The sequence below is a fragment of the Dyella sedimenti genome, from assembly GCF_022760995.1.
Taxonomy (GTDB): Bacteria; Pseudomonadota; Gammaproteobacteria; order Xanthomonadales; family Rhodanobacteraceae; genus Dyella; species Dyella sedimenti.
On the sequence record NZ_JAKWJO010000002.1, the window covers coordinates 287333 to 516758 of the forward strand.

Annotated in this window: 195 protein-coding genes and 4 pseudogenes (2 of these 199 cut by a window edge); 106 read left to right on the forward strand and 93 right to left on the reverse strand. The window is 67.6% G+C overall.

Annotated features, from left to right (window positions below; all coding sequences use genetic code 11):
- From MJ605_RS06545 to MJ605_RS06555, 3 genes are all read right to left on the reverse strand, one after another.
- Positions 1–1725, reverse strand: the 5' portion of a protein-coding gene (locus MJ605_RS06545) for a DNA topoisomerase I (RefSeq protein ID WP_243040447.1). It extends 780 nt beyond the left edge of the window; 1725 of the gene's 2505 nt are visible here — the first part of the coding sequence; its start codon is at positions 1723–1725; the stop codon falls past the left edge of the window.
- Between the two features lie 135 nt (positions 1726–1860).
- Positions 1861–2979, reverse strand: a complete 1119-nt coding sequence (dprA, locus tag MJ605_RS06550) for a DNA-processing protein DprA (protein WP_243040448.1) — start codon at positions 2977–2979, stop codon at positions 1861–1863.
- An 85-nt stretch (positions 2980–3064) separates the two neighbouring features.
- Entirely contained in the window at positions 3065–4192 is a 1128-nt protein-coding gene (locus MJ605_RS06555) for a LysM peptidoglycan-binding domain-containing protein (RefSeq protein ID WP_243040449.1), read from the reverse strand.
- 190 nt (positions 4193–4382) lie between these two features.
- Between MJ605_RS06555 and def the strand changes: the two genes are divergently transcribed.
- From def to MJ605_RS06575, 4 genes are all read left to right on the forward strand, one after another.
- Positions 4383–4892, forward strand: coding sequence for a peptide deformylase (gene def, locus MJ605_RS06560; protein WP_243040450.1), 510 nt, complete (start codon positions 4383–4385; stop codon positions 4890–4892).
- Positions 4889–5809, forward strand: a complete 921-nt coding sequence (gene fmt / locus MJ605_RS06565; protein ID WP_243040451.1) for a methionyl-tRNA formyltransferase — start codon at positions 4889–4891, stop codon at positions 5807–5809. The genes def and fmt overlap by 4 nt, the downstream gene beginning before the upstream one ends.
- Positions 5810–5900: 91 nt before the next feature.
- Positions 5901–7196: a 16S rRNA (cytosine(967)-C(5))-methyltransferase RsmB gene (rsmB, locus tag MJ605_RS06570; RefSeq protein ID WP_243040452.1), complete on the forward strand. Its 1296-nt coding sequence runs from the start codon at positions 5901–5903 to the stop codon at positions 7194–7196.
- A 108-nt stretch (positions 7197–7304) separates the two neighbouring features.
- Positions 7305–9035, forward strand: a complete 1731-nt coding sequence (locus MJ605_RS06575) for an ArnT family glycosyltransferase (protein ID WP_243040453.1) — start codon at positions 7305–7307, stop codon at positions 9033–9035.
- 78 nt (positions 9036–9113) lie between these two features.
- Here the strand turns inward: MJ605_RS06575 and MJ605_RS06580 are convergent, their stop codons facing one another.
- The 5 genes from MJ605_RS06580 to MJ605_RS06600 are packed head-to-tail and all read right to left on the reverse strand — an operon-like array spanning position 9114 to position 14214.
- Entirely contained in the window at positions 9114–10229 is a 1116-nt protein-coding gene (locus MJ605_RS06580) for a glycosyltransferase family 4 protein (RefSeq protein ID WP_243040454.1), read from the reverse strand.
- Positions 10226–11074, reverse strand: coding sequence for a glycosyltransferase family 2 protein (locus MJ605_RS06585; RefSeq protein WP_243040455.1), 849 nt, complete (start codon positions 11072–11074; stop codon positions 10226–10228). The genes MJ605_RS06580 and MJ605_RS06585 overlap by 4 nt, the downstream gene beginning before the upstream one ends.
- Positions 11075–11084: 10 nt before the next feature.
- A complete protein-coding gene (locus MJ605_RS06590) occupies positions 11085–12011 on the reverse strand; it encodes a glycosyltransferase family 2 protein (protein WP_243040456.1) in 927 nt (308 codons plus the stop codon).
- Positions 12008–12958 carry a UDP-glucuronic acid decarboxylase family protein gene (locus tag MJ605_RS06595; protein WP_243040457.1) on the reverse strand — a complete coding sequence of 317 codons (951 nt, stop codon included), beginning with the start codon at positions 12956–12958 and terminating at the stop codon, positions 12008–12010. Before MJ605_RS06595 ends, MJ605_RS06590 begins: the two co-directional genes overlap by 4 nt.
- Positions 12959–13002: 44 nt before the next feature.
- A complete protein-coding gene (locus tag MJ605_RS06600; RefSeq protein ID WP_243040458.1) occupies positions 13003–14214 on the reverse strand; it encodes an O-antigen ligase family protein in 1212 nt (403 codons plus the stop codon).
- A gap of 220 nt (positions 14215–14434) precedes the next feature.
- Here MJ605_RS06600 and MJ605_RS06605 point away from each other — a divergent pair, with 220 nt between their 5' ends.
- The 4 genes from MJ605_RS06605 (at position 14435) to MJ605_RS06620 (ending at position 18392) form a co-directional block, all read left to right on the forward strand.
- Positions 14435–15250, forward strand: a complete 816-nt coding sequence (locus MJ605_RS06605) for a glycosyltransferase family 2 protein (RefSeq protein WP_243040459.1) — start codon at positions 14435–14437, stop codon at positions 15248–15250.
- Complete coding sequence (locus MJ605_RS06610) at positions 15247–16296, forward strand: CDP-glycerol glycerophosphotransferase family protein (protein WP_243040460.1); 1050 nt, start codon at positions 15247–15249, stop codon at positions 16294–16296. Before MJ605_RS06605 ends, MJ605_RS06610 begins: the two co-directional genes overlap by 4 nt.
- 66 nt (positions 16297–16362) lie before the next feature.
- Positions 16363–18069, forward strand: a complete 1707-nt coding sequence (locus MJ605_RS06615; RefSeq protein WP_243040461.1) for an ArnT family glycosyltransferase — start codon at positions 16363–16365, stop codon at positions 18067–18069.
- Complete coding sequence (locus MJ605_RS06620; RefSeq protein ID WP_243040462.1) at positions 18069–18392, forward strand: tetratricopeptide repeat protein; 324 nt, start codon at positions 18069–18071, stop codon at positions 18390–18392. The genes MJ605_RS06615 and MJ605_RS06620 overlap by 1 nt, the downstream gene beginning before the upstream one ends.
- 10 nt (positions 18393–18402) lie before the next feature.
- Here the strand turns inward: MJ605_RS06620 and MJ605_RS06625 are convergent, their stop codons facing one another.
- On the reverse strand, positions 18403–19287 hold the full coding sequence (locus tag MJ605_RS06625; protein WP_243040463.1) for an LpxL/LpxP family acyltransferase: 885 nt from the start codon (positions 19285–19287) through the stop codon (positions 18403–18405).
- A gap of 115 nt (positions 19288–19402) precedes the next feature.
- Here MJ605_RS06625 and dtd point away from each other — a divergent pair, with 115 nt between their 5' ends.
- Both dtd and rpoD read left to right on the forward strand, forming a co-directional pair.
- Positions 19403–19843, forward strand: coding sequence for a D-aminoacyl-tRNA deacylase (dtd, locus tag MJ605_RS06630; RefSeq protein ID WP_243040464.1), 441 nt, complete (start codon positions 19403–19405; stop codon positions 19841–19843).
- A 165-nt stretch (positions 19844–20008) separates the two neighbouring features.
- Positions 20009–21862, forward strand: a complete 1854-nt coding sequence (gene rpoD / locus MJ605_RS06635; RefSeq protein WP_243040465.1) for an RNA polymerase sigma factor RpoD — start codon at positions 20009–20011, stop codon at positions 21860–21862.
- 205 nt (positions 21863–22067) lie between these two features.
- Here the strand turns inward: rpoD and MJ605_RS06640 are convergent, their stop codons facing one another.
- The 3 genes from MJ605_RS06640 to MJ605_RS06650 form a co-directional block, all read right to left on the reverse strand.
- Entirely contained in the window at positions 22068–22439 is a 372-nt protein-coding gene (locus MJ605_RS06640; protein ID WP_243040466.1) for a nuclear transport factor 2 family protein, read from the reverse strand.
- A gap of 94 nt (positions 22440–22533) precedes the next feature.
- Positions 22534–24138 (reverse strand): S10 family peptidase, encoded by a 1605-nt coding sequence (locus MJ605_RS06645; RefSeq protein WP_243040467.1) that lies wholly within the window; start codon positions 24136–24138, stop codon positions 22534–22536.
- Positions 24139–24294: 156 nt separating this feature from the next.
- On the reverse strand, positions 24295–25152 hold the full coding sequence (locus MJ605_RS06650; protein ID WP_243040468.1) for an EamA/RhaT family transporter: 858 nt from the start codon (positions 25150–25152) through the stop codon (positions 24295–24297).
- 129 nt (positions 25153–25281) lie between these two features.
- Between MJ605_RS06650 and MJ605_RS06655 the strand changes: the two genes are divergently transcribed.
- Together MJ605_RS06655 and MJ605_RS06660 are read left to right on the forward strand one after the other, a co-directional pair.
- A complete protein-coding gene (locus MJ605_RS06655) occupies positions 25282–25587 on the forward strand; it encodes a DUF1272 domain-containing protein (RefSeq protein ID WP_243040469.1) in 306 nt (101 codons plus the stop codon).
- Between the two features lie 95 nt (positions 25588–25682).
- On the forward strand, positions 25683–27857 hold the full coding sequence (locus tag MJ605_RS06660; protein WP_243040470.1) for a sensor domain-containing diguanylate cyclase: 2175 nt from the start codon (positions 25683–25685) through the stop codon (positions 27855–27857).
- Between the two features lie 31 nt (positions 27858–27888).
- On the opposite strand, the gene MJ605_RS06665 is transcribed toward MJ605_RS06660, so the two are convergent.
- On the reverse strand, positions 27889–29163 hold the full coding sequence (locus MJ605_RS06665; RefSeq protein ID WP_243040471.1) for a DUF763 domain-containing protein: 1275 nt from the start codon (positions 29161–29163) through the stop codon (positions 27889–27891).
- Between the two features lie 195 nt (positions 29164–29358).
- Between MJ605_RS06665 and MJ605_RS06670 the strand changes: the two genes are divergently transcribed.
- Positions 29359–30495: a glutathione-independent formaldehyde dehydrogenase gene (locus MJ605_RS06670; protein WP_243040472.1), complete on the forward strand. Its 1137-nt coding sequence runs from the start codon at positions 29359–29361 to the stop codon at positions 30493–30495.
- Positions 30496–30497: 2 nt separating this feature from the next.
- Here the strand turns inward: MJ605_RS06670 and MJ605_RS06675 are convergent, their stop codons facing one another.
- Positions 30498–31826 carry an MFS transporter gene (locus MJ605_RS06675; RefSeq protein ID WP_243040473.1) on the reverse strand — a complete coding sequence of 443 codons (1329 nt, stop codon included), beginning with the start codon at positions 31824–31826 and terminating at the stop codon, positions 30498–30500.
- A 186-nt stretch (positions 31827–32012) separates the two neighbouring features.
- Here MJ605_RS06675 and cyoA point away from each other — a divergent pair, with 186 nt between their 5' ends.
- Genes cyoA through MJ605_RS06700 form a run of 5 tightly spaced genes read left to right on the forward strand, consistent with a single transcriptional unit; the run spans position 32013 to position 36807 of the window.
- On the forward strand, positions 32013–32951 hold the full coding sequence (gene cyoA / locus MJ605_RS06680) for a ubiquinol oxidase subunit II (RefSeq protein WP_243040474.1): 939 nt from the start codon (positions 32013–32015) through the stop codon (positions 32949–32951).
- A 24-nt stretch (positions 32952–32975) separates the two neighbouring features.
- Positions 32976–34979: a cytochrome o ubiquinol oxidase subunit I gene (gene cyoB, locus MJ605_RS06685; RefSeq protein ID WP_279237452.1), complete on the forward strand. Its 2004-nt coding sequence runs from the start codon at positions 32976–32978 to the stop codon at positions 34977–34979.
- On the forward strand, positions 34972–35610 hold the full coding sequence (cyoC, locus tag MJ605_RS06690) for a cytochrome o ubiquinol oxidase subunit III (RefSeq protein WP_243040475.1): 639 nt from the start codon (positions 34972–34974) through the stop codon (positions 35608–35610). Before cyoB ends, cyoC begins: the two co-directional genes overlap by 8 nt.
- The gene (cyoD, locus tag MJ605_RS06695; RefSeq protein ID WP_279237453.1) at positions 35607–35993 is read left to right on the forward strand and encodes a cytochrome o ubiquinol oxidase subunit IV; all 387 of its coding nucleotides are present in this window, start codon (positions 35607–35609) and stop codon (positions 35991–35993) included. The genes cyoC and cyoD overlap by 4 nt, the downstream gene beginning before the upstream one ends.
- Before the next feature lie 46 nt (positions 35994–36039).
- Positions 36040–36807 (forward strand): SURF1 family protein, encoded by a 768-nt coding sequence (locus MJ605_RS06700; protein WP_243040476.1) that lies wholly within the window; start codon positions 36040–36042, stop codon positions 36805–36807.
- A gap of 19 nt (positions 36808–36826) precedes the next feature.
- Here MJ605_RS06700 and MJ605_RS06705 read toward each other — a convergent pair whose 3' ends face one another.
- Entirely contained in the window at positions 36827–37342 is a 516-nt protein-coding gene (locus MJ605_RS06705) for a DUF2501 domain-containing protein (protein WP_243040477.1), read from the reverse strand.
- Positions 37343–37494: 152 nt separating this feature from the next.
- Here MJ605_RS06705 and MJ605_RS06710 point away from each other — a divergent pair, with 152 nt between their 5' ends.
- Both MJ605_RS06710 and MJ605_RS06715 read left to right on the forward strand, forming a co-directional pair.
- Positions 37495–37863 (forward strand): hypothetical protein, encoded by a 369-nt coding sequence (locus MJ605_RS06710; protein ID WP_243040478.1) that lies wholly within the window; start codon positions 37495–37497, stop codon positions 37861–37863.
- A gap of 440 nt (positions 37864–38303) precedes the next feature.
- Positions 38304–38708, forward strand: coding sequence for a hypothetical protein (locus MJ605_RS06715; protein ID WP_243040479.1), 405 nt, complete (start codon positions 38304–38306; stop codon positions 38706–38708).
- Here the strand turns inward: MJ605_RS06715 and eda are convergent.
- The 4 genes from eda to zwf all read right to left on the reverse strand — a co-directional run bounded on the left by eda (position 38705) and on the right by zwf (position 43589).
- Entirely contained in the window at positions 38705–39346 is a 642-nt protein-coding gene (gene eda, locus MJ605_RS06720) for a bifunctional 4-hydroxy-2-oxoglutarate aldolase/2-dehydro-3-deoxy-phosphogluconate aldolase (RefSeq protein WP_243040480.1), read from the reverse strand. The two genes, MJ605_RS06715 and eda, sit on opposite strands and share 4 nt — an antisense overlap.
- A gap of 37 nt (positions 39347–39383) precedes the next feature.
- Entirely contained in the window at positions 39384–41204 is a 1821-nt protein-coding gene (gene edd / locus MJ605_RS06725; RefSeq protein ID WP_243040481.1) for a phosphogluconate dehydratase, read from the reverse strand.
- A 72-nt stretch (positions 41205–41276) separates the two neighbouring features.
- Entirely contained in the window at positions 41277–41990 is a 714-nt protein-coding gene (gene pgl, locus MJ605_RS06730; RefSeq protein WP_243040482.1) for a 6-phosphogluconolactonase, read from the reverse strand.
- Between the two features lie 135 nt (positions 41991–42125).
- Positions 42126–43589: a glucose-6-phosphate dehydrogenase gene (gene zwf / locus MJ605_RS06735; protein WP_243040483.1), complete on the reverse strand. Its 1464-nt coding sequence runs from the start codon at positions 43587–43589 to the stop codon at positions 42126–42128.
- A 219-nt stretch (positions 43590–43808) separates the two neighbouring features.
- On the opposite strand from zwf, the gene MJ605_RS06740 reads away from it, so the two are divergent.
- On the forward strand, positions 43809–44561 hold the full coding sequence (locus MJ605_RS06740) for a GntR family transcriptional regulator (RefSeq protein WP_243040484.1): 753 nt from the start codon (positions 43809–43811) through the stop codon (positions 44559–44561).
- A gap of 6 nt (positions 44562–44567) precedes the next feature.
- Here MJ605_RS06740 and MJ605_RS06745 read toward each other — a convergent pair whose 3' ends face one another.
- Complete coding sequence (locus MJ605_RS06745) at positions 44568–45719, reverse strand: alpha/beta fold hydrolase (protein ID WP_243040485.1); 1152 nt, start codon at positions 45717–45719, stop codon at positions 44568–44570.
- 347 nt (positions 45720–46066) lie between these two features.
- Here MJ605_RS06745 and MJ605_RS06750 point away from each other — a divergent pair, with 347 nt between their 5' ends.
- Together MJ605_RS06750 and MJ605_RS06755 are read left to right on the forward strand one after the other, a co-directional pair.
- Positions 46067–49222, forward strand: coding sequence for an efflux RND transporter permease subunit (locus tag MJ605_RS06750; RefSeq protein WP_243040486.1), 3156 nt, complete (start codon positions 46067–46069; stop codon positions 49220–49222).
- A gap of 249 nt (positions 49223–49471) precedes the next feature.
- The gene (locus tag MJ605_RS06755) at positions 49472–52627 is read left to right on the forward strand and encodes an efflux RND transporter permease subunit (RefSeq protein WP_243040487.1); all 3156 of its coding nucleotides are present in this window, start codon (positions 49472–49474) and stop codon (positions 52625–52627) included.
- A gap of 107 nt (positions 52628–52734) precedes the next feature.
- Here MJ605_RS06755 and MJ605_RS06760 read toward each other — a convergent pair whose 3' ends face one another.
- From MJ605_RS06760 to MJ605_RS06780, 5 genes are all read right to left on the reverse strand, one after another.
- Positions 52735–53208: a DUF3617 domain-containing protein gene (locus tag MJ605_RS06760; RefSeq protein WP_243040488.1), complete on the reverse strand. Its 474-nt coding sequence runs from the start codon at positions 53206–53208 to the stop codon at positions 52735–52737.
- A 71-nt stretch (positions 53209–53279) separates the two neighbouring features.
- Positions 53280–55322 (reverse strand): alkaline phosphatase family protein, encoded by a 2043-nt coding sequence (locus MJ605_RS06765; protein WP_243040489.1) that lies wholly within the window; start codon positions 55320–55322, stop codon positions 53280–53282.
- 319 nt (positions 55323–55641) lie between these two features.
- The gene (locus MJ605_RS06770) at positions 55642–57282 is read right to left on the reverse strand and encodes a multicopper oxidase family protein (protein ID WP_243040490.1); all 1641 of its coding nucleotides are present in this window, start codon (positions 57280–57282) and stop codon (positions 55642–55644) included.
- 50 nt (positions 57283–57332) lie between these two features.
- Positions 57333–58784, reverse strand: a complete 1452-nt coding sequence (locus tag MJ605_RS06775) for an MATE family efflux transporter (RefSeq protein ID WP_243040491.1) — start codon at positions 58782–58784, stop codon at positions 57333–57335.
- A gap of 29 nt (positions 58785–58813) precedes the next feature.
- Positions 58814–59401, reverse strand: a complete 588-nt coding sequence (locus MJ605_RS06780) for a DUF2239 family protein (protein ID WP_243040492.1) — start codon at positions 59399–59401, stop codon at positions 58814–58816.
- A gap of 124 nt (positions 59402–59525) precedes the next feature.
- Here MJ605_RS06780 and MJ605_RS06785 point away from each other — a divergent pair, with 124 nt between their 5' ends.
- The gene (locus MJ605_RS06785) at positions 59526–60446 is read left to right on the forward strand and encodes a bestrophin family protein (protein ID WP_243040493.1); all 921 of its coding nucleotides are present in this window, start codon (positions 59526–59528) and stop codon (positions 60444–60446) included.
- A gap of 198 nt (positions 60447–60644) precedes the next feature.
- On the forward strand, positions 60645–61160 hold the full coding sequence (locus MJ605_RS06790; RefSeq protein WP_243040494.1) for a lipid A 3-O-deacylase: 516 nt from the start codon (positions 60645–60647) through the stop codon (positions 61158–61160).
- A 70-nt stretch (positions 61161–61230) separates the two neighbouring features.
- Here MJ605_RS06790 and MJ605_RS06795 read toward each other — a convergent pair whose 3' ends face one another.
- The 5 genes from MJ605_RS06795 to MJ605_RS06815 form a co-directional block, all read right to left on the reverse strand.
- Positions 61231–62751, reverse strand: a complete 1521-nt coding sequence (locus tag MJ605_RS06795) for a DHA2 family efflux MFS transporter permease subunit (protein WP_243040495.1) — start codon at positions 62749–62751, stop codon at positions 61231–61233.
- Positions 62752–62988: 237 nt separating this feature from the next.
- A complete protein-coding gene (locus MJ605_RS06800) occupies positions 62989–64188 on the reverse strand; it encodes an HlyD/EmrA/EmrK family protein (RefSeq protein ID WP_243040496.1) in 1200 nt (399 codons plus the stop codon).
- 12 nt (positions 64189–64200) lie between these two features.
- Positions 64201–65670, reverse strand: a complete 1470-nt coding sequence (locus MJ605_RS06805; RefSeq protein ID WP_243040497.1) for an efflux transporter outer membrane subunit — start codon at positions 65668–65670, stop codon at positions 64201–64203.
- A gap of 26 nt (positions 65671–65696) precedes the next feature.
- A complete protein-coding gene (locus tag MJ605_RS06810; RefSeq protein ID WP_425600985.1) occupies positions 65697–66146 on the reverse strand; it encodes a MarR family winged helix-turn-helix transcriptional regulator in 450 nt (149 codons plus the stop codon).
- Positions 66147–66236: 90 nt separating this feature from the next.
- Entirely contained in the window at positions 66237–66482 is a 246-nt protein-coding gene (locus MJ605_RS06815) for a hypothetical protein (protein ID WP_243040498.1), read from the reverse strand.
- 228 nt (positions 66483–66710) lie between these two features.
- Here MJ605_RS06815 and MJ605_RS06820 point away from each other — a divergent pair, with 228 nt between their 5' ends.
- Positions 66711–67535 carry an AraC family transcriptional regulator gene (locus MJ605_RS06820; RefSeq protein ID WP_243040499.1) on the forward strand — a complete coding sequence of 275 codons (825 nt, stop codon included), beginning with the start codon at positions 66711–66713 and terminating at the stop codon, positions 67533–67535.
- Between the two features lie 109 nt (positions 67536–67644).
- Here MJ605_RS06820 and MJ605_RS06825 read toward each other — a convergent pair whose 3' ends face one another.
- Complete coding sequence (locus MJ605_RS06825) at positions 67645–70083, reverse strand: S9 family peptidase (protein ID WP_243040500.1); 2439 nt, start codon at positions 70081–70083, stop codon at positions 67645–67647.
- Between the two features lie 215 nt (positions 70084–70298).
- Between MJ605_RS06825 and MJ605_RS06830 the strand changes: the two genes are divergently transcribed.
- From MJ605_RS06830 to hemC, 4 genes are all read left to right on the forward strand, one after another.
- A complete protein-coding gene (locus MJ605_RS06830; protein ID WP_243040501.1) occupies positions 70299–70964 on the forward strand; it encodes an alpha/beta hydrolase in 666 nt (221 codons plus the stop codon).
- 53 nt (positions 70965–71017) lie between these two features.
- Positions 71018–72067, forward strand: coding sequence for a sensor histidine kinase (locus tag MJ605_RS06835; protein WP_243040502.1), 1050 nt, complete (start codon positions 71018–71020; stop codon positions 72065–72067).
- 1 nt (position 72068) lies between these two features.
- The gene (locus MJ605_RS06840) at positions 72069–72773 is read left to right on the forward strand and encodes a LytR/AlgR family response regulator transcription factor (protein WP_243040503.1); all 705 of its coding nucleotides are present in this window, start codon (positions 72069–72071) and stop codon (positions 72771–72773) included.
- Between the two features lie 106 nt (positions 72774–72879).
- Complete coding sequence (hemC, locus tag MJ605_RS06845; protein WP_243040504.1) at positions 72880–73812, forward strand: hydroxymethylbilane synthase; 933 nt, start codon at positions 72880–72882, stop codon at positions 73810–73812.
- Between the two features lie 96 nt (positions 73813–73908).
- Here hemC and MJ605_RS06850 read toward each other — a convergent pair whose 3' ends face one another.
- A complete protein-coding gene (locus tag MJ605_RS06850; protein WP_243040505.1) occupies positions 73909–74715 on the reverse strand; it encodes a DUF481 domain-containing protein in 807 nt (268 codons plus the stop codon).
- Between the two features lie 122 nt (positions 74716–74837).
- Positions 74838–75740, reverse strand: coding sequence for a hypothetical protein (locus tag MJ605_RS06855; protein WP_243040506.1), 903 nt, complete (start codon positions 75738–75740; stop codon positions 74838–74840).
- A gap of 142 nt (positions 75741–75882) precedes the next feature.
- Here MJ605_RS06855 and MJ605_RS06860 point away from each other — a divergent pair, with 142 nt between their 5' ends.
- Both MJ605_RS06860 and MJ605_RS06865 read left to right on the forward strand, forming a co-directional pair.
- A complete protein-coding gene (locus MJ605_RS06860; RefSeq protein ID WP_243040507.1) occupies positions 75883–76866 on the forward strand; it encodes a helix-turn-helix transcriptional regulator in 984 nt (327 codons plus the stop codon).
- 147 nt (positions 76867–77013) lie between these two features.
- Positions 77014–77976 (forward strand): patatin-like phospholipase family protein, encoded by a 963-nt coding sequence (locus MJ605_RS06865; RefSeq protein ID WP_243040508.1) that lies wholly within the window; start codon positions 77014–77016, stop codon positions 77974–77976.
- Here MJ605_RS06865 and MJ605_RS06870 read toward each other — a convergent pair.
- From MJ605_RS06870 to MJ605_RS06920, 11 genes are all read right to left on the reverse strand, one after another.
- Positions 77954–78322, reverse strand: coding sequence for a DUF488 domain-containing protein (locus tag MJ605_RS06870; protein ID WP_243040509.1), 369 nt, complete (start codon positions 78320–78322; stop codon positions 77954–77956). The two genes, MJ605_RS06865 and MJ605_RS06870, sit on opposite strands and share 23 nt — an antisense overlap.
- A gap of 159 nt (positions 78323–78481) precedes the next feature.
- Positions 78482–79198, reverse strand: a complete 717-nt coding sequence (locus tag MJ605_RS06875; protein WP_243040510.1) for a glycosyltransferase family 2 protein — start codon at positions 79196–79198, stop codon at positions 78482–78484.
- A gap of 311 nt (positions 79199–79509) precedes the next feature.
- Positions 79510–80382, reverse strand: coding sequence for a ParB/RepB/Spo0J family partition protein (locus MJ605_RS06880; protein WP_243040511.1), 873 nt, complete (start codon positions 80380–80382; stop codon positions 79510–79512).
- A 2-nt stretch (positions 80383–80384) separates the two neighbouring features.
- The gene (locus tag MJ605_RS06885) at positions 80385–81227 is read right to left on the reverse strand and encodes a ParA family protein (protein ID WP_243040512.1); all 843 of its coding nucleotides are present in this window, start codon (positions 81225–81227) and stop codon (positions 80385–80387) included.
- A 40-nt stretch (positions 81228–81267) separates the two neighbouring features.
- Complete coding sequence (gene rsmG, locus MJ605_RS06890) at positions 81268–81915, reverse strand: 16S rRNA (guanine(527)-N(7))-methyltransferase RsmG (RefSeq protein ID WP_243040513.1); 648 nt, start codon at positions 81913–81915, stop codon at positions 81268–81270.
- A 150-nt stretch (positions 81916–82065) separates the two neighbouring features.
- Positions 82066–82524: an SPFH domain-containing protein gene (locus MJ605_RS06895; RefSeq protein WP_243040514.1), complete on the reverse strand. Its 459-nt coding sequence runs from the start codon at positions 82522–82524 to the stop codon at positions 82066–82068.
- A gap of 473 nt (positions 82525–82997) precedes the next feature.
- The gene (locus tag MJ605_RS06900) at positions 82998–83831 is read right to left on the reverse strand and encodes a pirin family protein (RefSeq protein WP_243040515.1); all 834 of its coding nucleotides are present in this window, start codon (positions 83829–83831) and stop codon (positions 82998–83000) included.
- Between the two features lie 109 nt (positions 83832–83940).
- Complete coding sequence (locus MJ605_RS06905; RefSeq protein ID WP_243040516.1) at positions 83941–84453, reverse strand: DinB family protein; 513 nt, start codon at positions 84451–84453, stop codon at positions 83941–83943.
- Between the two features lie 43 nt (positions 84454–84496).
- Complete coding sequence (locus MJ605_RS06910) at positions 84497–85171, reverse strand: YecA/YgfB family protein (RefSeq protein ID WP_243040517.1); 675 nt, start codon at positions 85169–85171, stop codon at positions 84497–84499.
- A gap of 19 nt (positions 85172–85190) precedes the next feature.
- Positions 85191–85970 (reverse strand): exodeoxyribonuclease III, encoded by a 780-nt coding sequence (gene xth / locus MJ605_RS06915; RefSeq protein WP_243040518.1) that lies wholly within the window; start codon positions 85968–85970, stop codon positions 85191–85193.
- A 64-nt stretch (positions 85971–86034) separates the two neighbouring features.
- Positions 86035–88077, reverse strand: a complete 2043-nt coding sequence (locus MJ605_RS06920) for a M3 family metallopeptidase (protein WP_243040519.1) — start codon at positions 88075–88077, stop codon at positions 86035–86037.
- Positions 88078–88303: 226 nt separating this feature from the next.
- Here MJ605_RS06920 and MJ605_RS06925 point away from each other — a divergent pair, with 226 nt between their 5' ends.
- Together MJ605_RS06925 and MJ605_RS06930 are read left to right on the forward strand one after the other, a co-directional pair.
- Positions 88304–90031: a patatin-like phospholipase family protein gene (locus tag MJ605_RS06925; RefSeq protein WP_243040520.1), complete on the forward strand. Its 1728-nt coding sequence runs from the start codon at positions 88304–88306 to the stop codon at positions 90029–90031.
- Between the two features lie 56 nt (positions 90032–90087).
- Positions 90088–90624: a gamma carbonic anhydrase family protein gene (locus MJ605_RS06930; RefSeq protein WP_243040521.1), complete on the forward strand. Its 537-nt coding sequence runs from the start codon at positions 90088–90090 to the stop codon at positions 90622–90624.
- Between the two features lie 17 nt (positions 90625–90641).
- Here the strand turns inward: MJ605_RS06930 and MJ605_RS06935 are convergent, their stop codons facing one another.
- The 3 genes from MJ605_RS06935 to aroE form a co-directional block, all read right to left on the reverse strand.
- Entirely contained in the window at positions 90642–91196 is a 555-nt protein-coding gene (locus MJ605_RS06935; RefSeq protein WP_243040522.1) for a hypothetical protein, read from the reverse strand.
- Between the two features lie 149 nt (positions 91197–91345).
- The gene (locus tag MJ605_RS06940) at positions 91346–92293 is read right to left on the reverse strand and encodes an energy transducer TonB (RefSeq protein ID WP_243040523.1); all 948 of its coding nucleotides are present in this window, start codon (positions 92291–92293) and stop codon (positions 91346–91348) included.
- Positions 92294–92505: 212 nt separating this feature from the next.
- A complete protein-coding gene (gene aroE / locus MJ605_RS06945; RefSeq protein ID WP_243040524.1) occupies positions 92506–93336 on the reverse strand; it encodes a shikimate dehydrogenase in 831 nt (276 codons plus the stop codon).
- Positions 93337–93481: 145 nt separating this feature from the next.
- On the opposite strand from aroE, the gene MJ605_RS06950 reads away from it, so the two are divergent.
- On the forward strand, positions 93482–93736 hold the full coding sequence (locus MJ605_RS06950; protein ID WP_243040525.1) for a hypothetical protein: 255 nt from the start codon (positions 93482–93484) through the stop codon (positions 93734–93736).
- 158 nt (positions 93737–93894) lie between these two features.
- Here the strand turns inward: MJ605_RS06950 and MJ605_RS06955 are convergent, their stop codons facing one another.
- On the reverse strand, positions 93895–95379 hold the full coding sequence (locus tag MJ605_RS06955) for a RimK family protein (protein WP_243040526.1): 1485 nt from the start codon (positions 95377–95379) through the stop codon (positions 93895–93897).
- Between the two features lie 191 nt (positions 95380–95570).
- On the opposite strand from MJ605_RS06955, the gene MJ605_RS06960 reads away from it, so the two are divergent.
- On the forward strand, positions 95571–96044 hold the full coding sequence (locus MJ605_RS06960; protein ID WP_243040527.1) for a GNAT family N-acetyltransferase: 474 nt from the start codon (positions 95571–95573) through the stop codon (positions 96042–96044).
- Here the strand turns inward: MJ605_RS06960 and MJ605_RS06965 are convergent.
- Positions 96041–96724: a hypothetical protein gene (locus tag MJ605_RS06965; RefSeq protein ID WP_243040528.1), complete on the reverse strand. Its 684-nt coding sequence runs from the start codon at positions 96722–96724 to the stop codon at positions 96041–96043. The genes MJ605_RS06960 and MJ605_RS06965 overlap by 4 nt on opposite strands.
- 139 nt (positions 96725–96863) lie before the next feature.
- On the opposite strand from MJ605_RS06965, the gene lptM reads away from it, so the two are divergent.
- The 7 genes from lptM (at position 96864) to MJ605_RS07000 (ending at position 102515) form a co-directional block, all read left to right on the forward strand.
- The gene (gene lptM, locus MJ605_RS06970) at positions 96864–97202 is read left to right on the forward strand and encodes an LPS translocon maturation chaperone LptM (protein ID WP_243040529.1); all 339 of its coding nucleotides are present in this window, start codon (positions 96864–96866) and stop codon (positions 97200–97202) included.
- The gene (dapF, locus tag MJ605_RS06975) at positions 97202–98050 is read left to right on the forward strand and encodes a diaminopimelate epimerase (protein ID WP_243040530.1); all 849 of its coding nucleotides are present in this window, start codon (positions 97202–97204) and stop codon (positions 98048–98050) included. The genes lptM and dapF overlap by 1 nt, the downstream gene beginning before the upstream one ends.
- 62 nt (positions 98051–98112) lie before the next feature.
- Positions 98113–98796: a DUF484 family protein gene (locus tag MJ605_RS06980; RefSeq protein WP_243040531.1), complete on the forward strand. Its 684-nt coding sequence runs from the start codon at positions 98113–98115 to the stop codon at positions 98794–98796.
- A gap of 7 nt (positions 98797–98803) precedes the next feature.
- Entirely contained in the window at positions 98804–99691 is an 888-nt protein-coding gene (gene xerC / locus MJ605_RS06985) for a tyrosine recombinase XerC (protein WP_243040532.1), read from the forward strand.
- A gap of 218 nt (positions 99692–99909) precedes the next feature.
- Positions 99910–100443: an ATP-dependent protease subunit HslV gene (gene hslV / locus MJ605_RS06990; protein WP_243040533.1), complete on the forward strand. Its 534-nt coding sequence runs from the start codon at positions 99910–99912 to the stop codon at positions 100441–100443.
- An 80-nt stretch (positions 100444–100523) separates the two neighbouring features.
- Positions 100524–101864, forward strand: a complete 1341-nt coding sequence (hslU, locus tag MJ605_RS06995) for an ATP-dependent protease ATPase subunit HslU (RefSeq protein WP_243040534.1) — start codon at positions 100524–100526, stop codon at positions 101862–101864.
- A gap of 36 nt (positions 101865–101900) precedes the next feature.
- The gene (locus MJ605_RS07000; protein ID WP_243040535.1) at positions 101901–102515 is read left to right on the forward strand and encodes a hypothetical protein; all 615 of its coding nucleotides are present in this window, start codon (positions 101901–101903) and stop codon (positions 102513–102515) included.
- Positions 102516–102644: 129 nt separating this feature from the next.
- On the opposite strand, the gene MJ605_RS07005 is transcribed toward MJ605_RS07000, so the two are convergent.
- The gene (locus MJ605_RS07005) at positions 102645–104915 is read right to left on the reverse strand and encodes a S9 family peptidase (protein WP_243040536.1); all 2271 of its coding nucleotides are present in this window, start codon (positions 104913–104915) and stop codon (positions 102645–102647) included.
- A 202-nt stretch (positions 104916–105117) separates the two neighbouring features.
- Positions 105118–105816: a glutathione S-transferase N-terminal domain-containing protein gene (locus MJ605_RS07010; RefSeq protein ID WP_243040537.1), complete on the reverse strand. Its 699-nt coding sequence runs from the start codon at positions 105814–105816 to the stop codon at positions 105118–105120.
- A gap of 135 nt (positions 105817–105951) precedes the next feature.
- On the opposite strand from MJ605_RS07010, the gene MJ605_RS07015 reads away from it, so the two are divergent.
- Positions 105952–106377: a hypothetical protein gene (locus MJ605_RS07015; protein WP_243040538.1), complete on the forward strand. Its 426-nt coding sequence runs from the start codon at positions 105952–105954 to the stop codon at positions 106375–106377.
- Between the two features lie 84 nt (positions 106378–106461).
- A complete protein-coding gene (rbsK, locus tag MJ605_RS07020; protein ID WP_243040539.1) occupies positions 106462–107355 on the forward strand; it encodes a ribokinase in 894 nt (297 codons plus the stop codon).
- Positions 107356–107492: 137 nt separating this feature from the next.
- On the opposite strand, the pseudogene MJ605_RS19405 reads toward rbsK, so the two are convergent.
- The 3 genes and pseudogenes from MJ605_RS19405 to MJ605_RS07035 form a co-directional block, all read right to left on the reverse strand.
- Positions 107493–108962 (reverse strand): annotated as a pseudogene (locus tag MJ605_RS19405) (DNA translocase FtsK); the annotation flags it as partial.
- A 708-nt stretch (positions 108963–109670) separates the two neighbouring features.
- Positions 109671–110015 (reverse strand): annotated as a pseudogene (locus MJ605_RS19410) (DNA translocase FtsK 4TM domain-containing protein); the annotation flags it as partial.
- A 137-nt stretch (positions 110016–110152) separates the two neighbouring features.
- Positions 110153–111931 carry a zinc ribbon domain-containing protein gene (locus MJ605_RS07035; protein WP_243040540.1) on the reverse strand — a complete coding sequence of 593 codons (1779 nt, stop codon included), beginning with the start codon at positions 111929–111931 and terminating at the stop codon, positions 110153–110155.
- Between the two features lie 343 nt (positions 111932–112274).
- Here MJ605_RS07035 and MJ605_RS19415 point away from each other — a divergent pair.
- The 5 genes and pseudogenes from MJ605_RS19415 to MJ605_RS07060 all read left to right on the forward strand — a co-directional run.
- Positions 112275–112505: pseudogene (locus tag MJ605_RS19415) on the forward strand (zinc ribbon domain-containing protein); the annotation flags it as partial.
- Between the two features lie 261 nt (positions 112506–112766).
- Complete coding sequence (locus tag MJ605_RS07045) at positions 112767–113303, forward strand: hypothetical protein (RefSeq protein WP_243040542.1); 537 nt, start codon at positions 112767–112769, stop codon at positions 113301–113303.
- A gap of 14 nt (positions 113304–113317) precedes the next feature.
- Positions 113318–114016 (forward strand): glycine zipper domain-containing protein, encoded by a 699-nt coding sequence (locus tag MJ605_RS07050; protein ID WP_243040543.1) that lies wholly within the window; start codon positions 113318–113320, stop codon positions 114014–114016.
- Between the two features lie 28 nt (positions 114017–114044).
- Complete coding sequence (locus tag MJ605_RS07055) at positions 114045–115124, forward strand: zinc ribbon domain-containing protein (RefSeq protein WP_243040544.1); 1080 nt, start codon at positions 114045–114047, stop codon at positions 115122–115124.
- Positions 115125–115546: 422 nt separating this feature from the next.
- Positions 115547–115747, forward strand: coding sequence for a helix-turn-helix transcriptional regulator (locus tag MJ605_RS07060; protein WP_279237455.1), 201 nt, complete (start codon positions 115547–115549; stop codon positions 115745–115747).
- Here the strand turns inward: MJ605_RS07060 and MJ605_RS07065 are convergent, their stop codons facing one another.
- On the reverse strand, positions 115748–116041 hold the full coding sequence (locus tag MJ605_RS07065; protein WP_243040545.1) for a hypothetical protein: 294 nt from the start codon (positions 116039–116041) through the stop codon (positions 115748–115750).
- 74 nt (positions 116042–116115) lie between these two features.
- Here MJ605_RS07065 and MJ605_RS07070 point away from each other — a divergent pair, with 74 nt between their 5' ends.
- Complete coding sequence (locus MJ605_RS07070) at positions 116116–116631, forward strand: hypothetical protein (protein ID WP_243040546.1); 516 nt, start codon at positions 116116–116118, stop codon at positions 116629–116631.
- A gap of 346 nt (positions 116632–116977) precedes the next feature.
- On the opposite strand, the gene MJ605_RS07075 is transcribed toward MJ605_RS07070, so the two are convergent.
- Positions 116978–117256 carry a helix-turn-helix domain-containing protein gene (locus MJ605_RS07075; protein WP_243040756.1) on the reverse strand — a complete coding sequence of 93 codons (279 nt, stop codon included), beginning with the start codon at positions 117254–117256 and terminating at the stop codon, positions 116978–116980.
- 320 nt (positions 117257–117576) lie between these two features.
- Between MJ605_RS07075 and MJ605_RS07080 the strand changes: the two genes are divergently transcribed.
- The 4 genes from MJ605_RS07080 to MJ605_RS07090 all read left to right on the forward strand — a co-directional run bounded on the left by MJ605_RS07080 (position 117577) and on the right by MJ605_RS07090 (position 119946).
- Positions 117577–118110 (forward strand): hypothetical protein, encoded by a 534-nt coding sequence (locus MJ605_RS07080; RefSeq protein WP_243040547.1) that lies wholly within the window; start codon positions 117577–117579, stop codon positions 118108–118110.
- A complete protein-coding gene (locus tag MJ605_RS19420) occupies positions 118110–118508 on the forward strand; it encodes an energy transducer TonB (protein WP_425600986.1) in 399 nt (132 codons plus the stop codon). The genes MJ605_RS07080 and MJ605_RS19420 overlap by 1 nt, the downstream gene beginning before the upstream one ends.
- Before the next feature lie 45 nt (positions 118509–118553).
- Complete coding sequence (locus tag MJ605_RS07085) at positions 118554–118847, forward strand: hypothetical protein (protein ID WP_243040548.1); 294 nt, start codon at positions 118554–118556, stop codon at positions 118845–118847.
- Between the two features lie 199 nt (positions 118848–119046).
- Positions 119047–119946, forward strand: coding sequence for a S1 family peptidase (locus MJ605_RS07090; RefSeq protein ID WP_243040549.1), 900 nt, complete (start codon positions 119047–119049; stop codon positions 119944–119946).
- Here the strand turns inward: MJ605_RS07090 and MJ605_RS07095 are convergent.
- On the reverse strand, positions 119939–120778 hold the full coding sequence (locus MJ605_RS07095; protein ID WP_243040550.1) for a hypothetical protein: 840 nt from the start codon (positions 120776–120778) through the stop codon (positions 119939–119941). The two genes, MJ605_RS07090 and MJ605_RS07095, sit on opposite strands and share 8 nt — an antisense overlap.
- A gap of 269 nt (positions 120779–121047) precedes the next feature.
- Positions 121048–121611 (reverse strand): recombinase family protein, encoded by a 564-nt coding sequence (locus tag MJ605_RS07100; protein ID WP_243040552.1) that lies wholly within the window; start codon positions 121609–121611, stop codon positions 121048–121050.
- Between the two features lie 233 nt (positions 121612–121844).
- Between MJ605_RS07100 and MJ605_RS07105 the strand changes: the two genes are divergently transcribed.
- Positions 121845–122207, forward strand: coding sequence for a helix-turn-helix domain-containing protein (locus MJ605_RS07105; RefSeq protein ID WP_243040554.1), 363 nt, complete (start codon positions 121845–121847; stop codon positions 122205–122207).
- A 3-nt stretch (positions 122208–122210) separates the two neighbouring features.
- Positions 122211–122756, forward strand: a complete 546-nt coding sequence (locus MJ605_RS07110) for an ImmA/IrrE family metallo-endopeptidase (protein ID WP_243040558.1) — start codon at positions 122211–122213, stop codon at positions 122754–122756.
- Positions 122757–123460: 704 nt separating this feature from the next.
- On the opposite strand, the gene MJ605_RS07115 is transcribed toward MJ605_RS07110, so the two are convergent.
- From MJ605_RS07115 to rpmH, 5 genes are all read right to left on the reverse strand, one after another.
- Positions 123461–124762, reverse strand: coding sequence for a tyrosine-type recombinase/integrase (locus MJ605_RS07115; protein ID WP_243040559.1), 1302 nt, complete (start codon positions 124760–124762; stop codon positions 123461–123463).
- A 175-nt stretch (positions 124763–124937) separates the two neighbouring features.
- Positions 124938–126278 carry a tRNA uridine-5-carboxymethylaminomethyl(34) synthesis GTPase MnmE gene (mnmE, locus tag MJ605_RS07120; protein WP_243040561.1) on the reverse strand — a complete coding sequence of 447 codons (1341 nt, stop codon included), beginning with the start codon at positions 126276–126278 and terminating at the stop codon, positions 124938–124940.
- A gap of 151 nt (positions 126279–126429) precedes the next feature.
- On the reverse strand, positions 126430–128118 hold the full coding sequence (gene yidC / locus MJ605_RS07125; RefSeq protein WP_243040562.1) for a membrane protein insertase YidC: 1689 nt from the start codon (positions 128116–128118) through the stop codon (positions 126430–126432).
- A 58-nt stretch (positions 128119–128176) separates the two neighbouring features.
- Positions 128177–128575, reverse strand: coding sequence for a ribonuclease P protein component (gene rnpA, locus MJ605_RS07130; protein ID WP_243040564.1), 399 nt, complete (start codon positions 128573–128575; stop codon positions 128177–128179).
- A 13-nt stretch (positions 128576–128588) separates the two neighbouring features.
- Positions 128589–128726 carry a 50S ribosomal protein L34 gene (gene rpmH / locus MJ605_RS07135; RefSeq protein ID WP_038622724.1) on the reverse strand — a complete coding sequence of 46 codons (138 nt, stop codon included), beginning with the start codon at positions 128724–128726 and terminating at the stop codon, positions 128589–128591.
- A gap of 215 nt (positions 128727–128941) precedes the next feature.
- On the opposite strand from rpmH, the gene dnaA reads away from it, so the two are divergent.
- The 9 genes from dnaA to MJ605_RS07180 all read left to right on the forward strand — a co-directional run bounded on the left by dnaA (position 128942) and on the right by MJ605_RS07180 (position 139435).
- Positions 128942–130297 carry a chromosomal replication initiator protein DnaA gene (gene dnaA / locus MJ605_RS07140; RefSeq protein ID WP_243040566.1) on the forward strand — a complete coding sequence of 452 codons (1356 nt, stop codon included), beginning with the start codon at positions 128942–128944 and terminating at the stop codon, positions 130295–130297.
- Positions 130298–130548: 251 nt separating this feature from the next.
- Positions 130549–131649: a DNA polymerase III subunit beta gene (gene dnaN / locus MJ605_RS07145; RefSeq protein WP_243040579.1), complete on the forward strand. Its 1101-nt coding sequence runs from the start codon at positions 130549–130551 to the stop codon at positions 131647–131649.
- Between the two features lie 96 nt (positions 131650–131745).
- Positions 131746–132825, forward strand: coding sequence for a DNA replication/repair protein RecF (gene recF / locus MJ605_RS07150; protein WP_243040583.1), 1080 nt, complete (start codon positions 131746–131748; stop codon positions 132823–132825).
- A 77-nt stretch (positions 132826–132902) separates the two neighbouring features.
- Positions 132903–135320 (forward strand): DNA topoisomerase (ATP-hydrolyzing) subunit B, encoded by a 2418-nt coding sequence (gene gyrB, locus MJ605_RS07155; protein WP_243040586.1) that lies wholly within the window; start codon positions 132903–132905, stop codon positions 135318–135320.
- A 316-nt stretch (positions 135321–135636) separates the two neighbouring features.
- The gene (locus MJ605_RS07160; RefSeq protein WP_243040588.1) at positions 135637–136926 is read left to right on the forward strand and encodes a tetratricopeptide repeat protein; all 1290 of its coding nucleotides are present in this window, start codon (positions 135637–135639) and stop codon (positions 136924–136926) included.
- A 202-nt stretch (positions 136927–137128) separates the two neighbouring features.
- Complete coding sequence (locus MJ605_RS07165; protein ID WP_243040589.1) at positions 137129–137788, forward strand: energy transducer TonB; 660 nt, start codon at positions 137129–137131, stop codon at positions 137786–137788.
- A gap of 53 nt (positions 137789–137841) precedes the next feature.
- Entirely contained in the window at positions 137842–138588 is a 747-nt protein-coding gene (locus tag MJ605_RS07170) for a MotA/TolQ/ExbB proton channel family protein (protein ID WP_243040591.1), read from the forward strand.
- Positions 138589–138599: 11 nt separating this feature from the next.
- Complete coding sequence (locus tag MJ605_RS07175; protein ID WP_243040593.1) at positions 138600–139013, forward strand: ExbD/TolR family protein; 414 nt, start codon at positions 138600–138602, stop codon at positions 139011–139013.
- Between the two features lie 5 nt (positions 139014–139018).
- On the forward strand, positions 139019–139435 hold the full coding sequence (locus tag MJ605_RS07180) for an ExbD/TolR family protein (RefSeq protein WP_243040594.1): 417 nt from the start codon (positions 139019–139021) through the stop codon (positions 139433–139435).
- Between the two features lie 192 nt (positions 139436–139627).
- On the opposite strand, the gene MJ605_RS07185 is transcribed toward MJ605_RS07180, so the two are convergent.
- Positions 139628–140371: a pyridoxine 5'-phosphate synthase gene (locus tag MJ605_RS07185; RefSeq protein WP_243040596.1), complete on the reverse strand. Its 744-nt coding sequence runs from the start codon at positions 140369–140371 to the stop codon at positions 139628–139630.
- 72 nt (positions 140372–140443) lie between these two features.
- Positions 140444–141088: a 4'-phosphopantetheinyl transferase family protein gene (locus MJ605_RS07190; RefSeq protein WP_243040607.1), complete on the reverse strand. Its 645-nt coding sequence runs from the start codon at positions 141086–141088 to the stop codon at positions 140444–140446.
- 94 nt (positions 141089–141182) lie between these two features.
- Between MJ605_RS07190 and MJ605_RS07195 the strand changes: the two genes are divergently transcribed.
- Positions 141183–144650, forward strand: coding sequence for a hybrid sensor histidine kinase/response regulator (locus MJ605_RS07195; protein ID WP_243040609.1), 3468 nt, complete (start codon positions 141183–141185; stop codon positions 144648–144650).
- Positions 144651–144686: 36 nt separating this feature from the next.
- On the opposite strand, the gene MJ605_RS07200 is transcribed toward MJ605_RS07195, so the two are convergent.
- Positions 144687–145358: a response regulator transcription factor gene (locus MJ605_RS07200; RefSeq protein ID WP_243040613.1), complete on the reverse strand. Its 672-nt coding sequence runs from the start codon at positions 145356–145358 to the stop codon at positions 144687–144689.
- Positions 145359–145508: 150 nt separating this feature from the next.
- The gene (gene acs, locus MJ605_RS07205) at positions 145509–147449 is read right to left on the reverse strand and encodes an acetate--CoA ligase (protein ID WP_243040614.1); all 1941 of its coding nucleotides are present in this window, start codon (positions 147447–147449) and stop codon (positions 145509–145511) included.
- 220 nt (positions 147450–147669) lie between these two features.
- On the opposite strand from acs, the gene MJ605_RS07210 reads away from it, so the two are divergent.
- The 4 genes from MJ605_RS07210 (at position 147670) to MJ605_RS07225 (ending at position 154606) form a co-directional block, all read left to right on the forward strand.
- Positions 147670–149178 (forward strand): OprO/OprP family phosphate-selective porin, encoded by a 1509-nt coding sequence (locus MJ605_RS07210; RefSeq protein ID WP_243040616.1) that lies wholly within the window; start codon positions 147670–147672, stop codon positions 149176–149178.
- A 182-nt stretch (positions 149179–149360) separates the two neighbouring features.
- Complete coding sequence (locus tag MJ605_RS07215; RefSeq protein WP_243040621.1) at positions 149361–151019, forward strand: MFS transporter; 1659 nt, start codon at positions 149361–149363, stop codon at positions 151017–151019.
- A 243-nt stretch (positions 151020–151262) separates the two neighbouring features.
- Positions 151263–153470, forward strand: coding sequence for a hypothetical protein (locus MJ605_RS07220; RefSeq protein ID WP_243040623.1), 2208 nt, complete (start codon positions 151263–151265; stop codon positions 153468–153470).
- Between the two features lie 44 nt (positions 153471–153514).
- Positions 153515–154606, forward strand: a complete 1092-nt coding sequence (locus tag MJ605_RS07225) for a PA0069 family radical SAM protein (protein ID WP_243040628.1) — start codon at positions 153515–153517, stop codon at positions 154604–154606.
- Between the two features lie 8 nt (positions 154607–154614).
- Here the strand turns inward: MJ605_RS07225 and MJ605_RS07230 are convergent, their stop codons facing one another.
- The 4 genes from MJ605_RS07230 to MJ605_RS07245 all read right to left on the reverse strand — a co-directional run bounded on the left by MJ605_RS07230 (position 154615) and on the right by MJ605_RS07245 (position 159552).
- The gene (locus tag MJ605_RS07230) at positions 154615–156078 is read right to left on the reverse strand and encodes a hypothetical protein (RefSeq protein ID WP_243040630.1); all 1464 of its coding nucleotides are present in this window, start codon (positions 156076–156078) and stop codon (positions 154615–154617) included.
- Positions 156075–156971: an ABC transporter ATP-binding protein gene (locus tag MJ605_RS07235; RefSeq protein WP_243040631.1), complete on the reverse strand. Its 897-nt coding sequence runs from the start codon at positions 156969–156971 to the stop codon at positions 156075–156077. Before MJ605_RS07235 ends, MJ605_RS07230 begins: the two co-directional genes overlap by 4 nt.
- Positions 156972–157020: 49 nt before the next feature.
- On the reverse strand, positions 157021–157407 hold the full coding sequence (locus MJ605_RS07240; RefSeq protein ID WP_243040633.1) for a GntR family transcriptional regulator: 387 nt from the start codon (positions 157405–157407) through the stop codon (positions 157021–157023).
- A 117-nt stretch (positions 157408–157524) separates the two neighbouring features.
- The gene (locus tag MJ605_RS07245; protein ID WP_243040634.1) at positions 157525–159552 is read right to left on the reverse strand and encodes a S9 family peptidase; all 2028 of its coding nucleotides are present in this window, start codon (positions 159550–159552) and stop codon (positions 157525–157527) included.
- Between the two features lie 340 nt (positions 159553–159892).
- Here MJ605_RS07245 and MJ605_RS07250 point away from each other — a divergent pair, with 340 nt between their 5' ends.
- Both MJ605_RS07250 and MJ605_RS07255 read left to right on the forward strand, forming a co-directional pair.
- Positions 159893–162220: a TonB-dependent receptor gene (locus MJ605_RS07250; protein ID WP_243040758.1), complete on the forward strand. Its 2328-nt coding sequence runs from the start codon at positions 159893–159895 to the stop codon at positions 162218–162220.
- A gap of 55 nt (positions 162221–162275) precedes the next feature.
- Entirely contained in the window at positions 162276–163796 is a 1521-nt protein-coding gene (locus MJ605_RS07255) for an esterase-like activity of phytase family protein (protein ID WP_243040635.1), read from the forward strand.
- Positions 163797–163803: 7 nt separating this feature from the next.
- Here MJ605_RS07255 and MJ605_RS07260 read toward each other — a convergent pair whose 3' ends face one another.
- Positions 163804–164742 (reverse strand): patatin-like phospholipase family protein, encoded by a 939-nt coding sequence (locus tag MJ605_RS07260; RefSeq protein ID WP_243040636.1) that lies wholly within the window; start codon positions 164740–164742, stop codon positions 163804–163806.
- 188 nt (positions 164743–164930) lie between these two features.
- Positions 164931–165944 carry a class 1 fructose-bisphosphatase gene (locus MJ605_RS07265; RefSeq protein ID WP_243040637.1) on the reverse strand — a complete coding sequence of 338 codons (1014 nt, stop codon included), beginning with the start codon at positions 165942–165944 and terminating at the stop codon, positions 164931–164933.
- Positions 165945–166120: 176 nt separating this feature from the next.
- Here MJ605_RS07265 and MJ605_RS07270 point away from each other — a divergent pair, with 176 nt between their 5' ends.
- From MJ605_RS07270 to MJ605_RS07305, 8 genes are all read left to right on the forward strand, one after another.
- The gene (locus MJ605_RS07270) at positions 166121–166741 is read left to right on the forward strand and encodes a DJ-1/PfpI family protein (protein ID WP_243040638.1); all 621 of its coding nucleotides are present in this window, start codon (positions 166121–166123) and stop codon (positions 166739–166741) included.
- A 17-nt stretch (positions 166742–166758) separates the two neighbouring features.
- On the forward strand, positions 166759–166950 hold the full coding sequence (locus tag MJ605_RS07275; RefSeq protein WP_243040639.1) for a hypothetical protein: 192 nt from the start codon (positions 166759–166761) through the stop codon (positions 166948–166950).
- Positions 166947–167351 carry a GFA family protein gene (locus MJ605_RS07280; RefSeq protein ID WP_243040640.1) on the forward strand — a complete coding sequence of 135 codons (405 nt, stop codon included), beginning with the start codon at positions 166947–166949 and terminating at the stop codon, positions 167349–167351. The genes MJ605_RS07275 and MJ605_RS07280 overlap by 4 nt, the downstream gene beginning before the upstream one ends.
- A gap of 269 nt (positions 167352–167620) precedes the next feature.
- Complete coding sequence (locus tag MJ605_RS07285; RefSeq protein ID WP_243040641.1) at positions 167621–168328, forward strand: helix-turn-helix transcriptional regulator; 708 nt, start codon at positions 167621–167623, stop codon at positions 168326–168328.
- 172 nt (positions 168329–168500) lie between these two features.
- Positions 168501–170273, forward strand: a complete 1773-nt coding sequence (locus MJ605_RS07290; RefSeq protein WP_243040759.1) for a DUF885 domain-containing protein — start codon at positions 168501–168503, stop codon at positions 170271–170273.
- 41 nt (positions 170274–170314) lie between these two features.
- Positions 170315–171541, forward strand: coding sequence for a hypothetical protein (locus MJ605_RS07295; RefSeq protein ID WP_243040642.1), 1227 nt, complete (start codon positions 170315–170317; stop codon positions 171539–171541).
- A gap of 72 nt (positions 171542–171613) precedes the next feature.
- A complete protein-coding gene (locus tag MJ605_RS07300) occupies positions 171614–172012 on the forward strand; it encodes an MbcA/ParS/Xre antitoxin family protein (protein WP_243040643.1) in 399 nt (132 codons plus the stop codon).
- A gap of 186 nt (positions 172013–172198) precedes the next feature.
- The gene (locus MJ605_RS07305) at positions 172199–172882 is read left to right on the forward strand and encodes an RES family NAD+ phosphorylase (protein WP_243040761.1); all 684 of its coding nucleotides are present in this window, start codon (positions 172199–172201) and stop codon (positions 172880–172882) included.
- Positions 172883–172981: 99 nt separating this feature from the next.
- Here MJ605_RS07305 and MJ605_RS07310 read toward each other — a convergent pair whose 3' ends face one another.
- On the reverse strand, positions 172982–173599 hold the full coding sequence (locus MJ605_RS07310) for an OmpW/AlkL family protein (protein ID WP_243040644.1): 618 nt from the start codon (positions 173597–173599) through the stop codon (positions 172982–172984).
- A 174-nt stretch (positions 173600–173773) separates the two neighbouring features.
- The gene (gene phhA / locus MJ605_RS07315; protein WP_243040645.1) at positions 173774–174664 is read right to left on the reverse strand and encodes a phenylalanine 4-monooxygenase; all 891 of its coding nucleotides are present in this window, start codon (positions 174662–174664) and stop codon (positions 173774–173776) included.
- A gap of 147 nt (positions 174665–174811) precedes the next feature.
- Here phhA and MJ605_RS07320 point away from each other — a divergent pair, with 147 nt between their 5' ends.
- From MJ605_RS07320 to MJ605_RS07365, 10 genes are all read left to right on the forward strand, one after another.
- Positions 174812–175288 carry an Lrp/AsnC family transcriptional regulator gene (locus MJ605_RS07320; protein ID WP_243040646.1) on the forward strand — a complete coding sequence of 159 codons (477 nt, stop codon included), beginning with the start codon at positions 174812–174814 and terminating at the stop codon, positions 175286–175288.
- Between the two features lie 55 nt (positions 175289–175343).
- Complete coding sequence (locus tag MJ605_RS07325) at positions 175344–176162, forward strand: lysophospholipid acyltransferase family protein (protein ID WP_243040647.1); 819 nt, start codon at positions 175344–175346, stop codon at positions 176160–176162.
- Positions 176159–177163: a YheT family hydrolase gene (locus tag MJ605_RS07330; protein ID WP_243040648.1), complete on the forward strand. Its 1005-nt coding sequence runs from the start codon at positions 176159–176161 to the stop codon at positions 177161–177163. Before MJ605_RS07325 ends, MJ605_RS07330 begins: the two co-directional genes overlap by 4 nt.
- A 102-nt stretch (positions 177164–177265) precedes the next feature.
- Entirely contained in the window at positions 177266–177670 is a 405-nt protein-coding gene (locus tag MJ605_RS07335; RefSeq protein WP_243040649.1) for a DUF3224 domain-containing protein, read from the forward strand.
- A gap of 59 nt (positions 177671–177729) precedes the next feature.
- Positions 177730–178356 (forward strand): YbhB/YbcL family Raf kinase inhibitor-like protein, encoded by a 627-nt coding sequence (locus tag MJ605_RS07340; protein WP_243040650.1) that lies wholly within the window; start codon positions 177730–177732, stop codon positions 178354–178356.
- 109 nt (positions 178357–178465) lie between these two features.
- Positions 178466–178621 (forward strand): DUF1328 domain-containing protein, encoded by a 156-nt coding sequence (locus MJ605_RS07345; protein ID WP_243040651.1) that lies wholly within the window; start codon positions 178466–178468, stop codon positions 178619–178621.
- A 64-nt stretch (positions 178622–178685) separates the two neighbouring features.
- Positions 178686–179051, forward strand: a complete 366-nt coding sequence (locus tag MJ605_RS07350) for an ElaB/YgaM/YqjD family protein (RefSeq protein ID WP_243040652.1) — start codon at positions 178686–178688, stop codon at positions 179049–179051.
- Between the two features lie 23 nt (positions 179052–179074).
- A complete protein-coding gene (locus MJ605_RS07355; RefSeq protein ID WP_243040653.1) occupies positions 179075–179536 on the forward strand; it encodes an ABC transporter ATP-binding protein in 462 nt (153 codons plus the stop codon).
- Entirely contained in the window at positions 179533–179823 is a 291-nt protein-coding gene (locus MJ605_RS07360) for a hypothetical protein (protein WP_243040654.1), read from the forward strand. The genes MJ605_RS07355 and MJ605_RS07360 overlap by 4 nt, the downstream gene beginning before the upstream one ends.
- Complete coding sequence (locus tag MJ605_RS07365; RefSeq protein WP_243040655.1) at positions 179820–180980, forward strand: AI-2E family transporter; 1161 nt, start codon at positions 179820–179822, stop codon at positions 180978–180980. The genes MJ605_RS07360 and MJ605_RS07365 overlap by 4 nt, the downstream gene beginning before the upstream one ends.
- Before the next feature lie 18 nt (positions 180981–180998).
- On the opposite strand, the gene MJ605_RS07370 is transcribed toward MJ605_RS07365, so the two are convergent.
- From MJ605_RS07370 to MJ605_RS07385, 4 genes are all read right to left on the reverse strand, one after another.
- Complete coding sequence (locus MJ605_RS07370) at positions 180999–181760, reverse strand: SDR family oxidoreductase (RefSeq protein ID WP_243040656.1); 762 nt, start codon at positions 181758–181760, stop codon at positions 180999–181001.
- Positions 181757–183187 carry an efflux transporter outer membrane subunit gene (locus MJ605_RS07375; protein WP_243040657.1) on the reverse strand — a complete coding sequence of 477 codons (1431 nt, stop codon included), beginning with the start codon at positions 183185–183187 and terminating at the stop codon, positions 181757–181759. The genes MJ605_RS07370 and MJ605_RS07375 overlap by 4 nt, the downstream gene beginning before the upstream one ends.
- Before the next feature lies 1 nt (position 183188).
- Positions 183189–186389: an efflux RND transporter permease subunit gene (locus MJ605_RS07380; RefSeq protein WP_243040658.1), complete on the reverse strand. Its 3201-nt coding sequence runs from the start codon at positions 186387–186389 to the stop codon at positions 183189–183191.
- 273 nt (positions 186390–186662) lie between these two features.
- Positions 186663–187859, reverse strand: coding sequence for an efflux RND transporter periplasmic adaptor subunit (locus tag MJ605_RS07385; RefSeq protein ID WP_243040659.1), 1197 nt, complete (start codon positions 187857–187859; stop codon positions 186663–186665).
- Between the two features lie 143 nt (positions 187860–188002).
- Between MJ605_RS07385 and MJ605_RS07390 the strand changes: the two genes are divergently transcribed.
- Positions 188003–188956, forward strand: a complete 954-nt coding sequence (locus tag MJ605_RS07390) for a LysR family transcriptional regulator (protein WP_243040660.1) — start codon at positions 188003–188005, stop codon at positions 188954–188956.
- Between the two features lie 107 nt (positions 188957–189063).
- On the opposite strand, the gene MJ605_RS07395 is transcribed toward MJ605_RS07390, so the two are convergent.
- Positions 189064–189858 carry an undecaprenyl-diphosphate phosphatase gene (locus MJ605_RS07395; RefSeq protein WP_243040661.1) on the reverse strand — a complete coding sequence of 265 codons (795 nt, stop codon included), beginning with the start codon at positions 189856–189858 and terminating at the stop codon, positions 189064–189066.
- Positions 189859–190210: 352 nt separating this feature from the next.
- On the opposite strand from MJ605_RS07395, the gene glnA reads away from it, so the two are divergent.
- The 4 genes from glnA to MJ605_RS07415 all read left to right on the forward strand — a co-directional run bounded on the left by glnA (position 190211) and on the right by MJ605_RS07415 (position 198324).
- Positions 190211–191626: a type I glutamate--ammonia ligase gene (gene glnA, locus MJ605_RS07400; protein WP_243040662.1), complete on the forward strand. Its 1416-nt coding sequence runs from the start codon at positions 190211–190213 to the stop codon at positions 191624–191626.
- A 943-nt stretch (positions 191627–192569) separates the two neighbouring features.
- The gene (locus MJ605_RS07405; RefSeq protein ID WP_243040663.1) at positions 192570–193862 is read left to right on the forward strand and encodes a TolC family protein; all 1293 of its coding nucleotides are present in this window, start codon (positions 192570–192572) and stop codon (positions 193860–193862) included.
- The gene (locus MJ605_RS07410) at positions 193859–195157 is read left to right on the forward strand and encodes an efflux RND transporter periplasmic adaptor subunit (protein WP_243040664.1); all 1299 of its coding nucleotides are present in this window, start codon (positions 193859–193861) and stop codon (positions 195155–195157) included. The genes MJ605_RS07405 and MJ605_RS07410 overlap by 4 nt, the downstream gene beginning before the upstream one ends.
- Complete coding sequence (locus MJ605_RS07415; protein ID WP_243040665.1) at positions 195154–198324, forward strand: efflux RND transporter permease subunit; 3171 nt, start codon at positions 195154–195156, stop codon at positions 198322–198324. Before MJ605_RS07410 ends, MJ605_RS07415 begins: the two co-directional genes overlap by 4 nt.
- A gap of 87 nt (positions 198325–198411) precedes the next feature.
- Here the strand turns inward: MJ605_RS07415 and MJ605_RS07420 are convergent, their stop codons facing one another.
- The gene (locus tag MJ605_RS07420) at positions 198412–199131 is read right to left on the reverse strand and encodes a cation efflux transmembrane domain-containing protein (protein ID WP_345779519.1); all 720 of its coding nucleotides are present in this window, start codon (positions 199129–199131) and stop codon (positions 198412–198414) included.
- A gap of 55 nt (positions 199132–199186) precedes the next feature.
- On the opposite strand from MJ605_RS07420, the gene MJ605_RS07425 reads away from it, so the two are divergent.
- Positions 199187–200446 carry a ferredoxin reductase family protein gene (locus MJ605_RS07425; RefSeq protein WP_243040666.1) on the forward strand — a complete coding sequence of 420 codons (1260 nt, stop codon included), beginning with the start codon at positions 199187–199189 and terminating at the stop codon, positions 200444–200446.
- An 89-nt stretch (positions 200447–200535) separates the two neighbouring features.
- On the opposite strand, the gene MJ605_RS07430 is transcribed toward MJ605_RS07425, so the two are convergent.
- The 3 genes from MJ605_RS07430 to MJ605_RS07440 all read right to left on the reverse strand — a co-directional run bounded on the left by MJ605_RS07430 (position 200536) and on the right by MJ605_RS07440 (position 206168).
- Complete coding sequence (locus MJ605_RS07430) at positions 200536–202086, reverse strand: GH39 family glycosyl hydrolase (RefSeq protein ID WP_243040667.1); 1551 nt, start codon at positions 202084–202086, stop codon at positions 200536–200538.
- A 128-nt stretch (positions 202087–202214) separates the two neighbouring features.
- Positions 202215–203624: an FUSC family protein gene (locus MJ605_RS07435; RefSeq protein WP_243040668.1), complete on the reverse strand. Its 1410-nt coding sequence runs from the start codon at positions 203622–203624 to the stop codon at positions 202215–202217.
- Between the two features lie 819 nt (positions 203625–204443).
- Entirely contained in the window at positions 204444–206168 is a 1725-nt protein-coding gene (locus MJ605_RS07440) for a SulP family inorganic anion transporter (RefSeq protein ID WP_243040669.1), read from the reverse strand.
- Positions 206169–206311: 143 nt separating this feature from the next.
- Between MJ605_RS07440 and MJ605_RS07445 the strand changes: the two genes are divergently transcribed.
- Complete coding sequence (locus tag MJ605_RS07445) at positions 206312–207601, forward strand: MFS transporter (protein ID WP_243040670.1); 1290 nt, start codon at positions 206312–206314, stop codon at positions 207599–207601.
- A gap of 153 nt (positions 207602–207754) precedes the next feature.
- On the opposite strand, the gene MJ605_RS07450 is transcribed toward MJ605_RS07445, so the two are convergent.
- A complete protein-coding gene (locus MJ605_RS07450) occupies positions 207755–209926 on the reverse strand; it encodes an alpha-N-acetylglucosaminidase (RefSeq protein ID WP_243040671.1) in 2172 nt (723 codons plus the stop codon).
- Between the two features lie 197 nt (positions 209927–210123).
- Complete coding sequence (locus MJ605_RS07455) at positions 210124–210918, reverse strand: dihydrofolate reductase family protein (RefSeq protein ID WP_243040672.1); 795 nt, start codon at positions 210916–210918, stop codon at positions 210124–210126.
- 436 nt (positions 210919–211354) lie between these two features.
- On the opposite strand from MJ605_RS07455, the gene MJ605_RS07460 reads away from it, so the two are divergent.
- The 3 genes from MJ605_RS07460 to MJ605_RS07470 all read left to right on the forward strand — a co-directional run bounded on the left by MJ605_RS07460 (position 211355) and on the right by MJ605_RS07470 (position 216771).
- Positions 211355–212293, forward strand: a complete 939-nt coding sequence (locus MJ605_RS07460) for a hypothetical protein (RefSeq protein WP_243040673.1) — start codon at positions 211355–211357, stop codon at positions 212291–212293.
- A gap of 102 nt (positions 212294–212395) precedes the next feature.
- Positions 212396–212776: a VOC family protein gene (locus MJ605_RS07465; protein WP_243040674.1), complete on the forward strand. Its 381-nt coding sequence runs from the start codon at positions 212396–212398 to the stop codon at positions 212774–212776.
- A gap of 797 nt (positions 212777–213573) precedes the next feature.
- The gene (locus MJ605_RS07470) at positions 213574–216771 is read left to right on the forward strand and encodes an autotransporter family protein (RefSeq protein WP_243040675.1); all 3198 of its coding nucleotides are present in this window, start codon (positions 213574–213576) and stop codon (positions 216769–216771) included.
- A 71-nt stretch (positions 216772–216842) separates the two neighbouring features.
- On the opposite strand, the pseudogene MJ605_RS07475 reads toward MJ605_RS07470, so the two are convergent.
- A pseudogene (locus tag MJ605_RS07475) lies at positions 216843–217019 on the reverse strand (transposase); the annotation flags it as partial.
- Positions 217020–217394: 375 nt separating this feature from the next.
- Between MJ605_RS07475 and MJ605_RS07480 the strand changes: the two are divergent.
- The 3 genes from MJ605_RS07480 to MJ605_RS07490 are packed head-to-tail and all read left to right on the forward strand — an operon-like array spanning position 217395 to position 220273.
- Positions 217395–218408 (forward strand): two-component system sensor histidine kinase NtrB, encoded by a 1014-nt coding sequence (locus MJ605_RS07480; RefSeq protein WP_243040676.1) that lies wholly within the window; start codon positions 217395–217397, stop codon positions 218406–218408.
- Entirely contained in the window at positions 218401–219798 is a 1398-nt protein-coding gene (gene ntrC, locus MJ605_RS07485; protein WP_243040677.1) for a nitrogen regulation protein NR(I), read from the forward strand. The genes MJ605_RS07480 and ntrC overlap by 8 nt, the downstream gene beginning before the upstream one ends.
- 10 nt (positions 219799–219808) lie before the next feature.
- Positions 219809–220273, forward strand: coding sequence for a GNAT family N-acetyltransferase (locus MJ605_RS07490; protein WP_243040678.1), 465 nt, complete (start codon positions 219809–219811; stop codon positions 220271–220273).
- A 187-nt stretch (positions 220274–220460) separates the two neighbouring features.
- On the opposite strand, the gene MJ605_RS07495 is transcribed toward MJ605_RS07490, so the two are convergent.
- Together MJ605_RS07495 and MJ605_RS07500 are read right to left on the reverse strand one after the other, a co-directional pair.
- Positions 220461–222926 (reverse strand): sensor domain-containing protein, encoded by a 2466-nt coding sequence (locus MJ605_RS07495; protein ID WP_243040679.1) that lies wholly within the window; start codon positions 222924–222926, stop codon positions 220461–220463.
- Positions 222927–223073: 147 nt separating this feature from the next.
- Positions 223074–224207: a hypothetical protein gene (locus MJ605_RS07500; RefSeq protein ID WP_243040680.1), complete on the reverse strand. Its 1134-nt coding sequence runs from the start codon at positions 224205–224207 to the stop codon at positions 223074–223076.
- Positions 224208–224325: 118 nt separating this feature from the next.
- Here MJ605_RS07500 and MJ605_RS07505 point away from each other — a divergent pair, with 118 nt between their 5' ends.
- Positions 224326–225609: an acetyl-CoA C-acetyltransferase gene (locus tag MJ605_RS07505; protein WP_243040681.1), complete on the forward strand. Its 1284-nt coding sequence runs from the start codon at positions 224326–224328 to the stop codon at positions 225607–225609.
- A 375-nt stretch (positions 225610–225984) separates the two neighbouring features.
- Positions 225985–226137 carry an energy transducer TonB gene (locus MJ605_RS19350; protein ID WP_243040763.1) on the forward strand — a complete coding sequence of 51 codons (153 nt, stop codon included), beginning with the start codon at positions 225985–225987 and terminating at the stop codon, positions 226135–226137.
- Between the two features lie 200 nt (positions 226138–226337).
- Here the strand turns inward: MJ605_RS19350 and MJ605_RS07515 are convergent, their stop codons facing one another.
- The 4 genes in view from MJ605_RS07515 to MJ605_RS07530 are tightly spaced (at most 42 nt apart) and all read right to left on the reverse strand, a layout consistent with a single transcriptional unit that may run on beyond the window.
- Entirely contained in the window at positions 226338–228203 is a 1866-nt protein-coding gene (locus MJ605_RS07515; RefSeq protein WP_243040682.1) for a phospholipase D-like domain-containing protein, read from the reverse strand.
- 22 nt (positions 228204–228225) lie between these two features.
- Complete coding sequence (locus MJ605_RS07520) at positions 228226–228792, reverse strand: YceI family protein (protein WP_243040683.1); 567 nt, start codon at positions 228790–228792, stop codon at positions 228226–228228.
- Positions 228789–229262: a SixA phosphatase family protein gene (locus MJ605_RS07525; RefSeq protein ID WP_243040684.1), complete on the reverse strand. Its 474-nt coding sequence runs from the start codon at positions 229260–229262 to the stop codon at positions 228789–228791. The genes MJ605_RS07520 and MJ605_RS07525 overlap by 4 nt, the downstream gene beginning before the upstream one ends.
- A gap of 42 nt (positions 229263–229304) precedes the next feature.
- Positions 229305–229426, reverse strand: partial view of a ParA family protein gene (locus MJ605_RS07530; protein ID WP_243040685.1) — the final stretch only. The gene runs 511 nt beyond the window's last position; only the last 122 of its 633 coding nucleotides appear in the window; its start codon lies off the right edge, out of view; its stop codon occupies positions 229305–229307.

The following is a 229426-nucleotide window of genomic DNA, read 5'->3' on the forward strand; positions in this document are numbered from 1 at the left end:
CTGCTTGAAGGGCTGCCAGAAGCGCTGCATCAGCGGTACCCAGGCCTCCTCGCCGCGGCTGACTGCATCCAGCTCGTCCTCGAGCTTGGCGGTGAAGTCGTAGTCCACGTAGCGGGTGAAGTGCTGGGTGAGGAACTTGCTCACCGCGCGGCCCACGTCGGTGGGCTTGAAGCGGCGGCTGTCGAGGAACACGTACTCGCGGTTGAGCAGCACCTGGATGATGCTGGCGTAGGTGGACGGGCGGCCGATGCCGTATTCCTCCAGCGCCTTCACCAGGCTCGCTTCGGAATAGCGCGGCGGCGGCTCGGTGAAGTGCTGGTCGGCCACGATGTCGTGCAACGCGACCTGCTCGCCGACCTCCAGCTTCGGCAAGCGGCGGCCTTCGTCGTCGTCCTCCGCGCTCTTCTGGTCGCGGCCTTCCTCGTACACGGCGAGGAAGCCCGGATCGACCACGGTGGTGCCGGTCGAACGGAATGCGGCGTCGCCGCCGGCGACGTGCTTGAGGTCGAAATCCACCGACACGGTGTTGAGCGTGGCGTGGATCATCTGGCAGGCGACGGTGCGCTTCCAGATCAGTTCGTACAGCTTGCGCTGCTCGTCATTGAGGAACGAGGCCACCTCGCGCGGCGTGCGCATGGCCGAGGTCGGGCGGATCGCCTCGTGCGCCTCCTGCGCGTTCTTGGACTTGGCCTTGTAGGCCTGGGGATGGTCCGGCAGCGCCTTGCGGCCGAAATCGCGCGCGATCAGCTCGCGCAGCTCGCCCACGGCGTCCTCCGACAGCGCCACCGAATCGGTACGCATGTAGGTAATCAGGCCGACGTTGCCCTCGCTGCCCAGCGAGACGCCCTCGTACAAGCCCTGCGCGACCTTCATGGTGCGGCTGGTGGAGAAGCCGAGCTTGCGCGCGGCCTCCTGCTGCAGGGTGGAGGTGGTGAACGGCGGCGCCGGGCGGCGCTTGCGCTCCTTGCTGCCCACCTCGCTGACGGTGAGGTGGCCGTGCGCGGCCTCCTTCAACGCCGCGCGCGCGGCCATCGCGTCGGCCTCGTTGGTGAGGTCGAACTGCTCGAACTTCTTGCCGTGCAGCTTGGTGAGCCTGGCGCTGAAGTCGCCCTCCGGGTGGCGCAGCGCGGCCTCGACGGTCCAGTACTCGCGCGCCCTGAACGCCTCGATCTCCTCCTCGCGCTCCACGATCATGCGCAGCGCCGGCGACTGCACGCGGCCGGCGGAGAGGCCGCGCTGCACCTTGCGCCACAGCACCGGCGAGAGATTGAAGCCCACCAGGTAGTCCAGCGCGCGGCGCGCCTGCTGCGCGTCGACCAGGTCGTGCGACAGCTGGCGCGGGCTGGCCACGGCCGCCTTGATCGCCTTGGGGGTGATCTCGGAGAACACCACGCGGTGGAGCTGCTTGCCCTTGGTCAGGCCACGCTCCTTGAGGATCTCGCTGATATGCCAGGAGATCGCCTCGCCCTCGCGGTCCAAGTCGGTCGCGAGGTAGATGTCGTCGGCCAGCTTGGCCGCCTTGGCGATGGCGTCGACGTGTTTCTCGTTGCGGTCGATCACCTCGTAGGCCATGGCGAAGCCGTGGTCGGTATCCACCGCCCCCTCCTTCGGCTTCAGGTCACGCACATGGCCATAGGAGGCCAGGACCTGGAAATCCTTGCCAAGGTATTTGTTGATCGTCTTGGCCTTGGCCGGCGACTCAACGATAAGCAGGTTTTTTGCCATGAAACTCGGTATCCGCCATCGGGGGGGACCGGCACGTCTGGCCGGCTTCTTATATTTAGTTAAAGGCATGCGGGCTCGACCGCGTCAAGCTCGACCATGTGAAAACGCGCCGCGGTGCGGCTTTGGCGGGACCGCTCAATCCGGCAACCGCTGGTAACGGCCACCCGGCAGGACCTCGATCCTGCCGTCCAGTTCCAGCATCAGCAGCGCCGGCGCCAGGTCCGCGACAGCCAGGCCGGTGCAAGCCGCCAGCTCGTCCAGGGCCATCGGTCCATGGCCCAGGGCATCGAGCAAGACCTGGCCGGCGGCATCTGGCGGCGTCCGCGGCGACGGCACCCCGGCAGCCTCCAGCCGACTGGCCAGTTCGCACCCCAATGCCCGTGCGGCGGGCGCAAGCACCTCCACGATCTCGCTGGCCGATTCCACCAGCCGCGCGCCATCGCGCAACAGCTGATGGCAACCGCGGGCGAGCGGATTATGTATGGAACCGGGCAGCGCGAATACCTCGCGGCCCTGTTCGGCGGCCAGCCGGGCGGTGATCAGCGAGCCCGAGCGCAGCCCCGCCTCGACCACCAGGGTGCCCAGCGCCAAGCCGGACAGTATGCGGTTGCGGCGGGGAAAATGGTCGCTGCGGGCCGGCGTGCCAGGGGGGAACTCGCTCACCATCGCGCCGTGCGCCGCGATGCGCCGGGCCAGCTCGCGATGCCGGCGGGGATAGGCCAGGTCCGGCCCGGTGCCGACCACCGCCACGGTGGGCAGGCCCGCCTCCAGCGCGGCCTGGTGGGCGGCGCCGTCGATGCCGTCGGCCATGCCGCTGGTGATGGCGAAGCCCGCCCAGCCCAGCGCCTGGGCGAAGGCGCGGGCATGGGTGCGGCCGCCCAGGCTGGCGGCGCGGGCGCCCACGATGGCGACCTGGGGCAACAGCAGCAGGCCGGTGTCGCCGGCGGTGAACAAGGCAACCGGCGGCTGCGGGATGTCCGCCAGTTGAGGCGGGAAATCCTCGTCCAGGCAGGTCAGCAGGCGATGGCCCGGCTCGGCCAGCCAGGCCAGGTCGGCCGCCAGGCGCGCCGCGTCCGGCTGCCGCAGCCAGTCTCGGGCCGGACCGGGCTGGGCCGCCCCCTTGCGGCGGAAGGCCTCCAGCGTGGCCTCGATGTCCCCTTGCTGCGTATCCAGCTCGCGGCGCAGCCGGCTCGGCCCCAGGCCCGGGGTGCGCAGCAGGACCAGCCAGGGCCGGCAATGTTCCAGATCGTCCATGGCGGGCAAGCCTAGGGCCGTCCCCAACGAAAACGGCGCGGACAGAGCCGCGCCATCGTGTCGTCCCTCGCCTCGCGCTGCGGGCTTATTCGGGCAGTTCGAGCTTGTCGTGCCGGTGGATTGGGCGCAGGCCGTCCATGACCAGGCCGTAGCTGACCCGGTCGAAGGTGCGGAATACCATCACGTGGCCCACGAACTCCTGCGGCAGGGTCACGTCCTTGCCGGTACCTCGGTCCCAGCTGTCGTGCGCCACGTCGTCGGGAATGGATTCGCCCGGCTGGAAGACGGAATAGGTCTGGCCGTTTTCCACGCCGTCCTGCGCGCCGATGTTCAGCGCCACCACCTGGCGCGGGCCGACCGCGTCGTAGGCGTCGGCGAAGGCGATCACGCGGGCGTTGGCCGGTACCGACTTGGGTGCGTGTGGGTAGTAGTAGGGGTCGTACGGCTTGTCGTCGATCGGCAGCAGGCGGTCGCCCTTGCGGATCTCCAGGGTGGAGTCGAGCAGCAGCAGGGTGGTCGGGTCGCCCGTGCGCAGCACCTCGGCGGTGCCGATCACGCTGACCTCGGTGCCGATGTCCTCGCCGCGGCCATAGTGGCCATCGGCACGGAAATCCTCATGCCAGGGCGTGCGCACCATGGACACGTCGCTGTCCAGCGGATGCGCCACCAGGTCCGAGCCGCCGTCGCGCCCGGCCTTGCCGTTGAAGTCGCGGAAGGTCTGGGTGGGACGCACGATGGCGAAGCGCTGGCCCGGCTCGGCCTGCAGCTTGCGCACGTAGACGTTCTTGCCCACGGTGCCGCGCAGATCGGCCTCCTCGAAGCCCACCACGTAGGGCAGCGCCTTCACCTCGTTGCTGTTGAGCACGCGCATTTCCTTGAGGAACATGCGCAGTTGCTCCAGCGGGATGGCCGGCACCGCTTCGCCCTCGGCGTGCACGCGCGGCTGCAGGGTCAGGCGCGGCCCATTGATGAAGGACAGGTTGAGCACGTCGCCCGGGTAGATCAGGTGCGGGTTCTGTACCTGCGGGTTGGCCTGCCAGATCTCCGGCCACAGCCAGGGCTTGGACAGGAAACGCGCGGAAATCGCCCAGAGCGTGTCGCCCTTGCGCACCGTGTAGGTATCGGGGTGGTCGGCACGCAATTGCGCGCCAGCAGCGTAAACGGCCACGGTGACCAGCATGCCGGCCAGCAGCCCCATGGACTTTCTGATCATAAACGGGAATCCCCCATCCCCCGACGCTCGGGCGAGTGTAACCGAACCACTTGTTCACGCAACCGTGCCCAGTTGGCAAAACGGCATGCCAGACGGGGGCTTGGCGACGTACAATAAGGATCATTCTAGATGCGCCGGGGCTTGGTTTTTAGCGACTCGCCCGCAATTCCGACGCTGAGGTAAAGCCATCATGTCCACCCTGACCATTCTCGAATTTCCCGACCCCCGCCTGCGTACCAAGGCCGAGCCCGTGCGCGTGTTCGACGCCGAGCTCAAGCAGTTCGTGGCGGACATGTTCGAGACCATGTATAGCGCCAATGGCGTCGGCCTCGCCGCGACCCAGGTCAATGTGCACAGGCAGGTGTTGGTGGCCGACATGAGCGACGAGCGCGACCAGCCGCTGGTGCTGATCAACGCGCAGATCCTGGAAAAGGACGGCGAGCAGGTCTACCAGGAGGGCTGCCTGTCGTTTCCCGGCATCTACGCCGACGTCACCCGCGCGCTGAAGGTGAAGGTGAAGGCGCAGGACGTGGACGGCAACGCGTTCGAGCGCGAGTTCGAGGGCCCGCTCGCCGTATGCATCCAGCACGAGATGGACCACCTGGCCGGCAAGGTGTTCGTCGACTACCTGTCGCCGCTCAAGCGCTCCATGCTGCTCAAGCGCCTGGAAAAGCAGCGCAAGCAGGCGGCCAGCGCTTGAAGGCTCGCGTCGTCTTCGCGGGCACTCCCGAGTTTTCCGTTCCCTGCCTGGAGGCCTGCCGCGCCAGCGGCGCCGAGGTGGTGGCCGTCTATACCCAGCCCGACCGCCCCGCCGGCCGCGGCCGCAAGCTCACGCCCAGCCCGGTGAAGCAGGCGGCGCTGGCCGCCGGCATTCCGGTGGAACAGCCCGAATCGCTGAAATCCGGGGAGGCGCGCGCCACCCTGGCCGGTTACGCGCCCGACCTGATGGTGGTGGTGGCCTACGGGCTGATCCTGCCGCGCAAGGTGCTGGCCATCCCGCGCCTGGGTTGCTGGAACGTGCATGCAAGCCTGCTGCCGCGCTGGCGCGGCGCCGCGCCGATCCAGCGCGCCATCCTGGCCGGCGACGCCGAGAGCGGCGTGGACCTGATGCGGATGGAAGCCGGCCTCGACACTGGCCCGGTGCTATTGGAGCGCCGCACCCCGATCGGCCGCGAGGACACCGGCGGCAGCCTGCACGACCGCCTGGCCGCGCTGGGCGCCGAAGTGCTGGCCGAGGGCCTTTCGCGGGTCATGGCCGGCGAGACGCTGGTCGCCCACCCGCAGCCGGATGAGGGCGTCACCTACGCACACAAGCTGGAGAAGGCCGAGGCCAGGCTGGACTTCACCTGGCCGGCCATCGAGCTGGAACGCAAGGTCCGCGCCTTCGACCCCTGGCCGGTGGCCGAGGGCGAGATCGATGGCGAGCCCCTGCGCATCTGGGCCGCCCGCGCCATCGAGGGCCACGGCGAACCGGGCACCGTGCTGGCGATGAGCCGCGAGGGCATCGACATCGCCTGCGGCGAGGGCACCTTGCGCGTCATGGCGCTGCAGCGCGCGGGCGGCAAGCGCATTACCGCCGCCGATTACCTCAATGCCTTGAAGACCCGCGGCGCTTAAGCGCCATCATTCCGGCACAGGCCGGGATGACGAGCGAAAAGCACGTTCCGTCGTTACCCTCATCCATGACAACGCCTCTCATTTTCCGCCCATGACCGACACCCGCGCCCTCGCCGCCCAGGCCCTTGCCGATGTCGCCTTGCGCGGCGCCTCGCTGCGCGATGCGATGGAGCGCTATGCGCCGCGCCTGCCGGACGCGCGCGACCGCGCCCTGCTGATGGCGCTGCTGAGCGACGGCGCGCGCTGGTGGCTGCGTTTCGATCCCGCACTGGACCGCCTGCTGGACAAGCCCTTGCGGCAGAAGGAACCGGTGGTGCACGCGCTGCTGGTGCTGGGTCTGGTGCAGTTGGAGATCCTGCAGTTGCCCGACTACGCCGCGGTGGCGGCCACCGTGCAGTCCACCCGCGCCTTGCAGCGGCCGCGGCTGGCGGGGCTGGTCAACGCCGTGCTGCGCCGCTGGCAGCGCGAGCGCGAGCCGCTGCTGGCGGCACTGGATGCGCAGCCGCGAACGCGCCATGCGCATCCCGCCTGGCTGGCCGAGGCGATCGCCCACGACTGGCCGGCGCAGGCCGAGGCGGTGATGGCCGCCGACAACCGCGAGCCACCGCTGATGCTGCGCGTCAACCGCCGCCGCGCCACGCGCGAGGCGCTGGTCGAGCGCTTGCGTAGGGACGGCCAGACGGCCGAACCGCATGCCTGGCTCGCCGACGGCATCGTGCTGCCGCACAGTGTCGACGTGACCCGGCTGCCCGGCTTCGCCGCCGGCGAATTCGCGGTACAGGACGGCGCGGCGCAGGTCGCCGCCGACCTGGCCGATGTGCGCGACGGCCAGCGCGTGCTCGATGCCTGCGCCGCCCCCGGCGGCAAGGCCTGCCACTTGCTCGAGCGTGCCGACGTGGCGCTCACCGCGCTGGAATCCGACGCCGGCCGCGCCCGGCGCATCACCCAGAACCTGGAGCGACTGGGCCTGGCCGCCGAACTGGTTATCGGCGACGCGGGCGAGCCAGGCGCCTGGTGGGACGGGCGGCCGTTCGACCGCATCCTGATCGACGCGCCCTGCTCGGCCACCGGCGTGCTGCGTCGCCGCCCCGACGTGCGGCTGCACCGGCGCGAGAGCGACCTCTCCGCACTGGCGGCGCAGCAGCGACGCATCCTGACCGCGCTGTGGCCGCTGCTCGCTCCCGGCGGGAGGCTGGTCTACGTCACCTGCTCCCTGCTGAGCGCCGAGAACGAGGCAGTGACCGGCGCTTGGCTGGAAGGCCAGGCCGATGCCCGCCCGGTAACGATCGCGTTGCCGGTGGGCCAGCCGGCCGCGGTGGGCTGGCAGGTGCTGCCCGGCGATGGCGACCTGGACGGCATGTACTATGCCGCGTTCGAGAAAGCCTGACGCCCCCGCCGTACCCGGCGCAGAATGCCGGGGCGCGCCTCAGCGGAATCTCAGGCGCCACGCTTAAGCTATCGGTTTTGCCACGCGACGACGCCCCGGAATCCACGCATGTCCCTCCCCGACCACGCCACGCCCCAGGACCGCCGACGCTTCTGGCTGCTGCTGCTGATCGCCCTGGTGGTGATCGGCGCCGGCATCGGCCTGCGCGATCCCTGGCCCTCCGATGAGCCACGCTTCGCGCTGGCGGCCAAGCAGATGGTGGAGAGCGGCGACTGGCTGTTCCCGCATCGCGGCAGCGAGCTGTATTCGGACAAGCCGCCGATGCTGTTCTGGCTGGAGGCGGCCAGCTACACGCTGGTGCGCAGCTGGCGCGTGGCCTTCCTGCTGCCTTCGCTGCTGGCCGCGCTGGGCTGCCTGTGCCTGGTCTACGACCTGGGCCGGCGACTGTGGAGCCGGCAGGTGGGCCTGTACGCGGCCTCGGCGCTGCTGATTACCTTCCAGTTCGTCTACCAGACCAAGCGTGCGCAGATCGATCCGCTGGTGCTGTTCTACCTCACCGCGGCGAACTGGGGCCTGCTGGTGCACATGCTGAAGGGACCGCACTGGCGAGCGTTCTGGCTCGGCTGTTTCTGCGCGGGCCTGGGCGTCATCACCAAGGGCGTGGGCGTGCTTGCGCTGCTGATGTTCCTGCCCTATCTGGTAGCCGCCTTCGGTCAATGGAACGGTGTGTCGCGCATGGGCGAAGGCACATGGTGGCGCTGGGCGCTGGGCCTGCTGGCCTTGCTGGCGGCCATCGCGCTATGGCTGGTGCCGATGCTGCTGGGCGCGAAGGCGCATGCCGGCGACCCCGCGTACGCGGCCTACGTCAACGATATCCTGTTCCACCAGACCGCCGGTCGCTACAGCAAGTCGTGGGATCACCACCACTCGCCGCTGTACTACGTGCCAATCGTGCTGTTCACCTGGCTGCCGCTGTCGCTGACCTACCCGGGCACGCTGCCGCGCTGGTGGCGCAGCCTGAAGGCGAGGGACGCGCGCATCCTGCTGCCGCTGGGCTGGATCGTGCTGCTGCTGGTGTTCTTCTCCATTCCGAAGGGCAAGCGCGACGTCTACATCATGCCGGCGCTGCCGATGCTGGCGCTGGTGACCGCGCCATATCTGGACGAGCTGCTGGCCAAGCGCTGGCTGCGCATCGCGGGACTGGTGTTTATCGGCGTGATGGGCGCGGCCATGCTCGGCGTGGGGACGGCGGCGCTGGCCGCGCATCCCAAGTTCGCCAGCGACTTCGCCACCGCGCGCGGCTTCGAGGACGGCGGCCACGCGCTGTGGTGGATGTTCGTGGTCATCGGCACCATCCAGCTGCTGCTGATCGCCACGCTGCGCCTGCGCCGCGCGGTCGCCGCCGTGGCAGGCGGTCTGGCGGCGATGTGGCTGGTGTGGAGCCTGTGGGCCTATCCCATCCTCAACGACTCCAGCTCGGCCGCGGGGTTGATGGCCGACGTGCGCGGCCATCTCGCGCCCGGCGACGAACTGGGCATGGTGGCGTGGAAGGAGCAGAACCTGCTGATGCTGGACCGCCCCGCCACCGATTTCGGCTTCACCCGGCCCTGGCACGAGCAGTACGCCGCCGCCGTGGCCTGGCAGGCGCAGGATCCCGCCCACCGCTGGCTGTTCGCGCTCGACCCGGTGATGGCCGACTGCGTGGACCGCGCCAAGGCGACCAGCCTGGGCCACGCCAACCGCCGCGAGTGGTGGATGTTCAAGGCCGACGCGGTGAAACCGGGCTGCCTGCCGGGCGAGGACGTGGACCGCGTGCCGGCGGCGGCGTTGGAGGACTGAGGTGGGTTGAGTCGCGCACAGGGTGCGCTCCCACAAAAGCGTAGCCCTTGTGGGAGCGCACCCTGTGCGCGACTCGATCTAGCGATCCGCCAGCAATCGCCGGTATATCGCCTCGGTCCGCTGCACGAACAGCGGCAGCCCGAACTCGCGCTCGGCATGTTGTCGCGCCGCCGCCCCCATGGCCGGCAACCTGTCGCGCTGTTCCAGCAGGCGCAGCACCGCCATCGCGATGGCCGCGCGGTCGCGCACCGGCACCAGCCAGCCGTCCGTGCCTGCCTCGACGTTCTCCGGCAATCCCGCGTAATCGGTCAGCAGCACGGGCTTGCCCATCGACATCATCTCGCGGCAGGCGAAGGAGATCGTCTCCACGCCCCAGGACAATACGAAGCCCACATCCAGCGCCGCCACCAGCGGGCGCGGATCGGCGAGCACGCCAGGAAAGACCACCCGTTCGGCCAGGCCCAGCGCGGCAACGCGCTCACGCTCCGCCGGTCTGGGCGGCACGCCGGCGACCAGTACGCGCAGCTGCCGCTGCGCTTCCCGGGGCAGCGTGGCGATGGCCTCGACCAGGTCCATCCAGCCCTTGTAGCTGGCCGTGCCGGCGTTGCTGCCCAATAGCAGCACGCCCTGCTCGCCATCGCTCCACTGGCGGCGCTGCGCCGCCGTTTCGGCATCCGGCCAGGGCGTCCAGTGATCGACGTCGACGCCGTTGTGGACCGTGTCCAGCCGACAGCGCCGGTAGGCGGTGCGTGACAGCTCGCGGCGCGTGTAGTCGCACACGGCGATTATCTGATCGGTATGGCGCGCCCGCAGCCATGCGCCCAGGCCACGCACGGGCTTGGAATTGTGCTTGGTCCACACCAGCGCCGGCCGCTGCGCGGGCATTGCCGACAGCACCAGCCGGTGGTCGGCCGAGCCGTTCACGTGCACCAGATCGAAAGCCTGCTCGCGCAGGTAGCGCGCCAGCCGGGCGCGGGCACGGCGGCGCGCGCGCCACCGCTTGAGGCCGTTGGGAAACGGCTGGTCGAGCACTCGCACGCCCGGCAACTCGCGCGCCTCGCGGTTGAGGCGGCTGCCGGGCGGCGCCGCCACGTGGACCTCGTGGCGTGCCGCCAGCGCGGCGGCCAGCTCGCGGATATAGGTGGTGTGCCCGCCGCCATCGCCGGTGTGGAAGTTGGTATAGAGCAGCTTCATGGCGCGTCGAGCAGGTCGGCGTGCTGGCTGATGCCGCGTTCGCACCAGGTGATGCCCTGGGTGCGCGTGGCATGGAACAGCCGGTTGTTCGGCAGGTCCAGGTCGTCCACGTCCGGCGGCGAACGGGTGTTGTGCCACAGGTGCACCGCCAGCGCGCACCATTTCAGCGCACGGCGGCGCAGGCCGGCGTTCTCCAGTCGCGCGGCCAACTCGCGGTCCTCCGCGCCGTAGCCTTCCATGCGTTCGTCGAAGCCGTTGACGCGCAGCAGGTCGTCGCGCCAGAAGCTCATGTTGCAGCTCATCACGCGGCCGCCATTGCGCGAGCGCGCCTTCCAGCGCGCCAGCCACGGCGCGCGGAACGCGTATAGCCGGCGGGTGCCGTCGAACTCGTCGAAATCGGCGCGGCACCAGGGAGCGAACACCGGCGCGCCGCCGGCCAGCAGGCGCGCCGATTCCTCCGGCGTGGCCTTCAGCCGCCCGCCCTGCAGGAAATAGCCACGCTCGGCCAGCATCAGGTGATCGGCAACGAAAGCCGGGTGCACCAGCATGTCGCCGTCGAGCAGGATCACGTAGTCGCCGCGGCTGGCGGCGATGCCGCGGTTGCGCGCGCGCGCGGCGCGGAAGCCGCGGTCTTCCTGCCACAGGTGGCGCAGCGGCACCGGGAAAATGCGGGCCACGCGCTCGACCAGGGCGGCGGTGTCCGGGCCCGAGCCGTCGTCGGCGACGATCACCTCGTGCGGCAGCTGGGTCTGCATTGCCAGCCGCTCCAGCATGCGCTCGAGCGCCGCCGGCCAGTTGTAGGTCAGCAGCACCACGCTCACGCGAAGCTCGGGGACGGCGTTCATCCGGCTCGCCTCAACCCTGCCGCCGCTGGCGCATGCCGTGGCGCAGGATGGCGAGGGCGCGGTCGAGCCGCTTGGGCCAGGCGGCGGTGCCGCGACGCCATGCGATGCCGGCGTAACGCCAGGCCTCGTCCATGCCCGGCGCGGGCTTGCTGCGGAACTCGGCCTTGGCCAGGTCCAGCGTATGGACGTCCATATGCATGCGCTCGGCGTAGTGGTTGATCAGCGTGCGCGAGCGGAACAGGTTGGCGAACTGGTTCTCGCGATGCCGCGCGTGCCACCAGCCGTTGGCGCCGTGCACGCGGTAGCCGACCATGCCGGTCGGCAGGTAGTACTTGCGCGCGCCCAGCACGCTGGCGCCGAACACCAGGCAGTTGTCGGCCGAGATGCGCCAGGTGGCGAGGAACGCGGCAGGCAGGTCCAGCACACGCTGCGCCCAGGCGCGGCGCATCGACAGCGCGGAGGTGGCCGCGCCGTACCAGTAGGCGGTGACCCAGGTGCTGATCGCGGTATAGCCAAGGTCCACCGCGTGGTCCGCGTAGCCCTGGATGCCCTGTTCATTGCCGAACAGATTGACGTCGGTGAATACGAAGTCGATGTCGCGGCGGCTGTCGTACAGCTCGCCGATGCGGTCGAGATAATCCTTGTCCCAGCGGTCGTCGGCGTCGAGGAAGCACACCACGTCGCCGGTGACGCCTTCCATGCCGCGCACGAAGGCCGACAGCTGGCCGCCGTTGACCAGGCAGCGCAGCGTCACGCGCGGGTCGTCGCCGTAGCGCGCCGCCAGCCAGTCCGGCGAGCCGTCGGTGGAACCATCATCCATCACGATCACCTGCGCCGCGGCGCGCGTCTGCGCCAGCACGCTGTCGATCGCCTCGCCGACGTAGTCGCGGTAGTTGTAGTTGGTGACGATGACGCTGAATGCCACCCCGGCGGTCATGCAGCCACCTCGCCGTGCAGCAGCTTGCGGAAATAGGCGATGGTCTCGCGCAGGCCGTCGTCCAGGCTCACGCGCGGCTCCCAGCCCAGCTTTTCCCTGGCCAGCGAAATGTCCGGCTGGCGCTGGCGCGGATCGTCCGAGGGCAGCGGCCGGAACACCAGCTTCGAGCGACCGCCCACCAGGGCGATCACGCGCTCGGCCAGCTGCAGCATGGTGTGCTCCACCGGGTTGCCGATGTTCACCGGGCCGGTGAAGCCGGCCTCGCTGTCCATCATGCGCGCGATCACCTCGATCAGGTCGTCCACGTAGCAGAAGCTGCGCGTCTGGCTGCCGTCGCCGTAGATGGTGATGTCCTCGCCGCGCAGCGCCTGCACGATGAAGTTGCTCACCACGCGCCCGTCGTTGGGATGCATGCGCGGGCCGTAGGTGTTGAAGATGCGCACCACCTTGATGTCCAGGCCGTGCTGGCGGTGGTAGTCGAAGAACAGCGTCTCGGCGCAGCGCTTGCCCTCGTCGTAGCAGCTGCGGAAGCCGATCGGGTTGACGCGGCCCCAGTAGTCCTCGCGCTGCGGATGCACTTCCGGGTCGCCGTAGACCTCGCTGGTGGAGGCCTGCAGGATGCGCGCGTGCGTGCGCTTGGCCAGCCCCAGCATGTTGATGGCGCCGTGCACGCTGGTCTTGGTGGTCTGCACCGGGTCGTACTGGTAGTGCACCGGCGAGGCGGGGCAGGCGAAGTTGAAGATGCGGTCCACCTCCACATAGAGCGGGAAGGTCACGTCGTGGCGCATCAGCTCGAAGTAGGGATGGTTGAGCAGGTGCGCGATGTTCTGCTTGCTGCCGGTGAAGAAGTTGTCCACGCACAGTACGTCGTGGCCATCGCGTATCAGCCGGTCGCACAGATGCGAGCCAAGAAAGCCCGCGCCACCGGTTACCAGCACCTTGTTCATCGAGTCGTCCCCGAGTCCCCAATCCACATCGGGGTACTTTAAGTTCATTGGATGGGCGTTGTCCGTTCCGCCGTGCGCTCGCGCCAGGCCAGGCCCAGCGACAACGCGAACGGTAGCCATACCAGCAGCCAGCCCGGGCGCGGGCTGTCGAGCAGTTGCGGCATGTCGAACTGCAGCGCCACCGAGGCATACACCCACAGCGCCAGCACCAGCCGCCCTTGCATGGCCTGGCGGTGCCGCCAGCCCTGCCACCCCACCAGCGCCCACAGCGCCAGCAGCAGGCCCAGGCCGGGCAGGCCCAGCTCGACCGCCATCTGGGTCAGCACATTGTGGGTATGGGTATAGGGCTGCCCGTAGACCACCAGGTTGAACGGCACGCCCTGGCCCTGGCCCAGCAGCGGATGCCGGGCGATCAGCTGCAGCGACTGCATGAAAAGCTCCGGGCGCAGCGAGGTGCCGCGCTCGGTCAGCAGAGCCCACTGCCACAGCATGCCGGCCAGGGCCAGCAGCAGGGCCGCCAGCGCCAGCGCCCGGTAGCGGCGGCCGGGCTGCCACAGCGGCATCAGCAGGATGCTGATGCTCAGCGCCAGCCAGATGTTGCGGGTCTGGGTCAGGCCCACGAACACCAGCAGCACCATGATGGCCGCGTAGCGCAGCACGGACCACTGGCGTTCGTGGATGTCCAGCTGGCTCAGCCACAGGGCCACCACGCCCATCAGCGCGGCGGCATAGTTGGCGGTGGCGATGGTGCCCTCGCCGATGATGCGTCCGTCCTGGATCGGCGTGATGAGGAACTTGACGCAGTAGAACGCCGCGCATACCGCGATGGCCAGGCCCGCGGCCAGCAGCAGCGTGCGGATGCGCGGCGCCTCGTCCGCCGTGCAAGCATGCCAGCCAAGCACGAAGGCCAGCACGCTGAGCAGCCGGCCGACCTCGTCGCCGGGCCGCGACAGCCCGCCCCAGAGCAGCGACAGCAGCGCCCACGCCAGCAGCAGCAGGAACAGCCGGAAGGCCGGCAACGGCCATAGCTGGCGCCACACGCGGGCGCGCTGCGAGAAGCCCAGGTAGAGCGCCGGCAGGTACAGCAGCAAGATCAGGCTGGCCTGGTAGGCCTTGCCCGGGTTGAACGACACGCCGGCCGGCATGACCACCATGCCCAGCATCATCCAGGCGATGCCCGTGCCTACGATGAGCCGCCCCAGCGGTTGGCGGCGCGGCTCGACATCCGCATTCAATGGGCTCGCTCTGCTTTCCATACTGACTGCTTGGCTTCGATCGTGTTGGCGGGCCCGGAACGGCATCCCATCCTGCGGCGGCGAGAACGGGAAAGCCGCATAGTCTCGTGCCTGGCGCCGCCGTTGTCAGCAGGATAGTGCACCGCCACGGCTGAAAATGCGCCGACTGCCTCGGCTCAACGCGCGAGCCGGCGAGCGGTGCACGCGGGCCGCCGCGCCGATTGCGGCTAGAATCCGCGCCATGCCTACCTTGCCCCTCACCCTCGTGGTCATCACCTACAACGAGGCGACATCCATTGCCCGCTGCCTGGACAGCGTGCCGTTCGCCGCCGAGAAGGTGGTGGTCGACAGCGGCAGCACCGACGACACCGTGGCCATCGCGCAGGCGCATGGCGCGCGCGTGGTGCACCAGCCCTGGCTGGGCTTCGGGCCCCAGCGCAATTTCGCGACGACGCAGTGCAGCAATGACTGGATCCTGGCGCTGGACGCCGACGAGTACCTCTCGCCGGCGCTGGCCGCCGAGCTGGAAGCGCGCCTGCCCGCGCTGATGGCCAGCGACGCGTGCGCCGCCTACCTGCGCCGCGCCACCATCTACATGGGCGCGCCGATGCGCTGGTACCTGCCGTCGATGGGCGAGAAGATGGCCCGCCTGTTCCATCGCGACCGCGCGCGCTGGGCAGACGTGCGCGTGCACGAGTCGCTGCGCTTCGACGGCCCGTCGGTGACGCTGAAGGCGCGCTTCAACCACGAGAACAACCCCAGCCTGCCGCAGAAGCAGCTCAAGGTGCTGCGCTACGCGGAACTGAAGTGCCGCGACTGGCTGGAGAAGGACAAGCCGGCGCGCATGTGGCAGACGCCGTTCGTGTTCGCGCTGGCCTTCCTCAAGGACTACGTGTTCCGGCTGGCCTTCCTGGACGGCTGGCGCGGCTTCGCGATCGCGCAGACCGCCGCCTCCTACGCCGCCTACAAGCGCATGCGCTACTACGAGATGCGCCGCAACCCCGCCTCGCTGGAAAGCGCGGCGGACGCCCTGATCCGCCACGGCATCGATCGATGAGCACACAGCCCGCCCCCAAGAAGCATTACCTGCTCTACGGCTCCGAGCGCTATGCGCTGGCCATCCTGCGGCCGGTGCAGGAAGCGATCCGCGCGCGCGGCGACGAGGCCGCCTGGTTCTTCGACGGCCCCGGCGCGGAGGACCTGGTGGAAGGCGAGCGTCTGCTCACCGTGGCGGAAGTACGCGCATGGAAGCCGCTCGCGGTGATCACCTCCAGCAACGCCGTGCCGCACTTCTTCCCCGGCGTGAAGGTGGAGACCTTCCACGGCTTCGACGCCGGCAAGCCGCGGCACATCTACGTGCGCGGCTTCTTCGACCTGTACTGCACCACCGGCCCGCGCGACACCGCCAAGTTCAGGGAAATCGCCGGGCGGGTCGGGCACTTCGCGGTGGTGGAGACGGGCTTTCCCAAGCTTGACCCCTTCATGAAGGAGATCAGCGGCCCGATCCCGCCGGTGCGCCAGCCGCCGGTGATCCTCTACCACTCCACCTTCTCGCCCTCGTGGAGCGCGGCGGAGACCCTGTACGAGGAAGTGAAGCGGCTGTCGCGCGACGGCCGCTGGCGCTGGATCGTCACCTTCCACCCGAAGATGAACCCCGAGACGACCGCCAAGTACAAGGCGCTGCAGAACGACTACCTGACCTTCGCCGAGAACGACAACATCCTGGAGCTGTTCCCCCAGGTGGACATGATGTGCTCGGACACCTCCTCGGCGCTCAACGAGTTCCTGCTCACCGGCAAGCCGGTGGTGACCTTCAGGAACCGCCGCCCGGGACCGCAGCTGATCGACATCCACGACGTGTCCGGGTTCGAGCCGGCGATCGAGCGCGCGCTGGCGCGGCCGCCGGAACTGATGCAGGCCATCCGCGACTATGGCGACGCCATCCACCCGTACCGCGACGGCCGCTCCAGCGAGCGCATCCTCGAAGCCATCGACGGCTTCATCGCCGCCGGGGGCCGCAACCGGCGGCGCAAGCCTTGGAATTTCTGGCGAAAACTGAAGATCCGCCGGCGCATCGGCTACTGGGGGCCGGCCCGCTGGTGAACCGCCGGGCATGGAACGGGGGCGGCTCGGGATAGAATCGTCCCATGACCGCCAAGAATACTGCCCGTGGCATCCAGCAGCTATAGCCGCTCCGAACACCTGCGCTCCCTCTGGCCCTGGCTGCCGCTATGGACGCTGGCCGCCCTGCTGGCGATCTTCTCGCATGGCCCGATGCCGCTCTATTCCACGCGCACGCTGGCCGTGGCCTGGGAAATGTGGAACCAGCACCACTGGCTGGTGCCGCACATCAACGGCGAACCCTACAGCGAGAAGGTGCCGCTGCTGTTCTGGCTGATCCATGCCGGCTGGGCGGTGTTCGGCGTCAGCGACGTCTGGCCACGCGTGCTGGAGGTGATCTTCGGCGGCGCGCAGCTGGTGCTGGTGTCGCTACTGGCGCAGCGGCTGTTCCCCAGCCGCCCGTGGGTGGCCAAGGGCGCGCCGTGGATGCTGCTGGCGCTGGGCTACGCCTTCCTGTTCGGCCTGCAGGTCATGTACGAGGTGCTGCTGGCGGTATGGGTGCTGGCCGCGCTGCTGTGCCTGACGCCGAAGGCCGGCCGCGCCGAGCCGCGCTGGCTGCTGTTCGGGCTGTGCATCGGCCTGGGCCTGTTGACCAAGGGGCCGGTGATGATGCTGCACGTGGCCTTCCCGTGGCTGCTGGGCCCGCTGTGGAACGACTGGGCGCGCGAGCATCGCGCGCGCTGGTACGGCCGCGGCGTGCTGGCGGTGCTGCTGGGCGGCGCCATGCTGCTGGCCTGGGCGCTGCCGGCCGGCTTCAGCGGCGGCGAGGCCTATCGCCAGCGCCTGTTCTTCACCCAGACCGCCGGCCGCGTGGTCAACGCGTTCGACCATGCCCGCCCGTTCTGGTGGTACCTGCCGATGATCCCGGCGCTGCTGTTCCCCTTCAGCGGCTGGCCGCGCGCCTGGGCAGCGCTGATCGCCCTGCGCCGGCCGCTGGACGCGGGCCTGCGCTTTGCCCTGTGCTGGCTGCTGCCGGTGCTGCTGACGTTCTCCTTCATCAGCGGCAAGCAGCTGTACTACCCGTTGCCGGAATTCGCCGGCGCGGCGCTGCTGATCGCCGGCGCGGTGGCCGTGCTGCGCGACCAGCGTCCCGGGCTCGCCGGCAACGCCTGGCTGGGCACCTGGCCGCTGGGCGTGGGCGGCATCCTGTTCGGCGTGTTCCTGTTCGTGCTGCCGGTGCTGGTGGCACACAACGACCTGCACGGCGAGTGGTTCGACAGCACCCAGCGCTACAGCCGCTTCTTCAGCGTGGTGTTCGTGCTGCTCGGCGCGCTGCTGCTGCTGCGCGGCCGCGGCGAGATGCGCCGGCTGGCCTTTGCCGGCCTGGCCGGCACGCTGGCGCTCAATACGCTGTTCACCCTCACCATGTGGCAGAACTTCGACCTGAATCCCTCGGCCGGGCTGTTGCACGCGGCCGACGCGGACAACCACGCCATCGGCATCCTGGGCAACTACGAGGGCCAGTTCCATTTCGCCGGCCGCCTGACCCGCCCGATCGAACGCCTGTACGAAGGCCGCTCACTGCAGGACTTCGCCCAGCGGCATCCCGACGGCCTGGTGGTCGAGCATCCGGAAAAGCTCGGCGGCGACGCCCTGCGCTACGCCCTGCTGGTGCAGCCGTTCCGCTCGGGCTGGGTGGTGATCTGGCCGGCCACCTCGCTGGCCGACCTGCGCGCCGGCCGCGTGCCGCCGGAACCGGCGCACCCGACCCGGGTGTACCAGGTGGACGAGTGGCGCTTCCGCGCCCTGCAGTAATGGCCCCGGACCTGATCGCCAACCTGCGCGCGCAGTGCGGCGGTCCCCGCGACGGGGCGCTGCTGCGCTTCTCGCTGGGCAATGCGCTGCTGGCCGCCGGCGAGGCCGCCGAGGCCGCCGAGGCGCTACGCCAGGCCGTGGCCTTCGACCCGGCCTATTCCGCCGCCTGGAAACTGCTGGGCAAGGCCTGCCTGGCACTGGACGACCAGCCCGGCGCCGCCGAGGCGTGGCGCCAGGGCATCGCCGTGGCGCAGGCGCGCGGCGACAAGCAGGCGGAGAAGGAAATGGCGGTGTTCCTGCGCCGCCTGGGGCCGATGGAGTAAGCGGCCGGCTTCAACGTTTATAAGGACTGGGCCGGTCGTGCGCCGTGTAGCGCTTGTAGTGCCACTGGTACTGCGCGAAGGCGATCTCCACGCAGTTCTCCACGCCCCGGTTGAGCGCGCGGCAAGCCACCGCCAGGTCGGCGTCGGCCAGACCCTCGGGCGCCGGCAGCAAGTGCACGCGATAGCCCGCGCCCCGCGGCAGGCGCTCGGCGAAGGCGAACAGCACGGTGGCGCCGGTACGCGCGGCCAGGCGCGGCAGCAGCACCATGGTCAGCGCGTCGCGGCCGAAGAACGGGGCGAACTCGCCTTCGCCCGCGCGCGGCTTCTGGTCAGGCAGGATGCCCACCGTGCCGCCGGCCGCCAGCCGCTTGTACAGCGTGCGCACGCCGGCCCCCTCGGCGCGCACCTGCTCCGGCGCCAGCGCGCCGCGCACCTTGCGCAGCAACTCCTCCACCGCGGCGATGCGCGGCGGACGGTAGAGGATGGCCATCGGCGTCTTGCGGCACAGCCAGTAGTTGAGCAGTTCCCAGCAGCCCAGGTGGGGCGCGGCGATGATGACGCCCTTGCCCGCGGCCAGCGCCGCATCGAACAGCGCCTCGCCGCGCACCTCGCGCACCAGGCCGAGCGCGCGCTCGGCATCGCGGCCCCAGATCCCGGCGATCTCGATGGCGGACTTGCCACCTTCCATCATCGCCTCGCACAGCAGCGCGGCGTGCGCCGCCTGGTCCAGCCCGGGCCGGGCGATGCGCAGGTTGACCGCAGTGTTGTGCGCGGCGCGGCTGTGCCGCCACAGCGAGAAGCGGCCAATGGCGGCGCCCAGGGCATGCAGGGTGCGCAGCGGCAGCTTGCCGAGTAAGCGCAGCACGAGATACAGCAGGTAGATGTCGAATCGCATGGCCGGCGAAGGGTAAAGGGTAACGGGTGAAAAGGTGAGGGATTCAGCACCGGACGCCTTTGCTTTTCCCTCCGACCCCTTACTATCTGCACCTCACCGCGAGCCTAGCGAGTCCATGATCGCCCTGATTCAGCGCGTCCTGTCCGCCCGCGTGGATGTCGACAACGAAACCGTGGGGGCCATCGGCCCCGGGCTGCTGGCCCTGGTGGCCGTGCAGCCGGGGGACGACGAGCCGCGCACCCGCCGGATGCTGGAACGCCTGCTCGGCTACCGCGTGTTCGCCGACGCGCAGGGCCGCATGAACCGCTCGCTGGCCGACACCGGCGGCGAGCTGCTGCTGGTCAGCCAGTTCACCCTGGCCGCCGACACCCGCTCGGGGATGCGCCCCAGCTTCACCCGCGCCGCCGCGCCCGAGGAAGGGCGCCGCTGGTTCGAGCGGCTGGTGGAACTGGCGCGCGCCGCCCATCCGAGGGTGGAAATCGGCCGCTTCGGCGCCCATATGCAGGTGCATCTGGTCAACGATGGCCCGGTCACCTTCTGGCTGGAGGCGCCATGACAGCCACCGGCTCGGCACATGTCAGCCAGTTTCGACAAAATCACCGGAAGATGCCTATTTGGCGCGATTTTTGCGTGTCGCTCTTTCCTGTTTTCTTACTTGAAAACTGGTCAAAAAAGCATCACATCGGTATACTGATCGGTTCCTGCATACGCGGCGGTAGGTATGAATAGCAAAGCTCCCGAGCAACAGTCTGAAATCAAGGCGCTCATTTCCAAGGGTCTGGAACAGGGCTACCTGACCTACGCCGAGATCAACGACCACCTGCCCGACGACATCGTCGATCCGGAGCAGATCGAAGACATCATGGCGGTGCTCAAGGGCGTCGGCATCGAAGTGCACGATGCCGCCCCGGATGCCGACCCGCTCTCGGACAATGCGCCGGGCACCGCCACCGACGACGAGGCCGCCGCGGAAGAAGCCGTGGCCCTGCTCTCGGCCGTGGACTCCGAGGTGGGCCGCACCACCGACCCGGTGCGCATGTACATGCGCGAGATGGGCACGGTCGAGCTGCTGACCCGCGAGGGCGAGATCGCCATCGCCAAGCGCATCGAGGAAGGCCTGGGCCAGGTGCAGACCGCGCTCGCCACCTTCCCGCTGACCATCGAGCTGCTGCTGGAGGAATACGACCAGCACCTGGACGGCAAGCGCCGCCTCAGCGAGATCCTGGCCGGCTTCGCCGACCTGGAGGAAGCCGCCGACGCCGCCCAGGCCCTGGCCGAGGAAGAACTCAGCGACAGCGAGGTCGACGAGGACGAGGAAGAGGACGATGCCGCCGTCGACGAGGAGGCCGGCCCGACCGGCCCGGACCCGGAGGAGGTCAAGCGCCGCATGGAGCTCTTGCGCGACTACTACGGCAAGTTCCAGAAGGCCGCCGCCAAGGCCACCGACATCAACGACAAGAAGGTCGTCAAGCTGCGCGACCAGATGGCCGAGGAGTTCCTCAAGCTCAAGCTGCCGTCCGCGCTGATCGACGGCTTCGTGCGCAAGCTGCGCGACGTGGTCAACGACATCCGCCACCACGAGCGCGTGCTGATGGACATCTTCGTCAAGCAGGTGAAGATGCCCAAGGCCGAGTTCCTCAAGGCCTTCCCCAGCAACGAGGGCAACCTCGAGTGGGCCAGCGAGCTGAGCCGCAAGCGCCAGAAGTGGTCGCCGAACATCAAGCCGCACAAGGAAGCGATCGACGCCGAGCAGGACAAGCTCGCCGCCATCGAGCGCAAGCTGTTCCTGCCGCTGACCGACATCAAGGAGATCAACCGCACGATGTCGATCGGCGAGGCCAAGGCCCGACGCGCCAAGAAGGAGATGGTGGAGGCGAACCTGCGCCTGGTGATCTCGATCGCCAAGAAGTACACCAACCGCGGCCTGCAGTTCCTGGACCTGATCCAGGAGGGCAACATCGGCCTGATGAAGGCGGTGGACAAGTTCGAGTACCGCCGCGGCTACAAGTTCTCCACCTATGCCACGTGGTGGATCCGCCAGGCCATCACCCGCTCGATCGCCGACCAGGCGCGCACCATCCGCATCCCGGTGCACATGATCGAGACGATCAACAAGCTCAACCGCATTTCCCGCCAGATGCTGCAGCAGTTCGGCCGCGAGCCGACGCCGGAGGAGCTGGCCAAGGAAATGGACATGCCCGAGGACAAGATCCGCAAGGTGCTGAAGATCGCCAAGGAGCCGATCTCGATGGAAACCCCGATCGGCGACGACGAGGATTCGCATCTGGGCGACTTCATCGAGGACACCAACGCGTCCTCGCCGATCGACTCGGCCACCGAGACGGGCCTGATGGAGACGGTGCGCGACGTGCTGGCCGGCCTCACCCCGCGCGAGGCCAAGGTGCTGCGCATGCGCTTCGGCATCGACATGAACACCGACCACACGCTGGAAGAGGTCGGCAAGCAGTTCGACGTCACGCGCGAGCGCATCCGCCAGATCGAGGCCAAGGCGCTGCGCAAGCTGCGTCACCCGAGCCGCTCGGAACAGCTGCGTTCGTTCCTCGACATCGACTGAGTACCACGCTGGTGCAAGTTGCAGGAAGCCCCGCGAAAGCGGGGCTTTTTGCTTGGGGCAATGAAAGCTCTTGTGGGAGCGCACCCTGTGCGCGACGAACCTTTCGGCCTGCGGACGGCCTTTCCGAGGCGAAACCGAATGGTGCGGTGTTCATAGAGTGCGCGGTCGCGCACAGGGTGCGCTCCCACAGCGGCGCTGGCCCGCATCACCCCACATCGTAGAAGAACTGCTCCGAGGCGATCTTGCCGTCCTTGACGTGATAGATGCAGATCTCGGTCATGGTGATGCGCCCGTATTCCTTCATGGTCACATCGAGCGTCATCGAGATGCTGAACCAGTTGCCCGCAACCAACGGGTCGCTCACTTCGATGCCGTGGATCTGCTGCACGCCCGCCTGGAAACGCCTGCCTTTCTCCAGGATCGCATCGAGGCCTTTCACGTTGCCCAACGGGCCATTCGCCGCCGACTCGGGCTCGATGCTGACGGCGTCCTTGGCATACAACTCGTGCTGCGCTTCCTCGAACTGGCCATGGCGACACATGGCGACCAGGCGCTTGGCGACGGCTTCGGTACTCATGGCGACGGCTCCGGCGAAGGGGGCCTGCGAGCGTAGCGCCACGCGAGGAAGGTGGGCGTGAAGGCGCGGCGGTCACCCGCCGCGCCGATGGCCATCAGTGCTTGCCGAGGTTGTCGGTCTCCTCGATGAAGCGGGCCACGTTGTCGTGCAATTGCTTCAGCGAATCCTCGTGGGCGTAGACCATGTGGCCCGAGGGGTACCAGGCGTAGGAGATGTTCTTCTGCAGGCTGTCCGGGATCGGCATGTGGTGCATCTCGTAGTCGGCGGCGAAGTAGGGCGTGGCCAGGTCGTAGTAGCCGCCGTTGAGCGAGATGCGCAGGTTCGGGTTGGTCTTCATCGCGGTGGCGAGGTCGGGCATCACGTTGGTCGAGGCCTGCAGGGCCTCGGTGGCGCCCGGCGCCTTGTGCGAGAAATCCCAGTGGTCGATGTCGGCGAACAGGCGGTAGGTGCGGCCCTCGCCGAACTTCAGCTGGCGCCGCACGTAGTCGTTGAACGCGGCGACGTAGGCGGAGCTGATCGCCGAGGACTGCGGGTCGTATTCGGAGGACTTGCTCAGCGGGTCGAGCGACGGGCCGGAGAAGCGGGTGTCCAGGCGACCGGTGGTGATGTCGCCATCGGCCTGCAACTCGTGCTCGAACATGCCGCCGTCCACGCGCAGGTTGGCCTTGAGCAGGTAGGCCACCGGCAGGCCGGTGTACTGGTGCAGCTTCTGCGCCACGGCCTGCTTGCGCGCCTCGTCCAGGCGCGAGCCGGCCATCAGGGCCGAGGCGTACTCGCCCGTCGCGTACTGCTCCACCTCGCGCAGGAACGGCTCCAGCGCGGCCGGCTGTTGCGGCAGCTTGTGGTGGTAGTAGGCGGTGGCGGCATAGGTGGGCAGGCCCACCACGTAGGGCAGGTCGATGCCCGGATTGTTGGCCGGACCGTCGATGCTGGTGTCGAAGTTGAGGATCTGCGAAAGCAGGATCACGCCGTTGAGGTCGACGCTGTCCTCGTTCTCCAGGATGTTGGCCACCACCGCCGAGCGCGTGGTGCCGTAGCTTTCGCCGAACAGGTACTTGGGCGAGTTCCAGCGGTTGTACCTGGAGAGGAACTGGGTGATGAACTTGGCGAAGGCATGGCCGTCGCCGTCCACGCCGTAGATGTCCTTCTTGCGCTCCTTCATCAGCTCGTCGCGCTTGCCCTTGTCGGCCTCGTCGGCGATCAGGCGGCTGAAGCCGGCACCGGGCGCATCGATGAACACCAGGTCGGAAGCGTCGAGCAGGCTGTAGTCGTTGTTGACCAGGCCGTAGGGGGCGGCGGGCGTGTGCGCATCGTCGCTGGTGACCACGCGGCGCGGGCCGAACGCGCCCATGTGCAGCCATACCGTGGCCGAGCCGGGTCCGCCGTTGTAGATGAAGGTGATCGGGCGCTTGGCCGGATCGGCGCCTTTCTTGAAGTAGGCCGCATAGAACATGCTGACCTGCGGTTCGTTCTCCTTGTCGCCGTCGCCATGCAGCACCAGGGTGCCGGCCACCGCTTGGTAGTCGATGCCCTTGCCCTCGACCTTCACCGTGCCCGAGCTTTCCGAGGACTGTGGCTTGAGCAGGGCGGCATCGGGCTTGTCGTCGGGCTTGGCCTCCTTGTCGTTCTTGTCGGCGGCGTAGGCGCCGGTACCGAGGGTGAGTGCGGCCAGGGCGATGGCGAGAGATAGTTTGCGCATGGAACGATGTTCCTCGGATCGGGCGCGGGGGGCGCGAAGGGGGCAGCTTAGGCAGCTGGCGAGGTGGGTTTCATACGCCAGAAGTCATTGGAGGGGGCAAGTTGGCATGGTGTCGCCTTCCGGCCACACCGCCCCAGGTAGGAGCGCACCCCGGCGCTACCCCCACGCGATCAACCCGATCGCCACCAGCGCCAGGCCCAGACCCAACGTGTTGACCCAGCCCAGCCGCTCGCGGAACGCCACCGTGCCGACCACCGCGCCAAGCGCCACCACGCCCAGGTTCATGCTGGCGAAGACCAGGGAGGGATGGTCGGGCAGGGCCTGGTGGCCGCGCACGTAGAACACGATGTTGCCGAAGTTGGCCAGGCCCAGCAGCAGGCCCGCCACGGCGTCGCGCAGGGTGAAGAAGGTGCGGTCGTGCCAGCGCCGCCATAGCAGCAGGGCCACGGATACCACCAGGGCCAGCGCGAACATCGCCTGCAGCGAGGCGGCGAAGGGCGTGCCGGCCTGGGCCACGCGCTTGAACAGGATGTCGATGGCGCCGAAGCCCGCGAACACCACCAGCGGCCACAGCCAGCCACGCGGGGCCTCGCCCGTGCCGCGCGAGTCCACCTTCCACACCATGCACGACAGGGCGAGCAGGCCCAGCGCGATGCCCACGCCCTTGGCCAGGTCCAGCGTCTCCCCGAACCACGCGAAGGCGGCCAGCAGGGAGATCAGCAGCGACAGCCGCTGCGCCGCGTCGGTGCGCACGATGCCGGCGCTGCGCACCGACGCGGCCAGCGCGAGGAAGATCAGCGGCAGCAGCAGGCCGAGGCCGACGAAGCCCAGCCAGGGCGCCTGCGCGCTGCGCAGCGCCGCCAGCGACGGATGGAACACCAGGGCGGTGAGCACGCTGGTGGCTACGTAATTCCATGCGATGGCCTGGCCGACGTCGACCTCCAGCCGGCGCGCGAGTTTCAGCAGTACCGATACCAGCACGCTGCAGGCGACGCTGATCCACACGTAGATCATGGAGAATCCTTGTCGGAGGGGCCGCCAGTGTGCCGGACCGCGCGAACCATCTGAACCATGGTACGGGCTGCGTTATAACCTGCCGTTCCACGGCCATTGAAGCCTTCCCACGCCAGCCCGGAAACCGCCATGCTGGAACTGCGCCCTTCCTGCGAGCACGGCAACAAGCCGCTGCCGCCCGATTCGACCGAGGCGATGATCTGCTCGTTCGAATGCACTTTCTGCCGCGACTGCGTCGCCCTGCTCCACGATGTCTGTCCCCATTGCGCCGGCGGCTTCGCGCCGCGGCCCATCCGTCCCGCGAGGGACTGGGGCCATGGCAGCCTGCTCGCCCGCAACCCCGCCGGCGAACGCGTCGTCCACCAGCCGGTGGACCTGGCCGGCCACGCGGTCCTCGTGGCCCGGGTAGGCGGGGTGCCGCCGCGGTTGCGCTGAACCGCCGGCCCGGCGACGGTTCCTTGACGCCGCCCGTCCTAGAAAGTGGCATGCCGCGTGCTTGTCGACCTCAGGCATCCTCCTGACCCCGGTCCATGCAAGAACGACAACAGCGACGTCGCGACCGATGGACCCGGCTGGGCGAGCTGGGCAGCCTGTTCGCGGCGGTATTCGCCAGCGTCGCCTGCTCCATGCTGCTGGTGCGGCACACCGGCAGCCCGATCTCCCTGTGGGTGCCCAACGGCCTGGTGGTCGGCGCCCTGCTGGTCGTGGGACGGCGCAAGTGGCCCCCCTACCTGCTGGCCGCGTTCGCCGCCTACCTGCTGGGCCGCATGGCATCGCATGGCGGCATGGTCAACGGCCAGGCCGCGGCCGATCTCGCCCTGGACCTGGCCAACGTCGTGGAGATCCTGATCGTCGCCACGGTGGTCCGGCACGCCTTTCCGCGGATCGCCGACGATACCCGCTTCCTGCTGCTCGGACGCATCGCGCTCGGCGCCACCCTGGTAGCCTGCGCGGCGTCGGCCCTGCTGGCCGCCACGATCGAGTACGCCGACGCCGGCATCCCCTTCTGGGAAGCGGCCGACAGCTGGTTCCGCTCGCACCTGCTGGGCATGGTGATCGTCGCCTCGCTGACCCTGGTGACCCTGCGCCGACGCGGCCGCGTCCTCGGCGAGCGCGGCCACCGCCTGCGCATGCTGCGCGACGTGATGGTGCTCACCGCCATCACCGTGGGAGTGTTCGCGCAATCGCGCTATCCCCTGCTGTTCGCGATCTTCGCGCCGCTGCTCTACCTGGTGTTCCAGCACCGGTTTCCCGGCCTGGTCATCGGCATCACCATCGTGGCGCTGGTGACCTGCGTGGCCACCGCCATGGGCAGGGGCCCGCTGGACCTGATCTTCGACGCCAGCCCGGCCGAGCACACGCTGCTGGCGCAGATCTTCCTGGGCATGCTGTGCCTGGTGGCGGTGCCGGTGACGCTGGCCCTGGCCGACCGGCGGCGGCTCTCCCGCCGGGTCAGCGAGAGCGAAAGCCGCTATCGCCTGCTGGCCGAGTACGCCAGCGACCTGGTCATGCGCATCGCCCGTGACGGCACGCGTCGCTACGTGTCGCCCTCGGTCAGGGACCTGCTCGGCTGGGAGGTCGAGGAGTACATGCGGCCTCACCCGGAACCGATCCATCCGGACGACCGCGCGCGCGTGGCCGAGGCCGTGGCGCGGCTGTGGGATACCGGCAAGCCGGCGCTCATCCAGTACCGGCTGCGACGACGCCAGGGCGAGTACATGTGGATCGAGGCGCTGGCCCGGCTGGCGCCCAGCCCGGACCGGGAAGACGAGATGGAGCTGATCTATACCGGACGCGACATCACCGAGAGCATGCACGCCGAGCAGGCGCTGGCCGAGAGCGAGCAGCGGCTGCGCACGATCACCGACAATGTGCCGGCGATCATCGCGCACATCGACGCCGAAGAGCGCTACACCTTCGTCAACGGCTACGTGCGCGAGGTGACCGGCCTGGACCAGGCGGCCATGCTGGGCCGTACCGTGCGCGAAGTGCGGGGCCCGGAGCTCTACCCGCTGCTCAAGCCCCATCTCGACCGGGCACTCGCCGGCGAGCCGTCCACCTTCGAATACGGGGCCGAGTACGGCGGACGCCAGCTCTATTTCCAGACCACCTACCTGCCCGACACCACCACCCACGGCGAACCCAACGGCATCTACGCGCTGACCACCGACATCACGCGGATCAAGCTGGCCGAACAGCAACTGGCCCGCCTGGCCCACCATGACGAACTCACCGGCATCGCCAACCGGCGGCGCTTCAGCGAGGACATCGAGCGGGCGATGCGGGACGCCGCCCAGAAGACCCTGCTGGTGATGCTGATCGACGTGGACCGCTTCAAGGCCATCAACGACACCTACGGCCATGCCGCGGGCGATGCCGTGCTGTGCGAGATCGCGCAGCGCCTGAAGGCCGCGGTGCGCCGCACCGACGTGCTGGCGCGCCTGGGCGGCGACGAGTTCGTGGCGCTGTGCGAGGACGTGGCCTCGCCCGCGGTGGCCGAGGCGCTGGCGCAGAAGGTCACGGCCGTGATGCACGCGCCGGTCAGCTACGGCGATCTCCAGCTGCGCGTGACCGTGAGCGTGGGCGCCGCGCTGTGCCACGGCGTCGATGCGGTGTCCACGCTGATGTTCCGGGCCGACGAGGCGCTCTACCGCGCCAAGGAGCGCGGCCGTGCCTGCTACGAACTGACCTGCAGCGGCTTGTAGAGCAGGCGATCGAAGGCCGTCTTGAACGCGCCTATGGATTCGTCCGGCGCCATGGCCTTGCCGCGTCCTCGTGCGGCGGCTCCCAGCCGAACACGCTGCGCCCGCCGTAGTCGTGCGAGCGCTGGTGTTCCTCGGCGATCAGCGCGGGCACCGACGGGCCGGCGGCGCTGCGCTCCAGGCGGCGCGACTGCTCGTCCAGCCGCCGCAGCGCGGCCAGGCGCTCGTCGTTGCCTAGGCTGGCCTGGGTCACGGCGGTCTTGAGTACGGCGATGGTGTGGTCGTAGACCCGCGTGGGCACCGGGAAGGGATGCCGGTCCTTGCCGCCGTGCGCCATCGAGAAACGCGCCGGGTCGGTGAACCGGCAGGGCGCGCCATGCAGCACCTCGGCCACCATGGCCAGCGCCCGTACGGTGCGCGCGCCCACGCCGGGCACCTGCAGCAGCTCGGCGAAGTCGCGCGGGCCGTTTTCCGCCGCGGCCGCCAGGTTGCCGCGCAGGCGGCGGCCCACCACGTCGCCGGCGCGCACGTCGTGGTGGCCGGGCAGGACCAGGTGCGGCAGCAGCCCCAGTTGCAGCGGCGCCTCGTCAGGCATGGCGCCGCCCTCCAGCCGGGCCAGCTCGCGCACGATGCGGTCCGGCCCCAGGGTATGCAGCAGTTCCAACTGCGCCACGCGCGAGGGCTGGGCGCGGCGGTCGGCGAGATTGACGATGCGGCCCTGGCCGGGCCCGTCCACCGCCGCGTGCGGGTCGTCCAGGAAACTTTCCAGTCCTTCCGACAGCCAGTGGTAGCGGCGCGCCTGCCGGCGCTCGCCGTGCATGCCCTGCTGGATCACCACCCAGCGTCCGTCGTCGCTGACGATGAAGCCGTGCAGGTAGAGCTCGAAACCGTCCTGCACGGCGGCGCTGTCTACCTTCGCCACCAGCCGGCTGGCCTGCGCCAGCCGGGCCCCGTCCAGGCCCACGCGCTCGCCGATGGCCAGCAGTTCCGCCGGGGTGGCGCGCGAGTGCCTGCCGCGGCCGCCGCACACATGCAGGCCCAGTTCGCCGGCCCTCGGCGCCAACCCGCGCTTGAGCGCGCCGATCACGCTGGTGGTGATGCCGGAGGAATGCCAGTCCATGCCCATCACCGCGCCGAAGCACTGGAACCAGAACGGATGGGCCAGCCGGCGCAGCAGCTCGTCGCGGCCGTACTCGCGCACGATCACCTCGGCCATCAGCGTGCCCAGCCGCGTCATGCGGTCGGCCAGCCAGCGCGGCACGCGGCCGCCGTGCAGGGGCAGGTCGGCGCTTCCGGATCGTCGGCTCATGCGGAGGAAACTCCAGGATTCGGGCCACGGCTCGCGCGGCAGGCAGGGCAGCAGTATCGCAGGACGGCGTCTCGTCCCACGCGACGACAACGGCTGAGTCCGCACCGTTCACCATCCTGCGATGCCGGCTTGCCGTGGGAGGTACGGCAGCGCCACTAGGGTGTGCCTCCCATCCATCCGCCGCGAGGAACAGCCATGAAAGCCGTCGTCTACCAAGGTCCACGCGACGTGCGCGTCATCGACGTACCCGATGCGCGCATCGAGAAGTCCACCGACGTCCTGGTGCGCATCACCACCACCAACATCTGCGGCTCGGACCTGCACATGTACGACGGCCGCACCGAGGTGGAAGCGGGACAGGTGCTCGGCCACGAGAACCTGGGCGAGGTGATCGAGGTGGGCGAGGCGGTGGACCGCGTGAAGGTCGGCGACCTGGTATGCCTGCCGTTCAATGTCTCCTGCGGCTTCTGCGAGAACTGCGAGCGCGGCCTGACCGGCTTCTGCCTCACCGTGAATCCGGGCAAGGCCGGCGGTGCCTACGGCTACGCCGGCATGGGCCCGTACCGCGGCGGCCAGGCCGAGCTGCTGCGCGTGCCCTACGGCGACTTCAACTGCCTGGTGCTGCCCGAGGGCGCCCGCGAACAGCAGAACGACTACGTGATGCTGTCGGACATCTTCCCCACCGGCTACCACGCCACCGAACTGGCCGGCGTGCAGCCGGGCGAGTCGGTGGTGATCTACGGCGCCGGCCCGGTCGGCCTGCTGGCGGCACACTCGGCCTTCCTCCGCGGCGCCAGCCGCGTGTTCGTGGTGGATACGCACAAGGATCGCCTGGCCATCGCGGAGAAGCTCGGCGCCATCGCCATCGACGACACCGGGCAGGACGGCGCCGACCAGGTGGTGGAGCAGACCGGCGGCGGCGCCGACCGCGGCTGCGAGTGCGTGGGCTACCAGTGCTTCCACGGCGAGGGCCACGAGGTGCCCAACCTCACCATGAACAACCTGGTGACGGCAGTGCGGGCCACTGGCAGCATCGGCGTGGTCGGCGTGTTCATGCCCAAGGACCCGGGTGGCGCGGACGCGCTGGCCAGGAAAGGCCAGATCGCCTTCGACATCGGCCAGTTCTTCACCAAGGGCCAGCGCATGGGCACCGGCCAGTGCAACGTGAAGGCCTACAACCGCCACCTGTGCCGGCTGATCGAGGCGGGCAAGGCCAGGCCCTCGGTCATCGTCTCGCACGAACTGCCGCTGGCGCAGGCGGCGGAAGGCTACCGCCACTTCGACGCGCGCGAGGAGGGCTGGACCAAGGTGGTGCTCAAGCCGGGCGGCTGACGCTATTCGCGCAGGGCCAACGCCCGGTTCACCCGCAGCGCCAGCAGCGTGCAGACCACACCGGAGAGCAGGTAGGCGCTGACCGCCACCAGCCCGAACCGCGCCGACAGGCCCAGCGCCACCAGCGGCGCGAAGGCCGCGCCGATCAGCCAGGCGAAGTCGGTGGTCAGCGCGGCACCGGCGTAGCGCAGGCGGATCTCGAAGTTGGAAGTCACGCTGCCGGCGGCCTGGCCGTAGGACAGCCCCAGCCCGCCGAAGCCCAGGATGATGAAGGCGTCCTGCCCCAGCCTGCCGCCACCCAGCAGCCACGGCGTGATCAGCGCGAAGATGGCGATCAGCGCCGCCATGGTGCCCAGCGTGGTGCGCCGGCCGAAGCGGTCGGCCAGCAGGCCCGACACGATCATGCCGAGGATGCAGGCGACCGCGCCGATCAGCTCCGCCACCAGCACGGATTCCACCGGCTGGGTGGCGCCGAGCACGATCCACGACAGCGGGAAGATCGTCACCAGGTGGAACAGCGCGTAGCTGGCCAGGGCCGCGAAGGCGCCGATGAAGATGTTGTAGCCCTGCGTGCGCAGCAGTTCGACGATGCCTATGGGCTCCAGCTCGCGCTCCTCCATGGCCACCGTGTATTCCTCGGTCACCACCAGGCGCAGGCGCGCGAACAGCGCCACCACGTTGATGGCGAAGGCGACGAAGAACGGATAGCGCCAGCCCCAGTCGATGAAGTCGTCCTCGGTCAGGCTGGCATGCAGGAACAGGAACAGCGCGCCGGCCACCATGAAGCCGATCGGGGCGCTCAGCTGGCCCAGCATGGCGTACCAGCCGCGCCGCTGCGGCGGCGTGTTGAGCGCCAGCAGCGAGGGCAGGCCGTCCCACGAGCCGCCCAGCGCGATGCCCTGCAGGATGCGGAACAGCACCAGCAGGGTGATCGCCCAGTCGCCGATCAGCCGGTAGCTCGGCAGGAAGGCCATGCCCGCGGTGGCGCTGCCGAGCAGGAACAGCGCGATGGTGAGCTTGGTGCCGCGGCTCCAGCGCCGCTGGAAATGCATGAACAGGGCGGTGCCCAGCGGCCGCGCGATGAAAGCCAGTGAAAAGATCGTGAAGGCGTACAGCATGCCGTCCAGCCGGTTGGCGAAGGGGAACAGCACGGCGGGAAACACCAGCACGCAGGAAATGCCGAACACGAAGAAGTCGAAATGCTCGGAGGTGCGGCCGATGATGACGCCCACGGCGATCTCGCCCGGCGCCACCTTCGCATGGGCGTGCAGCCGCCCGATGTCCTCTACCGTGTTGCCTGCCGCGCCGTGCTCGGGGAACGTGCTTGACATAGTCGTTACTCGGAAAGAGGGAGGATGGCCTGGCCGTCGTCCGGCGGCACCGCCACGCCTCACGCGTTAGGGGAATGGGTTTGTCGGGATGCGCCAGGGTCACTGGCATCCGGGATTCCTGTTTCGCGCCGAACGGCGTACCGTTTTCCCACATCCAGCATATCGGTTGCGCTATCGGTCATGTCCATGAAGGCTCTCCGTGCACCGCTGCTATCGCTTGCCTTCCTGCTCGCGGGCTGCCAGTCCGTGCTGATGTCGCCCTCCGGCGACCTGGCCGTGCAGCAGCGCAACCTGATCCTGACCTCGACGGTGCTGATGCTGCTCATCATCGTCCCGGTGATCGTGTTGACGCTGTGGTTCGCCTGGCATTTCCGCGCCTCCAACCCGAAGGCCCACTACGATCCCGAATGGGACCACTCCACCATCCTCGAACTGCTGATCTGGTCCGCGCCGCTGCTCATCATCATCGCACTCGGCGCGATCACCTGGGTCAGCACCCACAAGCTCGATCCCTACCGGCCGCTCGACCGGCTCGCCGCCGGCCGCCCGCTGCCCACCGATGCCCGCCCGCTGGTCGTCGACGTGGTGGCGCTCGACTGGAAGTGGCTGTTCATATACCCCGAGCAAGGCATGGCCGCCGTGAACGAGGTGGCCGCGCCGGTCGACCGGCCCATCCAGTTCAAGATTACGGCCAGCACGGTGATGAACTCGTTCTTCGTCCCCGCGCTGGCGGGGCAGATCTATGCCATGCCCAACATGGAGACCACGCTGCAGGCGGTGGTCAACCGGCCCGGCGAATACCAGGGCTTCTCCGCCAACTACAGCGGCAACGGCTTCTCCGGCATGCATTTCACCTTCCACGGCATGAGCGAGGAGGATTTCGCCCGATGGGTGGCGCAGGCCAAGGCCAACGGCGGCGACCTCAGCCGTGACGCCTACGTGAAGCTGGCCCAGCCCAGCGAGAACGTGCCGCCGGCGTTCTACGCCACGGTGGCGCCGGGGCTGTACCAGGCAATCCTCACCCATTGCGTGCAGCCGGACGATCCCTCGTGCCTGAGCCGCATGCAGGCGCCGCTGCCCGGCGGCGAGGCCGGCATGCCGTCCCATCCGAACTCTTCCGACTGACCCTTGCGACAGGCGGTGTCCATCATGCTTGCCCAAACCGATCTCTCCAGGTTGATCTTCGGCCGCCTCACCCTGGACGCGCTGCCACTGCACGTGCCGATCGTGCTGTGGACCTTCGTGGTGGTGGCGATCGGCGCCCTCGCGCTGCTGGGCACGATCACCTACTTCAAGTTGTGGGGCTACCTGTGGCGCGAGTGGTTCACCAGCATCGACCACAAGAGGATCGGCATCATGTACATGATCCTGGGCTTCGTGATGCTGCTGCGCGGCTTCGCCGACGCCATCATGATGCGCGCCCAGCAGGCGGTCTCCTTCGGCGATAACCTGGGCTACCTGCCGCCGGAGCACTACGACCAGATCTTCACCGCGCACGGCGTCATCATGATCTTCTTCGTCGCCATGCCGATGGTGACCGGCATGATGAACTTCGTGATGCCGCTGCAGATCGGCGCGCGCGACGTGGCCTTCCCTTTCCTCAACAACTTCAGCTTCTGGATGACGGTGGCCGGCGCCATGCTGGTGATGTCCTCGCTGTTCGTCGGCGAGTTCGCCCGTACCGGCTGGCTGGCCTATCCGCCGCTGTCGGACATCGTCTCCAGCCCCGACGCGGGCGTGGACTACTACATCTGGGCGCTGCAGATCGCCGGCGTGGGCACCCTGCTGTCGGGCATCAACCTGCTGGTGACCATCGTGAAGATGCGCGCGCCGGGCATGACGATGATGAAGATGCCGGTGTTCACCTGGACCGCGCTGTGCACCAACGTACTGATCGTGGCGGCCTTCCCGGTGCTCACCGCGGTATTGGCGCTGCTGGCGCTGGACCGCTACGCGGGCACCAACTTCTTCACCACCGAGCTCGGCGGCAACGCCATGATGTACGTGAACCTGATCTGGATCTGGGGCCACCCGGAGGTCTACATCCTGGTGCTGCCGGCGTTCGGCATCTTCTCGGAGGTGACCGCCACCTTCAGCCGCAAGCCGCTGTTCGGCTACACCTCGATGGTCTACGCCACGGTGGTGATCACCGTGCTTTCCTACCTGGTGTGGCTGCACCACTTCTTCACCATGGGCTCGGGCGCCAGCGTCAACTCGTTCTTCGGCATCACCACCATGATCATCTCGATCCCCACCGGCGCGAAGATCTTCAACTGGCTGTTCACCATGTATCGCGGCCGCGTGGCCTTCGAGGTGCCGATGATGTGGACGGTGGCCTTCATGGTCACCTTCGTGATCGGCGGCATGACCGGCGTGCTGCTGGCGGTGCCACCGGCGGACTTCTCGCTGCACAACAGCCTGTTCCTGGTGGCGCACTTCCACAACGTCATCATCGGCGGCGTGCTGTTCGGGCTGTTCGCCGGCATCACCTACTGGTTTCCCAAGGCGTTCGGCTTCCGGCTCGATCCGTTCTGGGGCAAGTGCGCGTTCTGGTTCTGGGTGGTGGGCTTCTATTTCGCCTTCATGCCGCTGTACGTGCTGGGCCTGATGGGCGTGACGCGGCGGCTCAGCCATTTCGTCGATCCCTCGCTCAGGATCTGGTTCGAGCTGGCGGCGTTCGGCGCGCTGCTGATCCTGTGCGGCATCGGCTGCATGATCGTGCAGTTCGTGGTGAGCTTCCGCCGCCGCGAGGCCCTGCGCGACACCACCGGCGATCCATGGGACGGCCGCACGCTGGAATGGTCCACCTCCTCGCCGCCGCCCAAATACAACTTCGCCTTCACCCCGCGGGTACATGACCACGACGCGTGGTGGATGATGAAGCGGTACCGCTACCAGCGCCCGCTCGACGGCTTCGTGCCGATCCACATGCCGCTCAACACCGGCGCGGGCATCGTCATGGCGGGCCTGAGCTTCGTGTTCGGCTTCGCCATGGTCTGGTACATGTGGCTGCTGGCCATCGTCTCCTTCGCCGCGCTCCTGGTGGTGGCCATCGCTCATACCTTCGACTACCACCGCGACTACTACCTGTCGGCGGACGAAGTGCGCCGCGTCGAAGCAACCCGCACGGAGCTACTGGCCCGCCATGTCTGAGCTATCCACCACGCTCCCCGCCAGCGGCGCGCCGGCGCAGCCGCTGGCCTTCCACGACACCGCCGAGAGCCATCCGCCCAACGGCACCCTGCTGGGTTTCTGGGTGTACCTGATGAGCGACTGCCTGGTCTTCGCCTGCCTGTTCGCCGCCTACGGCGTGCTGGGCCGCGAGTATGCCGGCGGCCCCACCGGCGCGCAGGTGCTGGAACTGCCGGCGGTGGCGGTGAACACGGCGCTGCTGCTGCTGTCCTCGATCACCTACGGCTTCGCGGTGCTTCAGATGCAGCGCGACCGGCAGCGCCCCATGATGCTGTGGCTCGCCGTCACCGGCCTGCTGGGCGCGGGCTTCATCACGCTGGAGCTGCGCGAGTTCGCGCACCTCATCGCGATCGGCGCGGGGCCGCAGCGCAGCGCGTTCCTGTCCTCGTTCTTCACCCTGGTGGGCACGCACGGGCTGCACGTGAGCTGCGGCATCCTGTGGCTGATCGTGCTGATGACGCAGGTGGCGAGGAAGGGCCTGATTCCCGCCAACAAGCGGCGGCTGATGTGCCTGTCGATGTTCTGGCACTTCCTCGACGTGGTGTGGGTGGGCGTGTTCAGCTTCGTCTATCTGATGGGGGTGCTGCCATGAGCGCGCACGACGACACGCCGGCCGCCCATGGCGACGGCCACGGGCACGACGAGCTGGGCATCCACGCCACCTTCGGCGGCTACATGACCGGTTTCGTGCTGGCGGTGGTGCTCACCGTGATCCCGTTCTGGCTGGTGATGGGCCACGTGTTCGACACATCAAGCACCGCCGCGGTGGTGATCCTCGGGCTGGCCGCGGTGCAGATCGTGGTGCACATGATCTACTTCCTGCACATGAACGCGAAATCCGAGGGCGGCTGGAACATGCTCGCGCTGGTGTTTACCATCGTGCTGGTCGTCATCACGCTGAGCGGATCGATCTGGATCATGTACCACCTCAACCACAACATGATGCCCATGATCAATCCAGCCAACCTGCCGTGACGGCGCCGGCAAGCCAGCCATCGCGTCCCACCTTCGCGAGTCATCCATGCGTTCCATCGAAGAAGCGAGCCGCCGGCCGCGCGGTCCCGTCGCCCTGACCCTGCTCGCCCTGCTGGGGCTGTTCCTGTTCGCCGGCTTCGTCGCCCTGGGCACCTGGCAGGTGTATCGCCTGGCCTGGAAGCGCGAGCTGATCGCGCGGGTGGAGCAGCGGGTGCATGCCGCGCCGGTCGAGGCGCCGGGCCCGTCGCAGTGGGACGCCGTCACCGCGGCGTCGGCCGAGTACCGCCACGTGCGCCTGCGCGGCCGCTTCCTGCACGATCGCCAGACCCTGGTATGGACGGCCACCGACCTGGGCAGTGGCCGCTGGGTGATGACGCCGCTGCAGCTGGCGGATGGCTCGGTGGTGCTGGTCAATCGCGGCTTCGCGCCCGAGGACTGGTGCGGCATCAAGGGCTCGTGCGCGCCGGGCCCGGCCGGCGAGGTGACGCTGACCGGCCTGCTGCGGCTGAGCGAGCCGCCTGGCTTCCTGCGCCGCAACGACCCCCCGCGCGACAGCTGGTACACGCGCGACGTGGCGGCCATCGCCCGCGCGCGCGGCCTGGACCGCGTCGCCCCGTATTTCGTGGATGAGGATGCCGCGCCGGGCACGCTGGATGCCGGCAAGCCCGCCTGGCCGCAGGGCGGGCTGACCGTGATCGCCTTTCCCAACAACCACCTCAGCTACCTGGTGACCTGGTACCTGCTGGCGCTGATGGTGCTGGCAGCCGGACTCTACGTGGCGCGCGACGAGTACCGCCTGCACCACCCGCGCTGAAGCCAGCATGCGTCCCTGGCTACAGGAACGACTTGCCCTGCTTGAGCACGGTGTCGCAGACCTTGGTGGTGAGCTTGGACTTCACGTCGCTGGAACCGCCGCCGAGGCTGTTGAGGTCCATGGTCTGGCCGTTGCTGCCCTGCAGGATGCCCTTGGCGCCGTTGAGATAGCCTGGGTCGCTGCTGGGGTTGCCCGAGCCGCTGGATGACTTGTGCTTGTTGCCGGTCAGCTCGCCCAGCATGTCGCCGGCACCGGAAGAGCCGCGCCCGCTGCCGTCCGACGAGGAGCCGCCGCCCATCTTGCCCAGCAGTTGGTCCTTGATGCCCGCCGCGCCCGAGTTGCCGCCCAGGTAATTGTTCTTCACGCAGTATTCGAGCAGGCCGGCCACATTGCCCATGCTGCCGGATGTCATCGAGCCGCCGCCGGGAATCATGCTGCCGAGCTTGCCCAGGTCCTGGGCGCCGCCCGCGTTGCAGGCAAGGCTCGCCGCGATGGCCATGCAGGCCGTGGTGATGCCGCCGATGCGTTTGTTCATGTGCCTCCCTCCGTCAGGTTCACGCATTCAACACCCGGCTTTGTCATGGCCGCGTCAGCGCATGGCCGCATGGATCGTTTCCGGTTCAGGCGCGCTCCGCCGGGCGCGGCCGGTACCATGGGCGCAAACCCCCTGACCAAGGAAGCCTTGCAATGAAGCCTCATGTGGTCCTCATGGCGGCGGCGACGCTGCTGGCCGGCTGCAACAGTACCGGCAACCTGCGCAACACCAAGCCCACCGCCGTCTACGAAGGCAGGGGCAGTGTCGCCGACATCGCCTCCTGCGTGTCCGGCGCCTGGTCGGCCAAGCCGGTGCACCTGGAGTCGGACGTGCTCTACACCGGCACCACCATCGAGATCCACTCGACCGCGGATGGCCCGACGATGGCGCTGGTCGACATCAAGCCGGTGAGCGACCGCACTGTGGCCACCTACTACTCGGCCTTCAATGAGGACGACTCCTGGTATTTCGAGCAGGTGGAGCGCTGCGTGGACAGCACGCCGCCGCCAGCCGACGGCTAGCCCTGTGTCTGGGATCAGGAGGAGTTGGAGGGAGGAATGGTGGCACGTCGAGGTTAAGCCCTCAGTCCATCGACGCACCGCGGGGTAGCCGCTATGTGTAGCTGAAGGAGAACCGGCAGGGCGTCGAAACGCCCGCCGCGTCCCACGGGGACTTCCTTCGGTCGTAGGCGGCAACCTGGCGGAGACGCGACAACCGGAGACCGGCGCTACTGGATCCCGGCCCTTGCCCCCTTTTGTGGGGTTCGCCGGGATGACGAGCGGGTCGGACCGGGGCGGAAGGAGGTCGCGCACAGGGTGCGCTCCTACAGGGGGACGCCAATCGGGTAGGAGTCACCGCTGACGGCTCGTTCACGCCGGGGCCGTGATAGTGGAACAGCGGCGCGGGCCGCGCGCACCGTGATCGCCTGGATCGTCACCGTCCAGGACCAGGAGCCTTGTCGATGGCCACGATGAAGAGACGCCAGCAAGGCTGGATGGCGGTGCTGCTGTTCGCCGCGATCGCCATGGGCGGCTTCGGCAGCAATGCCGCCGAGCGGGTCAGCCTCGGCGAGAGCAGCCGTTCGGCCACGTTCTCGGAAAGGCTCGGCGACGGCCATGAATACGTACTGCATGCCCGTCGTGGCGAAGTGCTGACCGTCAGTGTCGACGGCCCCGCCGGGATCTACTTCAACGTGTTGCCACCGAATGGCGAGGATACCCTGGCCAATTCCTCCGTCACTGGCGACAACCGCTGGTCAGACACCGTGCGCCACGACGGCGACTACACGGTGCGCGTCTACCAGGCGCGCGCGGCCACGCATCGCGGCCGCGATCCCGCCTTCACCATCACGCTGGCGCTGCGCTAGCGCAGCGCCGCCGCCTCGCGCGCCAGCTGTTCGATGCCGGCCCAGTCGCCGCCACGCAGCTTGTCGGCCGGGGTAAGCCAGGAGCCGCCCACGCAGACCACGTTGGGCAGGGCCAGGAATTCCGGCGCGCTGGCCAGGCTGATGCCGCCGGTGGGGCAGAACATCACCTGCGGCAGCGGGCTGGCCCAGGCGCCGAGCAGCCTGGCGCCGCCGGCCGGCACCGCCGGGAAGAACTTCAGGAAGCGGTAGCCGCGTTCCAGCAGTGCCATCACCTCGCTGGCGGTGGCCGAGCCGGGCAGCAGCGGCAGCTCGCTGTCGTCCGCCGCGTCCAGCAGGCCCGGCGACACGCCGGGCGACACCGCGAAGCGCGCGCCGGCCTTGTGCGCGGCGCGCAGGTCCTTGGCGCCGAGCACGGTGCCCGCGCCCACCACCGCGCCTTCCACTTCCTCGGCAATGGCCTTGATCGCGTCGAGCGCGGCGGGCGTGCGCAGGGTGACCTCGATGGCGGGGATGCCGCCGGCCACCAGCGCGCGCGCCATCGGCACCGCGGCGCGCGCGTCCTCGATGATCACCACCGGCACCACCGGCGCCAGGCGCAGGGTGGATTCGACCTGTTGCTGCTTCTGTTCGATGCTCATGGCGTTGCGTGATTCCGAAGGTGAATGAGGCGATGCGTCAAAACACGCCCGCGCCGAGGTCGGCGCTGGTGGCGTTGCGGCGGAACAGGCCGAACAGCTCGCGGCCCATGCCGTACTGGTGCGCGGAAAGGTCGGCCGTGGCCGGCACGCGGGCGCTGAATTCGGCCGCGTCGACCAGCACGTCCAGCCGGCCCTGCTGCGTGTCCAGGCGCACGATGTCGCCGTCGCGGATGCGCGCGATCGGGCCGTTGTCCTGTGCCTCGGGCGTGACGTGGATGGCCGCCGGCACGCGACCGGAGGCGCCGGACATGCGCCCGTCGGTGAGCAGGGCGATGCGGTGGCCGCGGTCCTGCAGCACCGACAGGGTCGGGGTGAGCTTGTGCAGCTCCGGCATGCCGATCGCCTGCGGGCCCTGGAAGCGCACCACGGCGACGAAATCGCGGTTCAGCTCGCCGCGCTCGAACGCCTTGCGCACCTCGTCCTGGTCGTGGAACACCACGGCCGGCGCCTCGATCACCAGGCGGTCCTCCGGCACCGAGGACACCTTGATCACCGCGCGGCCGAGGTTGCCATCCAGCATGCGCAGGCCGCCGTCGGCGCGGAACGGCTCGGCCACGCCGCGCAGCACGCCACGGTTGCCGCTTTCCTTGGCCACCGGCTTCCACGCGAGCTGGCCGTGGCCGTCGAGCTGCGGCACCTGCGCATAGCCGTCCAGGCCGGTGCCGAACACGGTGCGCGCGTCGCCGTGCAACAGGCCCTGGCTGAGCAGCTGGTCGATCAGGAAGCTCATGCCGCCCGCCTCGTGGAACTGGTTCACGTCGGCATAGCCGTTGGGATACACGCGCGCCAGCAGCGGTACCACCGGGGACAGCGCGTCGAAGTCGTCCCAGCGCAGCTCGATGCCGGCGGCGCGGGCGATCGCCACCAGGTGCAGCAAGTGGTTGGTGGAGCCGCCCGTCGCATGCAGGCCGACCACGCCGTTGACGATGGCGCGCTCGTCCACGATGTGCCCCAGCGGCAGGTGCGCAGAGCCCGGCGCGCTCAATTCGGCCACGCGCAGCACGGCCTCGCGGGTCAGTGCGTCGCGCAGCGGGGTGTCGGGCGCGACGAAGCTGGCGCCCGGCAGGTGCAGGCCCATGATCTCCATCAGCATCTGGTTGGAGTTGGCGGTGCCGTAGAAGGTGCAGGTGCCCGGCGCATGGTAGGCGGCGGCCTCGGCCTCCAGCAGCTCGGCCTTGGTCGCCTTGCCTTCGGCATAGGCCTGGCGCACCTTGGACTTCTGCTCGTTGCTGATGCCGCTGGGCATCGGGCCGCTGGGCACGAAGATGCCGGGCAGGTGGCCGAAGCTGAGCGCGCCGATCAGCAGGCCCGGCACGATCTTGTCGCAGATCCCCAGGTACAGCGCGCCGTCGAACATGTCGTGCGACAGCGCCACCGCCGTGGCCATGGCGATCAGGTCGCGCGAGAACAGCGAGAGCTCCATGCCGGCGCGGCCCTGGGTGACGCCGTCGCACATGGCGGGCACGCCGCCGGCCATCTGCGCGGTGATGCCGGCCTCGCGCGCCACGCGGCGGATCAGCTCGGGATAGCGCTCGTACGGCTGGTGCGCCGACAGCATGTCGTTGTAGGCGTTGACGATGCCGAGGTTGGGCGTATGGCCCTCGCGCAGGCGCTCCTTGTCGGTGGCGCCGCAGGCGGCGAAGCCGTGCGCGAGGTTGCCGCAGGCCAGCCGTTCGCGATGCACGCCATTGCCCTGCGCGGCGGCGTCGATGCGGCGCAGGTAGTCGGCGCGCGATTCGCGGCTGCGCTCGCGCAGGCGCTCGGTGACTTCGGCGATGACGGGGTGAAGCATACTCATGGTTTGACTCCGGGAAGATCGTGCGGCGCGCCTGGCGGCGCGCTCATCGGTTCGGTCGCGGCTGCCGGCGCCTCACGGGCACCAGTACACGGCCACGGGCACGCGCGGCTGGGTCAGCACGGCGCGCACGGGGAAATCCGCGGCTTCGCCCAGGCCCAGGCGCGCGTCGGCGAGCAGCTGGCGCTTGGCCTCGCCTTCGATATGCAGGTACAGCGCGCGCGTCTGCAGCAGGGCGGACAGCGTGAAGGTGATGCGCGGCTCGCCGGCGCCGGCCGCGCGCATCGGCAGCACGCGCACGTCGCTGTCGGCGTCCAGCGCCTCCGGCAGGCGGTCGCCGCCGGGGAAGAACGAGGCGGTATGGCCGTCGTTGCCCATGCCCAGCACCACCGCGTCGAACGGCAGCGCCAGCGCGGCCATGCGCGTGCGCACCGTGGCCAGTCCGGCCTCCGGCGTGGGCGCGTCGGTGTACAGCGGCACGAACTGCGCGGCGGTGGCGGCATGCTGCAGCAGCAGCGCCTTGACCATGCCGGCGTTGGAGCGCTCGTGCGTCTCGGGCACCCAGCGCTCGTCGACCAGGGTCACCTGCACCTTCGCCCAGTCCAGCGCCTCGCGCGAGAGCCGTTCGAAGAAATGGCGCGGCGTGCTGCCGCCGGATACGGCGAGCAGGGCGCCGCCGCGTTCGGCGATGCCCTCGCGCAGGCGCTCGGCCACGCGCTCGGCCAGGGCGGCGGCCAGCGCATGGCAGTCGGTGAAGCTGTGGGTGGTGACGTTCAGTATCTCGGACATGGCAGGCAGGCGGCTGGGCGGCGCGGGAAACGCACGCGCGGCGGGTCGAGCGGGAAGGCCGGCGAGTCTAGGCGATCCGCCGCGATGCACAGGTGAAGCGCGCGTGCATCGCGGCGGCGGGCAGGCGGCCGCGGTTTATTCACTGTCCTCGTTCCAGGTGCGGCCGTCGCGCTCGATCAGCGCCACCGCCGCGCTCGGACCCCAGGTGCCGGCCGTGTACGGGCGCGGCGCCTCGCCGCTCTCCGCCCACGCGGCGAGGATGGGATCGGCCCAGCGCCAGGCCGCCTCCACTTCGTCGCGGCGCATGAACAGGGTGGGATTGCCGCGCACCACGTCCAGCAGCAGACGCTCGTAGGCGTCGGGCTGCTGCACGCCGAAGGCCTCGGCGAAGCTCATGTCCAGCGGCACGTGGCGCAGGCGCAGGCCGCCCGGGCCCGGATGCTTGATGGTGAGCCACAGCTTGATGTCCTCGTCCGGCTGCAGGCGCAATACCAGGCGGTTCTGCGCCAGCACGCCCGCGGAAGGATCGAAGATGGAATGCGGCACCGCCTTGAACACCACCGCGATCTCGGACACGCGCTCGGGCAGGCGCTTGCCGGTGCGCAGGTAGAACGGCACGCCGGCCCAGCGCCAGTTGGCGATCTCGGCCTTCAGCGCCACGAAGGTCTCGGTGTGGGACTTGTGGTCCTTCAGCTCGTCCAGGTAGCCGGGCACGCTCTGGCCTTCGGCCGCGCCGGCGCGGTACTGGCCGCGCACGGTGAACTGCGCCGCGTTGCTCTCGTTGATCGGCTTGAGCGAGCGCAGCACCTTGAGCTTCTCGTCGCGCACCGCGTCGGGCTGCAGCGAGGAGGGCGGCTCCATCGCCACCATGCACAGCAGCTGCAGGATATGGTTCTGCACCATGTCGCGCAGGGCGCCGGCATGGTCGTAGTAGCCCGCGCGCTGGCCCACGCCCAGCGTCTCGGCCACGGTGATCTGCACGTGGTCGATGTGCTCGGCGTTCCACAGCGGCTCGAACAGCGCGTTGCCGAAGCGCAGCGCCAGCAGGTTCTGCACCGTCTCCTTGCCGAGGTAGTGGTCGATGCGGAAGGTCTGCGATTCCTCGAAGAAGCGGCCGACGTCGTCGTTGATCTGGTTGGCGCTGGCCAGGTCGTGGCCGATGGGCTTTTCCAGCACCACGCGCGAGGGCCCCTTGTTGAGGTCGTACTTGCCCAGACGGTTGCAGATGTCGACGAACAGGTCCGGCGAGGTGGACAGGTAGAACACGCGGATGCGCTCGGCGTCCTTGCCCATCAGCTCGGCGAAATCGTCCCAGCCATCGTCCTTGCGCGCATCGAGCGAGCGGTAGCCGACCAGCTTGAGGAAGTCCTCGACCTTCTTGCCGTTGCCGTCCTTCACCAGCGTCTTGCGCAGGTTGTCGCGGTAGCTCTCGTCGTCCAGGCCCTCGCGGGCGATGCCGATGATGCGGCTGACGTCGGGGATCTGCCCGTCCACGTAGCGGTGGTACAGCGCGGGCAGCAGCTTGCGTACGGCGAGGTCGCCGGTTCCGCCGAAGATCACCAGGTCGAAGGGGTCGACCGGCAGGGGGGAAGCAGTCACTTCAGTCACCTCGAGGCGATGCGGGGAGCGATACGTGGCATGCATACCACGTGCGTTGCCTTGAGATGGTACCAGTGACATACCAGACAAAACCAGTTCCTCCGGACCCGGCGCCAGCCCCAGTCAGCACGATGATCGGCAGGTGAAATTGGTACCACCGCAAAGCCGCGTCACAACGTCCGATTGCCACACTGGTATGGTCATTGGTATCGTGAGGGCATGGAAACCGCCCTCGTCAACGAATACCGCCGGCTCAGCCGCGACCCCGCCGCCAGCCAGCCGCTGGCCTACCTGCGCCTGCGCCGGGCCATCCGCAACGTGGTCGAGCACCGCGACATCGAGCCGGGCCAGGCCCTGCCCAGCGAGCGTGACCTGTCGCGCCTGCTGCAGCTGTCGCGGGTGACCGTGCGCAAGGCCATCGCCGGCCTGGTGGAGGAGGGCCTGCTGAACCAGCGCCACGGCGCCGGCACCTTCGTGGCCGAACGCATCATCAAGCCAATGTCGCGCCTGACCAGCTTCACCGAGGACCTGCGCGCGCGCGGCCTCAACCCGCGCTCGGAATTCTTCGAGCGCGGCGTGGGCGAGGTGACGCCGGAGGAATCGATGGCGCTGAACCTGTCGCCCGGCGTGCTGGTGGCGCGCCTGCACCGCGTGCGCTACGCCAAGGAGGAACCGCTGGCGATCGAGCGCAGTGTGGTGCCGGCCAGCATCCTGCCCGACCCGATGGTGGTGCACGACTCGCTGTACCAGGTGCTGGAGACCCTGGGCGCGCGCCCGCGCCGCGCCCTGCAGCGCCTGCGCGCGGTGTCGCTGGGCGCGCAGCAGGCCCGCCTGCTGCACGTGGCGCCGGGCAGCGCCGGGCTCAACATCGAGCGCCGCAGCTTCCTCGACGACGGCCGCGTGGTGGAGTTCACCACCTCCTGGTACCGCGGCGACATCTACGATTTCGTGGCGGAATTGCAGACCGACTGAGCGGCGCTACCGCTCCACCTCCGCCGGCGCCGCATCACCCTCGCGCTGCGCCAGCGGCAGCGCGTCGGTCACCAGGTGCATCAGGAAGCGGCCGGGCTGCTCCTGCATCATCATGTGCGCCGAGTCGGCGAACACCACCAGCTTCTTCGACGGCGCCTTTAGCTGCGCGTACCAGGCCTCGGCCAGCTCGTGCGGCGTGGTGTAGTCGTGCGCGCCGACGTAGACCAGCACCGGGCAGCCGAAGCGGGTGACACGGTCGAAGTCGGTGGCCATCAGCGCCGGCAGCAGGTGGCGGAGCGAGAACAGGCTGCCCTTGCCGATGGCCTCGAAATCCTCGCGGCTGTAGTCGGGCGACAGCGACTCGGCATCGTCCTCGAACTGGTAGTCCTGGCGGCCCCAGGCGAGCCCGCCGTAGTACATCTCCCACTTGCTGCGCATGCCGATGCGCTCGATGGTCATCGGGCCGTCGCCGGGATAGGGCGCCAGGGCCTCCAGCTCGCGGATGGCGGTGGCGTTGCCTTCCTCGCGGGCGCGGCGCAGGGCGTACTGGTAGCCCAGGGCCTCGTTGCGGCGGCCGTTTACCACCTGGCCGGTGGAAATGTAGGCATAGAACCATTCCGGATGCCGCTGGGCCAGCGTCACGCCCAGGATCGAGCCCCAGGAATGGCCCAGCAGGAAGATCTTCCGCTTGCCGTAGCGCTCGCGCAGGTACTGCACCACCTGGGCCGCATCGTCGGTCATGCCGTCCACGTTCATGCCGGGCGCCATCGCCGCCTCGCTGTTGGCGCGGTAGGTCCTGCCGGCGCCGCGCTGGTCCCACTGCACCACGGTGAAGTAGTCCTCCCACGGGGTCTGGAAGGTGTAGGCCTCCGGCATGGCGGGCGAGGCGGGGCCGCCGTGCAGGAACAGCAGGATGGGATTGCGCCGGTCCTTGCCGCGCACCGAGATCCACTGGTCGATGCCGTTGATGCGCAGCTTGAGCGTCTCGTTCACGCCTTGCGACGCGGAGATCATGCGGTTGCTGTCGAGGATGCGCGTGACCTCCTCGCGCGTCAGGGCCGGCGAGGCGGCCGGCGCATCGTCCGCGCGCGGCGCGGTGGCGGCGAGGCTGGAAACGGTGGCAAGGGCGAACAGCAGGATGGCACGCAGGGGCTTCAAGGCAACGCTCCGGTAGGTCTGGTTGATCTTGCCCTGGCCACAGCAAGCGCCATGCCATGGCCCGTTTGCCTGTCCGCACAGGCCCTTGCGGCGTCTTTCCGCGGACAGCGGCCAGTCCGCGGACGTCCGCCGCCCGGGATGCCGGACACCCGGCGGCGAGCATGTCCGGGCGCCTCGCCCCGCGCCACCCGCGCATGCCGGAGGCATGACGCCCGGCACATCCGCGTCACCGACTTACGGCACATTCGCGGTCATGGCTTTGGGCGCATAAAAGTCGCCGGCGCGCATCGGCGCGCCACCTTATCCCGGCGCGGCAGGGGCGCGCGTTGCCAGCGGTGTGACGATCCGTGAACCTGTTCGCGCCATTGATACGCCGACCGACCGGTACCTCGCTGCTGGCGCTGGGCCTGGCCCTGGCCGGCCTGTGGGCCTACCTGCTGCTGGGCGTGGCCGCGCTGCCCACGCTGGAATTCCCGGGCATGGTGGTCTACACCGAAGTGCCGGGCGCCAACGCGCAGACCATGGCCGCCACCGTGGCCGCGCCGCTGGAGCGCCACCTGGGCCGCATCCCCGGCATCAAGGAGATGCACTCGGAGAGCAACGACGGCTCCACCTCGGTGCGCCTGCTGTTCAACTTCGGCAACAACACCGACAAGCTCGCGCGCGACGTGCAGGCCGCCATCAACGCCAGCGTGGCCGACCTGCCCAGCAACATGCCGGTGCCGCCGCGCTACTACAAGTTCAACACCGCCAACATCCCGGTGCTGCTGCTGTCGCTCACCTCGCGCACGCTGCCGCCGGACAAGCTGTACGACCTGGCCGACAGCCTGCTCAATCCCGCCATCGCGCAGATTCCGGGGGTGGCGCAGGTGCGCGTGATCGGCGGGCGTCCGCGCGCCGTGCGGGTGGAGCTCAACACCGTCGCGCTGGCCGCCAAGGGCCTCACCGCCAACGACGTGGCCAACGCGCTGCGCGCCGCCAACGTGACCTCGCCCCAGGGGCTGCTCAGTGACGGCCTCACCCAGATGACGGTGACCGCCAACGACGCGCTGCACAACCCGGAGGAATTCGCCAGCCTGCTGATCGCCACCCGTAGCGGCGCCCCGGTGCGGCTGTCCGACGTGGCCCGGGTCGTCAACGGCCAGCAGGACGAATACCAGGCCGCCTGGTTCAACGACCAGCGCGCGATCGCCATCCGCATCGCCAAGCGCCCGGAGGCCAATGCGGTGGCCACCGCCGACGCGGTGCGCGCCAAGCTGCCGCAGATGCGCGCCTGGCTGCCGGCCGACCTGCAGATCACGCCCATCTTCGACCTGACCCAGACCACCAAGTCAGCGCTGCACGAGGTGCAGGTGGCGCTGCTGCTCAGCATCGTGATGGTGGCGCTGGTGATGCTGGTGTTCCTGCGCCGCCTGCGGCCGACCCTGATCGCTTCGCTCAGCGTGCCGCTGTCGCTGGCCGGCGCCTTCGTGGTGATGCTGGCGCTGGGCTATACGCTCAACACCTTGTCGCTGGTGGCGCTGGTGCTGTGCATCGGCTTCGTGGTGGACGACGCCATCGTGGTGATCGAGAACATCGTGCGCCACATGGAGCACGGCGAGCCGCCGCTGCAGGCGGCGCTGATCGGCGTGCGCGAGATCGGCTTCACCGTGGTCTCCATCACCCTGTCGCTGATCGCGGTGTTCGCGCCTCTGCTGTTCGGCAACAACCAGTTCACCCTGCTGCTGCGCGAGTTCTCGGTGACGCTGACCTCCGCGGTGGTGATCTCGGCGATCATCTCGCTCACCGTCACGCCCGCGCTGTGCGGGCGTTATCTGCGCCCGGAACACGCCGCCGGGCGGAAGCCGAACCGGATGGAGCGCGCGCTGGCCCGTTTCGACCGCGGCCTGCACCGCGCCTACGAGCGCGCGCTGGACTGGGCCATGCGCCATCGCCGGCTGATGCGCTGGCAGCCGGCGATCCTGCTCGCGCTGACCTTCGCCATGGCCACCCTGGTGGTGAAGCTATTCGGCTTCGACTTCATGCCGCCGGAGGATATCGGCATGATCCAGGGCGACGTGCGCGCCGACGCCAACATCTCGCCCACCCTGATGGCCGTGCGGGCGCAGCGCGCCGCGGCGCTCATGCTCACCGACCCGGCGGTGCTCGACGTCACCACCTTCCTGGGCAGCGACAACGCGGGCGGCAACGTAGGCAACCAGGCCACCATGTTCGTGGACCTCAAGCCGCGCGGGCACCGCCCCGGCGAGCGGCCCGATTCGATCAAGCAGGTGATCGCGCGCCTCAACAAGGCCTACGAGAAGCTGCCGGAGCTGCGCGTCTCGCTCAATTCCATCGGCTTCTTCAACGACAACAGCGACAGCAACCGCGGCAGCCAGAGCTTCCAGCTCATCAGCAGCGACAACATCGACCTGCAGCCCTGGGCGCTGAAGGTCACCCAGCTGATGCGCCGGTACAAGGAATTCCATGACGTCAGCAGCGACTACGACAGCATCGACAAGCAGCAGATGCTGGTGGTGGACCGCGCCGCCGCCGGACGCCTGCAGGTGGGCATGGGCAACATCGACTCGGCGCTGTACAACGCCTTCGGCCAGAACCAGGTGTCGATCATCTACTCGGACATCAACCAGTACTGGGTGGTGCTGACCTCGACGGCGGAGCGCTCGCTCAGCCCCGCCACCCTGCTCAACACCTATGTGCGCAGCGACATGGGCACCATGGTGCCGCTGTCGGCGATGGCGCGCATCGAGCCCAGCGTCAGTCCCTCGCTGGTGATCCATACCAACCAGCTCGAGGCCGCGCAGATCTACTACAACACCGAGCAGGGCCTGGCGCAGGACAAGGCGATGGCGCTGATCGAGCGGATCGTGGCCGACGCCCGCCTGCCCGCCGGCGTGCAGCTGGGCTATACCGGCAGCGCGCAGAACCTGGAGGAAACCCGTTCCAACGCGAACGTGCTGCTGATCGGCTCGATCCTGGCGATGTACATCGTGCTGGGCATCCTGTACGAGAGCCTGGGCCACCCGCTGACCATCCTCTCCACCCTGCCCGCCGCCGGTGCCGGCGCCTTCCTGGCCATGCTGGCCACCGGCACCGCGATGTCGCTGATGGCGATCATCGCGATCCTGATGCTGATCGGCATCGTCAAGAAGAATGCCATCCTGATGGTCGACTTCGCCCTCGTGGCACAGCGCGAGCGCGGCCTCTCCCCGCCCGACGCCATCCGCGAGGCCGCCCTGGTCCGCTTCCGTCCCATCACCATGACCACCCTCGTCGCCATGGGCGCCGCCCTTCCGCTCGCCATCGGCTTCGGCATCGGCTCGGAAATGCGACAGCCGCTCGGCGTCGCCATCGTCGGCGGCCTGCTCGTCTCACAGCTGCTGACCCTGCTCAGCACCCCCGCCATCTACCTGTGGAACCACGACCGCAAGCTCCGCAAGCAAGCCCGCAAGGCCAAGCGCGCCGCCAAGCGCGCGCTCAAGGCACAGCCGGCCGCAGGCTAAGCCACCTGTGGGAGCGCACCCTGCGCGCGACAGAACGGCCACCTACATGTATCGAAAAGCGTCGCGCACAGGGTGCGCTCCCACAGAATGGGGAGACGCGATGCATCCCAGAAGATCCCCTGCCTTTCGGCACGGACCGACTTCAGGCACATTCGTCGCTCCTGCCCCCACAGGCCACAATGGGGGCATGTCGGTGCTTTGCGTGCGTGCCATGGCCTGCGCAACCCCCTATCGGTACGGAAACCTCCAGTGAACATCTTCGCCCCTCTCATCCGACGCCCCGTGGGCACCTCGCTGCTGGCCGCCGGGTTGCTGCTGGCCGGCCTGTTCGCCTATCGGCTGCTGGGCGTGGCGGCGCTGCCCTCGCTGGAATTCCCGGGTGTCTACATCGTGGCGCAGATGCCGGGCGCCAGCGCGCAGACCATGGCCTCCACCGTGCTGGCGCCGCTGGAACGGCACATCGGACGCATTCCCGGTATCGACGACATGTATGGCAACGCCACGGAAGGCTCGGCGTCGATCCAGGTACGCTTCACCCTGGACCGCACGGCGGACAAGGCCGCGCGCGACGTGCAGGCGGCCATCAACGCCGCCCAGGCCGACCTGCCGGTGCTGCCCAGCCCGCCGCAGTACTTCAAGTTCGATACCTCGCAGATTCCCATCCTGCTGGTCTCGCTGACCTCCACCGGGTTGCCGCAGGACAAGCTGTACGACCTCACCGACACCCTGCTCAAGCCCGCCGTGGCGCAGATTCCCGGCGTGGCCCAGGTGCAGGTGTTCGGCGGCACGCCGCATGCGGTGCGGGTGGAGCTGGACATCAACGCGCTGGCGGCCAAGGGGCTCACCGCCAACGACGTGCGCAACGCGCTGATCGCCGCCAACGTGACCTCGCCGCAGGGCATCCTCACCGACGGTCTCACCCAGATGACGGTGACCGCCAACGACGGCCTGCAGCAGGCGGCGGATTTCGCCAAGCTGTTGATCGCCAACAAGAGCGGCGCCACGGTGCGCCTGTCCGACGTGGCCAAGGTCAGCAGTGGCCAGCAGGACATCTACCAGGGCGCCTGGTTCAACGGCCAGAGCACGGTCGCGATGCAGATCAGCAAGCGGGCCGAGGCCAATGCGGTGGAAACGGTGGACGAGATCCGCCGCCGCCTGCCGGAATTCCGCGCCTGGATGCCGGCGGACGTGCAGGTCACCCCGATCTTCGACCTCACCACCACCACCAAGTCCGCGCTGCACGAGGTGCAGATGGCGCTGCTGCTCAGCATCGTAATGGTGGTGCTGGTGATGCTGGTGTTCCTGCGCCGCCTGCGGCCGACCCTGATCGCTTCGCTCAGCGTGCCGCTGTCGCTGGCCGGCGCCTTCGTGGTGATGCTGGCGCTGGGCTATACGCTCAACACCTTGTCGCTGGTGGCGCTGGTGCTGTGCATCGGCTTCGTGGTGGACGACGCCATCGTGGTGATCGAGAACATCGTGCGCCACATGGAACACGGCGAGCCGCCGCTGCAGGCGGCGCTGATCGGCGTGCGCGAGATCGGCTTCACGGTGATCTCCATTACCCTGTCGCTGGTAGCGGTGTTCGCGCCGCTGCTGTTCGGCAACAACATGCTCATCATGCTGCTGCGCGAGTTCTCGGTGACGCTGGCGGTGGCGGTGGTGATCTCGGCCATCGTCTCGCTCACGCTCACCCCGGCGCTGTGCGGCAAGTTTCTCCGGCACGAGGAACCGGGCGAGCGGACGCCGGGCCGGGTCGAACAGGCGATGGAGCGCGTGGACCGCGGCCTGCACCGCGCCTACGAGCGCGCGCTGGACTGGGCCATGCGCCATCGCCGGCTGATGCGCTGGCAGCCGCTGATCCTGCTGCTGGCCACTTTCGCGCTGGGCGCGGCGGTGGTGGCGACCGCCGGCGGCAACTTCATGCCCGAGGAGGACATCGGCATGATCCAGGGCGACATCCGCGCCGACGCCAACATCTCCCCGACGCTGATGGCCACCCAGGCGCAGCGCGCCGCCAACATCATGAAGGCCGACCCGGCCGTGCTGGACGTGCTCACCACGCTGGGCGGCAACGATGGCACCGGCGCGGTGGGCAACATGGGCAGCATGTTCGTGGACCTCAAGCCGCGCGGCAGCGGACCCGACGATCGCCACGAGAGCGCCAAGGCGGTGATGGAGCGCCTCGCCAAGCAGTACGACGCATTGCCAGGCATCCGCGTCTCGCTGAGCCTGGTGCAGTTCCTCGGCGGCGGCGGCAGCGGCGACAAGGGCGGCCAGTACGAATTCCAGCTCATCAGCAGCGACGGCGAGAACCTGCAGCCGTGGACGCTGAAGATGGTGCAGCAGATGCGCAAGACCAAGGAACTGCGCGACGTCGGCAGCAACTTCGACCTGGTCGGCAAGCAGCAGATGCTGAAGGTGGACCGCGAGGCCGCCAGCCGCCTGCTGGTGAACATGGGCGACGTGGATACGGCGCTGCTCAACTCCTTCGGCCAGCGCCAGGTGTCGGTGATCTACTCGGACATCAACCAGTACTGGGTGGTGCTGACCTCCAGCTCGGCCACCTCGCTCAGCCCCGAGGCCCTGCTCAACGTGCGCGTGCGCAATGCGCAGGGCGCGATGATCCCGCTGTCGGCCATCGCGCACATCGAGCCGAACATGAATCCGATGCGCATCCGCCACCACAATCAGCTGGAAGCCTCCACCATCAACTACAACCTCGCCCAGGGCGTGAGCCAGGATGTGGGCATGAAGCTGGTGGAGAACGCCGCCATCGCGGTGGGGCTGCCTGCCGGCGTGCACGTGGAATACACCGGGCAGAACGAGCGCCTGCAGCAGGCCAAGAGCAACGGCATGGTGCTGCTGATCGCGGCCATCGTGGCGATGTACATCGTGCTGGGCATCCTGTACGAGAGCCTGGGCCATCCGTTGACCATCCTCTCCACCCTGCCCGCCGCCGGTGCCGGCGCTTTCCTGGCCATGCTGGTGACGCAGACCCAGCTCACCCTGATGGCGATCATCGCGATCCTGATGCTGATCGGCATCGTCAAGAAGAACGCCATCCTGATGGTCGACTTCGCCCTCGTGGCACAGCGCGAGCGCGGCCTCTCCCCGCCCGACGCCATCCGCGAGGCCGCCCTGGTCCGCTTCCGTCCCATCACCATGACCACCCTCGTCGCCATGGGCGCCGCCCTTCCGCTCGCCATCGGCTTCGGCATCGGCTCGGAAATGCGACAGCCGCTCGGCGTCGCCATCGTCGGCGGCCTGCTCGTCTCACAGCTGCTGACCCTGCTCAGCACCCCCGCCATCTACCTGTGGAACCACGACCGCAAGCTCCGCAAGCAAGCCCGCAAGGCCAAGCGCGCCGCCAAGCGCGCGCTCAAGGCACAGCCGGCCGCAGGCTAAGCCACCTGTGGGAGCGCACCCTGTGCGCGACACTTTTCGATGCATGAAGGTGGCCGTTCTGTCGCGCACTGGGTGCGCTCCCACAGGGGAAGCACGCCAAACGGCCGTCAATCCTTCGGGCTCGTGCAGGCCGCGTAGCGGCGGCCTTCGACCCGCACCACGTCGTGGCCCTGCACGCTTACGCGGGCGGTGTAGTGTTCCGGCGAATCGAAATCCACGCGGCCATGCGCGCCGGGCGGCGGCAGGCCGGGACAGGTAAGCGTCCAGGCCAGCGCCGTGCTGCCGCGCTGCGGGTTGGAACGCTCGCACCGGGCATGGCCCGGCACCGGCAGGTCGGCGAACGCGGCCCAGGGATCGGGGCCCTCGTCCACGCAATGCCACCGCACCTGGGGCGGGCCTTCGTGGCCATGCTCGAACGTGCGCGTGATGATCTTCCACAGGCCGGGCATGGCCTGGAAATCGCCGGGGTCGGCATGGCCGGGCTCGCCCAGCAGCGCCGCCGCCAGCAGCACCAGCACGGCCATGGCGCGTGCCGCCACCTGGCCACGCGAGGCTTCAGCGGATGGACGAAAGGCGTGCATGGCGATCGGGCTCCTGCCGGATGACGGAAGGCCCCGCCCGCTCGCGCGGGCGGGGACCGGCCCGCATTGCATCAGTCTTGTGTTTCAGCCGTTGCCGCGCCGGCGCGGCCATAGCCGCCGAAATCGAACATGTTCATCAGGTTGCCGATGGCGGGCGCGTTGAGCGGTACGTACGGGTTGACCGGCAGCGATACCGGGTTGGGCAGGTTGTCGCGGCTGCGGTTGGAGATGGTCTCGTGCAAGCCCCAGTTGGCCTCGACGAATTTGTCGAAGGAGACGTGGTCGTAGTACGTGTGCACCACGTGGCCGCCCTCGGAATAGCGCGAGACCACCAGCATCGGGATGCGCGTGCCATCGCCGAAGAAGTCGATCGGCTGCACGTAGCCCGAGTCGTAGTAGCCGCCGCCTTCGTCGAAGGTAATCATGATCGCCGTGTCGGCCCATACCTTCGGGTTGGCCTTGGCCATTTCCACGATCTTCTTCACGTAGCCCTCGAACAGGTCCAGCTTGGACGAGGCGGGGTGTCCATCGAGGATGCCGTCCGGCTTGGCGATGGCCACCGCCGGCAGGGTGCCGTTCTGGATGTCCTGGTAGAGGTCGTTGATGTCCTGGTTGTTCGCGCGCAGCTTGGGATCGGTCATGACCTGCGTGGAATACAGGAACGGGTCGCAGATGTTGCAGAAGGTGCCGGCCTCGCCGTCTTCCTTGCCGTCGCCCCAGCCTTCGCCGTAGTACTTCCAGCTCACGTGGTGGTGCGTGAGCAGCAGGGCGAGGTTGTCCTGGCGGCTCGGCGGGATGGTGAACTGGTCGGCGCCCAGCGGGGCCGGCGTGCCGTCGCCGAGGTAGCCCGGGTTGTAGTTGTTGACCAGGTAGTAGGCGCCCTTGCGGCAGTCCGTGCCGTGGAAGGTGCGGTAGGGCAGCGAGCGCAGGTAGCCCTGCACCGCGGCCACGCCGGGCTGGCTGTCGTCGCCGCAGTCCACGTAGGAACCGCCGCTGTAGCCGTCCTGCGTGTACCAGTTGTTGGTGCCGGCGAGCGCGTCCGGGTTCTCGATCTGGTTGGCCGGCGGCACGGCGGGGTTGCCGTTGGCATCGGCGTAGTAGATCAGGTCGCCGTAGCCCAGCATGATGTGGTTGGCGCCGGTGCCGCCCATCACCGACTGGTGGAAGTTGTCGCTCAGCGTGTAATTCTGCGCCAGTTCCTTGAAGTAGGGCGCATCGCCCTGCGCCATGTTGAGGAACTGCATGGCGGTGGAGCCTTCGCCGGTGCTCTGGTCGGTGAAGCCGGCCGGCGGCGCGTCGCCGTTGCTGCCGGCGCCGATGGTGGTTTCCACCCAGGGGAACAGGTCCGCGCGGCAGCCGCTGGGGTTCTTCGGGGTGGCGGCGCGTACGTCGCAATCGAGCTGCTGCCACATCTGGAAGAAGCGGTGCACTGGGCTGTTGGCGTAGTCGTCGTAATTGATCGAGGCGTGCATGTCCACCGGCGCGTTGGCCAGCTGGGCGGGGAAGCGCGTATCGACCACGCCGGCCGGCAGGCCGGTGCCGCCGTTGGCCAGTTCGCCGTAGGCATCCGTGGGCAGGGCCGGCTCCACCGCCTCGGCCTGCGCCGCCGAGGCGAACGGGGCCTGGGTCGGGGCGCTGCCGGTGTTCATCCGCGGCAGCAGGCCATAGGCGCTGGTGCGGGTGGGCGACAGGTCGAACTTGCCGGTATTGCTGGCCTGCCACTGGCGGGCCGCCGCCACGTTCGGGCCCGGCGTGCCGTCGGCGTTGACGATGCCTTCGGACAGCAGGTTGTGCACGCTCTGCCCCCTCGGCGGCGTGTAGGTGGCATAGACATGGTCGAAGGTGCGGTTCTCGCCGATCAGCAGGATCACGTGCTTGATCGGGGTGGCGGTGCGGTCGCTGCGATCCTCGCCATCGCCGCGCTCATGCTGCGCGACGATGCCGCCCGGCAGGCCGGAACGATGACGGGTGGCGGCGGCGGGTATGTTGTTGCGGAAGTTGGCGTCCTGTTGGGCGTTGCTGTTGCTCTGCGCGCTGACGATCCCGGCAAGGCCGGCGGCGAGCAGGCCAATGATCAGCGGCAGGTACCGCTGGCGAACATGCATCGTGGACATGACTTCGATCTCCTGCAGTCACCCTGTGGGGCTGCAATCGAGTGGTCCCCCTGCTTGGCCGGGCGTGCTCGCAACGTGGGTGCCCGGGCCGGCGGCAAGTCTGGTCCGCGTGGATGACGCTCGCTTGGCATTCCTGCGACAGCGGTGACGCCGGACATGACAATGCCAAGACGCCGCAAATGCTTGCGCGGCAAGGCCAATGCGCCATGCCCGGCATGGCGGGGCACGCCGCCGGGCGGTGGCGCGCGATCCGCAAGAACGTGTCCGCGACGTGAGTTTTCCCGATGCTTGAAACCGTGCGGTGCCGCACATGGCGGATTCAGGCAGGCCGCAGCAGGAAGGGCCGCATCATCTCGTTGTCCTCGTGTTCGAGCAGGTGGCAATGCCACACGTAGCGGCCGGGCTCACCCTCGAAGCGCGCGATGATGCGCGTGACCATGCCCGGGTCGGCGCGCACGGTGTCCTTCCAGCCCATCTCCTCCGGTGGCGGCGGCTGTGCCGGGCCGGTGTACTTGAGAGCGCGCGTGGCGTTCCAGGCGAACAGGTCGAACGGCCGGCGGTCCAGCACCTGGAAGCGCACCAGGTGCAGGTGCATCGGATGCGCGTCGCCAGTGAGGTTGACCATGCTCCAGATCTCCACGCTGCCCTGGCGCGGGTCCTCGGTGACCGGCGCGGACCAGTGCCTGCCGCCGAGCATCATCATCATCGGGTTGCCGCCGGCATCGTCCCGCTCGCCCAGGGCCAGCACGCGCTCGCGCACCGCGCCGGCCGGATCGAGCCGCTCGACCGGGCGCAACGCGGCCGGCAGCGCGCCGGTGTCGCGGCGGCCGCGGTCGCGCACGCGGAACTCCATGATCGCCTCGGACTGCTGTCGCAATTGCACGCGCTTGCCGTCCATGCCGGCGAAATCGACCACCACCTCCGCGCGCTCGGCCGGATACAGCGTCACCCGCTGGCGCGGCAGCGGCGCGGCCAGCAGGCCCTGGTCGCTGGCGACCTGCACCAGTGGCTGGCCGCTGGACAACGACAATTCGTAGAAGCGCGTGTTGGCCGCGTTGAGCAGGCGCAGCCGATAGCGGCGCGGCTCCACCTCCAGGTAGGGATACAGCTTGCCGTTGCACAGGATGGCGTTGCCGTGGCACTCGGACACCCACGGCGCCTGCGGATCGTCGGATACCGGGTAATAGAGCTGGCCGTCCCGTCCGATCAGGCGGTCGCACAGCACCAGCGGCAGGTCGCGATCGCCCGAGGGCAGGCCCAGCGCCTGCTCGGCCTCGTCGCGCACCAGGTAGGCGCCGATCAGGCCGGCATAGATGTTGAGCCGGGTGATGCCCATGGCATGGTCGTGGTACCACAGCGTGGCGGCGTCCTGGCCGTTGGGATAGTGGTAGAGGGCCGACCGCCCCGGCACGAACCAGGCCTCCGGATAGCCGTCGCTGGCGGCCGGCGCGCGCGCGCCGTGCACGTGGGTCACGGTGCGCACGGATGGCTGATCGCGTTCGGCGCCATGGACGTGGTGGTCGATCGGCAGGAAGTGGTGCTCGGGCAGCGCGTTGATCCATTCCACCAAGAGCGGCTGGCCGCTCGTGGCCACCAGGGTCGGTCCCGGGAACATGCCCTCGTAGCCCCACAGCGGCGTGGGCGGCAGGTCGCGATGCAGCGGCGCGCGGAAGGCGCGCATCGCCATGCGGTAGTAGGGCAGCGACTTCCCCGGATACGCCGGGTGCGCGCGTTGCCCGGCCGGCTTCGCCACGGGGGGAATCGGCAGCGGATCGACGAAGCGGGCCAGCGTCACCGGATTGACCAGCGGCACGTTCGGCGCCGCCAACTGGGGCGCATGCATGCCTTGCTGCGCCGCCGCCGGTCCCGCCAGCAGCGCCAGCTCGGCCGCCGCCGTGGCGCCGGCCAGATCCGCCAGGCCCCGCAGGAACTGGCGGCGCGAACGGTTCACGGGTGTCATCGGGCCACCCTAGGCAGGGTGGATGACAGCCGCGTGGCAACGGATGTGCGTCAGTCCACCGAAGCGGGCGCGCCGTGGCTGGCGGCGGGTACCGCGCGGGCCTGTTCCTCCGCGGTGGGGATCGCCGTCGACAGCATGTGCGCCTGGCGCCAGCCGCCCCACCTGTAGTAGCCCATCGCCATCAGCATCGAGGCCAGCGAACCCAGCGGGAAACTCCACCAGATCGCGTCGGCGCCTATGCCCGGCGACAGTAGCAGGGCGAATGGCGGGCGGATCAGCCACATCGAGATGAACAGGATCACCAGCGGCGGCAGCACCGCGCCGGTGGAACGCACCACGCCGAACAGCACGAAGGTGACGCCGAAGAACATGAACGACCATACCGCGATACCGTTGAGGTGCTGCGCCAGCGCCAGCGCCTCGCCGTCGCCCGGCAGGAACAGGTTCAGCGCGGTGCGGTTGAACAGGTAGATCAACGCGATCAGCGCGCCGCTGAGCAGGAAGTTGTACAGCACGCCCACCTTGGTGATGCGGCCCACGCGGTCCCACAGGCGCGCGCCCACATTCTGCGCGGCCATCGAGGACACCGCCGCGCCGATCGCCATCGCCGGCATCTGCACGTAGGCCCACAGCTGGGTGGCGGCGCCGTAGGCCGCCGTGGTCTTGGAGCCGTAGCCGTTGACCATGTGGATCATGATCATCGCCGAGGTGGAGATCACGATCATCTGCAGGCCCATCGGCAGGCCCTTGAACACCAGCGAGCGCAGCACCGGCAGGTCCGGCTTCAGGAAGCGCAGCTCGCCGCGGGTGAGCCGCAGGAAATGCTTGCGCGCGTACAGCGTCGACAGCAGCGCCACCAGGGCCACGCTCTGCGCGATCAGCGTCGAGGTCGCCGAGCCGGCGATGCCCAGCCGCGGGAACGGCCCCACGCCGAAGATCAGCAGCGGGTTGAGTACGATGTCCATCAGCACCGACAGGCCCATGAACACGAACGGCGTGCGCGAATCGCCCGCGCCGCGCAGGGTCATCATCAGGAAGTTGTAGAAGTACATCGACGGCACGGCGACGAAGATGATGCGCAGGTAGGGCACGGCGAACACCTGCGCGTCGGCCGGCGTGCCCAGCGCGCGCAGCATCCACGGCGTGGCGGCGTAGCCGGCCACCGCCACCGCGATCGATACCGCCACGAAGAAGGTGACGCCGGTACCGACCACGCGCTTGGCCTCCAGCATGTTGCGCGCGCCCAGGCTCTGGCCGATCAGGATGGTGCAGGCCATGCTCAGGCCGAACACCGCGCCCAGCAGCAGGAACAGGATCAGGTTGGCATTGCTCACCGCGGTGAGCGCCGCCTCGCCAAGATAATGGCCGATCCACATGGCGTTGACCGAGCCGTTGAGCGATTGCAGCACGGTGCTGCCGAGGATAGGCAGCGCGAACAGCAGCAGCGTGCGCGCGATCGGGCCTTCGGTGAGCAGGGGCTGTCTGGCGGCGAGGGAGGACATGGAGGTTCCGGAAAGGGCTGAGGTCGGGATCAGGCGGCAGCGCCGTCGTCCCACGCGCGTGAGGCCAGGCGACGCACATGCTCGCGCACATCGGCGGGCCATGCATCCGTCAGTTGCGCGAAGCGGGAGCGCTCGCTGCGCCAGAAGGCGCGCGCGGCCTCCTCGTAGCCGGGCAGGTCGCCGGCCATGGCCAGCATGAAACGGTCGAGCGCCTCGCTGGCCACGCGCAGGCGGTCGCGCGTGCCGCTTTGCCGGCGCGCTTCCTCCACCAGCCGGCGCAGTGTGGCGGAGGCGCCGCCTGGCTGGGCGGCCAGCCAGTCCCAGTGGCGGGGCAGCAGGGTCACCTCGCGCGCCACCACGCCCAGTTTCGGACGGCCGGGCCCGCGTGGCGGCGTCCCGCCGGTGGGAAACACCAGCCGCGCCACCACCTCGGCCTCGGTGCCACGCAGGTCCACCTCCAGCGGCCGCCCGCTTTCGTCGTCGAAGACCAGCACCGGCCCCTGAGCCCCCTGGTCCAGCGCCCGCTTGGCGGCGAGCGCCACCTGGGCCAGGCTGCCGGAACCGATCCGGCGGTGGCCGTCAAAGGCGGTGCAAGTTGGAGTCTGCGTGGCATCCATCGATTTACCCGGACGAAATTTGGCATGATATTGCCCGGGTCAAATGTGGCCGTCAAGCCGGGCGGCGCGGCATGCGGCGGCGCGGTAAAGTGCCGCCCCTGTCTGTGATGTCCGCGAGCCGTCCATGATCATCCCCCCGTCGCACCGCCCCCTGCGGCTGATGCTGTTCACCATGCGCGGCTCGATCGTCCCGGTGATCTGGAAGCGGGTGCTTGGCATGACCCTGCTGGCCGTGCTGGTGGTGGTGGCCGAGCGGCAGCTGCCGCATACCGGAGTGGAGCTGGGCGCCGTGCCGCTGACCCTGATGGGGCTGACCCTGGCGATCTTCCTGGGCTTCCGCAACAGCGTGGCCTACGAGCGCTTCTGGGAAGCGCGCACGCTGTGGGGCGAGCTCCTGATCGTGCTGCGCAACCTGGCCCGGCAGACCCTCACGCTGGGCGACGGACTGCCGCCCGACGAACAGCGCCAGCGGCTCCATCGCCTGATCGCCTTCGCGCACGCCCTGCGCCACCAGTTGCGCGGCTCCGCCCCCGGGCCGGACCTGGCAGCCTGGCTGCCGCCGGCCGAGGCCGCCGCGCTGGCCGGCACGCGCCAACCGTCCAATCTGCTGCTGGGCCGCATCGGCGAGAGCTATGCCCAGCTACGCCGCGAGGGCCGGCTCGATCCCATCCTGCTGGCCAGCATCGACGCGCAGCTCACGCGCATGTCCTACGTGCTGGGCGGCTGCGAACGCATCCAGGGGACGCCCATCCCGTTCGCCTACCTGCTGCTGCTGCATCGCACGGTCTACGTCTATTGTCTGCTGCTGCCGTTCTGCCTGGTGGGCAGCGTGGGCTGGGTGACCCCGCTGATGGTCGGCGTGCTGTCCTACACCTTCTTCGGCCTGGACGCGCTGGGCGACCAGATCGAGAACCCGTTCGACCCCCTGCCCAACGACCTGCCGCTGGACGCGATGTGCCGTACCATCGAGATCAGCCTGGGCGAGCTGCTGGGCGAGCGCGCGCTGCCCGAGCCGCTGCAGCCGGTCGATGGCGTGCTCATGTGACTCATCCTATCCAGCTTTTCGACTAGGATTTCGCGGCCGCCGGGGTATCTCACGGCGGGAGGAACGCCTGGGCCTGGGTTGCCGGCGACGCAACGCAGTGTTGCGTGGAATCGACCTATTTCCAGTATCGATCGGTCCAGCAAGTTACTAAACTATGCAGTGCACGAATCTTCCATCCCCCTTCCCGAGAAGAAGCACATGCGACTCCCCCTCCTTCGCAGCGCCGTTGTACTTGCCCTGACGGGCCTCTCCGCCACGGCCCTGGCCGATACCCGCATCGAGATCGAAGGCGGCCGCAGTTGGACCGACAGCTACGGCACCAACACCGCCTGGATCGAGACCGTCTTCAAGAACTACCAGATCGGCAACAGCCGCTTCACCCTGGCCCCGGACGTGTCCCTGGGCTTCTTCAATGGCCGCAACGTGACGCGCTATGGCAACAAGGACAGCGCCGACGTATGGCTGCTCGCCGGCGGCGTCCGCTTCCACTACGGCGCGCCGGGCGACTGGTACCACCACCTGTTCTGGACCACCCAGGTGGCCGCGCAGGCCGGTCGCACGCTGGCGCTGAGCAGCGGCGGCGAATTCGTCAACTCGATCGGCTGGCAGGCCGACCGCTGGAGCTTCCAGGTGCGCCATGCCTCCAATGCGGGCATCAAGGGCTCCAACCGCGGCGAGACGATGGCCTTGGTGGGCCTGGCCTTCAATCTCTAGGCGTCGCCAGCTCCACGAACGACAACGGCCCCGCGAGGGGCCGTTGTCGTTTGGACGTCCAAACCGGGGATCAGTGGTCGGCGCCAGGGCCCGCCTTCGCCGCGAACGGCGGCCGTGCCAGCCACACCACCACCACCAGGCTGAAGAAGATCCAGCCCAGCATGTGGAACACCTCGTTGAAGGACATCTGGAAGCCCTGCTGGGTAATCATCTGGTCGAGCATGGCATTGCTCGCCTGCCCGCTGATGCCCACCGCCTGCAGCGCCGCCTGGGGCGAGCTGTCGTAGGGCGTGATGTGTTCGGACAGGTGCGCGTGGTGCACGATCGCGCGGTGGTCCCACAGGAAGGTGGTGAGCGAGGCCGAGAAGCTCGCCCCCAGCGTGCGCAGGAAGGTTGCCAGGCCGCCGCCCGCGGCGATCTCGCTGGGCAGCAGGTCCGACAGCAGGATGGTGGTCACCGGCATGAAGAACAGCGCCACGCCCAGGCCCTGCAGCAGTTGCACGCCGGCCACGTGCCAGAAATCGATCTCCAGGAAGAAGTTCGCGCGCATGAAGCAGGTGGCGCCCATCACCAGGAACGCGCACGAGGCCAGCAGGCGCATGTCGGTGCGCGCGGCGTACTTGCCCACGATGAAGGTCAGCATCACCGGCAGGATGCCCAGCGGCGCCGCCGCGAAACCGGCCCAGGTGGAGGTGTAGCCCAGGTTGCGCTGCAGCCACTGCGGCACCAGCAGGCCGATGGCGAAGAACGCCGCGTAGGCCAGCACCAGCGCGATGGTGCCGGTGCGGAAGTTGTGGTGGCGCAGCAGCTTGAGATCCACGATGGGATGCTCGTCGGTCAGCTCCCAGATCAGGAACACCGCCAGCGCGACGGCCGAGACGATGCTGGTGACCACGATGAACTGCGAGTTGAACCAGTCCTCGTCGTTGCCCTTGTCCAGCACGATCTGCAGCGCGCCCACGCCGACGATCAGCGTAACCAGGCCCACGTAGTCGATCTTCGGCCGCGTGGTGGTATCCACGCGCAGGCGCATCTGGTTGGCCACCACGCTGCTGGCGAAGATGCCGATCGGCACGTTGATGAAGAAGATCCACGGCCAGGAATAGTTGTCGGTGATCCAGCCGCCCAGGATGGGGCCGGCGATCGGCGCCACCACCGTCACCATCGCCAGCAACGCCAAGGCCATGCCGCGCTTGGCCGGCGGGTAGATGGAGATCAGCAGGCTCTGCGTGACCGGATACATCGGCCCGGCCACCGCGCCCTGGATCGCGCGGAACAGGATCAGCATCGGCATGCTTTGCGCGATGCCGCACAGGAACGAGGCGATCGAGAACAGCAGGGTCGACCAGATGAACAGCTTTACCTCGCCGAAGCGGCGGGTGAGGAAGCCGGTCAGCGGCAGCGAGATCGCCATGCTCACCGCGAAGGAGGTGATGACCCAGGTGCTCTGGTTCACGCTCACGCCGAGGTTGCCGGCGATGGTCGGCAGCGACACGTTGGCGATGGTGGTGTCGAGCACCTGCATGAAGGTCGCCAGCGAGAGGCCGACGGTGGTCAGCGCCAGGTTGGGTGGACGGAATTCACTGCTCATCGCGCGGATTACCTGGGGAATAGGGGACAGGCGCTCCGGGAGAACCCGGGGCAGCCACTTGCTCGTCATTCCGGCGCAGGCCGGAATCCAGTGCCTCGGTCAGCGGTCGTCGCGAAACTCGCCACGCCAGCGTCCATACGGCAAAAACCCAATCTTGCCGATACCGGATTCCGGCCTGCGCCGGAATGACGCTTCGGGATAGGCTTGAAGGCACGCCTCTACGCCTATCGCTTGCCGCTATTGCTTATCGTGACCTTCCCCCGCCATATTGGCGTGGATGATCTCGGCGATCAGGCCATCGGCCTTGGCCAGCTGTTCGTCGTAGACATCGGTCTTGAACGCCGGCTGCGCGGGCGCCTGCCTGGCCAGCAGCGGGCCGCTCTGGTCGTGCAGGTTCACCTCCACCTTGGTCGACAGGCCGATGCGCAACGGGTGTTCCTCCAGCTGCTTGGGATCGGTGAAGAACACGCGCACCGGCACGCGCTGCACGATCTTGATCCAGTTGCCGGTGGCGTTCTGCGCCGGCAGCAGCGAGAACGCGCTGCCCGTGCCCACGCCCAGGCTCTGCACCTTGGCCTTGTAGGTCACCGCGCCGCCGTACACGTCGGCGCGCACATCCACCGGCTGGCCGATGCGCATGCTGGTGAGCTGGGTTTCCTTGAAGTTGGCGTCGATCCACACCTCGCGCAGCGGTACCACCGCCATCAGCGGCGTGCCCGGGGCCACGCGCTGGCCCAGCTGCACCGAGCGCTTGGCCACGTAGCCGTCCACCGGCGCCAGGATCGAGGTGCGCACGTCGTCGAGGTAGGCGGCGCGCAGCTTGGCGGCGGCCGTCTGGACGTCCGGATGCGAGGCGACCACGGTGTCGTCCACCAGCACCTTGTTGGTCTGCAACTGCTGCTGCGCGGTGGTCAGGGCGCTCTGCGCCGAGGTCAGCGCATCGAGCGCGTGCGACAGCTCCTCGGCGGAGATCGCGCCGGACTTGGCCAGGTCGCGGCGACGGTTGTAGTCGGCCTGGGCCTTGTCCACCGCCACCTTGCGCACGGCCACTTCGGCCTGCGCGCCATTGACCGTGCTGTACAGGCCGCGTACGCGGCGCACGGTGCTGGCCAGGTTGGCCTTGGCCTGCTGCAACGCGACCTCGGCATCGGCCGGATCGAGCTTCACCAGCACGTCGCCGGCATGCACCAGGTCGCCGTCGTCGGCGCCGATGGTGACCACGGAGCCCGGCACCTGCGGGGTGATCTGCACCACGTTGCCGTTGACGTAGGCGTCGTCGGTCTCTTCGTACCAGCGGCCTTCGAGGAAGTACCACAGGCCCCAGCCGATGGCGGCGAGTACCAGGACCACCAGCAGTGCCCGCAACAGGAAGCCGCGGCGGTTCTTCGGGGGTTGGACGGCCGCGACGGCGGCCGCGTTCGGGGTTGGGCTAGACATGAGGGATAGCCTTCAGAGCGTATGTTCGGAAGAAGATTGGGCGGCCACGCTGGCCACGTCCCCCTGCGGGCGGAAACCGCCGCCGAGGGCCTGGATCAATTGCACCGACAGGTCGACCTGCTGGGTCTTGAGCGCGGCCAAGCGCTGCTGCGCGGCCAGCAATTGCTGGCGCACGATCAGCGCCTCCAGGTAGCTGCCCACGCCGGCCTTGTAGCGCTGCTCGGACAGCTGCCATGCCTGGGTGGCGGCATCGACCGCGCGCTGCTGCGCGGCGACCTGCTCCTGCGCGGACTGCACGGCGTCGTAGCCGTCGGCCACTTCGTTGACCGCGCGCACCAGCGTCTGGTTGTACTGCGCCACCGCCTGGTCGTACTGGGCGTCGCGGCCGGCGAGATTGGAGCGCAGGCGGCCGCCGTCGAACAGCGGCAGGCTGATCGAGGGGCCGAAGGTGTAGAAGCGCGCCGGCAGCTGCAGCGGGTTGATGCCGCCGAAGGCCGCCACGCCGGCCATCGCGCTGATGCTGACGTTGGGCATGAACTGGGTCTTGGCGACCTTGATCTCCTTGCCCGCCGCCTCGACCTGCCAACGCGCGGCGACCAGGTCGGCGCGGTGGCCCATCAGCTCGACCGGCAGGTCGCCGGGCACCGCCAGCGCGGCCGGCTCCAGCATCTGCGGACGGGTGATGTCCAAGCCGCGGTCCGGCCCCTTGCCCAACAGCACCGACAGCGAGGAGCGCGCCGCGTCGATGGCGCGGTTGGCGGCGGCCAGCTCCTGGTCGGCGTTGGCCACCTCGGTATCGCTCTGCTTGAGCTGCAGCTGGTTGTCCAGGCCGGCGGTCACGCGCTGCTGGGTCAGCTGGCGCGCGGTGGCGGCGCGTTCGCGCTCGGCCTTGGCCACGTCGAGCTGGGCATAGGCGTAGGCCAGCTGCACATAGGCACGCGCCACGTTGGTGGACAGCTCGATGCGGGCAGCCTGCGCCTCTACTTCGGCGGCGCGCTGCTGGCCCACGGCGGCTTCCCACGCGGCGCGCTTGCCGCCCCACAGGTCAAGGCCCCAGCTGAAGCTGGCACGGGCATCCTTGAACGAGGTGAAGCGGCCGCCGCCCAGGTCCGACGGCGCCGCGGTCAGCGGCAGGCGCTGGCCGATCACGTTGGCGCCGGCGGTGACGCTCGGGCCGCGCTCGGCGTCGGCCGCGCCGGCCTCGGCCTGCGCCTGGCGGGCGCGGGCATCGGCCATGGCGAGGCTAGGGTTGTCCTTCAATGCCTCGGCGATCAGCGCGCCGAGCTGGGGATCGCCCAGGCCGCTCCACCAGTCCTGGGCGGGCCAGGCGGCGGGGGAGAGCGGGGCGCCGGACAGGCTGCGGCCGGCCTTCAGCGAGGAGGCGTCGGTGAGCGTGCCTTCCGGATGCAGGCCGCCGCTGGTGACGCAGCCCGCCAGCGCGAGGGAAAAGCCGGTGGCTGCCGCAAGGAGTTGCAGACGCATGGTCTTGGCTTCCAGGAGTGAAACGGTTAGGTCTTGTCGCGGAGCGCGTGCAGCACGCGTTCCAGGTAGTCGTGCAGCTGCGCCCGTTCGGTGGTGTCCAGCGCCACCTGGGCCGCCTCGAGCACGCGGTCGTTGCAAGGCGTCATCTGCCGCCACAGCGCATCCCCTTCCTGGGTCAGCGCGATGCGCAGGGCACGCCGGTCCTGCTCATGCGGCTGCCGGCGCAACAACCCGCGGCCTTCCAGCTGGTCGAGCTGGCGGGTCATCGCGCCGCCGTCCAGCTCCACCGCGCGGGCCAGCTCGCTGGCCGACATCGGTCCCAGCATGGCCAGCCGCTTGAGGATCAGGAATTGGGTGAAGCGCAGGTCCACACCGGAGGCGGCCAGTTCGGTCTCCATGGCGCGCACCAGTTCGGTGCGGACCAGGCCGATCAGCACGCCAAGGCTCTCGGTCGATGAGGGGGGGGGAAGGCTCATGGACCGGGCATTCTATTGCCGGAAATATATTTGTCAAGGCAAATATGTTTCCGGATGTTTTTGTTTCGGCAAAATTCATGGGGCAACACATCAGTCCCGGTTTTCCGCCAATTCGTCGGCCAGCCAAGCGCGCAGGGCCGGATGACGCAGCTCGAACAGCTCGAACATGCCCAGCGCCTTCACGGTCGGCAGCAGGGCCAGCAGCCGGGGCTCCACCGACCGCCGCACCGCCTCGGGCGTGGCGGGGTCCAGCATCTGGTGGGCATAGGCCACGAACGCTTCCAGCGGCGCGGCGGTCAGGTCGGCGCTTGGCGCCCGGACAATAGTCGTGGACATGGACAGGCTCCCTGGGGACGCCCGCGGCGTCACCGCATCGTTGGACTAGGACGTGCCTTGGCATGCGGGCGTGACATGGCCGCACCGGGATCCGGCGACGGCGGACGTCGCGCGAGGGGCATGCTCGACACCGCGGGCGGCGGCAGCGGTGGGGGACAGGCGGGCATGTTAGGCAGCCCGGGCAAATACTGTTAGCGTTATTTGGTCAAAGTTTGTCGAGAATCAGCCATGGGTCATATCACCGAGCACGATGAACTCCGGTTCCACGCCCTGATCGAGCGCACCGACGGTCCCGCGGTGATCGCCTACTGGACCGAGGGCGAAGCCGCCAGCGAGTACGACGAGGGCACCCGCGAGTACGGCTGGCATTCGCACGCACGCGGGCAGCTGTACTGCGTGGAAAGCGGGCTGGTACACGTGCGCACGGCCCAGGGCTCCTGGCTGCTGCCGCCCCACCGCGCCGGCTGGATGCCGCCGGGCGTGGAGCACACCGTCACCCTCAGTGGCGCCATGAGCGGCTGGGGCGTGTTCGTGACGCCGCCCGAGTGCGGTTGCCTGCCCGCCGAACCCTGCGTCATCGGCGTCACCGAGCTGATGCGCGCACTGGTGCGCCGCGCCAGCTCGTGGCTATGGGAAACCTCGCTGGACGAAAGCCAGGAGCGGATCACGGCCGTGCTGCTGGAGGAAATCTGCCAGGCGCAACAGCAGCCGCTGCACCTGCCGATGCCGATGGACCGCCGCGCCCTGCGCATCGCCGTGGCCCTGCTCGAACGCCCGCAGGACAACCGCAGCCTGGAGGAATGGGCCGCCTGGGCCGGCCTGTCGCCGCGCAGCCTGAGCCGCCTGTTCCGCGGCGAGACCGCGCTGAGCTTCGCCCAGTGGCGCCAGCTGGCCCGCCTGACGCGGGGCCTGGAACGCCTGGCCGACGGCGAACCGGTATCGTCAGTCGCCGACGCGCTGGGCTATGCCAGCGTCAGCGCCTTCGTGGCCATGTTCCGCAAAAGCTTCGGCCGGCCGCCAGCCAAGTATTTCGCGGCGCAGACGGCAGCCTGATGCCAGCGAAGTGAAGCGCTGAGGCGGTCGAAACGCCTGCCGCGTCCCCCTAGCGGGAGCGCGAGAAGCGGCGCCCTCGCCCCCTGCGGGGCGAGGGCGCCGGTCCACCTTATGGCTGCTTCGGCGGCTTCACGTAGGTATTGAACAGCTCGTCGATGCGGCGGTACTCGTCGTACCACGAGTCCGGATGCACGAAGCCGTGGCGCTCCATCGGATACAGCGACATCCAGAAGTTGTTCTTGTGCAGCTCGATGAAGCGCTGGTACAGGCGGATGGTGTCACTGGTCAGCACGTTGTCGTCGATCAGGCCGTGCTCCATCAGCAAGGGGTCCTGCAGCTTGTCGGCGTACTGGATCGGCGAGCTGGTGGCGTACGCCTCCGGATCGAGCTGGGGATCGTTGAGGATGTTGGAGGTGTATTCGTGGTTGTAGCTGGTCCAGTCGCTGACCGGGCGCAGGGCGGCACCGGCGGCGAACTCGCCCGGCGCGCGCAGCAACCCGATCAGCGTCATGAAGCCGCCGTAGCTGCCGCCATAGATACCCACGCGGCGCGGGTCGACGCCATGGTTCTTGACCAGCCATGCCTTGCCGTCGAGCAGGTCGTCCAGCTCCGGATGGCCCATCTGGCGGTAGATCGCCGTACGCCACTCGCGGCCGTAGCCCTCCGAGGCGCGGTAGTCCATGTCGAGCACCACGTAGCCCTGCTGCACCAGCAGGTTGTGGAACATCTGCTCGCGGAAGTAGTTGGAGTAGGACAGCGTGACGTTCTGCAGGTAGCCGGCGCCGTGCACGAAGATCACCGCCGGGCGGGAATTGGCCGCCGCCGGATCCGCCGGGCCGTAGTACTTGGCCCAGATGGCGCCGGCGCCGTGCGAGGACGGCACGCTGACGATCTGCGGGGCGATCCACGCATGCGCGGTGTAGGCCGGCTTCATGGTGTTGGTCAGCTCGCGCGGCGTGCCGCCGCCGGCGTCCTGCACCGCCAGCTGCGCCAGCACGTAGGGCGAGGAATGCAGCACGGCCAGCTGGCGGCCATCGGGCGACAACTCGAACTCGTCCATGCCCTGGTACTGGGTGAGGCGGGTCAGCTCGCCGCCCGCGCTGGGCAGGCGGTATACGTCATAGCTGTACGGCGCTACCTGGTTGGTGCGCACGTAGAACCACTGACCGTCCGGGCTGAGCACCGGATGGCTGACCTCGAACTTGCCGCTGGTCAGCGCCCTGGCCTTGCCGTCCAGGGACTTGGCGTAGAGCTGCGAGTAGCCGGTCTCCTCGCTCAGGTACCACAGCGTACGGCCGTCCTTGAGCCAGCCGAAGTCGTTGAAGTTCCAGTTGATCCAGGCGTTGTCGGTGAGCCGGTGCTGCGGCACCAGGGCGTGCTTGCCGAAGTCGACGCTGGCGATCCAGCGGTCCTTGTTGTCGATGGCGCGCAGCTGGATGGCCAGGTTCTGGCCGTCCTCGCTCCACACGATGCCGCCGCCGCCACCGTCCTCGACATTGGCGACGATGCGCACCGGGCGCACGTCGGGCGCCTTCAGCGCCTTGGCCTCGTCGGCCTTGCCGTCCTTCTCCAGCGCGGCGATGGCCTTGGCGCGCAGGTCCTTGAGCGGATCGTCCTTGATGCCGGGCAGGCCATCGGTCTTGAGCGGATAGAACTTGGCTGCCTTCAGGTCCACTAGCAGCAGCGACTGCGGCGCGGGATCGTTGCGGCCGACGTAGGTGCGCGTCTCCTGCCGCTCGGCGTAGCCGGTCTCGGTGACGTAGTGGGTGACTTCGGGCCGCTCGCCGCGCTTGGCACCCTTGGGCCTGGTCACCACCAGCATCCAGTGGCCGTCGGGCGACAGTTCGGTGTCGACCGGCTCGCCGCCCTCGCCCAGGTAGATCGGCTTGGGCGCGCGGCCGGCATCGGCGGCGCTCAAGGCGTCCTCGTCGGCGCGCTGGGCGTCGCGGTCGGCCTTGTTCTCGCGCAGCGACTTGAACAGCGCCAGTTGCTCGCGGCCCAGCGCATCGGGCTGCTTGGCCTGCGGGTCCTCGGCGAAGCGCAGCACGGCGGCCGGCGCGCTCACGCCGCTGGCGATGTCGTAGACGAACCAATCGTTGCCCTGGCGATACTGCAGGCTGCGCTCGTCGCTGGAGAAGCGCGGCGAGGACTCGGGCTCGGTGGTGCGGGTCACCTGCACGCGGTGGCCGCTGGCCAGGTCCGCCAGGAAGACGTCGCCGTGGCGCACGAAGGCGGCGTAGCGGTGGGCGCGGTCGAACACCGCCGGGCCGTCGGCCTGGGCCACGGCCGTCGGGTCCAGCAGCGTGCCCTGGCCGCTGGCCAGGTCCACGCGGTAGAGGTCGCGCACCTTGCTGCCGTCGCGCTTGAGCGAGTAGTACAGGCTGCGGCCGTCCACGCTCCAGTACGGCGATTCCACCGCGGCGCCGATCCAGTCGGGATTGGCCATGATGGTTTCCAGGTCCAGCTGGCCGCCGGCGGATGGTGGCGACAGGGCCGCGGCGGGCACGGCGACGAGGGCGGCAAGGCCGGCGAACAGCAAACGGCGCATGGGAGGCTCCACGGTGAAAACGCCGCAGCATAACGGTGGGCCGTCGGCCCGCAACCGCCGTTGGTCCCGGTTCAATTTAGCCGCCTAGGCAGCTAGTCTTGCCGGTTAGCCCGGCCTTTCCTTGTCGGCAAACCCGCGGGCCATGCGTTCTGTGGGATTCATTGACATGCGGACGCGGCATGTCCCTTCCGAACGTCACAGCGAAGCGAACGCCCATGGCCCTGCCTACCGTCGAGACCGAAACCGCCCCCCATCCCACCCACAGCGTGATCTGGCTGCATGGCCTGGGCGCGGACGGCAACGACTTCGCCCCCATCGTGCCGGAACTGGTGGCGCCCTCGTGGCCCGCGCTGCGCTTCGTGTTCCCGCATGCGCCGATGCGGCCGGTGACCGTCAACGGCGGCATCCCGATGCGCGCGTGGTACGACATCGCCGGCGTGGACCTGATCTCGCGCCAGGACGAAAGCGGCATGCGCGCCTCCATCGCCAGCGTGGAGGCGCTGATCGCCCGCGAGAACGAACGCGGCGTGCCCACCGGGCGCATCCTGCTGGCGGGCTTCTCGCAAGGCGGCGCCATCGCCCTGTCGGCCGGCCTGCGCCATGCGCAGCGGCTGGCCGGCATCGTCGCGCTGTCCACCTACCTGCCGCTGCAGGACAGCCTCGCCGCCGAGCGCACGAGCGCCAACGCGGATGTCCCGGTCTTCTGGGGCCACGGCACCGGCGACCCGATCGTGGCGCTCTCCCGCGGGGTCGCCTCGCGCGACCTGCTGCAGTCGCTGGGCTACCACGTGGCCTGGCATACCTACCCGATGCCGCACTCGGTGTGCGCCGAGGAAGTGGCCGACCTGCGGGCCTGGATGACCGGACGCCTGTCGGCCTGAGCGGCGGCGCCGGATCGCAGAAGCGCCCGCGCGCCTGCGGCATACTCCGCCGCATGAGGGAGTCCGCCATCGAACCGCCCGCGCCCGGCCGCGCCGAGCGCCAGCCGCTGCCCGATTTCTGCAGCCTGCCGGTGATCTTCGCGCTGCTGGTGACGGCGGCGATCACCGTCACCGTGATGTGGCTGGCGCCGAACAACAGCCACGGCTGGCGCGGCTACAGCGTGGGCATGCTGTTCGCCTGCTGGCTGGCGCTGGTGACCGGCGTGGCGCTGTGCAAGCTGCGCCCCTGGCTGCAGCGCCTGCCCGGCCATGCGCCGTATGCCGCCGTGTGGCTGCTGATGGTGCTGATCGTGGCCGGCGGCAGCGCCCTGGTGCACTGGATGGACCAGGCCCTGCAGATGGGCCTGCTCAGCGATACCGCCGGCGACTTCGTGCGCAACGACACGGCGATCGCCGCGCTGCTCGGCGGCGCCATGCTGCGCTACTTCTACCTGCTGGCGCAGTGGCAGACCCGCCTGGCCGCGGTGACCCAGGCCCAGGTGGCGGCGTTGCAGGCGCGCATCCGCCCGCATTTCCTGTTCAACAGCATGAATACCGTGGCGGCGCTGGTACGGGTGGACCCGGCCGCTGCCGAGCGCACGGTGGAGGACCTGTCCGAGCTGTTCCGCGCCGCCCTCGGCGAGCATGGCGCGGGCGATGGCACGCTCGGCGAGGAACTGGCCCTGCTCGACCGCTACCTGGCCATCGAGCAGCTGCGCCTGGGCGAGCGCCTGCGCGTGCGGCGCGAGCTGGACGGTCTGCCGGCGGACTATCCGCTGCCGCGCCTGCTGCTGCAGCCACTGGTGGAGAACGCCGTGCGCCACGGCATCCAGCCGTTGCGCGATGGCGGCGAGGTGATCCTGCGCGGCCGCCGCGAGCATGGCGGCATCCTTGTCGAGATCGACAATCCCCTGGCCGGCGAGCCCGCGCCGGGCGGGCACGGCCATGGCCTGGACAACGTGCGCCGGCGCGTGGCCTATCGCTATGGACCGCGTGCGCGCGTGAAGGCCGGCCCCGAGGGCGGCCGCTTCGTGGTGCGCCTGCAACTTCCCGGGCAGCCCTGACATGCGCGTACTGATCGTCGACGACGAACCCCTGGCCCGAGGCCGCCTGGCCGCCTTGCTGGGCGAATGCGACGACGTGGAGGTGGTCGGCAGCGTGGCCGACGGCGAGGCCGCGCTCGGTACCCTGGACGAGCTGCGGCCCGACCTGCTGCTGCTGGACATCAACATGCCGGGCATCAGCGGCACCGCGCTGGCCCAGCGCCTGGCCGGCGGCAAGCGCCCGCTGGTGGTGTTCTGCACCGCCTACGAAAGCCACGCGCTACATGCCTTCGACCTCGGCGCCGTCGATTACCTGCTCAAGCCAGTGCGGCTGGAACGCCTGCAAGAAGCCGTGCAGCGCGCCCGCCAGCGCCTGCAGCAGGCGCCGCCGGAAACCGTCAGCTACCTGCATGGGCGGCTGCGCGGCGAGCAGGTACGCGTGGCGCTGGACGACGTGGCCTACCTGCTGGCCGAGGAAAAGTACGTCGTGGTGCACCACCGCGGCGGCCAGCTGCTGCTGGAGGAATCGCTGCGCCAATTGGAGGAGGCGCATCCATCCACCCTGATCCGCCTGCACCGCAACTGCCTGGTGCCGTCCAAGCGCCTGCTCGGCCTGAAGGCCCTGAGCGACGGCCGCGTGCTAGCGCGGCTGAGCGGCACCGACTTCACGCCCGAGGTGAGTCGCCGCAACCTGCCGGCGCTGCGCCGCCTGCTGCGGATGGGGTGACGCGCTGCCGGCCATGCCTGCGACAACGCGGCCAGTAGCCCTGCCGCCTGTGCATCCACGCCAATTACGCGACAATGGCGCCCCCGCGACACCCGCCGAGACATCCATGACGCCATCCATCCTGCGCATCGCCACCCGCAAGAGTGCGCTCGCCCTCTGGCAGGCCGAACACGTCGCCGCCGAGTTGCGCGCCACCCATCCGGGGCTGGCGGTGGAACTGGTGCCGATGTCCACCCGCGGCGACGAGATCCTGGACCAACCGCTCGCCACCCTCGGCGGCAAGGGGCTGTTCCTCAAGGAACTGGAAGTGGCCATGCTGGAGGGCCGCGCCGACCTCGCCGTGCATTCGCTCAAGGACGTGCCGGCGGAACTGGAGCCGGGCTTCGCCCTGCCGGCCATCCTGCCGCGCGCCGACGCGGCCGACGCCTTCGTCAGCAACGACTACGCCCACCTCGCCGCCCTGCCGCTGGGCGCCCGCGTGGGCACCTCCTCGCTGCGCCGCCAGGCCCAGCTGCGCGCGGTGCGCCCGGACCTGAGCCTGCTGGACCTGCGCGGCAACGTGGGCACCCGCCTGTCCAGGCTGGACGCGGGCCACTATGACGCGATCCTGCTGGCCTGCGCGGGACTCGAGCGCCTGGGCCTGTCCGCCCGCATCCGTGGCCGGCTGGCGGCGCCGGACTGGCTGCCCGCCCCCGGCCAGGCCGCCATCGCCATCGAGGCGCGTGCCGACCAGCCGGCGGTGCTGGCCCTGCTGGCCGCGCTGGACGACATGCAGACCCGCCTGGCGGTCAGCGCCGAGCGCGCGATGAACCAGGCCCTGGGTGGTAGCTGTACGGTGCCGGTGGGCGCCTGGTGCACCGTCACCGAACGCGGCCTGCACCTGCGCGGCATGGTCGGCGATGCCGACAGCGGTCGGCTGCTGCTGGCCGAAGCCGGCGCCGACGGCGACCAGGCCGAGGCCCTGGGCCGCCGCGTGGCCCAGGCCTTGTTCGACCAAGGCGCCGGCGCCCTGCTGAACCCCCTGAAAGCCGCCCCGTAGGAGCGCACCCAGTGCGCGAAAAGCGACAGAGCGGGTAACGCCGCGGCGCCGCAGTCGCGCACTGGGTGCGCTCCTACAGGGGGGAGATACCCCGGTTCAGAAGTTGTAGACGAGGTTGGTGGTCAACAGCGTGTCGGTGCTCTGCGTGCCCGGCTGCACGTCGCTGTTGTAGCGCACCTGGTAACCCAGCTTGAGCGCCATCTTGCGGGTCATGCTGACCGATACGCCGATGTCGTTCTGGTAGTACTTGTTCTCCGAGCCCGCTTCCACCAGCAGGGTGTCTTCCAGCGCGGTGTTGTCGGTGAGGCGGTACTTGTAGTTGATCAGGCCGCGGCCGACCAGCTCGCTCTGCGTGTCCTGGCGCACCGGGGCATTCGCCCCCTCGACGGTGACGTCCGCCGGCCGGTAGCGCTTGTAACCGGGACCGGCTTCGAAGGACAGCTCGGTGCGGTCGGTCTTCAGCGCGATGTAGCCGTAGCCCACCGACACGATGCCCTGCCACAGGTTGGCGCCGAAATCATCGTGCTCGTAGCGGCCGGCGGTCACGATGTAGCTGCGCGGATCGAGCTTGTAGCCCACCGAGGCGCCGGTATCGTAGCGGTTGGCGGTGGTGGTCAGGCGGTCGACCGTGTTGCCCTGCTGGTCCTGCACCTCGACCTCGCCCTTGGAGCGCAGGCCGTTGAGGAAGAAGTTGTTCTTCCACAGGTCGTTTTCCTGGCTGAGGCCCAGCTTGGCGTTGATGTTTTCCGAGCGGGAATTGCCGTAGGAGGAGGCAAAGCCGAATTCGCCCGAGCCTGTCCAACCGCCATTGTCGGCCGCATTGGAAGCGGGTGCGTCGTCGGCCTGGGCGCCGAAGCTGGCCAGCGCCGCGAGCAGGACGCCCGCCATCAGGGTCTTCTTCATGGGGGTTTGTTCCTTTTTCGTTAAACAACAGCAGTTCGCCACCATAGCGAGGCGGATTGAACTGCCTGTGAACAAGTCGGCCCTTTTGAGGCCGGCATGGCGTCGGATGGCCGATTCAGCGGCTATCGGCCGTCGGGGAGCGCCGCCAGGGCGCCATCATACAAACTCAGCTCGATGCCCATGCCCGCCAGGCCACTGGATGCGGCCAGAGCGGCGACCAGCAGCCGGGCGTCGCCGAAACTGGCCAGCAACAGGCAAGCGCACGGCACGGCATAGGCCAGCAGGGCGCCCAGATAGCGGCGCGGCTGCAATTCCACCCAGGCGCGGAGCCCGGGCAGGCGCCCCAGTACGGCCTGCCAGCGCAGGTTCTCGATCAGGCCGCGCAGCAGGGCCAGCAGCAGCAGGCCGATGATCCACGCCAACGGGTGCAGGCCGCCCTCGTCACCCGCCTGGCCAACCACGCACAGCCACAACCATAGTCCGCCGCCGTAGGTGGCCGACACTACCCGGCTGAGCGGCAGCTGCGTGACCAGCCGATGATCCAGGCCCGGGGCCTGCCGCCCGGCATCGCCATGCGCGGTGACGACGAGGGTGGCCAGGCAGCACAGGGCCAGCGCCACGCCGGCCAGGCGCGTGGCCCAGAACGAATTGTCGCCGCGGGCCAGGCCGGCCACGGCGAGCAGGGGCAGGCCCGTGGCCAGCGCGAGCAGGGCCTCGCGCGTGGGCCGCGTGCCCTTGCCGATGCGCCAGCCATACCAGCCGGGCATCCATCCGGGATGCAGCCATGCCACCAGCAGCCCCGCGCCGGCCAGCACGGCGCCCACGGCGAGCGGCACCAGCGCATCGCCGCGGCCGGCCGGATAGACGCCCACCGCCAGCGTGAGCCCGAGCAGCAGGCCCAGGCCGAAGCCGCTGAAGGCGGCAACCCTCAGCAAGGTGGTGCCCCATCGGCTCGGATGGACTGCCGGCACATCGCCGTGGCCGTCGATGTCGGCGCGCGGAAGGTCGTCGCGGCTTGGCTTCATGAGGGTTCCGTCTTCGGTGCGTGAAGGCGGCATCAGCGGCGCATGACCACCGCGTGATGCGCATGCTTCCGACGCAGGTTGTACTTGCGGCTGCCGCCCACGGTGCGCATGCTACGCAGAGGCTGCCGTCGAAACTCATTTCATGGATCGTTACGAGCGCATTCTGACCCTGCACCGATTGCTCAAGTCGGCGCATTATCCCGTGCCCCTGCCGCGTCTGATGGACGAGCTGGAGTGTTCGCGCGCCACGCTGTACCGCGACGTGGCGTTCCTGCGCGACGCGCTCGGCGCCCCCATCGAGAGCGCGGGCGGCGAACATGCCGCGTTCCGCTACGCGGTGGGCGAGGGCGAGCGCTTCGAGCTGCCCGGCCTGTGGCTCACCTCCGACGAACTCGCGGCGCTGCTCGCGCTCAACGAGCTGATCGGCCGCAGCGGACCGGGTGTACTTGCGGGTGCGCTGGCGCCGTTCAAGGCACGCATCGAACACCTGCTGTCCGACCAGGGCAGCGGCAAGGCGCTGCCGATCGAACGCATCCGCGTGATCGCCTGGGGCGAGCGCAGGCTCGACCAGCAGGTGTTCCGCATCGTGGCCGGTGCGGTGCTGGAACGCAAGCAACTGCGCTTCCGCTACCGCGCGCGCACCACCAACGCCGACAGCCATCGCCGCGTGTCGCCGCAGCGGCTGACCCATTACCGCGACAACTGGTACCTGGACGTGTGGGACCACGACCGCGAGGCGCTGCGCAGTTTCGCGGTGGACCGCATCGCCGAGCCGCAGACGCTGGAGGAGCCCGCGCGCGACGTGCCCGAGGCCGAGCTCAACGACGCGCTCGCCTCCAGCTACGGCATCTTCGCCGGCAAGCCCAAGGCGTGGGCCACCGTCCGCTTCTCGCAGCATGCCGCGCGCTGGGTGGCCGACGAGCACTGGCATTCCCAGCAGAAGGGCGAGTGGCTGCCCGACGGCCGCTACGAGTTGCAGGTGCCCTATTCCAACTCCAAGGAACTGCTGATGGACGTGCTCAAGTACGGTCCCGACGCGGAGGTGGTGGCACCGCTGTCGCTGCGCGAGGAAATGAAGATCCAGCTGCAGCTGGCGCTGGGCGGCTACCAGCAAGCGCCTCGCTGAAACGCCGGCACGGCCTGAAACATCGTCCCGGCACGCACCGGGAGAAGGGTCCATGCGCCGACGCGATGCCCGGGCAGGCCAACACTTGCCATCGCGCCGCGCCAGCGCAAGGCTAGCGCCATCGACCGCGGCCGAGCCCTACGCTCCATGAAGCAGCCCACCGACATCGCCGAATCCTCCGCGCTTCCCGCCGACACCCTCGCCATCCGCAAGCCGACCGTGGCCCTCGCGCTGGGCTCCGGCGGCGCCAAGGGGCTGGCGCACATCGGCGCCATCGAGGAGATCGAGGCGCAGGGCTACGAGATCGTCGCCATCGCCGGCACCTCCATGGGCGCACTGATCGGCGGCATCTACGCGATGGGCAAGCTGGACGTGTACCGCGACTGGGTGTCCGCGCTGGCCAAGATGGACGTGCTCAAGCTGGTCGACTGGACGCTCTCGGGCGGCGGCCTGATCAAGGGCGAGCGCATCATCGACACGCTGCGCGAACTGATCGGCGATGCCGCCATCGAGGACCTGCCGCTGGCCTTCACCGCCGTGGCCACCGACCTGGATCGCGAGCGCGAGGTCTGGCTGACGCGCGGCCCGCTGTTCGACGCCATCCGCGCCTCCATCGCGATTCCCACCGTGTTCCGCCCGCACACGCTGTCCGAACGGCGGCTGGTGGATGGCGGCCTGCTCAACCCGGTGCCGGTGACGCCGCTGATCCGCGAGACCGCCGACTACCTGTTCGCCGTCAGCGTGGACGGCCCACCGGAGAACGGCACGCCCGAGGAAGTACCCGCCACGCCCACCGATGCGTCGGAAAGCTACCGCGCACGCATCGGTGACTTCATCGGCCGGCTGATCCCGCACAGCGCCGACCGGCCGCGCGAGCCGGGCATGCTGGAACTGCTCACCCAGTCGATGGACCTGATGCAGGCCAACCTGTCGCGCCTGCGCCTGGCCGCGTACGAGCCGGACCTGCTGATCCGGCTGCCGCGCAACGTGGCCAACATCTACGAGTTCTACCGCGCGCGCGAACTGATCGAGCAGGGGCGACTGCAGGCCCGGCGCATGCTTACCGGCTGGCAGCCGCACCACCGCGTCAATGGGGTCCGTGCGCCTTGAGCCAGGCTTCCAGGTAGCACTTCAGCGCCACCGCGTTGTTGTGCTCGTCGTCGCGCGCGCCGTACAGCAAGGTGACGCGCCGGCGCGAGGCCATGCTGGCCAGTGGCTGCCAGTACTCGGCGGCGGCGTCCAGTTCGGTCGCATAGCGGTGGCGGAAGCCTTCCCAGCGCGTCGGGTCGTGCCCGAACCACTGGCGCAGCGCCGTCGACGGCGCCAGTTCCTTGGGCCACTCGTCGAGCGCTGCCTCTTCCTTGGTCAGGCCCCGCGGCCATAGCCGGTCGACCAGCACACGATAGCCGTCGCTCTTGGCGGCAGGCTCGTACACGCGCTTGACGGCGATGCTCATGGGCAGGCGTTCTCCCAAAGGGAGGATCATCAGCATACGCCCATGAAAAAGCCGTCGAGGCGATCCCCGCCCTTGTGGGAGCGCACCCTGTGCGCGACAAGCATGCGGCACCATGGCCGCGCACAGGGTGCGCTCCTACAGGGAAACTACGGCGGGCTTTCAGATCTCCTCGACCTGGGTCACCTTGCCGCGGCGCATCAGCCAGGCCACGCCGCGCAGGTCGGCGATGCCCACCCACAGGCGATCGAGCATGCCGTACTTGGAAGTACCCGCCGTGCGCGGTCGATGGCCCACCGGCACGCTGGTGCTCTTGAAGCCCGCGCGCTTGACCAGTGCCGGCAGGTAGCGGTGCATGTGGTCGAAGTAGGGCAGGCGCAGGAACACCTCGCGTTCGAACAGCTTCAGGCCGCAGCCGGTATCGGGCGTATCGTCCCTGAGCATGCGCGAGCGCACCGCGTTGGCGATCTTGGAGGAGATGCGCTTGTTGAAGCTGTCGCGGCGCGTGGTACGCCAGCCGGCGAACAGGCGCACGTCCTTCGGCGCGCCGTCGCGGGCGGCCAGCAGCTTGGGGATGTCGGCCGGATCGTTCTGGCCGTCGCCATCGAGCGTGGCGATCCATGGCGCCCGCGCGGCGCGCACGCCGTTCCACACCGCCGTGCTCTGCCCGCTGCGGGTAAGGTGGCGGACGACGCGCAGTTCCGGGTAGTTGGGCTTCTCCGCCGCCAGCACCGCCACGCTGTCGTCGCTGGATTCGTCGTCCACGTACACGATCTCGAACGCGATCTTGCCGCGCAGGGCGGCGGCGATCTCGGCCAGCAGCGGCGGGATGTTGTCGCGCTCGTTGAACACCGGCACGACGACGGACAGTTGGAGCATGGAGTAGACCTTGGTCTGGGGGCGCCAGGGCGCCATTCTAGAGGGTGGCGGGCTTCGCGTCAGGGGCGACGCGAATCATCCCCATGACCTAAGAGCCTGTGCGCGACCGCCTTTCGCCCCGGTCTGCCTTGCTCGTCACCCCGGCGAACCCCACAAAAGGGGGCAAGGGCCGGGATCCAGTAGCGCCGGTCTCCGGTTGTCGCGCTACCGCCAACTTGCCGCCTACGACCGAAGGAAGTCCCCGTAGAACAGCCGAGTCACCTTCCTCTTGTTGGCCCAAAAGAAAAGTAACCCCTGAAACCGCCAACTGCTCAGCGGATCTTCCCCAGGATCCCGTCCAGCTCGTCGTTGCTGTGGTAGTGGATCACCAGCTTGCCCTTGCCGCCGCGCCCGTGCGCCAGTTCCACGCGGGTAGCGAAGCGTTCGGCCAGTTCGCGTTCCAGCGCATCGATGTTGGGATCGCGCGCCGGAGCGCTCTTGGCCTTGCCCTTGGGGACGGTCTGCGCGCGGCGCGCGGCTTCTTCCAGCTCGCGCACGCTCCAGCCGAGGCGCGAGGCTTCCAGCGCGAGGCCCTCGGCCATGCTTTCCGGCAGGGTAATCAGGCAGCGCGCGTGGCCCATCTCCAGCTTGCCTTCGTCGAGCAGGCGCTTGATCGACGTCGGCAGCTCGGTCAGCCGCAGCAGGTTGGACACGGCCGCGCGCGAGCGGCCCACCGCCTCGGCGGCCTGCTGGTGGGTGAGGTCGAAGTCGTCGATCAGGCGCTTGAGCGCGTCGGCTTCCTCCAGCGGGGTGAGGTCCTGGCGCTGGATGTTCTCGATCAGCGCCATCGCCGGCACGGCCACCTCGGGCACGTCCTTCACCAGCACCGGCAGCTCGGACAACTGCGCGCGCTGCGCGGCGCGCCAGCGGCGCTCGCCGGCGATCAGCTCGTAGCTGTTCTTGCCGATCTGGCGCACCACCACCGGCTGGATCAGGCCCTGCGCGCGGATGGACGCGGCCAGCTCGTCCAACGCCTCGTCGTTCCAATGGCGGCGCGGCTGGTACTTGCCGGGCTGGATCTGCTGGATCGGCAGGGTACGCAGCTCGCCTTCCTGTTCCAGCACCGATGGCTTGCCGGTCTCGTCGCCGCCGCCCAGCAGGACATCGAGCCCGCGTCCCAGGCCTCGTTTTTTCGCTGCGGACATGCTTACTCCTGGTGAAGGTCGACGACGTCGTCGAGGGTCTCGTCGGCCGGCGTGCCGTCATCGTGGCCCGCCGCCGCGGCCTGGCCGCGCTCGCGGCGGATCATCTCGCCGGCCAGGCCGATATAGGCGATGGCGCCGCGCGAACTGCGGTCGTACAGGTGGATCGGCTGGCCGTGGCTGGGCGCCTCGGCCAGGCGCACGTTGCGCGGGATGATCGAGCGCAGCACCTTGTCGCCGAAATGCTGGGTGAGCTGGGCCGACACCTCGTTGCCCAGGTTGTTGCGCACGTCGTACATGGTGCGCAGCAGGCCTTCGATCTCCAGGCCCGGATTGAGCCGCTGGCGCACGGCCTTCACCGTGTCGAGCAGGCTGGACAGGCCTTCCAGCGCGAAGTATTCGCACTGCACCGGGATCAGCAGGCCGTGGGCCGCCGCCAGCGCGTTGAGCGTAAGCAGGTGCAGCGACGGCGGGCAGTCGATCAGGATGGTGTCGTAGCGGTCGGCGACCTTCTCCAACTGCTCCTTGAGCCGGCTCTCACGCGCGATCGCGTCCATCAGCTTCAGTTCGGCCGCGGTGAGGTCGCCGTTGCCGGGCAGCAGGTCGAACTGCGATTCGGTGCGCACGATGGCCTGCTCGATCGGGGCCTCTTCCAGCAACACCTCGCAGCCGTTCGGCTTGGCCTCGTGCTTGTCCACGCCCGACGCCATCGTCGCGTTACCCTGCGGATCGAGGTCGACCAGCAGCACGCGACGCTTGGCCGCGGCGAGCGCGGCGGCGAGATTGACGGCGGTGGTGGTCTTGCCGACGCCACCCTTCTGGTTGGCGACAGCGATGATGCGGGCCATGGAGTCGTCGATACCGTGAGCGAATGAAAAGAGGGCTAGATTAGCAGCCTGCTTGTCCGGGCGCCCGCCCGACGACCACGAGATGGCGCTCGCCGCCCACTTCGGGCACCGCCAGCGCGTGGATGGCGCGCACCTCGAAACCCGCCGGCACGCCGGCCAGTTCTTCCTGCGGATGCCTGCCCTTCATGGCCAGCCAGATGCCGTCCCGGGCCAGCAGGTGACCGCCCCAGTCCAGCATGTCCCCGAGGCTGGCGAAGGCCCGGGCGGTGACGCAGTCGAACTGGCCTTCCACGCCCTCCACGCGGGACTGCACCGCGCGCACGTTGTCGAGCTTCAGCGCACGGATCGCCTCGCGCAGGAAGCGGACCTTCTTGCCGTTGGAATCGACCAGCAACACCTGGCGCCCGGGCGCCGCGATGGCGAGCGGAATGCCCGGCAGCCCCGGTCCGGTACCCAGGTCCGCCAGCGTCTCGCCCTGCACGTAGGGCAGCACGGCCAGCGAGTCGACCAGGTGGCGGCTGACCATCTCGGCCGGATCGCGGATGGCGGTGAGATTGTAGGTGGCGTTCCAGCGCGCCAGCAGTACCTGGTAATCGAGCAGGCGCTGCACCGCGCCCTCCGGCAGCCGCAGGCCCAGCGCGGCGATGCCGCGTTCCAGCCGGGTTTGCAGGTCGTCGCGGGAGGACATGGCAGGAAGCCTGTGAAATCGGGGTCGCAAGTATCCGGGGGCGACGCGTGCGATACCAGCCCGGGGCAAAGAAAAAACCCGCCGGTGACGGCGGGTTTCAAGGGTCTCCCCTGTCAGCGCGCGCTCTTGAGGCGCGTCGCCATGGATCGGTCAGGCGACGTCCAGCTCGACGCGGGTCACCATCATGCCGCGCTCGCGCAGGGCGCCGTTCATGGCCTGCTTCAGGCGCGAGCCCAGGTCGCGGCGATCGGCGCCATAGACCTGCGGCTCGTCGCGCAGCGCGGCGAGCGCGCCGCCACGGATCAGCTGGTCGGCCTGCTCGATCACCGCGTCGGCGCGCTCCGGCTCCAGCACCTGCCAGTACACCGTGCCGCGCACGTCGTGCTGGTCCGGCAATGGCTCCTCGAAGCGCAGTACCTGGCCGCTGAGCTTGATGCGATGGGCCACGTGGTCGATCAGCGGCAGGGTCATGTGGACGCCCGGCTGCAGCAGGCGATAGGGCCGGCCCCGGCGATAGAGGCTATGCACCTGATCGGCCGGCACGCGCTTGACCGCGTGGGCGACCATCGCGACCAGGGCCAGGACAATGAGCGTAATCAGGGCATTCATAGGAATGAATACAACAACTTATGGATGAATTCTTCGCAACAACCGTAGATACATCATACAGCCGGTTGCGCCCCCTTGGATTAATCCCAATTTAACGACAACCTAAGATCGTTTTACAACCTGCCTTTCGGCCTAAGCTGCTGATTTTGTGAACCGTGTGGCAGGCAGGACCGATAAGCATTGAACGCGCCAAACCGTTCCCCGGCCCCAGTAGAGGGTTAACGGCGGAGGAAGAAGATGGCTTGAGGTGAAGGGCTAAGAGCCTGTTCAAAATCTTGATGGGCCCTCCTACCCCCCTGCACGCAGCCTTGTAGGAGCGCATCCTGTGCGCAACGCCTTTCGCCTCATGGCTCGTCCCGGCGCCCCCCCGCAAAAGGGGGCAAGGGCCAGGATGACGAACGATGCAGACCGAGGCAAAAGGCGGTCGCGCACAGGGTGCGCTCCTACAGGGGGGCGTGCGCGACCTTGCCGGGTCAGAACTTTCCCGCCCGGAAATCCGCGATGGCCTGATGGATCTCCTCCGGCGTGGTCATCACGAACGGCCCATACCGGGTCACCGCCTCATCGAGTGGATGCCCCGCCACCAGCAGCACGCGCGCCGCGGCATCCCGCCCGGCGATGCGCAGGCCGCCGCTGCGCGACAGTACCGCCAGCTCGCTGCGGGCCAGCGGCTGGCCGGCCACTTCCGCATCCTTGCCGTCGAACACATAGGCAAAGCCCGCATGGCCTTCCGGCAACGGGATGGTGACGGAGGCGCCCGGCCGCACCGCGATGTCCAGGTAGATCGGCTGGGTGACGATCTCCGATACCGGGCCGGTCACGCCGCCGAACGCGCCGGCGATCACCTTTACCTCCACGCCCTCCGCCGGATGCACCACTGGAATGCGCTCCGGACCGATGTCCTGGTAGCGCGGGGCGATCATCTTGTCCTTGGCGGGCAGGTTCACCCACAGCTGGAAGCCCCACATCAGGCCGTCTTCCTGCTCGGGCATCTCCGAATGCAGGATGCCGCGGCCCGCGGTCATCCACTGCACGCTGCCCGGCACCAGGTCGCCGCTGTTGCCGTGGTTGTCGTGGTGCTTCATATGGCCGGCGAGCATGTACGTCACGGTCTCGAAACCGCGGTGCGGATGCTCGGGGAAGCCGGCGATGTAGTCGCCCGCCTGGTCGGAGCGGAACTCGTCCAGCAGCAGGAACGGATCGAGCATGTCCAGGCCCGGCTGGCCGATCACGCGCTTGAGCTTCACGCCCGCGCCGTCGGACGTGTCGATGCCGCGGATGCGGCGGAGGATGCTGCGTTCGGTCATGGCTGGTCTCCAAGGATCTGGCACGTCCGCCATGATGATGCCGCGCCCGGGCGTGCCCAAGACCCGAAACGGGAACGGATCGTTCGCTGCAGCGGCGGAAACGCGGCGGTCAGCGCGCGGCCGCCGCTTCGCGCAGCTGGTAGACCCAGTCCAGTTCGGGGCCGGGCAGCCCCATGGCGGTCAGCGCCGCGCTGAGCTGGCCGCGATGATGGGTGGCATGGTTGAACACGTGGCCCAGCGTGGGCGCGAATGGCACCTCCACCGGCGCGCCTTGGGTGCGCTGGTACGCCAGGATGCCGTCGAAATGGGACGGCTCGAGCATATCGATCCAGCGCCCCCAGCGCTCGACCGCGACGGACAGCGCCTCGCACAGTTCGGCGCGGTCGGCATGCAACTCGGCATCGAGCGGCAACCGCAGCGAGCGCTGCTCCGCGAAGCGGCCGTACCAGATGTGGTCGGTCACCAGCAGGTGGTTGGCCGTGCCGTGCACGGAGCGAAAGAACAACCCGGCATCGCGATGCCACTGCTCATCGCTCAACCCGGCCAGGTTCGAGGCAAGCAGGCGCCGCGTGGCCCACACGTGGTAGTCGGCCAGCCGGCGGAAATAAGCTTTCAGTTCCATCGCATGCGCTCCATCACCGCACGGGCCGGGCGGGCTCGGCGCGTCAGTGCACCCAGTGCCCGCTGCGCTGGCGCGGTGGCGGCGTGTGCGGTTCTTTTTCGATGTCGCGCACGGCGGCGTCGATTTCCGCATCGGTGACGGGATGCTCCCGCCAGTACTGGCCGACCGCGCCGAGCACGGCGGGCACCTGGGCCAGGCACTCGTCGTATTCGTCGTCGCTGAGCTTCTCGAACTCGGCGTCGGCGTTGAGGATGCCTTCGTCCACCGCCAGCGCCATCACCGGGCCGAGCAGTTCCATCAGCTGCGGATCGTCGGCCAGGCGCTTCTCCCACAGTCCCGCGCGCAGGTCGATGCCGCGGCTGAAGCCCTCGCACCAGCCCGCCGCCGACAGCACCGGGCCGGCGTCGGTATCCACCTCGCCGAGGATGGGCTCGTAGGCGTCCACGTCCAGCTCGGCGCCGATGGAGTCGTTGAGCTTGGCCAGCAGGGCCAGCACGCGGTTGCCTTCGGCCTCGTCGGCGAAGGGCTCGTGCAGCACCTCGGGCAGCCATTCCTCGGGCAGCACCTGGGCCGGTCCCACCGCCAGCGCGGAGAGCAGGCCGTGCACGCCGTCGAGCAGCAGGTCGCCTTCGCCGACATGGGCGCGCAGGTATTGGTCCAGTTCCTCGAGTTCGTTGTCGTCCAGCGAACTGGGCCAGTCGCTCTTGGGTGTATTCATCCAGCTGCCTGTGTTTGCTTCAGATATCCAGGTCCACCGTCACCGGCGTGTGATCGGAGGGGCGTTCCCAGCGTCGCGGCGTGCGGTCGATGCCGGCCGCCGTGGCCCTGGGCCTGAGCGCGTCGCCGATCAGGATCAGGTCGATGCGCAGGCCCATGTTGCGCCGGAACGCCCCCTGACGATAGTCCCACCAGCTGAAGTGCCCGCCGCCCGCCTCGAACAGGCGGAAGCTGTCGTGCAGGCCCAGTTCGGTGATGCGCTTGAGCGCCTCGCGCTCCGGCGGCGAGCACAACACCTCGCCGCCCCAGGCGACCGGGTCGTACACGTCGCGGTCGTCCGGCGCGATGTTGAAATCGCCCAGCACCACCAGGTTGGGATGGCGCGCCAGTTCGCCCGCCAGGAACTCGCGCACCTTGGCCAGCCAGTCCAGCTTATAGGCGTATTTCTCGTCGCCCACCGCCTTGCCGTTGACCACGTACAGGTCGACCACGCGCACGCCGCCGATGGTGGCGGCGAGGATGCGCCGCTGCGGATCATCCAGCTGCGGGATGTCGGCGGCGACGTCGCCGAAGTCGTCATGCGCATCCGCGCGCGCGAGCAGGGCGACGCCGTTGTAGGTCTTCTGCCCGGAGAACACGGCGCGATAGCCCGCCGCGGCCAGCTCGTCGACCGGGAACTTGGCGTCCTCCAGCTTGGTTTCCTGCAGGGCCACCACGTCGGGTTTGGCCTCGGCCAGCCACTGGGTGAGATGCGGCAGGCGGACCTTCAGCGAATTGACGTTCCAGGAGGCGATTTTCATAGCGGCCATTGTAGGCGATGCGCCTCGCCGGCCGGGCGGCAAGACTTACCTGTCCATGCGGATGTCAGAGCAGGCCGTGGCTCTTGAGCAAGGCCTCGGGTTCCGGCGCGCGGCCGCGGAAGGCGACGAAGCTCTCCAGCGCCGGGCGGCTGGCGCCCACCGCGAGGATCTCCCGACGGAAGCGGTCGCCGGTGGCGCGGTGGATCACGCCGTTCTCCTCGAACGCGCCGAAGGCGTCGGCGCTGAGCAGTTCGGCCCACAGGTAGCTGTAGTAGCCCGCCGCGTAGCCGCCCGCGAAGATATGCGAGAACGCATGCGGAAAGCGCTGCCAGGCCGGCGGGTGCAGCACAGCCACGTCGTGGCGCACTTCCTCCAGCACCTCCATGGTGCGCGCGCCCCGGGCGGGGTCGTATTCCAGGTGCAGGCGGAAGTCGAACATGGCGAATTCCAGCTGGCGCACCAGGAACAGGCCGGCGTGGAAATGCCTCGCCGCCAGCATGCGCTGGAACAGCTCGTCGGGCAGGCGCTCGCCGGTTTCGACGTGGCGGGCGAACAGGTCCAGCGCCTCGCGGTTCCAGCCGAAGTTCTCCATGAACTGGCTGGGCAGTTCCACCGCGTCCCACTCCACGCCGTCGATGCCGCCGATGGAGGGCAGCGCGATCTCGGTCAGCAGGTGGTGCAAGCCGTGGCCGAACTCATGGAACAGGGTGAGCACGTCGTCGTGGGTGAGCAGCGCGGGGCGGCCCTCGGTGGGCGGCGCGAAATTGCAGGTGAGGAAGGCCACCGGCAACTGTTCGTTGTCGCCGTCGCGGAAGCGCGCGCGGCACACGTCCATCCAGGCGCCGCCGCGCTTGCCGGTGCGCGCGTACAGGTCGACGTAGGCGCCGGCGAACACGCGCCCGTCGGCGTCGCGCACGTCGTAGTAGCGCACGTCCGGATGCCACACGTCGACGCCCTCGCGCACGCTCAGCGAGATGCCGTAGAGGCGATGGGTGAGGTTGAATAGGCCGTCGATCACCGCCGGCAGCGGGAAGTAGGGCTTGAGCTGTTCCTCGTCCAGGTCGTACTGCCGCTGGCGCAGCTTCTCCGAGGCGTAGCCCACGTCCCAGGATTCGAGGTTGTCGAGCTTGAGCTCGGTGGCGGCGAACTCGCGCAGCGTGGCCAGTTCGGCGCGGGCGACGGGCTTGGCGCGCCCGGCCAGGTCGCGCAGGAAGGCCATCACCTCGTCGGTCGAGCCGGCCATCTTGGTGGCCAGCGATTCCTCGGCGGCGTTGGCGAAGCCGAGCAGGCGCGCCGCCTCGTGGCGCAGCGCCATGATGCGTTCGATGCGTTCGCCGTTGTCGTACTTGCCGGCCTGCGGGCCCTGGTCCGAGGCGCGCGTCTGGTAGGCCCAGTACACGCGCTCGCGCAGGCCGCGGTTGTCGGCGTAGGTCAGCACGGCCTGCACGCTGGGCTGCTTGAGCGTGACCAGGTAGCCGTCGAGGTTCTGTTCCTTGGCGTACTGGCGCAGCACCGCGCGGCCGGATTCGGGAATGCCGGCGAGGTCGCGCTCGTCGGTGACGTGCTCGTGCCAGGCGTCGGTGGCATCCAGCACGGCGTTGGAGAACTCGGTGGACAGCCGGCTCAGCTCCACCCCGATCTCGCGGTAGCGGGTGCGCGCCGGTTCCTCCAGCGCCACGCCGGACAGGCGGAAATCGCGCAGCGCGTGCTCCACCAGCGCGCGCTCGGCACGCGGCAGGGCGGCGAAGCCGGGATCGTCAGCCAGGGCCTGCACCGCCTGGTACAGCGCGCGGTTCTGGCCGACCTCGATGGCGTGCTCGGTGAGCTTTTCCTCGGCCGGGCCGTAGACCTCGCGCAGTGCCTCGCTGTCGGCCACCGAATGCAGGTGGCCGACCGGCGCCCAGGCGCGCGCCAGGCGCTGTTCCAGGCGTTCCTGGGTCAGCATCACGCTGGCGAAGTCGCGCGGCGCGCCGGGGGCGGTCAGCGCCTCGATGCCGGCGCGGTAGTCGGCCAGCAGCGCGTCGATCGCGGGGGTGACGTGTTCGGGGCGGATCTGCGAAAACGCCGGCAGCGCATCGTCGGCCAGCAGCGGGTTGTCTTGTGCCATGGTGTCTCCTTTAGAGCCTGTTTACGATCTCCGCGTGGCCCGCGCCGGGAGTTGTCTGCGCGCAGGGCAAGGAAGAGCGAGGGAGTGTACGTCCGTACACGACCGAGCGATGACGCCGGCCTGGGGGCAAACAGACCCGGCCCGGAGGGTTGAGCCGGCGAAATCAAGCCGCGCGGGTCCGCCCGCTGTCACGAATTGTCATATCGCCCGCCTACCCTCCGAGGGCATGCCCAAACCCGATTTCTCCGCCCTGCTGCGTCGAAGCGACGTGTTCGGGCACCTGGGGGAGGAAGCGCTCGCCGCGCTGCTCCCCGAGCTGCAATGGTTCTCGCTGCCCGGCGGCCGCACCCTGTTCCACCAGGGCGACCCGGCCGATGCCTTGTACCTGGTGGTGAGCGGCAGCCTGGGCGTGTTCGACGGCCCGTCCGAACGCGTGCGCCTGGTGACGGCGGGCGACAGCCTGGGCGAGATCGGCCTGATCAACGGCGAGGGCCGCCAGCACACCGCCCGGGCCCTGCGCGACAGCGAGCTGCTGCGGCTGGACCATGCCGCCTACGAGGCGCTGGTGCAGCGCCATCCGCAGGCCATGCTCGGGGTGGCGCGGGTGGCCATCGCCCGGCTGCAGGAACGCATGCGCGGCGAGGCCACCTCCGACGCCCCGCGCACCTTCGCGTTGCTGCCGGCGAGCGCCGAGGTTCCGGTCCGCTCGCTGGCCATGCAGCTGGCGATGGAACTTGAGCGCTGGGGCAACTGCGTGCTGATCGACGCCGAGCACGGTGCCGGCCGCGGCAGCGACTGGTTCGCCGAGCGCGAGGCGCAGGCGCGCTTTGTGATCTACCTGGACAGCACCGGCGATCCGCTCTGGCGGCAGCGCTGTCTGCGCCAGGCCGACGCCCTGCTGCTGCCGGCGCTGGCGGCGCAACCGGCCCGGCCCTGGCCGGAGGCTTCGCCCATGCATCCCTCGCGCGCCGGGCATCGGCCGCGCCACCTGATCCTGCTGCATCCTGGGCGCCAGCCCAGCCTTGGCTCGGCGCAGCGCTGGCGCGCCGAGTTCAGCGGCGAGCTGCAGCATCACCACGTCGGCGGCCAGGGCGACATCGCCCGGCTGGCCCGCCTGGTCAGCGGCCACGCGCGCGGCCTGGTGCTGGCCGGTGGCGGCGCCCGTGGCGTGGCGCACCTGGGCGCGCTGCGCGCCCTGCGGGAAGCCGGCCACCAGTTCGACGCGGTCGGCGGCACCAGCATCGGCGCGATCATCGGCGCTGGCGTGGCGGCCGGATGGGAACTCGAAGCGATGGTGGAATCGTTCCACCGCGACTTCGTCGAGGGCCGGCCGCTGTCGGACTGGACCGTGCCGATGGTGGCGCTCACCCGCGGCCGGCGCGCGGCGGCCATGCTGCGGCGGGCCTTCGGCGCGCTGGAGATCGAGGACCTGCCGCTGCCGTTCTTCTGCGTCTCCACCTGCCTGTCCGGCGAGGGCATGGTGGTGCACCGCCACGGCCCGTTGTGGCTGTGGCTTCGCGCCTCCAGCGCCATTCCCGGCGTGCTGCCGCCGGTGCTGCACCAGGGCCGTGTCTACGTGGACGGCGCGCTGGTGGACAACCTGCCCACCGACGTGATGGCCGGCGACGGCATCGCCCACATCACCGCCATCGACATCCGCGCGGAGATCTCCCTGCTCACCACCGCCGAGGAATACGCCACGCCGCCGTGGTGGCAACTGATGTGGCGGCGCCAGGACATCCGCCGCCCGGGCATCGTCTCCACCCTGGTGCGCGCGGCGATGGTCAACAGCGAAGGGCCCAGCGAACACCGGCGCGAACGCGCCGACCTGCTGATCACCCCGCCGCTGGACCATATCGGCATGCTGGACTGGAAGGACTGGCAGCGCGCGATGGAGGCGGGCTACCTGCATACCGTGAAGATGCTGGAGAACCTCCCGCCACCCGCCCTGTAGGAGCGCACCCCGTGCGCGACGGGCACGCAGGGGAAGCAGCGGGTTACCATGCGCGCATGGATCCTCTACGCAAGTACAAGGGCATCTGGCCCACCCTGCACCAGCGCGTCTATGTCGATCCGGCCGCCAGCGTGATCGGCGCGGTCGAGCTGGGCGACGACGTCTCCATCTGGCCCGGCGCGGTGTTGCGCGGCGACGTGCACTTCATCCGCATCGGCGCGCGCAGCAATGTGCAGGACGGCGCCGTCGTCCACGTCACCCATGACGGCCCGTACTCGCCCGGCGGCTTTCCCACCGTGGTGGGCGAGGGCGTCACCATCGGCCATGGCGCGGTGATCCATGCCTGCACCATCGAGGACTACTGCCTGGTCGGCATGCACGCCACCGTGCTCGACGGCGCGGTGGTGCGCCGGCATGGCTTCGTCGGCGCCGGCAGCGTGATCCCGCCCGGCAAGGTGGTGGGCGAGGGCGAGCTGTGGCTGGGCAATCCGGCGAAGAAGGTACGCGTGCTCACCGAAACGCAGATCGAGCAGCTGCACTATTCGGCCGACCACTACGTGCGGCTGAAGGACGAATACCTCGCCGCGCAGTGAGCCGGCAGGTCCGCGTCCTAGAACATCGAGCCGCCGCTGCCCGCCGCCTGCTGCTGTTGCCGCTGCGCCTGGATGATGGCGGCGCGCGCCTCGTCCTGGCGGATCTGGATCTGGCGCTGGGCGTCCAGCTTGCCGCCCAGCAGCGAAAGGATGTAGTTGGTGCCGTCGAACTCGCGCAACAGCGAAAGTTCGCGCTGCGCCTCGTCGAGGTTGTTGTTGTTGATGTCGCGCTCCACGGCGGCCGAGGCTTCCTCGAACGACTCGTGCAGCTGGTCCAGCGCCGTCTTGTTCTGCGGATCGAGCTGCAGCACGCTGAGATAGAACTCGTAGGCGTTGCTGCCAGCCGGTGCCACCAGGCGCTTCTCGTTCACCGCGGCCTTGGCCAGGTCGAGCAGGATGCCCACGCCGCTGTCGTCCTTGCCGCCGGCCTGGGCGTCCTTCGCCGCCGTGGACTGGCCCGGCACCGCATCATGCAACCATGCGTAGACGCCGCCCGCGAGCACGACCAGCACGATCAGGAAGACGCCGACAAGCAGGCGTTGGCGTGGTGCAAGGGAGGCGAAACGAGACATGGCACCGCGGGGAATCAGGGGACCGCGCACAGGTTGGCCTGCCCCTCAGGCACCCCGGCGGAACTGTCACACTAGCGATACATCATGTCAGCGATGTGACTCGGATGGACGTCCATCCCGCCTCATGCCCAGCCGGACTTGATGCCGGCCTAGAGGCGGAACTCGATGCGCTGGCGCACTTGCGCGGCCACCGGCTTGCCGTCCTGCAGTCCCGGGTTGAACTGCCAGCGCGACACCGCGGCGAGCGCGGCGCGGTCGAACACATACCTGGGATCGGCATCGGCCACGCTCAGGCCGGAGACGCTGCCGTCCGGCTGCACGGTGAAGGTCACGTCGACCCAGCCCTGGCGGCGGGTGCGCTTGGCCTCGGGCGGGTAGACCGGCTCGACCCGGTGGGCGAGCACGGGCGGCGTCACGCTGGCGGCCTCCGGCGCGCGCGGCGGACGCGGCGCCTCCGCCACCGGCGCGTCGGCACGCGGCCGCGCGGCTGGCTCCGCGACCGGCACGGTGGCCGGCTTGTTCGCGGCGACCGGCGCCACGGCAGCCGCGGATGCCACGGAAAGCGAACGTCCGCCGGACGTCTCGCGCCGGGTGGCGGCCTGGGCCTGCTGCTCGGCCGCCTCGCGCAACGCCTGCAGCTTGGAGCGCAACAGGGTCAACGTGTAGTTCTGCGGATCGGCGCGCGCCAGCAGCTCGATCTCGCGCTGCGCCTCGTCCCCGTTGCCCTCGTCGATGGTCTGCTCGGCGGCATGGGCCGCGAACGGGAAGATCTCGCGCAGCGCATCCTGGGCGGACTGGTTGCCCGGCTCGTGCTTGAGCACGGCCAGGTACAGCTCGAACGCATTGTTGCCGGCCGGCGTCACCAGACGCTGCGCGGCCATCGCCTCATGGGCGCGCTGCAACAGCTCCTCGATGCCGGCGCCCTCGCGGATGACCGGCCCCACGGCGGTATCGGCGACGGGCGCGGGACCCTCCACCGCAGCCTGCGAGCGCAGCTTCCAGAAGATCACCCCCGCCGCGGCCAGCACGAGCACGAGCACGATGAGGAAGGCATAGCGGACGGCACCTTGGGTACGACGCGGAGCAGCGGATGACATGGGCAGGCACATGATGGGGAGACCGGCGCGCCCATCGCGCCGGCAGGGGCGCGCCAGCATAGTGAGGCGATATTGCGGGGATATTGCCCCGCGTCGCGGGCCGGGCGCCTGAGGGCCTGTTCAAAATCCTGGCGTGACGCAGTTACCTCCCTCCCAACCTCCCCCCTGCGACCGTAGGGAAGGGCTGGGGAGGGGTGCTCAGTGAACAGGCTCTAGCCGTACTGCTGGCGCAGCCGGGCGTAGACCGGATCGGTGTCCGGGCGCTGGCCGTGCCACAGCTCGAAGGCGTCGGCGGCGGTCTCCACCAGCATGCCCAGGCCATCGAAGGCGAAGCGCGCGCCGGCGGTGCGCGCCCAGGCCAGGAAGTCCATGGCCGCCTGACCGTAGGAAAGGTCGTAGCACAGCGCGCGGTTGCCGACGATGGCGAACGGCAGATCCAGCGACTTGCCCAGCACGCCGGCCGAGGTGGCGTTGACGATCAGGTCGAACGCGCCGAGCTCGGCCAGGTCCTCCCAGTAGCGCGTATGCGCGCGCGCCGGGTCGCCGATGGCGTCGGCCAGCGCGTCGGCGCTTTCCGGCGTGCGGTTGACGATGGTCAGCGTGCGCACGCCCGCATCGAGCAGGGCCCAGGCCACGCCGTGCGCGGCGCCGCCAGCGCCCAGCAGCAGGGCGGTGTGGCCGCGCAGGTCCACGCTGTGCCGTTCGGCGATGTCGCGCACCATGCCGTCGCCATCGGTGTTGTGCGCGGCCAGCCGGCCGCCCGGCAGGGCGGTGAGTACGTTGGCGGCGCCAGCGCGGCGCGCGGCCTCGCTGCTCTCGTCGGCCAGCGCCAGCGCGGCGGCCTTGTGCGGCAGCGTCACGTTGGCGCCACGTCCGCCCTCGGCGAAGAACGCGCGCACGGCGGCCTCGAACGCCTCGGGCGCGGCGTCGATGGTGCGGTAGCCCAATTCCAATCCGAACTGGTGGGCAAAGGCCTGGTGGATCTGCGGCGACAGCGAATGGCCGATGGGGTGGCCAAACACCGCGAACTGTCCTGCGCTCATGCGTGCTCCTGGTGGCTCGATGCGGGCCGCGCGAAGGCGCGGGCCGGTTTCCGGATCGTCCATTTTAGCGACATGCCGGGGCATCGCAGGTTTTGAGATGCCCCCCCGGCACGCTTGCCGCACCTGAACCGAACGGATCATCCCGATGCGCCCGACCGCTTCCGCCCTCCGTCACGAACGCCTGCTCGGCGCGGCCCTGCTGTGGCTACTGGCCGGCGGCCTGCTGCTGCTCACCACGCTGGTGCCGGCGCATACCGCGGCACTGGGCTGGACGCCGGCGTTCTGGCTGGTGGGCGCGCCACTGGGCGTGCTGCTGGTGCTGGAACCGGGCCTGCCACGCCAGCTGCTGGCGATGCGGCGCCCGCGCCGGCGCACGGGCCCCGGACTGATCTGGAACTAGAACCTATTCACCTGGCAGTGGATGACGCGGCCGGAGCGCCGCGATTTGGGATTCCCCCCGATGGCCTGGGATGGCGGGCACCGTCGCGGGAGCGGCGCGACGGAATGCGCCGGCGCAGCGGCGGACCCAGGGACGGGCCGCCGCGACCGCTCCTTGCCTCAGTCCGCCAGGCCGGCGCGCTTGCGCTCCATGCGGCGCAGGAATTCCTGCATCACCTTCAGGTACAGCTGCTCGCCGAGGTAGGCGTCTTCCACGCCTGCGTCGATCGAGGGGTTGTCGTTCACCTCGATCACCACCGGCTTGTCGCCCACGCGCTTGAGGTCCACGCCGTACAAGCCGTTGCCGATGGCCTGGGTGGCCTTCAGCGCCAGCTTCACCACGTCGGGCGGCGCCTGGTTCACCGGGATGGTCTCGAAGCCACCGGACTTGGCGGTGCCCTTGGCGCCATGGTTGTAGATCTGCCAGTGGCCGCGCGACATGTAGTACTTGCAGGCGTACAGCGCCTCGTTGTTGAGCACGCCGATGCGCCAGTCGAACTCGGTATAGACGAACTCCTGCGCCAGCAGCAGCGCGCTGTGCTGGAACAGCTCGGCGGTGGCCTTGCCCAACGCGGCCTCGTCCTCCACCTTCACCACGCCGCGCGAGAACGAGCCGTCGGGGATCTTCAGCACCAGCGGGTAGCCCAGCCGCGCCGCCACCTCCCTGGTGGCCTTGGCGTCGTCGCGGTACAGGATCTCGGTGCGCGGCACCGCCAGCTTGCGCGAGACCATCAGGTCGTTGAGGAAGATCTTGTTGGTGCAGCGCAGGATCGAGGTCGGGTCGTCGATCACCACCATGCCCTCGCGCTCGGCGCGGTGGGCGAAGCGGTAGGTGTGGTTGTCGCTGGCGGTGGTCTCGCGGATGAACAGGCCGTCGTACTCGGCCAGGCGCTGGTAGTCGTTCTTGCTGATCGGGTCGACCTCGATGCCCAGCTCCTTGCCGGCGGCCACGAAGGACTTCAGCGCCTTCCGGTTCGACGGCGGCATCGCCTCGGCCGGGTCCACCAGCATCGCGATGTCGTAGCGGAACTGCTTGCGCGCCTTGGGCTTGCGCCACAGCTTGCGGCTGAAGCGGTCCAGTTCCTCGGCGAAGGCGTCCTCCTGCGCGTCCACCAGGGTATGCAGGCCCACCGGCTTGATCGCGCTGATCTGCCAGACGCGGTCGCGCTCGAACTCGATGCGCAGCAGCGGGCAGGGAAACGTCTCGAACACCTGCCGCGCCAGGTCCTGCAGCGCGGGATAGGCGGTCTGCCCGAAGTAGACCAGGATGCCGAAGTCGGTGGTGTCGCGGCCGCCGGCGGGCAGGAAGTGGGTGAGCTTGGTGCTCAGGTCCTCGATGTCCAGGCCGTACAGCGAGCGGCGGCGCAGGTCATTGACCGTGCGCACCGAGGGCATCACGCGGTGCCCGCGCGCCTCGGCCAGCAGCGACACGTAGTAGCCGGTGCCCAGATACTTGTAGGTGCGGCACAGGTTGATGACGTGGGTGCGCTCGTCGTCCACACCGACCGGCTCGCGCAGGTAGTCCATGGCGGTGACCACGTCCACGGAGGGGTAGTAGGAGCTCCAGTCGGAAGCTTTCTCCACAACGATGACGAGACGGGTCATGACACCTCGGGCAGTTGCAAGCGTCGTCGCCTTGGGAAGGGGCGCCATGGCGCAAGGCGCGCAGTTTGGCACAGGAAGCGGCGGCGCAATGAAGCCTGTCTAAATGCGCCGAAGGTCAGGATTGCCGCGGGGGGACCCGGGGGCTAGAGTGCGCCGCTTCCTCCACGCCGGCCCGATGGAATCCACCGCCGATGACCCCCATGCCCGCGACCGCCGCCGTGCGCGTGCGCCGTGCCGAACTTTCCGATCTCGACGACCTGGTGGCGCTGGAGCAGAGCAGCTTCGCCACCGATCGCCTGAGCCGGGCGCAGTACCGCCGCCACCTGGACAGCGAGACGGCGCAGGTGCTGGTGGCCAGCGCCAACCATCGGCATTTCCTGGGCACGGCGGTGGTGTTCTTCCGCAAGGGCAGCGGGGTGGCGCGGCTGTACTCCCTCGCCACCCGCGCCGAGGCGCGCGGCAAGGGCGTGGGCTCGGCCCTGCTGGAGGCCGCCGAGCAACTGGCGCGCCGCCGCCATTGCCGGACGCTGCGGCTGGAGGTGCGCACCGACAACGAGGCCGCCCTCCGGCTGTACGAGCGGCTGGGCTATGCGCGCATCGGCCGCTACGCGCGCTACTACGGCGACGGGGCGGATGCGTGGCGCTACGAGAAGGCGCTGCGCTAGAAGGGCTGGGCGATCTTCTGCTCGGTCGCCTCGTCCGGCCGTGCCACCAGCGCGCCGGTGCGCATCAGGCTTACCGTGTAGTGGCCCTGGTCGACCAGCGGCAGGTACACGCCGCTGCCGAACAGCGCGTCCACGTCGGGCACCCAGCGCGGGTATTGCCGGTGCAGGTCGAGCAGGTCGAAGCGGCCGGCTTCCTTGAAGTCGACCACCGTGCGCGGCGCGTGCATCTCGTCGGCGGGGTCGTCGTAGCGGCCGGACAGCCGGTCGAGCCGGTATAGCGGCGGCAGGCCGGCCAGCACCGCCGGCAGCTTCCACTTCAGCACCACCGCCTCCACCCGCCAGGCGTCGCCGGCGAGCTGGACCTCGCGGGTGGCGCCATCGGGCCAGTGCAGCACCAGCGACCAGCGCTGCGGCGAGAGGATGCGCGCATCGATCTCCACCACCGGCGTTTCGCCCGACAGCAGGCGGTAGCCGCGCAGCGCATAGCCCATGCCGGCCAGCAGCAAGGTCAGCGCGAACGCCACCAGCAGCAGCAGCGCCCGGCCGGCGGCGGCCAGGCGATGGCCCTGGTCCAGGCGATGGCGCAGGGCCACCAGTTGCACCAGGGTGAGGAACAGCGCGATCACCGCCAGGATCAGCAGGATCGTCGAAGGCAGGCGCAGCAGCGCGGTCCAGTCCATTGTCGTACGGGTGACTTCTCGTACCGCACCGTGGCGGCGACGGCGGCATGATAACGGCACGCCGCGCGCCATGGCTTGGCTCGCCACCTACCGGGGGCTTCCCTATACTGCGGCGGCCCCCACCGCAAACCCTTATCCCATGCGCCGATTCCTGCTGCTACCGCTGTGTTCCGCCCTGGCCCTGCTCGCCAGCTGCGGCAACAAGGGACCGCTGTACATGCCCAAGGCCGCGCCGGCGACGGTCGCTCCCGCCAAGCCGGCCGCGGTGGCGCCGGTGCATGGCTTCGTGACGGACCTGAAGGCCTTCAACGCCTTCATCGCCACCCATCCCACGCCGGCGCAGTTCCGCGCCGCCTACCCGGATGTGCTGCTGGTACTGCCAGGCGACGTCTCCACGCGCGAGCTGCGCACCAACAACAGCCGCTATTTCGCGGAACAGGACAAGGACGGGCGCATCACCGGCGGCAAGTTCCTCTGATGAAGCTCGCCTTCACCAAGATGCACGGCATCGGCAACGACTTCGTGATGGTCGACTGCCGGCATCGGCCGTTTCCGCTGGACGCGGCGCAGATCCGCGCCATCGCCGACCGCCATGCCGGGGTGGGCTTCGACCAGCTGATCAGCATCGAGCCGGCGCGCGATTCCGCCTGTGCGTTCTACTACGGCATCTGGAACGCCGACGGCTCGCCATCAGGCCAGTGCGGCAACGGCGTGCGCTGCGTGGCGGCCTGGCTGCACCGCGCCGGCGAACTGGCGATCGGCGACACGGTACGGCTGGAAAGCCCTTCCGGCCCGGTCACAGTACGCCTGACCGGGCCCGGCGAGGTCACCGTGGACATGGGCGTGCCGGCCTTCGAACCGGCGCGCATCCCCTTCCTGGCCGAGGCCGCCGCCGACCGCTACGCCATCGATGTGGGCGGCGAGACACTGGAGATCGGCGCCGTCTCCATGGGCAATCCGCACGCGGTGGTGGTGGTGGCGGACCTGCACGCGCCGGCCCTGTTCCGCCTGGGGCCGTTGCTGACCACGCACGGACGCTTCCCGCAGGGCGCCAACGCCGGCTTCGTGCAGGTGGTGGACCGCGGCCACCTACGCCTGCGCGTACACGAGCGCGGCAGCGGCTGGACCCTGGCCTGCGGCACTGGCGCCTGCGCGGCGATGGCGGTGATGCACGCGCGCGGCGAGATCGATGCGCGGGCGCGGGTGGAACTGCCGGGCGGCACGCTCGCCATTGCCTGGGCCGGCCCGGGCCAGACCCTGTGGATGACCGGCCCGGCCACCTTCGTGTTCGAGGGCGAATGGCTGGACACCGCCCGGGCACATTGAAAGCCGGTACCCGGGCGTCGCACACTCGGGCCAGCGACGTATCGATCCTGCCGAGGTAAGCCATGTCCGACAGTGCACTCGCCGACACCCTGAGCGCCAGCGATGTGGCGGCCTATCTGCGCCATCACCCGGAATTCCTCAGCGACTATCCCGACCTCGCCGCGCAGCTCACCTTGCCGCGCGAGCAGGGACCGGTCGCCTCGCTGGCGGTCTACCAGCTGCAAAGCCTGCGCGAGAAGAACGCCGAGCTGGAGCGCCAGCTGGCCAGCCTGATCGCCATTGCCGCCGAGAACGAGCGGCTGATGCAGCGCGTGCACGACCTCAACGTGGCCGTGCTGCGCGCCACCACCCCGGCGGTGGCGGCGCGCAGCGTGGTGGCGCGGCTGGCCGAGGATTTCCAGACCGATCAGGTACGCCTGCTGCTGTTCGGCCCCATCGGCCTGCCGCCGGCCGACTGGCTGGTGCACGTGCCGGGCGGCCGCGCCTCGGTGCCGGAATTCGGCGATTTCCTGGCCCACCACGAGCCGGTGTCCGGCCGGTTGTCGGCCGAGCGGCTGTACCGCCTGTTCGGCGACCAGGCGCCGGACATCCGCTCCAGCGCCATCATGCCGCTGGGCGAATTCGGCATCCTGGCCATCGGCAGCCGCGACCCGGACCATTTCCAGCCGGGCATGGGCACGCTGTTCCTGAAGATGATCGCCGCCACCGTCACCGCCGCGCTGCGCCGCTCGCAGGAAGGCATGTGACCGCGCGATGAGCACGCCGCAGGCCCAGGTCGAGGCCTGGCTCGCCCGCCTGGCCGGCGAACGCCAGGCCTCGGCGCATACAGTGGACGGCTATCGCCGCGACCTGGCCAAGCTGCTGCGCTGGATGGAAGCGCAGGGCATCGCCGCCTTCGACGCGCTGGAACCCAACCGCATGCGCGGCTTCGTGGCCGCCGAGCATCGCGGCGGGCTGTCGCCCAAGAGCCTGCAGCGCCTGCTGTCGTCCTGCCGCAGCCTGTTCCGCCAGCTCGGCCGCGAAGGCCAGCTGGCCCACGACCCGCTGGCCGGCGTGCGCGGTCCCAAGGTGCATCGCAAGCTGCCCGAGGTGCTGGACGTGGACGAGGCGGCCGCGCTGGTGGAAATCCCGGGCGAGGGCGCGATCAACCGCCGCGACCGCGCCATGCTGGAACTGTTCTATTCCTCCGGCCTGCGCCTGTCGGAACTGACCGGCCTGCGCTGGATCGACCTGGACCTGGACGCCGGCGAGGTGCGCGTGCTCGGCAAGGGCAGCAAGACGCGCATCGTGCCGGTGGGCCGCCACGCGGTGGCCGCGCTGCGCGCGCTGCGCGCCGCCGAGGGCATCACGCCGGAACAGCCGGTATTCAAGGGGCGCGGCGGCGCGCCGATCAACCCGCGCACCGTTCAATTGCGCCTGAAGAAGCTCGCCCTGCTGCAGGGCATGCCCAAGCGCGTGCACCCGCACTTGCTGCGCCACACCTTCGCCAGCCACATGCTGGAATCCTCCGGCGACCTGCGCGCCGTGCAGGAACTGCTCGGCCACGCCGACATCGCCACGACGCAGATCTATACGCACCTGGATTTCCAACACCTGGCACGCGTGTATGACGCGGCGCATCCGCGGGCGAAGCGGAAGTAGGGCCCGGGTATCTCTGTGGGAGCGCACCCTGCGCGCGACTAGCCCTATGGAGCGGGGGACCCCTCATCCCAACCCCTCAACCTGTCGCGACGCCCCTCCCTCAAGGCCTCCTGCCATGCCGCGGTCGCGCACAGGGTGCGCTCCCACAAAGGTGGCGCCGGTTGGATTTGGCCGGCGCGACCCCACTTCTGGCGAATTCGTATTCCCCCGGAGCCCCCATGGAATCCTTTCACGCCACCACCATCGTCTCGGTGCGCCGCCACGGCCGCGTGGTGATCGGCGGCGACGGCCAGGTCACCCTCGGCAACACGGTGATGAAGGCCAATGCGCGCAAGATCCGCCGCCTGGGCAAGGGCGACGTGCTGGCGGGTTTCGCCGGCGCCACCGCCGATGCCTTCACCCTGTTCGAGCTGTTCGAGCAGAAGCTGGACAAGCACGGCGGCAACCTCACCCGCTCGGCGGTGGAGCTGGCCAAGGAGTGGCGCACCGACCGCCGCCTGGGCCGCCTGGAGGCCATGCTGGCGGTGGCGGACAAGGACGCCTCGCTGCTGATCTCCGGCAACGGCGACGTGCTGGAACCCGAGCACGGGCTGATCGCCATCGGCTCCGGCGGCCCTTACGCGCAGTCCGCCGCGCTGGCACTGATGGAGAACACCGACCTGGACGCCCGCGCCATCGTCGAGCGTGCGCTGAAGATCGCCGGCGACATCTGCATCTACACCAACCACAACACGACTATCGAAGAGCTGTAGGCGCCAGGCGCGACGGCTGCTCCGTCGTCATTCCGGTGCAGGCCGGAATGACGGCGAAAACCCTTTTCCGGTGACCTCCCATGTCCGAACTCACACCCCGCGAAATCGTCAACGAACTCGACCGCTACATCATCGGCCAGCACGACGCCAAGCGCGCCGTGGCCATCGCGCTGCGCAACCGCTGGCGCCGCATGCAGCTGGAACCGGGCCTGCGCGACGAGGTGACGCCCAAGAACATCCTGATGATCGGCCCCACCGGCGTGGGCAAGACCGAGATCGCCCGGCGCCTGGCCACCCTGGCCAACGCGCCGTTCGTGAAGGTGGAAGCCACCAAGTTCACCGAGGTGGGCTACGTCGGCAAGGACGTCGAATCCATCGTGCGCGACCTGGCCGACGTGGCCTACAAACTGACCCGCGAACAGGCCATGAAGCGCGTGCGCTCGGTAGCCGAGGACCGCGCCGAGGACCGCATCCTCGACGCCCTGCTGCCGCGCCGCCAGCAGCCCAGCGACTGGAGCCACGACCCGGCCCCGGCCGGCGACACCCAGGGCGAGACCCGGCAGAAGCTGCGCAAGCAGCTGCGCGAGGGCGCGCTGGACGAGCGCGAGATCGAGCTGGACTTCGCCATGAACGTGGGCGTGGAGATCATGTCCCCGCCGGGCATGGAGGAGATGGGTCAGCAGCTGCGCCAGATGTTCCAGAACCTGGGCGGCGCCAAGACCCAGCAGCGCAAGCTGGCGATCAAGGCGGCGCGCCCGCTGCTGGTCGAGGAGGAGGCCGCCAAGCTGCTCAACGAGGAAGAAGTCCGCACCCAGGCCATGCAGGCCGCCGAGCAGAACGGCATCGTGTTCATCGACGAGATCGACAAGGTCGCCCAGCGCTCCGAATGGGGCGGCGCGGGCGTCAGCCGCGAGGGCGTGCAGCGCGATCTGCTGCCGCTGGTGGAGGGCTCCACCGTGTCCACCAAGTACGGCCCGATCAAGACCGACCACATGCTGTTCATCGCCTCCGGCGCGTTCTCGCTGGCCAAGCCCTCGGACCTGATCCCCGAGCTGCAGGGCCGCCTGCCGATCCGCGTGGAGCTGTCCGCGCTGTCGGTGGAGGACTTCAAGCGCATCCTGCGCGAACCCAACAACGCCCTGACCAAGCAATACGTCGCCCTGCTCGGTACCGAGGGCGTGACGGTGGATTTCACCGAGACCGGCATCGACCGCCTGGCCGAGGTGGCATTCCAGGTGAACGAGCGCACCGAGAACATCGGCGCCCGCCGCCTGCACACGGTGATGGAACGGCTGCTGGAGAGGATCTCCTACGAAGCTGCTGACAAATCCGGCGAAAATTATGTGATCGACGCCGAATATGTGGATAAAAACCTGGGAACTCTGGTCAAGGACGAGGATCTGAGCCGTTACATCCTGTAAACAAGGGGAAAGCCCCTGGCTGTTAAAATTGTGCCCATGGGAAATGTAATTGAACTGAAGACCACCGGCCAGCGTGCCCAACTGCGCGAGGCGCAGCAGCAGCAGCAGCTGGTCCGGTTGTGGCGCGGCGAACTCGAGCACGGCAGCTTCTGCGGTTACGTGGGCGGCGTCGGCCGTGAATTCTTCCTGCTGTGGGTGGTCGGCGACGGCATCACCTATGACGGCATGTACGTGATGCGGCACCGCGACGTCTCCGAGCTGGAGGCGCCGGACAAGCACGCCGTCTTCATGGAGAAGGCGCTGGCCATGAAGCACCTGATGCCGCGTACCCCGCGGGGTTTCCCGCTGGACGACATCCGCAGCGTGATCCAGGCCGCCGCCGCGCAGGCCCCGGTGATCGGCGTGCATGTGGACAGCGAGGACGAGTCGGAGGTCTGCTACATCGGCCGCCTCATCAACGTCGAGGAGGACGGCTTCAACCTGCAGGAGATCTCGCCGGACGCCGAATGGCTGCGCGAGCCTTCGTTCTTCTCCTGGGACGAGGTATCCACCGTCAGCATCGAGGACGGCTACGCCACCTCACTGCTCGCCGTGGCCGGCACCCCGCCGCCGCTGGAGCAGGGCGACTCGGGCGTGGGACACGTGCAGTAACCGAAACGAAAAGGCCGGCTGAAAGCCGGCCTTTTCGTTCCACGGATCGCCTGTGGGAGCGCACCCTGTGCGCGACCGCCTAGCCTGATGCCGATTGTCGCGCACAAGGTGCGCTCCCACATTCCGATGTCATCGGGTCGTCGCCGGTACCGGATCGGGCGCCTTGGCCGTGCGCGCGGCCGGCGCCGCGCCCCTCACCTGCCGCTGGAAGAAATTCTCGATCAGGTGGTACACGTGAGCGCGCTGGCCCGGCAGGTTGAGGCCGTGCTTGGCGCCCGGGTAGGCCATGAACTGGAACTGGGTGCCGCGCTTCTGCAGCTCGGCCATCAGCTCGGTGGAGTTGAGGAACAGCACGTTGTCGTCGGCCATGCCGTGCACCAGGTATAGCCTGGCGGTGAGGCCGTCCAGCCAGGCCAGCGGCGAACTGCGGGTGTAGCCGGCGTCGTTGTCCTGCGGGCGGCCCAGGTAGCGCTCGGTATAGAAAGTGTCGTACAGGCGCCAGTTGGTCACCGGCGCCACCGCCACGCCGCCGGCCAGCTGGTCGGAGGCCTTGGCCAACATCATGGTGGCCATGTAGCCGCCGTAGCTCCAGCCGAACACGCCGATGCGCCGGCCATCCACCCACGGCTGCGACTTCAGCCACTGGATGCCGGCCAGCTGGTCCTCCACCTCGGCGGCGCCCAGCTGCTGGTAGATCGGCGTCTCGAAGGCGTGGCCGCGCCGGGCCATGCCGCGGTTGTCCAGGGTGAACACCACGAAGCCCTGGGCCGCCATGTACTGGTTGAAGTAGTCGCCCCAGGCGTTGGTGACCAGCTGGGCGTGCGGGCCGCCGTAGAACATGTCGAACACCGGGTACTTCCTGCCGGGGTCGAAACCGGCCGGCTTGTACAGGCGGTAGTACAGGGTCTGCCCGTCGGCGGCCTTGAGCGTGCCGAATTCCGGCTTGATGAGGCTGTCGCGGTAGGGCCAGAACGGGTGGTTCTCGTCGAGCCTGTTCGGCTCGATCCAGGCGAGCAGGGTCCCGTCGGGCTTGTGCACGCTGACCTGCGGCGGGGTATCCACGCTGGAGAAGGTATCCACGTAGAAGCTGCCGTCATGGGCGAAGGTGGCCAGGTGCGTGCCCGCGCCCTGGCTCACGCGCACCGGCGCGCGGGCGGTGCTGCCGTCCAGCCTGAGCGCGTAGACCTGGCGCTCGGGCACCGCGTCTTTGTTGGAGCTGACGTAGACCGTGCCGGTGTGCTCGTTCACCGCCAGCAGGCCGTCGATGGGCCAGTCGCCCTCGCTCACCGCATGCTTGAGCTGGCCGTCGATGCCGTAGAGGTACAGGTGGTGGTAGCCGCTGCGCTCGCTGCCCCACAGGAAGCTCTTGCCGTCCTTGAGGAAACTGAGGTCGTCGTTGAGGTTGATCCAGTCGGGGCTGGTCTCGCTGAGCAGGGTGCGTTGGGCCAGGCTATGAGCGTCGACCAGACGCAGGTCCAGGCGCTGCTGGCTGCGCGGCATGCGCTGGTAGGCGAGGTGCTTGCCGTCGGGCAGCCATTTGACGCGGGCGAGATAGAGGTCCGGGTCCTTGCCCAGCTCGATCCAGCGCGGCGGGCCGCCGGTGGGCGCCACCAGCCCCAGCTTCACCGCCACGTTGGGCTGGCCGGCGGCGGGATAGCGCTGCTCCACCATCTCGGTGTGGTCGGCGTACAGCTCGGTGCGCCGGGTGACCGGCACCTTGGCCTCGTCGTAACGCTCGAAGGCGATGGCCGAGTCGTCCGGTGCCCACCAGTAGCCTTCGCTTCGCTCCATTTCCTCCTGCGCCACGAACTCGGCCTCGCCGTTGTGCACGGTGCCGCCGCCATCATGGGTGAGCTGGCGGACCTCGCCACTGGCCAGGTCGATCACCCACAGGTTCTGCTCGCGCACGAAGGACACGTAGCGGCCCTTGGGCGAGATCTTCGGGTCGATCGCGTTGTCGCCGGCATCGAGCGGGCGGGGCGCGGCATCCGGCGTGGCCAGCGTGTAGAGGTAGAGCTTGCCGCTGATGGGAAACAGCAGCTGCTTGCCGTCCGGCGACCACTGGTAGCTGACGATGCCGTGCAGTCCGGCCGTGCGCTCGCGCTCGCGGCGCGCCTTCTCCGCATCGGAGAGCTGCTCGCCATGGGGTTCGAGCTTCGTCGAATCCACCAGCAAGCGGGTCTTGTTGTCCTTGAGCTGATATTCCCACAGGTCGAGCTGGAACTGGTCGTCCGGCTTGGCGCGCAGGAAGGTCACGCGGCTGCCGTCCGGCGAGACCTGCAGGCCGCGCGGCGCCGGACCGGCCAGGCTGCCGCCGTCGAAGATACGTTCAATCGTGAGTTTTTCGGCCATGGTCGGCAGGGCCGCCAACGCGAGGGCGGCAAGCAGGAGGGCGCGCATGGGTACTTCCTTGGGCGACGCGTCGTACGTAAGAACAAGCGGCGATTAGAACGCGTTGCGCGTGTGGAAGCTAGGGGAAACCGGGGTTGGGGAATGGGTAGTGGGGGAGCTGTGGGAGCGCACCCTGTGCGCGACCGCGAGATGCAACACCATCAACGCACGGACTCACGCCCCCACCACCCTGCCCCCGCCCCCAACGTCCCTACTTCTTCGCCCCCTGCCCGAACAGCACCTTGCGCGCCTCCTCGTCGGTGGTGAGGTCGAAGCGGCCCTTCACCTCGTCGCCCAGCGCATACGCGCGCTGGGTGGCCGGCCGCGCGCGGATGGCCTCGAACCAGGCCTTCAGGTGCGGGAAATCCTCCAGCCGCATCCCCTGGTTCTCGTACGGCACGATCCACGGGTAGGTCGCCATGTCGGCGATGGTGTAGTCCTTGCCGGTGATGAAGGCGCGGCCTTCCAGGCGCTTGTCCAGCACGCCGTAGAGGCGGCGCGTCTCGTTGACGTAGCGGTCGATCGCGTAGGGGATCTTCTCCGGCGCGTAGTGGCTGAAGTGGTGGTTCTGGCCCGCCATCGGCCCCAGTCCGCCCACCTGCCAGTACAGCCATTCCAGCGCGTGGTACTTGCCGCGCACGTCGGCGGGCAGGAACTTGCCGCTTTTCTCGGCCAGGTACTGCAGGATGGCGCCGGACTCGAACACGCTGATCGGCTCGCCACCGCCTGCTGGCGCGGTGTCCACGATGGCCGGCATGCGGTTGTTCGGCGAAATGGCCAGGAAAGCGGGCTGGAACTGCTCGCCCTTGCCGATGTTCACCGGCTTGATGGCGTAGGGCAGGCCGGATTCTTCCAGGAACAAGGTGATCTTGTGGCCGTTGGGGGTGGGCCAGTAGTAGAGCTCGATCATGCGGTGACTCCTCGGGGCGGACGATCCGTTGATGGTCGGGGCGCTAGGCTGTCAATCAAGCGCCGCTCAGCGTCCGAGGTCAACCTCGGCTCGCGGGCCCGCGTTCCCCCGCCCATCCCACGGAGAACACCGACCATGAAACGACTTCCGCTTTATGCCGCGCTGGCCTTCGGGCTCGGACTGGCCCTGAGCACCCATGCCTTCGCCCAACAGCAGGGCGGCGCCGCCAGCCAGCACATGCACACGCCCGATCCCCAGCAACAGCTCGATCGCCTGACCAAGCAACTGCAGCTGACCAACGACCAGCAGGCCAAGATCGGCCCCATCCTGCAGCAGCGCCAACAGCAGATGGACGCACTGCGTGGCGACAGCAGCCTGCAACCAGCCGACCGGCGCGCCAAGGTCATGTCCATCATGAAGGACGCCAACGACCAGATCGATGCCGTGCTCACGCCGGCACAGCGCGACCAGGTGAAGGCCATGCGCGAAAAGGCGATGGAGCGCATGGAGCAGCACCGCGGCCAGCACGCGCCGTCCTCGTCGAGCAGCAGCGGCGGCTGAGCGCCGGGCGCGGTTTCCGGCATACCGCACGCCTGTTCCATCCCGTATGCTCGCCCCTTTCGCTGAATGAAAGGGTGGGGCGGTATGGCGCGCGTCGTCGTGGTCGGCAGCATCAACATGGACCTGGTGACGCTGGCGCCGCGCTTTCCCGCGCCGGGCGAAACCATCCTTGGCGATCGCTTCGTCACCGTGCATGGCGGCAAGGGTGCCAACCAGGCCGTGGCCGCCGCGCGTCTGGGCGCGGAAGTCGCCCTGGTGGGCGCGCTGGGCGACGATGCCTTCGGTGCACCGCTGCGCGAGGGCCTGGCGCGCGAAGGCGTGTCGCTGGAGCACGTGGCCACCCTTGCCGGCCACAGCAGCGGCACGGCCTCGATCACCGTGGCCGGCGGCGAGAACCATATCGTGGTGGTGCCGGGCGCCAACGCGCAGGTGACGCCGGCGCAGGTCGAGCGCGCCCAGGCCGCGCTGGCCCGCGCCGACGCCATCCTGGTGCAGATGGAAATCCCATTGGAGACGGTCGAGGCCACGCTGCGCCTGGGCCATCGCCTGGGCAAGCCGGTGATCCTCAACCCCGCGCCCGCCCAGCCGCTGCCGCTCGACTGGCTGAAGCTTGCGCGCTACCTCACGCCCAACCAGCACGAGCTGGCGATCCTGCTCGATGCAACGCCGGACGAGGATTTCCTGTCGTTGATGCGGCGCGCGCCCGCACCCGTGGTGCTGACGCGCGGCGCGGATGGCGCGTGGTACCGCGACGGCGGCGAGCCGACGCACCAGTCCGGCTTCCCGGTCGAGGCAGTCGATACCACGGGCGCCGGCGATACCTTCAACGCCGCGCTGGCCGTGTTCCTGCACGAAGGCGTGCCCACCGCCGTGCGCAAGGCCTGCGCCGCGGCAGCACTGTCCGTCACGCGACTGGGCGCCCAGGGCGGCATGCCCACGCGCGGCGAGCTGGATACCCTCCTCGCCGCCCAGGCCTGACCCTGTAGGAGCGCACCCAGTGCGCGACCGGATAAAGCGACAGACGCGAGTGCTTGCGCCCTCGCTACTCGCCCCTAGCCCCTTGCCGGCCGCGCACAGGGTGCGCTCCCACAAGGGGATGGCTGGAACAGGTCGCCTCAATCCACCGGCCCCGGCGCGATCACCTCGCGCTGGCCGTTAATGCCCATCGGCGACACCAGGCCTGCCGCTTCCATCGCCTCGACCAGGCGCGCGGCGCGGTTGTAGCCGATGCGGAACTGCCGCTGCACGAACGAGATCGAGGCGCGCCGCGAGCGCAGCACGAAGGCGGCGGCCTCGTCGTACAGCGGGTCGAGTTCGGCATCGCCGCCTTCTTCGCCGAACAGCTCGCCGGAACCCTCGGCGGGCGGGCCGGCCAGGATCTCATCCTTGTAGTCCGGCTCGCCATGCAGCTTCAGGTGGGCCACCACGCGATGCACTTCCTCGTCGGCGACGAAAGCGCCGTGGATGCGCTGCGGATAACCCGTGCCCGGCGGCAGGAACAGCATGTCGCCTTGGCCGAGCAGGCTTTCCGCGCCCATCTGGTCGAGGATGGTGCGCGAATCGATCTTGCTCGATACCTGGAACGCCACGCGGGTAGGGATATTGGCCTTGATCAGGCCGGTAATCACGTCCACCGAGGGGCGCTGCGTGGCAAGGATGAGATGGATGCCCGCCGCGCGTGCCTTCTGCGCCAGCCGCGCGATCAACTCCTCGATCTTCTTGCCGGCCACCATCATCAGGTCGGCCAGCTCGTCGATCACCACCACGATCATCGGCAGGGTGTCGAGCGCCTCGGGCACTTCCGGGTGCGCGGGGAAGGGATGCAACAACGGACGTCCAGACGTCTTGGCGTCCGTCACCTTCTGGTTGTAGCCGGCCAGGTTGCGCACGCGCAGCTCGGACATCAGCCGGTAGCGGTTCTCCATCTCGCCCACGCACCAGGCCAGCGCGTTGGCGGCCAGCTTCATGTCGGTGACCACCGGCGCCAGCAGGTGCGGGATGCCCTCGTACACGGACAACTCCAGCATCTTCGGGTCGATCATGATCATGCGCACGTCGTCGGGCGTGGCCTTGTAGAGCATGGACAGGATCATCGCGTTGACCGCCACCGACTTGCCCGAGCCGGTGGTGCCCGCCACCAGCATGTGCGGCGCTCTGGCCAGGTCGGCCACCACCGGCTCGCCGGTGATGCCCTTGCCCATCGCCAGCGTCAGCAGCGAATCGGCGCCGCGGTATTCGGCCGAATCGAGGATTTCCGACAAGGCGATCATCTGCCGCTGCTCGTTGGGCAGTTCCAGGCCCATGCAGGTCTTGCCAGGTATGGTCTCGACCACGCGGATGGACGTCCGACCGAGGCCGCGCGCCAGGTCCTTCATCAGCGCCACGATCTGGTTGCCGCGCACGCCGACGGCGGGCTCCACCTCGAAGCGCGTGATGACCGGCCCGGCCGAGGCGCCCACCACCGTCACCGGCACCTTGAACTCGCGCAGGCGCTGCTCGATCAGCTCGCCGGTCTCGGCCAGCTGCGCCTCGTCGATGGCAGCGAACTCGGCGCGCGGTGCGGCCAGCAGGGACAACGGCGGCAACATCGCGCTCGATCGCTGGCGCGGCGGGACGGCCGGGCGCAGCGGCGTGACGCTTGCGGGCGACACGGCCGGGCCATCGTCATTGGCGGCGACGAAGCGTCCGCGCGGCGGCGCGAGCGGCATCGCGGGGAGTGGCGCGGCCTCCGGCTCGAGCGCTTCTTCCACCGGCCATGCCGCGGTTTCCGCCGCCGTCTCGGGTATCGGCTGGACATCGACCACCGGGGCCGGCACAGGGCTGGACAAGCCCGGTTCCTCCACCGGCATCGCCGCTTCGGCGGCACGCGGCGCGGCCGACGACACGCCAGACGACATGGCGCCGGCCGCCGCCGCGACCCTGGAAGGATGGTGGCCCAACGGAGCGCCCGGCAGGGAAGCCGCATGTCCATGCCTGGGCGTCAGCCAGGGCTCGCGGATGACCTTCTCCTGCCGGGTCACATGACGCACGCGCGTGGACGATGCATGGGCGGCCGCAGGCAGCGGCTCGGCGGCCGGCGCGGGCCTTGGAGGCAAGGCGGCGGCCGGTGCCTGGGTTCGCCGCGGTTCGGCAGCCGCCGCGCGGCGTGGCTTGGCCGGGGGCCGCGCGGGCCGGCGCACCGCGCCACGCGTGCGGCGACGGGTACCCGTTTTCCCGCGTCGCGCGACGACCGCCTCGACCGAGCGTTGGAGCAGGGCGGCCAGCACGTCGACAGCCGCGGAAACGCGCCTGGCGATCACCCGCCAGCCCACGCCGACATACCACGGCAGGGCCACGGCAATCACGGCGAGCATCGCCAGCGTCGTCAGCCAACCGCCCAGCCATCCACCGATGCCATGCGCCAGCGCGCGGCACACCACGCCACCCGCATGGGGATCGTCGGTGTAGCCATCGACCACCAGCCCTTCGAGCGTGGCGCTGGCCAGCAGCACCAGCAGCGCACCAAGCCCGTAACGGATCGTGCCCTGTCCGCCCAGGGACAACGCGCGCCGCGCGACAAGCGTGCAGCCAAGACGCCAGAACAAGGGAACCAGCCAGAGAGTGGACAGCCCAAAGCCGCCGAACAGGAAAGTGAGCATGCGTGACGTGCCGAAACGCGCAAACTCAGTATGTTAGCGCCATACCGTCACCCATCCCAGCAAAGGATGGCCTAAGTTCCTGTAAATCCATGGACCAGAAGGAGTGCACCGGCGTCGGAACGCGCCGGTGCACCTCGTCAGGCAAGCATCAGCGCGCTGCCGCAATGGCCGCAGAAATGATCGTCCACCTCCACCGGCGCCTGGCACGACGGGCAGTCGCGCCTGGCCATCGGAGGCATGGACACGGGCGCGGCGACCGCGCGGATGGCCTGCATCATCGCCGCGGGCGGCAATTCCGTCGGCGCCGCGCCGTCACGCTGATTGATCGCGCCCAGCAGCGCGCTCTTCTGCAGGTCCGCCTGTGCGGTGGGAGCGACGATGATGCTCTGTTCCTGCGCGAAATCCGTGAGGTGGCGCACCAGCTGCCGCGCGTAGTCCGGGGTACCGCGCAGGCCGGTGATGACGCGCGCGGTGTGCTTGCCGAAGATCACACTGTCCAGCTCGGCCGCCCAGACGCGCAGCGTCATGGTCTCGATGTTGATTACCTGCTTCTCGGTCTTTATGCGGTCGGTGAAGCTGCCGAAATCCATCCGCGCCGCCTGGTAGTTGCCATGCATCTCCACCCACACCAGGCGCGAGGTGAAATCGAAACGCCCCCACAGGACGTGGCCCGCACGCAGGCAGTAGCTGGCCAGCGCCAGCATCGCCACGCCCAGGGTCACCAGCGAGAACAGGCGCGGCTCGGCGGTGGCCGGGTGGAAGCGTACGCCGAACAGCACCAGCCAAGCGGTGCCCAGCACGGTCAGCGCGAGCGCCGCCACGTCCAGCCAGGCGATCCAGCGGAAACGCGGCAGGGCGAAAGCCGCGCCGATATCGAGTCGGCGCTGGTCGCTGGCCGGCATTGGCTGCGTCTCTTCCACCAGTTCGGCGCTGAACACGCCGGCGCCGCTGCTGACCAGCGGCATCACCCGCGCGTAGCGGCGGTTGGGGATGCGCTCGATCCAGCCGTCCTGCAGGGTGCGATCCAGTTCATCCATCAGCTGCTTGGGATGGCAATTGATCGACAAGGTGGTCTGCTCGCGCGCCATGTTGGTCGCCGGCGGCCCGCCCATCTGGTTCATCAGCGCGCGGAAATACAGGCCCACGCTGACCAGCGACGCCAGCAGCAGGCACAGCGTCTGCACTTCCAGCGACAGCCAGCTCACGTCAGGCAAGGCGTCCGAGAAGCGCGGCAGCAGCACCGGCGCGAAGATCGCCACCATGATCAGCACGATCAGTCCACGCATGCCGACCTGCGCCTGCGCGCGAGCGCCATCCTCCAGCGGCCGCAGCAGCAGGAATACGCTGAAGGCGAAGTAGAACAGTCCCATCCACGCCGCCGCTCGGCCATCGGAGAAGCCGATCCAGGCGATCAGGAAGGACAGCAGGGTGACCGCGATGACGATGCCGGTCTGGAACTGGCGCTGCGCGATGCGCTGCACCGGCGCGGGCGCGAAGATCAGTTCGCGGATCCACGCATACAGCAGTCCGTTGAGCGGCCCGGTCGGCTCGGGATAGGTCAGCGCGTTCTGGCGCAGCATTTCCTTGAGTTCGTCCGACTGCGGGCTCTTGCCGGTGGCGTCCTGGGCCAGTTCCTGCGCCAGGCCATGCGGCTGGCTGCGCCCGAAGAAGAAGCGCAGTTGGGTGAAGAGCTTGCGGCCATGGTTGAGGCCGGAAACCAGCAGGCCCAGCCCGAGCAGCAGCGGCAACGCGCCCTGCAGACCCTGGCCATGCGCGAGGTTGCCCCGGCTGAGCAGCAACAGGACGAGCCCGCCCAGGCACAGCGTGCCCGTCGCAGCCGTCAGGAACCAGTTCTCCAGGTAGAACGGATTGGGAAAATCCAGCCGCTGGCTCTCGGCGTTGTACTCGTAGGACATGACGGCCTCCTTGGCGTGATGGCGCAGAGCATAACCGCAGCGCAGCACCTTACGCCTACCGCATAGGTGATAGGAACGAACGCCGCGCCTGACGCTCAAGTTCTTCCTTTGCCGGTCGATGTGCTTGCGTATGCCTGCCGTATCGGCGGCAGGACGTGGATCTGTCAAGCAAGGGATGCATGGCTCGGATCAGGGGGAACCGTTTGCCGGAAAGCCGCGTGGATGCATTGCGCATCCGCCGCGTTTTTGTGTGCCCGCTCACCGGCAAACCTGCGAACGCTCGGCCCGGCCGCCATGCCTCCGGCATGCGCACCATCTCGGACTCACCAAGGGGAAATCATCGATGACGTGTTCCAAGTGCGGGCATGACAATCCCGCCGGCAGCCGGTTCTGCCGCACCTGTGGCGGTGCGCTGGGAAACGGCACGGCCCATACCGCGGACTGGTCCTGCACGCATTGCGGCCGCAGCAACCGGGAGACGGCACGCTTCTGCGCCGGCTGTGGCCAGGGCGTCACGGCCGCCGAGCCCGTCGTTGCCATTGCCGCGGAACAGGGCCATGCGGCCGCCATGGCAAGTTGTGCTTCCTGCGGCGCGTCACTCGCCGCGAGCGCCCGCTTCTGCAAGGCTTGCGGCGCTTCCATCGTCCCGTCCACGACTACCGACGAGCCACCACAAAGCGAACCGGCGGCATCCGTCGCCCCCCCGGCTTCGCCATCGGCGGCCGCAGCGCCGGAACCCGCCATGCGCGCCGCACCTTCCCACGCCACGGAAGCCGTCCGGAATGCCGTTTCCACGGCACGGATGCCGAGCGCCGGCGGAGGAAAAACCCGCGTGATGGCGATCGCCGCCGCGGTGATCGTGGTCGTCGCGGGCATCGGTGCGCTGGTGGCCTACCGCTTCATGCAGTCCTCGCCCATGGAATCAACGGCGGCCGCGGTGACGGTGACGGACCAACCGTCTTCCCCAGCAAGCACCGCGGCTCCATCAACGCCGACCGTGGCGCAGCAACAGGCACTGCCACCGACCGACGCTTCACCGGCCACCGCCGTACCGACCGAAGCGCCCGTCGCCGCGGAGGCCAGCCGGCCGGAACCTGCAAGCCCACCGCCGCCGATCGCACCGGCGCCCGAACCCGTCGTCGCCAAGCCGGCACCCAGGCCGAAAGCGGATGCGGCGCCGCCCATGTCCGACGTGGCGCTCAACCTGGTGCGCAAGGGCGAGGCGGCGTTCGCCCAGCAGGACTATTCCACCGCCATCGCGAACGCAAAGGCGGCGCTGGAAGTGCAGCCGGGACTCGGCCGCGCAAAGCAGCTGCTGAAGGAGGCCGAGCAGGCCCAGCAGCAGGCCATGAACAGTATTTCCATCCATTGAACGGAGATTGCGGGATGAGCGGGAACAGTCATCGTTACAGGCATATCGGCGTGCTGGTGGGTAGCGCGGTACTCAGCCTGGTCGCGGGATGCGCGCAGATGCCGGCGCAGAATGGAACCACCAATGGCGCGGTGGTGAACCCCGACGCAAGCGCCAAGACCTCGTCGGAGTGCAATCCCGCCCTGGCCGGCGCGGTGGGCGCGCTGGCCGGCGCGTTCTTCGGCAAGGGCAACGGCCACCTGGTGGGCGCGGCGGTGGGCGCGGGCATCGGTGCCCTGGCCTGCACGGCCTACAACTACCACAGCCGCAAGGTGCGCGACGCCTCGGCGGTCGAAACGGCCTATGTCCAGCAGCGCGGCAGCTTGCCCGCCACCAACACGATCTCCTCGTATTCCAGCTCGCTCGCGCCGTCGAACACCGTGCAATCGGGCAATCCGGTGGAACTGCAATCGACCATCGTCGTCGTGCATGGCACGCATGACGCGCCGCCGCAGCTTTCCGAAACACTCACCCTGTTCTCCCCGGACGGCAAGCAGCTGTCCACGGTGACCAAGCAGGCGTCGGACATCAACGGCACGGGCGAGTACCAGACCAACTTCAATTTCAACCTGCCCAAGGGCATCCAGAACGGCCGCTACGTGGTGCGCTCCACGCTGTCCATGAACAACCAGGCAGTGGAAACCAACGAAACGCCGATGCTGGTCGTGAGCTGACGGCGACGGACCACAGGGGGAACCACGGATGACACAGAAGACAGTGAACAATATCGGCATGCTGGTGCGCTGCTACGAAGGCCTGCGCAATCTGCGTGCGCTGCTGCTGCTCAGCGGCGGCGCGGTGGTCGGGTTGCTGCTGATGGCGGCGGCCGGCGCGGCGACGGCCAAGCTGGGTTTCATCGCCGGGCTGCTGATGGCCCTGCTGGCCTTGCTGGTGTATCTCGCCGGCATCAATGGCGCGGGGTTGCTGCTGGTGGACCAGGCCGACGGGCGTGAATCCCGCAGCGTGGGTGCGGCGTTCTTCGGCGGCCTGCACGCCACCTTGACCGCCTTCCTCTCGCTACTGCTGCTGGGGCTGGGTTTGCTGCTGGTTTTCCTGGTACTGCTGCTGCTTTCCTACCTCGGCCGCATTCCGGGCATCGGGCCGCTGTTCGCCTTCCTGTTCGCCGGCCCCGGCGCGGTGGCGCTGGCCTTCTGCTACGGCCTGCTGGTCATCGGCATACCGCTGCTGCTGGTGGCCGTGTGGCGTGGCAACGGCGTGCTCGGCTCGATCGGCCGTGCCGTCGACATCGTGCTCAAGCGTCCACTGGATGCCCTGCTGCACTTCGTCCTGCTCGGCCTGATCGTGGGACCGGTCGCGGTCTTCGTGATCGGGCTACTGGTCGTCACTTCGGGGGCTAGCATCACGCTGTTCTCGGCGGGAAGCCTGTTTGGCGGCGCGCACGGTTTCGGCGGCGGATTTGGCGGCGGCTACAACTCCTATGGCAGCGCCCTGATGTCCTCGCCGCTCGACGGCGTGCTCGACAGCCTGCAGCAGGCCGGCGCGGCCAGCGCCTCCGTGGGCGTGATGATGGCCATCCTGGTCGCCATGTTCACCCTGGTGGCGATGTTCGGCTACATCCTGGTGCACGACTCGCTCGGCGCAGGCATCGACGCCAGTGCGGAAAACCAGCTGCGCGGCGGCTTCGCGCAGTTCAAGCAAAAGATGGAACAGCACCGCCCGGCCCCGGCGGCTCCCAAGGCACCGCCATCCGCCTGCCGCGACTGCGGCGCCAACCTCACCCCGGGAGACCGCTTCTGCGGGGAATGCGGGCAATCCACCTGACCGCGAAGGGCCGGCTCACGCCGGCCCTTTATTTGGGGCTGCCATCGGTTACTTGCCGATGCAGAACGTAGCTTCGTCGCTTATCACATTGTATGAGCTGTGCTTTCGCTCATGCACACGCAGACTGTGGTCCCGTTAGTGGTCCCAACGTGCATCGACTGCATGCACTGGGACGTTGGCTGAACGTGTTTGGACGAAAGATTAGCTAGCGACGACACACTTATAGAATGCCGCTAAGAGCGCCGGTGATTTCTATTATGACTTTCCCCGCGCTAGAGGGACGTCGATGCAGGGTTCCCGGGCTTCATCGATCCATAAATTCTTGGTGGCTTCGTTATCTAAACGGCCAGCCTGCGAAGCGAGCTACAGCCAGCTGTTCGCCACTAGCATTGCGTCATACCAACCGAACAGAAGGGGGCGCAATGACATACACACCTACCAGCATAAAGTTTCTTCGCCTGCACGAGGTTATGGCCCGGACAGGACTGTCACGCTCGCAGATCTATAAGCTTATAAGTGAGGGGCAGTTCCCCGCGCAGGTAAAATTGGGGTGCAGGTCGGTTGCATGGATTGAAGCTGATGTGATCGGATGGATGCATGGTCGTGTTGCTCGTGCAGCTTAATCATCGGCGCCCACGGGGTTTCTGGGCGTGCAAGACCCGAAGACGGTCGAAAATCCGTGCTACCTGCTTGCCTGACCATTTGCCGCCCCGTTGAGTGGGGAAGCCGATTTCATTTAAGTGCCTCGCAAACTCCTCTTTGTTGTACCCCAAGCCGTTGTCTTCGATGAAGTCATGCAACCGCTTGCCAACTTCCCGCGCGAAATCATCTGCCTTCGCCGCCCTTGCGCTGTTGGCTGCAACTGTATCGGTGTTTCTGGCTTCGTCCAGCCGTGGGTTGCCACGCTTCTTGCGCATGATAATTAGCGAAATGTCGGATCGCTGAAAAATACCTGTGTGCAGCAAAAACCACAAGCTGCGAAGAGGTATTGATGAGCGAAGAAACGAAGACAGCACAGACCACGCTCCAGCGCGTGATGGCCGATTGGCTGCAGCAGATCGGCCCCAATGTCTTCGTTACCTATACCTTCAAGGATGCCGTCAGCTATGACAGGGCGTTGAAGGTATTCGGAACACATGCGCATAGCTTGCGTAGCGAATTATACGGACGCAATTCCAAGCGCCGACTGCCCATGGTTCCAGTCATCGAAAAGTACATGCGGGGCACTTCGTACGGGAGCCTACTTGCACCTACCGATGGCACGCACATTCACTGCCTCTACCAGCTACCCGGAAAACCAGATCAGTACAAGGAAGTGATCAGGCGAACTTGGGTGGAAGCACATGCTTCCTGCGGTGACCCCAACGTCTACTGTCCGAACAGTGATGACTGGTATCGAGAACTGGTTGCAGAGTCTGATGTTAGTAACGTGATCGATTACGTGCTGAAGACTTGCCACTCAGACACTCAGGCTGTGCTTTGGAAATTTGTGTCGTTCGGTCATTGATTTAAGGGCTAGACCCACTTCACTTGCAGGCATGAAGACAGACCAACCGCTAGGGGGAGCGATCCCCCTTGATGAACTATTACCTAAATTTGGCACAGGCTTGTTCAAGATCAATGATGAAGTGGGTAAGACAAAAATCTCTTACCTATCCATGTGAACTCGATCATTAAGTCCTCTGTAGAAGCATGAACACCACAATAGTTACATACTTATATGTAGTGGACATACATCCAAACCACTATCACATATATACAGCCAGCCTCGTCTCTGATCAGGCACGATAGACGGCCATGAGCATAATGAGCGGGTCGAGTAGGACCGCTGGTAAGGAGCCGACGCGATGCTCCTATCCTTTCGCTAGCTTTTGCCTTGTAGCCCCGGCTAACCCACGGCGCCTAAGGTACGCACGAAGAAATTCGACCGCGCTGATGTTCAAGGCTTCGCAGAATTCGACCAACTCTACGAGATCCAAGCGCCTCTCTCCGCGCTCTACCTTCGATATGAAGGTCTGCGTATTACCTATGCGGTCCGCCAACTCCAGCTGGGTCACCTTCGCCTTCCGGCGAGCGTCACGCAATGCGGCGACTAGAAGCTGGTAATCCTGATGATGCGTAGATGCGGCCATGACCTTGCCCAGATGGGTCACGGCACGCTAGAGTCCGTTCTGGAATAGTCCAAAATCGGCTTTTATTGAATAATAAAGGGGCGAGCTATGGCTGGTGCAGCAGGGGCAATCGTCGTTCGCGACGACGGGAAAATGATCTACTGGCGCAAGAAGTGCGAGAGCTGTGGGTATGTGGAATCGGGCAGTCACGCCTCGGCCAAGCCAGCGCCGCACTCCATGCTGACGCAAGGAGTATTCCACTGCCCGAAATGTAGTCGGACCTCCGAAGTCATCATCTTCGGATAGTTCATTTCGGTACTTACTTACACAGGGGATCTGTCATGTCAGATGGAACAGCCGTGCCCGTCAGAAGAAAACTGTCCTCGTGGCAGCGGATTGTGTTCGGCATCTTCGTTGGCGTGCTTGCGCTGGGTTCTATTTTCGTGTTCGTGAACCTCTTTGAGAAGCTGTGGAGCTCAGGCAGCAGCATGGTGGCGCACGACGGTCCATCCAAGATGATCACGATTGGCGTCAACCGATTCCAGTCATGCAAGTACGCCGGCAATTTTCTTGGCGGCGCAGGTTTCGATTGCATCGTTAAGAACATCTCGGTCGACGAGTATCGTGCCGGCGACCACATGTTCTGCGCAGGCTTCGACGATCAAAACCGGATGATCCGGAGCGCTGATCGGGTAGGCGATCTATACAGCAGCGTGCTGGCCCCCGGCGAGGAACATATCGTTCGTATCTATTTGCCGCAGGCTGCAACGGCGTCTGTCTGTACCGATTCCGGTAGCTTGGGCTCACCGGTCCAGCTTCAGAAGCTCCTGCCTGATCTGCGAAAGGACAATTTGGTACAGGAGATCGATATCTGATGAACCTCGCCAACGCACTATCGACACGGCAACGAGCAATAGCCGCTGGGGCCATACTCATTGTTATCAGCGTGGGAAGCCGCGATGCGGTAGCAAGAACGCCATATATCGCAACATCGCCATGTACGCCGAGAGTCGTCCCGAAGTGGGCGCCAACGCCGCAATATTCGGTGCAGGCTCGCAGGTTAAACCTACATGGCACGGTGACCCTTCAACTGCTTATAAGGGAAGATGGTGTGCCAGCAGAAGTCAGCGTCTATGCCAGCAGCGGACGCGATGAGCTTGACCAATCTGCGCTGGCGACTCTCAGGACATGGCGCTATGAACCGGTTATGTGTGAAGAGTCAGGGCAGCCCACTCAAGGCCGTATCCGTGTTCCCATTACTTTTGGACGATGAGCCATGCGAACAGCGCGGTTGATAACATTTGCGGCCTTGCTCGGTATGAATTCACTCGCTGCAATCGCCAAGGACCGGAACTGGCAGCAGTCCACGGAAACAGAAACGAAATTGTGGGTCCGTGACAAGAACGAAGGTTCCCCTTACGAAGCCATCTTCAAGGTCACGAAGCCGGATGGCAGCGTTGCAATTGCCAAGGTGAGTTCTGGACAGGGGGGCGTGGCGGAAGTCAGCTTCCCCAGTGCTTTTGGGTTGTACGGTTCGCTGGCTCACGGGGTCTATCGGTGGGAAGCATCGGTAAGCGGAAGGGTGGTGGCGGCAGACGAATTTGGCCGGTAATAACTGGCAAACCATATAGCCTATCCGTGGTACAAATTTGGCGATTTCCCGGCCTGCTTTTTTTGGCTACATCCTAAGCGAGGGTATAACGCGTCCTCGCGGGCTTCTTATCGCACATCAGAATGTACAGTCCTATGTGGTGCCACATGCTTGCTGTCCGCCACAATGACGCATCCATTCATCACGGGGATAATGCGATATGACCCAACACGACAATATTCCGTCTGCCCCCGCTCAGCCCTCCATCGTCCAGCAGCTCGATCAGTGCACAGTAAGAATTGCTACAGACGATGGGCGCGTAGCTACAGGCTTCTTCTTCTCCGAACCGAATCCAGCGGTGTCTGGGTCGATGTCGATGTGGCCCATTATTATTACGAATCGCCATGTAATCGAAGAAGCCTCACGCATACAACTGGTGATCTCCATCGTCGATGGTGATGGTACGGAACGACATGTTGAAGTGGACGAGCCATTGGCGACGTTTGACCCGCTCTATCACCCCTCAAGTGAAATCGACCTCGCAAGCTTGAACATCGCCACTGTACTTACAAAGTTGGAATCTCCGGGGTCGACATTTCGCTTCCGCTTCCTTGATCGTTCTGTCATTCCCCCCGCTGAAGAATTTGAGCACCTCACCGTGGCGACCAACATCATCATGATTGGCTATCCCAATGGTATCTGGGACGATGTCAACAATAAGGCCGTATTTCGCAGAGGTATTGCAGCAACAAGCCCTGCTAGAAATTGGCAGGGCCGCCAAGAATTTCTTGTCGACATGGCGGTTTATGGTGGATCAAGTGGCTCGCCGGTATTCGCCTATGATGAAGGCTCATTTGCCACTCAAAATGGAATTCAGTTCGGGAGCCGCCTCTATCTGTTGGGCGTAAATCAGGGTGTCTATGGGATACGACATGACGGTGTACTTCGTTTAGCTGAGACACCAGATCAAATTGGTACCATCGATGCAGTTGCTGAAACCGAGGTTCCCATGAACCTTGGTGTTTGCATAAACGCGCTGACCATTGATGCACTGCTACGCGAGCTGCCAAAGCCTCGTATGCGGTACTCAGCGGGTGGCTACCGCATTACCATCAGCTAGAAGGAGGCGGCGATGCAGGGAGTTGTCCAGCCGTAGCATTGGTGCTCGGAGCAGATGGATCACCAAAGAGATCACCCTGCTCGTTATGGGCATCATTGTCATCTTCCGGGCTGTCATCGAGATAGAAGTAGTCGATGTTGATGGTTCGCGTATGCGCCATCTGCAGAATGACAAACTCTCCGGGAATGGTTGTCCAGTCGTTAACAAGGGCGTTGGATAAGTCTTCTGCTTCGACGCTGGATTTAGGTTTCCTTTCGAGTGGCCGACGAACCGGCGCGCCTAGCACCAACCGCTCCAGCTTGCCTTCACGATTAACAGCGAAGTCACGAAGATATCCCGCGAAGAGATAGCTTGTACCGTCAAGTTCAGTGTCCGCAGTAACCCAGATGAACTGCACGGCATCTGGTGGCGACAGCAAGGTATCCCATAGTGCCCCGCCTTCCTTCGCCAGCAACTTGTTGATGCCCAGTCCTATCAGATAGCCGATTCCGGTGATTCCCAGGAAGTAGGCTGCAATGCGTACTGGATAGTGCTCGATGCTGTCGAAAGCCAGTAGGGTTTTTGGCTCTTTCGAATCAGCAACGAACAGCATTAGTAGCTGCTTGGCGTCAGGCGGCGGCGCGTCAAATTGTGGCAGGGTCCATCGCCATAAGGCGAGCCATACAACGTGCAATATGAGGGCGCAGGTAATAGCTACCGCGAGGTTTACTGATAGCTGCGCATCAAGGGGGGATTGCTTGGTGGATGGGCCGCCACGTTCCAAGCCGAAAAGCAGGGCTGCGCCCGGCAGCAAAAGCAATATTGCCGCGAGAACAGCAAGGCTGAGTCCCATCCTACTTCTTTTTCTGGGGAGCCAACGTCCCGGCGGCGACACTACGATATGTCTTACCGTCCAAAGTAAACGACTCCTTCCCAGAAGAGCGCGACTTTAGAATTGTGGCCACGGTCTTCCTTGCACTGGCAGGCGTTCCGAAAAGCTGCCTAGCAACAGTGTCGGAGTAGGTCGCTTTGACCGAGCGAATCTTGCTCATGTGAAAGTCCTCATAATTATGATGATACCGTACTTCGCTCCATCGCCAACCATCGCTTACCTAGCCGATCTTAGCGCCCTGTTTGCAGAGCCCTATAGATTGTCGCTGGCCCCACGTTGAACCGTTCGGCCAACTGGGCGATCGAAAATTTTTCCTCCTGCCGTAGGGTGCGGATTCGCTTGCACTGGTCATCGGTCAAAGCACGCTTCCGCCCAAATGCCACCCCCTTCTGCTTCGCCTTATTGATTCCGTCGGCCTGACGTTCAGCCCGGATATCATTTTCGAACTGGGCGAAGGCCCCCAGCAGGCTGAACATCAATCGGCCTTCCGATGTGCCGGTATTGATAGCCTGATCGATTACGCGGAGTGCTACCCCCTTCTTGTTCAAGAGGTCCGCGATCTTGGCCAAGTCCAGTACGGAGCGAGCCATGCGGTCCAACCGGCAGACGACCAAGGTATCGCCCTCCCGAAGGAACTGGAGACACGCTTGAAGCTCTGGTCGGCCATCAGCCTGCTGGCCAGATCGCTTCTCGGAGTAGACCCGGGTACAACCCGCCTCCTTTAGCTTGTCCAACTGAACGTCCAACGATTGGCCAGCACTGCTGACTCGGGCATAACCTACGGTTTCGCTCATTATCAAATCTCCTTAGACAATTTAATAATAAGCTTTTGAAACGACTTTTGATAGACGCATGGGGCGCCCATCAGAACGTATACCTTCTGATCAGGGTGTTGAGCAGACACAAGATGTTGTGGCACGACTTGACTTCAACCCGACGATGCTTAAAATTATACCAAGCCGGTTGAATTTTGGTCTGGACTCTGTATAATGGCGTCCACAAGCTTCACAGCCGAAGGCCCACCGCCATGCTTACTCCATTCGGGAAACTACTGAGGAAAATTAGGATTGATCAAGACAAGACGCTTGCCGACGTGGCCGAGATGGCAAATGTGACAGCGGCGTTTGTGTCTGCGCTGGAAACCGGAAAGAAGCCAGTTCCCGCGAATTTCGTGGAACAGTTGCGGCAAGGGTTGCACCTGAGTCAGTTGCAGGTGAGCGCGTTAACCAGTGCTGCAGCTCTACAAGCAAAGGAAGTAACCATTGCCCTCAATCATAGAAGCGACAAAGCCAAAGAGCTTGCGGTTGCATTCGCTCGTCGGTTCGATTCTCTCTCCGAAACTGACATCGCTGGCTGGCTAAAAAAAATTGATGCTGGTTCTGGAGACTGACAGATGAGGAAGCGCGGCTACGAAGTACCACCACTTAGGAAATTGCAAGTTTGGCGCGCGGCACGGGAGTTGCGCGAAGCTTCAAGGATCGACGCTAAGGGGCACGTAGCCCACTTCCCGCTTCACCGGTTTCTTGAGATGTGGTTGCCCAAGGTCTGGGAGAACTTCTATCTCGGAACCAAGGAGAAGGCTGAAATGGGGGATGACCATGGATGGACTTACCCTGATCGTGGCGTAATTTTTTTGAGGGAGGATGTGTACGAAGGGTTGCGGTTGAACCGCGGGCGCGATCGCTTCACCGCTGCGCACGAACTGGGACACTTCGTATTGCATGACAATCCGCTGGCTCGCTCGTTCAGGTCATCGGAGAACCTTGAAGTCTTCAGGGATTCCGAATGGCAAGCTGACAACTTCGCCGGTGAATTCCTGATGCCGGTGGAGGTGGTCCGAAAGTACCCGGACGCGTACATCCTCGCCGCTGAGTGTGGTGTGTCGGAAATAGCCGCTTCCGTGCGAATCAGCGAACTCCGCAAGGAGCGGATGCTTTAACAAGACAAAAAAAACCCCGCAAGGGCGGAGTCTTAAGGAGGTAAGCAACTTAGAAACTAGTTGGCACCTCATACGGCAGTGAACCGTATGGACGTCAACAGGCCCGGTAACCAGAGCTGAGCAGGCTGCTCTCGGTTACAGCAAAGGCTAGTTCCAAGGCCACTCTCATAACGCAGTTGTACATTATAGCAATACCCGAGTCCTTGTAAACAGCTATTTGCACGGCGTTACGCCTCCCACCTATGGAGGCGTCACATGAGCATTGGTCCTAAGACTGTGTTCGTGACTGCCTACGTGCGTCGTCGCTTTGGACGACTGGAGCACGTATGCAAGCACTTTCGTTCACCGCCGCGTTAAGACCTAACGATCTGCGGTGTTGAGGAACATGGGAAGGGGCGCCGGAATCGGCGCCCCGTTGAAGGCCAAAAGCTAGGTGGCGCCATCGCACTTACTATTTGATAGGACACTTGTATGGCTACCAAAAAGACCGTCGAACACAACCGCAGCGCCGTATCTGGCCGATTCGTGACCGAAGGGTATGCAAAGTCGCATCCCAAAACGACCGTGACTGAGCACCGCCCGGCACCCAAGCCCAGCAAGGGCAAAAAATAACACTATCCATGGAGGGCAGTCAGGGACACTGACTGTCCTCTTCTTCATAGCCATGCCATGGCTGACGCCGGCACGCTGCAAGTCGCAGCGGCTTATGCTGTTAATAGTGCCTTGAGTACATGGCGCTTGAGGGCTTCATCGCCCTTCATTTTTTCGAGTAACACATCAATCTCGCTTGCCGCCTTGTCTGGCGCGTCCATCAATTCTGGTGCCAATAGCTTTTGTAGATACCGCTCCCACTGTTGTAGTGCCTGATAACGTTGGTCAAGTAGCTCCGACCGGTCATAGACCCGCTTGATGCCGGTCGGTCTATGGTTCAAGCAAAGCTCGGCCACGTTTTGGGGAATGCCTAGCTCGGTCAGATACGTTCGAACCGTGCGTCGAAGGTCATGTATAACAACATTCTTGGGCAGCCCAATCAGGCCCCTTATGGCCGTGTTGATTCCGGATTTCGTCAGCGGCTTACTTCCCCCACCCTTGGATGACGGAAGTACCCAATCGCTTCCAGCAGCCAATACCTGCAGTTCCTCAAAAATCGCGGTCGCTTGATCTGACAAGCGGTGGCGAAGTGGTGTGCCGTTCTTACTATTCTCCTTGGGGACGTCCCATGTACGTCCGTTCAGATCGACGTGAACCCACCTCGCGGCGAGCAACTCACCCTTTCTCGCCGGTATCAGCAGAAGTAGCCGAAGTGCCAATTTCATAGATCGAGGAATACTGCTCGTCTCGATCGTATGAAGCCAGACAGGAATTTCTTCCGGGCTAAGAACCCGATCCCGTGCTCGGGCCGGCGCAATATGCTTCGGATCAATGCCAGCCACGGGGCTGACAGGCAGATCGCCTTTCCTTATGGCGTAATCAAATACACGCTTCAAAACACTGTGTACCCTACGCGCCGCCTGATCCCGGTTCTTCTTCTTCGCAAGGTCGATACACATCCAAACCGCTGCGCGATCGATATCAACAATCTTCTTGTCCTGCAGCGAAGGCAGTATGTACTTCCGGAGGAATCCTTCATCTTGTGACGGATTCTTGTTGGTCTTACGCAGAACGTTGGCCACCCAGTCCGCAGCTAACGCGCCGAATGTCGCCGCCTTCCCTTCTTCAGCTCGCCGGCGCTTTTTTTCCGCGGCAGGCGATATACCGCGTTGAACCATTCGTTCCATCTCACGGCAAAGATCGTGCGCCACTGCAAGGCGCATCTTGGGATAACTGCCAACCGTCACTTTCTGGCGCTTGCCGTTGAACCTATATCGATAGCGGAAGGACAGCTTGCCCGATGGCATAACGTCCACCGCAAACCCTTCGATGCCGCCTTTCTCATAGACGGTGTAGCGCGTCGCCCGCGGAGTGAGGCTTTTCAGCAGGACATCCGTGAAGCCACCTTTGGCCATGTATGGGACCACCTAGTGCGTTCGTGGTGGGCAACCATTTCTGTGGTCCCCAATGTGGTCCCAAATTATAGCGGCTGCCCTTGGATTATTGAGCACCTCCGTGGACAACAGAATGGCTTAGTAGAGCCATTTTTCTTTCTTCCAAAGACCCCTGTGGACAGGCGGGGACAACACGCTACTTTCCGATGCAGAAACTTGAGAAAATCGCTCCCAGCAAGTCGTCGCTGGTGTAGGTGCCGGTGATTTCGCCGAGGGCGTGCTGGGCCTGGCGCAGTTCCTCGGCGGCGAGTTCGCCGGCGCGGGTAAGGCGCAGCACCTCGTCGGCACGCGCGAGGCGGTATTCGACTTGTTCCAACGCCAGCACGTGGCGGCGGCGGGCGCTGAAGGCGCCTTCGCCGCTGCCGGCGCCGGCCAGTTGCTTGAGGTGGGTACGCAGGGCGTCGAGTCCTTCGCCGGTCTTGGCGGAGACCCATAGCCATGCCACCTGGCCGTGTTCCTCGCGGCGCGCGGGAGCGTGGTCGAGGTCGATCTTGTTGACCACCACCAGGCGCTCGACACTGGCAGGCAGGTCGGCAAGGAAAGCGAGGTCCTGCTCGGCGTGCTGCCCGTCGGTGACCAGCAGCGCGACGTCGGCACGCGCGAGTTCGCCATGCGCACGGCGCACGCCTTCGCGCTCCACCGGGTCGTCGGTGTCGCGCAGGCCGGCGGTGTCGGCCAGTTCCAGCGCGATGCCGTCGAGGCTGAGTTGCTCGCGCAAGACGTCGCGCGTGGTGCCGGCGATATCGGTGACGATGGCGCGGTCGCTGCCCGCCAGCGCATTGAGCAGGCTGGACTTGCCTGCGTTGGGACGTCCCACGATGGCCACGCGCAGGCCGTCGTTGAGGCGCACGCCGCGCTGCGATTCGCGCAGCAGTTCGGACAGCTGCGTCCGCAGCGCGTCGAGCTGCCTGGCGATGGCGGGATCGGCGAGGAAGTCGATTTCCTCCTCGGGGAAATCGATGGCCGCCTCGATATGCACGCGCAGCGCGATCAGCGACTGCAGCAGTTCATGAACCCTGTTCGAGAACACGCCTTCCATCGAGCGCAGGGCGGCGCGCGCTCCCGCCTGCGAACGCGCGGCGATCAGGTCGGCCACCGCCTCGGCCTGGGCAAGGTCGAGCTTGCCGTTCAAGAAGGCGCGCTCGGTGAATTCACCCGGCCGCGCCAGGCGCGCGCCCATGGCGCAGACGCGGCGCAACAGCGCGTCGAGCAATACGGGACTGCCGTGACCTTGCAGTTCCAGCACATGCTCGCCGGTGTAGGAGGCGGGCGCGGGGAAATACAGCAGGAGGCCGCGATCGATCAGTCCGCCGTCGTGTTCACGGAAGGCGGTGAAGTGGGCGCGGCGCGGGTCGGGCTCGCGACCCAGCAGTGCGCCGGCGATGGCGGGCACCGCGGGACCGGATACGCGCAGCACGCCGACGCCGGCGGCGCCCGGCGCGCTGGCGATGGCGGCGATGGTGTCGGTCGAGGTCATGGTCGGATTATGTGAGCTGTGCCGGATGAGGAGAACGCGCTCTTGCTCATCATCCCGGCGCAGGCCGGGATGACGGTGAGGGCGAATGACGGGCGGGCCAAAGAAAAAGGCCGCGTCAGCGGCCTTTTCCTCTTGAAGCCTTGCCCGGCACTCAAGCCGCCTTGGCGTCCGCGCGCTCGACGCTGCGGGTAATCAGCCACTGCTGCACCAGGCTGGTGGCGCCGTTGACCACCCAGTACAGCACCAGGCCGGCGGGGAAGAAGAAGAACATCACGCCGAACAGCACCGGCATCACCTTCATCATCTTCTGCTGGGCCGGGTCCATGCCCGCCGCCGAGGGCGACAGCCATTGGGTGGCCAGCATCACCAGCACGTACAGCACCGGCAGCACGAAGAACGGGTCGGGCGCGGACAGGTCGTGGATCCAGCCGAAGAACGGCGAATGGCGCAGCTCCACGCTTTCCATCAGCACGCGGTACAGGCCGAAGAACACCGGCATGGTCACCAGCACCGGCAGGCAGCCCGACATCGGGTTGACCTTCTCCTTCTTGTACAGCTCCATCATGGCCTGCTGCATCTTCATCTTGTCGTCGCCGTAACGCTCCTTGAGGGCGTTGATGCGCGGCTGCAACTTGCGCATCTTGGCGCCGGAGCGGAACTGCGCGGCGGTGAGCTTCCACAGCACCGCCTTGAGCAGCAGCACCAGCAGGATGATGGCCACGCCCCAGTTGCCGCTGATCGCATGCAGCTGCGAGAGCAGCCAGTGCAGCGGCTGCGCCACCACGGTCAGCCAACCGTAGTTGGTGGTGAGGTCGAGGCCGGGCGCCACCTGGTCCAGCGTGCCCTGCAGCTTCGGGCCGATGTAGAGGCGCGAGGCGGTGGTGAGGCTCTGGCCCGGCGCCACGCTCAGCGAGGGGCCGACCGCGCGGATAAGGTAGATCGGCTGCGCGGTGTCGGGATTGATCACGCTGGTGCTGTAGGTGTCCGCTTCCTGCGCCTGCGGGATCCAGGCGACGAAGAAGTAGTGCTGCAGCATCGAGGCCCAACCGCCGGTGATGGCGTGGTTGAGCGGCTTCTTGGCGAAGTCGGCGAAGGGCAGCGTGGACATCTTTTCATCGGGGCTGTACCAGGCCGCGCCGTAGAAGCTGTGCGAGGCCGGGTCGCTGAAGTTCTGCCACCAGCTCTTCTGCTGCGCCGGCGCCACGCGCTGCAGCTGCTCGTAGGCGTTGCCCTGCCAGGCGCCGGCGCCGCCGTTCTCGATCTTCTGCTCGACGGCCACCACGTAGCTGCCGCGCTTGAGCACGTAGCTCTTGGTGACCTTGAGCCCAGAGGCGTCCTGCCAGGTGAGGTCGACCTTGAGCTCGTCCTGGCCCTGGGCCAGCGCGTAGCTGCCCTGCGCGGCCTGGAACACCGCGCGATGGTCGGGCGCGGCGCCCTGGTTGCTGACCAGGCCGCTCTGCGCCACGAAATACTGCGCGCGGTCGTCGTCGAGCAGGCGCACCGGCGCCGGGTCCGGATCCTTCTTGGTGCGCGGCGCCGACGGGTAGTTGAGCAGTTCCGAGCGCACCACGGTGCCGCCGCGGGTATCCACGGTCAGGCGCAGCACGTCGGTGGCGAGGGTAATCAGCTGCGCGGACGCCTCGTTGGCGGTGCCCGGCACCGCGGCCGGCGCGCCGGCGCTACCTGGCACGCTGGCGTCGGCGATGGCTGGCGTCGCGGCGGACGACGACGAGGCCACGGTGGCCGGCGGCTGCGGACCGTAGTCCTTCTCCCAGGCCGAGAACAGCAGGTAGGCCACGGCCAGCAGGGCGAAGATGAGGAACGTACGCGTTTGATTCATCGCGGAGCAGATCCGGTGGATGCCGCGACGCAGGGCCGCGGAGGAGGGTGGGAAAAGGTCAACGCACGATTGTGCCGGCCGGGTCGTCCGCCTTCAATGTGGCCTCGAGCCTCACGGAGCGCAGCTTTTTCCACAACCCGTCGAGTTCGGCCAGCAGCTCGGGGCCCGGCAGGCCGGCAGTCTGTTCGCGCGCCATGACCATGAGGTCCACGGCGGGCAGTTCCAGGCGGATCCGCCGGAAGGATTCGCGCACCAGGCGCTTGATGCGGTTGCGCTCCACCGCGTGCTTGGACACGCGCTTGGAGATGGCCAGGCCCAGCCGGGGATGGCCCAGCCCGTTCGGGCGATAGCGCACAGAAAAACAGCGGCCGCCGAAGCGGCCGCTGGCATGACGCAAAGCAGCGAAGTCACCGGCGCGGCGGAGCCGCGTCTCGCGCGGCAGGCCGGCGGCACGCATGGGGACGCGCCGCTTACGGGATCAGGCGCTTGCGGCCCTTGGCGCGACGTGCGTTCAGCACCTTGCGGCCATCGGCGGTCGCCATGCGGGCACGAAAGCCGTGGGTGCGGGCACGCTTGAGCTTGCTGGGCTGGAAGGTCCGCTTCGACATGGCTTCCTCCTAATAGTTAAGGTGGTAAAAGGTTGGAGATTATGCAGAGGGGGAAAGCCCCCTGTCAAATCGGGGTGTTTCAGGGTTGACAAGGCCGCTGTTTACTTCCTGTGGATATCCATGTGGATATCCATGCCATGAAGGGGGCTTCGTGCTGCTAGACTTTCCGGTCCACCCCGCGCGCAAGCGCTCCTTCCTGCGGTTGAAAAGTATCCATGAGTGACCTGTGGCGGCGCTGTCTGGAGCGTCTCGAGGGCGAATTGAACGCCGAAGACCTGCATACCTGGCTGATGCCGCTGCAGGCGCGCGACGACACCCATGGCCTGCAGTTGTTCGCCCCCAACCCGTACACCCTGGAAATGGTGCGCGAGCGCTACCTGGCCCGCATCGAGACGGTGATCAGCCAGCTGACCGGCCATGAGCTGACGGTGCGGCTGGAGGTCGGCTCCAGCTCGCCGCGCGCCCATGCCAGCGGCAAGGCCGCCCCGCCGGCGCCGGCAGCGGTCGCCAAGGCCGCACCCGCCGTGATGGAAGCCCCTGCGCCCAGCTTCAGCCACAACCTGGACCCTCACTACACCTTCGAGACCTTCGTCGAGGGCAAGTCCAACCAGCTGGGCAAGGCCGCCGCCATGCAGGTGGCGATGAATCCGGGCCGCGCCTACAACCCGTTGCTGCTGTACGGCGGCACCGGCCTGGGCAAGACCCACCTGATGCACGCCACCGGCAACCTGATGCGCGAGCGCAACCCGGATTTCAAGGTGCTGTACCTGCGCTCGGAGCAGTTCGTCGGCTCGATGATCGAGGCGCTGCGTACCAAGAGCATGGACGAGTTCAAGCGGCGCTTCCGCTCGGTGGACGCGCTGCTGATCGACGACATCCAGTTCTTCGCCGGCAAGGACACCACGCAGGAGGAGTTCTTCCACACCTTCAACGCACTGTTCGAGTCCAAGCAGCAGATCATCCTCACCTGCGATCGCTACCCCAAGGAAGTGGACAAGCTCGAGCCACGCCTGAAGTCGCGTCTGGGCTGGGGCCTGTCGGTGGCGATCGAGCCGCCGGACTTCGAGACGCGCGCGGCGATCCTGCTGGCCAAGGCGCACGACAAGGGCGTGGCGGTGGGGGAGAACGTGGCGATGCTGCTGGCCAAGCGCATCCGCTCCAACGTGCGCGACCTGGAAGGCGCGCTCAATACCCTGGCGGCGCGCGCCAACTTCTACGGCAAGCCGATCACCATCGACTTTGCGGAGGAAACCCTGCGCGACCTGCTGGCCACGCACGCCCAGGCGGTGACCGTGCCCAACATCCAGAAGACGGTGGCCGACTACTACCAGGTGCGCCTGCAGGACCTGCTGTCCAAGCGCCGTGTGCGCTCGCTGGCCCGGCCGCGCCAGATCGCAATGGCCTTGTCCAAGGAACTGACCGAGCACAGCCTGCCCGAGATCGGCGAAGCCTTCGGCGGCCGCGACCATACGACGGTGCTGCATGCCTGCCGCACCATCCGGAAGCTTTGCGAGACCGACACGCGGATGCGCCAGGACTGGGAACAATTGATCCGCATCCTTACCGGTTGAGCCGCGGCGCCGGCTGTGCACCAAATGCTTGAAAAGTGCGGTGGCAAGCTGTGGATAATAGGTGGACTATCTGGACGACAAAGTTATCCACATCCGGCCCACAGTCATCCAGCGCTTTGAGACACAACCCGGGAATCACATAGCTCTTTGATTCTCAAGGGGAATTTTGGTTTCAAAAGTTATCCACCACGCCTACCACCACCACAGAACTTCTTTTAAAAACAGAAAAGCAGGATTGGGGAAGCGCATACATGCAATTCAGCATTCAACGAGAAGCTCTGCTCAAACCGTTGCAGCAGGTCGTGGGCGTGGTCGAACGCCGCCAGACGCTGCCGGTGCTCGCCAACCTGCTGGTCAAGGTCGCCGACGGCAAAGTGTCGATGACCGGCACCGACCTCGAAGTGGAAATGGTCGCGACCACCGTGGCCGACAAGCTGGCGGACGGGGAGATAACCATCCCGGCCCGCAAGCTGTTCGATATCGTGCGAGCCTTGCCCGATGGCGCGCAGATCGAGCTCAAGCTCAATGGCGACCGCGTGGCGCTCAACGCGGGCCGCAGCCGCTTTACCCTGGCCACGCTGCCAGCAACCGAGTTCCCGACCATCGATGAGATCGAGCTGGTCGAACGGGTCAGCCTGCCGGAAGAAGTGCTGCGCGACCTGATGGAACGCACCGCCTTCGCCATGGCCAACCAGGATGTGCGCTACTACCTCAATGGCATGCTGCTGGACCTGCAGGAGCACACGCTGCGTTGCGTGGCCACCGACGGCCATCGCCTGGCCTTGAAGGAAACCCAGCTGGAAAGCACGGTGGCGGCGCGCCGCCAGATCATCATTCCGCGCAAGGGCGTCAATGAGCTGATCGGCTTGTTCGAGACCGGCGATGGCCAGATCGAACTGGAATTCGGGCGCAACCACCTGCGCGTTCGCCGTGGCGACGTAGTGTTCACTTCCAAGCTGATCGATGGCCGTTTCCCGGATTACGAAGCGGTGATTCCTCTAGGCGCCGACAAGCACGCCACGCTGGATCGCGAAGTGTTGCGCGGTGCCCTGCAGCGCGCGGCGATCCTTTCCAACGAGAAGTACCGCGGCGTCAAGCTGGAACTGTCGCCGGGCAAGTTGCGCATCGTGGCGCACAACCCGGAGCAGGAAGAAGCGGTGGAAGAACTGGAAGCCGATACGGTGGTTTCCGACCTGGCCGTCGGCTTCAATGTGGGCTATCTGCTCGACGCGCTCGGCGCGCTGCGCGGCGAACGCGCCCGGCTCAACCTGCGCGACGCCCAATCCAGCTGCCTGGTACAGGAGGACGACAACGACCAGGCTCGCCACGTCATCATGCCGCTGCGGCTCTGATGTCGGACAAGCGTTTGCCGAAGCCGGGCAAGCCGATAGGGAACGCCGGAGTGATCGCAAGACGCTCCGGCGTTCTTGCGTCTGGAGCCGCCTGACGTGTGGCTGGAGCACCTGCGCATCCAAGGCTTGCGTTGCCTGGAGGATGTCAGCCTGGCCTTGTCGCCCGGCGTGACGGTATTTACTGGCGCCAATGGCGCGGGAAAGACCAGCCTGCTCGAAGCCGCCTTCCTGCTTTCCCATGCACGTTCGTTCCGCAGCGGTGCCAAGGATGCCCTATTGCAACGGGGTGCCCCGGCGCTTTCGGTCTTCGCCGGCCTGCGGCACGAGGACGGCCGCTCGCGCCGGCTCGGGCTGGGGCGCCAGGGCGGTCGATGGGAAGCCCGCATGGATGGGCAGGCCGCCACGTTGAGCGAGCTGGTGGGGGAGTGCGCCGTCGTCTGCTTCGAGCCGGGCTCGCATGCGCTGATCGCGGGTGGGGCGGAAGAGCGCCGCCGCTACCTTGACTGGGGCGTGTTCCACGTGGAACACGAGTTCTTTCTGGCATGGCGGCGCTACCAACGCGCGCTGAAGCAAAGGAACGCCTTGCTGCGAGCCTATCCCGTGGTGGCCGATGCCCAGTTCCTGCCCTGGGAAGCCGAATTGGCTTCCGCCGCCACCACGATCGACCGGCAACGGCAACTTTATATGGCTGCCCTTCGCCCCCACATCGAACAGACAATGGCAGCGTTGCTGCCAGAGCTTGGGTCGTTGGAACTGCGCTACAGGCGCGGATGGGCCGACGATGCGGAGCTGGGCGAACTGCTGGCCAGCCAGCGATCCCGAGATCTTTCCCGAGGTCATACCACGCTAGGATCCCATCGCGCGGACTGGTCCATCGCCTTCGAACAAGCGCCCCAGCGGGAACACCTCTCCCGTGGGCAGGAGAAGTTGACGGCCCTGGGCTGCGTACTGGCCCAGGCGGCGCTCTATGCGGAACGGCGAGGGGAGTGGCCCATCGTCTGCCTGGACGACCTGGCTTCCGAACTGGACAAGCCGCATCAAGCCGCCGTCGTGGCGCGGTTGCGCTTGGTCGGCGCGCAGGTGCTGGTCACCGGCACGGAAGTGCCGGAAGCCTTGAGGGACACGTCAACCCATGTGTTCCACGTGGAACAAGGGCGCCTCAACCCCCTGCTATAATCAACGAATTGTGTATCGCCCGGCCTCATCATGGCGCCGAACCGGGCGGATCCTGGCGCCCAGGAACCGGTCACCGAATGAACGCATCCTACGATTCGAGCAACATCAAGGTTCTGAAAGGTCTGGAAGCGGTGCGCAAGCGCCCCGGCATGTACATCGGCGATACCGATGACGGCACTGGCCTGCACCACATGGTGTTCGAAGTCGTCGACAACTCCATCGACGAAGCGCTGGCGGGCTATTGCGACCAGGTCAACGTCAGCATCCTGGAAGATGGCTCGGTCAGCGTCAGCGACAACGGGCGTGGCATCCCGGTCGATACCCATCCGGAGGAAGGCCGCTCCACCGCCGAGGTGGTGATGACGGTGCTGCACGCCGGCGGCAAGTTCGACGCCAATTCCTACAAGGTCTCGGGCGGCCTGCATGGCGTGGGCGTTTCCGTGGTCAACGCGCTCAGCTCGCACCTATGGTTGACCATCTACCGCGACGGCAAGGAATACCAGCAGGAATACGCGCTGGGCGAACCGCTGTACCCGCTGAAGGAAGTGGGGCCGTCGGCCAGGCGCGGTACCACCGTGCGCTTCCTGCCCAGCACGGAAACCTTCTCCAACGTCGAATTCCACTACGACGTGCTGGCCAAGCGCCTGCGCGAGCTGGCCTTCCTCAACTCCGGCGTCACCATCGACCTGAAGGACGAGCGCGGGGAAGGGCGCAGCGACCGCTTTGCCTACGAGGGCGGCATCAAGTCGTTCGTGCAGCACCTGGCGCAGCTGAAGACCGCGCTGCACCCGAACGTGATCAGCCTCAGCGCCATGCAGGACGGCATCTCGGTGGAACTGGCGATGCAGTGGACCGACTCCTACCAGGAGACGATGTTCTGCTTCACCAACAACATCCCGCAACGCGACGGCGGTACCCATCTCACGGGTTTCCGCGCGGCGCTGACCCGCTCGCTGCAGGGCTACATCGAGAAGGAAGGCCTGGCCAAGAACGCCAAGGTGGCGCTGTCGGGCGACGACATGCGCGAAGGTCTCATTGCGGTGCTATCGGTGAAGGTGCCCGATCCGAAGTTCTCCTCGCAGACCAAGGACAAGCTCGTTTCCTCCGAGGTGAAGACCGCGGTGGAGCAGGCCGTCAACGAAAAGCTAGGCGAATTCCTGCTGGAGCACCCGAACGAGGCCAAGGCGATCGCCTCCAAGGTGGTCGACGCCGCGCGTGCCCGCGAGGCCGCCCGCAAGGCCCGTGAGATGACCCGCCGCAAGGGCGCGCTGGACATCGCCGGCCTGCCGGGCAAGCTGGCCGACTGCCAGGAGAAGGATCCCGCGCTGTGCGAGCTGTTCCTGGTCGAGGGTGACTCCGCCGGCGGCTCGGCCAAGCAGGGCCGCAACCGCAAGACCCAGGCCGTGCTGCCGCTGAAGGGCAAGATCCTCAACGTGGAGAAGGCCCGCTTCGACAAGATGCTGTCCTCCGCCGAGGTCGGTACGCTGATCACCGCGCTGGGCACCGGCATCGGCAAGGAGGAGTACAACCCGGACAAGCTGCGCTACCACCGCATCGTCATCATGACCGACGCGGACGTGGACGGCTCGCACATCCGCACCCTGCTGCTCACCTTCTTCTATCGCCAGATGCCCGAGCTGATCGAGCGCGGCCACGTCTACATTGGCCTGCCGCCGCTGTACAAGATCAAGCAAGGCAAGCAGGAGCTGTACCTGAAGGATGACGCGGCGCTCAACGGCTACCTGGTGTCCAGCGCGGTCGACGGCGCCGGGCTGAGCCCTGGCGAGGGCGCCCCGGTGATCACCGGCGAGGGGCTGGAAAAGCTGCTGCGCGACTACCAGGCCGCGCTGGACCAGATCGAGCGCCTCGGCCACCGCTTCGACGCCGCCGTGCTCACCGCGCTGCTGGAGCATGCCCCGCTGGAACCGGCGCTGTGGAACGACCCCGCCGCCATGCAGGGCTGGCTGGCCGGCGTGGAAGCACGCCTGGCGGCCAGCGGCCTGGGCAAGCCGCGCTACCGCCTGGCCTTGCGCCCGGCGGTCGACGAGCAGCAGCCGGCCGCGATCGAAGTGGTGAAGGAACAGCACGGCCTCAGCCATACCTGGCTGTTGCCGCAGCCGTTCTTCGCCAGCAACGAGTTCCGTCCGATCCTGCAGGTCAGCCAGCAACTGTCCGGGCTGGTGCAGCCCGATGCCGTGGTCCGTCGCGGCAATGGCTCGCGCGGCGTGCAGAGCTTCGCCGAGGCGCGCAGCTGGCTGCTGGAGGAGGGCAAGAAGGGGCGCATGATCCAGCGCTTCAAGGGCCTGGGCGAAATGAATCCGGAGCAGCTGTGGGAAACCACGGTGAACCCCGAGACCCGCCGCATGCTCCAGGTGGGCATCGAGGATGCCTTTGCCGCCGACCAGATGTTCTCCATGCTGATGGGCGAAGCGGTGGAGCCGCGGCGCGACTTCATCGAGGCGAACGCGCTGAAGGTGGCCAACCTGGATATCTGAATCCATGGGACGGCGTTGGCGGCCGCTGTGGGATGGCCGTCACACCGTCCCATAGTTTTGCCCGCATGTAACAATGTATTAGTGCGCTAATGCGCGAAGCCAAGGCCGGAAGAGCGCGTTTTCCAGGGCAAAAAGTCACGGTAGGTCCGGCCTGCATGCTTGAAAATCATGTCCAGTCGCCGGCGTACGGTTCAACACATTGATTCTTAACAATCTTTCGTGTGGCGCTGCGACTTGTTATCTACCGCCTAGTCAGGTTACGCTCAGCGATCCCCCGCGTCGTCGGCGCGTGAAAACCTTACACCTGAGGACTGCCATGAAGCGTGTTCCCTTGATCAAGATGCTTGCCGGTACGGCGCTGGCCCTGGCCGTGGTGAGCACCCCGGTCATCGCGGGCAGCAGCTCTTCCAAAGACAAGAAGGAAGCGCTGTACCCCAACGCCACCCGCACGGAACCGAAGCTGGATCTGACCAGCGAGAAGGACCAGAAGGCCATCAACGAAGGCCTCGACGCGGTCAACAATCAGGACAAGGACAAGGCGACCCAGCTGCTCCAGCCGATCGTCGACAACAGCAAGAGCAAGTACGCCCAGGCGCTGGCCCTGCAGGGCCTGGCCAACGTGCACTACAACGACGGCGACGTGAAGGGCGCCATCGACCTGCTCAAGCGCTCGCTCGACATCGGCGTGATGCCGAACGACACCTATTTCCAGCTCGAGTACATGCTGGCCCAGTTCTACCTGGCCGACGAGCAGTACCAGGCGTCCATCGACACGGTGGAGAAGTGGCGCACCGAAGGCCGCAAGGAAACCGCCGAGTCCTATGCGCTGGAAGGCAACGCCTACTACCGCCTCGAGAAGTATCCCGAAGCGATCGCCGCCATCAAGAAGGCGCAGTCGCTGACCGACAAGCCGAACGACAGCTGGAACCAGATCCTGATGGCCAGCTACTCCGAATCCGGCCAGGGCGACCAGGCCGCGCAGGTGGCCCAGCAGCAGCTGGCCGCCAACCCGAACGATCCGAACGCGCTGAACAATGCCGTGGCGGTGCTGATGCAGGCGCAGAAGTATCCCGAGGCCATCGCGCTGATGGAGAAGGCCAAGGCCAATGGCCAGCTCAAGACCGAGAAGGACTACGTCAACCTTGCCAAGCTCTACCTGGTCACCGGCCAGAACAGCGGCGATGAGAAGGGTCCGGCCACCAAGGCGGTCGCCACGCTGGACGACGGCCTGGGCAAGGGTGTGATCCAGCCGACGGCCGAGAACTACATGCTGCTCGGCGCGGCCTCCTTCATGTCCGACAACAACGCCAAGGCGCTGGAGGCCTACCGCAAGGCCATCCCGCTGGCCAAGGATGGCGAGCCCAGCATCCGCGCCGGCCAGCTGCTGATCGCCGACAACAAGTACAGCGAGGCCAAGGGCCTCATCCAACAGGGCATCGACAAAGGCGTGCAGCACAAGGGCACCGCTTATATGTTGCTGGCCGAAGCGTGCCGTGGCCTGAAGGACAAGGCGGGCACGATCTCAGCCATGGAGAAGGCCGCACAGGACCCCGAAACCTCCGACAAGGCCAAGGCCTGGTTGAAGGCGCAGGGAGCGGGCAAATAAGGCAAACGTGTAAACAGCCGCGGGGCCGGATAGACGTCCATATGAATGCCCCGCGGGTGCTATACAAATGCCATGTGCTGTTGTACCGTTGAAACCTTTCCGTGCTCTCGTCCAGTGGCAATCGTCATCCCCTTTTGGATCGATATTGCCACCGGGTGCCGTGACCACGGCTCACCGATTGATTAGCTCCAGATAGTGACAGATGGCCTCAAGTAACGAAGCAACCGGCCAAGGGCCGTTCAATTGGAGGCGTACCTGGGCGCTGGCCGTAGCCATCGCGCTGCATGCGTTCGCGTTCCTGTTGCTGGTGGCGCCCATGGCACCGCCGAAGCAGGTGCAGAAGGAGAAGGAGCGCACCGTCCAGGTGAACTTCATCGAGCCGCCACCGCCACCGCCGCCGCCGCCGCCGCCGCCGCCGGAACCGCCGAAGCAGCCGCCGCCGAAGATCATCCAGCAGGTCAAGCCGCCGCCGACACCGCCGCCGCCGGCTCCGCCGCCGGCCGTCGAGGAAGCGTCGACCAATGCGATCCCGGCCCCGCCGCCGGCTCCGCCTGCTCCCCCGGCTCCGCCTGCGGACATCACCGCCAGTCAGGACATCAGCTACAACAGCCGTATCCAGCCCAAGTATCCGCCGCAGGCTATCCGCCAGCGTCACGAGGGCACGGTCACGCTGATGATCCTGGTGGGTGTGGACGGTTCGCCGAAGGACATCAAGGTGGAACAGTCCAGCGGTTACCGCGAGCTGGACCAGGCTGCGATTGAAACGGCGCGCAAGTGGCGCTTCAATCCGAACATCAGGAACGGACAAAAGACGGAAGGCTATGTCCGCGTCCCGGTTAACTTCAATCTCAATCAGCTGTAACTGCGGTTACGGTCAATCAATCAGTTCACGCTTGACTTTCCAAGGGTAGCGTTATGTTCCTGCAAACTTCTCCGGCCCCCGCGGGCGGTACCACCAACGCCGAAGCCATGAAGTCGATGGGCTTCGACCACCTCATCCACAACTTCGATTTCCTTGGCTGGATCGTGTTCGTGGTGCTGGTGGTGATGTCCTTCTCCTCCTGGTACTTCATCGTCGCCAACGCGATCCGCAACTCGATGGTTCGCGGTCGCGCCGACAAGGTCATCAACGGCTTCTGGTCCAATGGCTCCACCCAGGACGCCATTCGCGAACTCGAAGCCCAGCCCAAGGGCGAACCGTTCTCGAAGATCGCCCTCGACGCCGCCTCGGCCGTCGCGCACCACCAGCAGGCCTCGGCCGGCACGGGTCGCCTCGCCGAGTCGCTGAGCCGTTCCGAGTTCATCGACCGCGCCCTGCGCCAGGCCGTCGCTCGCGAGAGCCTGCGCCTGGAAGGCGGCCTGACCCTGCTCGCCACGGTCGGTTCGTCGGCGCCGTTCATCGGTCTGCTCGGTACCGTGTGGGGCATCTACCACGCGCTGATCAAGATCTCCGCGTCGGGCAACGCCTCGATGGAAGCGGTGGCCGGTCCGGTGGGCGAAGCGCTGATCATGACCGCCTTCGGTCTGTTCACCGCCATCCCGGCCGTGCTCGCCTACAACTTCTTCAACCGCTCCAACCGCCTGACCTACGCTCAGTTCGACGAGTTCGCGCACGACCTGCACGACTTCTTCGCCACCGGCGCCCGCGTCGAAGGCAAGTGAGGATCTGACCCATGGCAATGACCACTGGAGGCAATGCCGGCGGTCCGATGTCGGAGATCAACGTCACGCCGCTGGTCGACGTGATGCTGGTGCTGCTGATCATCTTCATGATCACGGCGCCGCTGATGTCCCATCGAATCACGGTGGAACTGCCGACTGCCAATCCGAAGGTTTCGGATACGGAGCCGGTGGAGCCGATGGACCTGGCCGTGAAGCCCGATGGCACGATGTACCTCAACGACATCGAAGTCACCGAAGCTGAATTGAAGGCCCAGTTTGCGGTTGCGGCGGCCAAGGCCCCGCAGCCGGAGCTGCAGCTCCGTGCGGACAAGACCACGGAATACAAGGTCGTGAAGAAGATCCTGGCCGACGCCAAGGAACAAGGCATGGTCCATGTCGGTTTCATCACGACCGGCAAGGAGTAAGAGACATGGCGTTCAGTTCTGGAAGTGGTAGCGGCCCGATGGCCGACATCAACGTCACGCCGCTGGTCGACGTGATGCTGGTGCTGCTGATCATCTTCATGATCACGGCACCGATGCTTACCCACAAAGTGAAGATCGACCTGCCGCAGCCCAACCCGAATGTGGTCCAGCCGGAGAATCCGCCGGAACCCATCCGCCTGAAGATCGACCAGTCCGGCGCGCTGTACTGGAACGATACCCCGGTGGACGAGCTGGGCCTGAAGGCGCAGCTGGCGGTGATCGGTGGCCTGGGCGATCCGGCCAAGCAGCCGGAAGTGCAGATCAATGCGGACGATGGCGTGGCCTACGAGCACGTCGCCCGCGTGCTGTCCGATGCCAAGAGCTACGGCCTGACCAAGATCGGCTTCACCGAAGGTCAGTGATTTCGCTGTAAACGCAGTAACACTACCCTATGGACCCCCGCCTTGTGCGGGGGTTCTTTTTTTGGGGATTCGGTGGGTCAGTGGATGGACGTCTAAACGTCCAGGCAGGATGGCGTCGCGCACAGGGTGCGCTCCCGAAAGGTGGCGGCATGTTTGTGGGAGCGCACCCTGTGCGCGACGCCCGGACTCGCCTCAGCGCAGGATCTGCAGGTAATTCCGCACCGTGGCCGCAAGCCCCTCGTACAGCGCCTCGCCGATCAGCGCGTGCCCGATGGACACCTCGGCCAGTCCCGGAATGGCGGCCTTGAAGGTGCCGAGGTTGGCCTGGCTGAGGTCGTGGCCGGCATTCACGGCCAGTCCCGCGTGTTGCGCACGCCGCGCGGTGTCCGCGCAACGTTCCAGCTCTTCTTGAACACGGCCTTCGGCGAAGGCATGCGCGTAGGGCCCGGTATAGATCTCGATACGCTGCACGCCGATGGCCGCCACCGATTCGAAGCCGCTGGCGCCCGCATCGACGAACACGCTCACCCGGCAGCCGAGATCGCGCAGCTCGGCGACGATGGGGCGCAGCAGGTCGATGTCACGCGCCAGGTCGAAGCCATGGTCGGAGGTGATCTGCCCGTCGCTGTCGGGCACCAGGGTGACCTGGGTGGGGCGAACCTCGCGCGCCAGTGCGATCAATCCGGGGTACTCGCCGCGCGGCGGGGCGAACGGATTGCCTTCGATGTTGTATTCCACGCGCCCGCGCAGCAGGGTTGCCAGCGCACGCACGTCGCCGGGACGAACATGCCGCTGGTCGGGCCGCGGGTGCACGGTGATGCCACCGCAGCCGGCATCGATGCAGGTATGCGCGGCGCGCAGTATGTCGGGCTCGTCGCCGCCGCGCGAATTGCGCAACACGGCGATCTTGTTGAGGTTGACGCTGAGCAGGGTCATGGCGGAAGTGATACTCGCGAACGGGGCAACATCCGGCGCCATGGCGGCGGCGGGGGGCAAACAGTGCGCCGATCACCCGGCGCCGGCAAGTGTCCATAGCCGGACGCGCCGCGGCTCGCCATGCCACGCCAGCGTACCGACGTGGGCATCGTCCAGCGGCAGGCGATGCAGCTGCCATTGCTCCGCCACATGCCCTTCCAGCCGACCGAGCACCGGCAAGTCGGGCGAACCGGCGATGCTGAGCCTGTGCAACCCGAACGCCAGCCCGCGCCCCAGTGCCTTGAGCACGGCTTCCTTGGCGGTCCATAGCTCAAGGAAGGCGCGATCGCGCTGCGGGCCGGGCAGTGCCTCGAGCCGGGTCGCCTCGTCCGGGCTGAAATAGCGCTGGGCGATGGTCAGGGCCTTCGGATGCGGCCGCAGACGTTCCAGGTCGATGCCGGGAAGGACGCCGCGGGCGAGCGCGATCAGCGCCTGGTCGTGGCTGTGCGACCAGTTGAAGGCGAGACGGCCATGCTGGCCGCCGGCCAGTTCCGGTCGGCCATGGGCGGACTCCACCAGGCGAACCTGGCCTGCCGGCAGGCCCAGGTAGGCACCCAGCATGGCCAGCAGCGGCGCGCGGCCTTGGCGATGGTCGTAGGCCAGCCGCCAGACGTGTATCTCGTCATCGCTCAGCCGCTCTGCTACTTTCGCTGGCGTCTGGCCGTCCGTCGTCATCATCCGCCCATGTTGCCGGCTGCGTGGCGACCCTGACAAGCGCGGCGCCCGGGCTTCGCGCGCGGTGCGGCCATGAGTCCCGCACGGAGGACCGATCGTGATCGCCGGATGGCTGCTGTTGCTGGTTTCCTTGCTGTACGTGGGCCTGCTGTTCGTGGTGGCCTACGTGGGCGACCGCCGGCCGCTGTATCCGCGCCAGCCGCGACTGCGCCCGCTGGTGTACAGCCTGGCCCTGGCGGTGTACTGCTCGTCGTGGACCTTCTATGGCGCGGTCGGCACCGCGGCGCGCAACGGCCTGGAATACCTGCCGATCTACCTCGGTCCCATCGTGCTGTTCGTGTTCGGCTTCGGCCTGCTGCGCCGGCTGGTGCTGGTGGCGCGCCAGCGCAACATCACCTCGATCGCCGACTTCATCGGCGCCCGTTTCGGCAAGTCGCATGCGCTGGCCGCCCTGGTGGCGGTCATCGCGGTGATCGCCGTGGTGCCCTACCTGGCGCTGCAATTCAAGGCGGTGGCGATGTCCTACGCGGTGCTCGGCGGCTTCGGCGCGCCGGGGGCCAACCAGTTCGGCGACAGCGCCCTGTGGTGCGCGATCCTGCTGGCGACCTTCGCCATCCTGTTCGGCACGCGTACCATCGACGCGACCGAGCATCATCACGGCATGATGCTGGCGATCGCGGTGGAGTCGCTGATCAAGCTGTTCGTGTTCGTCGCGCTGGCCGGTTATGCGCTATGGCGCGGCCCCGGCCTGCAGGCGACCTTGCAATTGCCGCTGCAGCAGCTCTCCGAGGGCGTGTCGCCGGGATTCCTGGCGCAGACCTTGCTGGCGTTCTGCGCGATGTTCTGCCTGCCGCGGCAATTCCAGATCGGCGTGGTGGAATGCGAGGATCCGCGGGATCTCCGCCACGCCCGCTGGCTGTTCCCGGCGTACATGGTGATCGTGTGCGTGGTGGTGGTGCCCATCGTGGCGGCGGGCCTGAACATGCCGCAGGTGCGCATGGGCAACCAGGATGCCTGGGTGCTGACCCTGCCGATGGCGCATGGCGACCGCGGCATGGCCCTGCTGGCTTTCATCGGCGGCTTCTCGGCGGCGACCGGCATGGTGATCGTGGCCTCGGTAGCCCTGTCGACCATGATCAGCAACGACCTGGTGATGCCGATGCTGCTGCGCATCCGCCGGCTGCGGCTCGAACAGCGCGCGGACCTGTCGCAGCTGGTGCTGCTGGTGCGGCGCATCGCAATCATCGCGCTGGCGGCGATGGCCTACGCGTACTACCGCATCGTGGCCGACACCACCAACCTCGCCGCCACCGGCCTGCTGGCCTTCGCGGCGGTGGCGCAGTTCGCGCCGGGCATCGTGGCGGCGCTGTACTGGCGCGGCGCCAGCCGCAAGGGTGTGGCGATCGGCCTGGCCGCGGGCTTCGGCGTGTGGGCCTATACACTGCTGCTGCCGGCGATGCACCGCGACGCGGACTGGCTGGATACGGGACCGATGGGACTGGGCTGGCTGCAGCCGCAGGCGCTGTTCCACCTGAGCGGCTGGGATCCGGTGATGCACGGCACGTTCTGGTCGCTGCTGGCCAACGTGTCCTGCCTGATCTTCGTCTCGCTGCGCTGGCGTCCCAACCTGGAGGAACGGCTGCACGCGGCGATGTTCATCGACCCGTATGCGATCGATAGCCGCGGCGCGGGCAACTGGCGAGGCCGGGTGGCGGTGGCGGACTTGCGCACCATCGCCGAACGCATCGTGGGCGAGCGCACCAGCCAGCGCGCCTTCGACGAATACGCCGAGCGACGCGGCAAGCCGCTGCAGCCGGGCGAGGCCGCCGACCGCGCGCTGATCCAGTACACCGAGCGCCTGCTGGCCTCGGCGGTGGGCGCGGCCAGCGCGCGGCGCATCCTGATGGGCGCGCTGTCCGGCTCGGGGCTGGATATCGCCGAGGCGATGGCGCTGATGGACGAGGCCTCGCAGGAACTGCGCTTCAACCGCGAGCTGCTGTCCACCACGCTGGAGAACGTCTCGCAGGGCATCAGCGTGGTCGATGCCAGCATGCGGCTGGTGGCGTGGAACCGCCGCTACCTGGAACTGTTCGACTATCCCGACGGCATGGTCTACGTGGGCGTGCCGGTGGCGGACCTGATCCGCTGGAACGCCGAGCATGGCGAGTGCGGCCCCGGCGAGGTGGAGGCCCACGTGGCCAAGCGCATCGGCCATATGCGCGCCGGCTCGCCGCACCTGTTCCAGCGCATCCGTCCCGACGGCTCGGTGATCGAGATGCGTGGCCGCGCGCTGCCCGGCGGCGGCTACGTCACCACGTACACCGACGTCACTGCGTACAAGCATGCCGAGCAGGCGCTGATAGAGGCGAACGAGAACCTGGAGCAGCGCGTCGAGCAGCGCACCGCCGAGCTGAGCGAGGCGCTCAATGCTACCGCGCACGCCCGGCGCGAGGCGGAGATGGCCAATGCCTCCAAGACCCGCTTCCTTGCCGCGGCCAGCCACGACCTGCTGCAACCCTTGAATGCGGCGCGCCTGTTCACCGCGGCATTGCGCCAGCATCCCGGGCTCGATGGCGAGGCCAGCCAGCTGGCCGAGCGCATCGACGCGTCCTTCCGCGCGGCGGAAGACCTGCTGGATGCCTTGTTGGATACCTCGCGCCTGGACGCGGGCAGCTACCGCGCCGACATTGGCAACCTCGCCCTGGCGGACCTGTTCGATTCGCTCAAGGCGCAGTTCGCGGTGATCGCCGAACAGCGCGGCCTGCGCCTGCGCGTGGTGTCCACCCGGCTGGCGGTGCGCAGCGATCCGCAGCTGCTGCGGCGCATCCTGCAGAACTTCATCTCCAACGCGCTGCGCTATACGCGTTCCGGCGGCATCCTGCTGGGCGCCCGCCGCATGGGCGGCGAGGTGCGCATCGAAGTGTGGGATACCGGGCCGGGCATCGCCGACGAGCAGCGCGCGCGCATCTTCGGCGAGTTCCAGCGCCTCGACCGCCCCTCGCCCTGGGGCGAGAAAGGGCTGGGGCTGGGCTTGTCGATCTGCGAGCGCATCGCCGGTATCCTGCAGCACCCGCTGGAACTGGTGTCGCGCGAGGGCCGCGGCAGCCGCTTCGCGGTGCGCGTGCCGAGGGTGGAAAGCGCCGTCCCGCGCCGCCGCGCCGTCGTCCATCCGATCTCCAACGAGCAGCTGCCGTTGACCGTGCTGTGCCTGGACAACGATCCCTCGATCCTGGATGGCATGCGCGCCTTGCTGCAGCGCTGGGGCGTCGATTGCCGCACCGCGCTCGACGTGGCACAGGCGCAGCAGGAACTGCGGCGCGGCCGCATCGACCTGATCCTGGCCGATTACCACCTGGGCGAGGACATGGACGGCTTGCAGGCCCTGCAGCAGTTGCGCGCCGAGGTGGGCGAACTGCCGCCGGTGGCGATGATTACCGCCGACGGCAGCAGTGAGTTGAAGCAGCGCGCGCGGGTGCTGGGTTATCCCCTGCTGCACAAGCCGGTGAGGCCGGCGGCGCTGCGCGCCCTGCTGAGCGCGCTGGTGAGGCGCCAGGCGACGGCCTAGCCCATGGCGTCGAGGCCGGTCGGGCCGGCGTGAGGCTTATTCGTCGTCGTCCGGCAGCGACGGCAGCGCTTCCTGGTCGATCGCGAGGTGGCTGGCGGCAAGGGCGACCTGGGTGCGGTTGTTCACGCCGAGCTTGCGCATGATGGCGGTCATGTGGGCCTTCACCGTGGCCTCGGAGACGCCCAGGTCGTAGGCGATCTGCTTGTTGAGCAGGCCTTCGGCGATCATGGTCAGCACGCGGAATTGCTGCGGCGTGAGCGTGGCCACGCGGTCGGCGACGGCGGCCTCGTCGGGCTTCAGCTCCATGCCGCCGCCCACCAGCTGGTGCGGTAGCCAGACGTCGCCGTCGAGCACGCGGCGGATCGCCGTGATGATGTCCTCGCCGGGCGTGGACTTGGGGATATAGGCCGAGGCGCCATGCGCCAGCGCGCGTCGCGCCACCTGCGCGTCCTCATGGCCGGACACCACGATGGTCGGCAATCCCGGAAACTGCCCGCGGATATGCGCCAGCGCCGAATAGCCGCGCGCGCCGGGCATGTGCAGGTCCAGCAGCAGCAGCTCGGCGTCGGGGTACTGCTCGATCAGGCCGAGCAGGCTGTACACGCTGTCGGCGCAATGCACGCTGGCGTCGGGCAGCGCCGCGACCACGGCGCGTTGCAGCGCGTCGCGGAACAGCGGATGGTCGTCGGCGATCAAGACGTCAGGCATGGCGGTTCATGGTTTTCATGTAGGAGCGCACCCTGTGCGCGAAAAGCCGACGGAGCGGTGACGCAGTATCAGTCGATCTCGCGAAAACCGGTTATTGGGTCGACGCCGTAGCTCCGCGGTCGCGCACAGGGTGCGCTCCTACAGTGTGGCTCACTTGATCAGTCGCTCGTCCACCAGGTTCTTCACCACACCCGGGTCGGCCAGGGTGGAGATGTCGCCCAGCTGGTCGGGCTGGTTCTCGCCGATCTTGCGCAGGATGCGGCGCATGATCTTGCCCGAGCGGGTCTTGGGCAGGCCCGGCGCCCACTGCAGGTAGTCCGGCGTGGCGATCGGGCCGATCTCCTTGCGCACCCAGGCGACCAGTTCCTTGCGCAGCTCGTCGGTGCCCACCTCGCCGGCGATCAGGGTGACGTAGGCGTAGATGCCCTGGCCCTTGATCTCGTGCGGGCAGCCGACCACCGCGGCCTCGGCCACCTTCGGGTGCGCCACCAGGGCGCTCTCCACCTCGGCGGTGCCGATGCGGTGGCCGCTCACGTTGATGACGTCGTCGACGCGGCCGGTGATCCAGTAGTAGCCGTCCTCGTCGCGGCGCACGCCGTCGCCAGTGAAGTAGTTGCCGGGATAGGCGGTGAAATAGGTATCGATGAAGCGCTGGTGATCGCCATACACGGTGCGCATCTGGCCTGGCCAGGAATCGGCGATCACCAGGTTGCCCTCGGTCGCGCCTTCCAGCACGGTGCCGCCGGCATCGACCACGGCCGGCACGATGCCGAAGAACGGCTTGGTGGCCGAGCCGGGCTTCTCGTCGGTGGCGCCGGGCAGCGGGGTGATCAGGATGCCGCCGGTCTCGGTCTGCCACCAGGTATCCACGATCGGGCAGCGCTCGTCGCCGACCACGCGGTAGTACCACTCCCAGGCCTCCGGGTTGATCGGCTCGCCCACCGAGCCGAGCAGGCGCAGGCTGGCGCGCGAGGCCTTCTTCACCGGCGCCTCGCCCTCGCGCATCAACGCGCGGATGGCGGTGGGCGCGGTGTAGAACAGGGTGACCTGGTGCTTGTCCACCACGTTCCAGAAACGGCTGGTGTCGGGATAGTTGGGCACGCCGTCGAACATCACCGTGGTGGCGCCGTTGGCCAGCGGGCCGTACACCACGTAGCTGTGGCCGGTGACCCAGCCCACGTCGGCGGTGCACCAGTACACGTCGTCCTCGCGCAGGTCGAACACCAGTTCGTGCGTGTAGCTGGCATAGACCAGATAGCCGCCGGAGGTATGCAGCACGCCCTTGGGCTTGCCGGTGGAACCGGAGGTGTAGAGGATGAACAGCGGATGCTCGGCTTCCACCGGCGTCGGCGGGCAGTCGGCCGACTGGCCCTCCATCAGCGTGTGGTAGTAGCGGTCGCGCGGCGACTGCATCGGCACGGCGCTGCCGGTACGGCGCACTACGATCACGGTCTCCACGCTCTGGGTGCCGGGGCGTTCCAGCGCGGCGTCCACGTTGGACTTTAGCGGGATCTTCTTGCCGCCGCGCAGGCCTTCGTCGGCGGTGACCACCACCTTGCAGGTGGAGTCGGCGATGCGGCCGGCCAGCGAATCCGGCGAGAAACCGCCGAACACCACCGAGTGGATCGCGCCGATGCGCGCGCAGGCCAGCATGGCCACCGCCGCCTCGGGGATCATCGGCAGGTAGATCGCCACGCGGTCGCCTTTCTCCACGCCCAGGTGCTTGAGCGTGTTGGCGAACTTGCACACTTCCTGATGCAGTTCCCTGTAGCTGATATGGCGCGATTCGTTCGGGTCGTCGCCCTCGAAGATGATCGCCGTCTTGTCGCCGCGCGTAGCCAGGTGGCGGTCCAGGCAGTTGGCCGAGACGTTCAGCTCGCCGTCCTCGTACCAGCGGATGTGCAGGTTGTTGGGATCGTAGGAGACGTTCTTGATCCGGGTCGGCGCCTTGGCCCAGTCCAGCCGCTCGCCCACCTTGCCCCAGAAGCCCTCCGGGTCCCGCACCGATTCGGCGTAGAGCCGCTCGTAGTCGTCCTTGCGGATGCGGGCCTTGGCGGCGAACTCGGGCTTGACGGGGTAGAGCTTGGTCATCGTGGGGCTCCTGCGGCCGGACCGACCGGCCTCCTTTATGCATGTTGGATGCCGCGGCAGCGGTGTTCGCCGGCGGTAGCGACCGAGTGTAGCGGTTGGGCGGTGATCGATACGTTTCGGCCCCTTATCGACTTTGGTCGAGGTTCGACCAATGGGGAATAGGCGCTCGCGTTGCAGCATGGACATGCTCGGGCCGGTCATCGACCTGGGGAGGCACGCCATGACATCACCTACCATCCGCCGCAGCCGGCTGCTGGCGCTCAGCATCGCCTGTGCGCTGGGCCTGCCGCTGGCGGTCCATGCGCAGAGTACGTCATCGACCACGAGCACCAAGAAGACCACCGCACGGGAACAGCAGCTCGAACAGCGCGTCAACCAGCTGGAACAGGAACTGGCCGAGCTGAAGGCCATGATCCAGGAACAGAAGGCGGCCACCACCCAGGCCACGCAGGCCGCGCAAACGGCGCAGGTCGCCGCCGAGCAGGCCACCACCACCGCGCAGGCCGCGCAGACCAAGGTGGAGGCGGCGCCCAAGCCGCAGTTCACCACTGCCTCGGGCCTCACGGTGGCCCTGCATGGCTTCGTCAGCGCCAGCGCCTTCGGGCAGAACCGGACCTTCGCCAACTACGGCAACGGCCAGAACGCCGAGGTGCCCGCGCCGCCTACCGCGGCCAACCGCGCGCAGGGCTACAACGGCTCGCTCAGCGGCTTCGACGTGCGCAACACGCGCTTCTGGCTGGACTTCTCCGGCGCCAAGTTCAACGAGGAGTGGGGTGGTGGCGGCCGCATCGAGATGGACTTCTTCGGCGGCAACAACGGCACCGGCGCCTATGCGCAGCAGCAGCCGATCCCGCGCCTGCGCCAGGCCTACATGGACATCACCAACCCGGGCATCGGCAGCACCATCCGCATCGGCCAGCAGTGGGACCTGATGTTCCCGCTGGAGAACGTGGCCACCTCGCTGAGCCACATCGCGTTCCCGCTGGGCTACGGCACCGGCTTCGTGGGCTGGCGCTATCCCGGCCTGGTCTGGATGCAGGACCTCAACCACGGCACCGACGGCGTCCAATGGCGCCTGGACCTGGGTGTGTTCCAAGGCAACTGGAATGGCCCGCAGAACGCGGCCGGCACGTCGACCACCAATTACCTGACCGCCGGCAACGCCAATTTCCGGCCGCAGGTGGAGGCGCGGCTGCATGCGCAGGGCAAGGACTGGCTGGCCTACTTCGTGGCGCACTATTCCAGCATCAACCTCAAGGGCGTGGGCAACATCAATCCCAACCCGCTGGAGGACACCATCAAGAGCATCGGCTACGAGCTGGGCGGCCAGTGGAAGCCCGGCCCGTGGACCTTCAAGGGCCTGGTCTATACCGGCAAGGCGCTGGGCGAGCTGTTCGGCTCGATGTCGCAGTTCGGCAACATCGACGAGTCGGGCGGCTACGTGCAGGCGAGCTACAACTTCACGCCGAAGTGGAGCGTGAACGCCTTCTACTCGCTGGTGCGGCCCAACGGGGACGACGTGATCCGCTGGACCACCACCAGCGCCACCGCCGGCACCGCCATGCTGCGCAGCAACCAGGCCGCGCTCAGCCTGCAATACGCCTCGGGCAACTACGCGCTGGGCGTGGAGTGGATGTACGACAAGCTGCGCTACCAGGTGGGCTCGGCCGGCCCGCAGCTGAACACCAACGGCAACCAGGTCAGCCTGAGCGGCCTGTACCACTTTTGACGAAAGCGGTGGCGGCATGGGACGTGCCGCCGCCTGATCCGCCGGTCACGGGCCAGGCAAGACGCCCGCACCCGGCAACGGAGAGGGAGACACGAGGTGGCCAGCGGCTGCCGCGGCGGCTTGCACCCTGAAAACCTGATCCATCTTCCCTACCGGGCACAGCTCACATCGAGGACAACATCATGGCCACGACCGCAGCCGACATGCGCGGATCGCTCGACACCAGCCATCGCCGCGTCATCCTGGCTTCCAGCCTGGGCACGGTGTTCGAGTGGTATGACTTCTACCTCTACGGCTCGCTCGCCGCGCTGATCGGCAAGCATTTCTTCAGCGGCCTCAACGAGACCAGCCAGTTCATCTTCGCACTGCTGGCGTTCGCGGCCGGCTTCGCGGTGCGCCCGTTCGGCGCCATCGTGTTCGGCCGGCTGGGCGATCTGATCGGCCGCAAGTACACCTTCCTCATCACCATCGTCATCATGGGTTCCTCGACCTTCCTGGTCGGCGTGCTGCCCGGCTACGCCACCATCGGCATGGTCGCGCCCATCATCCTGATCGCCTTGCGCCTGCTGCAGGGGCTGGCGCTGGGCGGCGAATACGGCGGTGCCGCCACCTACGTGGCCGAGCACGCGCCACAGGGCAAGCGCGGGCTGTACACCAGCTTCATCCAGATCACCGCCACCTTCGGCCTGTTCCTCTCGCTGCTAGTGATCCTTGGCACGCGCCTGGGGCTGGGCACCGATCCCTTCGAGGCCTGGGGCTGGCGCGTGCCGTTCCTGGTCTCCTCGATCCTGCTGATCGTATCGGTCTACATCCGCATGCAGCTGGCCGAGTCGCCGGTGTTCAAGCAGATGAAGGCCGAGGGCAAGCACTCCAAGGCGCCGTTGACCGAAGCCTTCGGCCAGTGGAAGAACCTCAAGCTGGTGATCCTCGCCCTGCTCGGCGCCACCGCCGGCCAGGCGGTGGTGTGGTACACCGGCCAGTTCTATTCGCTGTACTTCCTCACCCAGAGCCTGAAGATCGACGGCACCACCGCCAACCTGCTGATTGCCGCGGCGCTGGCCATCGGCACGCCGTTCTTCGTGCTGTTCGGCTGGCTGTCGGACCGCGTGGGCCGCAAGCCCATCGTGCTGGCGGGCTGCCTGCTGGCCGCGCTCACCTACTTCCCGATCTTCAAGGGCCTGACCCACTACGGCAACCCGGCCATCGAGCAGGCGGCCGCCATGGCGCCGGTGAAGGTGGTGGCCGACCCGCAGGCTTGCAGCTTCCAGTTCGATCCGGTGGGCAAGAGCAAGTTCACCAGCTCCTGCGACGTGGCCAAGAGCGCGCTGGCCAAGAAGGGCATTCCCTACTCGAACACGACCGCCGAGCGCGGCGCCATCGCCGAGGTGAAGGTCGGTGACCACGTCATCGCCTCGTTCGAGGGTGGCTCGCTCGACGGCAAGGCGTTCGCGGACCAGGGCAAGGCCTTCGACGCCCAACTGAGCGCCGCCCTTAAGACGGCCGGCTACCCGGCCAAGGCCGACCCGGCGCAGAGCAACTACGTGATGCTGGTGATCCTGCTGGCGATCCTGGTGATCTACGTCACCATGGTCTATGGCCCGATCGCCGCGTGGCTGGTGGAGATGTTCCCCACGCGCATCCGCTACACCTCGATGAGCCTGCCATACCACATCGGCAACGGCTGGTTCGGCGGTTTCGTGCCGACCATCGGCTTCATGCTGGTGGCCTGGAAGGGCGATATCTACTACGGCCTGTGGTATCCGATCATCGTGGCCATCATCACCTTCTTCATCGGCCTGTTGTTCCTGCGCGAGACCAAGGACGTCGATATCCGCTATTGAGCGGATCGCGTGGAACCAAAGGGGCGCGACGGGCAACCGTCGCGCTCTTTTCTGTGCGTCGTGTGGTGCGTGGAACCCCTCCGCAATCTTCCCCTGCGAGCCGGGGAAGGGGCAATGCGGCGCATTGCTTCGGCTCCTTCCCCTACTCGCAAGGGGAGCTGCGAAAAGGTTTGCGATTTCACGGAGGTTTTGAACAGGCTTTAAGATAGCCGCGCCACGCCGGCGACGAGCAACGGGAACGGCATGTCCGACGGAGCACGCGAACGGGAAGGGCGCAGATCGACGCTACGCCGCCGCTGGCGCCGCATGCTGGGCTGGACGGCCCTGCTGCTGGACCACCTGAAGCCCGTGCGCGTCACCCTGCTGGTGCTGGCGATCGCGATCGTCGCTTCGTTCAGCGTGGATCAGGTCGCCGAGCTGTTCCTGATCGCGCTATGGACCGATCCCAGCGAGGCGCGCTATCTCGCCCTGCTCGGATCGAGCGCACTGGCGGGGCTGGCGATCTGGTCGGCGGCGCGCAACGCCTACCGCCTGCGCTATCCGCGCTGGCCCACCCTGCAGGACGAACGCGCCGCGGCCCTGCGCGACTGGCTGCCGCGCGCGCTGGGCGCGGCCGTGCCGTTGCTGGTCTGCCTGGGCTATGCGCTGGCGCTGGCCCGGCTGCCGCATGGGCCATGCGGCCTGGCCAGCCATTGCGCGCAGCGCGGCTGGCGGGCGATGGGCCTGCTGATGGAGTCGGCGGCGCTGATCGTGTTCTTCACCACGCGGCGGCGCCTGTGGCATGCGATGTCGCGGCGCATGCCCCGGCTGGCCGTGCCGGCGGACCGACCCTCCGGCGAGCGGCGCGTCTGGCGCGTGCGCGAGTTGGGCGCACTGCCCGTGGCCTTCTACCTCGTGGCGGTGGTCCTCAATGTCCTCGCCACCGGCCTGATCGCGCTGCGGCCGGAGGCGCTGGACGGCATCGGGCCGCTGTCCATCCTGCTGATCGCCGAGGCCTTCCTCTGCTACAGCGGCGGCCTGCTGTGCATGATCGGCGACCGCCGTGGCGTGCCCTTGCTCAGCGCGCTGCTGCTGGTCAGCGCCTCGCTGCACTGGCTGCACCTCAACGACAACCATCGGGTGCGGCAGTACCCGGCGATGAGCACGCACGTCTACCCGGCCATGCAGCCACCGGATACGCGCCCCCGCTTCGATGCCTACATGGACGCCTGGCTGGACGACCGCTGCGCGGGTCGCCGCCCGTGCCCGGTGATCGTGGTGTCCACCGAGGGCGGCGGCATCCGTGGCGCCGCGTGGACCGCCTTGGTGCTCGGCCGCCTGACCGCCGAGTTGGATGCGGTACGGCCCGAGGCCGGCGAGCCGCTGTTCGCGCGCTACCTGTTCGCCGCCAGCGGTGTCTCCGGCGGCAGCCTGGGCCTGGCTACCTACGTGGGCCTACTGAAGGCCTCCGCCTCGCCCGACGCGGTGTCGCTGGAACGACGCGCCCAGGACCTGCTGGGCCATGATTTCCTCGCGCCCACCCTGGCCAACGCCTTCTTCGTGGACTTCACCCAGCGCTGGCTGCCCGGCGCATGGTTCGACGACCGTGCCCGCGCGCTGACCCGCGCTTGGGAAGCGGCGGCGCGCCGCCAGGGCATCCCGGCCTTCGCGCAGCCGTTTGCGCAGTTGTACGCGTCGGGCGATGCCGATACGCCGGCGCTGTTCCTCAACAGCACCACGGTGGCCGAGGGCAAGCGCTTCATCGAGCACCCGTTCGCGCCCATCGCTACGCCCGAGCGCCAGCCATGGACGGCGGGCCTGGATGGGTCGAGCTGGCTCGATCCGCGCGTGCCGCTGAGCGAGGTAGTGCTCAACAGCGCGCGTTTCACCTACCTCAGCCCGGCCGGCACGCTGGAGGCGCATACCGCCAATCCGCCGGTGCCGGCCCGGCTGCAGCTGGTCGATGGCGGCTACTTCGAGAATTCCGGCACCACCACCCTGCTGGAAGTGATGCGATTGCTGCGCAACCGCGCGACGCAGCGCGGGCTCGCGCTGCGCTTCATCGTCATCCACATCAGCAACGATCCGCAGATGAGCGATTTCATCGACCGGCACGATGCCGGCCATCCCTTGCCGCTCTACAGCGCGGCCTGTCCCCCGGTAGCCGGCCCAGTGCGCGACAGTGTGCGCGGCGAGGCCATCGCGCCGTTCGACGCCTTGCTGCATACCCAGGCAGCGCGTGGCGAGTATGCCCGCATGCAGTTGCTGCACGCATTGAAAACGGACGACGCCCAGCCTGCGCAAGGCGACGTGCTGTGGCATTTCCGCCTGTGTCCCGGCAATTATCCGATCCCGCTGGGCTGGACCATCTCCGCGCCGGTGTTCAAGGAACTGGAGCGCCAGCTGGACCAGTACCCGCTCGCCGTCATGCGCGAGGCGCTGCGCGCGCAGTTGGCGCCGGACTCCCAGTAGCAGGTGTCGCGCCGGCTGAGACCTCGCCGGCGCACACTGCGCCGATGGCCGATACCTTTCTACCATTGCAGGCGCTCAAGGGGCGCGGCGCCGCCTCCAACCCGGAAGGGCGCTTCGAGTCGATCCGCCACCATGCGGAGGACGACGGCTGGCAGAGCCTGCTGCTGGACGAGACGGCGCCGCGCCCGCGCACCGAGGTCACCGAGGAGCGCGCACGCAGCGTCATCACCCGCAACGATTCGCCGGACATCCATTTCAGCCAGGCGCTGAATCCCTATCGCGGCTGCGAACATGGCTGCATCTACTGCTTCGCGCGGCCCTCGCACAGCTATCTCAACCTGTCGCCGGGGCTGGACTTCGAGACCCGGTTGCGCGCCAAGAGCAACCTGGCCGAGGTGCTGCGCCACGAGCTGTCGCGGCCCGGCTACACGGTGAGCCCGATCAATATCGGCAGCAATACCGATCCCTACCAGCCGATCGAACGCCGCTGGAAGATCACCCGTGCCGCGCTGGAGGTGCTGGCCGAGTGCCGCCATCCCTGCACCATCGTCACCAAGAACGCGCTGGTCGAGCGCGACCTGGACATCCTGGCCGCGATGGCGCGCGAGCGGCTGGTGCAGGTGTTCGTCTCGATCAACTCGCTGGACAACCACCTGGCCGCCAAGCTGGAGCCGCGCGCCAGCGCGCCGCACCGCCGCATCAAGGCTATCCGTGCGCTGGCCGAGGCCGGCGTGCCGGTGGGCGTGCTGGTGGCGCCGATCATTCCCGCGCTCAACGACCGCGACATGGAGGCGGTGCTGGACCAGGCGGCGGCAGCAGGCGCCAGCTGCGCCGGCTACACCACGCTGCGCCTGCCCTACGAGTTGAAGGCGTTGTTCCGCGAATGGCTGGCGCTGCACGCGCCGCAACGCGCGGCCCATGTGATGAGCCTGGTGCGGCAGATGAACGGCGGGCGCGACTACGACAGCGATTTCGCCACCCGCATGCGCGGGCAGGGCGTGTTCGCCGAGCTGATCCGCCGCCGCTTCGACGTCGCCTGCCGCAAGCACGGCTTCGGTCGCGCCCGCGAGCTATGGCTGGATACCGGCAGGTTCATGCCCCCGCGCGAGTCCTCGCCGCAGGGGCAGTTGTTCTGAACGGGCCCCTAGGCGTTGGACAGGAAAGGGTGGGGCCGCTGCCGCCAAGCGCGCCAGCCGCGCCTCGCCAGCCATAGTAGCAACACATCCATCGCCACCCAGAGCACGAGCATGGTGACCACGTAAGCCGTGGGAAGTACCAAGGGTTTGTGGCCCACCATGCTGCTGGGCAGGAAGGAGATGGCGCCAATCAGCAGTCCTAGCGCGGTTCCCAGCCCGGTGAGCGCCCAGCCGGGCAAGGGACGCCCGCCGATGGTGCAGAGCAGGCAAGCCACCAGGCAGAGGGTTCCCCCGAGCAGGGTCACGGCGACCAGCAGCAGCGAGGCGGCGCTGGCATGGGTGTGGATTGCCATGGCCAGCAGCACGATCGCCAGCACGGCCTGCGCCAGCAAGGGGCGCCGCAGACCGGTCCACAACAGTTCGCGCTTGAGCCGGGCGTTGTCTCCCAAGCCGGGCAACAGAGCCAGCAAGGACAGCTCGGCATTGGGCTTGCGCCAGCGCTGGGTGAACAGCATCACCGTGGAAATCATCGCGCCCATGCCGCCGAACAGGCAGACCCATCCCACCACGGAGGCGGCCAGGAGCCAGGCAAGTTCGTCGAACCTCTTGGATGAACCGGAGATGCCCAACGCCACGGCGCACACCGGCACCAGTGCGATCAACAGCACCGGCGCCGCGCTACGCAAATGTCCCATCGGCGTCTTGGGCAGGTACCAGCCGCCCAGCGCCACGCGCAGAGCGGTATCGGGCCGCTGTGGTCCGGCGAGGCGCAGATCCACCTGCGGCTGCAGCCAATCGGGCCGTTGGCGCACTTGCTGGGTGCTGTCCATGTTGATGGCGCCCCACTGATTGCTCCGGCGATATTGCAGCACCATTGCATCGCGGAAGCTGTTGGTGCCGCTCGCGTCGTCGCGCACCAGGCGATGCCAGCGCCATACGCAGAGTATTGCCAGGACCAGGACCGCTGCCGGCGCCCAGGACAGGAAAGCGGCATCGCCGGGGCCGGGAATATGAAGCTTGAGAGCGTTGTACAGGGCCGGCAGCAGGCCACACAGTATTGCGTAATAGCGGGGCAGCAGCGCAAAGCTGAGGGCACCCAGCACCACCAGGCTGAGCAGCAGGGCGACCGCCAGCATGTCGCCGTCGAACAGGCCGCACAGCAACGTCGCCGGCACCACGCTAAGCAAGGCATAGAAGAGCAGGGCGCCGATCACCGCACGCTGCATGCCCGGCAGCCGCAACTGCCGCGCGTCGATGGCCAGCAGGATCAGGCTGCACAGGTAAAACGCCCAGACATAGGCCAGGCCGCCGCTGTATAGCACGATGGGAGGCCACATCCAGCCGGTCTTCGCGCTGAAGATGGCGATGGCGATACCGCCAGCCGTGCATAGCAGCAGGACGACCAGCGTGATCCATCGTATGGGGGTATGCGAGCACCGCCACGGCGCGATCAGCAAGGCGCGGACGTTCATCCGGCGATCTCCACGAACAGGTCTTCCAGTCCCAGCGCATCGAGGCGCGCGCCGGGCAGGTTGACCGCTTCCGGCCACTGGCCGCTCGCATCGCGCTCGATCACCAGGCTGAGGCTGCCGTCGGCGTGGCGCCGCCGGCCTAGCGTGCGGCCGGGCGCGGCCGCCGACATCGCGGCGGGCAGCCACAGGCGGGCGAAGCGTTCCTTGCTTTCGTCCACGCCGCAGTGGAGCAGCAGCTTGCCTTCGTGCAGGAAGGCGATCTCCGAGGCGACGCGCTCCAGGTCGGACACGATATGGGTGGAGAACAGCACCGTGGTGCCGGCCTCGCCCGCGCGCAGCGCGATCTCGCGAAGCAGGTCGCGCCGCGCCACCGGGTCGAGCGCGGCGGCGGGTTCGTCCAGCACCAGCAGTTCCGGCTGCGAGGCGAGGGCGCGGATCAAGTCCACGCGCTGGCGCTCGCCAGGCGAGAGCTTGCCCAGCAGCTTGTTGGGCAAGATATCCCAATCGCGCAGCATGGTCCGCGCGAAGGCCGCGTCCCATTGCGGATAGAAGCGGCCCACGTAGTCGAGCATCTGCTGCGAGGTCAGCCAGGCCAGCGCCTCAGGCTGCTGCGGCACATAGGCCAGCCGCACCTTGGCGCGATCAGACAGCTGCAAGGCCGCCTCGCCGAACACGCGGCATTCGCCCGCCTGCGGCTGCAGCAGGCCCAGCATGGCGCGGATCAGCGTGGACTTGCCGGCGCCGTTGCGCCCGATCAGACCCAGCACGCTGCCTGGCTGCAGGGTGAGATCCACGCCGGCCAGCACCGGCTGGCCCCCGTACTGGTGGGCAAGCCCGCGAACCTGCAGCGGCGCCTCCATGGATTCAGCGGAGGCTTGAAGCACGGCGTTCATCGACTACTCCTTCCATCGGACGACGAAAACGGGTTGGGGAGGGGAAGGCTCATCGTTCCCCCATCAGCTTGCCGAGCCGGCGCAGCACGGATTCGGCCGGCAATTCCAGCTCGCGCGCCTGGCGCGCCACGTCGGCCAGCTGCGGTTCGAGCAGGGCCAGCCGCTGTGCGGGCGTGGAGGCGCGGCCCGCGCCGGCGGCGATCGCCATGCCCTTGCCGCGCAGGCGTTCCAGCAGGCCTTCCGACTCGGCGATGCCATAGGCGCGCGACACGGTCATCGGATTCACCGCGTGGAAGCCGGCCACCTCGCGCACCGAGGGCAGCAGCTCGCCGGGCGAGAGCTGGCCACCGGCGATCAGCCGGCGCAGCTGCTCCACGATCTGCCGGTAGATCGGCTCGGCCGAGGTGGGTTGTATGGCGAAGATCGAGGCATCCATGTGTATTAATACAACAATACAGTTGGCGCGTGGTCAATAGCCCGTCCGTCATGTCCCACGAAAAAGGCCGCCGGTGCGGACACCGGCGGCCTTGGGGCGGTCAGGCTGGCGTGAGGCTCAGGGTGCGGCGGGCAGATACTTGCCGAACCACAGCAGCGCGCGCTGCAGCACGTCGCGCTGGTGGTCGGGATCGACGAAGTGATGGCCCTCGTTGGGATACACCACCAGCGAGGTGGGCACGCCCTGCGCGCGCAGCGCATGCCAGTACTCGAACGACTGCGGCGCGGGACACTCGGCGTCGCGGTCACCCACCACGATCAGCGTCGGCGCCTTCACCTGCTTGATGTAGTTGATGGCGGAACTCTTGGCGTACGCCGCCGGGTCGTCGTACACCGAGGCGCCGAAGAACGGGATCATCCACTGGTCGATCAGGTTCTGGCCGTAGTAGCTCTGCCAGTTGGCGATGCCCGCGCCCGCCACCACGGCGCGGAAGCGCTCCGTCTGGGTGGGGATGAACATGCTCATGAAGCCGCCGTAGCTCCAGCCGGTAAGGCCAAGGCGCTGGTCGTCCACCGGTAGTTTCTTCTCGATGGTGTCGATGCCGGCGAGGATGTCGCGCAGGTCGCCATGGCCGAAGTCCTGGCGGTTGGCCTGCACGTAGGCCTCGCCCTGGCCGAAGCTGCCGCGCGGGTTGGGCATGAACACGAAGTAGCCCAGCGCGGAGAACGGCGCGCCGCCGAAGCCCACGCCGGGCCAGCGCGGAATCACCGCCGCCGAGGGGCCACCGTGCACGGTGACGATCATCGGGTAGGACTTCTTGGGATCGTAGTCGGTGGGATAGAGCAGCCAGCCCTGCACGTGGCGGCCCTCGTTGTCCCATTCCACCGACTCGGCCTTGCCCCAGCCGGGCTTGAGCGCGGCGTTGATGCGGGTGACCGCGGGCGGCGGCGTCCTGCCCAGCTCGCCCGCGTGGACTTCCGGTGCGGCCGCGTAGGAACTCTGCACGAAGGCGACCCTGCGTCGGTCGGCCGACAGCGACATGGCCATTTCCGCGCTGCCGTCGCCGATGCTGGCCGGGAGGGTGAACAGCACCGCTTCCTGACTGGCCTGGCCACTGGCGACGCCATAGTCGGCCAGTTCGCTCTGGCCGTTGCGGATCTGCGCCACCAGCAACCGTTGCGGTCCGGTCCAGGCGAACCACGCCGGCGTCACCTTGGTGCCAGGCGTGAGATCGGTCGGCTCGCCGCCGGCGGCGGGCACGGTGTAGATATCGCCGCCGGTGGAACCCTGGTCGCTCATCAGGCCGCCGATGAAGCCGATGCGCTGGCCATCCGGCGCCCAGCGTGGCAGCGCGATCTGCAGGCCATGCAGTGAACCTTTCACGGTGCCCGGGTCGAGCACCAGGATGGCCTTGGCGCCGGCCTGCGCGTTCTGCACGTAGAGCTTGGCGACCCACCAGTTGTTGTCGCCCGGCGGCGGCGCGCCCACGTAGGCGATGCGTCGTCCGTCCGGCGCCCAGGCGAATTCGTAGGCGTAGGTGCCCGCGTCGCTGAGCAGTCGCAACTCGCCGCTGGCGGCATCGACCGTGGCCACGCGCTGCACTTCCAGCCCGTCCACGCCGATCTCGCCGGCCGCCGGCTTGGCCGCGTACACCGCGCTGGCGCGGCGGGTGCCGTTGGGCACATAGAGGAAGCCCAGCGATTTGCCGTCCGGCGACCAACCCAGGTCCTGCGCCACGCCGGCCAGCGCTGCCACGCGGCGGGGCGCGGCCTTGGCCTGGGTGTCGATGACGAACAGGTCCTTGTGCTCGCCGCCGCTGGCGCAGTCGGACAGGAAGGCCAGGCGGCGCGAATCCGGCGCCCAAGCGATGTCGGTCTCGCTGCAGCTGCCCGGCTCGGCCGTGCCGATGCGGTGGGCGCCGCTGCCGTCGGCCTTCGCCACCTCGATGCTGCCCTTGCCATGCGTGTGCACCACCCAGGCCAGCTGCGTGCCGTCCGGCGAGATCTGCACCGACTCGATCGATTGCACCTTGCCCAGTTCGCCGAGCAATTGCTCGATGCGGGGATCGACCTTGGCGGGCGCCGCGACGGCAACGGGAGCCAGCGCGGTGGCCAGCAGCAGTGACAGCGGGGCGGATCGGGGCATGGCTGCAATGTCTCGGTAACGGAACGCGCACGCTAGCAGCTAGGCCGTCGCTCGCCAACCGGGTCCGGTTCCATGGCTGGAAGTGGGCGTATCGCCTGTTTCGTCATGCACATAACGCCATATAGGCCACAAGTCATGCCATGCATATGGAGATTTAGACGTCCAAATGAAACTTGCTTCATATTCGTCGAACGGTCACGAAGCCTTCACACTTGGATGAAATAGTCGAGCGATCGCCGCGCACGCCGGCATCGCCAGGTCTGCTCTGGCGTGGAAGATTTCGTATCGACAGGGGAATGTTCACGTGTTGCAAAAATCCTTGCTTGCCATAGCCCTGGGCATGGCGCTGTCCGCGGCTGCCCATGCGGCGGACAACCAGCCCGCTCCCGCCAACGGCGACGACGCCACGCCCGCCAGTGGCGCCACCCAGGATCAGGCCAAGACGCTCAACGAGATTTCGGTCGTCGGCAGCGGCGAATCCCGCCAGGTGCAGGAAGTGCGGCCGAGCAACCAGCAGACGTTGCCGCCGGGTACCAGCCTGCAGAAAGTGTTGAACTACTTGCCTGGCGTGAACGCGCAATCGGTCGATGCCCTGGGCCTCAACGAGCAGTCGCTCACCATGAGCCTGCGTGGCTTCAACTCCACCCGCCTGGGCTACACGCTGGACGGCATGCCGCTGGGCGACAGCTCGTACAACAACTACAACGGCCTCTCCATCAACCGTGCCCTGATCCCGGAAAATTTCGGCGGCGCCGAGTTGTCCGAGGGCATCGGCAACCTGGGCACGCCGTCCACCAGCAACCTCGGTGGTACCGTGGCCTACCGTTCGAGCGACCCGAGCAAGACCATGGGCGCCCGCGTGGCACAGACTTTCGGCAGCGACGATACGCGCCGCAGCTATGCGCGCTTCGATACCGGCGACTACCACGGCTTCTCGATGTACCTGTCCGGCGCGTACACCACGTCGGACCTGTGGAACAACCAGTCGGCCTACAACACCTCCACCGAAAAGCAGTTCAATGCCAAGGCTGTGTACGATTTCGACGGCGGTCGCATCACCGCCTTCGCCGACACCTCGCGCACCTCGCAGGCGGACGACTTCTACCTCTCCAAGGATGAGATGGGGCGCGGCCTGGGCTGGGACTGGGGCGGCTACGCACCCAACTGGAACAAGGCGCTGAGCCGCGCCTACTGCAACACCGGCAGCTACAACGCCAAGCTGTGCGATTCAAGCGGTCCGGACCAGGATGCCGACGGCGCCTTTACCGGCGGCCAGATCATGCGCAACGACGACCTCTACTACATCGCCGGCGACTTCTTCCCCAGCGACACGGTGACCCTGCACGCGCAGGTCTACCACCATGAGGATGCCGGCGCGGGCAACAACTGGAACAGCGGCAGCTGGTCGAACAAGGGCACGCCCGAGCAGTTGCCGCTGATCATCCGCGAGACGCTTTACACTATCAACCGCACCGGCGCGATCCTCTCGGCCGGCTGGGACGTGGGCATCAACCACGTCGAAGGCGGCGTGTGGTACGAGCACAACGTCAGCAGCGCCTCGCGCTACAACTTCACCAACGTCACCGGGCCGATCAACCTCAGCGGTTTCCTCGGTGGCCAGCCGGATGCCGGCGTGTTCGACCAGCGCACCGTGTGGGAAACCAGGCAGGCCTACCTGCAGGACACCGTCAAGCTGCTCGATGACAAGCTGACCATCGAAGGCGGCGTGAAGAGCCCACACGTCACCTCCGACGCCACCGCGCTGCCGGGCATCGCCAAGGCACCGATCTCGCCCAGCTCCAGCAGCCAGTTCGCCACCGGCAGCCTGTCGGCCAGCAAGGCGTTCCTGCCGGAAGTCGGCGCGCATTACCAGCTCGGCGCCGGCCAGGAAGTGTTCGCCAGCTACGCCCAGAACATCGCCATGTTCCAGGGCGGCTTCAAGCTCGGTCCGCAGGCGGTGAGCCAGGCCACCTGGGATGCCCAGACCACGCCGCTCAAGCCCGAGAAGTCGCGCAGCGCCGAAGCGGGCTATCGCGTGGTGCAGGACACCTTCCAGGCCTCGGCCGCGGTGTACAAGGTGCGCTTCGACAACCGCCTGCTGCAGTACAACCCCTGCGATTCGCGCCAGCCGGTGGGCCCCAACTGCGGCAACCGCTTCTACAACGTGGGCGGCGTGAACAGCCACGGCGTGGAGCTGACCTTCCTGTGGACGCCGGACAGCCACTTCAGCTGGTACAACTCCGCCTCGTTCAACCGCTCCACCTACGCCAGCAACTACGTGCAGGGCGGCGTGCTGGAACCGACCCAGGGCAAGATCCAGGTGGATACGCCGACCAAGCTGTTCTCCAGCGTGGTCACCTACACCTACGGCCCCTGGTTCGCCACGCTGGAAGGCAAGTACACCGGCAAGCGCTACTACACCTACACCAATGACCAGGGCTTCGGCGGCTTCACCGTATTCGACGCGGGCGCTGGCTATGACTTCGGCAAGGTGTCGCTGGCCAAGGACGTGCGCCTGTCCTTCAACATCACCAACCTGACCAACAAGCGTTACGCGGCCAACTTCGACAACAGCGTGTTCGCGCCCACCGATCCCAAGGGCTTGATCTACGTGTTCCACGCCTCCGCGCCGATCCAGGTGTTCGGTACGCTGGACGTGCGTTTCTAAGCCACCCTTGTCCCCGGGCCATGGCCCGGGGACCTTCTTTCGAAGGCTCGATGACATGCGACCGAACCCATTCCTCGCGCTGTCGCTGTGGCTGCTGGCGGGGGCTGCCAGTGCCGCGACCGGCTACACCCAGCCGCACCTAAGCCAGGCCGCGGGCGACGAGTCTGTGACGTTCCAGGGGCAGGCCTTCATCGACCACGGCCTGGTGGGTACCGGACGGCTATCGGCGCAGACCGTGGATTTCATGGGTGATACGCTCGGCTCGTTCTCCTCGCTGGGCATCCAGCCGGGCAGTTGGCGGCGCGTGGGCGACCATTACGAAGCCGTGCTGTGGACCTTGCCTGATCGTGGCCTCAACGACCCCGGCGCGCACCTGTTCTACGACTACGCGGCGCGCCTGCATCGCTTCCGCCTGCGCTTCACGCCCGACCAGGGTACGGGCCGTGCGTCCGCGCAGCAGGTGGAGATCGTGCCGGACGGCGGCCTGGTGCTGACGGACTTCCGTGGCAAGCCGTTCACCGGCGTGGACCCGGCGCAGGGCACGCTGACCGAACACGGCATCCTGTTGCCCTCGCCCAGTCATGACCTTGGTGCGGGCAAGGTATCGATCGACGCCGAGTCGCTGCAGTTCACCCGCGACGGCAGCTTCTACGTCGGCGACGAGTACGCCGCCAACGTCTACTACTTCGACGCGAAGGGCCGCCTGCGCGGCGTCATCACCCCACCGCCGGCCGTGGTGCCGCGCACCGGCGGCAAGATCGACTTCAACTCGCTGGCGCCGCCGGAGACCGGCCGCCGCAACAACCAGGGCGTGGAGGGCATGTCGCTGTCGCCCGATGGCACGCGCCTGTTCGTGGCGCTGCAGAGCGCGCTGATCCAGGATTCGGCCAAGGGCAATGCCAGCGGCCGCGTCAACACACGCGTGCTGGTCTACGACGTGAGCCACCAGGCCACGCCCGCCCACCCCATCGGCCACTACGTCATCACGCTGCCCGCCTATACCGCCAAGGGCGATGGCGGCGCGCTGGACCAGACCGCGGCGCAAAGCGAAGTGCGCGCGCTGAACGACCACCAGTTCCTGATGCTCTCGCGCGACGGCAACGGCCTGGGCAGCGACAACGGCCGGCCGTTCGTCACCAAGAGCGTGCTGCTGGTGGATACCAACGGCGCCACCAACCTCGCCGGCAGCCGCTACGAAACGACCACGGCCTCGGTACTCGCCGCGCCGGTGGCTTCCGCGCTGCGCGACGATATCCAGCCGCTGGCCTGGGTGGAGCTGGTGAACCTGCTCAATCCGGTGCAGCTCGGCCGCTTCGGGCTCAACCTGGACGATCCCATGCGCCGCGAGCCAACCACGCTGTCGGAGAAGTGGGAGGCGATGGACCTGGTGCCGACGCTCGACCCGGCCCATCCCGAGGATTGGTTCCTCTTCGTCGGCAACGACAACGACTTCATCGCCAGCCATTGCGTGATGCAGGGCCAGGCCTGCGATGCCACGTTCGACAACGACAACCGGCTGCTGGTCTACCGACTGACCTTGCCCACCATGCAGCGGCCGTCCGCGCCGGCGCACTGATCGTGGGTCAGGGCGTGGCGCGTGCCGTCGCGGAGGCATTCGCCGCCCGCAGCCGCGCCGCCTGCACGGCGGCGAGCCGGGCCCTGATCGCCGGCATGGCGGCCAGCGCAGCGCGCTCGCCTTCCATGATGGCCTGGTTCTTCTGCTCGAAATCCGTGGCGCCGATCTGGTTCACCTTGGGGCGGATCACGATATCCGCCCGCGCCAGCTCCTGTTCGCCCAGCTTCTGGCCCATGATCGCGATCGACTGGCCGACGATGCCGAGCATGCCCTGCGGGTTGCTGCCGTCGGCCTTGCTGGAGATATCCACCGCGATCACCACGTCGGCGCCGAGCTGACGCGCCGCATCCACCGGCACTGGGCTGACCACGCCACCGTCGACGTAGTGCCTGCCGTTGATCGCCACCGGCTCGAATACTCCGGGCACGCTGCTGGAGGCGCGCACCGCCTGGCCGGTATTGCCGCGCACGAACACCGTGCGCTGGCCCGTCTCCAGCTGGGTGGCCACGGCGGCGAACGGCAGGCCGAGCTTGTCCAGCGGGCGGTTGTTCACCCGCTGGTTCACGTAATCCTGCAGCGCCTGGCCTTGCACCATGCCGCCGGCGAACAGGCGCACGTCGCGCAGTTGGCCCTCGTCCAGCGAGGAGGCGGTTTCCTGCAGCTGGAACCCATCCATGCCGCTGGCGTACAGCGCGCCGACCACGCTGCCCGCACTGGTGCCGGCCACCACATCGGGATGGATGCCGTTGGCTTCCAGCATCTTGATCGCCCCGATATGCGCAAAGCCCTTGGCCGCGCCGCCGCCCAGTGCCAGCCCGATGCGCAGCTTGGCGGGCGGCTGCAACACCACCACGGGCGGCGGGGTGGGTTTGGTGCCGAAGCAGGCGCAAAGCGCCAGGCTGGCAAGCAGGGGCAGCAGGCGACGAGGATGGCGGAAGCGGGACATGGCGGGCGCGCGTGGAGGGATGGGCACCGCCGCCCCACGATGGAGGCGACGGCTGGCGCGCGAGTGTAAGGCCGCGATGGGGCGCCGCGGTGTCGGATCCGGGCGCGCCGTTGGGCAGGACTCAGGATAAGGCAGGGGCTAGGGCGGACTTGGCACCCCCACTACCCGTCCCCCGTCCCCAGCTCCCCTCAACCCGCCCGATCCGCCTCGACGTGGTAATGCGTGGCCACTTCCACTTCCTTCCGCGAACCCAGGAACACCGGCACGCGCTGGTGCAGGCCGGTGGGCTGCAGGCCCATGATGCGCTCGCGGCCGGTGGTGGCCGCGCCGCCGGCCTGCTCGATGATGAAGGCCATCGGGTTGGCCTCGTACATCAGGCGCAGCTTGCCGCCCTTGGCCTTGATCTTGGCGTCCAGCGGATAGAAGAACACGCCGCCGCGGGTAATGATGCGGTGCACGTCGGCCACCATCGAGGCCACCCAGCGCATGTTGAAGTCCTTGCCACGGGGACCGTCCACGCCGGCCAGCAGCTCGCCGATATAGCGCTGCATCGGCGTCTCCCAGTGGCGCTGGTTGGACATATTGATGGCGAACTCGGCGGTTTCCTCCGGGATGCGGATGTCACGCCGGCTGAGGATGAAGCTGCCGACTTCACGGTCCAGGGTGAACTCGTGCGTGCCGTGGCCGAAGGTCAGCACCAGCACCGTGGCCGGCCCGTACACCACGTAGCCGGCGGCCAGCTGGGTGGTGCCCGGCTGCAGGAAGTGCTCGGCCTTCGGCTCGGTGACGCCATCGGGGCAGCGCAGGATCGAGAAGATGGTGCCGACGGAGATGTTCACGTCGATGTTCGAGCTGCCGTCCAGCGGATCGAACAGCAGCAGGTGATGGCCCTTCGGATACATGTCGGGGATCGGCTGCGGGTCCTCCATTTCCTCCGAGGCGCAGGCAGCGAGCTGGCCGCCCCAGGCATTGGCCTCCAACAGGATCTCGTTGGAGATCACGTCCAGCTTCTTCTGCGCCTCGCCCTGGATATTGCCGGTGCCGGCATCGCCCAGCACTCCGCCGAGGGCGCCCTTGTTGGTGGCCACCGCGATGCGCTTGCAGGCGCGCGCGACCACTTCGATCAGCAGGGAAAGCTCGGCGTTGACATGGCCGGCGCGACGTTCCTCGATCAGGAACTGGATCAGCGAGATGGACTTCATGGCGAACCCGCGGGAAAAGGTGCGCCTATTGTCCGGGCGGCACCGGTACTTGTCAGCTCACTATGTGGCCAGTAGGGCCTCCGGAAACCACCAGCCCACAAGGTGGCCCGCCCTGCTGACAACACGCTGGCAGCAGGGGGCGCCCACACTGGCCGCCGTCAAAAGGAGGGAGTCTCATGCGCGATACGGTGTATTTCCTGGCTTTCGACGGCTTCGCCGACTGGCATGCCGCACACGCCCTGTGCGAGATCCGCCGCCCGGGGGAATGGCGATTGCGGACGGTCGGCTTCTCGCTGCAGCCGGTGGTGTCGATGGGCGGCCTGCGGGTGGTGCCGGAACTGACCCTGGACCAGCTCGACCTCGAGCGCGCCGCGCTGCTGATCGTGCCCGGTGGCTACCTGTGGGAGCACGGGCAGGAAGGCGGAGAGGCGGTGGACGCCGCGCGCCGCGTGCACGATGCCGGCGCGCCGGTGGCGGCCATCGACAGCGGCGTGCTGGTGCTGGCCCGGGCCGGCCTGCTGGATGCCTGCCGCCACACCGGCAGCTGGCCCGGCCATATCGGCACCCACGTGCCAGCCTACCAGGGCGCCGACCAGTACGACGCCAACGTGCTGGCGGTCAGCGACGGCGGCGTGATTACCGCCAGCCAGCTCGGCTGCGTGGAATTCGCCCGCGAGGTGATCCGCACGCTCGATCTGTACAGCCCCAGCGACCGCGAATACTGGTTCCGTCTGTTCAAGCACGCCCTGCCGCCGCCGTGGTGCGCCGCCGAAGTGTCGGCGGCCGTCGCGGCCTGAACCTGAGGAATCGTGCCATGTCCTCGCCGATCGGCAAGATCCTGATGGCCTACCGCCCCCTGTATCTGCGTGGCCTGCTGATGGATGGGCAATACAGGCTGCCTGCCAACATGCCGCCATCCGCCGGCAAACGGGCGGAGACCGAAACCACCGCCATCGAACGCAGGCCGTCCGCGGCCTGCAAGCCACTGCAAGGAGCTACGCGATGAATCGCATCCACCGTGGCAGTTGCCACTGCGGCGCCGTCCGCTACGAAGCGGAGCTGGACCTGGCCGCCGGCACCGGCCGCTGCAACTGCTCGATCTGCCGCAAGCTGCGCTTCTGGGGCGCGATGGCCAAGCCAGCGACGTTCCGCCTGCTCAGCGGCGAGGACGCACTGGCGGACTATCAGTTCGCCACCCACAGCGCGCACAACCTGTTCTGCCGCCATTGCGGCGTGCATGCCTTCCACCGCGGCTACGTGGAGGCGGTCGGCGGCGCCTACGTATCTATCAACGTGGCTTGCCTGGACGACGTGAGCGACGAGGAATGGGCCGCCGCGCCGGTGGGTTATGCCGATGGCCGCGCCGACAACTGGCGCGAAACACCGGCCGTGAGCAGCTACCTCTGAATCCATCCGCGCCGGAGACAAGCTATGTCGCTGCCATGCGTATCCGCCCCAGGGCAGGCGGCGAGGGCCGTTGCACCAGGCGGCCCTGGGAGATGTCCGTGCCCTGTGGGAGCGCACCCTGCGCGCGACCGGGGAGACAAGGCATCGCAAAGAGGATGGCGTTGCCGCTTCACTGGCCAGTCGCGCACAGGGTGCGCTCCCACAGGGTGTCCGGCAAGGCATGACTCCCGGCGCTGGCCGCTGCCGCACGACTGGGCGATGATGGAACGATGCGTCGCGCCGACCGGCTCTTCCTCATCATCCACGCCCTGCGCGGCCGCCGTACCGCGCTGCAGGCGCGCCAGTTGGCGGGCACGCTGGGCGTATCGCTGCGCACGGTCTACCGCGACGTGGCCGACCTGCAGCTCTCCGGCGTGCCCATCGAGGGCGAGGCCGGCGTGGGCTACCTGCTGCGCAAGGGATCGGACATCCCGCCGCTGATGTTCACCGCCGACGAACTCGAATCGCTGGTGGTCGGCACGCGTTTCGTGCGCGCCTTCGCTGGCCAGAAGCTGGCCGAGAGCGCGCAGGCGGCCCTGCTGAAGATCGAGGCGGTGCTGCCACCTGAGTTGCGCGAGCGCGCCAGCCGCACGCGCATCTACGCGCCGATCTGGCGCGACCAGAGCAAGAGCGATTTCGCCGCATTGATCGATCGCCTCAACGCGGCCATCACCGATGGCCAGGTGCTGCGGCTCGACTACAGCGACGAGGCCGGCCGCCAGAGCACCCGCGAGGTGGAGCCGCTGTGCCTGGCGTTCTGGGGCGGCGCCTGGACGCTGGGTACCTGGTGCCGCCTGCGCATCGGCTTCCGCAACTTCCGTCCCGACCGCATCCAGAGCTGTGTCCTCACCGGTGAGCGCTTCGACAGCGTGGAGGGCCGCAACCTCGACGCCTACCTGCAGGCGATGCGTGGGTACTACGAGGGCATGGAGGGCTGATCGCGCCTCGTCGCGGTGCCAGGCAGCGGGCCACGATGGCGCAGGAAGCGGCGGGACGCTACCCAGCTTCTGTCACAGGCGCCCGGGGAGCGGAGGGTGGAGGATGGCCGGCTGGTGCCATCGCCACCACTTCTTCGTCCAAGGGGAATCCGCAGTGAACAAAGCGCTACGCATGACTTGGCTGGCCGCGGCCGCTTTCGCCGTCGCCGTACCGGCCTGGGCCGAGCAGAATGCCGACGCCCGCTTCAAGCAGATCTACGAGCAGGAATGGGCCTGGCGCAATGGCCAACCCGGTGCCGGCGGCTCCAGCGAGGCGCAGCTCAACGGCTCCAGGTTGAACAATGTGGACCCGGCCAGCCAGCAGCAGCGCCTGGACTACTGGCAGAAGGTGATGGCAAGCCTGGATGGCATCGACCCCACGCAGCTCTCGCCCGAGGACCAGGTCAACTATGCGGTCTATCGCGCGCAGATCCGGAACCTGCTCGCCGCGCAGCAGTTCAAGGACTGGCAGATGCCGTTCAACAGCGACTCGGCGTTCTGGAGCGAACTGGGCTACCTGCTGGAAGGCGGCCGCCTGCACACCGCGCAGGACTACCAGCACTACATCGACCGCCTGGGCCAGGTGCCGTCGTACTTCCAGCAGCAGATCGACAACATGCGCGCCGGCCTGGCCCGCGGCTTCAGCGTGCCGCGCGAGGTGCTCAATGGCCGCGACGTGTCGATCGCCTCGGTAGCCGAGCTGAAGGACCCCACCCAGAGCACCTTCTACAAGCCGTTCCTGAAGATGCCCGCCTCGATTCCGGCGGCCGATGCGGACAAGCTGCGCGAACAGGCCAAGCAGGCGATCACGGGCAAGGTGGTGCCCGCCTACGCCAACCTGCTGACCTTCTTCCGCAACGAGTACGTGCCCAAGGCGCGTACCACGCTGGCGGCCGAATCGATGCCCGACGGCAAGGCCTGGTATCGCCAGCAGATCATCGAATACACCACGCTGGACCTGGACCCCGACGCCATCCACAAGGTCGGCCTGGACCAGGTGGCCAAGATCCACGCCGAGATGGTCAAGACCATGCAGGAGACGGGCTTCAAGGGAAGCTTCGCCGACTTCCTGCATTTCCTGCGCACCGACCCGCAGTTCTATGCCAAGACGCCCGACGAACTGCTGATGCGCACCGCCTGGGTGGCCAAGCAGGTGGACGCCCAGCTCGGCAAGGAATTCGGCCGCCTGCCGCGCCAGCGCTTCGCCATCGTGCCGGTGCCGATGGATATCGCGCCGTACTACACCTCCGGCCGCGGCGGTGCGGGCACCTACCTGGTCAATACCTACGACCTGCCGTCGCGCCCGCTGTTCAACATGCCGGCCTTGACCCTGCACGAGTCGATGCCCGGCCACGCGCTGCAGCTGTCGCTGGCCGCCGAGCAGCATGGCCAGCCGGAGTTCCGCCGCGAGGGCTACATCTCCGCCTATGGCGAAGGCTGGGGCCTGTATTCGGAATATCTCGGCAACGAGATGGGCATCTACCAGACGCCCTATGAGCGCTTCGGCTACCTCACCTACCAGATGTGGCGCGCCTGCCGCCTGGTGGTCGATACCGGCATCCACCACCTCGGCTGGACCCGCCAGCAGGCCATCGATTACATGACGCAGAACACGGCGCTGTCCGATCGCGAGATCGCCAACGAAGTGGACCGCTACATCAGCTGGCCGGGCCAGGCGTTGTCCTACGAGCTGGGCTACCTGAAGATCCTGGAACTGCGCCAGAAGGCCGAGCAGGCGTTGGGACCGAAGTTCGACATCCGCCACTTCCACGACACCGTGCTGCAGATCGGTTCGGTGCCGCTGCCGGTGCTGGAGCAGCGCATCGACCGCTTCATCGCCGAGGGCGGCCCGGAGCCGGACTTCGGCTGCGACTGCGCCAAGGACAAGGACGCCAAGGCCCCGTAGACTTCGCCCACCGCGCTTGCGTCGTTTCGGGGGGAACGGGTATGGGCGACACGCCTGGCGTGTTGGTGAAGGACTGGAAGGAAGCGATTCGCTATCCCGTGGTCTATCGCGTGACCACGGAGTCGCGGATCGCCCTGGCCCTGCTGGGGCTGTTGTTCGGCGCCTGCGGCGTGATGCTGGCCTGGACGCTGTGGCAGCGACACCTGGACCCTGCCGGCGCCGCCGCCATGGGGCTCATGGTGCTGGGCCTGCTGGCCGTGCCGGTCTATGGCGCGGCCTACGCGGCCAATGCCAGCCTGACCCTGGAGCGCGACGCCATCGAGGTGCGCAAGGCATTCTCCTCGCGCCGCCTGCGGCTGGCCGACATCCAGGGACGGCGCATTGGCCAGGGGCGATCGGGCAGGTACCGCATCATCGTGCCGTTCGACCGCCGTCCGCTGATGATCGACGGCGCCTCGTTCGGGCTGGACGACCGCTTCCAGGCATGGTTCAACGCACTGCCGGACCTGACCGCGCAGGAGCAGGTCGCTACCCGGGCTCAAGTGGAGAACGACCCCTCGCTGGGCCGCGACGCGCATGAACGCCTCGCCCGGCTCGACCGGGCCAGGCGGCTGGCCAAGGTGCTCAACGCGGCGCCGATGGCCCTGCTGCTATGGGCCATGGTCTATCCCCGGCCCTACGCCATCGTGATCGCCTGCGCGGCCCTGCTGCCCTGGCTGGGCGTGGCGATGGCCTGGGCCAGGCCCAACCTGTTCCAGCTCGACGGCAAGCCCGGCGACGTGCGGCCCAACGTGGGCACGCTGCTCTATATGCCGCCCCTGGTGCTCGGCCTGCGCGCGCTGTTCGACATCACCCTGGTCGACCGGGGCCCGCTGCTGCTGTGGGGGCTGTTGCTGGGCCTGCCGCTGTGCCTGGCGGCCCTGCTGGCGCCCAGGGCGGCAACCGCCGGACGGCGCGTGACGATCGGCCTGCTCATGCTGCCCTTCGCCTTCGCGTACGGGACCGGTCTGCTCGCACTGGCCGACACGCGATGGGACGCGGCCCGGTCCGAGGTATATCCCACCGCCGTCACCGGCAAGGAAGTCAGCCGCGGCAAGACCACCACCTACTACCTGGACCTGGCGCCCTGGCACCCCCGCATCGCCAGGAACCACGTCGCGGTGCCGCGCGCCTACTACGACGCCGTGCGGCGGGGCGATCCGGTCTGCGTGCGCTTGCATCCGGGCCGGTTCGGCCTGCGCTGGATGCAGGTCGGGGGTTGCGGCTAGCGGGGCAAGGTCGTGGCGAAAAATTCACCCATGAAGTAGAATCATCGTCAACTTCACTGGGAGAGTCATGCCATGGCTGCTCATCTCCAGCCTGAAAGCATCCCCGGCGCGGACCTCGGCGGCCCCGCGCTGCGCGCCTTCTTCCGGCTCGCCGAACGCTGGAACCTGCGCATCGCCGACCAGCGCCGGCTGCTGGGCGATCCGCCGGAATCGACCTTCTACAAGTGGAAGCGCCTGCAGTCGGGCACGCTGGGCCGCGACACGCTCGAACGCATCAGTTATCTGCTGGGCATCTTCAAGGACCTGCAGATCCTGTTTCCCGATGAGCAGCAGGCCGACACCTGGGTGCACCGCGCCAACCAGGCGCCGCTGTTCGGCGGGCAGTCCGCCTTGCAGCGGATGCTGTCAGGCAACGTCGCGGACCTGTTCGTGGTGCGCCAGTACCTGGACGCCCAGCGCGGCTGGGGCTGATGCGCATCCTTCCCGCGTCGGCCCGTCACATGGCGCGGCGGGTAGGACAGGCGTTCAGCCGCCAGGCGCAGCAGGCCACGTGCCGCCACTTCCTGCCATGGACGACCCTGCGGCCCACGTCGCAGCCAGCGATACGCCTACCCGACATACTCGCTTCCCCCGGCAGATCGCGTGAGTAGCATCGTCATGGCCGACACTCCACCGCTCAAGCGCATCCGCTGGAACCAGGCCTATCGCATCGTGCCCAGCCGTTTCCCGCCGGTCGGCGTATTCGACCGCATCGCCGAGCCCGGCGACCTGGAGGCGCTGTACGCCATCGAGGCCATGACCAATCCGCGCCTGCGCGACGAGTTGGGCGACTTGCGCCTGGTGCCGCCCGAGCGGCGCGTCAGCGGTCCCGGCACCACGCCGGTGATGGCGGCGTTCACCCATCTCAACCCGGAAGGCAGTCGCTTCTCCGATGGCAGCTGGGGCGTGTTCTACGCCGGCCACAGCGTCGCCACCGCGGTGGAGGAAACGGTGTACCACCGCGAGCGTTTCCTGGCTGCCACGGCGGAGCCGCCGTGCGACATCGAGATGCGCTGCTACCGCACCAGCATCCACGCCAGGCTGCACGACCTGCGCGGCGGCTGGAAGGCCGAGCACGATCCCGACCACTACGCGGCGGGCGTGTTGCTGGCGCGCCGATTGCGCGCCGAGGGATCGGACGGACTGGTTTACGACAGCGTGCGCCATCGCGGCGGCGAATGCGTGGCGGTGTTCTATCCCGATCGCGTGGCGCCCTGCGTGCAGGCGCAGCATCTGATGTACCGCTGGAATGGCAAGCGCATCGCCCAGGTGCTTACCGTGGACGAATGGAAACGCGGTTGAGCAGCGGCATGCGTTGAGCGTTCCCAAAAAGAACGGGCCTTCCGTTGCGGAAGGCCCGCCCCAGCGTCCGTGCCGGTACCCCCTTTTCTTGGGATTCTTTTAGAAGCGATAGCCGAGGCTGACGCCGTAGACCAGCGGGTTGATCTTGGCGTTGCCGACCTTGGTGCCGTCCACCTTCACGTCGCTCTTGATGTTGACCCAGCGCAGGTCGGCGGTGAAGATCCACTTCGGATTGATCTTCACGTCGATACCCGCGTGGGCGGCCACGCCGACACTGTTCTCGATGCTGACGCTGGAGCCCTTCAGCGCACCGGCGCTCTTGGTGTCGAAGAAGTTGGTGTAGTTGACGCCGACGCCCAGGAACGGCGATACCGCGGCATCGGGCAGGAAGTGATAGTTGATGCCGAGCGTGGGCGGCAGCTGCTTGGTCTTTGCCACCTTGCCCAGGCCGGAGAGCTTCACGTCGTGCTGGAACGGCCAGGCGGCCAGGACGTCCACGCCGATGTTGGGCGTGATCATGTATTCGAGGCTGGCGCTGGGGCGCACGCTGGTGCTTATCGAAGAGCGGGCGCCGGCGAGGTCGCCGTTGTGGCTCTTGGGATCGACGGCATGGGCACCGAAGCGCACCACCCAGTTGTCATTGGTATCGGCGTGGGCGGCAGGCGCGACGACGGCACCCAGTGCAGCGGCCATGGCGAGAGAGAGCAGGACTTTCATAGGGTTCATCCGTGTCTGTCATTAGGACGGCGCCATGGTCGTAAGGATTTCGTTGTGCGCTTTTGATCTGCGTCATAGATCCCTGGGGCATACGGCCGCAGGCGCTAATGCCTGCAAAACAAATGGCCCGCCTTGCGGGCAGGCCATGGCGCAGTGGGAAGCGGCGCAGCTCGCTCAGGTGTCGGCGTTGGTCGCCCAGCCTTCGCGATTGCCGCGCGTGAATACGCGGTCGCCATCCAGCACGTCGCCGGCGGCATGCGCCGGTTGCTCGCGCAGGCGGGCGTAGATCGGCGCGAAGTCAGGACGGGTCGCCTCGAACAGCTGCTCGAAGCTGTCGATCACGAAGTAGGTCTGCTGGTAGGTATCGATGCGGTAGCGCGTGCTCATCACGCGCTCCAGGCCGAAGCCGATGCGGTTGGGCGAGGGCGAATCCAGCGAATGGATCGACTCGCCCTTGGAGCTGACGATGCCCGCGCCATAGATGCGCAGGCCATCCCCGGTGTTTATCAGGCCGAATTCCACCGTGTACCAGTACAGGCGCGTGAGGTTCATCAGCGCCTCGGGGCCAATCGCGAAGGCCTTCATGCCGCCCCGGCCGTAGGCCTGCATGTAGTCGGCGAACACCGGGTTGAGCAGCAGCGGCACGTGGCCGAACAGGTCGTGGAACAGGTCGGGCTCGCTCAGGTAGTCCAACTGCTCGGGCTTGCGGATCCACCAGCTGACCGGGAAGCGGCGATGGGCCAGGTGGTCGAAGAACACCTCGTCGGGCAGCAGGCCTTCCACGGCCACCAGTTCCCAGCCGGTGGCCTTGCCCAGCACCTGGTTGAGGTCGCTGAATTTCGGGATGCCGCCGTCGCCCAGGCCGAAGCGCGCCACGCCATCGAGGAACTCCTGGCAGGCCCGGCCGGGCAGCAGCTCGCGCTGGCGCCGGTAGAGGGTGTCCCATACCTCGTGGTCGGTATGGCTGTAGTCCGCCCAGGGCTGCTCCACCACGCCGGTGGCGTAGACCGGCACGTAACCCCGGTCGGTCTGCTGGTGTTCGACGCGGCGTGGATTGGCGTTCATAGGGGGCTCCTGGCGCTGGGCCGTCGGGGTTGTCCTACAAGACAGCATAGGCCGGTTGCCGCGCATGATGTTTGTTTGATTGCGCTTTCTGTGGCTGTTTGCGCAATAATCATGCGCATACAAGCCATAAATTGGATATTTATTGCCGTGACCACCCTGGACCGCACCGACCTGCGCATGCTCGCCGTGCTGCAGCGAGATGGCCGCATCACCAATGCCGAGCTGGCGGAGAAGGTGAGCCTGTCGGCCTCCGCCTGCTTGCGCCGCCTGCAACGGCTGGAGGCGGATGGCGTGCTCACCGGCTATACCGCCCAGGTGGATCCCCAGGCGGTGGGGCTGGGCCTGCAGGCCTTCGTCCGCGTGCAGCTGACCAAGCACGAGAGCGCGGCGGTGGAGCGTTTCGTCGAGCGGGTGAACGGCTGGGACGAGGTGGTGTCCTGCTACGCGCTGACCGGCGACATGGACTACCTGCTGCACGTCTACGTGGCCGACCTGCAGGACTTCTCGCGCTTCCTGCTGGATCGGTTGCTGAACGCGGCGGGGGTGGCCGACGTCAATTCCAGTTTCGTCTTGCGTACCGTCAAGCGATCGGCCGCTTTGCCCCTGGCCCAGTGGGAGCGCTAAGAGCCTGTGGCAAGGGGACGCAGGAGGCTCGACTAACGCTAAACTAACCCGACCGATGAACACCCACACCCTTTCCGCCCCGGCCCGACGCGACCTGATGCGCCCCTTGCGCTACCTCTGGCGCGTGCCATTGCTGCTGCTGCACGTGCTGCTGGGCATCGGGCTGTGCGCGCTGGTGCTGAGCTGGGGACGCGATGCGGTGATGCGCGAAGGCCGCGAGCCGTTCACCCATCGCACCATCCGCTGGTGGTCGACCGCGCTGCTGCGCATCTTCGGCCTGCGCTCGGTGCGGATCGGCAAGCCGCTGGCCGACCCGGTGATGTTCGTGGCCAACCACACGTCCTGGCTGGACATCGAGCTGCTGCACAGCCAGCGCGCGGCCTGCTTCGTGGCCAAGGCCGAGATCGCCAGCTGGCCGCTGGTGGGTTGGCTGGCCGCGGCCGGCGGCACCATCTTCCACCGGCGCGGCAGCAACCATTCGCTGGCGGCGGTGATGCAGGTGATGGTCGAGCGCCTGCGTGCCGGCCGCTCGGTGGCGGTGTTCCCGGAAGGCGGCACGGGACACAACGGCGTGCTGCGCGTGTTCCATGCGCGCATCTTCCAGGCCGCGCTGGATGCCGGGGTGCCGGTGCAGCCGGTGGCGCTGCGCTTCGCGCGCGACGGGCGGCGGGTGATCGACGCCGGTTTCCGCGAGCACGAGAACTTCATGCAGAACTTCCTGCGCCTGCTGGGCGAGGCGCCGCTGGACGCCGAGGTGCGCTTCCTTGAGCCGGTGCCGTCCACGCCCGACGCGCGACGCCGCATGGCGGAGTTCTCGCGCGAGCGCATCGCGCAGGCGCTGGAAGACCAGCCGGATCGCGATAGCCGCGCATGAGCTTGCCCAAGGGAACGGATTTCCTGCCGCCATGGCCGCTGCGCAGCGGCCATGTCCAGACCATGCTGTCGTCCAGCGGCATACGTCGGCTGCTGTTGCCCAAGGCCGCCCACGCGGTGCTGGAAGGCGCAGAATCGGTGATGGTCGATGGCGGCGACGGCGTGCGCCTGACCGGCGCCTATACCGCCCAGAAGGCGCTGGGACGCTCGCGTGGCCTGGCCGTGCTGTTCCATGGCTGGGAAGGCAGCGTCGATTCCACCTATGTGCTGCAGACCGGCAGCCGTCTGCTGCGGGATGGCTGGGACATCTTCCGCCTCAACTTCCGCGACCACGGCGACAGCCACCATCTCAACGAGGCGCTGTTCCACTCCTGCCGCATCGATGAGGTAGTCAACGCGCTGGCCGACGTCGCGCGGCGCTATCCGAGCCGGCCGATGGCCCTGGCGGGCTTCTCGCTGGGCGGCAATTTCGCCCTGCGCGCCGCCCAGCGCGCGCCGGCGGCCGGCCTGCCGTTGAGCTATGCGCTGGCGGTGTGCCCCATCATCGATCCCAGAGAGGGCCTGTTCTCGCTGGAGCAGTCCGCGCCGTGGTTCTACCAGGCGTATTTCATGCACAAGTGGCGGCGCTCGCTGCAGGCCAAGCAGGCGGCCTTTCCGCACCTCCAGTATTTCGAGCTGTCCGAGCTCAAGCAGAACCTGCGCGGCCTCACCGCCTCGCTGGTGGCGCGGCATACCGACTTCGGCTCGCTGGAAGCCTATCTGGACGGCTATTCGGTGGCGGGCCGCGCGCTGGCCGACCTGCACGTGCCGGCCACGATCCTCACCGCGCGCGACGATCCGGTGATCCCGGTGGACGCGTTCGAGCGACTGGAGCTGCCGGCTAACGTGGAGCTGGATATTTCCACCTACGGCGGGCATTGCGGCTTCATCCGCGGCTGGGACATGACCAGTTTCACCGACGACTACATCGCGGCGCGCTTCAACACCATCGCCTCCGCCTGAGTGCGTCTCGTTGACAGCGGGCCGCACGGGGCCGACGATGCGGCAGCTGTCATACCGCCGTCGGATCATCCATCGTGCAACCTGGCCCGGGAGGGCGTGGCCATGGGCAGAGAGGCCAGAGGTATCTTCGAGGTAAAGATCACGCCGCAGCCGGCGCAGGAGGGCGTGGGCGATCCCAGCGTCGGCCGCATGGCGATCGAAAAACGCTTCCATGGCGAATTCGATGGCACGGGCCGCGGCCAGATGCTGGCGATGGGCACCGCGGTCGATGGCTCGGCCGGCTATGTGGCGATGGAGCGCGTGTCGGGCACGTTGCATGGACGCAGCGGCAGTTTCGCGCTGCAGCATACCGGCACCATGAAGCGCGGCACGCCACGGCTGTCGGTGACCATCGTGCCCGATTCGGGAACGGAGGGGTTGAGCGGCATCGAAGGCCGGCTCGACATCACCATCGCCGATGGCGTGCATCACTATGCGCTGGCCTACGAGCTGCCCGATACCGCCTGATGTTGCGGCGATCGCGAACAGGCTCTTGTACCGATTCCTTCGTTTCCAGGAGATCCACCGTGCAACTGCGCAGCGACAATTTCAGCCATGGGGAACCGATTCCGCCCCGCTACGCCTTCGCCAAGCGAGCCCAGCCAGTCGCCCTCTCGGACAACCTGAGTCCGCACCTGGCCTGGAGGGAGGCGCCGCTGGCGACGCGTTCCTTCGTGCTCACCTGCCTGGACTTCGACGTGCCGAGCAAGCCCGACGACGTCAACAAGGAAGGCCGCACCGTGCCGGCCGACCTGCCGCGCGTGGAGTTCGTGCACTGGCTGATGGCGAACATTCCGGTCGAATGCGGCGAGTTGGCCGAAGGCGCCTGCAGCGATGGCATCGTGCCGCACGGCAAGCGCGCGCCCTACGGGCCGCCCGGCAGCGTGCAGGGCCGCAACGACTACACCGGCTGGTTCGACGCCGATCCGGACATGCGCGGCGAATACCTCGGCTACGACGGCCCCTGTCCGCCATGGAACGATTCGCTGGTGCACCACTACCACTTCCGCCTGTACGCGCTGGACGTGGAACGCCTGAAGCTCGCCGACGGCTTCACCGTGAAGGAACTGCGCGAGGCGATGGATGGCCACGTGCTGGCCGAGGCGGAACTGATGGGCACCTACGCGCTGAACCCGGCGCTGGAAGCTTCGTGAACGGCGTCCAACGGTTTCGCCGGTCGCCCTCGCCTTCACGCTCGCAAGGCACGTGGTGTGGATGAATGTCGGCGGGGCGATGTGCTGCCCCGCCGAGAGGAAACGCACCATGCTCCACTATGCCCTGGTCTTTCTGGTCATCGCGATCATCGCGGCGTTGCTGGGCTTTACCGGCATTGCCGGCACCGCCGCGTGGATCGCCAAGATTCTCTTCATCATCTTCCTGATTCTCGCCGTCATCGCCTTTTTCCGCCGGGCGAGTTGATGTCGATGCGCGCCGGCGCGGCGCGATTTGGTTACAGTGATTTCCCGCCTCATCGGAGAACGTCATGAACAAGCAAGTCCAGGCGCATGAGGAAAACGGTGCCGCCGAGCGCATCGAGGAACGCGCCGAACGCATCAAGCAGGCCACCTCCAGCGCCGTGGCGAGCACCAAGGAAGCGGTCGAGCGCGCGGCCGATCATGTCGAGGAAAGCCTGCACCATGCCACTGACAAGGCCGCCGACGCGGCGACCCGTGCCAGTGCCAAGGCCGAGGAGGTCCGCCAGCGCGGCCGCGAGGCCTACGACGACGCGATCGACCGCGCCGACGAGTGGCTGGAACGGGCGCGCGACTACGTGCGCGAGAAGCCGGTGCAATCGGTGGCCATCGCGCTTGGCGCCGGCTGGCTGCTGGGGCGCATACTCCGCCGCTGACATCACCACGCTGAGGACGGCGGATGGACCAGACCGGACGCGACGACGCGCCCGCCTCGCCCGAGGAAACGGCTGCGGCGTCTCCCGGCCTGCTGGACGATATCGGCCGGCTCGGCCGCGCCTTCCGCCAGCTGTTCGGCGCGCAGCTGCACCTGCTGGCGGCCGAACTGGGGCTCGCGCGCAGCGCCGTGCACTGGCTGCTGGTGGCCGCATTGGCGGCCACCGTCGCCGCGGTGGGCCTGGGTCTGACCCTGCTGGGGCTGGCCGGCTGGCTGCTGGCGCAGTGGTTCGGTTCGTGGGCCTGGGCGCTGCTGGGGCTGGCGCTGCTGGAGCTCGGTTTCCTGGCCGGCGCCGTCGTGCTGTTCCGCCGCTGCATGCACTGGATGACCCTCCCCGCGACGCGGCGCGAATGGAGTGCGATGATGCGCGAGGCCCTGCATCGTCCCGAGCCGCGGGACGACGCCCCCCCGGAGGATGCGCCATGAGCCTGACCAAGCAGTTGCGTGCCGTGCGCTCGGCGCAGCACCGCGCCGGGCAGGCGCGCCATGAACTGGCCGAACCCGTGCATGCCTTGCTGTCGCGCGGGCAGCGATACCCGCTGACCACGGTCGGCATGGCGGCGGGTGCGGGCTTCGTGCTCGGGCAGCTGAACGTGCATCCGCTGCGCGTGCCGGGGCTCGGCGCCTTGCTGAGCGGCACCGCCGCGGAACTGGTGGGCCAGGCGGCACGCCTGCTGGCCGAGTTCGCGCAGGGCAGCTTCGACGTCTCATGAACGAGCCGACCGCCATCCCGTCGCCCGTCGCCGGAAGGGACGCGGCGCAGGCCGGAGTACCCGTCGAGGCGGTGCAGCCGCTGCCTGAGGCGCGGGGCGTGGTGCGCGCGCAGCGCACGCAGAGCGCACGGCGCCACCTGCGCGGCATCCGCATCGTGCTCAACGTATTCCTCGCGCTGGCACTGCTGTACACGGTGACGATCACCCGGCAGCTGCTGATACCGCTGGTGCTGGCCTCGTTCATCGGCCTGGCGCTCAATCCCATCGTGGCGCGCTGCGCGCACCTGGGCATCCCGCGCTGGCTGGGCGCCAGCGTGCTGATGATCGGGCTGGCCGCCGCCATCGGCACGGGCGTGGGCATGCTGACCCAGCCGGCGCTGGGCTGGGTCCATGGAGCACCCACCGCGATCCGCAGCTTCGTGCCCAAGCTGCGCTCCATCATGCAGCCGCTGGAGGCGGCCAACCGCGCCACGCAAAGCCTTACCGGGCAGGTGCGCGCGCAGCAGGCGGCGCAGCCGTTGTCCATCACCGCCTGGGATGTGGTGGCCTCCGCGCCGAAGGTGCTGGCGGGCGTGCTCACGGTGATGCTGCTGGTGTTCTTTTTCCTGATCTACGGCGACCTGATGCTGCGGCGGCTGGTGGAGGCGTCGCCCAGCTTCGGCTACAAGCGCCATGCGATCTCCATCGTGCGCGGCATCCAGTACGAGGTGTCGCGCTACATCCTCACCGCCACGCTGATCAACCTCGCCCTGGGCGCGGTCACCGCCGGCATGCTGTGGCTGTACCGCATGCCGGACCCGCTGCTGTGGGGCGCTGTGGCAATGCTGGCCAACTTCATTCCCTATGTAGGCGCCATCGGCACCACCGCCGTGCTTGCCGTGGTGGGCCTGCTCAATTTCAACGACGCTGGTTCCGCCATGCTGCCGGCGCTGACCTTCGCCGGCATCACCGCCTTCGAGGGCAACGTGGTGACGCCGCTGATCCAGGGCCACCGCATGCGGCTGAGCCCGATCGCGATCCTGCTGTGGCTGCTGGTGTGGGGCTGGCTGTGGGGCATTCCCGGTGCCCTGCTGGCGGTGCCGATGCTGACCAGCGCCAAGCTGGTGGCCGAACGCGTGCGCGGCTGGCGCTGGTTCGCGCTGATGGTGCAGCGCTGATCCACCCGCCGCCCGCGCCTACCAGTCGATGCGCTGGCGGTCGCGGAAGAAGCCGCCGGTGACGGCGGGACGCGAGGGCAGGGTGGCGGCCCAGACGATGCCGGCGGCGCCTTCGGCCACGGGGCGTCCGCCGTGGCCGCCCATGTCGGTGGCGACCCAGCCGGGGCAGACCGCGTTGACCAGGATGCCGCTGCCCGCCAGCTCGGTGGCGAGCAGGCGCGTGTGGCTGTTGAGCGCGGCCTTGGACACGCGGTAGGCCGGGCAGTCGATGCCCTCGCTGCCGATGGCGCCGCAGCCGCTGGAGACATTGACGATACGGCCGTAATCGTGGCGCCGCATCAGCGGCAGCATGGCCTCGGTGAGCTGCCAGGCACCGAGCAGGTTGGTTTCCAGCGCCTGGCGCACCAGGTCCAGGTCCGCCGTGGAGGCCTGGTGGCCGGTATCGAAGAAGGCGCCGGCATTGTTGACCAGGATGTCCAGGCGGCCGTATTCACCTTCGATGCGGGCGGCAAGCTCGCGGGCGTCCTGCGTCGAGGTGACGTCCAGTTTCGCGACCATCACCGTGCCGCCCTCGCGGCGCAGCTGGCGCGCCGCCTTGTCGCCCAGCGACGGCTGGCGCGCACCCAGCAGCACGGTGATGCCCTCGGCGGCCAACTGCCGCGCCACCTCGAAGCCGAGGCCGCGATTGGCGCCGCTGACCAGCGCCACGCGCTGCGACGGTTCCGGGTCGGGCGCCGCGTGGCGGCGGGCGGGCCTCTCCGGAAACGCCACCGCGTTCATGGCGTGGCGGCCAACTGGTCGCAACGCTCGCTGGCGCAGGCCTGCCAGCCGCCGCCCAGCGCCTTGTAGACCGCCACCGCGCGCAGGTTGATCGAAGCCTGCGCCTCGGCCAGCGAGTCCTCCGCCTCCAACTGGGTGCGCTCGGCGTCCAGCAGCTGCAGGAAGTCGGCGGCGCCTTCCTGGTAGCGGATGCGGGCAAGATCGGCCGCGCGGCGGCTGTTGGTCACCTGGTCCTGCAGCTTGATCACGCGGTCGCGTTGCAGGTTGTAGCCGACGATGGCGTTGTCCACGTCCTCCAGGGCCTGCAGCACGGCGCGCTGGTAGCTGGCCAGCGCGGCATCGGCCCTGGCTTCGCTGGCCTTGACGTTGGAGCGCACGCGCTGGACGTTGAGTCCGGACCAGCTGATGCTCGGCCCGATCGACCAGGCCCGCGACTGCGCGCCGCCGAAATCGTTGCTGCGGCCAGCGAGGAAGCCGAGGAAGCCGCCCAGCGCGATGTGGGGGTAATAGTCGGCCTTGGCCACCCCGATGCGAGCATTGGCGGCGGCCAGCTCGCGCTCGGCCACGCGCACGTCGGGCCGGCGTTGCAGCACGTCGCCGGCGTTGCCGATGGCCAGCGCCACGTCAATCGGCTTGAAGTGCTGCGGCGACAGGTCGATGTCCAGCTCGCCCGGGCGCGTGCCGAGCAGCACCGCCAAGTGCGAGGTGTCGTTCTGCGCCAGCGTCTGCAGCGTGGGCAGCTGGGCTTCCACGAACTTCAGGCGCGCGGTGGCGCTGGCCACGTCCTGTTCCGAGCCCGTGCCGATGTCTGCGCGCGCATGGATCAGGCGCAGCGATTCGCGCTGGTTCTCGATGTCGCGGTTGGCCACGTCGATGCGCAGCTGCACGCCGCGCAGGTCGAAGTAGTAGCGGGCCACCTCGGCGAACAGCGTCACCTGCGCATCCTGCAGCGAGGCCTCGCCGGCACCGGCTTCCGCGCGGGCCGCCTCCACCGAGCGGCGCACGCCGCCGAACAGGTCGATCTCCCAGCTGGCGTCAAAGCCCGCCTGGTAGCTGGTGATGTTGGTGCGCTGGTCGGTGAAGCCCGGCTGCTGTTCCTTGCTGCGCGAGTAGGCCGCCACGGCGTCCACATCCGGGATCTGCGCGGACTTGGCCACGCCCAGCAGGGCGCGCGACTCGCGCAGGCGGGCGTAGGCGATCTTCAGGTCCGGGCTGTTGGCCGCCGCGCGCTGGATCAGCGCATCGAGCGTGGCATCGTTGAACTGCTTCCACCACTGCGCCTGGAAGGTCTGCGTGGACTCCTGCGCATCGATGCCGTGCAGGGCCGCGGGCTTCTCCCGCGGCGCGTGGTAGTCGGGGCCGACGCTCACGCAGCCGGCGAGCATGAGGGCGGCAGCGATGGCGCTGAGCTTGTTCAGGTAAGACATATCAATGCTCCTCGAGGAGGTTGCCGGCCTGCGCCAGGCGGGCGGCCTTGCGGGCGCGGCGGCGTTCGCTGGAGCGTTCGCCCCAGCCGCGCACCAGCACGTAGAACAGCGGCGTGAAGATCAGGCCGAAGAAGGTGACGCCCAGCATGCCGGCGAACACCGCCACGCCCATTGCGTGGCGCATCTCGGCACCGGCGCCGTGCGAGGTGACCAGCGGCACCACGCCCATGATGAAGGCGAACGAGGTCATCAGGATCGGGCGCAGTCGCAGGCGGGCGGCTTCCAGCACGGCCTGCACGCGGTCCATGCCCTCGATGATCTGTGCCTCGCGGGCGAACTCCACGATCAGGATGGCGTTCTTGCAGGCCAGGCCCACCAGCACGATCAGGCCGATCTGGGTGAAGATGTTGTTGTCGCCGCCAGACATCCACACGCCCGAGATGGCGGACAGCAGCACCATCGGCACGATCAGGATCACCGCCAGCGGCAGCAGCAGGCTCTCGTACAGCGAGGCCAGCACCAGGAACACCAGCAGCACGCACAAGGGGAACACCAGCACCGCGGTATTGCCGGCGAGGATCTGCTGGTAGGTCAGCTCGGTCCACTCGAAGGTCATGCCGTTGGGCAGGTTGTCCGCGGCCAGCTTCTCGATCGCCGCCTGCGCCTGGCCGCTGCTGAAGCCCGGCGCAGGGCCGCCGTTGATCTCGGCGGTGGGATAGCCGTTGTAGTGCTGCACGCGGTCCGGGCCCACGGTCTGCTGCACGGTGAGGAACGAGCCCAGCGGGATCATTTCGCCCGTCGCGCTGCGTGTCTTGAGCTGCAGGATGTCCTGTGGTTCGTGGCGGAAGCCCGGCTCGGCGGACACGTTCACCTGGTAGGTGCGGCCGAAGCGGTTGAAGTCGTTCACGTAGAGCGAGCCCAGGTAGGCCTGCATGGCCTGGTACACGTCGGCCAGGTCCACGCCCTCGGCCTTGGCCTTCTCGCGGTCCACGTCCGCGTCGATCTGCGGCACACTCACCTGGTAGCTGGAGAACAGGCCCGCCAGCGTCGGCACCTTGGTGCTGGCCTGGATCAGGTTCTGGGTCTGCTTGTACAGCTCCTCGAAGCCTGCGTCCGAACGATCCTCCACCTGCAGGCGGAAGCCGCCGATGGTACCCAGGCCATTGACCGGCGGCGGCGGGAAGATCGCGATGTAGGCGTCCTGGATCGCCGCGTACTTCTGCTGCAGGGCGGCGGTGATCGCACCGGCCGACAGCGAGGCGTCACGGCGTTCCTCGAACGGCTTGAGCGTCACGAACACGATGCCGGAGTTGGTGCTGTTGGTGAAGCCGTTGATCGACAGGCCCGGGAATGCCACCGCGCTCTCCACGCCCGGCTGCTTGAGGGCGATGTCGCTCATGCGGCGGATGACGTCCTCCGAGCGGTCCAGCGAGGCGGCATCCGGCAGCTGGGCGAAGGACACCAGGTACTGCTTGTCCTGCGCCGGCACGAAGCCGGTGGGCACGTGAGCGAAGCCGAACAGGCCAAGCACCACCAGGCCGCCATAGATGACCAGCGCAATGGTGCCCGAGCGCAGGACGCGCTTGACGCCGCCCACGTAGCGGTCCGCGCTGGTGACGAACAGGCGGTTGAACGGGCGGAACAGCCAGCCGAACGCGCGGTCGATGGCGAGACTCAGCTTGTCCTTCGGCGTGCCGCGGTCCTGCAGCAGCAGGGCGGACAGCGCCGGGCTCAGCGTGAGCGAGTTGAACGCCGAGATCACCGTGGAGATGGCGATGGTGAGCGCGAACTGGCGGTAGAACTGGCCGGTCAGGCCGCTGATGAAGGCCGCCGGGATGAATACCGCGCACAGCACCAGCGCCGTGGCCACGATCGGCCCGGTCACCTCGTTCATCGCCTTGCGCGTGGCCTCCTTCGGCGACAGGCCGTGTTCGATATGGCGCTCGACGTTCTCCACCACCACGATGGCGTCGTCCACCACGATGCCGATGGCCAGCACCAGGCCGAACAGCGACAGCGCGTTGAGCGAGAAGCCCGCCATCAGCATCACCGCGAAGGTGCCGATCAGCGACACCGGCACGGCGACCAGCGGGATGATCGAGGCGCGCCAGGTCTGCAGGAACAGGATCACCACCAGCACCACCAGCGCGATCGCCTCGAACAGTGTGTGCACCACCGCCTCGATCGAGCCGCGCACGAACACGGTCGGGTCATACACGATCTGGTAGTCCACGCCTTGCGGGAAGTCCTTCTTCAGGTCCGCCATCAGGTGGCGTACCTCGTCGGAGATCTGGATCGCGTTGGAACCGGGGCGCTGGAAGATCGGCAGCGCCACCGCCGGCTGGTTGTTTAGCAGGCTGCGCAGCGCGTAGTTGTTGGAGCCCAGCTCCACGCGGGCCACGTCGCGCAGGTGCACGAAGGAACCGTCGGCGTCCTTGCGCACGATGATGTTGAGGAAGTCCTCCTCGGTGATCAGCCGGCCCTGCGTGTTGATGTTGAGCTGGAAGGCGGCATTGGTCGGCCCCGGCGGCGCGTTGAGCGCACCGGCGGCGACGGTGATGTTCTGCTCCTGGATCGCATGCACCACGTCGCCCGTGGTGAGCTGGCGCGTCGCCAGGCGATCCGGGTTGAGCCAGACGCGCATGCTGTACTCGCCGGCGCCGAAGATCTGCACGTCGCCCACGCCGTCGAGGCGGGCGAGCTGATCCTTGATATGCAGGCGCGCATAGTTCGACAGGTACAGCATGTCGTAGCGCTGGTCCGGCGAGATCAGGTGCACCACCATGGTCAGGTCGGGCGAACTCTTCTCGGTGGTCACGCCCAGGCGCTGCACTTCCTCGGGCAGACGCGGCAGCGCCTGCGACACGCGGTTCTGCACCTGCACCTGCGCGTTGTCCAGGTCCGTGCCCAGCGCGAAGGTGACGGTGAGCGTCATCGCGCCGTCGCTGGTGGACTGCGAGCTGGTGTAGAGCATGCCTTCCACGCCGTTGATCTGTTCCTCCAGCGGCGTGGCGACGGTTTCGGCGATCACCTTGGGGTTGGCGCCGGGATAGCTGGCGCGCACCACCACGGTCGGCGGCACCACCTCGGGGTATTCGCTGATCGGCAGCTTGAACAGCGCGATGCCGCCCGCGATCAGGATCAGTACGGAGAGGACGCCGGCCAGGATCGGCCTGTCCACGAAGAATTGGGCGATTTTCATTACGTTCGTCCTGGTTGCTCTAGGCACCATTCCCGCGCGGGGCGGGGACTTTGGTTGCCTTGTTCGCGGTAATGCGGGGACAAGGCGACCCTGGCCCTCTCAAAAACAGAGAAGGCTTCCATTTCCAATCGATGCTTTCCTAAGCCGTCATCCCGCGAAGGCCGGGATCCAGCAGCGGCACGGCGCGAAGGTGCCGCATATATCGCCACTGACGCCACTGGGTCCCGGCCCTTGCCCCCCCCTTTGGGGGTGCGCCGGGACGACGAGCAAAACTTATGGTTTCTGTGCCGCGTTCTTGCCCGAACCGCCACCCGCCATCGCCACCTGTCTGCCCGGATCCAGGCTGCGCGATTCCATCGCCACCTTGGTCGGGTTCACTTCCACGCCGGGGCGCACGTGCTGGAGGCCGCTGACGATCACCACGTCCTTGGCGTCCAGGCCCTCGTTGACCACGCGCAGGCCGTCCAGCAGCGGGCCGGTGACCACGCGGCGGTAAGCCACCTTGCGGTCCTTGTCCACCACGTAGACGAACTTGTTGCCGAGGTCGGTGGCGATGGCGCGGTCGTCCACCAGCGCGCGCGGCTGTCGGCTGTCGCTGCGCAGCTGGATGCGCACATACAGGCCGGGCGTGTAGCGCGCGTCGGCGTTGTCGAACACGGCGCGCAGGCGGATGGTGCCGCTGCCGGCGCGCAGCTGGTTGTCCACGAAGTCCACCCGGCCGCTGTGGGGGAAGCCCTTCTCGTCGGCCAGCGCCATCGTGATCTGCGGCGAGCCGCCGTGCTCGCGGCGCTGGCGGTCGAACTTCAGGTAGCTGTGCTCGTCCACGTCGAAGTAGGCGTAGATCGGGTCGACGCTCACCACGCTGGTCAGCACATCGTTGCTGGTGACCAGGTTGCCCGGCGTCACCAGGGCGTTGCTGACGCGGCCGTCGATCGGCGCGCGCACTTCGGTGAAGCCGAGGTTGAGGCGGGCCGCGTCCAGCGCGGCGGTGGTCGAGGCCACCTGGGCCTTGGCGCTCTGCGCCGCGGTCGCCTGGCGGTCGGCTTCTTCCTTCGCGATGGCGTGCTGGTCGAGCAGGCGTTGCGCACGCTCGGCGTTGGACTGAGCCAGCGCTTCCTCGGCCTTGGCCTGGCTGAGATTGGCGGCCAGACGGTCCACCTCGGCCTGGTACGGGCGCGGATCGATGCGGAACAGCAGGTCGCCCTTGCGCACGATGGCGCCTTCCTTGAAATGCACCGAATCCACGTAGCCGCTCACCCGCGGCCGCAGCTGGATGGTATCCACGGCCTGCAGGCGGCCGGTGAACTCGTCGGCGTCATCCACCGGGCGCACCAGCACCTGGGCCACGGTGACGGCGGGCGCGGGCGGCGGGGCGGCCTGCGCGTGGGTGTCGCCGCCATGGCCCAGCAGGGCCCAGCTGCCGCCCACCACGGCCAGGGCGAAAATGGCGAGGGTCCATCGTTTTTTCATGTCGCGCTCCCAATAATGGTTCCACCGGTGCAGGGGGCCGGCAGGCAGGGGCGAGAGATTAGGTGTACTATCAAGTTCAATAAATACCTTTTTGTGCAACGCAATAGTGACTGCCAGTCACGAATGGGGTCAGAATTGAATCTATGGAAGACTTCGCCGCAATCTCCGCGTTTGTCCGCGTGGTCGAGGCCAAGAGCTTCGCCGCCGCCGCCGCCCAATTGGGCATGACTCCCTCCGGGGTCAGCCGCGCCGTGTCGCGGCTGGAGGAACAGCTGGGCGCCCGGCTGCTGTACCGTTCCACCCGATCCTTGCGTTTGACCGACGATGGAGCCTCGTTCCATGCGCGTTGCAAGGAGATCCTTGCCGACCTGGCCGAGGCCACCGAGGCCCTGGGTTATGCCAACCGCAAACCCACCGGCAAGCTGCGCATCGGTGTGTCGCTGGCGGTGGGGCGTACCGTGCTGATTCCCCGGCTGGCCGAGTTCGAGCGCCGCTACCCGGACATCAAGCTCGAACTATGGATGTGCGACTACCCCTATGACCTCAACGAGGAAGGCATCGACTGCGCCATCCGCGTGGGTGAACTGGAGGATTCGAGCCTGATCGCCCGCAAGATCGGCTACCTGCGCAACGTGGTGTGCGCCTCGCCCGAGTACCTGCGCCAGTACGGCACACCGCAGAGCATCGAGGACCTCAAGCAGCACCGCTGCATCAACTACGTGTTCCCCAACGGGCGCCCGCGCCAGTGGCAGTTCGAGACGCCCAGTGGCCAGGTCACGCTCGACGTGGAGCCGCACATGCTGATCAACGACGCCGAGTCGGTGATCCAGGCGGTGGTGGCCGGCCTGGGCATCACCCAGGCGCCGCACATGCTGGCGGCCTGCATGCTGGACATGGGCAAGCTCGAACTGGTGATGACCGACACCATCTCCACCGGCAAGCCGGTGTGGATCGTCTATCCGCAGAAGAAGCACCTGTCCGCCCGCGTGCAGGCCTTCATCGAATGGGTGCGCGTGGTGTTCGAGCAAACCAACGAGCCGGGCAAGCACAAGAAGCCGCTGGCGGTGGTGGCGGAGCCGGAGCGTATCCGCGCCTGAGTGGCGTCCCCATCTGTGGGAGCGCACCCTGTGCGCGACAGCCAGTCAGCAAGGCGAGCCGCGATGTCGCGGTCGCGCACAGGGTGCGCCTACAACAACAGGGCGTGTTACGCCCCGGCCGGGATGAACAGCAGCAGGGCGATGCCTAGCGCGATGCGGTAGATCGCGAATGGGGTGAAGCGATGGCTGCGGATATAGCCCAGCAGCCACTTCACTGCCGCGAAGGCCACGATGGCCGACACCGCGAAGCCGACGCCGAAGGCGGTCCAGTCCTCGTGCACGCCGCCTTCCTTGAACACCTTCAGCAACTCGTAGCCGGTCGCCGCGTACATGGTGGGAATGCCCACCAGGAAGGCGAACTCCGTGGCCGCCGCGCGGTTGCTGGTGCCCGCGAGCATGGCGGTGAAGATGGTGGCGGCCGAACGCGAGGTGCCGGGGAAGAGGCCCGCCACCATCTGCGCGATGCCTACCAGGATCGCCACCCGCCAGCTCACCTCGGCGCGGTCCGGCTGGCGCTCGGCCAGGCGTTCGGCCGCGATCATCCAGATGCCGCCGACCACCAGCGCCCAGGCCACCGGCGTCACCGCCTCGGGCAGCTTGAAGCCGAGCTTCACCGCGATGAAGCCGAGCACGGCGGTGATCAGGAAGGAGATCGCCAGCTTGGCCAGGTAGTCGCGGCTGGCCGGGTCGCGCCATTGCGTGAGCAGCCGCCAGATGCGGTTCCAGTAGATCAGGGTCACCGCCAGGATGGCGCCGGCCTGGATGCCCACGTTGAACAGGTCCGAGCGCGCGCCCAGCCCGAACTTCTCGGCGATCAGCAGGTGGCCCGTGCTGGAGATGGGCAGGAATTCGGTGATGCCCTCGATGATGCCGAGCAGGATGACGTGGATCAGGTCGCTCACGGAAACTCCAGGAAGTTGGCCGGCACTGGGTTCCATGCCGGTGCAAAGCGGCATAGCTTAAGGGACGGGAGTGGCGTTTTTGGGGCAGGTGCGCGTCATGGGGGCCTTCCCCTTGCCGTGCCCGCGGAAGCGGGAGTCCATCGTTTCGGCCAGTGCACGGGGGAAAAGCCGCTGGAGAGAGATTCATTCTGCACCAAAATGGCGCATATGAGCGTTTCATCGTAGTGCAACATGGCTGCGCCACGCTGCATGGGCAGCGATTAACTCATTGATATAGAAAGAACCGTCGGCTTGGCATGGGCCTTGCTCTGCCGCATGTCGTTTTCTCACCTTTAACCCATCGAGGTTGTCCATGTCGTCCGCCGTCCAGAAAGTGCTCGATCTGATCCAGGAACACGAGGTCGAGTTCGTCGACTTCCGCTTCGCCGACATGCTCGGCAAGCACCATCACGTCACGTTCCCGGCCCACACCATCGACGAGGGCACCTTCGAGGACGGCAAGATGTTCGACGGTTCGTCGATCTCCGGCTGGAAGGGCATCAACGAGTCCGACATGATCCTGCTGCCGGACCCGGAGACGGCCTACCTCGATCCGTTCAGCGCCCACACCCAGCTGGTGCTGCATTGCGACGTGCTCGAGCCGTCCACCATGCAGGCCTATGGCCGCGATCCGCGTTCCATCGCCAAGCGCGGCGAGGCCTACCTGAAGTCCACCGGCATCGCCGACGCGGCCTTCTTCGGCCCGGAGCCGGAGTTCTTCATCTTCGACTCGGTGCGCTGGCAGAACGACATGGGCCGCGTGTTCTACGAGATCGGCTCCGAGGAAGCGGCGTGGAGCTCGCGCTACAAGTACGAGGACAACAACACCGGCCACCGTCCGGGCGTGAAGGGCGGCTACTTCCCGGTCAGCCCGGTCGATTCGCTGGGCGACCTGCGCGCGGACATGTGCAAGGTGCTCGAGTCGCTGGGCCAGGTGGTGGAAGTGCACCACCACGAGGTGGCCAACGCTGGCCAGTGCGAGATCGGCACGCGCTTCAACACGCTGGTGAAGAAGGCCGACGAGCTGATGACCATGAAGTACGTCATCAAGAACGTGGCCCACCAGAATGGCAAGACCGTCACCTTCATGCCCAAGCCGATCGTTGGCGACAACGGCAGCGGCATGCACGTGCACCAGTCGCTGTCCAAGGAAGGCAACAACCTGTTCGCCGGCGACCTGTACGGCGGCCTGTCGCAGACCGCGCTGTGGTACATCGGCGGCATCTTCAAGCACGCCAAGGCGATCAACGCATTCGCCAACTCCACCACCAACAGCTACAAGCGCCTGGTGCCGGGCTTCGAGGCGCCGGTGATGCTGGCTTACTCGGCCCGCAACCGTTCGGCCAGCTGCCGCATCCCGTACGTGTCGAGCCCGAAGGGCCGCCGCATCGAGGTGCGCTTCCCCGACCCGATGAACTCCGGCTACCTGGTGTTCACCGCGCTGATGATGGCCGGCCTGGACGGCATCCTGAACAAGATCGACCCGGGCGCGCCCGCCGACAAGGACCTGTACGACCTGCCGCCGGAAGAGGAGAAGAAGATCCCGCAGGTGTGCTCCAGCCTCGACCAGGCGCTGGATTCGCTGGACAAGGACCGCGACTTCCTCAAGGCCGGCGGCGTGTTCACCGACGACTTCATCGACGCCTACATCGAGTTGAAGATGCAGGAAGTGACCCGTTACCGCGCCAGCACGCATCCGCTGGAATTCCAGATGTACTACGCGATCTGATCGCGTCGCCGCTGTGGGTGGGAGGGACGACGGGCGCTTCGGCGCCCGTTGTTTTTCGTGGCGCTGGTTCGCGATTCGCACAGCGCATGGCTGTGGGCGCATATAGGCGCCTCATGTAATCGCATGCCGAAAATGCTTTTGCCGGCGTAGCCGGCCGGCGAGCGCCGACCGCGCCAGCCAGGCGGTATGCCACTTTCTGCAAATAGCCAATAACCTGACCAGGTTCGGCCATAAGTTATGCCCATCTCAGGCAAGCTTACTGACCATCTCGGCCAATGATTTGGTCAGATCGAGCGGGTGCACTGGAAGGAAAGCGCGTCGATGAGGCCGGCTCAAAGGAGAACAATCCATGGGCATTGCACGTGCCCTGTAATCTCGGGGGCGGTACGAGCGAACGAACCATGAACTCCTGTCCCCGCTTGACAGGACCTACGTCCAGGTGCGTTAAGATCACTCCGTAATGCGTATGCACTACCGCCTTAGCCGACGTCGCCGAGCCCTTTGGATAGGGATGGTGATGTTTTGCCTGCTATTCCAGCAGTTGGCGATGGCCGCGTATGTGTGCACGCTGTCCGCATCACCCGCCGCCACGCTCATGACGGGCGATTGCGCGGGTATAGATATGTCCTCAGGGCATCAAGCATCTGAGCATCAACGTTCGGATCCACGCTGTGCCGAACATTGCGCTGACCATGCCACGACGACAACCGATGCTCGTCTACCTGCAGTTCCGCCACTCGTCCTAGCACCGGCCTCTCCAACGCTGCTGGGGACGATCGCCGAGGCGCCGGAACAGGCGACACTGCCGGATCCGACGGTGCGTCGCGCGGAGCCACCGCCCACGTTGCGGTTCTGCTCTCTCCTGATTTAGCCCTCGATCGCTAAGCCCTCGGCGGCCGTGCCGGTGTGCATGGCCCATATGGTTTTGTGATCGGAGCTAGTCATGTTCTTGCATCAAATCTGGACGCGCGCTTTCCCAGCGCGCCGCTGGGTGTGCCCCTTGTGCGCCGCCCTGTTTCTCGCCATGTCGCCCGCCTGGGCAGGCGAGCCCGCCACAGCGTTAACGTTGGAGGCCGCAACCCGGAAGGCTCTGGCGCAAGCGCCCCTGCTGGACGCGCGCATGGCTTCTCAGCATGCCGCCCGTGAAGAAGCCGACCGTGCCGGCGCCTTGTCGGATCCCCAACTGAGCGTCGGCATCGAGAATCTGGCCACTCAAGGACCGGGGGCGTTCACGGCTGGGGGGGACAGCATGACGATGCGCACCGTCGGGATCACTCAGGCGCTTCCCTCACGCGCCAAACGACTGGCGCAGCGCGATCTCGCCGGCGCCCATGTCGAGCAAGCCGCAACAACCATCACCATGACCCAGCTCGCCATCGAGCAACAAGTAGCGGCTGCCTGGATCACTGCCTGGGGCGCACATCATGAAGCGCAGATGCTGCAAGCCATGCGCAGCGAATGGTCGGTCGATGTGGTGGTAGCCGAAGCACGATTGCGGGGCGGTACCGGCTCGGCGGCAGACGTGCTGGCGACGCGCATGGAGGCGCTGGACCTGGAGAATCGCATCGACGATGCCGCCTCGCGTGAAGCGCAGGCCCGGGCAACCTTGGGTCGATGGCTGGGTGGTTCCGTCACCGAGCCGCTTGCCGATGCGCCGGACTTTGCCGTGCTCGCCCACGACAAGACCACTCTCCTGTCCAAGTTAGACGAGCAAGGCAGTCTCCTGGACTGGCCAGCACGCGAACACGTCGCCGAAGCGGCCCTGGCCGAGGCCAAGGCTGAAAAGCATCCCGAGTGGAGCGTCGGGCTGAGCTATGGCTCCCGTGCCCGGGGGTTGTCCGACATGGTGTCCTTGCAGGTTGGCGTGAGCCTGCCCCTGTTCACGCGCAATCGCCAGGATCGCGGCATCAGCGCACGAGCCGCGGATCTTGAGGCGGTCCATGCCGAGTACGAGGATGCACGGCGGCAACAAGCAGAAGCCGTGGAAGCGGCCTGGGCGCAATGGGACGCGCTGGGGCGGCAAGCGCGCCGGTATCTCGACCAACTCTTGCCGCAGGCCAACGATCGCGCGGCGCTGGCCTTGGCGGCCTACCGCGGTGGCGGCGACATTCAGCCTTTACTGCAAGCTCGCCGCGACGAAATCGCTCACCATGCCGACTACGCCCGCATGCTGACGGATTACGGTCGAGCGTGGGCAGTGTTGACCTATCTGCTGCCCGAAGGGGACGCCCCATGAAGCGCGCACGCTGGATCCTTTCTATGGTGGCCGTGTTGCTGGCCACGGCGTTCGTCGCCTATTGGGCTGGTCGCCATGGGAGCGGCTCGACCGCCGTGCCGGGTGACCGCTCAGCCATCACCGGGTCGTCAGCGCCGGACGCCGGTGCCAAGCCGTTGTACTGGTACGACCCGATGATTCCGACCGAACATCATGACCAGCCCGGCCTATCGTCGATGGGCATGCAGATGATCCCCAAGTATGCCGATGCCGGCACCGACGCCAGCGCCGTACGCATCGATGCGGCGACGATCCAGAACCTGGGTGTACGTACCGCCCCGGTCGAGCGTCGGGTGTTGGCAGCAACTATCCAGGTGCCCGGAACGATCGGCTGGGATCTGCGCCAAGCCGTCGTCGTGAGCGCCCGCGTCGATGCAGTGGTGACCAGGCTGTATGTACGCGCGCCGTACACGAACATCACGGCGGGCGCCCCGATAGCCGACGTGCTCGCGCCGCAGTGGAGCAGTGCCGTAGCCGAAGCCCAGGCGCTCCAACACGTCCAGTCGGCCGAAGCCAAGGCCCTACGCGACGCGGCGCAACAACGCCTGCTTATCCTCGGTTTATCGCCCACCGACGGTCGTGCGATAGGCGGCGGTGGTCAGATCACCTTGCACGCGCCGCAAACGGGCGTCATCAGCACCCTGGATGTGCGTGAGGGTCAGCGCGTCAATGCCGGGCAAACGCTGATGACGATCAACGGATCGTCGACGGTGTGGGTCGAAGCGGCCTTGCCGCAGGCCGTAGCCGGCTCAGTACATGCGAATACACCGGTGACCGTCCGCGTCGATGCGCTGCCAGGGCAGACGTTCCACGGCCACGTGGAAGTGCTACTCCCGGATATCGACATGACGACACGTACCCAGCGCGCGCGCATCGTGCTCGCCAACCCGGAGGGAAGTTTAAGTCCCGGCATGTTCGCCACCGTGCAGCTCGAACCGACGCCGGGCAAGGCGGTGCCGGTCATGCCCGACGATGCACTGATCGCGACCGGCACGCATGCGCGCGTGATCGTCGCCGAAGAAGGCGGTCGCTTTCGTGCTGTCGCCGTCCACACCGGCCGCGCAGCCGGCGGCTATACCGAAGTTCTCGATGGCCTCGCGGGCGGCGAGAAAGTAGTGGTGTCCGGACAGTTCCTGATCGACTCGGAGGCCAGCCTGTCAGGGGCGCTGGATCGCTTGAGCGACCCTCCGGCGCTTCCCGCACCCGCGGCCAGTGCGCCGATGTCAGGCATGCCGATGCCGGGAGATCGGCCATGATCGCCACCCTCATCCGTGCCGCGATCGCGCACCGCGTCTTCGTTCTGTTGGCCGCCCTGGCATTGGCACTGGCCGGCGTGTTCGCGGCGACGCGCACGCCGATCGATGCACTGCCAGATCTGTCCGACACCCAGGTGATTATCCGCACCAATTGGCCGGGCCAGTCGCCCCAGGTGGTCGAAGATCAGGTGACCTATCCATTGGCCACCACCATGCTGTCGGTGCCCGGGGCCAAGACAGTCCGTGCCTACTCGTTCTTTGGCGACTCGTACGTCTATGTGCTGTTTGATGACAGCACGGATCTCTACTGGGCACGTTCGCGGGTGCTGGAGTACCTGAGCCAGGTCCGCGATCGCCTGCCAGCCGGCGTGAGCCCTTCGTTGGGCCCGGATGCCACCGGTTTGGGCTGGATCTACGAGTACGCCTTGGTCGATCGCACGGGGCAGCACGATCTAGGTCAGCTACGTGCCTTGCAGGATTGGTTCCTGCGCTACCAGCTCAAGACCGTGCCGGATGTGGCCGAAGTCGCTGATCTGGGCGGCATGGAGCGCGCCTGGCAAGTCGTACCGGATCCGCAGCAGCTGGCCGCGCGCAATCTCACGGTGGCACAGCTGGTCGAGGCGATCCGGGCGACCAACGGTGCCAATGGCGGCTCGGTGATCGAGCAAGGCGAAGCCGAACTTATGGTGCGCAGCGAAGGCTACCTGCGCAGTCGCGAGGACTTCGAGCACGTACCGATCACGGCCAACACCGGCGGTATACCGGTACTGCTGCGCGACATCGCCTCGGTGCGGCGGGGCCCCAGTTTCCGGCGTGGCATCACCGAGCTGGATGGCCAAGGCGAAGTCGCCGGCGGTGTCGTCGTATTGCGTACAGGCAAGAACGCCAAGGCCGCGATTGCCGCCGTCAAGGCCAAACTGGCCGAACTCAAGCACAGCCTGCCGCCTGGCGTGGAGATCGTGCCGACCTACGACCGCTCGCAACTGATCGATACGGCCGTGGAGAACCTGTGGGGCAAGCTGTTAGAAGAGTTCATCGTCGTCGCGCTGGTCTGCGCGCTATTCCTCGGTCACTTGCGCTCGGCGCTGGTGGCCGTGATCACACTGCCGCTCGGGGTGCTGGCTGCCTTCATCGTGATGCATGTACAGGGTGTGTCGGCCAACCTGATGTCACTCGGTGGTATCGCCATTGCCATCGGCGCGATGGTCGATGCGGCGGTGGTGATGATCGAAAACACCCACAAGCGTCTGGAGCATTGGCGCGATGCGCACGATGGACGGGAACCCCAGGGTGCGGCGCGCTGGACGTTGGTCGCGGAGTCGGCTGCCGAGGTGGGCCCGGCGCTGTTCGTAAGCCTGTTGATCATTGCCCTGTCGTTTGTCCCGGTCTTCGCACTGGAGGGCCAGGAGGGCAAGTTATTCAAGCCGCTTGCCTTCACCAAGACCTACGCGATGGCCGCAGCGGCGGGTTTGGCCGTCACCCTCGTGCCGGTGTTGATGGGCTACCTGGTACGAGGGCGGATTCGGGCGGAGCGCGACAACCCGCTCAATCGAGGACTGATTGCACTGTATCGTCCCATTCTGGAAGCAGTGCTGCGTTACCCGAAAGCCACCCTGGTACTTGCCGGCGTTCTGTTTCTTAGCGCGGCCATTCCTTTCAGCCAGCTGGGCAGCGAGTTCATGCCGCCCATGGACGAAGGCACTCTGCTGTACATGCCGACAGCGCTACCGAGTCTGTCGACCGGCAAGGCGGCACAACTGGTGCAGCTCACCGATCGCATGATCAAGACCGTGCCCGAGGTCGAGCACGTATTCGGCAAGGCCGGGCGCGCGGAGACCGCCACCGACCCGGCGCCGCTGGAGATGTTCGAGACCACCATCACCTTCAAGCCGAAGGATCAATGGCGGGCGGGCATGACGATGGACAAGCTCAAGGTCGAACTGGACAAGGCCGTGCACGTCCCCGGATTGACGAACCTGTTCGTGCCGCCGATCCGCAACCGCATTGACATGCTGGCGACCGGCATCAAGAGCCCGATCGGCATCAAGGTGCTCGGGTCCGATCCCTCCACGCTACAGATGGTGGCCGATCAGATCGAATCCGTAGCTAAGAAAGTGCCCGGCGTGCGCTCAGCCATTGCCGAGCGGGCTCAGGGCGGTCGTTACGTCGATGTGCATGTTCGTCCCGATGATGCGGCCCGCTATGGCCTGAGCCAGCAGCAAGTGCAGGCGCTGATCGCGACCCTGGTGGGCGGCGATCCGATCGGTCAAACCGTGCAGGGACGAGAGCGCTATCCCATCGTGGTGCGCTATCCACGCATCGAGCGTGATTCGGTCGCGGCCCTGCGACAGTTGCCCATCGTTGCGGCCGGCGGGGCGCAGCTGACGCTTGCGCAGGTCGCAGACATCACCCTCGACGTGGGGCCGCCGATGCTGAAGAGCGAGAACGGGCAGTTAGCCACGTACGTCTACGTCGATACCGCCGGCCGCGACCTCGGCGCGGTCGTGGACGATCTGCAGCGCGCGGTGGCTCAACAGGTAAAGTTGCCTCCGGGCATAACGGTGGCCTGGTCGGGGCAGTTCGAGTATCTGGCCAGTGCCATGAAGCGCCTCAAGCTCGTGGTACCGATCGCGCTGGTCATTATCTTCGCGCTCATTTACGCCGTGTTTCGCCGTGCCAGTGAAGCGGCCATGATTATGGCCAGCGTGCCGCTGGCACTGGTCGGCGGACTGTGGCTGATCTGGCTGCTGGGACACGCGGTCTCCGTGGCGACGATGATCGGCTTTATCGCACTGGCCGGCGTCGCTGCTGAGTTCGGCGTGGTGATGCTGCTGTACTTGCGCCACGCCTGGGAGCATCACCTCGCGCTCAATCCCCAGGCAGGCCTTCCCGAGCTGGAGGATGCGATTCGCGAAGGTGCCGTGCAGCGGGTGCGGCCCAAGGCGATGACTGTCGCGGTCATCCTCGCCGGCCTAGTCCCGATTCTGTGGGGCCACGGGGCGGGCTCCGAAGTCATGCAGCGCATCGCGGCCCCCATGGTGGGCGGCATGCTGACCGCCCCCTTGTTATCGATGCTGGTGATTCCCGCGGCCTTCTTGCTGATGATGCGACGTCGCAAGCGCCGGACCACCTCATCATCCCACGCTCCAGGAGATGCCTCCCGTTGAAACGGCGGATCGTCACTCCGGTCGGTGCCAGCCGACGACTGGTGAGGTGTGCGATGGCGCACGCCGATCACGACGGCTCCGGCGTTCCTAGCGCCGCGGGGCCGTGGTCAAGGCGGCGAGGCGCGCCTCCTTGGCCTCTCGGAGAATGCTCAGGGCTTCCTTGATCACGTAGAGCGCGATGGCCGTCCCGATCACCAGGTCGGGAGCGGCGTGATGCGTCAGCAATACGAGCACACCCGCCGCGATCACGGCCAAATTGGCGATGACATCCACCCGGGTGAACAGCCAGGTGGCACGCAGATGGACTTCGCCCTGACGGAAGCGCTGCAGCAGGCGCAGCATGGTCGCGTTGACCAGCAGGGAAACGAACGCGATGGCCATCATCCAGGGACCTTCCGGTTCGCTGCCCGCCACGGCTCGCCAGACGACGACGTCCAGGGCGACCGCACCCAGGACCAGCAGCAAGGTGCCACTCAGACCTGCGGCCTGCGCCTTGAACCCGGCGCTGCGATGCCAAGCCATCAGGGCGCTGGCATCGGCGCTGGCATCGGCCAGCATGTCCAGCGCGTCGGCAACCAGGCCCATCGAATCGGCGATCACGCCGGCGATGGCCCCGACCACGAACATGGCGGCGTTCAAGGCCAGTGCGATGCGCAGGGTGCGGCGCTCCGCTTCATTCGTCGCCTCCGCGTGACAACCACAATCGCTCATGCATGATTTCCTTCGATGCAGCCGACCGGCGCAACTGGAGCGACTCGACCGCGTACGGTATTGAAGAGAGGCCTTGATCCAAGTCAGAGAGCTCATGCCCACGCTCGCTACCTTCGATGACCGGCATTGGGAAACGAAGGCAAGGCAAGTGATGAGGAGCTGGCATGTCGTGGTGTTCTCCATCGTGGTCAGCGCGCTGGCGGTGGCGCCGGGGCTGCCGCGGGAGGACTGGTTCACGCCGCAGGGCATCAGCCTGGCGCTGGGCACGGCCGCACTGGCCCTGATGGGCATCGCCGCGTTGCTGAGTGCGCGGCTGCGCATGGTCGAGACGCTGTTCGGCGGGCTCGACCGCGTCTATCTCGCGCACAAGTGGCTGGGCATCTGGGCGCTGGCGCTGGCCTCGTTCCATCTGGTGTATCACGCGGACCGGGACAACTGGAGCACCGCCGCGATCCTCGTCGTGCCGGATGAAATGACGCGCTTCGTGCGGCACTTCTGCTACGTCGGGCTGATGCTCATCGTGATGCTGGCGCTCAACCGCACTATCCCGTATCGGGTATGGCGCTGGTGGCACAAGCTGTCGGGTCCGCTGTTCCTGGTGGTGGTGCTGCACTGGCTGAGCATCGAGTCGCCTATCGCGCTGGCCAGCCCCGCGGGCCTGTGGCTGGCGCTGACGGCCACCGCCGGCACGGCGGGAGCGCTCTACAAGCTGCTGCTGTACCGCCACCTGGCCGGACAGGCGGAGTACCGCGTGGTCGCGACGACGCCGGGCAAGGCGGCCATCCATCTGGAACTGGCACCCGTCGGCAAGCGCCTGGCGTTCCAGCCGGGGCAGTTCGGCTTCCTGCGCCTGAAGGCGCATGGCCTGCGCGAACCGCATCCGTTCACCCTGGCCAGCGGCACGCATCCGGACGGCCATGTGGACTTCGTGATACGCGCGCTGGGCGACTACACCAGCCAGTTGGTGAAGACGATCCGCGTGGGCATGCTGGCCGATATCCATGCGCCGCATGGGCGCTTCACGCGCAACCGGAAGGCGCGACGCGAGGTATGGATCGGCGGCGGCGTGGGCATCTCGCCCTTTATCGCCTGGCTCAGGGACGAGGAGGCTGGTTCCTGCGAGCAAGTCACGCTGTTCTATTTCCACACGCCGGGCCGGGCATTCCCCGATGTACAGGCGCTGGAAGACCTGGCCATCGCGCGCGGCGCGGAACTGGTGCCGGTGCCGGACGGCCCGGACAGTCCCGCGTTCCGGCAGCGTTTCGCGGCCATCGTGCGAGAGATCGACCCGCAAGCCGTGGACGTCGCCTTCTGCGGTCCCGTAGGCTTGCTGGACGAAGTGCGCGCGCGGATGCGCCACGAAGGCGTGCCCATGGCCAACCTGCGCCATGAGCATTTCAACTTCCGCTGAGCGTTCCCTCGCCTGTGGGAGCGCACCCTGTGCGCGACAAGCCTACGCAGCGGCGAAACCGTCGCGCACAGGGTGCGCTCCCACGGGCCTCAATGCAGCTCGACCACCACCAATCCCTGCGGTGGCACGTCGAGGCTCAGGCGGCCGTTCTGCAGCGTGGCCTGGACGGGCGCGGCGAGCTTGCCGGCCTCGCGCAGCTGCTGGATCTGCCCACGGCTGGGCCAGTTCGGCCGGCCCATGCGGTCGAACGCGGCGACGGCGTTGCCGTGGTCCTGGTCCAGGCGCCATACGGTGGCCTGGGTGGCGGCGCCCAGGTGCTTCACGTCCACGTCGAAGTGCTTGTTCGCGCCCGTCGGCACGCCGGGCGCGTAGTCGGCGGTGTCGCCCAGCGGCGGCGTGTAGTTCCACAGTGCCAGCACCACCGTGCCGTCGGCGCGGCGGGTGGCCAGAGCGCTGTCGGTGGCCAGTGGCAGCTGCACGTCGCCCAGCTTGTGCAGCAGGGTGAAGGCGTTGAAGGCGGGCTTCTCGATGCGGTCGGCGGCGATCAGGCCGAAGCCGCCGTAGAACGGGTTCCTTACCACGCCCTGTTCGTCGAACACGTCGGAGAACGACCAGTAGCTCATGATGTCCACCTTGCCCGCGCATTCGCGGATGGTGTTGGCCATCCACGGGCCCATGTAGACCGTGTCGGTGACATTGGGCAGGTTGGCGTAGGAGGCGTTGTACTCGCTGTAGATCAGCGGCAGCTTCGGGAACGGCGAGGCAACGATTTCCTTGTGCGACTTGTCCACCGCGCGGCAGACCATGTCGCGGCGCGGGATCTTCTCCTCGGTCTTGAACACGTTCTGCGCGGTGTCGTCGCCGTAGACGTGCGTGCTGGCGAAATCGATCGGCGCGCCGCTCTGCTTCACGTGCTTGAGGAAATCCGGCAGCCAGGCCGCCTGGGCCGTGGCCGGGCCGCCCACGCGCAGGCGCGTGTCCACCGACTTCACCACGCGCGCGGTGCGGTCGTACAGCTCGTAGTAGGTGGGCTGCTCCGGCTTGCCGCCCCAGAACGCCAGGTTGGGCTCGTTCCACACCTCGAAGTACCAGCTCGACACTTCCTCGATGCCGTAGCGCTCGATCTCGTGCTGCAGGAAGGCGCGCACCAGCGCGTCCCACTCGGCCCAGTCCTTCGGCGGCATCACGTTGGGGTGGTACCAGAAGTCGTGGTGGCTGGCCGGATCGCTGCTCATCTCCGGCGGCATGAAGCCCAGCTCCACGAACGGCTTGACGCCCCGCTCGAGCAGGCCGTCGTAGACCTGGTCCACGTAGCTGAAGTTGAACTGCAGCTTGCCCTGCGCATCGCGGTAGGCCACGCCCATGTCGCGGTCGAAGATGCCGTGGAAGCGGATGTAGGTGAAGCCGGTGGCGTCCTTCACCGCGGCCAGGTCCTTGCGGTAATCGTCGCGCAGTGCCAGCACGGCGCGGCCCGAGCCGAACATCTGTTCCCAGAAATGCGGCAGCGGCGTGCCCTTGGCGGTGGCGTCGACGCGCAGTTCGATGGCGCTGCCGCCGGTCGCGGCATGGGCGGCGCCGATCAGGGCCAGGCTGAGGGCGACGCTGGTGGCCAGGCGGCGGAGCGGGGACGAGACGGACATGGAGGTTCCTTCGGCAGGGTGGTGGCCGGCCCGATCGGAAACGGGCGCATGTAAACGTTTACAGATGGTGGAGTCTCTTACAGACCAGCCCACCGGATCAATATGGGGAGGGGCCGTGGCATGGCCGCTCAGCCACGCAAGGTCTCCCGCAGGTGCCGCAGGGCGGGCAGCAAGGCCTCCGGTTCGCGCAGCGCCTTGCGCGCGGCGCCCACGGCCCGCCGCGCCTCGCCCGGCGTGGCGCCCTCTGAAATCAGCGCCACCGCCGGTTCGCGGCAGGCCGCCAGGGCATCCACCCAGTCCGCCGGCTGCATCGCGTGCTGGCGCCGCGTCAGCCGGCGCAGCGCCCGGAACGGCGGCGCCACCGTTTCGAGCTGCTCCAGCGCGGCCTCGAAGCGCTGCGCGCCGCGCGCCGGTGTGGTGGGGTCGAGCGCCTCGGACAACGCGGCCAAGGCATCGGCCAGCCGCCGGCGCAGCACGTCGGTGGAACGCACCGGCCACACGAACCAGGCCGAGGCGAGGCCGATCACGGCGCCGATGGCGATCTCCCCGAGCCGCTGCCACAGCATGGCCGCCGGCGAGCCGCCGCCGAAGCCCTGCAGCAGGGCCAGCGCCACCGTGACGAACAGCGCCCACCACGCATAGCCGAGCGGCCGCAGCCAGATGCCGAGGAACAGCGCGGCCAGGATCAGCACGGCGGTGGTGGCGTGACCGGGCGCGGCATGCATGCTGAAGGCCATCGCCAGCACCGTGCCGGCAGCCGCGCCCAGCACGCGCAGGCCGCTCTTGTAGGCCACGTCCAGGCGCCCGCGGTTGCCGCTGTTGACGATGAAGGCGGTGAGCACGATCCAGGCCCAGCGCTCGCCAAAGCACAGGAAGCCCACCGCGAAGGCCGCCGCCAGCGCCACCGCCATCTGGATCGCCATGCGCGTGCTGGCCGGCAGGCGCGGGTCGCCCTGGACGACGGGCGCGGCCAGCACTGGGTCGGCGCTTTCCGGCGGCCTGCGCCCGTGCAGGCGCCGCACCAGCAGATGGCACAGCGTCACCCACAACAGGGCCAGCAGCGCCACCACCACCGGCACCAGCACGACGGGCAGCCGGCCGCCCGGCGCTGCCTGGACGTGCGGCACGGTCAGCAGGGTCACGAACGGCAGCGCGACCAGGCTGCCGGCGCGGCGCGCCATCGGCCCGAAGCGGCGCAACCAGATCGGGAAACTCATGCCCGCGACGAACACGAGGGCACCCAGCCACGGTACGCGGTGCAGCAGCAGCCCGACCGCCAGCGCCACCAGGCCGACCAGCGGCAGCATCAGCGCCGCCTCCAGCCGTCCACGCAGGTCGCGGTCCAGCTGGCTGCGCGACAGCGAGATGCTGAGCACCACGGCCAGCACCGCCGGCCCGGGACCTGGCGCGATGGCCAGCGCGCACAGCAGGGTGGCGATGGCGGCCAGCAGGGTTGCCGTGGCCTCGACCAACGATGAGCGCCATGCCGGCGTGCCGGGGCGGGTGGTGTCGATCCGGGTGTCGGGCGCAGGAAGCATGGGCAAGACCGAAGGGTGGCGCGCCATGGTAGCGGTTGGTGGCAAGAGCCTGTTCAAGGTCTCGTGTGGCTACGAAGCACCCCTGCACGCAGCCCGATTAGTGCCGAGTCTCAGCCGAGATCCACAGGATGGAGGGAAAGCAATACGGCTCTTCGACAGGATAAATGCACCGATGCCGATCGCGATGTCGAACAAGCTTTAAGTCCTCAGTGCATCGCCGCCCCGCGGGATAGCCGCTGGGTGTAGCGGAAGGAGGCACTGATTTGGCTGGCGAAGGCCTTCAGGGCTTGTATGCCGCGCCGTGCTGCGCTTCCTCACCGCCACGGCGCGTTGCGGGGTAGCGGCGCCGTTCGAGGTAGCACGTCACTGATCGGGCTTGCGGCAAGCTTCAGAGCTTGTATCCAACTCATCGCTCAGAGCCTGTGAGGCCATTCTCTTTTACTTTTCTCTTGGGCCAGCAAGAGAAACGTGACTCGGCGGCCCCACGGGGACTAGCTTCGCGTCGCCGGCAGGACGTCGAAACGCCCGCCGCGTCCCACGGGGACTTCCTTTGGTCGTAGGCGGCATCCTGGCGATAAGGCGACAACCAAATACCGAGGCCCTGGATCCCGACCCTTGCCCCCTCTTGTGGGGTGCGCCGGGATGGCGTCAAAGACCGAGGCGGAAGGAGGTCGCGCACAGAGTGCGCTCCCACAGGGGGGGCGATTAGCGCCAACTGGGGGATCCACAGGGTGCCTGGCGGCCCAATGTTTCATCCATGGGAGGAGCCAAAAGCAGGCCTGTCCTACTTGGAGGGAGCCTGGTCATGCGAAAACGTTGCTAGGGCAGCGTGGCGGGCACCGTCGCCGGCCCGGCACCTACCAATTGCTGCGACAAGGCCAACGCGGCCGCGTAGTTGGGCACGAAGTACAGCTCGCCCTCGCGCGGCTGCAACGCCATCTGCCGGATCACCCGCAACGGCTGCGCCTGCAGGCCCGACACGACCAGCACGATGTCGTGGCGGCGGCAGCGTTCCAGCAGGGTCTTGAGCGCATGTACGCCGCTGGCGTCGATGATGGGCACCAGCCGCATGCGCAGGATGAATACCTTGGTGGGCCGCCGGAACTGGTCGAGCAGGTCGTCCAGCCGGTTGGCGGCGCCGAAGAACAGCGGGCCGGTGATTTGGAACACCTCCACGCCGGGCGGCAGCTGGGCGCGCTGGGTGGCGTCCTCGGCCAGTGCGCGGTCGTCGCCGTTCTCGTCCATCAGCTTGACGCCGGCGCTGATCTCCACCGCCTCGGCCATGCGGAACATGAAGACGAAGGCGGACACCACCAGGCCGACCTCGATGGCCACGGTGAGGTCGAGGAACACGGTCAGGCCGAAGGTCAGCAGCAGCACCAGGCCGTCGCCCTTGGGGCCGGACAGCGTGTGGCGGAAGTGCTCGATCTCGCTCATGTTCCAGGCTACCACCAGCAGCACCGCCGCCAGCGCGGCCAGCGGCACGAACTTCATCAACGGCGCCAGCACCAGCATGAATACCAGCAGGCAGGCCGCGTGGACCATGCCGGCCACCGGCGTGCGGCCGCCGGCGCGGATATTGGTCGCCGTGCGCGCGATGGCGCCGGTGGCGGGCAGGCCGCCGAACAATGCGGCACCGATATTGGCCAAGCCCTGCGCCACCAGTTCGCCGTTGGAGCGATGCCTGCCGCCGGTCATGCCGTCGGCCACCACCGCCGACAGCAGCGATTCCACGCCGGCAAGGAAGGCGATGGTGAAGGAGCTTGGCAGCAGTTCGCGGGTGCGCTCGAACGGGATGTGGGGGAAGTCGAAGGCCGGCAGGCTGGAAGGCAGCCCGCCGAAGCGGCTGCCGATGGTCTCGGCCGGCAGCGCGAACACTACGCTCAGCGCGGTGCAGCCCAGCAGGGCGATCAGGAAGCTCGGCCAGCCCGGCCGCCAGCGACGCACCACCGCGACGATGGCCAGGCCGGTCAGCGTCAGCAGCACGGTCGCCGGCTGCGCGGTCGCCAGGTGACGCGCATAGGCGACCCAGCGCTCCACGAAATCGCTGGGCACGCTGGGCATGGCCAGGCCCAGCGCATCCTTGACCTGGCTGGAGAAGATGCTGACCGCGATGCCGGCGGTAAAGCCCGTCACCACCGGCTGCGGCATGTACTTCATCAGGGTGCCCAGCCGCAGCAGGCCGGCGCCGATCAGCATCAGGCCCGCCAGCAGCGTGCACAGGATCAATCCGCCGAAGCCGAACTTCTCGATGACGTTGAACACCACCGGGATGAACGCCGCTGTCGGCCCGCCGATCTGCACCCGCGAGCCGCCCAGGGCCGAGATCAGGAAGCCCGCGACGATCGCGGTGTAGAGACCCTTCTCCGGCGTGGTGCCACTGGCTATCGCCAGCGCCATGGCCAGCGGCAGCGCCACGATCGCGACCGTCAGGCCGGCGATAGCATCGCCGCGCAGATCCCGCCAGCCGTAGCCTTCGCGCAGCACGGTGACGAATTTGGGCACGAACTGCTGCAGGTACCTGCGGACGGCGACCGGATCCATCTTCCCCCCTGAGCGAAGTGGCTTTCGAGACGGTATCAGGTTGGCCATCCGAAAAGGATGCAAGAAGGTTAAGCTGCGGTTGCTGCCTGCTGGACCACCTCTTACCCTCGATGGTCACGACGCTCTCTCGGGAGATCACGCCGATGATGGATGCCGGGAAGCGGGAGCCGCCGCGGATCAGCCGCGCCTCGATGGCGATCGCGGCGATATCGACCATCGTGGAGTGGTACGACTTCACCCTGTACCTGTATTTCGCCACGGTGCTGTCGCGGGTGTTCTTCGGTGGCGGTGAGGTCTCGCTGCTGGCCACCCTGGCGGGCTTCGCGGTGTCGTACTGCATGCGGCCGCTGGGTGCGGTGGTGTTCGGCCATATCGGCGACCGGCTGGGGCGGCGCCACACGATGCTGCTTTCGATGGCGCTGGTGACCCTGGCCATGCTGGTCACCGCGCTGCTGCCCGACTACGACCAGATCGGCCCGGCGGCCGGCGCCCTTTTGCTGTTGCTTCGCTGCGCCATGGCGTTCTCGGTCGGCGGCGAATACACCGGCGTGGTGGCCTACCTGCTCGAAGGCGCGCACGACCACCGGCGCGGGCTGGTGACTTCCCTGGCTTCCGCCGCCAGCGAGGTCGGCGCGCTGCTCGCGGTGGCGGTGTCGGCACTTACGGTCGGCCTGCTGAGCCACGCCCGTCTCGACGCCTGGGGCTGGCGCATTCCCTTCTTCGTCGGCGCGGCGCTGGCCGGCAGCATCTGGATCGCGCGGACGAGCATGCAGGAATCGCCCGACTTCGAGCGCCAGCGCGCGCACGGCACCGTGCCGGCATCGCCGGTACGTCACACACTCGTTCACCATCGTGCGGCGGTGCTGCGCACCTTCGCGATCTCGGCGCTGGGATCGATCACCTACTACGTGGGCATCACCTACGTGCCTGCCTTCCTGCATTCCACCGGCACGCTGGGCGAGGGCGAATCGCTGGGGCTGTCCACGGTGGCGGCCGTGGCGGTGATTCTGGTCACGCCGCTGGTCGGCCTGTTGTCCGACCGGGTGGGGCGCAAGCCCGTGCTGGTGGTGTTGGCCGTGCTGTGCATCGTGCTGCCGCTGACCATGTTCACCTTCATGGCGCGCGGCTCGCATGCGCAGGTGGTCCTCGGCGCGCTGGCGCTGGCCTGCGTGGCGGGCGGCGTCAGCGCGGTGGGCGCGCCGGCCACCGCCGAGCAGTTCCCCGGCGAGGGCCGCCTGAGCGGGCTGGCGCTGGGCGCCACCGCCGCCACCGCCATCTTCGGCGGCATGACGCCGTTCCTCGCCGAACTGTGCATCCAGTGGCTGCAGTGGCCCGCCGCGCCTGGCGCGATGATTGCCCTCACCGCGCTGGCCGTGCTGCCCGTGCTGCTGGCCATGCCGGAAACCCGCCCGGCATGGAGCCGGCCGTATTGACCGCAATACTTGGCGCGGGCCGTCAACATCACGTTCCCGCGCCGGAGGCCTTGCGAATGATTACCATCAAGTCTCGTGCCGGCGTAAAGCCGGACGCTCCGCCATGGGACGCATGGCGGGGCTTGCGCTGGCGGATGCCGCTCGCCGTGGTCGTCAGTGTTCGGCCGACTTCAGCGCTTCCGCGATCAGCGTCGCCGCCGCGTACGCATCGCCGCTCGGCTGGTCCGGATAACGTTGCGTGCCGTGGTTCCAGGCATCGCCCATGGCGAACCAGTCGATGGGCTTGGCTGGTGAGCCGGTGCGCAGTGCCTGGTCCAGTGCGTTGAAATAGGTCGCCCAGCGCGGGCGGTAGTAGTCACGCGTCAAGCCCGCCCAATCCTTGTTGCCGTAGTCGTGCAGGTCGGCGCCTTCGCTGGCCTTGCGGTCGCCCCAGGTGGTGAGGATGGAGCGGGCGTCGTAGTCGAGCCGGGCACGTTCCTGTGGCGTGGACGCCCAAGGTCCGGTTTGCGCCAGCCAGCCGCCCACCAGGAAGAAACGGTTGCTCGAAAGCAATTGGTCCTGCAGGTCCATCAGCGCCAGCCATCGCTGCGCAAGGCGCTCGAACTGCGCGCGGTCCCTGCCGTCGTAGGCGGCCTTGATCCGCGGCAGCAACTGGCGGCTTTCGTTGGCGAGCGTCTGGCGGGCGATATCCACCAGGTCGTATTGGTAGGTTTCGCTGCCGCGCAGTGACGGGGCCACCTGCAGCATCTCGGGCAAGGCCCGCCTGAAGGCCTCGGCGCTGTATCGCATGGCCTCGGGCGACCAGTGGGATGCGCGGTTCACGTCAAGGCTGGGCTGCGCGTCGAACAGAGACTCCTGCGCCGCATCGCGCTCGCTGTTGAAGACTACGTCGTCGATGCGGATGTCGTAGGCCGTGCTGGCCAGGATCTTCCAGGCGGCCAATGCATGCGGATCGGCGGCGCCGTAGCGGCGCTGCACGTAGCCGGCCGTCCACTGCGCGACGTCCACCGGCTCGTTGCGCCAGGCCATCTCCGTGAACAGGTCGAAGGCGTAGGGGTTGGTATCCATGCCCTCGGTAAAGAGCGCGGTACCCGTCATGTTGGCATTCGTGCGGCCCAGCCGCTGCAGCCGTTCGGTGATGTTGCGGACATTGGCGCCGAGCGTGGTGCGGCCACCGAATTCCCAGATGCCGCCGAACAGGAACGGGGCGCCCTGGAAATCCTTCTGGCGGTCGTCGCGCGGCACGCGGTCGTGGTCGATGTCGACCACCAGCAGATGCCGACGGTCGACCCCGGCGAGCAGGTCCTGGCGCGGGTTGCCCTGCCAGGCCAGCATCATCCAGCGCGCGTCGGGATGCGCGGCGAGCAGCGCATCCTGCACGTCGCGCGCCGCCTCCGGCACGGGCACGTCGCCCGAATCGCCGCCTTCCTGGAACACTTCCATGTCGTAGATGCCGCTGTCGCCGAACAGCTCGCGCTGGTGCCGGTAGAACGCGGCGGCCAGCCGGGCGAACATCGGATCGCGCGGATCGAGCCAGCCCGGGCGGGTGAAGCCGGCCCATTCGCCTTGTGGCACCACGTGCGCCTTCGGGAATTTCTTCTGGAAATCGGCGGGCACGATGCCGTAGAAGCCCGGCAGCACCGGCGTGATGCCAAGCTCGCGCAGGCGTGCCACGATCCTGCGCGCCGACGCCGCGCGCTGCTGCATCAGGGCCGTGCTGATGGGGCCATTGAAGCAGCACAGGTTGCCCATCAACTGCCAGTTCTGGTGGGCCGGCTGGGTGATCCAGCGGCGGATGTCCTCGTCGGCATAACCGATCTCGCGGAAGGTCTGGTAGAGCACGCTGTCCATGCCGCGCTCGACCACCATGGCGTTGATGCCGGAGAGCGCGAGCACGTCGATTTCCCGCTGCCAGCGCGGCCAGTCCCAATAGGGCGAGGTATAGCCGTCGACGTTCTCGTTCAGCGCGTAGCGGTACGCATACCTCGTATCTCCCTCGATGGCCTGGGCCGGCAGGGGAAACGGCTGGGTGCCGACCCGGTCGCCGTTGGGCGAGATCTGCACCTGCGCCACGTATTTCAGGTACCAGTTCACGCCGAACAGCAAGGCGCTGGGCGTGCTGCCCTCGACCCGGATATGGCCGTTCGAGCTGCCGATGCGGAAACGCTCGCGGCCTGGCTGCGGCGCCAGCGTACCCAGCTCGAACTGCGCGGCCTGCCGGGGCAGCAGGCGCGCGATGACGGCTTGCTCCGGCGCGGTATCGAAACCCGGCGCCTCTGCCGCACAGGCGGTCCAGCCCCACCAGAGCCATGGCAGGCTTGCCATCCAGATCCGTAAAGCAGATGCGCGCATGACGAGTACCGGGCCTATCGATCCCGGCATCGTATACCGCCCGGCAACGCCGGACGCCACGCCACTAATGTCAACGATGCTGGCGACCGGGGCAAACGGTTGGCGGGCGGAGAGGCATCTGCCCGCTTTCGTCGTCAGCTCTTTGTTCGCTCGCAGCGGGACAGGCGTGGTCAGGCCGGTCGATAAATCTGCGCCATCGATCCAAGCGGGAAGGCCTTCGAGCCGACCAGCTTCAGTGGCCTCGGCGCGGGCAGGTCGGAGAAGATCGGCAGGCCTTTGCCCAACACGATCGGATAGACCATCAACATGTACTCATCGACCAGGTCATGGGCGATGAGGCTGCGCGCAAAGGTGGCGCCTCCAAGGGCGAGGATTGGCTTGCCGTCCTTGGCCTTCAGCCGGGTGATTTCGTCGGCCAGGTCGCCATTGGCCACATAGGCCTCCGCCCAGCTTTCCGCGCCGGGTTGCAGCTGTCCGGCCTGGGTGTCGCCGGCCTGGGACCGGGCGTCGCGGAGTCCTTTGGCGGCCGTCTCCAGAACCGCCGGTCCCTGTCTTGAAAAGACCGCTTTGGGAAGCTGGTTCATCGGTGGCGCAAACACCAGGGTGGAAGTTGGCCAGAAGGGGGCCATGTCCCGGAAGGAGCGGCTGCCCATGATGATCAGGCTGGCGTTCCATAGGTTCTCCACTTTCCAGGCTATGGCCTCCTGGTCACCGCTGAATACCCATTGGATGTCGTTCCCAGGGCCGCTGACAAAGCCGTCGAGCGACATGGACATCGTAAGAACCAACTTTCTCATCGGATTCTCCTTGCGCCAGTTGGGGGCCAGATCCAACGGTTCCGGCAATTCGCTTTGCCGGCTTTCACTATCCGGTCGAATGGGCGGAACGGAATTCGACATCGTCCGAAAATTTTCGCATTGGCAAGCACCAAGCCATTCCTGGGAAGCGTCCAGGAAGGGGGCCATGGCCGGCCCGTTCGCCATAGCCGTTTCGACCCAGAGTGGACTTGCGCTTTGCGGATCAGGAGCCGATTCGAGAAAGTTTTTGCGCCCGGTTCGAACCGGCAGGTTACGGCCAGCCCCCGTTCCTGCCGCGCGCCATGAGATTTTCCATCACATGAAGCCGTTTCTCGTTTAATTTGCTTTTCCGGCGCCTTCGCATCGGGGGAACCCTGAATGACAGAACCTGTCTACTCAGGTTGGTCGCAACGCACGCTGATGGCATGCGTATGTTTCGTGTAGGTCCTTGGCTTGGATTAGGGGTGTGATGGAGCGTTCCGGGCAGGTCCGACATCGAAAGGAGGGGGATAGTGCGCGCGGCCTTGCATTACTCGACAGCGAAACGCGCGCGGCTTTGGGGCGCGGGCGCTGGCGACAGCCGCCGCTGACGCGGCGGGCGTTGGTGCTGACGTTGATTTTCGTATGGGTACTGCATGGACTGTTCGCGCTGGCGCTGTGGTACGAGATGCAACCCAAGCCGCGACGTCCGGAGGTGGTGGATGTCGATATCGGTCAGGCGCTGATCGTGCGTCTGATCGATCGTTCCAGCAAGCCGCGCGCCACGCCACCAGCTGAGCCACCCGCGCCGCCCAATCAGCTGGTGCCAGCGCGGCCGGCGGTGGTCGCCCGCGTTAGCCCAATGATGCAAGAGAAATCCCGCCGTGACGCCATGGTCGTGCAGGATCACACGGCGACGCCTGCGCCGGCGGCTTCCGTGACGATGCCGTCCACCACAAGCTTGTTCGCGAAGGATGGTTCGATCCGGCTGCCATCGGCGACGGAGGCCGTGCCGGCACCAGCCAGCACCGGCGCCGGACGGGCCAAGGCTGTGGACGACCGCCAGATCATGCAGCACGACAGCAACCAGATGCACTACAAGGCCACCCGTTTCGAAAAATATTTCCCGCCGCCGAACGAGACAGCTGGCGGTGCCGTGGGGCGCCATATAGGCGATGCGATCAAGAAGATCACCAAAAGCGTGTGCGATCCCACCAAGAGCAGCGTGGCTTCAGACCTGCTGTGCGGCACACCTCCCCCACCCGCGTCGCCCATGGACAAGGACGAGCGTCTCAACCTGCCGCCGCCGCCCCTGGCCGACAATCCGAATCCGCCCAAGGTACCGCCACTTTCAAGCTGCATCGACGTTTACAGGGAGGGCAAACCGCTGCCGTACGGTTGCCCGGTGGACACGCCCGATCAGGCGTTCAGGGCCGAGATGCGCGAATGCATCGATCTGTTCCGGGCGGGCAAACGCCTCAAGACGTGGTGCCCTCTCGATACGCCCAAGCGCGCGGCGGCAGAGTCGCTGCCGGCGGGTTCCACGAGTGCTGGGGCGCATTGATCACTGTCCACCACACATGGCATGGTCCTGTAGCGTCCGCTTCCGGCCCATGGCGGACAAGGTGGTCCTGGCATAGAGGGTCCCAACAAGAGGCGCCGGGATATGCATCACTCGAGATTGTGCGCTGTGCTGATTGACTGCAATGTCTCCGACGTCGATAAGGCCGCCGGGTTTTGGGCCGGGGCCTTGGGTCGCGCGGTGGATCCTGGTCACCCGGGCACGCGCGGCAACTACCGCATGCTGGAGACGCCGCCGGACGAACCCATCGTGCAGATCCAGCGGGTCACGCACGAGAGCAGGGTTCATATCGATATCGAGACCGACGACATCCCTGCTGAAGTACTTCGCCTGGAAGGGCTGGGTGCCGTCGTCGTCAGTCGCTTGGAGCGATGGGTGGTAATGCAGGCTCCTACAGGGCAACGATTCTGCGTCGTGCGCGTGCAGCGGCCGGGCTTTCCCAAGAACGCCAACCGTTGGGACTAGAAGCCTGTTCAACGGGTGTTACGCCGGGTTTTCGGATAGGGGTGTCGGCAGCCATTGTGGCTGGGGAAGCCAAGCGGCGATGTATGGATCACCCATGAGAACAAGTGCTTCATCTGGCTGAAGTGACTGCCCGACGTATCGGGACAGAACTGTGGCCAGGGCTGGTTCAAGTTCGAATCCACCACGACGAGATGCGGCAGGCACTTCACCAGCTTCGAGAAGATCAGCCCGCCGTTGATGCCGATTCCTACGGGCGAATTGGCAGCATAGCCATCCAGTCGGACCCTGTGCAAGTAGCGCGGCAGACGCTTGTCGGTTCCACCTATGTGGTGACCTACGAGGGCGGAAGCACGGTGCGCGTGCGACGCATGTGTCGGTGGCCCAGTTGGTGTCACTTTATGTGCTCGGTGTTGCTGTCTTTTGCGCATGACAGTAAATAGCGGTTGGCGCGAAGTGACTGACAGCAAATGCGTCCCCGAGGCCGTTATGAACGCGGGGCGGTTCACATTTGAAGGCCTTATCAGATCCGGTAAGAGCCGCGATGACCTTCAATGCCTCGCATCCAGCACCGCCTAGGCCAGCATCTTCCTGATGCTTAGTGTTCCCTGATGCCAGTGCCTCAAGTCGGCAGAAGACCCCTCATGCCACCAAAGCGCTCCACCGAACCGCGCTAGCGGTATAGCTGATTGGCGTGGATGCATAGATCGGCTCCAACACCATCGGACAAAAGGACATCTATTTCACAGGGGGCATGTTAGGTCTCATCCAGGGAGGGTAGAACAAGGAGGGGGCTGCTCATGCGACGCTTTATTGGTGGCAATGATCCTCTGGGCAGCGCTGCGGATTCGCTGCATCCATGCCAGAGTCCGGTGCGGGGCAGGCAAAGCACACTGTCACGGTGCTTGTGGCGGGCACTGCTCGCGTCCCCTGTGTTGTATTTCATCCTGCCCAGCGAACGGGCGTTCGCGCAATGCACGGCAAGCGATGCCAGCACGGTGACTTGCACAGGCAACGCCCCGTCCGGACTGACCATCGTCCCGCCACCGCCGCCCGGCCCGAACGTCCTGCTTACCGTAGGGGCCGGCGCGACGGTCAATGGGCCTGTGTCGATCGATGGTCTTTCGACGCTTACCTTCAATAACAATGGCCAAATCAACGGCAACATTACGGTTACCGACAACGGCGATTTCGCGTTCGATCAAAATGGCACGTTTGGCGGCACGACGCTCTCGGTCACAGGAAGCGGGTCGAATCAGTTGATTGTCCGGGCGGCTCGTTCGGTCAATACCGTGATCATGTCGGGGGCGCAGAACCAGGTCGACAATTTTGGTGTCCTGAATAATGCCGTCACCTTGAACGCCACGTCCTCGAACACGGTCATCAACCGGACCGGTGCGGCGATCAACCTGCTCACGCTCTCGGGGCCGACCAATACCATCGACAACGACGGCCTCTTCAATCAGGGCCTGGCTTTCGCCAATGGGCACACGGCGTCCAACCAGTACGACAACACCATTACCAACCGGGCCAATGGCGTCATCAATGGCATCAACAGCACCGGTGGTTCGTTCGATAGCATGGACAACAGCGGCACGGTCAATGGCCCCACGAATTTCGGGGCCGGCAACGACTTCCTCGTCAACCGCGCACAAATCAACGGCGGTGTCAGCCTGGGCGACGGCAATGATCTGTTTGCCCTGCTGAGCGGCGCGATGTGCTGCACGGTCGATCTCGGCAATGGCAACGACCTGGCCTTCATCGTCAGCGGCACGATCAGTTCGGACGTGCAAGCGGGAGCAGGGAACGACACGCTCGCCTGGCAGGGTGGGCAGATCGTCGCCGGCATCCGGATGGGCGACGGCGACGACAGCGCTTATTTCTTTAACCTTACCGCCGCGAACCTGGTTCCGGGACTCCCCATCGATGGCGGCCTGGGCAACGACCGCTTGGTTTGGAGCAACACGCAGAACGGCACCGGCCTTGATGTAGCCCAGCTTACGTACTGGGAAAGCATCGCGATCAATGGCGGTTCGGTACTCACGTTCAAGAATTACAGCACCCTCACCCTGGGCGACCCTGGAACGGGGACAGGCACGCTTTCCATCGACAGTTCCAGTACCGCCCTGGCAGGCAATGGCACGCATGCCGTCAGGCCATGGGACCCGAGTGCGCTTGTCGCCGTCAACAATGCCGGACTCATCGACCTGACCAATGGTCCGGCCACGGCCACCGACCGTTTTGTGGTGTACGGCAACTACACGGGCCAGAACGGTCGCCTCAACCTTCAGACCGTATTGGGTAGCGACGATTCGCCATCCGATCAGTTGGTCATCCAGAAGAATTCGACAGCGACGGCCACACCGACGGCGTCCGGCCTGACGACGCTCAATGTGTTCAACCTCAATGGCCTGGGGGCCATGACTACCGGCAATGGTATTCGGGTGGTGGATGCTGTCGACGGCGCCGCCACGACAACGGGCGCCTTTGTCCTTGGTGGCCGAGTTGCCGCTGGTGCGTACGAATACGCACTGTTTCGCGGCGGGGTAACCGCCAGCGCTGCCAACGATAGTGATTGGTTCCTTCGATCGAGCATCGTCAACCCAACTGTTCCGGTAGCCCCGCTGCCGCCGCTGCCAGCACCACCGCCACCACCTGTTCCACCGACGACGTTGCCGGCACCTGTGCCACTTATCCCAGCGGTACCTCTTCCGCCGGCACCAGCACCGCCGTCGCCACCATCGCCACCGGCACCGCCCCTGCCACCCGCGCCGGCCGTGCCGACGCCGCCATTACCCATTTCGCCGCCATCGCCACCCCCGCCGATTGATCCGCCGCCACCGGCACCTGCGCCCGCACCTGCACCTGCACCTGCACCTGCACCCGCACCCGCACCCGCACCCGCACCCGCACCCGCACCTGCACCTGCACCCGCACCCGCACCTGCACCTGCACCTGCACCTGCACCGGCACCGGCACCTGCACCCCCACCGAGCGAGGTACAGCCTCCGTCATCCGATATACCGCTGGTCCGGCCTGAGATTCCGGGCTATATCCTTATGCCTGCGATAGCGCAGCAGATGGGGACCGTCACCATTGGCACGTTCCATCAACGCCGCGGCGACCAGTCGATCCTGGATAGCCAAGGCATTGCCAGCAACGCGTGGATGCGTGTGTTGGGTGACGACCGCGACCAGCAATGGAGTTCGAAGATCTCTGGTGTCGACTATCAGCTTGGGCCGAGGATCGATAGCAACCTGTGGGGCGTCCAGGTGGGTTCCGATCTGTTCGCCAGCGATGACGATGATGGGCGCCGGAATCGTGCCGGCGTGTTCTATGCCCATGCCGAGACGCATGGAACCGTCTATGGCAATACGCTCGCCATCGCCGGCGAGCGATCGGGCAGATTGAATCTCCGAGGGGACAGCCTCGGTCTCTATTGGACGTATATCGGCCCCAATCGCTGGTACCTGGATACCGTCGCGATGTATACGCGGCTCAGGGGCAATGCCGAGTCGAGCCTGGGGGTGGGTGTCGACACGAGTGGCGATGACCTAGCCCTATCGATCGAAAGCGGCATTCCTTTCCGCCTCAATAGTGATTGGACGCTGGAGCCGCAGGGTCAGCTCATCTGGCAGCGTGTCGGCTTCGATGGCGAAAATGACCCCTATTCCTCCATCGCCTATCATCACTTCAACACGCTTACCGGGCGGCTGGGCCTGAGGCTGGAGAACACCACCACTGTGCACGGTTATCCGTGGCAACCCTTCCTCAGTGCTGATGTGTGGCGCAACTTCTCCAAGACTTCGAACGTGACATTCGACAGTACGGATATCGGCACGGGTATCGGCGCCACGTCATTGGAATTGCGTGGTGGCGTCACGATGATATGGACGGCCCATGTCGCCACTTACATCACAGTAGGCTATACGACCAAGCTGGACAGTCAAACACAGCACGGCGTGGATGGAACCATCGGTATACGGGTGCGATGGTAGTGCCCCATGCAGCTGGCGGCTCTATCCTTCGACATCAATCGGCGGCAAATTTCAGGAATTCATCCAGCTAGTAGAGTTCGTCGTCTAGCGACAGCGGCCACGCCGAGGCTCGCGTACTTCTTCTTCCAGACGTAGAACGTCGCCTCGGCGATGCCCATCTGCCGGCATACGTCAGCAACGACCATGCCGGACTCCGCCAGCCGCAGCGCGTAGGCGATCTGCTCCTCGGTGAATCTCGACTTCTTCATCGCTCCTCCCATCCCATCCGGAATGCCTCAAAGCGACCTTACCTCTACTTTTAAATGACTACGAAATTCCGGGACGATGTCACAACAGCAGCAAGGTGATCGACACCAGCGCGTGGTTCAGACCGCGCCGGAGCGCTGTTCAGCTATTACCAGCGCCTGCATTTTGCCTCAAAACGCATGCCGGAAGTACTTGCTAACACATTGATTTAAAATCTTTTACGCAAGAATTCACAAGGCATGGCTTGTTCAAGGTCCGAACGCTAAAGTTTGTGCAAGCCGCACAAACTATGGGCCTGTGAACAACACGGATGACGAGCGCCACTGACAGCCGGCATCGGCATTGCACCGTTTGGAAGCATTGTCCATGATGGTGCAATGAGTGAATGGACGAACCGTGGGTGGGCCGAGCCGCTGGCGACCGGGGTGGCGCTGGCGGACGGGGCACTGCGCCTGCGCTGGGTGAATCCGGCGCTGGCGGAACTGCTGGCCATCGGACCGCGCAGTGCGGTGGGGCAGTCGTTGGCGGTCCTGCTGCACCGGCCGGAATGGATGGCGCTCGCGCAACGCGCCCTGGGGGAGCCTTCGCCCGTGCAACTGCGGGGCGTCGAGGTGCCGGGGACGCGCGGCGATGGCGCGCGCATGGACGTGGCGATGCAGCCGCTGCCCGGCGGCGAGCTGTTGTTGGAGGTGCATGCGCTGGCGCCGCCCGCGCCTTCCGGCACGCCGCTGTCGGCTACCCTGCGCGGTTTCGCGCACGAGGTGAAGAACCCGCTGGCCGGCTTGCGCGGCGCCGCGCAACTGCTGCAGCGGCGGGTAGAGGACGAGCAGCTGCGTTCGCTCGCCGGCCTGGTGATCGCCGAGGCGGACCGGCTCGCGGCGCTGGCCAATCGCCTGCTGCGCCACGATGGGGCCGCCGCCCGGCCGGGACCGGTGAACATCCACGAGCAGTTGGAGCGCCTGGGCGACCTGCTGCTGGCCGAGCCCGCGCCGCCAGCGATTCGCCACGACTACGACCCCAGTCTTCCCGACGTCCACGGCGATGCCGACCGCCTGTTGCAGTTGCTGCTCAACCTGGCGCGCAACGCCGTCGAAGCGGGCGCGCGCACCATCACCTTCCGCACCCGTGCCGAGCCCTCCGTGCGGCTGGGCGAGCGCATGGCGCGCATGACCCTGCGAGTGGACGTGATCGACGATGGCCCAGGCGTGCCGGCGGCGTTGCGCGACACCTTGTTCGAACCGCTGGTGTCCGGCCGTGCCGACGGCAGCGGCCTGGGCCTGGCGCTGGCGCGGGAGATCGCGCGCGAGCACGGCGGCGAGCTGCGCTGCGCCAGCCGGCCGGGCGACACCGTGTTTTCCCTCTACCTGCCGATGGGACATGCCCATGACTGAGCCGCGTCCGGAAATCTGGATCGCCGACGACGACCGCGGCGTGCGTTTCGTGCTGGCCGAGGCCCTGCGCGACGCGGGCCTGCCGGTGCGCGAGTTCGGCGATGGCGAGGAAGTGCGCGCCGCGCTGCGCGAGTCGCGCCCGGCGCTGCTGCTCACCGACGTGCGCATGCCGGGCGAGGGCGGCCTCGCATTGATCTCGGCCTTGCAGGCGCAAGGCGTGGGGCCGGTGATCGTGATGAGTGCCTACACCGACATTGCCACCACCGCCGCGGCGTATCGTGCGGGCGCGGTGGACTACCTGGCCAAGCCGTTCGACCTGGACCAGGCGGTGGCTGCCGTGCAGCGCGCGCTGGCCGATGCGCCGATGGCCGCCGCCGCGTCCGCGCCGCCGGCCGCGCCCACCCATGCGCTGCTGGGCGAAAGCCCGGCGATGCGCGAGGTGTTCCGCCTGATCGGCCGTGTGGCCGCCAGCGACCTCAACGTGCTGGTCACCGGCGAGACCGGCACCGGCAAGGAATTGGTGGCGCGCGCGCTGCACGAGGAAAGCGCGCGGCGCGGCAAGCCGTTCGTGGCGCTCAACACCGCGGCCATTCCCAGCGAGCTCTTGGAAAGCGAGCTGTTCGGCCACGAGGCCGGCGCCTTCACCGGGGCCACGCGCCGGCATGCCGGCCGCTTCGAGCAGGCCGAGGGCGGCACGCTGTTCCTGGACGAGATCGGCGACATGCCGCTGGCCTTGCAGACGCGGCTGTTGCGCGTGCTGGCCGGCGGCGAGTTCTATCGCGTGGGCGGGCGCGAGCTGATCCGTGGCAACGTGCGCATCATCGCCGCCACCCACCAGGACCTGGACGCGCGGGTGGCGGCCGGCCAGTTCCGCGCCGATCTCAAGCACCGGCTCGATGTGGTGCGCATCGAGATGCCGCCCTTGCGCCAGCGCCGCAGCGACATTCCGCTGCTGGCCCAGCATTTCCTGGCCATCGCGGCGCAGGAGCTGAAGTTGCCGCCCAAGCGCTTCTCCAAGGCCGCGCTGAAGGCCATCGCCCAGCGCGATTTTCCCGGCAACGTGCGCGAACTGGAAAACCTGTGCCGTCGCTTGGCGGTGATCGCGCCAGGCGTGGAGATCCTGCCGACCGACCTGGGCACCTCGCCCTCCAGCGGCGGTAGTGGCGGTTGGACCGAGGCGCTGCGCGAGTGGGCGACGCAGGCCCTGGCCGATGGCGAGCGCGACATCCATACGCGCGCCCGCGATGCGCTGGACCATACCCTGCTGCAGGTGGCGCTGGAAGCGCACGAGGGCCATCGCCAGCATGCCGCCGCCGCCCTGGGCGTGGGCCGCAACACCTTGACCCGCAAGCTGGGCGCCTCACGCCCGCGACGCCCTTCCAAACCATGAGCCGATCCGCATGACCATCATCGTCCGCCACGCCTCACACGCCGACATCGCCGACATCGCCGCATGGAACCAGGCGATGGCCTGGGAAACCGAGCACAAGGCGCTCGATCCGGCGGTGCTGGCGCGTGGCGTCACCGCCGTGTTCGACGAACCCCGCCGGGGTTTCTACCTGGTGGCCGAGCGCGATGGCGCGCCGGTGGGCTGCCTGTTGGTCACCTACGAGTGGAGCGACTGGCGCGCCGGCGATTTCTGGTGGATCCAGAGCGTGTACGTGGTGGAAGCGGCGCGGCGCGGTGGCGTGTTCCGCCGGCTCTATGAGGAGGTGCGCCGCCACGCGGCCGAGGCGGGCGCGGTGGGCCTGCGGCTGTACGTGGAAACCGGGAACGAGCGCGCGCAACGCACCTATGCCGGGCTGGGCATGGCGCGCTGCCACTACTACATGTACGAGGCGGAATTCGCCCCGCCATCCCTGTAGGAGCCCACCCTGTGCGCGACCGGCGCAGGGATTAGGGGCGAGTAGCGAGGGCGCAAGCCCGCAGGTCTGTCGCACCACTCGAAGCCGCTTCTGGTGGTGGGATTTGGCGCCCTAACTACTCGCCCCTTGGCCGTGCCAGCCGCGCACAGGGTGGGCTCCCACAGTAGTAGTGAGGGGAGCGCGGGGTTCAGGCGGCGGAGAGGCGCTGCTCCAGTTCCTCCGGCGGCAGCGCGACGCCGAACAGGAAACCTTGCAGCAGCGAGCATCCGGCGCGGCGCAGGTGCTCGGCCTGGGCGGGCGTTTCCACGCCCTCGGCCACCACGCTCATGTCCAGGCTGTGCGCCATGGCGATGATGGCATCGGTGATGGCGGCGTTGTCGATGTCGGTGGCGATGTCGCGCACGAAGGTGCGGTCCACCTTCAGCGCGTCGATGGGGAAGTACTTCAGGTAGGACAGGCTGCAATAGCCAGTACCGAAGTCGTCCAGCGCCAGGCTGACGCCCAGCGCCTTGATGCGCTGCATGAGCGCGCGGCTCTGGTCGCCGGCGGACATCACCATGCGCTCGGTCAGTTCCAGTTCGATCAGCGAGGGCGGCAGCTGTGCATCGTCCAGCGCGGCCTTCAGCGCATCATGGAAACCCGGGTGCTGGAACTGGGGCGCGGCCACGTTTACCGCGACGACGATCGGATGCCCCGCGCGATACCACGCGCCGGCCTGGCGGCAGGCCTCGCGCAGCACCCATTCGCCGAGCGGCACGATCAGCCCGGTTTCCTCGGCCACCGGGATGAACTCGTCGGGCAGGTACACGTCGCGCCCGTCCACCCGCCAGCGCAGCAGCGCCTCGACGCCGACGATGCCGCCGGTCCGCGCGTCCACCTTGGGCTGGTAGTACAGGTGCAGGTCGCCCTGGCGCAGCGCCTTGCGCAGGTCCTGCTCGATGCGTAGGCGCGCGGCGGGGCGCTCGCTCATCGACGGCGTGTAGAAGCGGTAGCCGTTGCGGCCCTGCATCTTCACCTCGTACATGGCGATGTCGGCGTTGCGCAGCATCGCTTCCGCGTCGCGCGCGTCGTCCGGATAGACGCTGATGCCCACGCTGAAGGTGATGGTGAGGTCGCCGAGGCGGCTGGCGTCCGAGGCCTGCCACAGGCACATCAGCTTCTCGCTGAGCTGGCTGGCGCTGATGCGGCCGTCGATGCGCGAGAGCAGCACCACGAACTCGTCGCCGCCCACCCGGCTCACCGTGTCCTCGTTGCGCAGCGCGTCGCGCAGGCAGTTGGCGAAGCTGCGCAGCAGCGCGTCGCCGGCGGCATGGCCCAGCGCGTCGTTGACCTGCTTGAAGTGGTCGATGTCGATGTGCAGCAGCGCGGCCTGGTCGTGCCGGCGCAGGGCCGCCGCCAGTACCTGTTCCAGGCGCGATTGCAGCAGGCTGCGGTTGGGGAGGCCGGTGAGCGTATCGTGCTGGGCCAGGTGCGCCATCTTCAATGCCAGCGCGCGGGTCTCGCTGACGTCGTGGAACACCAGCACGCCGCCGATCACGCTGCCGGCGTGGTCGTGGATGGAGGCGGCCGAATCCTCGATCGGCGTCTCGAAGCCGTTGCGGTGCAGCAGCACGGCGTCGCCCTTCAATTCCACGATGGCGTCGCGGCGGATGGCGTCCATCAGGGGGCTGTGCAGGGGTTTGCGGGTGTGGCTGTCGATCAGCTGGAACACCTCGCTCATCGGCTTGCCCACGGCCTCGGCGTGGGTCCAGCCGGTCATCGCCTCGGCGATCGGGTTCAGCGAAGTCACGCGGTGCTGCAGGTCGGTGGTGATTACCGCGTCGCCGATCGAGCGCAGGGTCACCTCGGCCAGCTCGCGCTCGCGGAACAGCGCTTCCTCGTAGGCCTTGCGCTGGCTGATGTCCAGGATCTGCGCGACCGCGTGGTAGGGCTCGCCGCCGGTGCCGCGCACCAGCGACACGCTCAGCAGCACGTGCACGGCATGGCCGTCGCGGTGGATGTAGCGCTTCTCGAGCTGGTAGGTCTCCTGCTGGCCCCGCTTGAGCGCCTCGGTCAGCTCGTGCGAGGCGGGCAGGTCGTCGGTGTGGGTCAGGTCGGGCAGGGTCAGCGACAGCAGTTCCTGCTCGCCGTAGCCGAGCATCTGGCACAGCGCGTCGTTGACGCGCAGCATGTGGCCGTCGGTGGTCACCATCGCCATGCCGATAGGGGCGTGCTGGAAGGCGCCGTAGAAGCGCTGCTCGCTTTCGCGCAGCTGGGTCTCCAGCGCGTGCCGCTCGGTGAGGTCGATGAACACGGTGAACACGCCGCGCACGTGGCCGTTCTCGTCGAAGTCCGGCTGGAAGTTGCCGTGCATGTAGGTGCGGGTGGCGCCGCTGAACAGCTCGCCCTCGTAGACCGCCGGCTCGCCGGCCAGGGCCTGGTCCAGGCAGGCGCCGGCGCGCGCGAGGCTGCGGTGGTCGACCACTTCGTCGACGAGGCGGCCCACCATCTGCCTGGGATCGACGCCCATCCATGCCTGGTGGGTGCCGTTGGCGAAGCGGAAGCGGCGCTGGCGGTCGATATAGGTAATCAGCGCGGGTGCGCCATCGAGCACGTGGACGGGCCACTGGTCCTCGCTTCCTGCAGGGACGAACTCGCGATCGGTTTGCCGCATCTTGGGATATCGCCCCTTGGCGCACCCCTTGCGCCCATCCCCGCATGATGCGCCAAGCGCGGGCAGCTGTGCAGGTGGCTGACGAAAGGTGTCGATATTCCCCTACAGGTCGCGCTCCCGGGCGGGGCCGCCGGGGAGCGACGGGCCTCAGTGCAGCGATTCGGCCGGTGCGCCGAGGCGCCCCTCGGCATCGAGCACGATGCGTCCCAGCGCATGCAGCTCGGCGTCGATGCCGTAGCGGTCGGCCAGCGCCGCCGCCAGCGGACCCAGCGCCCGTGGGTGCAGGGGGTAGGCATGCGCCAGCGTGCGGGCCTGGGCGCTGGCGCCGCCCTGGGCCACGGTCACCGCCACCACGCCCAGCCCGGGAGCCTCGTGCGCATACAGCCGGGGGGCCTCCTGGCTGGCGATGGGCTCGCCCAGGGCTTCCAGCAGATAGCCGGGGTCGGCGGCGGACGGGTCGTTCGCCAGCACCAGGGGCACGTGATGGGCGCCGAGCAGGGCCGCGTACTGGCGCAGCTCGAACACCACGCCGGCGAAGTCGTGCGCGCGCTGCGCCGGCTCGCCCGCCTGCTGGCCCAGCCACGCGGCCGGGGATTGCGCCTGGACCTTGCCGTCGTGGTAGCGCAGGGCCAGCCCGCGGGCGCTCAGGGTAGTCTCGTCACGGTAGGGCGTGAGCAGGGCGGCTTCCAGCAGGGTCCACAGCGGCGCCAGGTTGACGTGTTCGTACTGCACGCAGGTCAGCGCGAGCAGGTCGTTGCGGCTCAGGTAGCGCGCGTGCTCCAGCTGCACCCCCAGCGTGCGCATCAGCCAGTCGGCGGTGCGCTGGCCGGCTTCGCCGCGACCCACCAGTTCCACTTCCAGCCGTTCGGACAGGTCCGGCGCCAGGTCCTCGGGTGCCAGCAGGGAGATCGGCAGCAGGCGCATCGGGCCGTCGGCGTAGGCCGCCTCCGGTTCCAGTGGCTGGGCCGGCATGTGGCCCTCGTGGGTGCCGAAGGCCACCACGTTCTCCAGGTGGCCGCGCGGGACCCGGCGGGCCAGCTCGTCCAGCGTGCCCCATGCCGGGAAGCCGGGGCGCAGCAGCTCCACCGCGTCGAACAGCGCGCCGGCCAGCGCCAGCCGTGCCTGCGCCACCTCCGGCACCAGCGCGTGAAGGTCGTCGGCCACCAGCGCCGACAGCTCGGCGGCCTCGTCGCGGCTCAGCGTGCGGCGAGAGGGGGCCGTGCCGGCGGGCAGTTCCAGGGCCAGGACCACGGGCAGGGCGACGAGTGCTTGTGCTTCCACGGAGGACGAACCCGAACGGCAAAGAACCAAATTCTAGCATTCACGACGTTTTGGGCTTCCGTGGCGTGGCGGCGCGGGTTAGCCTTGTCGACTCGGCTTTTTCGGACTTGTTCCCACCATGGAAAACACGCTCCAGCGCGTCGGTGTGATCGGCGGCGTCCGCATCCCGTTCTGCCGCAACAACACCGCCTACGCCGACGTCGGCAACTTCGGCATGTCGGTGAAGGTGCTGGGGTCGCTGGTCGAACGCTATGGCCTGCATGGGGTGGAACTGGGCGAGGTGGCCATGGGCGCGGTCATCCGGCATTCGTCCGAATGGAACCTGGCCCGCGAGGCGGTGCTGTCCTCCGGGCTGGCGCCGACCACCCCGGCGATCACCACCGCGCGGGCCTGTGGCACCTCGCTGGACAACGCCATCGTCATCGCCGGCAAGATCGCCACCGGGCAGATCGAGGCGGGCATCGCCGGCGGCTCGGACACCACCAGCGACGTGCCGATCGTGCTCGGCGAGCGCCTGCGCAAGCGGCTGCTGGCGGTCAACCGCGGCAAGACCTGGCAGGACAAGCTGCGCGCCGCCACCCAGGACTTTTCGTTCAAGGAATTGAAGCCCGCTTTCCCGGGCGTGGCCGAGCCGCGTACCGGCCTGTCGATGGGCGAGCACTGCGAGAAGATGGCCAAGGAATGGCACATCGGCCGCCAGGAGCAGGACCAGTTGGCGCTGGCCAGCCACCACAAGCTGGCCGCGGCCTACGAGGCCGGCTTCTTCGAGGACCTGGTGGTGCCGTTCCGTGGCCTCAAGCGCGACGGATTCCTGCGCCCGGACAGTACGCTGGAGAAACTCGGCGCGCTCAAGCCGGCGTTCGACAGGAGCTCCGGCCACGGCACGCTCACCGCGGGCAACTCCACCGGCCTGTCCGACGGCGCCGCCGCCGTGCTGCTGGGCACCGAGGCCTGGGCGGCCAAGCGCGGCCTCAGGGTGCAGGCCTGGTTCCGCGACGCCGAGGTGGCCGCGGTGGATTTCGTCCACGGCGAAGGCCTGCTGATGGCCCCCACCGTGGCGGTGCCGCGCATGCTGGCACGCCATGGGCTGACCCTGCAGGACTTCGATTTCTACGAGATCCACGAGGCCTTCGCCGCGCAGGTGCTGTGTACGCTGCGCGCGTGGGAGAGCGCCGACTACTGCAGGCAGCGCCTGGGCCTGGACCGGCCGCTGGGCACCATCGACCCGGCCCGGCTCAACGTGCACGGTTCCAGCCTGGCGGTGGGCCATCCCTTCGCCGCCACCGGCGCGCGCATCGTCGCCACGCTGGCCAAGCTGCTGGAACAGAAGGGTTCCGGCCGCGGCCTGATCTCCATCTGCACCGCCGGCGGCATGGGCGTTACCGCCATCCTCGAACGCTGAGCGCCGCGCCACGCCGATGTGGCGGCTGCGCACCACCGTCGGCCTGAGCGTGCTCGCCCTGGCGGTGGGTGTCGCCGGCACGGCCTGGCTCAGCGCCCTGACCGGTGATTGGAAGGGACCGGCGCGCGTCGCCGTGCCGCTGGCCAGGGTTCATGCGGCGCTGCGGCAGGCCGGGCGGGCGGTCCACCGGCATGCCGCGCCGGTCCGCCAGTCCGCCGCGACGACGATGGCGCCGCCCGCCGGGAACGAGCCGGCCCTCACGCCGATCGACATGCCGGCGCTGCCCGCTTCACTGCTGGAACGCCAGCCCCTGGGCAATGGCAAGGTCGTGCTGCGCCTGGTGGTCGATGGGGTGGCCGCGTGCAAAGCGCCGCGGTGGCCCGTTCCAGCGGCGACGCTGCGCTGGACGATCGCGCCGTGCGCACCGCGCTGCGCTGGCGCTTCGCCGTGCCGGCGGACCGGCCGCAAGGGCTGGCAGGCGAGTTGGTGATGCGCTTCGACGACACCCCCGCCGCCCCTTTGTTGTAGGAGCGCACCCTGTGCGCGACGGGTCCGGCCAAGGGGTTAGCGACGAGTGGCGAGGGCGCCAAGTCCGACCACCAGAGGCACCCCCTAGTCGCGCGACAGATTCGCGGGCTTGCGCCCTCGCTACTCACCCCTCGTCCCTGCTCCACATTCCCGTCGCGCACAGGGTGCGCTCCCACAAAAGTAGATAGGCGGCGGTGGCGCTACAGCACGCCCTTCACGCCCGCCCCGAAGGCGGTGATCAGCCGCGTGTAGATCAGCTTGGGCGAGACCGCCACGTCGGGGAAGTCGCCCACCGGCGTGTAGCAGCTCAGGAAGGCCGGGTCGCTCGGGCGCATCGGCGTGCAGCCGGCCTTGAGGTCGTAGCTGGTGGCGTAGCGGTACGGCCACAGGTCGAACACCGGCAGGCTGGCGGAGAAGTCGCCGATGGCCATGCTCAGGCTGCCCTGCTGGCGTGGCGCGATCACCCAGGCGTTCTCCGGCTGGGTGTCGCGCAGGATGCTGTCGCGCAGCTCGCTGGCGAAGCGGGCGTCGTAGACGATCACGCCGGCCTCGGTGTTGTAGTGGTCCGAGCGCGGGTCGAAGTTGTGCGAGCCCACCATGGCGAAGTCGTCGTCCACCACGATGGACTTGGCGTGCAGGCCGAAGCGCCGCCCGGGCGTGGTCAGCGGCGCGGGCCGGTTGCGCCGGGCGTTGCCGCGGCTGCCCAGCAGGCCGCGCTCGGTGCCCACGCGGTGCCGGCCCGGCGCATGGCCGGCCGGCGTCGGCGCCGGCCCTTCGTCGGCGGAGGCGTCGGCGTTGTCCTGCGCCGGCCCGGTCGCGTGCGGCTTCATCTCGTAGATCTCGAAGCCGTCGTCCTTCAGGTAGCGCTTGCGATGCTTGTAGGAGAGGGCATAGACCGCGAACGCGTCGGTGGAGGCCAGCGAATTGGTCGACACGATGATGCGCGGCGGCGACTCGCCCTGGCGCAGCCGCGCGAACAGGCGCTCCGCGCGCTGGCTCAGCACCAGGTAGGGCGTCTGCAGCACTACCTCGTGCTGGGCCGCGCCGACCATGCGCATCACGTGGGCGGTGAATTCGCGCGCGCTGCGCTGCTGCGGCTGCTCGGTCTTGGCCGGCAGGTCGCTGAAGTAGTCCACGCGCCCCGTGCGCAGGGTCTGCGAGACCAGGGCGTCGTCCAGCCAGTCGGGGTCCTCGGCCTCCTCCTGCACGCGCGCCACGCGTTGCGGGTGGGCATAGCGGGGCGCGGGCCAGGGCGTGGGCGCCTCGTTGTCGAGGATGTGCCGGTTGACGTCGCGCAGGTGGGTCAGCGGCACCGAGCGCCGGTGGTGCCAGAACGTCTCGAAGCTGGCCGCCATGGCGCGCGCCGCCGGGCCGCCCACCATCACGTCGCGGTCCACGTAGTCGAACTCGTCGTCCCAGTCGAAATAGCGGTCCTGGTAGTTGCGGCCGCCGGTGATGCCGATGGCGTCGTCCACCAGCAGCAGCTTGTTGTGCATGCGCTGGTTGAACGTCAGGAAGCAGCACACGATGCCGGCGGTGAATTCCGCCACTGAGGTCTGCGCCTCGTGGAAGGTCGGGTTGTACAGGCGCACCTGCAGGTTCTCGTGCGCGCCGGCCAGGCGTTCGAGCAGCGCCTGGTCGCCGAAGGAGAACAGCTGGTCGGCCAGGATGCGCACCTTCACGCCGCGCCGCGCCGCCTTCAGCAGTTCGTCGAGCACCAGCTGGCCGGCGTCGTCCTGGTCCCAGATATAGGTCTGGATGTCGACCGACCGCTGCGCGGCGCGGATCAGGTTGAGCCGCGCCACCAGCGCCGCCTCGCTGTCGTTGAGCAGGGTGACGACGTGCACCGGCTCGGCCTCGGTGGAGTCGGCCAGGGCCTGGCGCGCGGCGTCCAGCAGCGGGGAGTCGATCGCGCAATGGTCCGGGCGGTCGCAGTCGAGCGTGCGCTGCACCCGCTCGGCGACCACGGCGTCCGCACGGCGGATGCGCGTGGGCGACACGCTGCATCCCGAGGTAACCAGGATCGCAGCGAGCAGAAGGAAGAGGGCGACCCCGCGTTGGCGCATCGCCCGATGATACGGGGTGGTTTCAGCGCCTGGCGTAATCGAGGCTGATCGACATGCCCAATTCGACCTTGTCCGCCACCGCGGCGCGGTGTGCGCTCATCCCGAAGTCGCTGCGCTGGATGGTGCCGCGCACGGCGATCACGCATTGCTGCGGCGCGCTGAGCGGGCAATGCGAGGGCATCAGCTCGAAATGGGCGGGGCGGGTGATGCCGCGCAGGGTCAGCGTGCCATCCAGCGCGCCGCCGCGCTCCAGCATGCCCAGCGAGATCGGCTGCGAGACGAAATGGATCGAAGGATAATGCGAGGCATCGAAGAACTCGGGGGCCAGCACCCAGCGGCGGATGCGGTCGGAGGCCATATGGATGCTGTCCACGGTGATGTGCGCGTCGACCACCGCGGTATCGCGCAGCGCGCTCAGGGTGACGTCGCCGTCGATTTCCTCGAAGCGGCCGCTGATCTGGCTGAGCCAGAACAGGCGTACGCCGAAGTCGGCGTGGGAATGGATGGGGTCGATGCGGTAATCGCTGGCGTGGGCCAGCGGCATGGCCAGCAGCAGCAAGGCCAGGCAGCCGGGCAGCCAGCAGCTCATGGCGACCAGAAGGCATCCAGTCGCGCGTTGCCCGGCTCCAGCGCCCCATCCAGGTGCAGCACGGCCAGGCCGGCCGGCGGCATGCCGCGGAATTCGTCCGAGCGGCCCTCCACCAGCAGGGCCACCAGCCGCTCGATGCCCGGGTTGTGGCCCACCAGCAGCACCGTGCCGACGTCGCCATGCTGGTCGAGCAGGGCCAGCAGCTCGCCCGGGGTCGCCTCGTAGATGTCCTCCGCGTACTGCGGGGCCGGCGCCTGCGGCAGCGCCGCCAGGGCCAGGGACGCGGTGCTGCGGGTGCGCTCGGAAGGCGAGCACAGCACGCGGTCCGGCATCACCCCGTGCGAGGCCAGCCATTGGCCGGCGGCCCGCGCCTCCTGCTCGCCGCGCCCGCTCAGGCGCCGGTTGTGGTCGTTGCCTCCGGCGGGAGCGGGCTGGGCTTCGGCGTGACGCAACAGGATGAGTTCGTGCATGGTGGGCTCCAAGGTCGTGCCGCGCCGGGGGCGATGCCGCTCTCAGTGCTGGCGCTTGATCCAGCGCAGGAGCTGTTTCCAGTCCTCCTGGTGGCTGCGGACGTTTTCCGAAGCGTAGTCAAAGATACCCTTGCCAAGTGCGGCCAGCAGCACATAGGCCTGAC

Coding starts and splice junctions, on each gene's coding strand:
- dprA (WP_243040448.1), bottom strand. CDS start 2,979: ATGGACGATCTGGAACATTGCCGGCCCTGGCTGGTCCTGCTGCGCACC.
- MJ605_RS06555 (WP_243040449.1), bottom strand. CDS start 4,192: ATGATCAGAAAGTCCATGGGGCTGCTGGCCGGCATGCTGGTCACCGTG.
- def (WP_243040450.1), top strand. CDS start 4,383: ATGTCCACCCTGACCATTCTCGAATTTCCCGACCCCCGCCTGCGTACC.
- rsmB (WP_243040452.1), top strand. CDS start 5,901: ATGACCGACACCCGCGCCCTCGCCGCCCAGGCCCTTGCCGATGTCGCC.
- MJ605_RS06575 (WP_243040453.1), top strand. CDS start 7,305: ATGTCCCTCCCCGACCACGCCACGCCCCAGGACCGCCGACGCTTCTGG.
- MJ605_RS06580 (WP_243040454.1), bottom strand. CDS start 10,229: ATGAAGCTGCTCTATACCAACTTCCACACCGGCGATGGCGGCGGGCAC.
- MJ605_RS06585 (WP_243040455.1), bottom strand. CDS start 11,074: ATGAACGCCGTCCCCGAGCTTCGCGTGAGCGTGGTGCTGCTGACCTAC.
- MJ605_RS06590 (WP_243040456.1), bottom strand. CDS start 12,011: ATGACCGCCGGGGTGGCATTCAGCGTCATCGTCACCAACTACAACTAC.
- MJ605_RS06595 (WP_243040457.1), bottom strand. CDS start 12,958: ATGAACAAGGTGCTGGTAACCGGTGGCGCGGGCTTTCTTGGCTCGCAT.
- MJ605_RS06600 (WP_243040458.1), bottom strand. CDS start 14,214: ATGGAAAGCAGAGCGAGCCCATTGAATGCGGATGTCGAGCCGCGCCGC.
- MJ605_RS06605 (WP_243040459.1), top strand. CDS start 14,435: ATGCCTACCTTGCCCCTCACCCTCGTGGTCATCACCTACAACGAGGCG.
- MJ605_RS06610 (WP_243040460.1), top strand. CDS start 15,247: ATGAGCACACAGCCCGCCCCCAAGAAGCATTACCTGCTCTACGGCTCC.
- MJ605_RS06620 (WP_243040462.1), top strand. CDS start 18,069: ATGGCCCCGGACCTGATCGCCAACCTGCGCGCGCAGTGCGGCGGTCCC.
- MJ605_RS06625 (WP_243040463.1), bottom strand. CDS start 19,287: ATGCGATTCGACATCTACCTGCTGTATCTCGTGCTGCGCTTACTCGGC.
- dtd (WP_243040464.1), top strand. CDS start 19,403: ATGATCGCCCTGATTCAGCGCGTCCTGTCCGCCCGCGTGGATGTCGAC.
- rpoD (WP_243040465.1), top strand. CDS start 20,009: ATGAATAGCAAAGCTCCCGAGCAACAGTCTGAAATCAAGGCGCTCATT.
- MJ605_RS06640 (WP_243040466.1), bottom strand. CDS start 22,439: ATGAGTACCGAAGCCGTCGCCAAGCGCCTGGTCGCCATGTGTCGCCAT.
- MJ605_RS06645 (WP_243040467.1), bottom strand. CDS start 24,138: ATGCGCAAACTATCTCTCGCCATCGCCCTGGCCGCACTCACCCTCGGT.
- MJ605_RS06650 (WP_243040468.1), bottom strand. CDS start 25,152: ATGATCTACGTGTGGATCAGCGTCGCCTGCAGCGTGCTGGTATCGGTA.
- MJ605_RS06655 (WP_243040469.1), top strand. CDS start 25,282: ATGCTGGAACTGCGCCCTTCCTGCGAGCACGGCAACAAGCCGCTGCCG.
- MJ605_RS06660 (WP_243040470.1), top strand. CDS start 25,683: ATGCAAGAACGACAACAGCGACGTCGCGACCGATGGACCCGGCTGGGC.
- MJ605_RS06665 (WP_243040471.1), bottom strand. CDS start 29,163: ATGAGCCGACGATCCGGAAGCGCCGACCTGCCCCTGCACGGCGGCCGC.
- MJ605_RS06670 (WP_243040472.1), top strand. CDS start 29,359: ATGAAAGCCGTCGTCTACCAAGGTCCACGCGACGTGCGCGTCATCGAC.
- MJ605_RS06675 (WP_243040473.1), bottom strand. CDS start 31,826: ATGTCAAGCACGTTCCCCGAGCACGGCGCGGCAGGCAACACGGTAGAG.
- cyoA (WP_243040474.1), top strand. CDS start 32,013: ATGAAGGCTCTCCGTGCACCGCTGCTATCGCTTGCCTTCCTGCTCGCG.
- cyoB (WP_279237452.1), top strand. CDS start 32,976: ATGCTTGCCCAAACCGATCTCTCCAGGTTGATCTTCGGCCGCCTCACC.
- cyoC (WP_243040475.1), top strand. CDS start 34,972: ATGTCTGAGCTATCCACCACGCTCCCCGCCAGCGGCGCGCCGGCGCAG.
- cyoD (WP_279237453.1), top strand. CDS start 35,607: ATGAGCGCGCACGACGACACGCCGGCCGCCCATGGCGACGGCCACGGG.
- MJ605_RS06700 (WP_243040476.1), top strand. CDS start 36,040: ATGCGTTCCATCGAAGAAGCGAGCCGCCGGCCGCGCGGTCCCGTCGCC.
- MJ605_RS06705 (WP_243040477.1), bottom strand. CDS start 37,342: ATGAACAAACGCATCGGCGGCATCACCACGGCCTGCATGGCCATCGCG.
- MJ605_RS06710 (WP_243040478.1), top strand. CDS start 37,495: ATGAAGCCTCATGTGGTCCTCATGGCGGCGGCGACGCTGCTGGCCGGC.
- MJ605_RS06715 (WP_243040479.1), top strand. CDS start 38,304: ATGGCCACGATGAAGAGACGCCAGCAAGGCTGGATGGCGGTGCTGCTG.
- eda (WP_243040480.1), bottom strand. CDS start 39,346: ATGAGCATCGAACAGAAGCAGCAACAGGTCGAATCCACCCTGCGCCTG.
- edd (WP_243040481.1), bottom strand. CDS start 41,204: ATGAGTATGCTTCACCCCGTCATCGCCGAAGTCACCGAGCGCCTGCGC.
- pgl (WP_243040482.1), bottom strand. CDS start 41,990: ATGTCCGAGATACTGAACGTCACCACCCACAGCTTCACCGACTGCCAT.
- MJ605_RS06740 (WP_243040484.1), top strand. CDS start 43,809: ATGGAAACCGCCCTCGTCAACGAATACCGCCGGCTCAGCCGCGACCCC.
- MJ605_RS06760 (WP_243040488.1), bottom strand. CDS start 53,208: ATGCACGCCTTTCGTCCATCCGCTGAAGCCTCGCGTGGCCAGGTGGCG.
- MJ605_RS06765 (WP_243040489.1), bottom strand. CDS start 55,322: ATGTCCACGATGCATGTTCGCCAGCGGTACCTGCCGCTGATCATTGGC.
- MJ605_RS06770 (WP_243040490.1), bottom strand. CDS start 57,282: ATGACACCCGTGAACCGTTCGCGCCGCCAGTTCCTGCGGGGCCTGGCG.
- MJ605_RS06775 (WP_243040491.1), bottom strand. CDS start 58,784: ATGTCCTCCCTCGCCGCCAGACAGCCCCTGCTCACCGAAGGCCCGATC.
- MJ605_RS06780 (WP_243040492.1), bottom strand. CDS start 59,401: ATGGATGCCACGCAGACTCCAACTTGCACCGCCTTTGACGGCCACCGC.
- MJ605_RS06785 (WP_243040493.1), top strand. CDS start 59,526: ATGATCATCCCCCCGTCGCACCGCCCCCTGCGGCTGATGCTGTTCACC.
- MJ605_RS06790 (WP_243040494.1), top strand. CDS start 60,645: ATGCGACTCCCCCTCCTTCGCAGCGCCGTTGTACTTGCCCTGACGGGC.
- MJ605_RS06795 (WP_243040495.1), bottom strand. CDS start 62,751: ATGAGCAGTGAATTCCGTCCACCCAACCTGGCGCTGACCACCGTCGGC.
- MJ605_RS06800 (WP_243040496.1), bottom strand. CDS start 64,188: ATGTCTAGCCCAACCCCGAACGCGGCCGCCGTCGCGGCCGTCCAACCC.
- MJ605_RS06805 (WP_243040497.1), bottom strand. CDS start 65,670: ATGCGTCTGCAACTCCTTGCGGCAGCCACCGGCTTTTCCCTCGCGCTG.
- MJ605_RS06810 (WP_425600985.1), bottom strand. CDS start 66,146: ATGAGCCTTCCCCCCCCCTCATCGACCGAGAGCCTTGGCGTGCTGATC.
- MJ605_RS06815 (WP_243040498.1), bottom strand. CDS start 66,482: ATGTCCACGACTATTGTCCGGGCGCCAAGCGCCGACCTGACCGCCGCG.
- MJ605_RS06820 (WP_243040499.1), top strand. CDS start 66,711: ATGGGTCATATCACCGAGCACGATGAACTCCGGTTCCACGCCCTGATC.
- MJ605_RS06825 (WP_243040500.1), bottom strand. CDS start 70,083: ATGCGCCGTTTGCTGTTCGCCGGCCTTGCCGCCCTCGTCGCCGTGCCC.
- MJ605_RS06830 (WP_243040501.1), top strand. CDS start 70,299: ATGGCCCTGCCTACCGTCGAGACCGAAACCGCCCCCCATCCCACCCAC.
- MJ605_RS06835 (WP_243040502.1), top strand. CDS start 71,018: ATGAGGGAGTCCGCCATCGAACCGCCCGCGCCCGGCCGCGCCGAGCGC.
- MJ605_RS06840 (WP_243040503.1), top strand. CDS start 72,069: ATGCGCGTACTGATCGTCGACGACGAACCCCTGGCCCGAGGCCGCCTG.
- hemC (WP_243040504.1), top strand. CDS start 72,880: ATGACGCCATCCATCCTGCGCATCGCCACCCGCAAGAGTGCGCTCGCC.
- MJ605_RS06850 (WP_243040505.1), bottom strand. CDS start 74,715: ATGAAGAAGACCCTGATGGCGGGCGTCCTGCTCGCGGCGCTGGCCAGC.
- MJ605_RS06855 (WP_243040506.1), bottom strand. CDS start 75,740: ATGAAGCCAAGCCGCGACGACCTTCCGCGCGCCGACATCGACGGCCAC.
- MJ605_RS06860 (WP_243040507.1), top strand. CDS start 75,883: ATGGATCGTTACGAGCGCATTCTGACCCTGCACCGATTGCTCAAGTCG.
- MJ605_RS06865 (WP_243040508.1), top strand. CDS start 77,014: ATGAAGCAGCCCACCGACATCGCCGAATCCTCCGCGCTTCCCGCCGAC.
- MJ605_RS06870 (WP_243040509.1), bottom strand. CDS start 78,322: ATGAGCATCGCCGTCAAGCGCGTGTACGAGCCTGCCGCCAAGAGCGAC.
- MJ605_RS06875 (WP_243040510.1), bottom strand. CDS start 79,198: ATGCTCCAACTGTCCGTCGTCGTGCCGGTGTTCAACGAGCGCGACAAC.
- MJ605_RS06880 (WP_243040511.1), bottom strand. CDS start 80,382: ATGTCCGCAGCGAAAAAACGAGGCCTGGGACGCGGGCTCGATGTCCTG.
- MJ605_RS06885 (WP_243040512.1), bottom strand. CDS start 81,227: ATGGCCCGCATCATCGCTGTCGCCAACCAGAAGGGTGGCGTCGGCAAG.
- rsmG (WP_243040513.1), bottom strand. CDS start 81,915: ATGTCCTCCCGCGACGACCTGCAAACCCGGCTGGAACGCGGCATCGCC.
- MJ605_RS06895 (WP_243040514.1), bottom strand. CDS start 82,524: ATGAATGCCCTGATTACGCTCATTGTCCTGGCCCTGGTCGCGATGGTC.
- MJ605_RS06900 (WP_243040515.1), bottom strand. CDS start 83,831: ATGACCGAACGCAGCATCCTCCGCCGCATCCGCGGCATCGACACGTCC.
- MJ605_RS06905 (WP_243040516.1), bottom strand. CDS start 84,453: ATGGAACTGAAAGCTTATTTCCGCCGGCTGGCCGACTACCACGTGTGG.
- MJ605_RS06910 (WP_243040517.1), bottom strand. CDS start 85,171: ATGAATACACCCAAGAGCGACTGGCCCAGTTCGCTGGACGACAACGAA.
- xth (WP_243040518.1), bottom strand. CDS start 85,970: ATGAAAATCGCCTCCTGGAACGTCAATTCGCTGAAGGTCCGCCTGCCG.
- MJ605_RS06920 (WP_243040519.1), bottom strand. CDS start 88,077: ATGGCACAAGACAACCCGCTGCTGGCCGACGATGCGCTGCCGGCGTTT.
- MJ605_RS06925 (WP_243040520.1), top strand. CDS start 88,304: ATGCCCAAACCCGATTTCTCCGCCCTGCTGCGTCGAAGCGACGTGTTC.
- MJ605_RS06930 (WP_243040521.1), top strand. CDS start 90,088: ATGGATCCTCTACGCAAGTACAAGGGCATCTGGCCCACCCTGCACCAG.
- MJ605_RS06935 (WP_243040522.1), bottom strand. CDS start 91,196: ATGTCTCGTTTCGCCTCCCTTGCACCACGCCAACGCCTGCTTGTCGGC.
- MJ605_RS06940 (WP_243040523.1), bottom strand. CDS start 92,293: ATGTCATCCGCTGCTCCGCGTCGTACCCAAGGTGCCGTCCGCTATGCC.
- aroE (WP_243040524.1), bottom strand. CDS start 93,336: ATGAGCGCAGGACAGTTCGCGGTGTTTGGCCACCCCATCGGCCATTCG.
- MJ605_RS06950 (WP_243040525.1), top strand. CDS start 93,482: ATGCGCCCGACCGCTTCCGCCCTCCGTCACGAACGCCTGCTCGGCGCG.
- MJ605_RS06955 (WP_243040526.1), bottom strand. CDS start 95,379: ATGACCCGTCTCGTCATCGTTGTGGAGAAAGCTTCCGACTGGAGCTCC.
- MJ605_RS06960 (WP_243040527.1), top strand. CDS start 95,571: ATGACCCCCATGCCCGCGACCGCCGCCGTGCGCGTGCGCCGTGCCGAA.
- MJ605_RS06965 (WP_243040528.1), bottom strand. CDS start 96,724: ATGGACTGGACCGCGCTGCTGCGCCTGCCTTCGACGATCCTGCTGATC.
- lptM (WP_243040529.1), top strand. CDS start 96,864: ATGCGCCGATTCCTGCTGCTACCGCTGTGTTCCGCCCTGGCCCTGCTC.
- dapF (WP_243040530.1), top strand. CDS start 97,202: ATGAAGCTCGCCTTCACCAAGATGCACGGCATCGGCAACGACTTCGTG.
- MJ605_RS06980 (WP_243040531.1), top strand. CDS start 98,113: ATGTCCGACAGTGCACTCGCCGACACCCTGAGCGCCAGCGATGTGGCG.
- xerC (WP_243040532.1), top strand. CDS start 98,804: ATGAGCACGCCGCAGGCCCAGGTCGAGGCCTGGCTCGCCCGCCTGGCC.
- hslV (WP_243040533.1), top strand. CDS start 99,910: ATGGAATCCTTTCACGCCACCACCATCGTCTCGGTGCGCCGCCACGGC.
- hslU (WP_243040534.1), top strand. CDS start 100,524: ATGTCCGAACTCACACCCCGCGAAATCGTCAACGAACTCGACCGCTAC.
- MJ605_RS07000 (WP_243040535.1), top strand. CDS start 101,901: ATGGGAAATGTAATTGAACTGAAGACCACCGGCCAGCGTGCCCAACTG.
- MJ605_RS07005 (WP_243040536.1), bottom strand. CDS start 104,915: ATGCGCGCCCTCCTGCTTGCCGCCCTCGCGTTGGCGGCCCTGCCGACC.
- MJ605_RS07010 (WP_243040537.1), bottom strand. CDS start 105,816: ATGATCGAGCTCTACTACTGGCCCACCCCCAACGGCCACAAGATCACC.
- MJ605_RS07015 (WP_243040538.1), top strand. CDS start 105,952: ATGAAACGACTTCCGCTTTATGCCGCGCTGGCCTTCGGGCTCGGACTG.
- rbsK (WP_243040539.1), top strand. CDS start 106,462: ATGGCGCGCGTCGTCGTGGTCGGCAGCATCAACATGGACCTGGTGACG.
- MJ605_RS07035 (WP_243040540.1), bottom strand. CDS start 111,931: ATGTCCTACGAGTACAACGCCGAGAGCCAGCGGCTGGATTTTCCCAAT.
- MJ605_RS07045 (WP_243040542.1), top strand. CDS start 112,767: ATGGCGATCGCCGCCGCGGTGATCGTGGTCGTCGCGGGCATCGGTGCG.
- MJ605_RS07050 (WP_243040543.1), top strand. CDS start 113,318: ATGAGCGGGAACAGTCATCGTTACAGGCATATCGGCGTGCTGGTGGGT.
- MJ605_RS07055 (WP_243040544.1), top strand. CDS start 114,045: ATGACACAGAAGACAGTGAACAATATCGGCATGCTGGTGCGCTGCTAC.
- MJ605_RS07060 (WP_279237455.1), top strand. CDS start 115,547: ATGACATACACACCTACCAGCATAAAGTTTCTTCGCCTGCACGAGGTT.
- MJ605_RS07065 (WP_243040545.1), bottom strand. CDS start 116,041: ATGCGCAAGAAGCGTGGCAACCCACGGCTGGACGAAGCCAGAAACACC.
- MJ605_RS07070 (WP_243040546.1), top strand. CDS start 116,116: ATGAGCGAAGAAACGAAGACAGCACAGACCACGCTCCAGCGCGTGATG.
- MJ605_RS07075 (WP_243040756.1), bottom strand. CDS start 117,256: ATGGCCGCATCTACGCATCATCAGGATTACCAGCTTCTAGTCGCCGCA.
- MJ605_RS07080 (WP_243040547.1), top strand. CDS start 117,577: ATGTCAGATGGAACAGCCGTGCCCGTCAGAAGAAAACTGTCCTCGTGG.
- MJ605_RS19420 (WP_425600986.1), top strand. CDS start 118,110: ATGAACCTCGCCAACGCACTATCGACACGGCAACGAGCAATAGCCGCT.
- MJ605_RS07085 (WP_243040548.1), top strand. CDS start 118,554: ATGAATTCACTCGCTGCAATCGCCAAGGACCGGAACTGGCAGCAGTCC.
- MJ605_RS07090 (WP_243040549.1), top strand. CDS start 119,047: ATGACCCAACACGACAATATTCCGTCTGCCCCCGCTCAGCCCTCCATC.
- MJ605_RS07095 (WP_243040550.1), bottom strand. CDS start 120,778: ATGGGACTCAGCCTTGCTGTTCTCGCGGCAATATTGCTTTTGCTGCCG.
- MJ605_RS07100 (WP_243040552.1), bottom strand. CDS start 121,611: ATGAGCGAAACCGTAGGTTATGCCCGAGTCAGCAGTGCTGGCCAATCG.
- MJ605_RS07105 (WP_243040554.1), top strand. CDS start 121,845: ATGCTTACTCCATTCGGGAAACTACTGAGGAAAATTAGGATTGATCAA.
- MJ605_RS07110 (WP_243040558.1), top strand. CDS start 122,211: ATGAGGAAGCGCGGCTACGAAGTACCACCACTTAGGAAATTGCAAGTT.
- MJ605_RS07115 (WP_243040559.1), bottom strand. CDS start 124,762: ATGGCCAAAGGTGGCTTCACGGATGTCCTGCTGAAAAGCCTCACTCCG.
- mnmE (WP_243040561.1), bottom strand. CDS start 126,278: ATGACCTCGACCGACACCATCGCCGCCATCGCCAGCGCGCCGGGCGCC.
- yidC (WP_243040562.1), bottom strand. CDS start 128,118: ATGAATCAAACGCGTACGTTCCTCATCTTCGCCCTGCTGGCCGTGGCC.
- rnpA (WP_243040564.1), bottom strand. CDS start 128,575: ATGCGTGCCGCCGGCCTGCCGCGCGAGACGCGGCTCCGCCGCGCCGGT.
- rpmH (WP_038622724.1), bottom strand. CDS start 128,726: ATGTCGAAGCGGACCTTCCAGCCCAGCAAGCTCAAGCGTGCCCGCACC.
- dnaA (WP_243040566.1), top strand. CDS start 128,942: ATGAGTGACCTGTGGCGGCGCTGTCTGGAGCGTCTCGAGGGCGAATTG.
- dnaN (WP_243040579.1), top strand. CDS start 130,549: ATGCAATTCAGCATTCAACGAGAAGCTCTGCTCAAACCGTTGCAGCAG.
- gyrB (WP_243040586.1), top strand. CDS start 132,903: ATGAACGCATCCTACGATTCGAGCAACATCAAGGTTCTGAAAGGTCTG.
- MJ605_RS07160 (WP_243040588.1), top strand. CDS start 135,637: ATGAAGCGTGTTCCCTTGATCAAGATGCTTGCCGGTACGGCGCTGGCC.
- MJ605_RS07165 (WP_243040589.1), top strand. CDS start 137,129: ATGGCCTCAAGTAACGAAGCAACCGGCCAAGGGCCGTTCAATTGGAGG.
- MJ605_RS07170 (WP_243040591.1), top strand. CDS start 137,842: ATGTTCCTGCAAACTTCTCCGGCCCCCGCGGGCGGTACCACCAACGCC.
- MJ605_RS07175 (WP_243040593.1), top strand. CDS start 138,600: ATGGCAATGACCACTGGAGGCAATGCCGGCGGTCCGATGTCGGAGATC.
- MJ605_RS07180 (WP_243040594.1), top strand. CDS start 139,019: ATGGCGTTCAGTTCTGGAAGTGGTAGCGGCCCGATGGCCGACATCAAC.
- MJ605_RS07185 (WP_243040596.1), bottom strand. CDS start 140,371: ATGACCCTGCTCAGCGTCAACCTCAACAAGATCGCCGTGTTGCGCAAT.
- MJ605_RS07190 (WP_243040607.1), bottom strand. CDS start 141,088: ATGATGACGACGGACGGCCAGACGCCAGCGAAAGTAGCAGAGCGGCTG.
- MJ605_RS07200 (WP_243040613.1), bottom strand. CDS start 145,358: ATGCCTGACGTCTTGATCGCCGACGACCATCCGCTGTTCCGCGACGCG.
- acs (WP_243040614.1), bottom strand. CDS start 147,449: ATGACCAAGCTCTACCCCGTCAAGCCCGAGTTCGCCGCCAAGGCCCGC.
- MJ605_RS07210 (WP_243040616.1), top strand. CDS start 147,670: ATGACATCACCTACCATCCGCCGCAGCCGGCTGCTGGCGCTCAGCATC.
- MJ605_RS07215 (WP_243040621.1), top strand. CDS start 149,361: ATGGCCACGACCGCAGCCGACATGCGCGGATCGCTCGACACCAGCCAT.
- MJ605_RS07220 (WP_243040623.1), top strand. CDS start 151,263: ATGTCCGACGGAGCACGCGAACGGGAAGGGCGCAGATCGACGCTACGC.
- MJ605_RS07225 (WP_243040628.1), top strand. CDS start 153,515: ATGGCCGATACCTTTCTACCATTGCAGGCGCTCAAGGGGCGCGGCGCC.
- MJ605_RS07230 (WP_243040630.1), bottom strand. CDS start 156,078: ATGAACGTCCGCGCCTTGCTGATCGCGCCGTGGCGGTGCTCGCATACC.
- MJ605_RS07235 (WP_243040631.1), bottom strand. CDS start 156,971: ATGAACGCCGTGCTTCAAGCCTCCGCTGAATCCATGGAGGCGCCGCTG.
- MJ605_RS07240 (WP_243040633.1), bottom strand. CDS start 157,407: ATGGATGCCTCGATCTTCGCCATACAACCCACCTCGGCCGAGCCGATC.
- MJ605_RS07245 (WP_243040634.1), bottom strand. CDS start 159,552: ATGCCCCGATCCGCCCCGCTGTCACTGCTGCTGGCCACCGCGCTGGCT.
- MJ605_RS07250 (WP_243040758.1), top strand. CDS start 159,893: ATGGCGCTGTCCGCGGCTGCCCATGCGGCGGACAACCAGCCCGCTCCC.
- MJ605_RS07255 (WP_243040635.1), top strand. CDS start 162,276: ATGCGACCGAACCCATTCCTCGCGCTGTCGCTGTGGCTGCTGGCGGGG.
- MJ605_RS07260 (WP_243040636.1), bottom strand. CDS start 164,742: ATGTCCCGCTTCCGCCATCCTCGTCGCCTGCTGCCCCTGCTTGCCAGC.
- MJ605_RS07265 (WP_243040637.1), bottom strand. CDS start 165,944: ATGAAGTCCATCTCGCTGATCCAGTTCCTGATCGAGGAACGTCGCGCC.
- MJ605_RS07270 (WP_243040638.1), top strand. CDS start 166,121: ATGCGCGATACGGTGTATTTCCTGGCTTTCGACGGCTTCGCCGACTGG.
- MJ605_RS07275 (WP_243040639.1), top strand. CDS start 166,759: ATGTCCTCGCCGATCGGCAAGATCCTGATGGCCTACCGCCCCCTGTAT.
- MJ605_RS07280 (WP_243040640.1), top strand. CDS start 166,947: ATGAATCGCATCCACCGTGGCAGTTGCCACTGCGGCGCCGTCCGCTAC.
- MJ605_RS07285 (WP_243040641.1), top strand. CDS start 167,621: ATGCGTCGCGCCGACCGGCTCTTCCTCATCATCCACGCCCTGCGCGGC.
- MJ605_RS07290 (WP_243040759.1), top strand. CDS start 168,501: ATGACTTGGCTGGCCGCGGCCGCTTTCGCCGTCGCCGTACCGGCCTGG.
- MJ605_RS07295 (WP_243040642.1), top strand. CDS start 170,315: ATGGGCGACACGCCTGGCGTGTTGGTGAAGGACTGGAAGGAAGCGATT.
- MJ605_RS07300 (WP_243040643.1), top strand. CDS start 171,614: ATGGCTGCTCATCTCCAGCCTGAAAGCATCCCCGGCGCGGACCTCGGC.
- MJ605_RS07305 (WP_243040761.1), top strand. CDS start 172,199: ATGGCCGACACTCCACCGCTCAAGCGCATCCGCTGGAACCAGGCCTAT.
- MJ605_RS07310 (WP_243040644.1), bottom strand. CDS start 173,599: ATGAAAGTCCTGCTCTCTCTCGCCATGGCCGCTGCACTGGGTGCCGTC.
- phhA (WP_243040645.1), bottom strand. CDS start 174,664: ATGAACGCCAATCCACGCCGCGTCGAACACCAGCAGACCGACCGGGGT.
- MJ605_RS07325 (WP_243040647.1), top strand. CDS start 175,344: ATGAACACCCACACCCTTTCCGCCCCGGCCCGACGCGACCTGATGCGC.
- MJ605_RS07330 (WP_243040648.1), top strand. CDS start 176,159: ATGAGCTTGCCCAAGGGAACGGATTTCCTGCCGCCATGGCCGCTGCGC.
- MJ605_RS07335 (WP_243040649.1), top strand. CDS start 177,266: ATGGGCAGAGAGGCCAGAGGTATCTTCGAGGTAAAGATCACGCCGCAG.
- MJ605_RS07345 (WP_243040651.1), top strand. CDS start 178,466: ATGCTCCACTATGCCCTGGTCTTTCTGGTCATCGCGATCATCGCGGCG.
- MJ605_RS07350 (WP_243040652.1), top strand. CDS start 178,686: ATGAACAAGCAAGTCCAGGCGCATGAGGAAAACGGTGCCGCCGAGCGC.
- MJ605_RS07355 (WP_243040653.1), top strand. CDS start 179,075: ATGGACCAGACCGGACGCGACGACGCGCCCGCCTCGCCCGAGGAAACG.
- MJ605_RS07360 (WP_243040654.1), top strand. CDS start 179,533: ATGAGCCTGACCAAGCAGTTGCGTGCCGTGCGCTCGGCGCAGCACCGC.
- MJ605_RS07365 (WP_243040655.1), top strand. CDS start 179,820: ATGAACGAGCCGACCGCCATCCCGTCGCCCGTCGCCGGAAGGGACGCG.
- MJ605_RS07370 (WP_243040656.1), bottom strand. CDS start 181,760: ATGAACGCGGTGGCGTTTCCGGAGAGGCCCGCCCGCCGCCACGCGGCG.
- MJ605_RS07375 (WP_243040657.1), bottom strand. CDS start 183,187: ATGTCTTACCTGAACAAGCTCAGCGCCATCGCTGCCGCCCTCATGCTC.
- MJ605_RS07380 (WP_243040658.1), bottom strand. CDS start 186,389: ATGAAAATCGCCCAATTCTTCGTGGACAGGCCGATCCTGGCCGGCGTC.
- MJ605_RS07385 (WP_243040659.1), bottom strand. CDS start 187,859: ATGAAAAAACGATGGACCCTCGCCATTTTCGCCCTGGCCGTGGTGGGC.
- MJ605_RS07390 (WP_243040660.1), top strand. CDS start 188,003: ATGGAAGACTTCGCCGCAATCTCCGCGTTTGTCCGCGTGGTCGAGGCC.
- glnA (WP_243040662.1), top strand. CDS start 190,211: ATGTCGTCCGCCGTCCAGAAAGTGCTCGATCTGATCCAGGAACACGAG.
- MJ605_RS07405 (WP_243040663.1), top strand. CDS start 192,570: ATGTTCTTGCATCAAATCTGGACGCGCGCTTTCCCAGCGCGCCGCTGG.
- MJ605_RS07410 (WP_243040664.1), top strand. CDS start 193,859: ATGAAGCGCGCACGCTGGATCCTTTCTATGGTGGCCGTGTTGCTGGCC.
- MJ605_RS07415 (WP_243040665.1), top strand. CDS start 195,154: ATGATCGCCACCCTCATCCGTGCCGCGATCGCGCACCGCGTCTTCGTT.
- MJ605_RS07420 (WP_345779519.1), bottom strand. CDS start 199,131: ATGAGCTCTCTGACTTGGATCAAGGCCTCTCTTCAATACCGTACGCGG.
- MJ605_RS07425 (WP_243040666.1), top strand. CDS start 199,187: ATGAGGAGCTGGCATGTCGTGGTGTTCTCCATCGTGGTCAGCGCGCTG.
- MJ605_RS07430 (WP_243040667.1), bottom strand. CDS start 202,086: ATGTCCGTCTCGTCCCCGCTCCGCCGCCTGGCCACCAGCGTCGCCCTC.
- MJ605_RS07435 (WP_243040668.1), bottom strand. CDS start 203,624: ATGCTTCCTGCGCCCGACACCCGGATCGACACCACCCGCCCCGGCACG.
- MJ605_RS07440 (WP_243040669.1), bottom strand. CDS start 206,168: ATGGATCCGGTCGCCGTCCGCAGGTACCTGCAGCAGTTCGTGCCCAAA.
- MJ605_RS07445 (WP_243040670.1), top strand. CDS start 206,312: ATGATGGATGCCGGGAAGCGGGAGCCGCCGCGGATCAGCCGCGCCTCG.
- MJ605_RS07450 (WP_243040671.1), bottom strand. CDS start 209,926: ATGGCAAGCCTGCCATGGCTCTGGTGGGGCTGGACCGCCTGTGCGGCA.
- MJ605_RS07455 (WP_243040672.1), bottom strand. CDS start 210,918: ATGGCCCCCTTCCTGGACGCTTCCCAGGAATGGCTTGGTGCTTGCCAA.
- MJ605_RS07465 (WP_243040674.1), top strand. CDS start 212,396: ATGCATCACTCGAGATTGTGCGCTGTGCTGATTGACTGCAATGTCTCC.
- MJ605_RS07470 (WP_243040675.1), top strand. CDS start 213,574: ATGCGACGCTTTATTGGTGGCAATGATCCTCTGGGCAGCGCTGCGGAT.
- MJ605_RS07480 (WP_243040676.1), top strand. CDS start 217,395: ATGAGTGAATGGACGAACCGTGGGTGGGCCGAGCCGCTGGCGACCGGG.
- ntrC (WP_243040677.1), top strand. CDS start 218,401: ATGACTGAGCCGCGTCCGGAAATCTGGATCGCCGACGACGACCGCGGC.
- MJ605_RS07490 (WP_243040678.1), top strand. CDS start 219,809: ATGACCATCATCGTCCGCCACGCCTCACACGCCGACATCGCCGACATC.
- MJ605_RS07495 (WP_243040679.1), bottom strand. CDS start 222,926: ATGCGGCAAACCGATCGCGAGTTCGTCCCTGCAGGAAGCGAGGACCAG.
- MJ605_RS07505 (WP_243040681.1), top strand. CDS start 224,326: ATGGAAAACACGCTCCAGCGCGTCGGTGTGATCGGCGGCGTCCGCATC.
- MJ605_RS07515 (WP_243040682.1), bottom strand. CDS start 228,203: ATGCGCCAACGCGGGGTCGCCCTCTTCCTTCTGCTCGCTGCGATCCTG.
- MJ605_RS07520 (WP_243040683.1), bottom strand. CDS start 228,792: ATGAGCTGCTGGCTGCCCGGCTGCCTGGCCTTGCTGCTGCTGGCCATG.
- MJ605_RS07525 (WP_243040684.1), bottom strand. CDS start 229,262: ATGCACGAACTCATCCTGTTGCGTCACGCCGAAGCCCAGCCCGCTCCC.